Source organism: Sphingomonas sp. P3_C5 (assembly GCF_056402635.1).
The window spans coordinates 279,750-501,024 of sequence record NZ_JBFUHA010000002.1; the positions used below are offsets into that span (position 1 = coordinate 279,750).

Annotated in this window: 232 protein-coding genes, 1 tRNA gene and 1 pseudogene (2 of these 234 only partly in view); 126 read left to right on the plus strand and 108 right to left on the minus strand. The window is 64.3% G+C overall.

All coding sequences use genetic code 11. From position 1 onward, the window contains the following. Nucleotides 1-647, minus strand: partial view of a TonB-dependent receptor domain-containing protein gene (locus tag AC1DVS_RS07510; RefSeq protein ID WP_478021731.1) — the start only. 2,380 nt of this gene lie to the left of the window's left edge; 647 of the gene's 3,027 nt are visible here — the first part of the coding sequence; it begins with the start codon at nt 645-647; its stop codon lies beyond the left edge, outside the window. 734 nt (nt 648-1,381) lie between these two features. Here AC1DVS_RS07510 and AC1DVS_RS07515 point away from each other — a divergent pair. The 3 genes from AC1DVS_RS07515 to AC1DVS_RS07525 all read left to right on the plus strand — a co-directional run bounded on the left by AC1DVS_RS07515 (nt 1,382) and on the right by AC1DVS_RS07525 (nt 4,352). After that, complete coding sequence (locus AC1DVS_RS07515; protein WP_478021732.1) at nt 1,382-1,516, plus strand: hypothetical protein; 135 nt, start codon at nt 1,382-1,384, stop codon at nt 1,514-1,516. Nucleotides 1,517-1,695: 179 nt separating this feature from the next. Continuing rightward, a complete protein-coding gene (locus AC1DVS_RS07520) occupies nt 1,696-3,645 on the plus strand; it encodes a CocE/NonD family hydrolase (RefSeq protein ID WP_478021733.1) in 1,950 nt (649 codons plus the stop codon). Further along, nucleotides 3,642-4,352 carry a DUF6304 family protein gene (locus AC1DVS_RS07525; protein ID WP_478021735.1) on the plus strand — a complete coding sequence of 237 codons (711 nt, stop codon included), beginning with the start codon at nt 3,642-3,644 and terminating at the stop codon, nt 4,350-4,352. The genes AC1DVS_RS07520 and AC1DVS_RS07525 overlap by 4 nt, the downstream gene beginning before the upstream one ends. A gap of 3 nt (nt 4,353-4,355) precedes the next feature. Here the strand turns inward: AC1DVS_RS07525 and AC1DVS_RS07530 are convergent, their stop codons facing one another. Both AC1DVS_RS07530 and AC1DVS_RS07535 read right to left on the minus strand, forming a co-directional pair. Then, nucleotides 4,356-4,781: a ribose-phosphate pyrophosphokinase gene (locus AC1DVS_RS07530; RefSeq protein ID WP_478021736.1), complete on the minus strand. Its 426-nt coding sequence runs from the start codon at nt 4,779-4,781 to the stop codon at nt 4,356-4,358. Between the two features lie 84 nt (nt 4,782-4,865). After that, complete coding sequence (locus AC1DVS_RS07535; protein WP_478021737.1) at nt 4,866-5,444, minus strand: hypothetical protein; 579 nt, start codon at nt 5,442-5,444, stop codon at nt 4,866-4,868. Between the two features lie 82 nt (nt 5,445-5,526). On the opposite strand from AC1DVS_RS07535, the gene AC1DVS_RS07540 reads away from it, so the two are divergent. The 5 genes from AC1DVS_RS07540 (at nt 5,527) to AC1DVS_RS07560 (ending at nt 8,025) form a co-directional block, all read left to right on the plus strand. Next, nucleotides 5,527-5,787, plus strand: coding sequence for a pentapeptide repeat-containing protein (locus AC1DVS_RS07540; RefSeq protein ID WP_478021738.1), 261 nt, complete (start codon nt 5,527-5,529; stop codon nt 5,785-5,787). A gap of 83 nt (nt 5,788-5,870) precedes the next feature. Next, entirely contained in the window at nt 5,871-6,236 is a 366-nt protein-coding gene (locus tag AC1DVS_RS07545) for a ribosomal maturation YjgA family protein (protein ID WP_478021739.1), read from the plus strand. A 105-nt stretch (nt 6,237-6,341) separates the two neighbouring features. Continuing rightward, nucleotides 6,342-6,848: a methylated-DNA--[protein]-cysteine S-methyltransferase gene (locus AC1DVS_RS07550; RefSeq protein ID WP_478021740.1), complete on the plus strand. Its 507-nt coding sequence runs from the start codon at nt 6,342-6,344 to the stop codon at nt 6,846-6,848. Then, nucleotides 6,845-7,555, plus strand: a complete 711-nt coding sequence (locus tag AC1DVS_RS07555) for a 2OG-Fe(II) oxygenase (RefSeq protein ID WP_478021742.1) — start codon at nt 6,845-6,847, stop codon at nt 7,553-7,555. Before AC1DVS_RS07550 ends, AC1DVS_RS07555 begins: the two co-directional genes overlap by 4 nt. A gap of 95 nt (nt 7,556-7,650) precedes the next feature. Next, on the plus strand, nt 7,651-8,025 hold the full coding sequence (locus AC1DVS_RS07560; protein WP_478021743.1) for a DUF4168 domain-containing protein: 375 nt from the start codon (nt 7,651-7,653) through the stop codon (nt 8,023-8,025). A gap of 349 nt (nt 8,026-8,374) precedes the next feature. On the opposite strand, the gene AC1DVS_RS07565 is transcribed toward AC1DVS_RS07560, so the two are convergent. After that, nucleotides 8,375-8,770, minus strand: a complete 396-nt coding sequence (locus AC1DVS_RS07565; RefSeq protein WP_478021744.1) for a hypothetical protein — start codon at nt 8,768-8,770, stop codon at nt 8,375-8,377. Between the two features lie 240 nt (nt 8,771-9,010). Here AC1DVS_RS07565 and AC1DVS_RS07570 point away from each other — a divergent pair, with 240 nt between their 5' ends. Then, nucleotides 9,011-10,846: a hypothetical protein gene (locus AC1DVS_RS07570; RefSeq protein ID WP_478021746.1), complete on the plus strand. Its 1,836-nt coding sequence runs from the start codon at nt 9,011-9,013 to the stop codon at nt 10,844-10,846. 31 nt (nt 10,847-10,877) lie between these two features. Here the strand turns inward: AC1DVS_RS07570 and AC1DVS_RS07575 are convergent, their stop codons facing one another. Continuing rightward, nucleotides 10,878-11,333, minus strand: coding sequence for a nuclear transport factor 2 family protein (locus AC1DVS_RS07575; protein ID WP_478021747.1), 456 nt, complete (start codon nt 11,331-11,333; stop codon nt 10,878-10,880). A gap of 109 nt (nt 11,334-11,442) precedes the next feature. Next, nucleotides 11,443-12,192, minus strand: coding sequence for a helix-turn-helix domain-containing protein (locus AC1DVS_RS07580; RefSeq protein ID WP_478021749.1), 750 nt, complete (start codon nt 12,190-12,192; stop codon nt 11,443-11,445). 230 nt (nt 12,193-12,422) lie between these two features. On the opposite strand from AC1DVS_RS07580, the gene AC1DVS_RS07585 reads away from it, so the two are divergent. From AC1DVS_RS07585 to AC1DVS_RS07595, 3 genes are all read left to right on the plus strand, one after another. Further along, nucleotides 12,423-14,522, plus strand: coding sequence for a marine proteobacterial sortase target protein (locus tag AC1DVS_RS07585; protein ID WP_478021751.1), 2,100 nt, complete (start codon nt 12,423-12,425; stop codon nt 14,520-14,522). A gap of 176 nt (nt 14,523-14,698) precedes the next feature. Continuing rightward, nucleotides 14,699-15,247, plus strand: a complete 549-nt coding sequence (locus tag AC1DVS_RS07590; RefSeq protein ID WP_478021753.1) for a class GN sortase — start codon at nt 14,699-14,701, stop codon at nt 15,245-15,247. Nucleotides 15,248-15,284: 37 nt separating this feature from the next. Next, nucleotides 15,285-16,475, plus strand: coding sequence for a DUF418 domain-containing protein (locus tag AC1DVS_RS07595; protein WP_478021755.1), 1,191 nt, complete (start codon nt 15,285-15,287; stop codon nt 16,473-16,475). On the opposite strand, the gene AC1DVS_RS07600 is transcribed toward AC1DVS_RS07595, so the two are convergent. Then, entirely contained in the window at nt 16,463-17,071 is a 609-nt protein-coding gene (locus AC1DVS_RS07600) for an alpha-ketoglutarate-dependent dioxygenase AlkB (RefSeq protein ID WP_478021757.1), read from the minus strand. The genes AC1DVS_RS07595 and AC1DVS_RS07600 overlap by 13 nt on opposite strands. A gap of 5 nt (nt 17,072-17,076) precedes the next feature. After that, nucleotides 17,077-17,697, minus strand: coding sequence for a YbhB/YbcL family Raf kinase inhibitor-like protein (locus tag AC1DVS_RS07605; RefSeq protein WP_478021759.1), 621 nt, complete (start codon nt 17,695-17,697; stop codon nt 17,077-17,079). 68 nt (nt 17,698-17,765) lie between these two features. On the opposite strand from AC1DVS_RS07605, the gene xth reads away from it, so the two are divergent. After that, a complete protein-coding gene (gene xth / locus AC1DVS_RS07610) occupies nt 17,766-18,542 on the plus strand; it encodes an exodeoxyribonuclease III (RefSeq protein ID WP_478021761.1) in 777 nt (258 codons plus the stop codon). Between the two features lie 3 nt (nt 18,543-18,545). On the opposite strand, the gene AC1DVS_RS07615 is transcribed toward xth, so the two are convergent. Beyond that, nucleotides 18,546-19,163 carry a retropepsin-like aspartic protease family protein gene (locus AC1DVS_RS07615; RefSeq protein WP_478021763.1) on the minus strand — a complete coding sequence of 206 codons (618 nt, stop codon included), beginning with the start codon at nt 19,161-19,163 and terminating at the stop codon, nt 18,546-18,548. 172 nt (nt 19,164-19,335) lie between these two features. Here AC1DVS_RS07615 and AC1DVS_RS07620 point away from each other — a divergent pair, with 172 nt between their 5' ends. Continuing rightward, nucleotides 19,336-21,165 (plus strand): S8 family peptidase, encoded by a 1,830-nt coding sequence (locus tag AC1DVS_RS07620; protein ID WP_478021764.1) that lies wholly within the window; start codon nt 19,336-19,338, stop codon nt 21,163-21,165. Further along, complete coding sequence (locus AC1DVS_RS07625; RefSeq protein WP_478021766.1) at nt 21,165-22,286, plus strand: ComEC/Rec2 family competence protein; 1,122 nt, start codon at nt 21,165-21,167, stop codon at nt 22,284-22,286. The genes AC1DVS_RS07620 and AC1DVS_RS07625 overlap by 1 nt, the downstream gene beginning before the upstream one ends. A 30-nt stretch (nt 22,287-22,316) precedes the next feature. Here AC1DVS_RS07625 and AC1DVS_RS07630 read toward each other — a convergent pair whose 3' ends face one another. From AC1DVS_RS07630 to AC1DVS_RS07645, 4 genes are all read right to left on the minus strand, one after another. Further along, nucleotides 22,317-22,883 carry a DUF1993 family protein gene (locus AC1DVS_RS07630; protein ID WP_478021768.1) on the minus strand — a complete coding sequence of 189 codons (567 nt, stop codon included), beginning with the start codon at nt 22,881-22,883 and terminating at the stop codon, nt 22,317-22,319. 147 nt (nt 22,884-23,030) lie between these two features. Beyond that, nucleotides 23,031-23,459 (minus strand): DUF6386 family protein, encoded by a 429-nt coding sequence (locus tag AC1DVS_RS07635; protein ID WP_478021769.1) that lies wholly within the window; start codon nt 23,457-23,459, stop codon nt 23,031-23,033. A 71-nt stretch (nt 23,460-23,530) separates the two neighbouring features. Further along, the gene (locus tag AC1DVS_RS07640) at nt 23,531-23,761 is read right to left on the minus strand and encodes a DUF1993 family protein (RefSeq protein WP_478021771.1); all 231 of its coding nucleotides are present in this window, start codon (nt 23,759-23,761) and stop codon (nt 23,531-23,533) included. Nucleotides 23,762-24,143: 382 nt separating this feature from the next. Further along, nucleotides 24,144-25,472 (minus strand): hypothetical protein, encoded by a 1,329-nt coding sequence (locus AC1DVS_RS07645; protein WP_478021773.1) that lies wholly within the window; start codon nt 25,470-25,472, stop codon nt 24,144-24,146. 208 nt (nt 25,473-25,680) lie between these two features. On the opposite strand from AC1DVS_RS07645, the gene AC1DVS_RS07650 reads away from it, so the two are divergent. Next, on the plus strand, nt 25,681-25,989 hold the full coding sequence (locus AC1DVS_RS07650; RefSeq protein WP_478021774.1) for a hypothetical protein: 309 nt from the start codon (nt 25,681-25,683) through the stop codon (nt 25,987-25,989). Nucleotides 25,990-26,162: 173 nt separating this feature from the next. Here the strand turns inward: AC1DVS_RS07650 and AC1DVS_RS07655 are convergent, their stop codons facing one another. Continuing rightward, nucleotides 26,163-26,681, minus strand: a complete 519-nt coding sequence (locus AC1DVS_RS07655) for a DUF3828 domain-containing protein (protein WP_478021776.1) — start codon at nt 26,679-26,681, stop codon at nt 26,163-26,165. A 231-nt stretch (nt 26,682-26,912) separates the two neighbouring features. After that, nucleotides 26,913-27,329: a hypothetical protein gene (locus AC1DVS_RS07660; RefSeq protein ID WP_478021777.1), complete on the minus strand. Its 417-nt coding sequence runs from the start codon at nt 27,327-27,329 to the stop codon at nt 26,913-26,915. Between the two features lie 84 nt (nt 27,330-27,413). Between AC1DVS_RS07660 and AC1DVS_RS07665 the strand changes: the two genes are divergently transcribed. The 3 genes from AC1DVS_RS07665 to AC1DVS_RS07675 all read left to right on the plus strand — a co-directional run bounded on the left by AC1DVS_RS07665 (nt 27,414) and on the right by AC1DVS_RS07675 (nt 29,445). Beyond that, entirely contained in the window at nt 27,414-28,211 is a 798-nt protein-coding gene (locus AC1DVS_RS07665) for a hypothetical protein (protein ID WP_478021778.1), read from the plus strand. Beyond that, a complete protein-coding gene (locus AC1DVS_RS07670) occupies nt 28,208-28,693 on the plus strand; it encodes a hypothetical protein (protein WP_478021780.1) in 486 nt (161 codons plus the stop codon). The genes AC1DVS_RS07665 and AC1DVS_RS07670 overlap by 4 nt, the downstream gene beginning before the upstream one ends. Before the next feature lie 134 nt (nt 28,694-28,827). Next, nucleotides 28,828-29,445, plus strand: a complete 618-nt coding sequence (locus AC1DVS_RS07675) for a hypothetical protein (RefSeq protein WP_478021782.1) — start codon at nt 28,828-28,830, stop codon at nt 29,443-29,445. Between the two features lie 60 nt (nt 29,446-29,505). On the opposite strand, the gene AC1DVS_RS07680 is transcribed toward AC1DVS_RS07675, so the two are convergent. Beyond that, complete coding sequence (locus tag AC1DVS_RS07680) at nt 29,506-29,658, minus strand: hypothetical protein (RefSeq protein WP_478021784.1); 153 nt, start codon at nt 29,656-29,658, stop codon at nt 29,506-29,508. Between the two features lie 181 nt (nt 29,659-29,839). Between AC1DVS_RS07680 and AC1DVS_RS07685 the strand changes: the two genes are divergently transcribed. Beyond that, complete coding sequence (locus AC1DVS_RS07685; RefSeq protein WP_478021785.1) at nt 29,840-29,995, plus strand: hypothetical protein; 156 nt, start codon at nt 29,840-29,842, stop codon at nt 29,993-29,995. A gap of 96 nt (nt 29,996-30,091) precedes the next feature. After that, on the plus strand, nt 30,092-30,478 hold the full coding sequence (locus AC1DVS_RS07690; RefSeq protein WP_478021786.1) for a hypothetical protein: 387 nt from the start codon (nt 30,092-30,094) through the stop codon (nt 30,476-30,478). A gap of 49 nt (nt 30,479-30,527) precedes the next feature. Here AC1DVS_RS07690 and AC1DVS_RS07695 read toward each other — a convergent pair whose 3' ends face one another. Continuing rightward, nucleotides 30,528-30,734, minus strand: a complete 207-nt coding sequence (locus tag AC1DVS_RS07695; protein ID WP_478021788.1) for a DUF6771 family protein — start codon at nt 30,732-30,734, stop codon at nt 30,528-30,530. 269 nt (nt 30,735-31,003) lie between these two features. Between AC1DVS_RS07695 and AC1DVS_RS07700 the strand changes: the two genes are divergently transcribed. The 9 genes from AC1DVS_RS07700 (at nt 31,004) to AC1DVS_RS07740 (ending at nt 43,474) form a co-directional block, all read left to right on the plus strand. Then, nucleotides 31,004-31,669, plus strand: a complete 666-nt coding sequence (locus AC1DVS_RS07700) for a PilZ domain-containing protein (RefSeq protein ID WP_478021789.1) — start codon at nt 31,004-31,006, stop codon at nt 31,667-31,669. 307 nt (nt 31,670-31,976) lie between these two features. After that, entirely contained in the window at nt 31,977-33,617 is a 1,641-nt protein-coding gene (locus AC1DVS_RS07705) for a transferrin-binding protein-like solute binding protein (protein ID WP_478021790.1), read from the plus strand. Next, a complete protein-coding gene (locus AC1DVS_RS07710; RefSeq protein WP_478021792.1) occupies nt 33,604-34,974 on the plus strand; it encodes a surface lipoprotein assembly modifier in 1,371 nt (456 codons plus the stop codon). Before AC1DVS_RS07705 ends, AC1DVS_RS07710 begins: the two co-directional genes overlap by 14 nt. Before the next feature lie 177 nt (nt 34,975-35,151). Next, nucleotides 35,152-35,856, plus strand: coding sequence for a response regulator transcription factor (locus AC1DVS_RS07715; protein ID WP_478021794.1), 705 nt, complete (start codon nt 35,152-35,154; stop codon nt 35,854-35,856). A 100-nt stretch (nt 35,857-35,956) separates the two neighbouring features. After that, on the plus strand, nt 35,957-37,336 hold the full coding sequence (locus AC1DVS_RS07720) for an SWIM zinc finger family protein (protein ID WP_478021796.1): 1,380 nt from the start codon (nt 35,957-35,959) through the stop codon (nt 37,334-37,336). Then, entirely contained in the window at nt 37,329-38,762 is a 1,434-nt protein-coding gene (locus tag AC1DVS_RS07725) for a DUF5691 domain-containing protein (RefSeq protein WP_478021798.1), read from the plus strand. Before AC1DVS_RS07720 ends, AC1DVS_RS07725 begins: the two co-directional genes overlap by 8 nt. Continuing rightward, nucleotides 38,759-39,838 (plus strand): ATP-binding protein, encoded by a 1,080-nt coding sequence (locus tag AC1DVS_RS07730; RefSeq protein WP_478021799.1) that lies wholly within the window; start codon nt 38,759-38,761, stop codon nt 39,836-39,838. Before AC1DVS_RS07725 ends, AC1DVS_RS07730 begins: the two co-directional genes overlap by 4 nt. Before the next feature lie 244 nt (nt 39,839-40,082). Beyond that, nucleotides 40,083-42,308: a DUF5682 family protein gene (locus AC1DVS_RS07735; RefSeq protein ID WP_478021801.1), complete on the plus strand. Its 2,226-nt coding sequence runs from the start codon at nt 40,083-40,085 to the stop codon at nt 42,306-42,308. Further along, a complete protein-coding gene (locus AC1DVS_RS07740) occupies nt 42,305-43,474 on the plus strand; it encodes a VWA domain-containing protein (RefSeq protein WP_478021802.1) in 1,170 nt (389 codons plus the stop codon). Before AC1DVS_RS07735 ends, AC1DVS_RS07740 begins: the two co-directional genes overlap by 4 nt. 40 nt (nt 43,475-43,514) lie before the next feature. Here the strand turns inward: AC1DVS_RS07740 and AC1DVS_RS07745 are convergent, their stop codons facing one another. Together AC1DVS_RS07745 and AC1DVS_RS07750 are read right to left on the minus strand one after the other, a co-directional pair. After that, nucleotides 43,515-43,658, minus strand: a complete 144-nt coding sequence (locus AC1DVS_RS07745; protein WP_478021803.1) for a hypothetical protein — start codon at nt 43,656-43,658, stop codon at nt 43,515-43,517. 105 nt (nt 43,659-43,763) lie between these two features. After that, complete coding sequence (locus AC1DVS_RS07750) at nt 43,764-43,946, minus strand: DUF4169 family protein (protein WP_478021805.1); 183 nt, start codon at nt 43,944-43,946, stop codon at nt 43,764-43,766. A 115-nt stretch (nt 43,947-44,061) separates the two neighbouring features. Between AC1DVS_RS07750 and AC1DVS_RS07755 the strand changes: the two genes are divergently transcribed. Both AC1DVS_RS07755 and AC1DVS_RS07760 read left to right on the plus strand, forming a co-directional pair. After that, nucleotides 44,062-45,027 carry a glutaminase gene (locus tag AC1DVS_RS07755; RefSeq protein WP_478021807.1) on the plus strand — a complete coding sequence of 322 codons (966 nt, stop codon included), beginning with the start codon at nt 44,062-44,064 and terminating at the stop codon, nt 45,025-45,027. Nucleotides 45,028-45,395: 368 nt separating this feature from the next. Further along, nucleotides 45,396-45,881 carry a hypothetical protein gene (locus tag AC1DVS_RS07760; RefSeq protein WP_478021808.1) on the plus strand — a complete coding sequence of 162 codons (486 nt, stop codon included), beginning with the start codon at nt 45,396-45,398 and terminating at the stop codon, nt 45,879-45,881. Between the two features lie 6 nt (nt 45,882-45,887). Here AC1DVS_RS07760 and AC1DVS_RS07765 read toward each other — a convergent pair whose 3' ends face one another. Further along, the gene (locus tag AC1DVS_RS07765; RefSeq protein ID WP_478021810.1) at nt 45,888-46,616 is read right to left on the minus strand and encodes a DUF4386 domain-containing protein; all 729 of its coding nucleotides are present in this window, start codon (nt 46,614-46,616) and stop codon (nt 45,888-45,890) included. Continuing rightward, nucleotides 46,609-47,022 (minus strand): DUF6326 family protein, encoded by a 414-nt coding sequence (locus AC1DVS_RS07770; protein ID WP_478021812.1) that lies wholly within the window; start codon nt 47,020-47,022, stop codon nt 46,609-46,611. The genes AC1DVS_RS07765 and AC1DVS_RS07770 overlap by 8 nt, the downstream gene beginning before the upstream one ends. Before the next feature lie 147 nt (nt 47,023-47,169). On the opposite strand from AC1DVS_RS07770, the gene AC1DVS_RS07775 reads away from it, so the two are divergent. The 3 genes from AC1DVS_RS07775 (at nt 47,170) to AC1DVS_RS07785 (ending at nt 48,441) form a co-directional block, all read left to right on the plus strand. Continuing rightward, nucleotides 47,170-47,550, plus strand: coding sequence for a hypothetical protein (locus AC1DVS_RS07775; protein ID WP_478021814.1), 381 nt, complete (start codon nt 47,170-47,172; stop codon nt 47,548-47,550). 38 nt (nt 47,551-47,588) lie between these two features. Further along, the gene (locus tag AC1DVS_RS07780) at nt 47,589-47,903 is read left to right on the plus strand and encodes a YdeI/OmpD-associated family protein (protein WP_478022109.1); all 315 of its coding nucleotides are present in this window, start codon (nt 47,589-47,591) and stop codon (nt 47,901-47,903) included. Between the two features lie 145 nt (nt 47,904-48,048). Continuing rightward, nucleotides 48,049-48,441, plus strand: coding sequence for a hypothetical protein (locus tag AC1DVS_RS07785; RefSeq protein WP_478021816.1), 393 nt, complete (start codon nt 48,049-48,051; stop codon nt 48,439-48,441). A 227-nt stretch (nt 48,442-48,668) separates the two neighbouring features. Here the strand turns inward: AC1DVS_RS07785 and AC1DVS_RS07790 are convergent, their stop codons facing one another. Beyond that, on the minus strand, nt 48,669-49,136 hold the full coding sequence (locus AC1DVS_RS07790; protein ID WP_478021817.1) for a hypothetical protein: 468 nt from the start codon (nt 49,134-49,136) through the stop codon (nt 48,669-48,671). 298 nt (nt 49,137-49,434) lie between these two features. On the opposite strand from AC1DVS_RS07790, the gene AC1DVS_RS07795 reads away from it, so the two are divergent. Continuing rightward, complete coding sequence (locus AC1DVS_RS07795; RefSeq protein ID WP_478021819.1) at nt 49,435-50,829, plus strand: ethanolamine ammonia-lyase subunit EutB; 1,395 nt, start codon at nt 49,435-49,437, stop codon at nt 50,827-50,829. Further along, nucleotides 50,822-51,583 carry an ethanolamine ammonia-lyase subunit EutC gene (eutC, locus tag AC1DVS_RS07800; protein WP_478021821.1) on the plus strand — a complete coding sequence of 254 codons (762 nt, stop codon included), beginning with the start codon at nt 50,822-50,824 and terminating at the stop codon, nt 51,581-51,583. The genes AC1DVS_RS07795 and eutC overlap by 8 nt, the downstream gene beginning before the upstream one ends. 36 nt (nt 51,584-51,619) lie before the next feature. Here eutC and AC1DVS_RS07805 read toward each other — a convergent pair whose 3' ends face one another. The 3 genes from AC1DVS_RS07805 to AC1DVS_RS07815 form a co-directional block, all read right to left on the minus strand. Next, the gene (locus AC1DVS_RS07805; RefSeq protein WP_478021822.1) at nt 51,620-51,946 is read right to left on the minus strand and encodes a type II toxin-antitoxin system RelE/ParE family toxin; all 327 of its coding nucleotides are present in this window, start codon (nt 51,944-51,946) and stop codon (nt 51,620-51,622) included. Next, the gene (locus AC1DVS_RS07810) at nt 51,943-52,182 is read right to left on the minus strand and encodes a type II toxin-antitoxin system ParD family antitoxin (protein ID WP_478021823.1); all 240 of its coding nucleotides are present in this window, start codon (nt 52,180-52,182) and stop codon (nt 51,943-51,945) included. The genes AC1DVS_RS07805 and AC1DVS_RS07810 overlap by 4 nt, the downstream gene beginning before the upstream one ends. 76 nt (nt 52,183-52,258) lie before the next feature. Next, a complete protein-coding gene (locus tag AC1DVS_RS07815; RefSeq protein ID WP_478021825.1) occupies nt 52,259-53,857 on the minus strand; it encodes a SulP family inorganic anion transporter in 1,599 nt (532 codons plus the stop codon). Nucleotides 53,858-54,009: 152 nt separating this feature from the next. Between AC1DVS_RS07815 and AC1DVS_RS07820 the strand changes: the two genes are divergently transcribed. From AC1DVS_RS07820 to AC1DVS_RS07830, 3 genes are all read left to right on the plus strand, one after another. Next, nucleotides 54,010-54,480 carry an SMI1/KNR4 family protein gene (locus AC1DVS_RS07820; protein WP_478021826.1) on the plus strand — a complete coding sequence of 157 codons (471 nt, stop codon included), beginning with the start codon at nt 54,010-54,012 and terminating at the stop codon, nt 54,478-54,480. A gap of 151 nt (nt 54,481-54,631) precedes the next feature. Further along, on the plus strand, nt 54,632-55,279 hold the full coding sequence (locus AC1DVS_RS07825) for a DsbA family oxidoreductase (RefSeq protein ID WP_478021828.1): 648 nt from the start codon (nt 54,632-54,634) through the stop codon (nt 55,277-55,279). Between the two features lie 155 nt (nt 55,280-55,434). Next, the gene (locus AC1DVS_RS07830; protein ID WP_478021829.1) at nt 55,435-55,680 is read left to right on the plus strand and encodes a hypothetical protein; all 246 of its coding nucleotides are present in this window, start codon (nt 55,435-55,437) and stop codon (nt 55,678-55,680) included. Between the two features lie 14 nt (nt 55,681-55,694). Here AC1DVS_RS07830 and AC1DVS_RS07835 read toward each other — a convergent pair whose 3' ends face one another. After that, a complete protein-coding gene (locus tag AC1DVS_RS07835) occupies nt 55,695-57,110 on the minus strand; it encodes an aminotransferase-like domain-containing protein (RefSeq protein ID WP_478021831.1) in 1,416 nt (471 codons plus the stop codon). 106 nt (nt 57,111-57,216) lie between these two features. Here AC1DVS_RS07835 and AC1DVS_RS07840 point away from each other — a divergent pair, with 106 nt between their 5' ends. From AC1DVS_RS07840 to AC1DVS_RS07860, 5 genes are all read left to right on the plus strand, one after another. Continuing rightward, nucleotides 57,217-57,537: a UrcA family protein gene (locus tag AC1DVS_RS07840; protein WP_478021833.1), complete on the plus strand. Its 321-nt coding sequence runs from the start codon at nt 57,217-57,219 to the stop codon at nt 57,535-57,537. Nucleotides 57,538-57,552: 15 nt separating this feature from the next. Further along, nucleotides 57,553-58,386 (plus strand): PhzF family phenazine biosynthesis protein, encoded by an 834-nt coding sequence (locus tag AC1DVS_RS07845; RefSeq protein WP_478021835.1) that lies wholly within the window; start codon nt 57,553-57,555, stop codon nt 58,384-58,386. 11 nt (nt 58,387-58,397) lie between these two features. Continuing rightward, nucleotides 58,398-59,018 carry a DJ-1/PfpI family protein gene (locus tag AC1DVS_RS07850; RefSeq protein ID WP_478021837.1) on the plus strand — a complete coding sequence of 207 codons (621 nt, stop codon included), beginning with the start codon at nt 58,398-58,400 and terminating at the stop codon, nt 59,016-59,018. A gap of 85 nt (nt 59,019-59,103) precedes the next feature. Next, on the plus strand, nt 59,104-59,811 hold the full coding sequence (locus AC1DVS_RS07855) for a lysozyme inhibitor LprI family protein (protein ID WP_478021839.1): 708 nt from the start codon (nt 59,104-59,106) through the stop codon (nt 59,809-59,811). Continuing rightward, on the plus strand, nt 59,808-60,470 hold the full coding sequence (locus AC1DVS_RS07860; RefSeq protein ID WP_478021841.1) for a phytanoyl-CoA dioxygenase family protein: 663 nt from the start codon (nt 59,808-59,810) through the stop codon (nt 60,468-60,470). The genes AC1DVS_RS07855 and AC1DVS_RS07860 overlap by 4 nt, the downstream gene beginning before the upstream one ends. A gap of 66 nt (nt 60,471-60,536) precedes the next feature. Here AC1DVS_RS07860 and AC1DVS_RS07865 read toward each other — a convergent pair whose 3' ends face one another. Next, nucleotides 60,537-60,935 (minus strand): DUF5360 family protein, encoded by a 399-nt coding sequence (locus AC1DVS_RS07865; protein ID WP_478021843.1) that lies wholly within the window; start codon nt 60,933-60,935, stop codon nt 60,537-60,539. 225 nt (nt 60,936-61,160) lie between these two features. On the opposite strand from AC1DVS_RS07865, the gene AC1DVS_RS07870 reads away from it, so the two are divergent. The 3 genes from AC1DVS_RS07870 to AC1DVS_RS07880 all read left to right on the plus strand — a co-directional run bounded on the left by AC1DVS_RS07870 (nt 61,161) and on the right by AC1DVS_RS07880 (nt 63,990). Continuing rightward, on the plus strand, nt 61,161-61,808 hold the full coding sequence (locus tag AC1DVS_RS07870; protein ID WP_478021844.1) for an SRPBCC family protein: 648 nt from the start codon (nt 61,161-61,163) through the stop codon (nt 61,806-61,808). Further along, nucleotides 61,808-62,131 (plus strand): ArsR/SmtB family transcription factor, encoded by a 324-nt coding sequence (locus tag AC1DVS_RS07875; RefSeq protein WP_478021845.1) that lies wholly within the window; start codon nt 61,808-61,810, stop codon nt 62,129-62,131. The genes AC1DVS_RS07870 and AC1DVS_RS07875 overlap by 1 nt, the downstream gene beginning before the upstream one ends. Before the next feature lie 419 nt (nt 62,132-62,550). Further along, nucleotides 62,551-63,990 (plus strand): hypothetical protein, encoded by a 1,440-nt coding sequence (locus tag AC1DVS_RS07880; protein WP_478021847.1) that lies wholly within the window; start codon nt 62,551-62,553, stop codon nt 63,988-63,990. A 97-nt stretch (nt 63,991-64,087) separates the two neighbouring features. Here the strand turns inward: AC1DVS_RS07880 and AC1DVS_RS07885 are convergent, their stop codons facing one another. Continuing rightward, complete coding sequence (locus AC1DVS_RS07885; protein WP_478021848.1) at nt 64,088-64,813, minus strand: hypothetical protein; 726 nt, start codon at nt 64,811-64,813, stop codon at nt 64,088-64,090. A 234-nt stretch (nt 64,814-65,047) separates the two neighbouring features. Between AC1DVS_RS07885 and AC1DVS_RS07890 the strand changes: the two genes are divergently transcribed. From AC1DVS_RS07890 to AC1DVS_RS07900, 3 genes are all read left to right on the plus strand, one after another. Further along, on the plus strand, nt 65,048-65,665 hold the full coding sequence (locus AC1DVS_RS07890; RefSeq protein ID WP_478021849.1) for a hypothetical protein: 618 nt from the start codon (nt 65,048-65,050) through the stop codon (nt 65,663-65,665). A gap of 175 nt (nt 65,666-65,840) precedes the next feature. Beyond that, complete coding sequence (locus tag AC1DVS_RS07895; protein WP_478021851.1) at nt 65,841-66,125, plus strand: CsbD family protein; 285 nt, start codon at nt 65,841-65,843, stop codon at nt 66,123-66,125. Between the two features lie 163 nt (nt 66,126-66,288). After that, the gene (locus AC1DVS_RS07900) at nt 66,289-66,981 is read left to right on the plus strand and encodes a hypothetical protein (protein ID WP_478021852.1); all 693 of its coding nucleotides are present in this window, start codon (nt 66,289-66,291) and stop codon (nt 66,979-66,981) included. 148 nt (nt 66,982-67,129) lie between these two features. On the opposite strand, the gene AC1DVS_RS07905 is transcribed toward AC1DVS_RS07900, so the two are convergent. From AC1DVS_RS07905 to AC1DVS_RS07915, 3 genes are all read right to left on the minus strand, one after another. Next, on the minus strand, nt 67,130-67,837 hold the full coding sequence (locus AC1DVS_RS07905; RefSeq protein ID WP_478021853.1) for a hypothetical protein: 708 nt from the start codon (nt 67,835-67,837) through the stop codon (nt 67,130-67,132). Between the two features lie 408 nt (nt 67,838-68,245). After that, nucleotides 68,246-68,902, minus strand: a complete 657-nt coding sequence (locus AC1DVS_RS07910) for a hypothetical protein (protein WP_478021854.1) — start codon at nt 68,900-68,902, stop codon at nt 68,246-68,248. Between the two features lie 314 nt (nt 68,903-69,216). Next, complete coding sequence (locus tag AC1DVS_RS07915) at nt 69,217-69,870, minus strand: hypothetical protein (RefSeq protein WP_478021856.1); 654 nt, start codon at nt 69,868-69,870, stop codon at nt 69,217-69,219. Nucleotides 69,871-70,098: 228 nt separating this feature from the next. Between AC1DVS_RS07915 and AC1DVS_RS07920 the strand changes: the two genes are divergently transcribed. Continuing rightward, on the plus strand, nt 70,099-70,779 hold the full coding sequence (locus AC1DVS_RS07920; RefSeq protein WP_478021857.1) for a hypothetical protein: 681 nt from the start codon (nt 70,099-70,101) through the stop codon (nt 70,777-70,779). Between the two features lie 39 nt (nt 70,780-70,818). On the opposite strand, the gene AC1DVS_RS07925 is transcribed toward AC1DVS_RS07920, so the two are convergent. Beyond that, complete coding sequence (locus AC1DVS_RS07925; protein WP_478021858.1) at nt 70,819-71,517, minus strand: arylesterase; 699 nt, start codon at nt 71,515-71,517, stop codon at nt 70,819-70,821. A gap of 43 nt (nt 71,518-71,560) precedes the next feature. Between AC1DVS_RS07925 and AC1DVS_RS07930 the strand changes: the two genes are divergently transcribed. Continuing rightward, complete coding sequence (locus AC1DVS_RS07930) at nt 71,561-72,271, plus strand: ABC transporter ATP-binding protein (protein WP_478021860.1); 711 nt, start codon at nt 71,561-71,563, stop codon at nt 72,269-72,271. A gap of 11 nt (nt 72,272-72,282) precedes the next feature. After that, nucleotides 72,283-74,778, plus strand: a complete 2,496-nt coding sequence (locus AC1DVS_RS07935; RefSeq protein WP_478022111.1) for an ABC transporter permease — start codon at nt 72,283-72,285, stop codon at nt 74,776-74,778. 224 nt (nt 74,779-75,002) lie between these two features. Here the strand turns inward: AC1DVS_RS07935 and AC1DVS_RS07940 are convergent, their stop codons facing one another. Next, complete coding sequence (locus AC1DVS_RS07940; RefSeq protein WP_478021861.1) at nt 75,003-76,769, minus strand: GGDEF domain-containing protein; 1,767 nt, start codon at nt 76,767-76,769, stop codon at nt 75,003-75,005. A gap of 204 nt (nt 76,770-76,973) precedes the next feature. On the opposite strand from AC1DVS_RS07940, the gene AC1DVS_RS07945 reads away from it, so the two are divergent. The 3 genes from AC1DVS_RS07945 (at nt 76,974) to AC1DVS_RS07955 (ending at nt 79,383) form a co-directional block, all read left to right on the plus strand. Beyond that, nucleotides 76,974-77,165 carry a hypothetical protein gene (locus AC1DVS_RS07945; RefSeq protein WP_478021862.1) on the plus strand — a complete coding sequence of 64 codons (192 nt, stop codon included), beginning with the start codon at nt 76,974-76,976 and terminating at the stop codon, nt 77,163-77,165. 14 nt (nt 77,166-77,179) lie between these two features. After that, nucleotides 77,180-77,776, plus strand: a complete 597-nt coding sequence (locus tag AC1DVS_RS07950) for a hypothetical protein (protein WP_478021864.1) — start codon at nt 77,180-77,182, stop codon at nt 77,774-77,776. Nucleotides 77,777-77,880: 104 nt separating this feature from the next. After that, a complete protein-coding gene (locus tag AC1DVS_RS07955) occupies nt 77,881-79,383 on the plus strand; it encodes a carboxylesterase/lipase family protein (protein WP_478021865.1) in 1,503 nt (500 codons plus the stop codon). A 19-nt stretch (nt 79,384-79,402) separates the two neighbouring features. Here AC1DVS_RS07955 and AC1DVS_RS07960 read toward each other — a convergent pair whose 3' ends face one another. The 4 genes from AC1DVS_RS07960 to AC1DVS_RS07975 all read right to left on the minus strand — a co-directional run bounded on the left by AC1DVS_RS07960 (nt 79,403) and on the right by AC1DVS_RS07975 (nt 82,824). Beyond that, nucleotides 79,403-80,479: a hypothetical protein gene (locus AC1DVS_RS07960; protein ID WP_478021866.1), complete on the minus strand. Its 1,077-nt coding sequence runs from the start codon at nt 80,477-80,479 to the stop codon at nt 79,403-79,405. A 169-nt stretch (nt 80,480-80,648) separates the two neighbouring features. Then, on the minus strand, nt 80,649-81,005 hold the full coding sequence (locus AC1DVS_RS07965; RefSeq protein WP_478021868.1) for a VanZ family protein: 357 nt from the start codon (nt 81,003-81,005) through the stop codon (nt 80,649-80,651). A gap of 66 nt (nt 81,006-81,071) precedes the next feature. Beyond that, entirely contained in the window at nt 81,072-82,334 is a 1,263-nt protein-coding gene (locus AC1DVS_RS07970; protein ID WP_478021870.1) for an MFS transporter, read from the minus strand. Nucleotides 82,335-82,359: 25 nt separating this feature from the next. Next, nucleotides 82,360-82,824, minus strand: coding sequence for a MarR family winged helix-turn-helix transcriptional regulator (locus tag AC1DVS_RS07975; protein WP_478021871.1), 465 nt, complete (start codon nt 82,822-82,824; stop codon nt 82,360-82,362). Between the two features lie 183 nt (nt 82,825-83,007). Here AC1DVS_RS07975 and AC1DVS_RS07980 point away from each other — a divergent pair, with 183 nt between their 5' ends. Both AC1DVS_RS07980 and AC1DVS_RS07985 read left to right on the plus strand, forming a co-directional pair. Continuing rightward, the gene (locus AC1DVS_RS07980) at nt 83,008-83,976 is read left to right on the plus strand and encodes an alpha/beta hydrolase (RefSeq protein ID WP_478021872.1); all 969 of its coding nucleotides are present in this window, start codon (nt 83,008-83,010) and stop codon (nt 83,974-83,976) included. A 128-nt stretch (nt 83,977-84,104) separates the two neighbouring features. Continuing rightward, on the plus strand, nt 84,105-84,302 hold the full coding sequence (locus tag AC1DVS_RS07985) for a hypothetical protein (protein WP_478021874.1): 198 nt from the start codon (nt 84,105-84,107) through the stop codon (nt 84,300-84,302). Nucleotides 84,303-84,324: 22 nt separating this feature from the next. Here the strand turns inward: AC1DVS_RS07985 and AC1DVS_RS07990 are convergent, their stop codons facing one another. Then, nucleotides 84,325-85,071 carry an HAD-IIB family hydrolase gene (locus AC1DVS_RS07990; RefSeq protein ID WP_478021875.1) on the minus strand — a complete coding sequence of 249 codons (747 nt, stop codon included), beginning with the start codon at nt 85,069-85,071 and terminating at the stop codon, nt 84,325-84,327. Between the two features lie 195 nt (nt 85,072-85,266). Here AC1DVS_RS07990 and AC1DVS_RS07995 point away from each other — a divergent pair, with 195 nt between their 5' ends. Further along, nucleotides 85,267-85,983 (plus strand): DUF2306 domain-containing protein, encoded by a 717-nt coding sequence (locus AC1DVS_RS07995; RefSeq protein ID WP_478021876.1) that lies wholly within the window; start codon nt 85,267-85,269, stop codon nt 85,981-85,983. Between the two features lie 388 nt (nt 85,984-86,371). Then, the gene (locus AC1DVS_RS08000) at nt 86,372-89,704 is read left to right on the plus strand and encodes a peptidase associated/transthyretin-like domain-containing protein (protein ID WP_478021878.1); all 3,333 of its coding nucleotides are present in this window, start codon (nt 86,372-86,374) and stop codon (nt 89,702-89,704) included. A gap of 318 nt (nt 89,705-90,022) precedes the next feature. Here the strand turns inward: AC1DVS_RS08000 and AC1DVS_RS08005 are convergent, their stop codons facing one another. The 3 genes from AC1DVS_RS08005 to AC1DVS_RS08015 form a co-directional block, all read right to left on the minus strand. Beyond that, complete coding sequence (locus AC1DVS_RS08005) at nt 90,023-90,784, minus strand: SMI1/KNR4 family protein (protein ID WP_478021879.1); 762 nt, start codon at nt 90,782-90,784, stop codon at nt 90,023-90,025. Between the two features lie 102 nt (nt 90,785-90,886). After that, a complete protein-coding gene (locus AC1DVS_RS08010; RefSeq protein WP_478021880.1) occupies nt 90,887-91,564 on the minus strand; it encodes an anti-sigma factor family protein in 678 nt (225 codons plus the stop codon). Further along, nucleotides 91,561-92,052: an RNA polymerase sigma factor gene (locus AC1DVS_RS08015; protein WP_478021882.1), complete on the minus strand. Its 492-nt coding sequence runs from the start codon at nt 92,050-92,052 to the stop codon at nt 91,561-91,563. The genes AC1DVS_RS08010 and AC1DVS_RS08015 overlap by 4 nt, the downstream gene beginning before the upstream one ends. Before the next feature lie 71 nt (nt 92,053-92,123). On the opposite strand from AC1DVS_RS08015, the gene AC1DVS_RS08020 reads away from it, so the two are divergent. From AC1DVS_RS08020 to AC1DVS_RS08045, 6 genes are all read left to right on the plus strand, one after another. Beyond that, nucleotides 92,124-93,353 carry a S8 family serine peptidase gene (locus AC1DVS_RS08020; RefSeq protein ID WP_478021883.1) on the plus strand — a complete coding sequence of 410 codons (1,230 nt, stop codon included), beginning with the start codon at nt 92,124-92,126 and terminating at the stop codon, nt 93,351-93,353. 71 nt (nt 93,354-93,424) lie between these two features. Next, a complete protein-coding gene (locus tag AC1DVS_RS08025) occupies nt 93,425-94,312 on the plus strand; it encodes a PRC-barrel domain-containing protein (protein WP_478021884.1) in 888 nt (295 codons plus the stop codon). A gap of 334 nt (nt 94,313-94,646) precedes the next feature. Then, nucleotides 94,647-95,744: a DUF2252 family protein gene (locus AC1DVS_RS08030; protein ID WP_478021886.1), complete on the plus strand. Its 1,098-nt coding sequence runs from the start codon at nt 94,647-94,649 to the stop codon at nt 95,742-95,744. Between the two features lie 182 nt (nt 95,745-95,926). After that, nucleotides 95,927-96,820 carry a hypothetical protein gene (locus AC1DVS_RS08035; RefSeq protein ID WP_478021887.1) on the plus strand — a complete coding sequence of 298 codons (894 nt, stop codon included), beginning with the start codon at nt 95,927-95,929 and terminating at the stop codon, nt 96,818-96,820. Between the two features lie 323 nt (nt 96,821-97,143). Further along, the gene (locus tag AC1DVS_RS08040) at nt 97,144-97,827 is read left to right on the plus strand and encodes a DNA alkylation repair protein (RefSeq protein WP_478021888.1); all 684 of its coding nucleotides are present in this window, start codon (nt 97,144-97,146) and stop codon (nt 97,825-97,827) included. A gap of 85 nt (nt 97,828-97,912) precedes the next feature. Then, nucleotides 97,913-99,631 carry a phospholipase D-like domain-containing protein gene (locus AC1DVS_RS08045; protein WP_478021890.1) on the plus strand — a complete coding sequence of 573 codons (1,719 nt, stop codon included), beginning with the start codon at nt 97,913-97,915 and terminating at the stop codon, nt 99,629-99,631. Between the two features lie 250 nt (nt 99,632-99,881). Here AC1DVS_RS08045 and AC1DVS_RS08050 read toward each other — a convergent pair whose 3' ends face one another. The 6 genes from AC1DVS_RS08050 to AC1DVS_RS08075 form a co-directional block, all read right to left on the minus strand. After that, on the minus strand, nt 99,882-100,703 hold the full coding sequence (locus tag AC1DVS_RS08050) for a helix-turn-helix domain-containing protein (RefSeq protein WP_478021891.1): 822 nt from the start codon (nt 100,701-100,703) through the stop codon (nt 99,882-99,884). A gap of 117 nt (nt 100,704-100,820) precedes the next feature. Then, complete coding sequence (locus AC1DVS_RS08055) at nt 100,821-101,963, minus strand: serine hydrolase domain-containing protein (RefSeq protein WP_478021892.1); 1,143 nt, start codon at nt 101,961-101,963, stop codon at nt 100,821-100,823. A gap of 90 nt (nt 101,964-102,053) precedes the next feature. Further along, nucleotides 102,054-102,416, minus strand: coding sequence for a VOC family protein (locus AC1DVS_RS08060; protein WP_478021893.1), 363 nt, complete (start codon nt 102,414-102,416; stop codon nt 102,054-102,056). 86 nt (nt 102,417-102,502) lie between these two features. Continuing rightward, nucleotides 102,503-102,916: a VOC family protein gene (locus AC1DVS_RS08065; RefSeq protein ID WP_478021895.1), complete on the minus strand. Its 414-nt coding sequence runs from the start codon at nt 102,914-102,916 to the stop codon at nt 102,503-102,505. Between the two features lie 105 nt (nt 102,917-103,021). After that, nucleotides 103,022-103,621, minus strand: coding sequence for a Crp/Fnr family transcriptional regulator (locus AC1DVS_RS08070; protein WP_478021896.1), 600 nt, complete (start codon nt 103,619-103,621; stop codon nt 103,022-103,024). Nucleotides 103,622-103,715: 94 nt separating this feature from the next. Then, a complete protein-coding gene (locus AC1DVS_RS08075; protein WP_478021898.1) occupies nt 103,716-104,336 on the minus strand; it encodes a hypothetical protein in 621 nt (206 codons plus the stop codon). 199 nt (nt 104,337-104,535) lie between these two features. On the opposite strand from AC1DVS_RS08075, the gene AC1DVS_RS08080 reads away from it, so the two are divergent. Beyond that, complete coding sequence (locus AC1DVS_RS08080; RefSeq protein ID WP_478021899.1) at nt 104,536-104,850, plus strand: hypothetical protein; 315 nt, start codon at nt 104,536-104,538, stop codon at nt 104,848-104,850. Between the two features lie 152 nt (nt 104,851-105,002). Further along, a complete protein-coding gene (locus AC1DVS_RS08085; protein ID WP_478021900.1) occupies nt 105,003-106,007 on the plus strand; it encodes a glycerophosphodiester phosphodiesterase family protein in 1,005 nt (334 codons plus the stop codon). 111 nt (nt 106,008-106,118) lie between these two features. Here AC1DVS_RS08085 and AC1DVS_RS08090 read toward each other — a convergent pair. Beyond that, nucleotides 106,119-106,457 (minus strand): annotated as a pseudogene (locus tag AC1DVS_RS08090) (ferredoxin family protein); the annotation flags it as partial. 215 nt (nt 106,458-106,672) lie between these two features. Here AC1DVS_RS08090 and AC1DVS_RS08095 point away from each other — a divergent pair. Then, nucleotides 106,673-108,460 (plus strand): DUF1963 domain-containing protein, encoded by a 1,788-nt coding sequence (locus AC1DVS_RS08095; RefSeq protein WP_478021902.1) that lies wholly within the window; start codon nt 106,673-106,675, stop codon nt 108,458-108,460. Between the two features lie 27 nt (nt 108,461-108,487). Here the strand turns inward: AC1DVS_RS08095 and AC1DVS_RS08100 are convergent, their stop codons facing one another. Both AC1DVS_RS08100 and AC1DVS_RS08105 read right to left on the minus strand, forming a co-directional pair. Beyond that, nucleotides 108,488-109,042, minus strand: a complete 555-nt coding sequence (locus tag AC1DVS_RS08100) for a response regulator transcription factor (RefSeq protein WP_478021903.1) — start codon at nt 109,040-109,042, stop codon at nt 108,488-108,490. An 860-nt stretch (nt 109,043-109,902) separates the two neighbouring features. Further along, nucleotides 109,903-110,817, minus strand: a complete 915-nt coding sequence (locus AC1DVS_RS08105) for a sulfotransferase domain-containing protein (protein ID WP_478021904.1) — start codon at nt 110,815-110,817, stop codon at nt 109,903-109,905. 370 nt (nt 110,818-111,187) lie between these two features. Between AC1DVS_RS08105 and groES the strand changes: the two genes are divergently transcribed. From groES to AC1DVS_RS08120, 3 genes are all read left to right on the plus strand, one after another. Then, nucleotides 111,188-111,475, plus strand: coding sequence for a co-chaperone GroES (groES, locus tag AC1DVS_RS08110; RefSeq protein WP_478021906.1), 288 nt, complete (start codon nt 111,188-111,190; stop codon nt 111,473-111,475). Nucleotides 111,476-111,580: 105 nt separating this feature from the next. After that, complete coding sequence (groL, locus tag AC1DVS_RS08115) at nt 111,581-113,197, plus strand: chaperonin GroEL (protein ID WP_478021907.1); 1,617 nt, start codon at nt 111,581-111,583, stop codon at nt 113,195-113,197. Nucleotides 113,198-113,390: 193 nt separating this feature from the next. After that, on the plus strand, nt 113,391-113,600 hold the full coding sequence (locus tag AC1DVS_RS08120; protein WP_478021908.1) for a hypothetical protein: 210 nt from the start codon (nt 113,391-113,393) through the stop codon (nt 113,598-113,600). A gap of 1 nt (nt 113,601) precedes the next feature. Here the strand turns inward: AC1DVS_RS08120 and AC1DVS_RS08125 are convergent, their stop codons facing one another. The 3 genes from AC1DVS_RS08125 to AC1DVS_RS08135 form a co-directional block, all read right to left on the minus strand. After that, complete coding sequence (locus AC1DVS_RS08125) at nt 113,602-115,680, minus strand: response regulator (protein WP_478021909.1); 2,079 nt, start codon at nt 115,678-115,680, stop codon at nt 113,602-113,604. A gap of 4 nt (nt 115,681-115,684) precedes the next feature. Next, the gene (locus tag AC1DVS_RS08130) at nt 115,685-121,072 is read right to left on the minus strand and encodes a HAMP domain-containing protein (protein WP_478021911.1); all 5,388 of its coding nucleotides are present in this window, start codon (nt 121,070-121,072) and stop codon (nt 115,685-115,687) included. Nucleotides 121,073-121,263: 191 nt separating this feature from the next. Beyond that, nucleotides 121,264-122,964, minus strand: coding sequence for a chloride channel protein (locus tag AC1DVS_RS08135; RefSeq protein WP_478022113.1), 1,701 nt, complete (start codon nt 122,962-122,964; stop codon nt 121,264-121,266). Nucleotides 122,965-123,155: 191 nt separating this feature from the next. Here AC1DVS_RS08135 and AC1DVS_RS08140 point away from each other — a divergent pair, with 191 nt between their 5' ends. Beyond that, the gene (locus AC1DVS_RS08140) at nt 123,156-123,560 is read left to right on the plus strand and encodes a MarR family winged helix-turn-helix transcriptional regulator (protein ID WP_478021912.1); all 405 of its coding nucleotides are present in this window, start codon (nt 123,156-123,158) and stop codon (nt 123,558-123,560) included. 14 nt (nt 123,561-123,574) lie between these two features. Beyond that, a complete protein-coding gene (gene metB / locus AC1DVS_RS08145; RefSeq protein WP_478021913.1) occupies nt 123,575-124,729 on the plus strand; it encodes a cystathionine gamma-synthase in 1,155 nt (384 codons plus the stop codon). A 6-nt stretch (nt 124,730-124,735) separates the two neighbouring features. On the opposite strand, the gene AC1DVS_RS08150 is transcribed toward metB, so the two are convergent. Beyond that, nucleotides 124,736-125,389 (minus strand): hypothetical protein, encoded by a 654-nt coding sequence (locus tag AC1DVS_RS08150; RefSeq protein ID WP_478021915.1) that lies wholly within the window; start codon nt 125,387-125,389, stop codon nt 124,736-124,738. A 191-nt stretch (nt 125,390-125,580) separates the two neighbouring features. Between AC1DVS_RS08150 and AC1DVS_RS08155 the strand changes: the two genes are divergently transcribed. The 4 genes from AC1DVS_RS08155 (at nt 125,581) to AC1DVS_RS08170 (ending at nt 131,792) form a co-directional block, all read left to right on the plus strand. Then, nucleotides 125,581-127,080, plus strand: coding sequence for an ATPase domain-containing protein (locus AC1DVS_RS08155; RefSeq protein ID WP_478021916.1), 1,500 nt, complete (start codon nt 125,581-125,583; stop codon nt 127,078-127,080). 7 nt (nt 127,081-127,087) lie between these two features. Beyond that, entirely contained in the window at nt 127,088-129,118 is a 2,031-nt protein-coding gene (locus tag AC1DVS_RS08160; protein ID WP_478021917.1) for an ATP-binding protein, read from the plus strand. A gap of 236 nt (nt 129,119-129,354) precedes the next feature. Continuing rightward, nucleotides 129,355-129,609, plus strand: coding sequence for a hypothetical protein (locus AC1DVS_RS08165; protein ID WP_478021919.1), 255 nt, complete (start codon nt 129,355-129,357; stop codon nt 129,607-129,609). A gap of 335 nt (nt 129,610-129,944) precedes the next feature. Further along, the gene (locus tag AC1DVS_RS08170) at nt 129,945-131,792 is read left to right on the plus strand and encodes a WG repeat-containing protein (protein ID WP_478021920.1); all 1,848 of its coding nucleotides are present in this window, start codon (nt 129,945-129,947) and stop codon (nt 131,790-131,792) included. Nucleotides 131,793-131,931: 139 nt separating this feature from the next. Here the strand turns inward: AC1DVS_RS08170 and AC1DVS_RS08175 are convergent, their stop codons facing one another. Beyond that, nucleotides 131,932-132,264 carry a hypothetical protein gene (locus AC1DVS_RS08175; protein WP_478021921.1) on the minus strand — a complete coding sequence of 111 codons (333 nt, stop codon included), beginning with the start codon at nt 132,262-132,264 and terminating at the stop codon, nt 131,932-131,934. A 111-nt stretch (nt 132,265-132,375) separates the two neighbouring features. Further along, nucleotides 132,376-132,588 carry a hypothetical protein gene (locus AC1DVS_RS08180; protein WP_478021923.1) on the minus strand — a complete coding sequence of 71 codons (213 nt, stop codon included), beginning with the start codon at nt 132,586-132,588 and terminating at the stop codon, nt 132,376-132,378. A gap of 516 nt (nt 132,589-133,104) precedes the next feature. Between AC1DVS_RS08180 and AC1DVS_RS08185 the strand changes: the two genes are divergently transcribed. Beyond that, a complete protein-coding gene (locus AC1DVS_RS08185) occupies nt 133,105-133,767 on the plus strand; it encodes a sigma-70 family RNA polymerase sigma factor (protein ID WP_478021924.1) in 663 nt (220 codons plus the stop codon). Between the two features lie 340 nt (nt 133,768-134,107). Here AC1DVS_RS08185 and AC1DVS_RS08190 read toward each other — a convergent pair whose 3' ends face one another. Then, nucleotides 134,108-135,388: an HWE histidine kinase domain-containing protein gene (locus AC1DVS_RS08190; protein ID WP_478021925.1), complete on the minus strand. Its 1,281-nt coding sequence runs from the start codon at nt 135,386-135,388 to the stop codon at nt 134,108-134,110. Nucleotides 135,389-136,129: 741 nt separating this feature from the next. Between AC1DVS_RS08190 and AC1DVS_RS08195 the strand changes: the two genes are divergently transcribed. After that, complete coding sequence (locus AC1DVS_RS08195) at nt 136,130-136,657, plus strand: helix-turn-helix domain-containing protein (RefSeq protein ID WP_478021927.1); 528 nt, start codon at nt 136,130-136,132, stop codon at nt 136,655-136,657. A gap of 35 nt (nt 136,658-136,692) precedes the next feature. Here the strand turns inward: AC1DVS_RS08195 and AC1DVS_RS08200 are convergent, their stop codons facing one another. Further along, nucleotides 136,693-137,103 carry a hypothetical protein gene (locus AC1DVS_RS08200; RefSeq protein WP_478021928.1) on the minus strand — a complete coding sequence of 137 codons (411 nt, stop codon included), beginning with the start codon at nt 137,101-137,103 and terminating at the stop codon, nt 136,693-136,695. A 163-nt stretch (nt 137,104-137,266) separates the two neighbouring features. Between AC1DVS_RS08200 and AC1DVS_RS08205 the strand changes: the two genes are divergently transcribed. Next, a complete protein-coding gene (locus tag AC1DVS_RS08205) occupies nt 137,267-138,136 on the plus strand; it encodes a dienelactone hydrolase family protein (protein ID WP_478021929.1) in 870 nt (289 codons plus the stop codon). Nucleotides 138,137-138,473: 337 nt separating this feature from the next. Here the strand turns inward: AC1DVS_RS08205 and AC1DVS_RS08210 are convergent, their stop codons facing one another. Then, complete coding sequence (locus AC1DVS_RS08210) at nt 138,474-141,482, minus strand: response regulator (RefSeq protein WP_478021931.1); 3,009 nt, start codon at nt 141,480-141,482, stop codon at nt 138,474-138,476. 158 nt (nt 141,483-141,640) lie between these two features. On the opposite strand from AC1DVS_RS08210, the gene AC1DVS_RS08215 reads away from it, so the two are divergent. Further along, entirely contained in the window at nt 141,641-142,162 is a 522-nt protein-coding gene (locus tag AC1DVS_RS08215) for a hypothetical protein (protein WP_478021932.1), read from the plus strand. Here AC1DVS_RS08215 and AC1DVS_RS08220 read toward each other — a convergent pair. From AC1DVS_RS08220 to AC1DVS_RS08245, 6 genes are all read right to left on the minus strand, one after another. Beyond that, entirely contained in the window at nt 142,159-142,509 is a 351-nt protein-coding gene (locus AC1DVS_RS08220) for a DUF2200 domain-containing protein (RefSeq protein WP_478021934.1), read from the minus strand. The genes AC1DVS_RS08215 and AC1DVS_RS08220 overlap by 4 nt on opposite strands. 22 nt (nt 142,510-142,531) lie before the next feature. Beyond that, complete coding sequence (locus tag AC1DVS_RS08225) at nt 142,532-143,173, minus strand: glutathione S-transferase family protein (RefSeq protein WP_478021935.1); 642 nt, start codon at nt 143,171-143,173, stop codon at nt 142,532-142,534. Then, complete coding sequence (locus AC1DVS_RS08230) at nt 143,170-143,610, minus strand: SRPBCC family protein (RefSeq protein WP_478021937.1); 441 nt, start codon at nt 143,608-143,610, stop codon at nt 143,170-143,172. Before AC1DVS_RS08230 ends, AC1DVS_RS08225 begins: the two co-directional genes overlap by 4 nt. Next, on the minus strand, nt 143,607-143,942 hold the full coding sequence (locus AC1DVS_RS08235; RefSeq protein ID WP_478021938.1) for an ArsR/SmtB family transcription factor: 336 nt from the start codon (nt 143,940-143,942) through the stop codon (nt 143,607-143,609). Before AC1DVS_RS08235 ends, AC1DVS_RS08230 begins: the two co-directional genes overlap by 4 nt. 67 nt (nt 143,943-144,009) lie before the next feature. Next, a complete protein-coding gene (locus tag AC1DVS_RS08240; RefSeq protein ID WP_478021940.1) occupies nt 144,010-144,417 on the minus strand; it encodes an MAPEG family protein in 408 nt (135 codons plus the stop codon). A gap of 95 nt (nt 144,418-144,512) precedes the next feature. Further along, entirely contained in the window at nt 144,513-145,229 is a 717-nt protein-coding gene (locus tag AC1DVS_RS08245) for an alpha/beta fold hydrolase (protein ID WP_478021941.1), read from the minus strand. Nucleotides 145,230-145,365: 136 nt separating this feature from the next. On the opposite strand from AC1DVS_RS08245, the gene AC1DVS_RS08250 reads away from it, so the two are divergent. Further along, nucleotides 145,366-145,896: a hypothetical protein gene (locus AC1DVS_RS08250; protein ID WP_478021942.1), complete on the plus strand. Its 531-nt coding sequence runs from the start codon at nt 145,366-145,368 to the stop codon at nt 145,894-145,896. A gap of 28 nt (nt 145,897-145,924) precedes the next feature. Here AC1DVS_RS08250 and AC1DVS_RS08255 read toward each other — a convergent pair whose 3' ends face one another. The 3 genes from AC1DVS_RS08255 to AC1DVS_RS08265 all read right to left on the minus strand — a co-directional run bounded on the left by AC1DVS_RS08255 (nt 145,925) and on the right by AC1DVS_RS08265 (nt 149,917). Then, the gene (locus AC1DVS_RS08255) at nt 145,925-147,835 is read right to left on the minus strand and encodes an NPCBM/NEW2 domain-containing protein (protein WP_478021943.1); all 1,911 of its coding nucleotides are present in this window, start codon (nt 147,833-147,835) and stop codon (nt 145,925-145,927) included. A 97-nt stretch (nt 147,836-147,932) separates the two neighbouring features. Beyond that, nucleotides 147,933-148,577: a glutathione S-transferase family protein gene (locus AC1DVS_RS08260; protein WP_478021944.1), complete on the minus strand. Its 645-nt coding sequence runs from the start codon at nt 148,575-148,577 to the stop codon at nt 147,933-147,935. A gap of 350 nt (nt 148,578-148,927) precedes the next feature. Continuing rightward, nucleotides 148,928-149,917, minus strand: coding sequence for an alpha/beta hydrolase (locus tag AC1DVS_RS08265; RefSeq protein WP_478021945.1), 990 nt, complete (start codon nt 149,915-149,917; stop codon nt 148,928-148,930). 102 nt (nt 149,918-150,019) lie between these two features. On the opposite strand from AC1DVS_RS08265, the gene AC1DVS_RS08270 reads away from it, so the two are divergent. Further along, nucleotides 150,020-150,904, plus strand: coding sequence for a LysR family transcriptional regulator (locus AC1DVS_RS08270; protein ID WP_478021947.1), 885 nt, complete (start codon nt 150,020-150,022; stop codon nt 150,902-150,904). A gap of 15 nt (nt 150,905-150,919) precedes the next feature. Here AC1DVS_RS08270 and AC1DVS_RS08275 read toward each other — a convergent pair whose 3' ends face one another. Together AC1DVS_RS08275 and AC1DVS_RS08280 are read right to left on the minus strand one after the other, a co-directional pair. Then, a complete protein-coding gene (locus tag AC1DVS_RS08275) occupies nt 150,920-151,195 on the minus strand; it encodes an ASCH domain-containing protein (RefSeq protein ID WP_478021948.1) in 276 nt (91 codons plus the stop codon). Nucleotides 151,196-151,302: 107 nt separating this feature from the next. After that, nucleotides 151,303-151,755: a PA2169 family four-helix-bundle protein gene (locus AC1DVS_RS08280; protein WP_478021949.1), complete on the minus strand. Its 453-nt coding sequence runs from the start codon at nt 151,753-151,755 to the stop codon at nt 151,303-151,305. Nucleotides 151,756-151,977: 222 nt separating this feature from the next. On the opposite strand from AC1DVS_RS08280, the gene AC1DVS_RS08285 reads away from it, so the two are divergent. After that, nucleotides 151,978-152,328 (plus strand): DUF3147 family protein, encoded by a 351-nt coding sequence (locus AC1DVS_RS08285; RefSeq protein ID WP_478021951.1) that lies wholly within the window; start codon nt 151,978-151,980, stop codon nt 152,326-152,328. On the opposite strand, the gene AC1DVS_RS08290 is transcribed toward AC1DVS_RS08285, so the two are convergent. The 4 genes from AC1DVS_RS08290 to AC1DVS_RS08305 form a co-directional block, all read right to left on the minus strand. Continuing rightward, on the minus strand, nt 152,323-152,721 hold the full coding sequence (locus AC1DVS_RS08290) for a DoxX family protein (RefSeq protein ID WP_478021952.1): 399 nt from the start codon (nt 152,719-152,721) through the stop codon (nt 152,323-152,325). The two genes, AC1DVS_RS08285 and AC1DVS_RS08290, sit on opposite strands and share 6 nt — an antisense overlap. Next, nucleotides 152,721-152,945: a DUF4287 domain-containing protein gene (locus AC1DVS_RS08295; RefSeq protein WP_478021953.1), complete on the minus strand. Its 225-nt coding sequence runs from the start codon at nt 152,943-152,945 to the stop codon at nt 152,721-152,723. The genes AC1DVS_RS08290 and AC1DVS_RS08295 overlap by 1 nt, the downstream gene beginning before the upstream one ends. Nucleotides 152,946-152,982: 37 nt before the next feature. After that, nucleotides 152,983-153,690 carry a helix-turn-helix transcriptional regulator gene (locus AC1DVS_RS08300; RefSeq protein ID WP_478021954.1) on the minus strand — a complete coding sequence of 236 codons (708 nt, stop codon included), beginning with the start codon at nt 153,688-153,690 and terminating at the stop codon, nt 152,983-152,985. 93 nt (nt 153,691-153,783) lie between these two features. Then, nucleotides 153,784-154,839 (minus strand): M28 family peptidase, encoded by a 1,056-nt coding sequence (locus AC1DVS_RS08305; protein WP_478021956.1) that lies wholly within the window; start codon nt 154,837-154,839, stop codon nt 153,784-153,786. Nucleotides 154,840-155,021: 182 nt separating this feature from the next. Between AC1DVS_RS08305 and AC1DVS_RS08310 the strand changes: the two genes are divergently transcribed. The 4 genes from AC1DVS_RS08310 to AC1DVS_RS08325 all read left to right on the plus strand — a co-directional run bounded on the left by AC1DVS_RS08310 (nt 155,022) and on the right by AC1DVS_RS08325 (nt 158,653). Beyond that, entirely contained in the window at nt 155,022-155,420 is a 399-nt protein-coding gene (locus AC1DVS_RS08310) for a hypothetical protein (protein ID WP_478021957.1), read from the plus strand. 8 nt (nt 155,421-155,428) lie between these two features. Then, nucleotides 155,429-155,701 (plus strand): hypothetical protein, encoded by a 273-nt coding sequence (locus AC1DVS_RS08315; protein WP_478021958.1) that lies wholly within the window; start codon nt 155,429-155,431, stop codon nt 155,699-155,701. A 250-nt stretch (nt 155,702-155,951) separates the two neighbouring features. After that, nucleotides 155,952-157,193 carry a TCR/Tet family MFS transporter gene (locus AC1DVS_RS08320; RefSeq protein WP_478021959.1) on the plus strand — a complete coding sequence of 414 codons (1,242 nt, stop codon included), beginning with the start codon at nt 155,952-155,954 and terminating at the stop codon, nt 157,191-157,193. Then, complete coding sequence (locus AC1DVS_RS08325; protein ID WP_478021961.1) at nt 157,190-158,653, plus strand: transglutaminase-like domain-containing protein; 1,464 nt, start codon at nt 157,190-157,192, stop codon at nt 158,651-158,653. Before AC1DVS_RS08320 ends, AC1DVS_RS08325 begins: the two co-directional genes overlap by 4 nt. Here AC1DVS_RS08325 and AC1DVS_RS08330 read toward each other — a convergent pair. The 4 genes from AC1DVS_RS08330 to AC1DVS_RS08345 form a co-directional block, all read right to left on the minus strand. Further along, complete coding sequence (locus tag AC1DVS_RS08330) at nt 158,628-159,101, minus strand: hypothetical protein (RefSeq protein ID WP_478021962.1); 474 nt, start codon at nt 159,099-159,101, stop codon at nt 158,628-158,630. The two genes, AC1DVS_RS08325 and AC1DVS_RS08330, sit on opposite strands and share 26 nt — an antisense overlap. 13 nt (nt 159,102-159,114) lie before the next feature. Next, the gene (locus AC1DVS_RS08335) at nt 159,115-159,546 is read right to left on the minus strand and encodes a response regulator (RefSeq protein ID WP_478021963.1); all 432 of its coding nucleotides are present in this window, start codon (nt 159,544-159,546) and stop codon (nt 159,115-159,117) included. Nucleotides 159,547-159,686: 140 nt separating this feature from the next. Continuing rightward, a complete protein-coding gene (locus tag AC1DVS_RS08340; protein ID WP_478021964.1) occupies nt 159,687-159,941 on the minus strand; it encodes a DUF6894 family protein in 255 nt (84 codons plus the stop codon). Nucleotides 159,942-160,005: 64 nt separating this feature from the next. Beyond that, entirely contained in the window at nt 160,006-160,263 is a 258-nt protein-coding gene (locus AC1DVS_RS08345; protein ID WP_478021966.1) for a DUF6894 family protein, read from the minus strand. Nucleotides 160,264-160,515: 252 nt separating this feature from the next. On the opposite strand from AC1DVS_RS08345, the gene AC1DVS_RS08350 reads away from it, so the two are divergent. Continuing rightward, nucleotides 160,516-161,265, plus strand: coding sequence for a Crp/Fnr family transcriptional regulator (locus AC1DVS_RS08350; protein ID WP_478021967.1), 750 nt, complete (start codon nt 160,516-160,518; stop codon nt 161,263-161,265). Nucleotides 161,266-161,300: 35 nt separating this feature from the next. On the opposite strand, the gene AC1DVS_RS08355 is transcribed toward AC1DVS_RS08350, so the two are convergent. Beyond that, the gene (locus AC1DVS_RS08355) at nt 161,301-161,669 is read right to left on the minus strand and encodes a hypothetical protein (RefSeq protein ID WP_478021968.1); all 369 of its coding nucleotides are present in this window, start codon (nt 161,667-161,669) and stop codon (nt 161,301-161,303) included. A gap of 358 nt (nt 161,670-162,027) precedes the next feature. On the opposite strand from AC1DVS_RS08355, the gene AC1DVS_RS08360 reads away from it, so the two are divergent. Together AC1DVS_RS08360 and AC1DVS_RS08365 are read left to right on the plus strand one after the other, a co-directional pair. Further along, nucleotides 162,028-163,506 carry a lipopolysaccharide biosynthesis protein gene (locus AC1DVS_RS08360; protein WP_478021970.1) on the plus strand — a complete coding sequence of 493 codons (1,479 nt, stop codon included), beginning with the start codon at nt 162,028-162,030 and terminating at the stop codon, nt 163,504-163,506. 75 nt (nt 163,507-163,581) lie between these two features. Continuing rightward, the gene (locus AC1DVS_RS08365) at nt 163,582-164,703 is read left to right on the plus strand and encodes a Fic family protein (RefSeq protein ID WP_478021971.1); all 1,122 of its coding nucleotides are present in this window, start codon (nt 163,582-163,584) and stop codon (nt 164,701-164,703) included. Nucleotides 164,704-164,836: 133 nt separating this feature from the next. Here AC1DVS_RS08365 and AC1DVS_RS08370 read toward each other — a convergent pair whose 3' ends face one another. The 5 genes from AC1DVS_RS08370 to AC1DVS_RS08390 form a co-directional block, all read right to left on the minus strand. Further along, nucleotides 164,837-165,502 (minus strand): 4'-phosphopantetheinyl transferase family protein, encoded by a 666-nt coding sequence (locus tag AC1DVS_RS08370; RefSeq protein WP_478021972.1) that lies wholly within the window; start codon nt 165,500-165,502, stop codon nt 164,837-164,839. 4 nt (nt 165,503-165,506) lie between these two features. Next, nucleotides 165,507-169,496, minus strand: coding sequence for a non-ribosomal peptide synthetase (locus AC1DVS_RS08375; RefSeq protein WP_478021974.1), 3,990 nt, complete (start codon nt 169,494-169,496; stop codon nt 165,507-165,509). Continuing rightward, nucleotides 169,493-170,719 carry a cytochrome P450 gene (locus tag AC1DVS_RS08380; protein WP_478021975.1) on the minus strand — a complete coding sequence of 409 codons (1,227 nt, stop codon included), beginning with the start codon at nt 170,717-170,719 and terminating at the stop codon, nt 169,493-169,495. Before AC1DVS_RS08380 ends, AC1DVS_RS08375 begins: the two co-directional genes overlap by 4 nt. Next, a complete protein-coding gene (locus tag AC1DVS_RS08385; RefSeq protein WP_478021977.1) occupies nt 170,719-172,506 on the minus strand; it encodes a non-ribosomal peptide synthetase in 1,788 nt (595 codons plus the stop codon). The genes AC1DVS_RS08380 and AC1DVS_RS08385 overlap by 1 nt, the downstream gene beginning before the upstream one ends. A gap of 312 nt (nt 172,507-172,818) precedes the next feature. Beyond that, entirely contained in the window at nt 172,819-173,793 is a 975-nt protein-coding gene (locus AC1DVS_RS08390; RefSeq protein WP_478021979.1) for a hypothetical protein, read from the minus strand. A gap of 203 nt (nt 173,794-173,996) precedes the next feature. Between AC1DVS_RS08390 and AC1DVS_RS08395 the strand changes: the two genes are divergently transcribed. Continuing rightward, a complete protein-coding gene (locus tag AC1DVS_RS08395) occupies nt 173,997-174,338 on the plus strand; it encodes a hypothetical protein (RefSeq protein WP_478021981.1) in 342 nt (113 codons plus the stop codon). A gap of 129 nt (nt 174,339-174,467) precedes the next feature. Here AC1DVS_RS08395 and AC1DVS_RS08400 read toward each other — a convergent pair whose 3' ends face one another. Further along, entirely contained in the window at nt 174,468-174,818 is a 351-nt protein-coding gene (locus tag AC1DVS_RS08400; protein ID WP_478021982.1) for a hypothetical protein, read from the minus strand. A gap of 441 nt (nt 174,819-175,259) precedes the next feature. Here AC1DVS_RS08400 and AC1DVS_RS08405 point away from each other — a divergent pair, with 441 nt between their 5' ends. From AC1DVS_RS08405 to speD, 8 genes are all read left to right on the plus strand, one after another. Then, nucleotides 175,260-176,270 (plus strand): SPFH domain-containing protein, encoded by a 1,011-nt coding sequence (locus AC1DVS_RS08405; RefSeq protein WP_478021983.1) that lies wholly within the window; start codon nt 175,260-175,262, stop codon nt 176,268-176,270. A gap of 6 nt (nt 176,271-176,276) precedes the next feature. Beyond that, nucleotides 176,277-176,948 carry a DUF4178 domain-containing protein gene (locus AC1DVS_RS08410; RefSeq protein WP_478021985.1) on the plus strand — a complete coding sequence of 224 codons (672 nt, stop codon included), beginning with the start codon at nt 176,277-176,279 and terminating at the stop codon, nt 176,946-176,948. After that, nucleotides 176,945-178,261, plus strand: coding sequence for a DUF4178 domain-containing protein (locus AC1DVS_RS08415; protein WP_478021987.1), 1,317 nt, complete (start codon nt 176,945-176,947; stop codon nt 178,259-178,261). Before AC1DVS_RS08410 ends, AC1DVS_RS08415 begins: the two co-directional genes overlap by 4 nt. A gap of 18 nt (nt 178,262-178,279) precedes the next feature. Continuing rightward, nucleotides 178,280-178,435: a hypothetical protein gene (locus AC1DVS_RS08420; RefSeq protein WP_478021988.1), complete on the plus strand. Its 156-nt coding sequence runs from the start codon at nt 178,280-178,282 to the stop codon at nt 178,433-178,435. Nucleotides 178,436-178,450: 15 nt separating this feature from the next. Further along, complete coding sequence (locus AC1DVS_RS08425) at nt 178,451-178,657, plus strand: DUF350 domain-containing protein (RefSeq protein ID WP_478021990.1); 207 nt, start codon at nt 178,451-178,453, stop codon at nt 178,655-178,657. After that, nucleotides 178,650-180,185 carry a polyamine aminopropyltransferase gene (locus AC1DVS_RS08430; protein WP_478021992.1) on the plus strand — a complete coding sequence of 512 codons (1,536 nt, stop codon included), beginning with the start codon at nt 178,650-178,652 and terminating at the stop codon, nt 180,183-180,185. The genes AC1DVS_RS08425 and AC1DVS_RS08430 overlap by 8 nt, the downstream gene beginning before the upstream one ends. Before the next feature lie 4 nt (nt 180,186-180,189). Next, nucleotides 180,190-181,815, plus strand: a complete 1,626-nt coding sequence (locus AC1DVS_RS08435; protein ID WP_478021993.1) for a flavin monoamine oxidase family protein — start codon at nt 180,190-180,192, stop codon at nt 181,813-181,815. Between the two features lie 182 nt (nt 181,816-181,997). Continuing rightward, the gene (gene speD / locus AC1DVS_RS08440) at nt 181,998-182,363 is read left to right on the plus strand and encodes an adenosylmethionine decarboxylase (RefSeq protein ID WP_478021994.1); all 366 of its coding nucleotides are present in this window, start codon (nt 181,998-182,000) and stop codon (nt 182,361-182,363) included. A 29-nt stretch (nt 182,364-182,392) separates the two neighbouring features. On the opposite strand, the gene AC1DVS_RS08445 is transcribed toward speD, so the two are convergent. From AC1DVS_RS08445 to AC1DVS_RS08465, 5 genes are all read right to left on the minus strand, one after another. Next, complete coding sequence (locus tag AC1DVS_RS08445; protein ID WP_478021996.1) at nt 182,393-182,824, minus strand: DUF7674 family protein; 432 nt, start codon at nt 182,822-182,824, stop codon at nt 182,393-182,395. Further along, the gene (rtcA, locus tag AC1DVS_RS08450; protein ID WP_478021997.1) at nt 182,821-183,858 is read right to left on the minus strand and encodes an RNA 3'-terminal phosphate cyclase; all 1,038 of its coding nucleotides are present in this window, start codon (nt 183,856-183,858) and stop codon (nt 182,821-182,823) included. The genes AC1DVS_RS08445 and rtcA overlap by 4 nt, the downstream gene beginning before the upstream one ends. 133 nt (nt 183,859-183,991) lie before the next feature. Beyond that, on the minus strand, nt 183,992-185,218 hold the full coding sequence (locus AC1DVS_RS08455; RefSeq protein WP_478021998.1) for an RtcB family protein: 1,227 nt from the start codon (nt 185,216-185,218) through the stop codon (nt 183,992-183,994). A 1,086-nt stretch (nt 185,219-186,304) separates the two neighbouring features. Next, the gene (locus AC1DVS_RS08460; RefSeq protein ID WP_478022000.1) at nt 186,305-187,852 is read right to left on the minus strand and encodes a vWA domain-containing protein; all 1,548 of its coding nucleotides are present in this window, start codon (nt 187,850-187,852) and stop codon (nt 186,305-186,307) included. Nucleotides 187,853-187,866: 14 nt separating this feature from the next. Then, nucleotides 187,867-187,943 (minus strand) — tRNA-Pro (locus AC1DVS_RS08465). 558 nt (nt 187,944-188,501) lie between these two features. Here AC1DVS_RS08465 and AC1DVS_RS08470 point away from each other — a divergent pair. From AC1DVS_RS08470 to AC1DVS_RS08480, 3 genes are all read left to right on the plus strand, one after another. Next, nucleotides 188,502-188,864, plus strand: coding sequence for a hypothetical protein (locus AC1DVS_RS08470; protein ID WP_478022002.1), 363 nt, complete (start codon nt 188,502-188,504; stop codon nt 188,862-188,864). Continuing rightward, complete coding sequence (rtcR, locus tag AC1DVS_RS08475) at nt 188,861-190,468, plus strand: RNA repair transcriptional activator RtcR (RefSeq protein WP_478022003.1); 1,608 nt, start codon at nt 188,861-188,863, stop codon at nt 190,466-190,468. The genes AC1DVS_RS08470 and rtcR overlap by 4 nt, the downstream gene beginning before the upstream one ends. 78 nt (nt 190,469-190,546) lie before the next feature. Next, nucleotides 190,547-190,789, plus strand: coding sequence for a hypothetical protein (locus AC1DVS_RS08480; protein ID WP_478022005.1), 243 nt, complete (start codon nt 190,547-190,549; stop codon nt 190,787-190,789). Nucleotides 190,790-190,886: 97 nt separating this feature from the next. On the opposite strand, the gene AC1DVS_RS08485 is transcribed toward AC1DVS_RS08480, so the two are convergent. Continuing rightward, a complete protein-coding gene (locus AC1DVS_RS08485; protein ID WP_478022007.1) occupies nt 190,887-191,462 on the minus strand; it encodes a hypothetical protein in 576 nt (191 codons plus the stop codon). A 303-nt stretch (nt 191,463-191,765) separates the two neighbouring features. On the opposite strand from AC1DVS_RS08485, the gene AC1DVS_RS08490 reads away from it, so the two are divergent. The 4 genes from AC1DVS_RS08490 (at nt 191,766) to AC1DVS_RS08505 (ending at nt 195,206) form a co-directional block, all read left to right on the plus strand. Next, nucleotides 191,766-192,566 carry a hypothetical protein gene (locus tag AC1DVS_RS08490; RefSeq protein ID WP_478022008.1) on the plus strand — a complete coding sequence of 267 codons (801 nt, stop codon included), beginning with the start codon at nt 191,766-191,768 and terminating at the stop codon, nt 192,564-192,566. A gap of 58 nt (nt 192,567-192,624) precedes the next feature. Further along, entirely contained in the window at nt 192,625-193,443 is an 819-nt protein-coding gene (locus AC1DVS_RS08495; RefSeq protein WP_478022009.1) for a hypothetical protein, read from the plus strand. A 140-nt stretch (nt 193,444-193,583) separates the two neighbouring features. Further along, nucleotides 193,584-194,384, plus strand: a complete 801-nt coding sequence (locus tag AC1DVS_RS08500; protein ID WP_478022011.1) for a hypothetical protein — start codon at nt 193,584-193,586, stop codon at nt 194,382-194,384. Between the two features lie 561 nt (nt 194,385-194,945). Next, nucleotides 194,946-195,206, plus strand: coding sequence for a hypothetical protein (locus AC1DVS_RS08505; RefSeq protein ID WP_478022012.1), 261 nt, complete (start codon nt 194,946-194,948; stop codon nt 195,204-195,206). A gap of 148 nt (nt 195,207-195,354) precedes the next feature. Here the strand turns inward: AC1DVS_RS08505 and AC1DVS_RS08510 are convergent, their stop codons facing one another. Then, nucleotides 195,355-195,885 carry a hypothetical protein gene (locus tag AC1DVS_RS08510; protein WP_478022013.1) on the minus strand — a complete coding sequence of 177 codons (531 nt, stop codon included), beginning with the start codon at nt 195,883-195,885 and terminating at the stop codon, nt 195,355-195,357. Between the two features lie 325 nt (nt 195,886-196,210). On the opposite strand from AC1DVS_RS08510, the gene AC1DVS_RS08515 reads away from it, so the two are divergent. From AC1DVS_RS08515 to AC1DVS_RS08555, 9 genes are all read left to right on the plus strand, one after another. Continuing rightward, entirely contained in the window at nt 196,211-197,296 is a 1,086-nt protein-coding gene (locus tag AC1DVS_RS08515) for a hypothetical protein (protein ID WP_478022014.1), read from the plus strand. Nucleotides 197,297-197,333: 37 nt separating this feature from the next. After that, nucleotides 197,334-197,795 (plus strand): DUF805 domain-containing protein, encoded by a 462-nt coding sequence (locus AC1DVS_RS08520; RefSeq protein ID WP_478022015.1) that lies wholly within the window; start codon nt 197,334-197,336, stop codon nt 197,793-197,795. Between the two features lie 782 nt (nt 197,796-198,577). Continuing rightward, nucleotides 198,578-199,474: a DMT family transporter gene (locus AC1DVS_RS08525; protein ID WP_478022017.1), complete on the plus strand. Its 897-nt coding sequence runs from the start codon at nt 198,578-198,580 to the stop codon at nt 199,472-199,474. A gap of 80 nt (nt 199,475-199,554) precedes the next feature. Continuing rightward, the gene (locus tag AC1DVS_RS08530; protein ID WP_478022018.1) at nt 199,555-200,133 is read left to right on the plus strand and encodes a hypothetical protein; all 579 of its coding nucleotides are present in this window, start codon (nt 199,555-199,557) and stop codon (nt 200,131-200,133) included. Nucleotides 200,134-200,147: 14 nt separating this feature from the next. After that, complete coding sequence (locus tag AC1DVS_RS08535; RefSeq protein WP_478022020.1) at nt 200,148-200,588, plus strand: hypothetical protein; 441 nt, start codon at nt 200,148-200,150, stop codon at nt 200,586-200,588. 141 nt (nt 200,589-200,729) lie between these two features. Then, nucleotides 200,730-201,974, plus strand: a complete 1,245-nt coding sequence (locus tag AC1DVS_RS08540) for an MFS transporter (RefSeq protein ID WP_478022022.1) — start codon at nt 200,730-200,732, stop codon at nt 201,972-201,974. A gap of 173 nt (nt 201,975-202,147) precedes the next feature. Next, nucleotides 202,148-202,738, plus strand: coding sequence for an alpha/beta hydrolase (locus AC1DVS_RS08545; RefSeq protein WP_478022023.1), 591 nt, complete (start codon nt 202,148-202,150; stop codon nt 202,736-202,738). A gap of 27 nt (nt 202,739-202,765) precedes the next feature. Next, nucleotides 202,766-203,350 (plus strand): hypothetical protein, encoded by a 585-nt coding sequence (locus tag AC1DVS_RS08550; RefSeq protein WP_478022025.1) that lies wholly within the window; start codon nt 202,766-202,768, stop codon nt 203,348-203,350. Between the two features lie 164 nt (nt 203,351-203,514). Next, on the plus strand, nt 203,515-204,333 hold the full coding sequence (locus AC1DVS_RS08555) for an ATP-dependent Clp protease adaptor ClpS (RefSeq protein WP_478022026.1): 819 nt from the start codon (nt 203,515-203,517) through the stop codon (nt 204,331-204,333). A 66-nt stretch (nt 204,334-204,399) separates the two neighbouring features. Here AC1DVS_RS08555 and AC1DVS_RS08560 read toward each other — a convergent pair whose 3' ends face one another. From AC1DVS_RS08560 to AC1DVS_RS08575, 4 genes are all read right to left on the minus strand, one after another. Continuing rightward, on the minus strand, nt 204,400-204,912 hold the full coding sequence (locus AC1DVS_RS08560) for a hypothetical protein (protein ID WP_478022027.1): 513 nt from the start codon (nt 204,910-204,912) through the stop codon (nt 204,400-204,402). A 75-nt stretch (nt 204,913-204,987) separates the two neighbouring features. After that, nucleotides 204,988-206,193: an adenylosuccinate synthetase gene (locus AC1DVS_RS08565; RefSeq protein WP_478022029.1), complete on the minus strand. Its 1,206-nt coding sequence runs from the start codon at nt 206,191-206,193 to the stop codon at nt 204,988-204,990. An 11-nt stretch (nt 206,194-206,204) separates the two neighbouring features. Further along, nucleotides 206,205-207,122 (minus strand): hypothetical protein, encoded by a 918-nt coding sequence (locus tag AC1DVS_RS08570; RefSeq protein WP_478022030.1) that lies wholly within the window; start codon nt 207,120-207,122, stop codon nt 206,205-206,207. 16 nt (nt 207,123-207,138) lie between these two features. Beyond that, the gene (locus AC1DVS_RS08575; RefSeq protein ID WP_478022032.1) at nt 207,139-208,137 is read right to left on the minus strand and encodes a J domain-containing protein; all 999 of its coding nucleotides are present in this window, start codon (nt 208,135-208,137) and stop codon (nt 207,139-207,141) included. 144 nt (nt 208,138-208,281) lie between these two features. On the opposite strand from AC1DVS_RS08575, the gene AC1DVS_RS08580 reads away from it, so the two are divergent. Continuing rightward, the gene (locus tag AC1DVS_RS08580) at nt 208,282-208,917 is read left to right on the plus strand and encodes an NUDIX hydrolase (RefSeq protein WP_478022034.1); all 636 of its coding nucleotides are present in this window, start codon (nt 208,282-208,284) and stop codon (nt 208,915-208,917) included. Nucleotides 208,918-208,929: 12 nt separating this feature from the next. Here the strand turns inward: AC1DVS_RS08580 and AC1DVS_RS08585 are convergent, their stop codons facing one another. From AC1DVS_RS08585 to AC1DVS_RS08610, 6 genes are all read right to left on the minus strand, one after another. After that, on the minus strand, nt 208,930-209,388 hold the full coding sequence (locus AC1DVS_RS08585; RefSeq protein ID WP_478022036.1) for a hypothetical protein: 459 nt from the start codon (nt 209,386-209,388) through the stop codon (nt 208,930-208,932). A gap of 52 nt (nt 209,389-209,440) precedes the next feature. Then, nucleotides 209,441-210,589, minus strand: a complete 1,149-nt coding sequence (locus AC1DVS_RS08590; RefSeq protein WP_478022038.1) for an AAA family ATPase — start codon at nt 210,587-210,589, stop codon at nt 209,441-209,443. Between the two features lie 133 nt (nt 210,590-210,722). Continuing rightward, nucleotides 210,723-211,115: a GFA family protein gene (locus AC1DVS_RS08595; RefSeq protein WP_478022040.1), complete on the minus strand. Its 393-nt coding sequence runs from the start codon at nt 211,113-211,115 to the stop codon at nt 210,723-210,725. 75 nt (nt 211,116-211,190) lie between these two features. After that, nucleotides 211,191-211,787 carry a DUF922 domain-containing protein gene (locus tag AC1DVS_RS08600; protein WP_478022042.1) on the minus strand — a complete coding sequence of 199 codons (597 nt, stop codon included), beginning with the start codon at nt 211,785-211,787 and terminating at the stop codon, nt 211,191-211,193. Beyond that, on the minus strand, nt 211,784-212,671 hold the full coding sequence (locus AC1DVS_RS08605) for a hypothetical protein (RefSeq protein ID WP_478022044.1): 888 nt from the start codon (nt 212,669-212,671) through the stop codon (nt 211,784-211,786). The genes AC1DVS_RS08600 and AC1DVS_RS08605 overlap by 4 nt, the downstream gene beginning before the upstream one ends. 88 nt (nt 212,672-212,759) lie before the next feature. Continuing rightward, nucleotides 212,760-213,845 (minus strand): helix-turn-helix domain-containing protein, encoded by a 1,086-nt coding sequence (locus AC1DVS_RS08610; protein ID WP_478022046.1) that lies wholly within the window; start codon nt 213,843-213,845, stop codon nt 212,760-212,762. 106 nt (nt 213,846-213,951) lie between these two features. Between AC1DVS_RS08610 and AC1DVS_RS08615 the strand changes: the two genes are divergently transcribed. Both AC1DVS_RS08615 and AC1DVS_RS08620 read left to right on the plus strand, forming a co-directional pair. Then, nucleotides 213,952-214,257, plus strand: a complete 306-nt coding sequence (locus AC1DVS_RS08615) for a hypothetical protein (RefSeq protein WP_478022048.1) — start codon at nt 213,952-213,954, stop codon at nt 214,255-214,257. 293 nt (nt 214,258-214,550) lie between these two features. After that, nucleotides 214,551-215,165: a murein L,D-transpeptidase catalytic domain family protein gene (locus AC1DVS_RS08620; RefSeq protein ID WP_478022050.1), complete on the plus strand. Its 615-nt coding sequence runs from the start codon at nt 214,551-214,553 to the stop codon at nt 215,163-215,165. Nucleotides 215,166-215,371: 206 nt separating this feature from the next. Here the strand turns inward: AC1DVS_RS08620 and AC1DVS_RS08625 are convergent, their stop codons facing one another. Beyond that, the gene (locus AC1DVS_RS08625) at nt 215,372-215,554 is read right to left on the minus strand and encodes a hypothetical protein (RefSeq protein ID WP_478022052.1); all 183 of its coding nucleotides are present in this window, start codon (nt 215,552-215,554) and stop codon (nt 215,372-215,374) included. A gap of 186 nt (nt 215,555-215,740) precedes the next feature. On the opposite strand from AC1DVS_RS08625, the gene AC1DVS_RS08630 reads away from it, so the two are divergent. Beyond that, a complete protein-coding gene (locus tag AC1DVS_RS08630) occupies nt 215,741-216,169 on the plus strand; it encodes a GFA family protein (RefSeq protein WP_478022054.1) in 429 nt (142 codons plus the stop codon). A gap of 8 nt (nt 216,170-216,177) precedes the next feature. Here AC1DVS_RS08630 and AC1DVS_RS08635 read toward each other — a convergent pair whose 3' ends face one another. From AC1DVS_RS08635 to AC1DVS_RS08650, 4 genes are all read right to left on the minus strand, one after another. After that, nucleotides 216,178-216,849, minus strand: coding sequence for a hypothetical protein (locus AC1DVS_RS08635; RefSeq protein WP_478022056.1), 672 nt, complete (start codon nt 216,847-216,849; stop codon nt 216,178-216,180). Continuing rightward, nucleotides 216,846-217,532, minus strand: a complete 687-nt coding sequence (locus AC1DVS_RS08640) for a hypothetical protein (RefSeq protein ID WP_478022058.1) — start codon at nt 217,530-217,532, stop codon at nt 216,846-216,848. Before AC1DVS_RS08640 ends, AC1DVS_RS08635 begins: the two co-directional genes overlap by 4 nt. An 83-nt stretch (nt 217,533-217,615) precedes the next feature. Next, nucleotides 217,616-218,320 (minus strand): class I SAM-dependent methyltransferase, encoded by a 705-nt coding sequence (locus tag AC1DVS_RS08645; protein WP_478022060.1) that lies wholly within the window; start codon nt 218,318-218,320, stop codon nt 217,616-217,618. Between the two features lie 19 nt (nt 218,321-218,339). Beyond that, nucleotides 218,340-218,750, minus strand: coding sequence for a hypothetical protein (locus tag AC1DVS_RS08650; protein ID WP_478022062.1), 411 nt, complete (start codon nt 218,748-218,750; stop codon nt 218,340-218,342). Nucleotides 218,751-219,061: 311 nt separating this feature from the next. On the opposite strand from AC1DVS_RS08650, the gene AC1DVS_RS08655 reads away from it, so the two are divergent. Further along, nucleotides 219,062-219,301, plus strand: a complete 240-nt coding sequence (locus tag AC1DVS_RS08655) for a hypothetical protein (RefSeq protein ID WP_478022064.1) — start codon at nt 219,062-219,064, stop codon at nt 219,299-219,301. Nucleotides 219,302-219,405: 104 nt separating this feature from the next. Here the strand turns inward: AC1DVS_RS08655 and AC1DVS_RS08660 are convergent, their stop codons facing one another. Then, nucleotides 219,406-220,227, minus strand: a complete 822-nt coding sequence (locus AC1DVS_RS08660; RefSeq protein WP_478022066.1) for a nucleotidyltransferase domain-containing protein — start codon at nt 220,225-220,227, stop codon at nt 219,406-219,408. Nucleotides 220,228-220,305: 78 nt separating this feature from the next. Between AC1DVS_RS08660 and AC1DVS_RS08665 the strand changes: the two genes are divergently transcribed. The 3 genes from AC1DVS_RS08665 to AC1DVS_RS08675 all read left to right on the plus strand — a co-directional run. After that, nucleotides 220,306-220,644, plus strand: a complete 339-nt coding sequence (locus AC1DVS_RS08665) for an ArsR/SmtB family transcription factor (RefSeq protein ID WP_478022068.1) — start codon at nt 220,306-220,308, stop codon at nt 220,642-220,644. Further along, a complete protein-coding gene (locus AC1DVS_RS08670) occupies nt 220,641-221,159 on the plus strand; it encodes an SRPBCC family protein (protein WP_478022070.1) in 519 nt (172 codons plus the stop codon). Before AC1DVS_RS08665 ends, AC1DVS_RS08670 begins: the two co-directional genes overlap by 4 nt. A 94-nt stretch (nt 221,160-221,253) precedes the next feature. Then, nucleotides 221,254-221,275, plus strand: the 5' end (the start) of a protein-coding gene (locus AC1DVS_RS08675; protein ID WP_478022072.1) for a hypothetical protein. Its footprint extends 1,109 nt past the window's final position; 22 of the gene's 1,131 nt are visible here — the first part of the coding sequence; its start codon is at nt 221,254-221,256; its stop codon lies beyond the right edge, outside the window.

The window sequence follows — 221,275 nt, forward strand, 5'->3', positions numbered from 1 at the left end:
GCGTCGCCACGCTGGCTGATACCGGCCTCGGCGGTAGCGTGCAGGCCGGTGACCTGCTTCTTGGTGATGATATTCACGACGCCCGCGACTGCGTCGGCGCCATAGGTGGCGGACGCGCCGTCTTTGAGCACTTCGACGCGGTCGACAATCTCGTCCGGGATGGTGTTGAGATCGACGAAGTTGCGCGTGCCGTCATCGGCCAGCGGATAATAGGCGGCGCGCAGGCCATCGAACAGCACCAGCGTCGACGACGTGGTCAGGCCACGCAGTGACACCGATGACGCGCCGCCGGCAAAGGCTCCGTTTGCGGTAAAGCTGTTGGTCAGCGCCGGGCCGTTATTGGAGGAAAGCGTCTGGATCGCGCCCTGGACGGTCTGGATACCGCGCTTCTCGAGATCGTCGCCGGTGAGGACGGTGACAGGCGAGGGCGTCTCGGCGTCGGTGCGGCGGAACATCGTTCCGGTGACGACGATGTCGGGGGTCGAGGTGTCGGCGGCCTGATCAGCCTGCGGGGCGGGCGTCGCAGTCGCTGCCGTGGCCGCGTCCTGCGCGAATGCCGGCGCCGCGGTCAGCGATACGAAGGCGGCAATCGTGGCGGTGCCCGCCAGCAGGCCGGCCTTGCGCACCGATGGATTGAGATTGGTCACGCGAAAACTCCTCACTGAGCCCGGAGCGTCGCCTTTTTCGCGACACCCTCGGGTGTTTGCCAAGTCTCGGGAACCAGTATCCCGGTGCCCCCGAGACTGATGGCGCTGCGATTAATCGGCGCCGTGGCGGTGTAAAGAAGCCGGAAGGGAGGCAGCGCTTTTTGCGCGCAACTGTGTTTAAAAAGCCACGATTTCCAAGGTTTAGGCCGAATCGGACCATTCAGATGAAGGAATGAAAAAGCCGTTTGGAGAGATCTAATAGGCTTGCAAGTTCCCGGAAATTGTCACCGTGAAACGCATCGACAAACCCAAATGTGTTAGAAAAATGGAACATAGCTGCGCTGAAAACTACTCGTTCATTAACGAGATTTCATGAATCGCGCCGTGCAAGATCATACATTCCCAGGGTGAATGCCGAGAAAATGGGAGGGTGTGCAGAACTCGTGGCACGATCGGGGCGTCGCGCTCCGTGTGAAAAATGGACCTGAAAAAAACGTCATATAAATAAACGATTCTGATCGATCGCACCCACACATGGCCTCTGCATTTTTTTGCGGCTGGCGACTCGATCCGGTTCGTTCCGGGCGGGTGCTCTCCACCCGCCAGTTTGAACCGATGATGAGCCGCGTCGGTTCAGCGGGCGTCGGGCGGGAGTGAACGCCAATGCGCCGTCGGAACGGCCAGCCCGATGGCGCGTTCCCCCAAACAGACAAAACAATCGTGGAGGAATGGACATGGCGGAAATCAACAGCGACGAGAAAGTCGTCGTCGCGCGCAGCAGCATCAATGTGGCCAATATCATCGCCGCCATCGCACTGCTGATCCTGGTGATCGGGCTGCTCAGGTTCATCGGCGTCAGGATCTTCTAGGGCGCCCATAGCGAAGCGAGAATCTTAGCCGGCGCGCTTTGTGGAAGGGCGCGCCGGGGCTTCATCCCGCTGTTGCGATTAGCAAATACCGCGCCTAGTCTCGCCCCAAGGCGTGCCGTTCGGCGCGTATTTCCGCACGAGCCCCGCTCGGGGCACACCTAATAAAGGGGGATCGCCGCATGCGGCTCCGGTTCGCGCTCATCGCCACATCGTTCCTGTCTTCAGTCGCCATCGCGCAGGTGCCGCCGACGCCGGCCGCTGCGCCCACACCGAGCGCGACGCCGGCGCCGGCCGCGGCACCGGGTGGCGACATTCCCGCGAAATTCACGCCGCCGACCGCCGAGCGGGATTATGTGAAGCGCGAAGAGATGATCCCGATGCGCGACGGGACCAAACTTTACACCGTCATCGTCTATGCCAAGGGCCTGACCAACGCCCCGATCGTGCTGACGCGCACGCCCTACAACGCCAAGGGCCGAGCGAAGCGCATGGACAGCATGAGCGAGCTGTCGACGCTGACGCTCAGCGACGAGATGTTCGTGAAGGCTGGCTATATCCGCGTCTATCAGGACATCCGCGGCAAATATGGCTCCGAGGGCGATTATGTCGTCACTCGTCCGGTGATCGGCCCGCTCAACCAGACCAAGGTCGATCACACGACCGACGCCTATGACACGATCGACTGGCTGGTGAACAAGGCGAACCTGCCGCAGTCGAACGGCCGCGTCGGCATGATCGGCTCCTCCTATGAGGGCTTCACCGTGGTGATGGCGCTGCTCCATCCGCACCCGGCGTTAAAGGTGGCCGCGCCGCAAAGCCCGATGGTCGATGGCTGGATGGGCGACGACTGGTTCCATTACGGCGCCTTCCGCCTGACCAATATCGGCTGGCTCGGCAGCCAGACCGGCTACAAAGGCGAGGGCAAGGCGCCGCCTTCGGGCGGCTATGACGATTACGAGAATTTCCGGAAGATCTCCGCCGGGGACTGGGCGAAGAAGTCGGGCTACGACCAGCTCCCTTACTGGAACCGGATGGTCCAGCATCCCGCCTATGATGAATTCTGGTCGGGCCAGGCGCTCGACAAGCTGATCGCCGCCAGCCCCTCCAACGTGCCGACGCTCTGGGAGCAGGGGCTGTGGGACCAGGAGGATATGTGGGGCGCGATCAACAGCTATGAGGCGCTGGTGAAGGCTGGCCATGCCTCCAACAACTTCATCGTGATGGGCCCGTGGCGGCACAGCCAGATCAATCGCGAGGGACGGAGCCTCGGCCCGTTCAACTGGAATGGCGACACCGCCGCGCAATATCGCGAGGATATGGTGCTGCCCTTCTTCAACCAGTATCTGAAGGACGGCCCGGCGGTGACTCTGCCGGCGGCTGCGATCTACAATACCGCCCTGAACCACTGGGACCGTTTCAGCAGCTGGCCGCTCGCCTGCGCAAGCGGCTGCGCGACGCCGCTGACGCCGATCTATCTGCAGGCTGATAAGGGGCTTGGCTTCGACAAGGCCGTGGGCGGCGACGACAGCTATGTCTCCGATCCGGCCAATCCGGTGCCGCATCTGCCGCGCCCGGTGAATTTCGACGATGGCCGCTGGGGCGACTGGCTCGTGCAGGACCAGCGCTCGGTCGATGGGCGGACCGATGTGATGAGCTATGTGACGCCGGTGCTGACCAAGACGGTCAAGGTCTCGGGCGTGCCGATGGCGGACATCTTCGCCAAGACGACGGGGACGGACGGCGATTTCGTCGTGAAGCTGATCGACGTCTATCCGGACGAGGTGGCGAGCAATCCGAAGATGGGCGGCTATCAGCTCGCGATCAGCCTCGACATCTTCCGCGGGCGCTATCGTGACAGCTTCTCGAAGCCGACTGCGATCCCGGCGGGCAAGGTGCAGGAATACAAGTTCAGGCTGCCGGCCGTGAACCACGAATTCCTGCCCGGGCACCGGATCATGGTGCAGATCCAGTCGTCTTTGTTCCCGCTCTATGACCGCAACCCGCAGACTTTCGTGCCGAACATCTTCCTGGCCAAGCCGGGGGATTACAAAAAAGCCACGGTCTCGATCGAGCATGGCGGCAGTGCGCCGAGTGCGGTGTTGCTGCCGGTGGTGCCGGCTGGAGAGTGACATCCGTAATAACCTGGGACGCGACTTATACAGATGCCCGCGGGCGCTTTCCCGCGACGATCTCTACTGACGGCATGTCACTCAGGCTGTCGGTGCTCGGCGTCACATTCGCAGGCATCGGCTTTTCCCAGCTTGAACCCGCCTTCGAGACGCCTGCGGCACTGTTGGATGGTTTCGTCCTGAGCGACAGCACGACGTTCAACGGAAGGATGCTCGCAGCCTGCGAGATGGCGCTGACTATTCCGTTGCCGCTCGTCGTCGATGCCCGATCCGTGGAAGGCGCGCTTACCATCGACGTGCGTCTGAGAGAACCAGGCGAGGCAAGTTGGGCTTATGAGGCGTTGATCTTGACGCTGACGTTTGGTGACGGCCACGTCATGGTATCGAGCAGGAAAGATGTGAACCGCTCTATCTGTTTCGAGGATCATCTGCTTGCATTGATCGCCAAGTTGCCGCCTCGGGTATCAATCAAAAGCTGCTTTACCTGCCAGTATGCGGACTACAGCGTCTATGGCAGCGGACCATTTGGCTGCATGCTATGTTTCCGGAATCACAAGGCTGCATATGACCGCGTCGAAACGAAGGACGATTATCTGGAGTTTCACGATGATTACGATCGCATCGTGCAGGAAACCTGGCTCTGTCCGGACTATGCGCCGCGCCGATCCAGCGCCGGCTATCGAGGGTGGCCTGAGATTGCCTCATAAACCCTAACCTTTGCCCCGCCACCACGCGAAGGTCTCCTCCTGCAGCCCCCGCACGAATGCCAGCGCCGGAGCACCCGTCCAGGGTCCGTCATAGCCGAGCCGCATCACGCGCTGCCCGACCCACCAGCCTTGCCCCGGCAACCCATCGGATTCGCGGACGAGCAGTACCGCCAGTTCCGGCTCGCCCGCCGCGGCACCAGCTGCATCGATCGCGTCGAGCGTCTTGCACACCGCGCGCATCTTCGGGCGGGTGAAGCGGTGGCCGAGCTGCGCCAGCAGGTGCGAATAGCTGATCGGTTCGCCCGCTATCGCCGAGGCGACCAGGATGGCGCGGACGCGCGCCACATCGGCGATCGCGCTATCGGGTTGCGATGCCGGCTCGATCGGGCCGTCCATGGCGCCTTTTGTGATTGGGCGTGGCTTGCGCATGTTGCGGGCGGGCCCTCCTTGCGCCTTCGGAGATAGCATGACTGGCCGCCGGCGACAGCCTCGAGCTGTCGCGGCTTCTGGAGGTCAGAGTCCCTTGCGGCCAAAGCCGCCGGCGCGGCGGACGGGTGTCGCTGGCGGGGCAGGGGAAGCATCGGGCGCAGCGTGCGCAGCCTCGCCCGTCGCCACGTCGGGCAGCGCCGAACCCGCTGCCATCGACAGCGGCTCGCCTGCGATGACGCGGTCCAGCAGCTCCGCGAGCTCCTGCGCTGTGAACCAGCTACCGCCGGGGTATAGCTGGCAGCGCGAATCCTGTTCGTCGGCGACCATCAGGGCCATGCAGATGATCAGCGTGATGCGGTCGGCGACGTGGGCGAACTCAGTGGTGGGCGCGCCGACATTGAGATGCCACAGGTGCGGCGGCGCCGCGCCCGGCATCACGGCGTCGACCGCGTGCAATTCGGTGAAGACAATGGCCTCGAACGAGCGGCCGGAGATCAACATATGCTCGTGAAAGCGGGCAACGTCCGTTTTGCTGCCGCGATCATTCTCGCCGCATTGCCATTTATAGCCCGGAAGATGCGTGATCAGCTGCTCGCGCAACGCTGCTGTGGGGAAGAGCGCGGTCGGAAAAGGAGTGCCTCTGCTGAAGGTGATAATCGCCATACCGGCCTCTCCCTGGGCGGAGAAAAACTCTATGTCGCGAGCCTTAAAATGCGGTTACCCTTGAGGCAAAGGGAGTATGTCCATGGCCGAAGAGCGACGGTTCGAGCACGAGAATTTGGCGGGTACGATATTCCGTGATTGCGGCCTGGCGCGGTCGACGTTCGACGATGTGAATTTGTCGGAAAGCGTGTTTTCGAACGTCAATCTTCGCGGCAGCCGGTTCACCGATATCAACATGGCCGGCGTGTCGATCGAGGACGCGAATATCGAGGGGCTGACGATTTTCGGCTATGATATCCACGCGCTGATCGATGCCGAGATGGCGCGGCAAAAGGGCGGGTGACGGACGGCCGGTGCGCTGCCTGCACCGCCTCTCCTCGGTAACTCCATTGTCGTTACGGCGGCGTGCCGGTTAGGGCGGGATCCGTGACGTTTCGCCCCTCCTACGCGCTCGCGACACTCGCTGTTCTCGGCATCGAGATTGCCATTGCGCGGTTCGTTCATGATGACCTTGTTCGGCCCTATCTCGGCGACAGCCTTGCGGTGGTGGCGGTCTATCTCGCGCTGCGGACGGTGACGCCGCTGGGCGTAGTCGCCGCCGTCGCGATTGCCTTTGCCTTCGCATGCGGCATCGAGGTGGGGCAGTTCTTCCATCTCGTCGATGTGCTGGGTCTGGGGGCGAACCGGGTGGCGCGCATCGTGCTGGGAACCACGTTCGGGGTGATGGACTTTGTCGCCTATGCGGGCGGGGCTCTGTGCGTCCTGGCGATTGAGAGGGCGCGGCTGCGCTGATTGCGGGCCAAGGATCGGTGATCGGAATTTGAACGCAACCTGCGGGGCGCTTCGCGCGTCATCCTCTGCCATCCCGTGCCGGCAACGCATCTGAGGACGGATCTCATGGCAATCGAAACAATCATCTATGGCTTTGGCGAGACGAAGCTCGGCTCCATCCTGGTCGCGGCGAGCGGCGTGGGATTGGCTGCAATCCTGATCGGTGACGATCGCGGCCGGTTGCGGCGGGAGCTTGGCGAGACGCTGCCCGACGCGGAACTGGTCGAGGATCAGGCCGGGCTCGCGGAACGGATCGCCGTGGTAGAACAGCTTGTTGAGACGCCGAACACCCATCTCGGCCTCCCGCTCGACCTGCGCGGCTCCGATCTCGAGCGGGCCGTGTGGACCGCGCTCACCCGCATCCCGCCCGGCGAGACCACCAGCTATGGCGCGCTGGCCAAATCGCTCGGCATCGCGGCGACGGCGCAGGAGGTTGGGGCGGCTTGCGCTGCCAACCGCCTCGCGGTGGTGATACCTTGCCACCGGGTGGTGAAGGCCGATGGCGCGATCTCGGGCTATCGCTGGGGTGTCCAGCGCAAGCGGCGATTGATCAATATGGAGGCAGTGGCGTGAGCGATTCTGCCGCACGCGTGGCCGCGATCGACTGGGAGCGGGTTCGCGCCGATCTCGACGCGGCGGGGTTCGCCGTGCTGCCGGGGCTGCTCGCCGATGCCGAATGCGATGCGCTGGCCGCTGCCTACGGTCCGGGCGACGCATTCCGAAGTCATGTCGTGATGGCACGGCACGGCTTCGGGCGGGGCGAATATCGCTATTACAGCTATCCGTTGCCGTCGCTCATTCAGGGCTTGCGAAGCGCCTTTTACCCGCGCCTCGCGCCCATCGCGAACCGGTGGAATGAGCGGATGGGGATTGCGACCCGCTATCCGGACGATCATGCCGCCTGGCTCGATCAGTGCCATGCCGCAGGCCAGAGCCGCCCGACGCCGCTGCTGCTCCAATATGGCGAGGGTGATTATAATTGCCTCCACCAGGATATGTACGGCGATCTCGCCTTCCCGCTGCAGCTCGCGATCCTTTTGTCCGCGCCTGGTGCTGATTTCACCGGCGGCGAATTCGTGATGACTGAACAGCGCCCGCGGATGCAGACCCGCGTTGAAGTGGTGCCGCTGGGCAAGGGCGATGCAGTGGTGTTCGCGGTGAACGAGCGGCCGAGCAAGGGCGTTCGCGGCGATTATCGGGTGAAGCTGCGCCACGGTGTCAGCCGGCTGCGTTCGGGGCACCGTCACACGCTCGGTATCATCTTCCACGACGCCCGTTGAACGCGCGGGCGCGACACGCCGCGACGGAGCGAGGCTCGCGCTCGATCAGCGGTGCGCGGACATATTGACGCGCGTGCCGGGCAGGAGGAGACTCTATGTCCATGATGACGCTCAGGATATTCAGCGCGGCCCTTGTGCTGGCGGCGGGTGCGGTTTCGTGCCTGCCGGCGCAGGCCGACACCGCTTCCGCGCCTGCAAAGGCCGTGACCGACCAAGAGGTGCGCAACTATGCCGGCGCGATGGCCGCGCTGCAGCAGTTGAACAACGCGGTGGCGGCGCGCACGGCAGCCGCGACGCCGACCGAGCGCACCGCGATCGAGCAACAGGCGAATGCCGCCCGGCAGACGATCCTCGGCCGCTATGCGCTCGATCCCGCGAGCTTCAATGCGATCAGCAAGGCTGTCGAGGCCGATCCGGTCTTGGGCAACCGGGTACGCAAGGTGATGATGGACACAGTGTTGGGAGGGTAGGGGCGAGAATTCGCGCTCCTATTCGGATAATTACGAACTTGGCGGCTTCGACCAATATGGTTGAACTGAGTGGCCGACCGATTTTGGCCTCGGTATTTTCGATGGCGAGCCATTTTCCGGTGGTGGGGCAGGCCGGGTATCAGCGATGATGCCCGGCCTGTCTTTGCTCAGCGAAAGTTGCTGCACAAAAGACCCCAGATGCGAGTTGCCCCGCCAGCGGGGGGATGCTGGCGGGGCTTTTTAGCGCTGAAGCGGTGAGGGGGGACACGCCGCTTCATCCGTATAAACACGCCTGAGCGATTCCGGTTCCATCCGGGCGTGCTTGGGATCCGCCCGGATGGATTCGTCGTCAGTAGCCGGAGCGGCGGCCCTGATAGCCATCGCCGTAATAGCCGCCGCCATGGCTGCCACCGTCATTATAATAGCCGTCCCGCCCGTCGCGATCGTCCCAGCGACGGTCGCGATCGCGGTCATGCCGGTGATGACGATGGTAGTGGCGATACTGGTCGTAGCCGCGCTGATCATAATAGCCGCGGTCTTCATAATAGCCGTCGCGGCGATTGTTGCTCGAAGCGATCGCAGCACCGATGGCGAGGCCGGCGATCCCCGCGACGATCGCGGTGCCGGTGCCGTCATTGTGGCGATATCCGCCGCCGTAGCGCTGTGCTTCGGCGGGTGCCGCGACGGTCAATGCGGTGGCGCCGAGCGCCAGGGCAAGGGCGGCTTTGGTGAAAAGGGTCTTCATGTCTCGCTCCTTCATCTGCAAGGCGCGGGACGTTCCGATCGAACGCGTGGCCGTGCCGGCTTGAATGCGGTTATCGGCGAGTCGCGGTGAATGGGTCCGGAATGGGCCTTGCAGCCTCCATTCATCGTCGGGGTATGCGAGCGGCAGGGGCTGGCGCCCCGATGAACGGCCGGGCCAGCGCGAGTTCAGGAACGCTGTCGCATCTTGCGCGCTCTTGGGGGGCATCGAGGAGTAGATGCCATGACCAGTCGCTTTCGGTCGCGCCTTTGCGGGGCCAGCACCTTCACCGCCATCGCCGCGGCTCTTGCCCTGGCCGGCTGCAACCCATCCGGCTCAGTCGATCGCAGCCAATCGGCCACGCTTCCCGCATTGCCGGCGACCCTGCCTCTGGCGCCCGGCGACGTCACCGCGCCCGCTTATGCGCCAGAGGCCCAAATGCTGCCAGCAGCCCGTCCGATCCGCACCGTCCGCGTCGCTGATCCCCGCGAGAGCTACGCTTATGCGGAGGACGCGTGGGACTTCGCCGACGCGCTCGGCGATGCACCGCCGGATTACGGATTCTATTATGGCGATGCGCAGCCCTGGGCATGGCAGGGCTATGACGATTCGATCGCGTTCGTCGAACCGCTCGATGACGGCTATCGCTATTATTATTATCGCCCCGGTGCCGACACGCCCTATTTCGTGCGCGATCCCGATTACGGCTATGGCTATGACAATGGACGGCTGGCGGTAGTGTATGGCCGCGACGGCGGCCTTGTCCCTTATACCGATTACGGGCCGAGGCTCGATTACGCCTCGCGCTATTATGTCCGTGGCCGCGATCTTTATCAGGCATCGCGCCAGCGCAGGCCGGTGATCGCCGCCAATTGGGCGGCGCGGCGGGAGGCGATCGTCGATGCGCAGCGCTGGGCTGCCGCCCGTGCCTCGCAGCGTGCGTGGCAGGACTATCATCAGCGGACCGAAGCCCAGCAGGCGCAGCATTGGCGCGAGGAGCAGGCTCGCCGCCGGGCGGACGCAGTGCGCTTCGCTGCATGGCAGGGGCAGGATTTCCGGACCCCGCCGCCGCCCCGCGCAATCCMCGCCGCCTGGACAAGGGCGAAATGGGCGAAGGACCAGAACCGTTTCGCGCCGCCCGCTGCTGGCTTTGACGGCGATGCGGCGGCACGTCAGCGGGCCATGATGCAGGAGCGCGAGCGGGTCGCCCGCGCCGCGCGCGAGGGTGATCGGCAGGCTCCGGGCGCGTTCGTCTCGGGACCAGGCATCGAACGTCAGCGACCCCAGCCCCAGGAACAGCAGCGCACTGACTTCGCGCGTCAACAGGCGGTGCGTGCCCAGCAGGCGCGTGCGCTCGGCGACCAGCAACAGGCGCGGGAGCGGGACGCGGCCCGTCAGCAGCAACAGGCGCTACGTCAGCAACAACAGGCGCAGGCAAGCCAGCAGGCGGCCGCCCGCGACGCGCAGATCCGCGCGCGGCTACAGGCCGATCGCGCGGCTGGTGAACAGGCGCGGCAACGCCAGGCCAATGAACGCGGGCAGGCCCAGCGCGCTCAGGCCCAGCGTGCGCAGGCGGACATGCAGCAAAGGCGCCAGGAACAGGCACGGCAAGGCCGGGAACAGGCGCAGCAGCGGCAAGCGGCAGCTCAGGCGCAACAGCGCGCCCAAGGTCAGGCGCGGGCGCAGGAGCAGGCTATCCGCGCCCAACAGCGACAGGCAGCGCAGGCGCAGCAACGGGAGTCGGCCCAGGCGCAACGGCGCGCTCAAGGGCAGGCACGGGCGCAAGAGCACGCCGTCCAGGCACAGCAGCGACAGGCTGCTCAGGCCCAGCAACGCGCTCAGATGCAGGCGCAGGTTCAGCAGCGACAAGCTGCCCAGGCTCAGCAACGGGCCCAGATGCAGGCGCAGGTTCAGCAGCGGCAAGCAGCGCAGGCTCAGCAGCGCGCCGAGATGCAAGCGCGCCAGCGGCCGCCATCAGCGCCACCGCAGGTCCGAGCTGCGCCGGTGGCGCGTCCACAGCCCGCTGCGCCACGCGGCAATCCGGGCAATGGCGGCGGCCACAAGCACGAGCCGCACTGATCGGCCGCGCGCGCGTCGCTAGGGTAAAAGATCAGTGCGCGGCGTCGACGATGATGTCCTGAACCACGACCTTGCCGTGCCGGACCACGAAGACGTCAGTGCCCGAGACCTGCTTTGGCGTGCCGCGGAACTGCATCCAGTGGAGCAGCGCGACATCGCCGCCGAGCGGCTCCACCGTGGTTTCCATCGCGCGGATGCCGTCGATGCTGCCCTTGCCCGTGAGCACCACGAACACCTTGCGGGCATTGGCGATGCCTGAATAGACCCCCGGGCCCGTGGCGGGCTTCTGATCAGGCACCAGGCCTGGCGGGGTGATGACGACAGTATCGGCGGCATAGTCGCGCATCACCGCATCGACATTGCCTGTCTTCATCGACACGACATGGTCCTTCACGACCTGCTCGGGCGTGCGATCAGCGGCCTGAGCGGCGACTGTCCAGAACAAGGAAACGCCCGCAGCCAGCTTCACCCATGTCGCCATCTTCATCTCTCCGCCTTTTCGGGCTTTGCCCGATTTGATGTCGGCGAAAGGGATAGCTCAACCGCAGGGGCAGCACAACGGATCATATATGATATTTGAAGCGGCGCGTGTCGGATCAGCCTGATCCAGGAAACCGCACGAAATCCCCGCCGGTCGCAGCGTCGAGCATCTCGCGATAGCCGGCATAAGCCGGCGCGTCGGCGGTAATCCGGCCGATGACCGGATCGTCGCTCTCCAGCCGGGCGAGGGCGATCGGGCAGGCGACGGGGACGAGCTGCGAACCCTTGCCGACCTGCAGCGTCGTCAGCAGACCGTAGAGCGCGCCTTCGATCGTCGGGCGGCCCAGGATTACCAGCCGGTGCTGCCCCGATACATTGGTGACGAGATAGATATGGCCGGAAAGATTGGGCATCGAGACATGGCCGGCCTGCTCGAACCGCTCGTCCATGCGCTGCGATTCAGAAAAGCCGAGATGCCCGGTCTCGTCGACCCAGCGGATCGTGGTGACATAAGCGAAGATGTCGCCTGGGCTGCCGAAGCTCGGCCTGAGCGTTAGATAGCGGCCTTCGATCCACCGCACCGCGGCGCGGGCATAAGCGCCCATATTTTCGGGCGCGAGATCATTCGAGACCACAGGCGCCGGTGCAGGCCCCGGGCGCAGCGCGACCCCGAGCGCCTCCTCGAGCCGGATCGTCGTCGCGAGCGTGAAGGGGCGGGTGCCCGACAATGATTTTTCGAGCGTCGACAGGCTGATCTTCGCCATGTCGGCGAGCCCCTGACGCGAGATGCGGCGCCGCGCGAGTTGCTCACGCACGCGGTGGCCCACCTCGCGGGTCTCCGCCTCCAACAAGTCCCGATCCTGCATCCTGTACGCACTCCCCGCGCACTATCCGCACATTTCCGCAACATCCGTCAACTGGCCCGGAAAAGATCGTACAGCGCGGGCCTGAATGCCGGAAAATCGCGGGGAATGATGATGGCTGTACGGCGCTTTGCGCGCCTAACGGGAAGGCTCCTTATCGACACTGGAGCCGATCAATGTCCGCCTCTCTATTCCCCTCGAACGCCCTTTGCCTGGTCCCCGCTGCTATTCTGATGGCCGTGCCTGCCGCGATCCTGCTGCCGGCGCGATCAGCCGCCGCGGACCAGAACGCGACCGCCGACGCCGATGATGCGGGGCCCACCAGCGGCACGTTGATGCTGAGCGCCACAGGCCCCGGTGTCGCAACCGCGATGCCCGCGATCCGGCTCGGCACTGATATGGACGTGACGGTCAGCGGATCGGTCGCCCGGGTCCGCGTCACCCAGGCGTTCCGCAACACTTCGGACCGCTGGATGGAGGCGCATTATCTCTATCCGTTGCCGCAGGACGGCGCTGTCGACAGCCTCAAGATGGTGGTCGGCCAGCGCGTGATTATCGGCAAGATCGAGAAGCGCGAGGTAGCGCGGCAGATGTACGAAAAGGCGAAGGCAAGCGGCCGCAAGGCGGGGCTGGTCGAGCAGCAGCGGCCCAACATGTTCAGCACCAATGTCGCCAATGTCGGCCCCGGCGAGACGGTGCTGATCGCGATCGAATATCAGGCCCCGGTGCGGCAGGCCTCGGGCGCTTTCTCGCTCCGCCTGCCTTTGGTCGTCGCGCCGCGCTACACGCCGCCGCACGCCCAGACGACGGCGCAGGGTGTGGCGGATGCACGGGCGGTAACCTCGGCGCCGGTGCTTGACCCGAAGCTGGGTCAAACCCTCAACCCGGTTTCGATCACCGTACATCTCGCGCCGGGTTTCGCGCCTGCCAACATCATCAGCCCCTATCATCATATCTCGGTCAGCGGTCGGGGCGAGGATCGCACCATCCGGCTCTCCGACGGCACGGTGCCGGCTGACCGCGATTTCGAGCTCGACTGGCGGTCGGCTTCGGCCGACCCGACCATCGGCCTGTTCCGCGAGCACAGGGACGACGGCGACTATGTGATGGCGACGGTCGTCCCGCCCGCCGACACCGCCCGCCTTATCGTGCCGCCGCGCGAGATGGTGTTCGTGATCGACAATAGCGGGTCGATGGGCGGCAGTTCGATGGAGGAAGCCAAGGCAAGCCTGGTCCATGCCCTGTCGACGCTCAGGCCGCAGGACAAGTTCAACGTGATCCGCTTCGACGACACGATGACTCAGTTGTTCGAGCACAGCGTGCCCGCCAGCGCCGATCAGGTCGCGATCGCCACCCGTTTTGCCCAGGGTCTGCAGGCGAATGGCGGAACCGAGATGCTGCCGGCGCTCAAGGCCGCGCTCGCCGATGCCGCTGCCTCGGACGATCCCGGCATGGTCCGCCAGATCATATTCCTGACTGACGGCGAGATATCCAACGAAGCGGAGATGCTGGCGCTGCTCGGCCAGGACGGCGGGCGTTCCCATGTGTTCATGGTCGGCATTGGTTCGGCACCGAACGACTATCTCATGTCCCGCCTCGCGACGATGGGGCGCGGCACCTACACCCATGTCGGCACACCCGCCGAAGAGCCGGCGAAGATGACGTCCCTGCTCGAAACCCTGCGCCGCCCAAGCATGCAGGATGTGCGGGTGACGGTGACGGGAACCGATCTCGACCTGACGCCGAAACTGCTGCCCGATCTCTATGTCGGCGAACCGCTCGTGCTGCTCGGGCACGGGAATGCGGCGAGCGGCACGATGACGATCAGCGGCACGATCAACGGCAAGCGCTGGTCGCAGACGGTGAAGCTCGCCGATGCGATCGCGAGCCCGGCGGTGGCGAAATTATGGGCGCGTCGGCGGATCGACGATATCGAGGCGGAGCGGGCAATGAGCAAGATCGACGGCGACGCAGCGGACGCACAGATTGCGGAGATCGGCATCCAGCACGCGATCGTCACCAGCCAGACCAGCCTGGTTGCGATCGACGAGACGCCCGTGCGGCCGGCGGGCGAGACGCTCTCTCGCGAGGATCTGCCGGTGAACCTGCCAGCGGGCTGGGATTTCGACACGCTGTTTGGTGGTGCGGCGGCACAGGCGGCGCTTGCCAACAGCAATACGATGGCAGCGCGTGCCGCCGAACAGCAGGCGAAGGGGCTCGATCTGCCACAGACCGCGACTGACTTCGAGGCAACGCTGGCGAGCGGGCTGCTGATGCTGGTTATGGGGTTGGCGGGGCTTGGATGGCTCCGCCGCGGGCGGGTGGCGAAGTGATGGGTGGCGCACGCTCTTCTTCCCCTCTCCCGGCGGGAGAGGGGCAAGCTGCGCAGCAGCGCGGGGTGAGGGTGATGGGCTGCGTCACCCTCACCCTTCCGTCGCTGCGCTCCTCCCTCCCTCTCCCGCTGGGAGAGGGACGAGGGCGTCGGTTCTTTCGCGGGGCTCTGCTAGCCTTGTGCATTGCCGGTCTTGCCCAGATCGCCGCCGGCGCGATGATCCCCGTTAAGGCAGCGGTCGCGCAGATGCTGCTCGAGCGCGCCTTCGATCGCAGTGTCGCCACGGGCCATCCACAAAAGCCATGGGGCTGGGCTGACATGGCCCCCGCCGCCCGGCTGAGCGTCCCGCGATTGGGCGAGACGCGGATCGTGCTGGACACCGGATCGGGGCAGGCGATGGCATTCGGGCCGACCCTGCTGCCGGGCGCCGCCGCGCTCGGAAAGCCCGGAACCACGGTGATCGCCGCACACCGCGACACGCATTTCGCTTTCCTGAAGGATGTGCGGATTGGCGATGTGGTGCAGATCAAAGGGATCGACGGCGTGATGCACCGGTACCGCGTCACGGGCGCCGAGATCGTGCGGTGGGACCAGTTCGCCATAACCGAAGGCGAAGGCAGGGCGCTGGCGCTCGCGACCTGCTATCCGTTCGGTGCGATCGGCCACGGTCCGCTCCGCTATGTCGTCCACGCGACCGAAGTTGCCGCCGCGCCACGAGCCCGATAGAAGCGCGCTGAGCCCGCAAAGGGCAGTCGGGGGATGCATGGAACAGCAACAATCGCGCCTTGAGCTGGTCGATTCCCTGCGCGGCTTCGCGCTGATGGGATTGTTCCTGGTCCATATGGTCGAGCTGTTCGAGCTCTACTGGGTGCATCCCACACCGAGCGCAGTGCATGACTGGGTCTTCGGCCTGTTCGCGGGCAAGGCGTTCGCGCTGTTCGCTCTGTGCTTCGGCCTCAGCTTCTTCATCATCATGGATCGCGCGGCCAGGCGCGGCGTCGATTTCAGCGCGCGCTTCGCCTGGCGGCTGGTGATCCTGTTCGTCTTCGGGCTTCTCCACGGCATCGTCTATCGCGGCGATATCCTGCAGATCCTGGCGCCGATGGGGCTGCTCCTGCTGCTGTTCCATCGCATCAAGAGCCGCTCGGTCCTGCTGGTGATCGCTGCCCTGTGTTTCGCCGAACTGCCGCTGCTGATCCACGCGGGAAGTGCTTTTGCGGGTGCTGAATGGGCGCAGCGGCTGCCGCACTTCTTTGACGATTCGAGCCTGAAAATCGTGGCTGACGGTTCGCTGAGCCAGGCCTTCAACGCCAATCTGGTCGACGGTGCGCTCTCCAAATGGTGGTATTACATCGAAACCGGCCGGCTGAGCGAGATTGCCGGGCTGTTCATTATCGGCCTGTTGCTCGGCAGGATCGGTTTCTTCGCTGATCCGCGCCTGTTCGTCCTGGAGCGTCGCTTCGTGCTGGGCGGCGCTGTGCTGACCTGGATCGCGCTGTATTTCATCGGCCCAGTCTTTCTCGATCTCGCCAATCGCCTCGGCGACGCCGGGGGCTCGGCACAGCGCAATATCGGATTTGCGCTCGAGAGCTGGAGCGCATTGGCGGCGATGACGGCCCAGGTCGTCCTGTTCGTCGAACTCTATCAGACCGCCGCGCAGCCGGTCCTGAAGCTGCTCGCGCCGGTCGGGCGGATGACGCTCACCTTCTATGTGGCCCAGTCGCTTGTCTTCGTGCCGCTGTTTTACGGCTTCGGCCTCGGCATGCACAGCTGGATCAGCCAGGGTGAGGCGCTGGCGATGGGAATCGTCGCCTTTGCGCTCCAGATCGTGATCGCCCGGCTGTGGTTCCGCCACTTCCTCTACGGCCCGCTCGAATGGCTGTGGCGCGCGCTGACCAACACGACGCTCGCCATTCCCTTCGTGCGGCGCGGCCCTTCGGCTCAGCGCGCCTGACCGGAGGCAGCCCGCAAGCCTTTTTCCGAAAGACTGCGAAAGGTCACTGACCAGCGCCGCACGTCCATGGCTGCAATGCTGTGCTCCCAATCATGCCGCGCCTCGCCGCTCAGATGATAGATCGAGCGCGGCGCCAGCGGCAGCGCGGCGCGATCGAAGCCGCCTTCACGGCGGCGGCGCAGGCGCAGCGTTGCGGGGGCTTCGAGCGAGATGCCGATGACATGCTCGAACAGGGGCCGATCACGGTGCCAGCCGATCCCGGCGCCGGGATCGTAGCGGACGATCAGCGAGTGGACGAGGTCCTCAGGCGAGAGGCCAGCAAAGCGAGCCGCCCGCTCGCGCAACGAAAGCAGGAAGTCGGGGATCGGTTCGGCTGTGCTGAAGCTGCCATTGTCGAAATCATAGCGCCAGCCGAACGAAGCCGTCAGCCTTTTGCCCAGCCAGCCCTGGAAGCGGAAGGGCGTCACCTCGATTGCGTCCAGTGCCGCGATCAGGGCCTCTTCCGCGGCTGCGCTGATGATGTCAGCCGCGTACGATATCCCGGGAACGATCGGCGCGGGTGCGGGCGCGAAAAGGTCGATCTGCGTGGCTGGCATCGCGTCTATATGGGCACGGCATCCCTGAATTCACGCGGCAAACCGCTCGGCTCGCCGCGCGAATAGGTGCCGACCAATATCCCCGCCGCCAGCACCTTGCCCGCCATCGCCTCGACGATCGCGGCGCGGCCCGGGTTCGCGCCCAGCTCCGGCGTCGCCGACAGTGCGAAGAGCTGGAAGACATAGTCATGGCTGCCATGCCCGGTTGGCGGATCGGGTGGCAGCCAGCCTTCGCTCAAAAAGCTGTTGCGGCCGACATCGCGCCCGTCGGGGCCGCCATCGCCATCGCGTAGGATCGCACCCTCGGCCAGCCGGTGTTCGGCCGCCGGGATGCCCCAGACAATCGCGTGGACGAGCGGCGCAAGCGCAGGCGCGTCCGGATCTTCGACGATCAGCGCGAGGCTCTGCGTTCCCTCCGGCACCTCGCCCCAGATCAGCGGCGGCGAGACGCCGTCGCCATCCGCGGTGAAACGCTCGGGCAGGCGAGCCCCGTTCGCGAAGGCAGGGCTCGAAAGATCGATCACGGCGTCCGTCGCCAGCGCGGGATCGACCACGACCAGCCTGGCATGCCCGGCCCGGACGCGGTGCAGCATCTGGCCGAGCCACTCTGGAACATGTTCGAGCATCACCCGTCTCCTGTTTGGGTTGTCGCTGCTCAACCCGCGAACCATCCGCCGGTATCCGAGGGCCGCCAATGAAGATCGCGACGTACAATGTGAACGGCATCAACGGCCGCCTGCCCGTGCTGCTGCGCTGGCTCGGCGAGAGGCAGCCGGATGTGGTGTGCCTCCAGGAGCTCAAGGCGCCGCAGGAGAAATTCCCGCTGAGCGCGATCGAGGATGCCGGTTATCACGCGATCTGGCACGGCCAGAAGAGCTGGAACGGCGTCGCGATCCTGAGCCGCGCTGGTGCGCCGGTCGAGACGCGGCGGGGATTGCCGGGCGATCCCGACGATCTCCACAGCCGCTATATCGAAGCAGCGGTCAACGGCGTGCTCGTCGCCGGCCTGTACCTCCCCAATGGCAATCCGCGGCCCGGGCCCAAATTCGAATACAAATTGGCCTGGTTCGAGCGCCTGATCGCGCATGCCGCCGAGCTGATGGAGAGCGGAATGCCGGTGGTCATCGCCGGCGACTTCAACGTGATGCCGACCGAGCGCGACGTCTACAAGCCCGAGCGGTGGCTCGACGACGCCCTGTTCGCGCCCGAAGTGCGCGCCGCCTTCTTCCGCCTGCTCGATCAGGGGTGGCTCGACGCCCTGCGCAGCCGCCACCCGGACGAGACGATCTACACATTCTGGGACTATTTCCGGAACGCCTATGCCCGCAATGCCGGCCTTCGCATCGATCACCTGCTGCTCAGCCCCGCGCTCGCCCCGCGCCTCCTGGACGCGCAGGTCGATATGCATGTTCGCGGCTGGGAAAAGAGCAGCGACCATGCGCCGGTGTGGATCAGCCTCGCTGAAGACTGAGCTTTATATCGGGTCCTGCGGATGATGCGGGACCAGCACGAGGACGCCGTCTTCGACCCGCCATGATTTCAGCCGCGACAGGAAGTTCATGCCCAGCACATCGGTGTCGCCGAACGCCGGCGACACCACGACCGAGAGATCGCGCGCGGTGATGTCGCCGAGCCGCAGCTCCTCGATCGTCGAGGTCTGCGCTGTAATCTGGCCGTTGGCGGTGTTGAGCACGATCGGGACCAAAGCATTCTTCACTTCGAGCCCGGCAGCCGCCGCCGTATCGGTCGAGAGCGCCGTCACCGTCGCGCCGCTGTCGATCAGCATGCGGCGCTCCACACCGCCGATCCGTACGCGCGCCCAGAAATGGCCGTCGCGCGACATGCGGATCCGCACTTCCTTGCCGACCACCTCCTGGCCATCGAGCTTGAGCATCCGCGCGAACTGGCCGAGATAGGGATCGAAGCGTTCGCGCTGCCCGACCACGACCACAAGCAGCGCGATGATCGCGCCCCAGGCGGCGAATGACAGCAGCGTCTTGAACACGGGCGAACGCCGCGCGAACAGCACCGCGATCAGCAGGAAAAGCAGCACCAGATAAAGAGGGGCGTTCGGGCCCATTGCGGCAGTCATTTAGCGGTTCCATCACTCCGGACGAAGGATGGCAAGGGGTTAGCCGCGCGCGCCTGTACGAAGCCTGACCACGCGGTCCGCTCAGGTCGCGCTTCGAAACCCGCGATCCGGTGGCATCCTGTCTTGCCTAACGGTCCCTCAGGGGTAAGCTCCCGATCGGGGAGAATGCCGCATGGACGTGACCGAGCTCTTCGACATCATCGACGAGGCATTTGGCCGCAGCCGCTTCCTGCAGCATTCGCCGATCTCGCCCGACGTCTGGGAAGAATATATCGACGATTCCCACGGCCCGCTCACACCCGATCTCCGCTGCGATCTGTTGCTGACCGCCGCCAGTGGCTCGGAGCCCGGCCAGATCGCCGGCGCCCTGCGCAGCGGCATGGAAGCGATGCACCATCCGTCCGATGCCGCTGACGTCGCCGCGAACGTCAACAGCGTGGTCGCCCGGCTGACGCTTGATGAACTGATATGCTCCGCAGCGCCGCTGACCGCATGGTGGCAGGCATTGCCGCACGACCTCAAGCAGATGTCGAGCGTCAAACAGGCGCTCAGCGACCCGAATCACCGCTTTGCCAGCTCGAACGAAGTCGAGTTCTTCGCCTTCGCGGCAACCGCCGGCCTCGTGCACCTGCTGATGACCGGGCGCGGCCAGCGGCTCGTCGGCGAGCGCACCCACCCAAGGGGCCGGGGGCGATCGCCCGCAGCCCCGAGGCGGCGTCATGCCGCGCACGGCGTCAACCCTGACATCATGGAGATGCTGGGCGCCTTTGACGAACTGTGGATCGGTGTGGAGTTCATCCATGGCGCGCCAGCAAAGGCGGCGATCGACCATATCTACCCCAATCGCCGGAGCCAGCTCTCGGTCGCCTTTTCGCGGCGGACGATCAAGGCCGATGCCAGCGAGAACCTGTTCCATGCCTCGACCGCAAAGATCACCTGGGCAGTGGTGGATAGCGGGATCGACGCAACGCATGCGTGCTTTGCCACGCAAGACCCGCCCATCGCGCCCGATACCTTCTCCTCGCGCGTCTATGAAACCTATGATTTCACACGCGTGCGCTCGATCCTGAGCAACCCGGCCAAGGCTGGATTGTCGCAGAAAGTGGCGGACACTCTGCTCGACCGGCTGGGGCAGGGGCTTGGCATCGACTGGTCCCTGCTGCGCGAGGAGCTGCGCGTACCGCATGATGCCGCCTATCCCGTTCCGGTCCAGGAACATGGCACGCATGTCGCCGGCATCATCGGCGCCAACTGGCCCTGTCCGCCGGCGCCGGCCGCGGTGCTTGGCGTCTGCCCCGATATCCGGCTCCTCGATATCCGCGTGTTCGATGCCGAGGGCACGGCGGATGAATTCACCATCCTCTCGGCGCTGCAATTCCTCGGCTATCTCAACACGCTGTCTTCGGCGCTGATGGTGCACGGGGCGAATCTCAGCTTCTCGCTGGTGCACAAGGTCCGCAGCTTTGCCTGCGGGCGGACGCCGGTATGTGACGCCTGTGACCGGATGGTGAAGGACGGGATCGTCGTCGTCGCGGCGGCGGGCAATGCCGGCTATACCGGCAATAGCCGCCAGGCGAGCCTGGACGATCGCTACTCGACTGTGTCGATCACTGACCCGGGCAATGCCGAAGCTGCGATCACGGTCGGCTCGACGCACAAGATCAGCCCCTATGGTTATGGTGTCAGCTATTTCTCGAGCCGCGGGCCGACTGGGGATGGGCGGGCAAAGCCTGATATCCTCGCGCCCGGCGAGAAGATCCTCTCGGCGCTTCCCGGCAATCGCTATGGCGAGATGGACGGCACCAGCATGGCAGCCCCGCATGTCAGCGGAGCGGCGGCGATCCTGCTGGCGCGCTATCCCGAATTGATCGGCCGCCCGGCGATGGTGAAGCAGATCCTGTGCAAGACGGCCGTCGATCTCGGCCGCGAGCGGGCGTTTCAGGGCGCCGGGCTCGTCGATGTCCTCCACGCACTGCAAGCCTCCTGGCAAAGGACTGACTGATGCTGAGATTCGAAGTCCTGCAGGCGCAATATGGCGATTGCTTCCTGCTGCGCTGGGGTGACGGCGACGACACCAGGGTGGCGGTGATCGATGGCGGGCCGGCCGGGGTCTATCAGGCTTCGCTGAAGACCCGGCTCATGTTGCTCAAGCGCTCTGACCCGACCCTTGCGATCGACTGGGCAATGGTCAGCCATATCGACGACGACCATATCAATGGCCTCGTGGCGATGATGACCGAGCTGCGGAACATCGCCGACCAGAATGAGGTCCCGCCGTTTCGCGTGCGGCGCTTCTGGTTCAACGCGTTCGAGGATCTGGCCGGGGTGAAACCCGGCCACACCGCCGGATCGGTGGCTGCGGTCGCTGCGGTCGCGTCGCTCGGTGCCTTGCTGCCGGGCGGTGCGCTCAGCCATGAGACGCAGGCGGTGCTCGCAAGCGTCGGGCAGGGCAGGAATCTTCGCGACGCGCTCGATGGGCTCGGCATTTCCGACAACGCACCGATCGGCGGCTTCGTCAGCGCCACCAATGCGGCGGTGGATATAGCCGGTCTTCAAGTCACAATTGTCGGCCCGCTCGAGCAGCAACTCACTGATCTCAGGGAGAAATGGGCGAAGACGCCGCTGCCGCATGCCAAGCCGGACGCGAAGGCCGCGAGCTATGCCGATATGTCGGTGCCCAATCTTTCCAGCATCGTATGCCATGTCGCGTTCGAGACCGGCGGCGCGACCCGCACGATGCTGCTCACCGGAGACGCGCGCGGCGACTATATCCTCGATGGCCTCGAAAAGGCCGGCCTCATGCCCGGCGGCACGCTCAAGCTCGATCTCCTCAAGGTCCAGCATCACGGCAGCGACCGCGATGTAGTGAAGGCGTTCTTCGCCCAGGTGATCGCCGATCATTATGTGATCTCGGCGAACGGCAAATACAACAATCCTGACCAGGACACGCTCAGGTGGCTGATCGAGGCGCGGGGCGCCGACGCTTATACGATCCACCTGTCGAACGAGCTTGACTGGATGGCGGATTTCTTCGCGAACCTGCAGCCCGGCCATGGATTCAAGATCCACTATCGCGGGCTGCCGGCCGACAATGTTTCGATCGACGAGATCAACCTCGATTGATCGGCGGCCGGGCTCCGTGAAGCGCCAGGCTCAGCCGATCAAGCGCGGCCTGCCAATAAAGTCGCGCTTGCCGAGCGGCATGCCCTTCCAGCGCAGGATGTCGTAGGCAGTTGTCGCGTGAAAATAGAAATTGGGCTGCGAGAAGGAGAGGAGGAATTCCTCCGCGACGAAATCCATCCGCAGATCGGTCATCGCAAAGCACATCGCCTGGCCGATAAAGCCATCAACCTCGACCGGGTCGATCGCCGCCAGTGCTTCGAGCGCATCGGCGACCAGCTTTTCCAGCCCCGGCAAATCCTCAGGCCAGGCGCCGCGATCCGGGCTGAACACGCCCTTGCGCACCCCCTCGACGGCGCCGACCGAGTGGTTGACCACTGCTTTCACCTGATAGCCGAAGGGCAGCATGTCCTCGGCCAGCCGCGCGCTGACGATGTCGCTGCCAGGGATGCCCTGCTCAGCGGCAAAAGCGTCGGCCTTTTTGATCAAGGCAGCGAGCGCGGCCAGGATCTGGCGGCAGGACGGGATGGTCGCGGCGTAGAGCGAGAAGGCCATGCGGATTCCTTTGGCGAGGTGATGGATCGAAACGGCTCTTCGCATCTTGCCGGGCGCGTCGCAATCGGCGCGGGCCAACGCTGGAGTGAGCAGGCCCGAAAACGAAACTGCCGCGCCTGAAATTCCTGTTCCGCCAGCGATAACAGGGAATCTGGGGCTTACCTATGTCGGCCCCTTACAATTCAGTTCTCCTTACAAGTTTATCAGATTATCCAACTGATTGGTTCCGGGGCCCCCCTTTGCGAGATGAACGTAGAGGTCGCTGCCCTGTTTGAGCAGACCACAATTGTATTGGCCTGGTTCGATCTCGCGGAACTCCCCGCCCCACTTGACATCGGGTTGCAGACCACCGCCGCTCAATTGCTCGCCCTGACCGACAAAGAAGCGGCCAGATGGTATCCGCAACGCGAACTTTCTCATACCTTTCCTCGGCGATTCTTCAAAATAGACATTATACGAACCGTCGGAACCGACATTTAAGATCAGAGCGTTTCCTGCGTTGACTTCTGCCAATTCATCTCTTGGAATGGACCACCAATCCCCGGCGTCGTCTATCCTATGGCGCAGACATGCCGGGTCGAACATACAAATCGTTGCCGTATCCGTTGTGATCTTTACCATACCCGCTCCAATATCATTTAAAATGCCACGCTGAGACTTTCGTTTGCCGAGCAAGTGGTTGATGACTACTTTCAGCTGATAGCCGAGGGCAGCATATCATCGGCCAGCCGCGCGCTGACGATGTCGCTGCTCGGGATGCCTTGCTCGGTGGCAAAAGCATCGGCCTTTTTGAGCAAGGCCGCGAGCGCGGTCAGGACGATGCCGTTGAATCGCGCTCGTACGCCTGTCGGGTGGAATATAGCAAAAATGACGACCAGAAGACGAATAATGTCGTTAATATGAAGATGATCCACATCACCCACGTCACAAAGAAGCCGATAGAGAAAGACCAAACCACGACATATGATAGAGAGGAAAGTGCAGATATGATCGCAGTTGGCATTCGGCCGAGTTTGAAAGCCATCCTGCATATGAATAGCGGTATAAGCATTGCAGCAGGGTACAGAGTAAATAAATTGAATACTAATACGAATGCGAAGCTCGCTACGATGGCATCAAGCGGTGTAGGGGAGCTGTAGAGTCCGTAATATTCCGGATTGGCGGAATATTTCAATATTAAACAATAGGATATCGATAATATCACCGAACTGAAAGCAGCTTCCAGGACCTTTTGCGCAACATATCCCGGGATGAGGCCTTTGCTTCTTATATTTTCGGCAAATGTCATGACGGTCCCCCAAAATTCTATAACGTAGAAACAGTGATATCGTTTTGTCTCTGCAGTTCGTTCGCGGCCTCCGTCATCATCCTCATTTCTTTGGTCATTTGATTGCCCATGGCAATCCTGTCCTTGATGTTGGCAAAATCGATGGGCCTGCCCAAGCTCCGCCGGGTCGCGTCTGCAGCGCGATGTATCGATTCATCTGTGATGCTGTTGGCAAGAGATTTCCACCCCGTCACATTGGCATTTCTGTTTATTCCCGCGATGACGTCATCATATAAGGGCTTGTTGCTTTTCCGCAGGCTGTCCAGCCTGGCTTGAATGAATTGCTGTTCGTCGACAACCAGCTTGCTATCCAGAGCAGGGCCGCGCTCGGGGATTTTACCCGCTAATATTCTGGCGATCTGGCCGTCGTTGAAGGCGGCGATAGCCTGGCTGAGCTTCTCGCTATAGGCCCGGACCTGAGGGTCGAGGTCAGCCAGCCCTCCATAAGGCGCATCCATATTGGCGAGATTGGCCGTCATCTTGGCAACGGACTTGAAATAATAACTGTCGTGATCGCCCGCATTTTCCAGCCGGGTCTGAAGTTCCCAATAATGCTTGGAGCGCTTGACATAGGGTGACCAGAAATCGAGTGGCCGGAAATCGACCTGCTGCAGCGCCGGGTCTTCCTGGGCCGCTTCGACCAGTTTCGGCTGACTGCCCATGCCGTTGATGGCCTTCGGGTCAGCCGGCGTGAACGCAGAGCGCCAGTATGTGGCGCTCTGCGCATGTGGAGCATCGAAAACTGTCCGGCCATCGGGGAGTCGCGATGCCGGAAGGGCTTCGTCCGTGGCGGTAGCGCCGTGTGGGTCGCCGTGCTGATCGGGGCCCTGGTCGCGTGCGCCTGAGCTATCGTTGACCGTTGCCGCCGCCTCGGCTGGTTGCGGCGCATGTGTCTGGGCGGCGATCGCGCTACGCTCGAGTTCATGCTCTGTCCTGATGGCGTGACCGACATACGCATTGACTTCGTCATAGGTCGCGGCACGGGTGCCGCCGGTCACGACGTCGAGGTCCTGCATCGCCCGGCTGAGCACACGCATGAACATGTTGCCGCCGCGCACGCTTTTTGCCCCAACCGGCGCGGCGGGCGCAGGGATGGTGCCGGGCGCGGATGTGGGTGCCGGCGCCTCGGCATCGTCGGCGTCGGTAACGGGCTCGATCGGATCTGGTTCGGCCGAGGGCTCTGCTGGAATTTCGGAAGTTGGCACCGCTGATGGGTCAGTAGCCGACGAGGCGGTTTCAGTCTCAGGCGCCGGCGCGACGTCGGGCGGCTGTATGTCGTCGATCGGATATGGTGGTTGGCTTGCCATTCACGCGTCCTTGAGTGGGGGCGCTGGCTAACCATGGAATGTCTTGTGGTTGAATCGAGGCAAGGCGCCGCAATGCCCTTCGGACCCAGTCACGGGCCGCAAGCTGCAGGCAAGCCTGTACAAGGGATTACCAGCGCATTCAGCAACCAGTGCGGCGGAAACGCGTATTTTCCCTCTCGCCCGATCCCCGGGCGGAAAGGAAAGGACGATGAGGATTCCCCATATCTTCGCCGCAACCGGCCTTGTGGTTGCCGCGATGACTGCGAGCACGAGCGCAGAGGCGCAACGTTGGCATGGCGATGGCGGCCGTGGCTGGCACGATGATCGCGGATGGAATGGCGATCGTGGCTGGCGCGGTGACCGCGGCTGGCATGGCGATCGCGGCTGGCGCGGCGACCGTGGATACGGCTATCGCGGCTATTGGCACAGACCATATTGGCGGCATGCCGATTATGGCTGGCGCTACCGCTGCTGGACTGAGTGGCGCTGGCATCACCGCGTGCGCATCTGCCGCTGAGCCTTTAAGCACATTCGGGGCGGCGGCTGCGGTCGCCGCCCGTCTTTCCATTCGAATTCAATTGCTTGAGCGCCCACTTCGGGCCTGCTGTGCCTGGATGTCAGTGTCTACCTGTACAATGTTCTGTACAGACAGAAAACTGTCAGGACCCTCATGACATTTCCAACGGCGCGTTACCGCCGGCGCTGCCGTGATCCTTTGGATTTTCGGAGTTCCGCCTCTTCGCGCGGGACCTGGTGTCGCAACAGGCCGAGAAAGCTCGGTGTCTCTGGCGAATGGATGTCCGCCACCAACCAGTGACCGCGCGAGCGGATCAGATCGACCGTAAAGCGCCCGGTCTTTTCGTTCCGCAGCATCACCGTGACGACCGCTCCGGTCGTGCGGCTCGCCGCCACGCTGATGCTGACGATCCGGTAATTCGGCGCGGTATCCTGGCAGTCGCAGAACATTATGCCGTCGATGACGCCGACATCCCCACTCGCCCGAGACCAGGCGGCGTCGCGATCGACCAGATTCTTCAGCTCAGGCGCATAGTGCACCGCCGCATAGTCGAAGCGCCCGGGAATGGCGCGATAGACGCGCTCGACATAGGATTTAGCCGCCTTGAGCTCGGCGGGTGTCGCCGCTCCGGCGGGTACGGCGGAGGCCAGCGCGCCGGCCAATAACCCGCTCAGTGTCAGGAATTTTCGCATGCCACTTCCCCTTCCGAATGCTCCGGCGGAATCTATCGCAGATGCGCCGTGGCAAAGCGACAGCGCGGCGACTGGCATAGGAAAAATCCTAGACAAGTTGGATTCAAGTGATCAGAACAAATAAAGAACATTGCACGGAGTCGCGCACATCCATGGAACGCACCACGCTCGACAGCCCGGAATGCGTTAAGGGCTGCTCGCCCTGTTATCTTGATTGCGCGCTCTGCCGCGTCACGATGCTATCGCTGTCTCGCGAAATCGAGCGGCTGCTGCGCGAGCAGCCACCTTTAGCGCATCCGGGCTGGCCTGACTGGCAGACGGCGCTCCTAGCAGCTCGAGACCATATGACAGCGCTTCGGCTAAGGCTCGCCGCGATTGATCCGTCAGCTTTCCCGGGGGCGCGAGCGGGAGCAGGGCATCGAGGATCGGCTCGAGTGTCTCTGCATTAGGGGTTTGCGCCGCGCCTTCGAGCCCGAAATGCTCGACCATGATCTTCATCTCGTCGATCGTCACCTGGCGCTTGCCGGCGAAGATCTCGGCGATCCGCGAGGAGGGGAGTTCGAGCAGGCGCGAGAGCTTCGCGTTGGTTGTCAGCCCCTGCGCCTTGAGGCGGTTGAGCTCAGTGAGAAGCGCTTTGGATCCAAGCATCAGGGCCGCCAATTCCGGTTTATCGTTCGCAACGTATAGCGTATTTTTCTTGCCATAAAGCTACAAATATCGTAGCATCTCTTTATGGCGGTGATTCGCGAAAAAATGTCGAGCGCGAGCGGCTCCGCTCCGCTGGCCCATGCGGCACCGCCCCATCATCAATCGCGATCGCCGGCTGGTGATCCGTCATATGAGGAGAGCATGATGGGCGTAATCGCCACAGCGCTGCAGCACATGATCGCGGCCGGCATGCCGGGTGAACAAATCGTCAGCGCGGTCGCCGCGATGGAGGCTGTAGCCGATACGAGATCGGCTGGCGCGAAGCGTCAGGCACGCTACAGGGAACGTAACAAGGATTCGGCGGCGACGGCCCGGGCGCGAGCGGGCGATGTGGAGTCCGCACCGCTGCTGCCGCTCTCCTTCGAGGCGAATGCTCCTGGCCTGGCCGATCGCACCGTGAAGGCGTGGAACGCGGCTGCGGCGAGCGCAGGGCTCAGCCAGGCCCGCCCGCTCGATGCCGGCCGCAAGGCAAAGCTGGCGCAGCGGGCCAGGGCGCATGGCGAGCAGGCGGTGTTCGATGCGATCGGCAATATCGCGGCAAGCCGGTTCCATTGCGGCGGCAATGCGCGGGGCTGGAAAGCGACACTCGGCTGGATGCTCGAAAGCCCGGGGAATTTCCTCAAGGCGCTCGAGCTGGGTGAGGGCGCGGTCCGGGCAGCGCCGGCGATGTCCGAGGCGCAACGCGTTGCATATCTCGCGCAACTCGATGCCAGGCCCTGGGCAAAGGGGGCACCGACCGCGTGGCCGGCACGGCGTGGCAGCGGTCCGCCCGTGCCGATCGGCGCGCCGGCTCGCCAGCTAGCGACGCAGGTGGCGGCATGAGCAGGACCGAAGGGCTCACCGAGATGGAGCGTGCAACGCTGGCGCTGATCGCCGAAGCGGCCGAGGCGGGGCGCCAGGCCCCGACCGCAGACGACATCCAGGAGCGGACTGGCTGCAATTCGATCTCGACGACCGTCAATCTCGTGCGCAGGCTGGAATTGCGGGGGCTGATCGAGGTGGAGCGTTTCCAGCGCACCCGGCGCATCACATTGGTGTCGACCGGCAAGCGCACGGCTGCGGTCAGCAACGAGACGCCGCACTGGCGGAAAGGTACGCGCCCGCGATCAGTGCCGGCGGTACCGATTTCCTATGTCCAGCAGCGCAAGCCCGAACTTGCCCGAGAGATGATCGTCGCCGCGCGGCGCGAGGGGCTGAGCGTGCAGGATTTTCTGGGAGAGCTGGTCTGGGCGGGGTGGAAGGCCCGGCTGCGGGCGATGAAGGAGGTTTCTGAATCCCCCCTCGCAAGCGGGAGGGGAGAATAATGAGCGCGCCCGGCAAACGCACCCGCACACGTCCGCGGCTCCTAACCCAGGAAGGCACCGTGCCAGCCCAACCCCCCTCCGCCTCCGCTACGCAGTTCATCGACCGCGCGAGCGTCACAGCGGCCCGCTCCCGCATGCCCGGTCGTGAACTCAGCAGGGACCCAGTGGTCTTCGGGGTAGATTGCGCGCGGCTCGATGAGGATCATTCGGCGCTCGCCATCCGCTGCGGCCGCGATGCGCGCTCGCGCCCCTGGCAGCGCTGGCAGCGGCGCGAACCGATGATGCTCGCGCATGATATCGCGCTGGCGGCGGCGCGGTGGAAGCCGGATGCGGTCTTCGTCGATGCCGGCAATATCGGCGCTGCGGTGGTCGATCGGCTGCGGCAACTCGGCGTGGAGAATGTGTTCGAGGTCTGGTTCGACAGCAAGCGGGTCCGCGAGGCGCAGGGAGAGGGTGGCGCGTGTATTTCCGCCGCCAACAAGCGCGCCGAGATGTGGATCAATATGCGCCGATGGCTGGAGGGCGGCTGCATCCCGGATCATCAGGGGCTCGAGGATGATCTTGCCGGCCCCGGATATTGCTTCGATGCCGATCGGGCGCTGCGGCTCGAGGAGAAAAAGGACATGAAGGGCAGGGGCCTTGCCTCGCCCGATGATGCCGATGCGCTCGCCTGCACCTTTGCCGAGCCAGTTTTGGCGCGGGCAGCGCCGGCATGGCTCGATCCGTCGCAATATCGCGCCAGACGTGGATGACGATGCGGAGATGTGTTGCCGCAAACCGCGGCAGGGTGCGTGCGGGCCGCTGCCCGGCGCTTATTTCCTGAAGATCGAGCCCTCGCCCCACTCTGCGACGGTATGCCCGGCGCGAGCGCCCATCTGAACGACGCGCTTGGTTTGCTCGCCATGGTCGATCGCCAAATCGCCCATCACAAGAAACATGGTGGCAAAGAGCAATGCTTTGAACATAAATGGCTGTATACGGCGTGAGCGTTAACGGAACGTTGCGCCCGCGCATGCGTTCTGGGAGTAGAGGGCGGAGTTTGCGCCGAATTGGCTGTTTTTATTCTCCACTGGGAAAGCTGGAGTGGAGAGGCAGCGTATAACCAGTCGCAACCCCTGTTCGGCATGTCCCGGGAGCCAGTCACTGATGACCGATTCGACTGACGATCTGATGATCGACACCCCTGACGGCCCTATGACCTTTGCCGCGTGGAAGAAGAAGAATCCGGTCCAGATTCCGTCGCGGCGAACAAAGGGAAAGGATCTGCCGGTGAAGGTGAAACGGTTCACTGAACCCAAATAATCAAGGCCTGTCGGGCATTTGCGGCGTTAACCGGTCTAAAAGAGATGAGTCGCTACCATTCTCCCGGGGAGCGCATCCGGCGCCGGGCAGATCTCGATGACCGCAACAAACGAAGACCGCATCAGAAACCAGAAGCAGATCGACCAGATCCAGTCGCAGGCGCGACGGGACGGCGTTTATGATCTCCTCTTCAAGCCGCGGCCCGAGAGCACAGTGCCGCTCGCCAAGACGGGGGACGAGCTCGAGGTTCGTCTGTCCGAGGAGCTCGATTATATTCGCCGGCTGCTCGACAGCGTCGGCAACAATCTCGCGAACGATCCGGAGATGCTGCAGCGCCACGCCGTCACGCTCCAGAGCTTCGATCTGATCGGTCAGATGATCGGCCACGTATCGAGCATCGTCGCCGCCGCCAATCGCAGCGAGGCGGTCGAGCGGGTGGGGATCGAGGAGATGAAGAAACGCTTGGAGCGCGGGCGGGACTGATCCTGTCCTTTTCGCTGCTCAGACGCGCTGATCATCGCAAGGCTCGCGTTTAAAGCTCCAACGGCAGTTGATCCGCATCATAAGCCGGTGGCGGATTTTCCAGTCGCTCCACCACCGTGACCGCCAGCGCCTCGAGCGCCTCCTCGCGCAATCGCTGATTGCCGAAAGTCAGGCCGACCCTCACCCACCCCGGCGATTCAGCGATCGCGGCCTTGGCGGTGGAGATGCGGGCGGGGTCTGGAGCGAATCGGGGCATGCATGCAGTTTAGAACGAAAAGGGAACATAATGGAAGGGGCATGTCTTGCCGGTTCGGCGCCTTGCGGTGCGGCCGCGCGGCCGTTCGGGACAAGCCGACGCCTCTGGTGCGAGTCAGTCGGATTGATCCGTAATCCAGGTCGACATTCCCGCTTCAATTCAGCGCTTTCGTTGCAGCCACTGCGGGGACATCATTGACGTCTTCGTAACCCCGGCACGCCCAATGTGTCGCGTAGAGATTTTGGTGGCATTTTGACGGGAGGGGCCCGTTGAGATCGCAGATCATCGCAGGGAGTCTGGTGATGTCCGGGAATGCCGAAGGCGAGCGCTGCGATTTGCCAGAGGGCGACACCGTCGCGGATCAGGACCGTCGTCAGGATTCGCGTCAGCCGATCGCCCATCTCGTCGCGAAGCTGCGGACGATGTCGGGGGAATCGCTCTGTCTCGTCCGCAACATCTCGCCCGGCGGCCTGACGGCGCATGTCTATTCGAGCCTGGATATCGGCGGAGCGGCCACCTTCGAGTTCACGTCCGGGGCGGTTGTCCGCGCCAGCATCATCTGGCAACGCGACAATGTGGCCGGCGCGCAATTCGCCGATCGCGTCGATATCGCAACTGTGTTCGGCCTGCGCGATCTGTCGCCGCCCGCGCCGGAACCCCGCTCGCCGCGGATCGAGCTCGATATCCCCGCGACAATTCGACTTGGCGCGACGCACCGCGCGATCACGCTCAGCAACATCTCGCAGGCCGGTGCGAAAATCCACTGCGCCGACCCGCTCGAACCCGGACTCAAGCTGACCCTTCTCGTCAACGGTCTGCCGCCGATCATCGGTCAGGTGCGCTGGAATCGGGACGGTTTTGCCGGTGTGGCATTCTATACGCCGGTGTCGTTCGACCTGCTGGCACAATGGCTTCCCATGGCTCAGGCTGAATAGCCGCTGAGTAATGACACCGGAAAGCTGCCCGGTGCGGTCGCCCTCCTGGCGCACCCCGGTTTACAACGACGTGCGCCTCAAAATCCTTCAAATCTCCTTCTTTCGGCATATGCACAGGGCAGTCGCCGTGCTAATGCAGGCTTGTAAATCAGGGGCTTGCACATAAATGCGGAAAAAATATTGGTTGCCGGCGGCGGCCTGTCTGGTGGTGCTTGGTGGCTGCAGCGGGGGAGGTGGCGGTGGTGTCAGTTCGACGCCCACTCCCACTCCCACTCCCACTCCCACTCCCACTCCCACTCCCACTCCTGTGCCGACAAACACTGCAATCAACGATCTCCATGTCGATCAGAGCTTCACAGGCGACAGTGCTTCGACAAACGTCGTCTTCAACACGGCGAGCAGCACGGTTACCTCTGGCAGCACTGCGCCATCCACGATGCAGGTCCAGTATAATGCCGCGGCGCACAGCTATACGGTGACGACACAGGGGCGCAGCCAGGTTTTCGCGCCCGCTGACGTGCAAACCGATCCCTATCCCGGCGAAACGCGCTACAGCAAGACTGACGGTACGACGCGCGACTATCTGACTTTGGTGACGACGCCTTACACGGGCCCGACGAGCAACCGCTTTGTCGGTCTCGGCTTCTGGCAGCGCAACACAGGCGGTTCCGGAACCCAGACCACGTTGTTCGACACCTTCACTTATGGATTCGATACGCCTGCCACGGCGGTTCCACGCACGGGATCCGTGGCTTGGAAGACCGATATTTTCGGTCTCCTGACGATCCCGGCGGCGCGGCCGCTCACCATTCAGGGATCGGGCTCGTTCAATGTCGATTTCCTGTCCGGACTGTTCTCCACCACAGCTTTTGTCGACGAGTATGATTTCATCAACGGCGGCGGCACCGCCGGATCGCTTGAGCTTACCGGAGGCGGGCATCTTTCCAGCGGCAACGGCTTTTCTGGCAACATCTTCTATGATGACCGAACGGTAGCACTGGGCGGTATCATCTCCGGCAAGTTCTACGGTCCCGCCGCGGATGAGATCGGGGCAAGTTTCAGTGCGCATGATGCGCAAGGCAATGCGCTGACGGGTTCGATGACGGGCCAGCGCGACGCGAGCCAGCCGGCTGCGAACCTGGCACTGACCAACATCATCACCTCCCAGCGCGTGACGTCGTCGGTGGCTGGTACGGTCGCGACGCAGAACGACGGCGCCACGGGCTATGCTGATATCAAGTCGTCTAATGGTAGCGGGTTGGTGACGATCCAGCCGGGCGGGCCGTTGCTCGATTTCCCTTTCGGTAGCACGACGTTGGCCACGGCCGACCAGGTGGCGGGGCGAGCGAACTTCACGACCTACAGCAAGACCATCGATGGCCAGCCGGTGACCGTCGAGCTCTATCGTCCGGGCAGCGCCAATACCCAGCTCGCGCTCACCTATGCGAGCTTCGGCACGTGGAGTTCGAGCGTACATGGCGCCGTGCCCGGTGGCGGCCAGACCATCACCAGCCGCACCTTTTTCCTCTACGGACTGGAAACGCCGCGCAACCAGCTTGCGCAGCGGACCGGTACCGGGCGCTATGACGGGGTAGTCTATGCATCGGGCGCCAGTGCGGACGGCCATCTTTACGATGTCGGCGGCACCTCTCGCTTCGATGTCGATTTCAGCGCCTCGCGCTACACAGGATCGCTGGTGCTGAATGGCACCCAGGCTGGTGGCGCTCCCGCGTCGCTTGGCACCTGGACGTTCGGCGCCACGATGGGATATGGGCAGATGTTGCAGGCTGGGTTCAACGGAATCGCCGCCAACTCCGCTAATTATATCCAACCGCATTTCTACGGCCCCGATGGGGAGGAGATCGGCGCAACATTCGCGCTTTCGACCGGCACGCCGGGTGCCGCGAACTCTGTGCAGGTCTCCGGCGTGACTGTTGCCAAACGCTGACGACCCAAAGGTCGTGCGAAAGTTCCTGATTGGCAATGTCCGCCGACTGTGCGGCGGCGTCGTAACGGCGGCACTGTGCGTGGCGCTAACAGGGACTCACGCCTTGGCGCAGGAAACCCGCACTGGCTTGTCGGCAACGGATGTTTTTGCCGCGGCCGAGCAAGCGAAGGCGGCTGGCCGAACCGCCGAGGCACTGACGCTGTACGACGCGCTAGCCCATGATCCCGACGCCGAGGTCCGCGCTGAAGCGCGGTTCCGCAAGGGGATGCTGCTCGCGGACGGCAAGCATTATGCCGAGGCGGCGGTCGCCTTTCGCGCGCTGCTCGATGAGAAGCCGGGCGCGGCGCGGGTTCGGCTCGAACTCGCGCGGGTGCTGGCGGCGATGGGCGATGAACGTGCCGCCCGCCGGTCGTTGCGGCAGGCACAGGCGGCCGGCCTGCCGCCCGACGTGGCGCTGGTCGTCGATCAGTTCGCCAACGCGCTCCGTTCCACCCGCAGGATCGGCGGGTCGTTCGAGGCTGCGTTCGCGCCTGACAGCAACGTCAACCGCGCCACCAATGCGCGGACCCTCGACACCATCATCGCCCCGCTGACGCTCTCGGACGACGCGCGCGCTCAGTCAGGCGTCGGCATCAAGCTCGCCGGCCAGGGCTATGCGCGCATTCCACTGAGCTCCAGGCTGGCTGTACTGCCGAGACTCTCCGCCCGGGGCAATTTCTACCGCGCGGGCGAATTCAACGACGTCTCCGGCTCAGCGCTGATCGGGCTCGAATGGCAGGGCAAGCGGGATCGCGTCACCCCATCGATCGGCCCCACCTGGCGCTGGTATGGCGGCAAGCCTTATGCGAGCACCCAGGCGTTGGCGATCGACTGGCTCCACGCCGCCAGCCGTCGTACCCAGATCACCATCAGCGCCAGTGCGAGCCGGTCGCGCTATTCGTTGAATACGCTGCAGGACGGCGGGCTGTTCGATCTCGGCATGACGATCGAGCACGCCACGAGCGCCCGGAGCGGTATCGGGATGAGTGCCTCGGCAACCCGGCAGACCGCGCGGGATCGAGGCTATGCAACGATGTCCGAGGGAGCCGCCATCTTCGGCTGGCGCGAGATGGGCAAGATGACCGTCTTCGCTTCGGCGGGGCTGCACCGCCTGGACGGCGACGCACGACTGTTCCTTTTCCCGGATCGCCGTCGCGAATGGCTTTACCAGGTTTCGGGGAGCGCAACGCTGCGCCAACTGACCCTGTGGGGTTTCGCGCCGCTGGTGCGGGTGGGCTGGGAGCGTAATGTATCGACCGTCGGGATCTACGACTATCGACGCTTGTCTGCTGATTTCGGGATTACGCGTGGGTTCTAAGCAGGGAGCGACACCCGCAAGGGATCGTACCGAAATGGCATCTCGTACGTAAAAGACCTGAAATGCGTGGGATTCACACTAAGCTATGTTAATCTCCCGTTAACCAGACTTTCCCGAACTTTTGAGTGGCCGCGAGGTTGCTGCGAGTCCCGAGATGGGCTGCGGTGGAGTGTAACCATGCGCTTTGTGTATTTGCTCGATCAGGATCCCGAAATCCGGACTTCGGTCACCTGGCTTCTCGGTAATCGCCCGGACATGATCGTTCGCACCTTCAGTACCGGTGCTTCCTTTCTCTCCGTGATTGACACGCTCGACCCGGGCGTTCTGCTGCTCGAGCTCGAAATGCCGGATATGAGCGGCATGGCGGTGCTCGATGCGCTCCGCGCCCGGGGCGACGACCGGATTGTGCCCGTGCTGCTGACGGGCGCGACCACCGTGCCGCTCGTGGTGCGCGCGATGAAGACGGGCGCGGTCGATCTGGTTCCGAAGCCCTATAGTGAGGATGTGTTGCTCGCGATGGTCGAGACAGCATTCACCCGCCTTGCGACCAGCCAGGCGGCGGCGGTGGCCGAGAATGAGGCGCGCGTGAAGATCGAGCATCTCTCCGGCCGCGAGCGCGACGTGCTCAGGCGCCTCTTCGAGGGGCAGGCCAACAAGGTGATCGCCCATGATCTGAGCATCAGCCCGCGCACAGTGGAAATCTACCGCGCGAACATGATGAAGAAGCTTGGCGTGCGCAGCCTGGCTGAAAGCGTTCGGGTCGTTTTCGCCGCGCGCTGGGAGCTTGGCGACAGCGATGAGCAGGAGTGGCTTGAGGCCGGCCATCTGCCGGCATGGCAGCCCGAGAGCCGCGGCGATTACGGAAAATCAACGCTGGCCTGACACTGCAGCGGGACAGGGCGTAATTTGCGCATTGCGACTTTGAGATTTCATCCTCGCCGCGTATCGCTCTGTACAAGATGCTTCGGGGTGGCGGCGGATAGTGAAGATCGATCTTCAGGCAATCGAACGACTTGCCACCGATCAACCGTCCCTCAAGGCGGCTGCAGGCCTCGCCAAACCGGGTAAATGGTCCGGGGTTGCCGCAAGCCGGGACGGGGCGCTGATCTGGGGTGAATGCGCCGGATCTGGAGCCAATCCGTACCGCGTGATGGCGGACCTGCGTGATCTCGGCAATAAATGCACCTGCCCGTCGCGCAAATTCCCGTGCAAGCATGTCCTCGCGCTGTTGTGGCTGAATGCGGAAGCAATCCTTCCCTTCGCGCCCGCCGACACGCCCGACTGGGTGACTGACTGGCTCGGCCGGCGGCGCACCGGCGTTGCGGCGAAGGCGGCGGCCCCGACCGTTGCCAAGGACCTGCGCGCGGCGCAGGAGATCGAGCCGGAGGCGCCTGAGGACCCAAAGGCAGCCGCCCGCCGCGAGGCCGCCGCGGTGAAGCGCGCCGAAGACACCGAGCGTGCTGTGTTGGACGCGCTCGATGCGCTTGAACAATGGGTCGGCGACCAGCTCCGCCAGGGCCTCTCCGCCTTTATCGACGATGCGACGGCACGGTGCCGCCGGATCGGCGCAAGGCTCGTTGACGGGAAGGCTGCAACGCTGGCCGGACGGGTCGACGAACTGCCCGCGCGCTTGCTGGCTTTGCCGGCTGCGGCTCGCGTGCACGGGGCGGTCATGGAGCTCGGCAAGCTGGTGCTGCTGGCGCGTGCCTTTCGTGCCGCGCCGCGCGATGCCGATATCCGCCGCGCAGTCGCCTCGTCCGAATCCCGCGAGGCGGTGATGAACGACCCAGCCGCGTTGCGGCTGACGGCGAACTGGGAGGTTCTTGCAGAACAGGTCCGGACGCGCCGTGACGGTCTTGTCTCGCAGACCACCTGGTTACTCAACCTCGGCGAGAACGGGCCACGTTTCGCGATGCTGCTCGATTATTTCCCGGCCAGCGCAGGGCGCCGCGGATCGGTCTTCACGCCCGGCGAGCAGTTTGCCGGTGAGTTGCTCTTCTATCCGGCCCGCGCACCGCTCCGGGCGGTCCTGATAAACCGCGCGCCAATCGCGGATCTGCCGGCGCTTGGCTGGCCCGCGACCGAAGATGCGCTTGAGGAGGTACTGGCCGGTCCGCTACTGGCCGAGCCTTGGGCGCTCGACATGCCGATCCTGCTCCCTCCCGGGCGCCTCGCGATGGACGGTGCCGGCCAGCCCTGGTGGCGCGCCCACCAGGGCGACGTCGCGCTCCCGCTTGCCGGCCAGGCAGAGGGACTGTTCCGAGGCACCGATCTGACTCGAACCGCCGCCATCTGGTCAGGCAGCCGGCTCGAGATCCTCGCAGCGCAAACCCCCTGGGGGCGGATCGCCGGCGATGACTGAGCCGGTGCAAGATATCTTCGACACGATTGAGCCGGTGTTGACGCGCTGGACGATGGGTGGCGCCGCCGCGCCTCTCGCTCCGGCTCCCTGGAACGCCGTGATCGGCGCGGAGCCTGTCGAGGCCGAACTGCGTTTGCTGGCGTTGTCKGGCCAGTATCTCAGCGTGCTGGTGCAGGCTGAACCAGCGGACGCTTTGCGCGCGCTTCCCGACCTCCCCACGCTTGCGATGCCGTCACTCACCCAGCCCCTGCGGCCGCTTGCGCGCCGTATCCTGCAGGCGATGCGGGAGGGTCGGCAGCGCCGCGACCTGATCCAGTTCGTCGCGCGCCGCGGCTGGACGCTCCACCCAGGCGACTGGATGCCGGCCCCCGGCGATGACGACCTGCCCGACGTCTACGCGCCGTGGCGCGACTGGGCTGAGGCGGCGGCCTCGCTACAGGCGGTGACGGGAAAGCCCGCCCATGGCCTTACCGCGGAAAATTGGGAGGATTACTGGCCCGCCGCGCGCGGCGTCGCGCTGGCTGAATTGCGGCGCCGCGATCCTGCCGCGGCGCTGGCGGTGCTCGAAGCGAAGTTCGCGGACCAGAATGCCGATGCGCGCGTGCGCCTGCTCGCGCTTCTGGCGAACGGGCTGTCGGATGCGGACCGCCCATTCCTCGAAAGCCTCGCGGGCGATCGCGCGCCCCGGGTCAAGGCGCTCGCCACGTCCTTGCTCGGTCGGCTTGGATACGGCTCAGCGGTTGGCGAGGATGCCGTGGAGCTGGCTGGCTTTTTCGAGGTCAAGGCCAAGGGCCTGTTGCGGCGGGCCCAGGTCGTGGCGCCGTTGCCGCTAAAGACCGCCGCGCAGACCGGGCGCCGCCGCGCGCTGATGGCGGAGACCGACATCACTGCGTTCGCCGCGGCGCTCAAGCTCTCGCCCGACGATCTCGTATCATCCTGGTCCTGGCGCAACGATGCCGGCAATGACCAGGAGCTGATCGCAATGGCCGAGCGATCGGCCCCGGAATCCGTGATCACGCTTTTGTACGAAATGCTAGGTTCGGGCGACACGGTCAACGTCCAGCACATGCTCGCACTGCAACCCCGCCTGACCCCGGCCCAGTGCACCGCGCTTGCCGAGCGCGTGCTCGGGGCGAACGGCGGCACTTTCCAGATGGCGCTGGCGATTGCCGGCGGTGGATGCGGGATCGACAGGGCAATCGATCTTGCCGCGGGGCGCACCCTCGTCGCGGCGCTCCAGACCAGCGAAGACGGCGCGCGGCGGCCCGACCAGCTCGCCGAACTCCAGGCGCTCGGGCTGGTCGCCTCGCGCGGCGCTGCTTCGGCGGCGCTCGACCGGCTGGCGGCCGGCGGCATGCTGGCCGCCGATCCACGCCTCGATATGTTGCGGTTCAACGCCGCGCTTGAAAATAGGGGAACAGAATGAGCGACAAATTGCGGATGCCCGCCGAGGAAAGCCATTCCGGCGAGCTGAAGGCGCTCATCGCCGGCGACAGCGACGATCGGCCGCGCGGCTGGGCGCTCTCGCCGCGCCGCGTCGTGACCTATCTGATGGGCGGCAAGGCGGCCGACGGCACGGTCATTTCGCCTAAATATGTCGGCGACAAAAGGCTCATCGAAACCGCCGTTTCGACGCTCGCGACCGATCGTGCGCTCCTGTTGCTCGGCGTGCCCGGGACCGCCAAATCCTGGGTATCCGAGCATCTCGCCGCCGCGATCACCGGGGATTCGACGCTAGTGATCCAGTGCACGGCGGGCACCGACGAGAACCAGATCCGCTATGGCTGGAACTATGCCCAGCTGCTTGCGCATGGTCCAAGCCGCGAGGCTCTGGTCGCGACGCCGCTGATGCGGGCGATGGAGATCGGCAAGCTCTGCCGCTTCGAGGAGCTGACCCGGATGGGCAGCGATGTGCAGGACACGCTGATCACGGTGCTCTCGGAAAAGATGATGCCGATCCCGGAGCTCAACAGCGCTGTCTATGCGTCGCGCGGCTTCAACATCATCGCCACCGCGAACAATCGCGACAAGGGCGTGAACGAGATGTCGTCGGCACTGAAGCGGCGCTTCAACGTGGTCGTCCTGCCGTTGCCGGACAGCGCGGCTGAAGAGATCTCGATCATCGTCAAACGCGTCGGTGAGATGGCGCAGAGCCTCGACCTGCCGGCGCCGAAGAATGTCGCCGAGGAAGTGGCGAGGGTGGTGGCGATCTTCCGCGAGCTGCGCTCGGGATCGACCGAGGACGGCAAGGTGGCGCTGAAATCGCCGTCGGGCGGGCTCTCGACGGCCGAGGCGATCGCGGTGATGGTCGGCGGCATCAGCCAGGCGACCTTCTTCAATGGCGGCACGCTGACTCCCGAGACGCTCGCCAGCAACATGATCGGCGCGGTGGTCAAGGATCCGGTGCAGGACCGCGCGGTGCTCGGCGAATATCTCGAAACCGTGCTGAAGAAGCGGCGCGGTTTCGAGGGCTATTATGCCTCGTTGACGGACCTGATCTGATGATGGGGCGGAAACAGCCCCTCCCCTTCAGGCGCGCCGGGTCGGCCATGCCCCCGGCATGGCCTGAAGAGCGCGGGGCGCTCTTCACCCGGTGCGGGGTAGGGGGTGGGGGCGTGCGTCTGCACGCACAAAAAGACCCGCCTCGCCAAGCGCCGAAGCGTCGATCGGGGCATCGAGCCCCGCTCACCGCTGCCCCACCCCTTACCCCTCCCCTGAAGGGGAGGGGCTTGAAGTTGTACTGATCGTGGCGGCCCAAATCTCCCTGTTCGGCATCCGCCACCACGGCCCGGGCTCAGCACGTCGGCTCGTCGCCGCGCTCGACGAGCTCGCGCCGGCGGTGGTGCTGATCGAGGGTCCGAGCGACGCGTCCGCGTTGCTGCCGATGCTGGCCGATCCCGATATGCTGCTGCCGGTCGCGCTGCTCACCTATGCCGAGGACGATCCGGCCCACGCGACCTTCTTCCCCTTTGCCGAATATTCGCCGGAATATCAGGCGGCGATCTGGGCGGTGCGGCACGGCGCCGAGTTGCGCTTCATCGATCTGCCCGCATCGGATCGCCTCGCCGGCTCGCATGATGACGATGAGGGCCCCGAAGCCGCCGAGATCGAGGACCCGATCGCCCGCGACCCGATCGGCGCGCTCGCCACCGCCGCGGGCTATGACGATGGCGAATCCTGGTGGTCCGATGTGATCGAGGAGAATCCCTCGTCGGGCCCGATCTTCGCCGCCGTCGCTGACGCAATGACGGCTCTCAGGGCCGAGACTTCAACGCTCACCACGCGCGAAGCGGCGCGCGAGGCGCATATGCGGATCGAGATCGCGCGGGCGGCGAAGGAGAGTGACGGCCCGGTCGCGGTGGTGTGCGGCGCCTGGCACGTGCCGGCGCTTGCCGCGAAGTCCAGCCTCGGTGCCGATCGCGACCTGCTCAAGGGTCGCGGCAAGGCGAAGATCAAGGCCACCTGGGCGCCCTGGACCACGCCGCGCCTCGCGCGCGGCAGCGGCTATGGCGCCGGCGTGGTGGCGCCTGGCTGGTGCGCCCATCTCTGGGCGACGCGCGACCAGGCCGACCGTGACGTGGTGTGGCTCGCGCATATCGCCCGCACCCTGCGCGAGCGCGGTCATTTCGTCTCGACCGCCTCGGTGATCGAGGCGCAGCGGCTCGGCACCGCGCTGGCGGCGTTGCGCGACCGTCCCGCACCGGGGTTCGAGGAATTGCGCGAGGCGGCGATCTCCTGCCTCTGCTTTGGCGAGCGCGCCGTCTGGGACGATATCGCCGCAGAGCTGCTGATCGGCTCGGATGTCGGGTCGATCCCGGCATCGACGCCGCTCGCGCCGCTGCTCGAAGACCTGCAGCGCCAGCAAAAGGCGACGCGGCTCAAGCCCGAGGCGCTCGAACGCGCCCTGACGCTCGATCTGCGCAGCGAAAGCGGCCTTGCCCGCTCGGTCCTGCTCCACCGCCTCAACGCGCTCGACGTGCCCTGGGGCAGGCTGGCCGATGCCGGCCGCAGCCGCGGCACCTTCCGCGAGAATTGGCAGCTCTGCTGGCAGCCCGAATATGCGGTGCGGCTCGTCGAGAATCTGGTGCACGGCTCAACCATCGCCGAGGCGGCGGGCGGCCGTACGATCGAGGCGATGCGCGCCGAGCCCGATCTCGGCAAGCTGGCCGAATTGCTGCGGACCGCGATGGTCGCCGATCTCGGCAAGGCCAGCGATTACGGCATTGCCGCGCTCGAGGAAAAGGCCGCGCTGACCAGCGATTGCCAGTCGCTGCTGACCGCCCTTCCGCCAATGGCGGATTCGCTGCGCTATGGCGAGGCGCGGGCAGGGGCGGCCGAGCATCTCGTGCTGTTGATGCCGCGCATCGTCGTCCAGGCCGCGCTCGCGCTGCCCTATGCCGCCCGCAATCTCGATGCCGATGCAAGCGCAGCGCTGCAAAGCGCGATGCTCGCCGCTGACGGCGCGATCCGCCTCGCCGAGCTTGGCGCCGAGACTGGCGGACAATGGCACCACGCCCTGCAGCGCCTGCTCAGCGATGACCAGGCGACCCGGCTGATCGCCGGCGTCGCGGCGCGGCTGCTCTATGAGGCGGATCTGCTCGCGGCGGGCGAGGCAGCCGACCTGCTCTCGCGCATGCTCTCGCCTGGAACGCCGGTCGCTGAGGCGGCGGGTTTCTTCGAGGGCTTCTTCGCCGGCGCGGGCCAGCGGCTGATCCATGACGCGCCGCTGCGGGGCGCGGTCGATGCGTGGCTGATCGCGCTGGACGAGGAAAGCTTCACCGCCAGCCTGCCCCTGTTCCGCCGCGTCTTCGCGGTGCTCGATCGCAATGAGCGGCGCCGGTTGATGGATGCGGTGTTCGAGCGCCGACGAGCGGGCGGAAGCGGCTACCGGCTGATCGAGAATGCGGCGACGATCTGGCCGCACCACGAGGCGCGCATCCTCGATCTGCTCGACAAGGGAGCGCCGCGATGAGCGAGGCTGACGACCGCGTCCGGCGCTGGACGCTCGCGCTTGGCGTGGACGACGCCGATGAGGCGCTGTCGGAGAGCGATCGCCGCATGTCGGCTGCGCTGACCGCGCTTTACGGCGATGGCGAGGACGAACAGAAAAAGGGTCGCGGCGGCCTTGGCGGCTCGGCGCCGCGTGTCGCCAAATGGCTCGGCGACATCCGCGATTTCTTCCCCGCGGCGATCGTCCAGGTGATCCAGAAGGACGCGTTCGAGCGCAAGGGCCTGCGCCAGATGCTGCTCGAGCCCGAATTCCTCGCGACCGTCGAGGCTGATGTGAACCTCGTTGCCGATCTCGTCTCCCTGCGCGGCGTGATGCCGGAAAAGACGCGTGAGACCGCGCGCATGGTGATCGGCAAGGTCGTCGCAGCGCTGATGGAAAAGCTCGAGCGCCGCACAGCGGATGCCATTCGCGGCGCGCTCGATCGCTCGAAGCGCACCAGCCGCCCGCGCTTCGCCGATATCGACTGGCCGCGCACGATCCACGCCAATCTGCGCCATTACCAGGCCGCGCACCGCACCGTGGTTCCGGAGCGGCTGATCGGCTTCAAGCGCCACCAGCGCCGCATCGTCGATCTCGATGAGGTCGTGCTGTGCGTCGATCAATCAGGGTCGATGGCGACCTCGGTGGTCTATGCCTCGATCTTCGCCGCGGTGATGGCGTCGCTGCCGGTGGTGGCGACCAAGCTGGTCTGCTTCGACACCGCCGTGGTCGACCTGACTGAAGATCTCGCCGATCCGGTCGAGGTGCTGTTCGGCATCCAGCTCGGCGGCGGCACCGACATCAACCGCGCCATTGCCTATTGCGAAGGCCGGATCGAGCGGCCGTCAAAGGCGCATTTGGTGCTGATCTCGGACATGTACGAAGGCGGCGACGCAGCCGCCCTGGTCGACCGGATCGCCCGGTTGGTGGTGATGGGCGTCAATGTCATCGTCCTGCTCGCCCTCACCGACAGCGGCAGGCCGTCCTATGATCCGCAGCTCTCAGCCAGGGTCGCCGCCTTGGGCGTGCCGGTATTCGCCTGCACGCCCGATCAGTTCCCCGAGCTGATGGCCACTGCGCTCCGCCGCGAGGACGTCCATGCCTGGGCAGCGGACCGCGACATCAAGCTGGTGCGCTCGGACGGCTAGGTGCGGACGCCCCGCGCAGCATAGTCCGTAAGGCTGTAGGTCAGTTCGAAGCCTGTTCCTTCACCTTCTCCAATAGCCGCTGGGTTTGCTCGACCAGCAACTTGCTCTCCTCGATATTCTCGCGGAGCTGCTCCTGCGCCTTCTCGATTTCGGCGAGCGGATCGGGTTTCTTGGATTTCGGCATGTCACCCCTTGCGAGGTTATCAACCTTGATCGAGATCAATCGTTCCGCCGTTTTGGGGGAAATTTCGCCAAACCGTTCAAAAACTTGGCCGCGTAGGGAAATCGGTCAATCATCGCCTTCGCGCTTAATCCCGTCCAGAAGCTTGTCGGCGCGCCGGGCTTCAGCCTCGCTGGCCTGTTTTTCCTGCGCGGTGCGGCCGAAGCGTACCCGATTGGCGGCGGCCCTGGCTTCAGCGTCTATCCGCGCCCGTGCCTTGCGGGCCTGACGCAGGTTGATGATGTCGGCCATTGATCCTGCTCCCTGACGCTACCCGCGCCACATTCCGCATGCGCGCGGCAAGGGCAAGCCGCGGCCCTGCAAAATCCACCGCTGGTCACGCGCGCGCGGCTCGCTAAAAGCCATTATGCCCCCGCCCGAAACCCCGCTCAAAGCCATCGTTGCCGAGATCGCCGAAGAAATGGCGGACGCTGCGGATCGTGGTGTGGTCGCCAACTATATCCCGGCGCTGGCGACGATCGATCCGGCGAAGTTCGGCATTGCGGTGGTCGAGGCGGACGGCACCTGCCACATGGCCGGTGACGCCGAGGAACCCTTCTCGATCCAGAGCATCTCCAAGGTCTTCAGCCTGACGCTGGCGCTGGGCGCGGTCGGCGACAGACTATGGGAGCGGGTAGGGCGCGAGCCCTCAGGCACTGCGTTCAACTCGATCGTCCAGCTCGAAACCGAAGCCGGCATCCCGCGCAACCCGTTCATCAATGCGGGCGCGATCGTGATCGCCGATATCCTGCTCGGAAACCATGAGCCGAAAGAGGCGATCGGCGAGATCCTCCGCTTCACCCGCTCGCTGGTGGGCGAGGAGGGCATCTTCATCGACGGTGCCGTTGCGGCCGCGGAGCAGGAGACCGGATTCCGCAACGTCGCGCTGGCCAATTACATGCGCGCCTTCGGCAATATCCGGCATCCGGCGGAGCGCACATTGGGCGTCTATTTCAACCAGTGCGCGGTGGCGATGAGCTGCCGCCAGCTCGCGCTTGCCGGTCGCTATCTGATGGCCGGCGGCATCAATCCTGGGACCGGCCACTCAGTCATCTCGCCGCAGCGCGCCCGCCGCATCAACGCGCTGATGATGACCTGCGGCCATTATGACGGCTCGGGCGAATTCGCCTTTCGGGTCGGGCTGCCGGGCAAATCGGGCGTCGGCGGCGGCATCCTCGCGATCGCGCCCGGCCGCGCGTCGATAGCCGTGTGGTCGCCAGGGCTGAACGCGCGGGGCAATTCCCAGCTCGGCGCGCTGGCGCTCGAGCGACTGGTGCACCGCACCGGATGGTCGGTGTTCGAGCCGGTTGTGGGGACTGAGAGCAAGGGCTGATTGCCGCCAACAAAAGCGGGTCGAGCTGGCTGTTACTGGCTGTTCCGGAGCAAAGTTTTTTTGCTGGCTGTTATGTTGGATTTGGAGCCGTAATTTTCCGCTTTGGTTCAATGGCTTGAGACCATGCTGGCTGTTATTGAATAACAGCCAGCTAACAGCCAGCTAACAGCCAGCAAAACAGCCAGCATGCTGGCTGTTTCCCGACTTAACAGTCAGCGCTGATCGTCCATAAGATTCAAACTGAGAAAGAGCGGAGCGGCGCCTCAGGGATGATGCTCCGCCCGATCGCACCCTGCCATCGTCCGTGGACATGTTGAATCGAGGCCGGCGTCATTGCGAACGCAGTGAAAGGATGCAATCCTCGCAAGATGGCAGTCGCATCGAATTCCCGGTTCTTAAGGATCGCGGTAAATGCATTGCTTCTCACAGCCGCCATCGGCCTGGTCTTCCTGCTCTTCTGGAGCAAGCCGCAAGTCCATTTGAAATGCCGCTTCGCGCAGTCGCTGCCCGCCACGAATCCTGCGCCGCACAGAGGCTTGGTCGGTCAGATCGAGGGGCACATCGGAAATGGCTCAAATGACAAGGGCATGGCTGAGTTCGACGGCGTGGCATCCGGTGGAGAACGGAACGGCGGAAGAGTATCGGGCGCCGTTTTCCTGGACAAGGCCGGCTCGGTTCGCGGGCTTTTTCTTACCGTCGAGCATGCCGACTTCAGGGGAAATGACCTGCGTATCGCGACCCTGAATCGCGACGGAAAGCTCGACGGGAACAGCTCCGAAGCGTTTCAGTATTTTCACGATCAGCCCGACAAACGCTCTTATCCGGTGCGCTACAATTGCACGGAAAACCGCTGACGACATTCACCGAGCCAGGCGGCGACCCCGAAACCCACTGCTGCCGAACGCCAGCAGCCAGACCGCAAGCGCCGCCTCGCCAATCAGCGTTGGGTCCATCAGATGTGGTGACAGGGTATTCGCGAAGGCCGGCGCGGCCAGATCCGCCAGGCTGTTGATGAGATAGCAGACGCCCGCCAGCGCCATCAGCGCGCCAATCGCTTTGGGCACGAAGCCGCTCCGCCACACCAGCCAGCCGAGCATCAGGCAATAGACGCCGAAGAAGACGAGGCTGAGGTCATAGCCGTCGCCGTGCAGCTTGAGCGACAAGAGGGCCAGTGCCTCCCGCTGCGGCGCATCAAACGCCGCCGCCAGATAGGCTGGCGCAGCCAGCAGCCGCAGGGTGGCTAGCAGGAAATAGCTGTCGACGGCGAGGACAGCGATGCCGATCATGCTGAACGCCGCCGCCGTCAGCGAGACCCGGCGCGACACCGGCGCGAACATGTCATGGAACAGCGCCGTCACGCCGACATAACAGGCAAGCATGACCAGATCGCCGACCAGACCGGCGCGGAACAGCGCCTGATTGGCGAGGATCGATGCCGCGGTGGCTGCGGCGTCGTCGCGGACGATCAGCGAGCCGCGCGAGACCAGTTCTGCGAACAGGCCGCCGATAATCGTGCCAAGATAGAGTGCGCCGGCGAGGCGCGCGACCGGTGCCCGTGGGGTTTGAATGGGCGGTGCCTGGTCAATCATGGCCGGCCGCGCGCGGCCAGCGAAAGGCGATGATGGCGATCGTCAGCGTCAGCGCGATCTCGATCGCACCGAGCGTTTTGTAGAAAGGTTGAGAGCCCGGCAGGCTGATGGCCATGATCCCGCTATAGGCGATCCCGAGGATCATACAGGCCCATTTGCACGCGCGAGCCGGCAGCAGGAGCGACAGCGCCACCATCAGGCTCGGCACCGCCATCATCAGCGACACGCCGATCAATACGCCCGGCGTTGCGTGCCCGAGCGGACCCATCTCGCCCCGGTTCATGTCGGCGAGCGTGCCCGGGACGTAGAGGCCGAAATAGTCGCCATAAGCGTAGCAGAACATGGTGGACGCCCACAGCGCCGCCAGCTTCACCTTGGTTGGTGGCCGATAGTCTTCCAGTGGCACTTTTCGCCCCCTTATGTGTGTTATCCAGATAACACAGTTAGTCGGGAGGTGCAACAACGCTCGCACGAAGTACCATTGCGAAAGCCCGTCACGAGTTGATATCGGTGCAACGGGATCGACCAGATCGAGCGGCGGAGGATATCGTCGATGAGCTACGACTTGATGGTTTTCGAGCCGGGATCAGCACCGAGAGACCGCGCGGAATTCATGACCTGGTACAATGATCAGACCCAATGGACTGAGCCGCACGGCTATAATGATCCGTCGGTTACCAGCGCGAGATTGCGAGCCTGGTATGACGAGATGACGATCGAATTTCCCAACATGAACGGGCCCGGCATAAGCGACGATGATTTCGATAATCCGAAGCTGACTGACTATAGTATCGGCCAGTCGGTCATATATGCGGCGTTCGCGTGGTCGCAGGCCGAGGGAGCCTATAAAGCCATGCGAGGCCTTGCCGTTAAACACGGCGTTGGATTTTTCGATGTCAGCGCGGATGAGGGTGAAATCTGGGAGCCGAGTTGATGAGCTCAACCGACGGGCAGGAAGGGTTGGGAGGTCTCATGGCAAACGCTTTCCCCCATGGCACTGTCCACGAAGCAGGCGCCGACCTGCAGGCAGCCATTCGGTCCGATCCCGAAATCCTTGCGCTGTGGGAAAGCCTGACGCCGCTCGGCCGGAATGAATTCATCTGCTGGGTCGATGACGCGAAACAACCAGCAACGCGCCAGCGCCGCATTGAGCGGACTTGTGAGGAACTGCTGGAGGGAAAGAAGCGGCCCTGCTGCTGGGTAGGTTGCATCCACCGCACCGACAAGGCGCCGAGCCGATGGCAACAGGCGGTTCTGATCGATCAGAAGGGAAAGGGTCGGCCATAAGCCGAGCTGCGCGGCGACCAGCCAGCCTGAAAGCCGATCGGAATTGAGCGAAGAAGCTCCTACTCTGAAACCGATCCAGTTGCGGAAGATCGGGGTGGCGTGCAAACCTCACTTTAAATGACCTGACAGCGGGCGAAACCGATCCGTGAACAAGTGCAGCATCCTCCTCCCGCTTCTGTTGGCGTTCTCGGCAACAGGCTGCGGGCTGCTGCCCGCGCCAGTCCGCGATGGCTGCTACAGGTTTGATGACGGCACGCCCCTGTTCACAATTGTCGGGAAGCAAGGTTTCATCCAGCCCAAGGGCCAGGTGAAGGCATTCAGGATTGGCGGATGGCACGATCTGGCGCGAAAATATGTCGAAATAACCCCGGCCTTCGATCTTCCCGGACTGGCCACGGGCGACCCGCAGCGCGGATACACCGAGCTGATACCGACGATCTCCTATTCGCGGTTCGCGTTCGACTCAAAGCGCGACGCGTTCATGGTGCCCATCGCCGCCTATGGTGAACAAGAGGTGCGGTTGGGCGCCCCCTGCTGAAAGCGTTGTTGGTGGGCGTTGGCGCGTCGATCGCAACCGTTACTTTTCGCGGTCCGCGGGGTAAGCGGCGATCGTCGGACCCGGGGCTAACGAACCGGCCGCGAAACGGACTGCAGACTTTATGTATTTCGGCAGAATCGGACAAGCCGCTACTTCACCGCTGGCGGGCATGAGCGGACCTAGCTGCGGGCGCCAGTGAATTCGCGGATGAAAATAACAGGACATATTTATGGTTTATAGTATGCGCGTATTTCAACATGACCTTGACCTGATGTAGTTTTTTGCGGTGTCAGGGTCAGGTACGAGCCCGCTAAGTCGCCATTTTTACGTGCAAGAAATATTTGTCCGCCATCGGCGTGTCGCGGATTCATCTCAGGGAAATCTTTTAACTGCTGAATATACTTTGCCTCAATTGAAGCGATAGGCCCCTCAAACGAAGCCGTATATCCAAAACCTTCCGCGCCTTTGGTCAAAATTACGTTGGTGGACTCAACTTTAACGTCAGCTGGAACTTTAGCCCATGCCGGCATTGCCGCAAGTGCCGCAGGGTCGCCGCCCGTGCACAACTTTTGCCCCATAAATGTTTCCTCGTGCTCTTTCGGGCAATTAGAAACAAACTGCTTGGTGCTTGGAGAAGTGCTGCACGCCGATATCATGATTACTGACAAGACAGAGGTTATATCACGTGAATTCATTAGCCAGAACCATTCCGCATTGGTTGGGTGACACTTTGGCTCATATATTATTGAACCTTTCAAATAAGCTAAGTATTCTTGGATACCTGCAAATAATTTAGCCCGTATATCCGCTTAGGATGCGCCATTCTTGTCAGGGCAGTTCGCCGGGGATAATATCGAGCAGCAGGCGCGCCTCTTTCGGCCAATGGTTGTGGCCAGACTCCATATGCGCGCGAAGCGCGTGGGCGGGCCCAGCGACCTTTGATCCATCCGCCTCATCCGCTACGCTCGCCCTGTCCCAGCAGGGGAGGCGCTGTTGCCAAGCTACCATACGGATTGGACCGGCACCCGCCACCGCTTCGGGGATCTCCGCGCGCTGCTTGCAGCCGCGACGCCGCTGCGGTCGGGTGATGTTCTCGCTGGTATCGCGGCCACTAGCGCCGAGCAGCGTGTCGCCGCGCGCTATCTGCTGGCCGATCTGCCACTGTCGACCTTCCTGAATGAGCTCGTCATGCCCTACGAAGCGGACGAGGTATCACGTCTCATCATCGACACTCATGATGCCGCGGCCTTCGCCCCGATCTCCCATCTGACGGTCGGCGCTTTCCGCGAGTATCTGCTCGACAACGCCACCGACGGCCCCGCCATCGCCGCGCTCGCTCCCGGCATCACCCCCGAAATGGCCGCCGCCGTCTCCAAGCTGATGCGCAACCAGGATCTCGTCGCGGTCGCGCGAAAAATTCACGTCGTCACGGCATTCCGCGACACGATCGGCCTGCCGGGCCGCTTCTCGACCCGCCTCCAGCCCAACCACCCGACCGACGACCCCGCAGGCATCGCCGCGTCGATCCTCGACGGGCTGCTGCTCGGCTCGGGCGATGCGGTGATCGGCATCAACCCGGCCGGCGACAACATCGCCTCGGCCGCGTCGCTGCTGTCGCTGGTCGACGAGATCCGCCAGGGCTGGGCAATCCCGACCCAAAGCTGCGTCCTCACCCATATCACCAACACCATGGAACTGATCGAGCGCGGCGCGCCGGTGGACCTGACCTTCCAATCGATCGCCGGCAGTGAGGCGGCCAATCGCGGCTTCGGCGTCGATCTCGCGCTGCTCCGCGAGGCGCATGCCGCGACGCTCGCGCTCGGCCGCGGCACCACCGGCGATAATGTGATGTATTTCGAGACCGGCCAGGGCTCGGCGCTTTCGGCCGGCGCGCATCACGGCGTCGACCAGCAGACCATGGAATGCCGCGCCTATGCGGTCGCGCGCGCCTTCCGGCCGTTGCTGGTCAACTCCGTCGTTGGCTTTATCGGCCCGGAATATCTTTATGACGGCAAGCAGATCCTCCGCGCCGCGCTCGAGGACCATTTCTGCGGCAAATTGCTTGGCCTGCCGATGGGGCTCGACATCTGCTACACCAACCATGCCGAGGCCGATCAGGACGATATGGACACGATCCTGACCATGCTCGGCGTGGCCGGCGTCACCTTTGTGATGGGCGTGCCGGGCGCCGACGACATCATGCTCAACTATCAGTCGACCAGCTTCCATGACGCACTCTATCTGCGCGACGTGCTTGGGCTGAGGCCGGCGCCTGAATTCGAGGCCTGGATGGAGCGCGTCGGCCTGCTTGGCATCGATGGCCGCATTCGCGATCAGGCGCGGCTCTCGCATGAGGCGATCCCGGCGCTGGCCTTCCTGAATGGCTGAGCCGCCGATCCGTCTGGATTTCGCCGCCCGGCTGCGGGCAGTGACTCAGGCGCGGATCGCGCTCGGCCGGGCAGGGCAGGCGGTGCCGACCGCCGCATTGCTCGATTTCCAGCTGGCCCATGCAAGGGCACGCGATGCGGTCGGTGCGGCGCTGGATACCGCCGGGTTCGGCGCAGCGATCGGCGGACGCGAGGTGATCGAGGTCTGGAGCCGTGCGCCGGACCATGCCGCCTATCTCCAGCGCCCGGATCTCGGCCGCCGCCTCGCCGAGGCCGACGCTGGCAAGCTGAATGCGGCCGGCGACGAGATCGCCTTCATCGTCGGCGACGGTCTCTCGGCCACTGCGGTGCAGGCGCACGCCCCGCCCTTGCTGCGGGCCCTGTTCGACCGTCTCACCGGCTGGCGGATCGCACCGGTGATCCTCGCCCGCCATGCCCGCGTAGCGCTCGGCGACGAGATCGGCGCGCTGCTCGGCGTCGATCTCGTCGTCATGCTGATCGGCGAACGCCCCGGCCTCAGCGCGCCCGACAGCCTCGGCGCCTATCTCACCTGGCAACCGCGACCCGGCCGGCTCGACAGCGAGCGCAACTGCATCTCCAACATCCGCCCGCCGCACGGCCTCAGCTATGCGCGAGCCGCCGATGGCATTGCATGGCTGATGACGGAGGCGCGGTCGCGGCGGCTGACGGGAGTGGCGTTGAAGGACGAGAGCGAGGTGTCAGGTTCGGATCCAGGGGAACGCCGTTTGACTTGATGCTGGACGGAGCGCCTTCCGCGATAGTGAGGCACCTCAACCGTCACCTTCCCTCATCGATGTTGGAATATCGCGCTGAGCGTGGAGCACACGCCATAGATCCACATGATCGTCCTGCTCGATATAGAAGACGAGATAGGGATAGCGCCTGAGCCTGCGACTACGAAGGCCGGGCAGATTCAAATCGTGAGCATAGCGTGGCGAACCGAGCGCGGGATTGGCGCCAATCGAGCGCGAGGCGGCTTGCACCGCGTCGACGAAGGCGATCGCGACGCTCTCTCCCGCCTGACCCCTGTACCATTCGGTTGCCTGCTCCACATCTTGAACAGCTTGCGTCCTGGGAACGACGCGCTTCGCGGTCACCCTGTCTGATGGCCGCGAACCCGCGCCCGCAGAGCGTCGAAATAGGCGTCGTCAAGCGGTGCTGCCGGTGCCGAAGACGCGCCTTCGAGCAGCAACCCGCGCAGATGCTCGCGGTCCTGCTCTCTGCGGATCAATGCGCGCATATATTCGCTACTGGTGCCGTAGCCTCGGCTCGCGACCTGCTCGTCGACAAAAGTCTTGAGCGTATCGGGCAATGAGATGTTCATCGTGCTCATGGCTCGAAAATAGCGATGATGGCAAAAATTGGCAAGATGAGCATTCGTCACCCGTCAAGCGAAGCAGTATGCCCGATCATGTCGGAGGCTGGATCGCCCTGACCGCATCATCCACACTGTAGCTGCTCCGCCGCACCAGCGCCTCGGCCCCCGCCACCGCCAGCAGGTCCCGCACCGGATCATGCGCCCGCGCCAGCTGCAGCGTCATCCCGCTCTTGCAGAGCCGCGCCTCGAACTCGATCAGCGCGTCGAGCGCGGTGCTGTCGAGGTCGAAGCTCTCCTCCAGGCTCAGCACCACCGCGCGCAGGCCGGGCTCGGCGCATAGCCGCTGCTCCAGCGTGCCCAGCACCTGCTCGGCATTGGCGAAGAACAGGGGCTCGGCCGGCCGCCAGATCGCGACACCCGGCGGCACCACGGCTTCGGGATGGCGGGCGATGTCCACATAATTATGGCTGTCGCCGAGCCGCCCGAGCTGGATCAGCGGCGGCGTTGCGAACCTGTGGATCAGCGCCACGATCGACAGCGCGATCGCGAGCAGCATGCCGTCGAGCACCCCGAACATCAGCACGCCGATCGTCGCGGCGAGCCCGATATACTGGTCGCGGCCGAGCCGCCACAGCCTGAGCAGCGGCGCCGGATCGAGCGCATGGGTCAGCGCTGCGATCACCACCGCTGCGAGCACCGGCCTTGGCAGCTCGGCGATCAGCGGCGTAGCGGCAAAGGCAAGCGCCGCCAGCCCGAGCGCGGCGATCACCCCGGTCCAGCGCGTCGCCGCACCCGCTGCCTCGCTCGCCGAACCGGCGGAGAAGCCGGCCGCGACCGGCATTCCCTGGACCAGCGCCGAGGCGAGATTGGCAAGGCCGAGCGCGCCCAGCTCCCGGTTCGGCTCGATCATGTCGCCGTGCCGCAGAGCCAGCGCGCGCATCGTCCCCCAGCTCTCGGCAAGCAGGATCAGGACCAGCGGAAAGACGAGCTGGAGCAGATGCGAGAGCGTGTTGAACGACAGATGCGGCACGGTCGGCAAGGCGGGCGCGACGTCGATCATCCCAATCACCACGACGCCGTGTCGGGGCAGGTCGAACGCATGCGAGGCGAGGATGCCGATCGCGAGCACGACGAAGGCGCCCGGCACTTTCGGCACCCGCCTGAGCGCGAGCAGCACGACCAGCGCGATAAGCCCGGTCGCCACGCTCGTGAAATGCCATTGCGGGATCGTGCGGACCAGTCCGATCGCCAGCCGCCCAATATCGGGCGCCTCTACCCCGACGCCGGCCAGCGCGGGCATCTGGCGCAAGATGATGGTGATCGCCAGCCCGAAGGCAAAGCCGCGCAGCACCGGCCGCGCGACGAAACCAGTCAGCCCGCCGAGCCTCAGCGCGCGTGCCACCAGGAACAGTCCGCCCGCCATCGCCACCGCGACCGTCGCATAGACCCCGTGCGCCGCGGCATCGCCCGGCATCGCTGCGAGCGCCGCGGCCAGGATCGCAGCCGAGGCCGAGGTGGGGGAGACAATCGCGAACCGGCTGCGCCCCGCCATCGCATAGACGAGGCAACCGACAATCGCCGCCAGGATCGCCCGCCCCGGCGCCAGGCCGGCAATGCTCGCATAGGCAACCGCCTCGGGCAGCATCAGCCCCGCTATCGATATTCCGGCGAACAGATCGGCGCGACGCATCGGCCGATCCTAGGCGGAGGCAATGGGGAAAGGAACGGGAAGATGCCGGGGCGCTCGAACTCACCGCCATCCTGAACCAACGGGGCAGGGCTTTACCGAGGCAAAGACCAGTTATGGGGACAGGCGTTCCGCTGCGGTGATAGCGTCCACCCATGGGCGATGCACTACCTCCCGCGTACGAGATCCTGCTGAGCTGGTGGCAGTCCACCCAAGCCGGCATCGAGACACGTCCAACTCCAGCGGCGGAAATCGATCGGCTCGAGGAGCGATACGGCATGCGCTTGCCGGAATCATTCCGCGCCTATTTGCGCAATGCTTCCCCTGTGTCCGATCCATCATGGGATAGCGAGCTTACGAACTGGTGGCCCTTCGAGAACATTAAAAGCATTGCCGAATATTATAAAATGCCGCTGGTCGGAGCCGTGGCGGAAAATGAGGGCAAGCTGATCCTGTTCGCGGATTTCTCGATCTGGTGCTGGGGTTGGGCCGTCAACTGCGCGCCAGGCATCGACTATGGGAGGGTCATGGTGATCGGCGGTAGCGAACGATATGTTGCCGACAGCTTCGATGAATTCGTCGCTGCGTACATCCGCGACTGGACTTCAGTCGCTCCGCGAGCGTGACGAACGGCACCTGAGCTACCCCGTAACGCCACTGAGCAACATCAGGAGCGTTGAGCCCCAGCCCGATCATGATGGCCAGGCACGAGCCCGCCGCCCTGACATTCCCATTTCTGCACCTATATGGGCGGTAACCAAGCCACAGGGTGCCCGCATGACAAAGCCGCTCAAGATCGATTTCGTCTCCGACGTTTCCTGCCCATGGTGCATTATCGGCCTGCGGGGGCTCGAGACGGCGCTCGATCGCACCAGCGACCTGATCGCCGCCGACGTGCATTTCCAGCCCTTCGAGCTCAATCCGCAAATGCCGGCCGAGGGGCAGAATATCGTCGAGCATATCGCCGAGAAATATGGCTCCACGCCCGAGCAATCCGCCGCCAACCGCGAAGCGATCCGGGACCGTGCCGCGTCCGTCGGCTTCACCATGGCGAGCAACGACCAGAGCCGCATCTACAACACCTTCGATGCGCACCGGCTGCTGCACTGGGCCGGGATCGAAGGGAGGCAGAGCGCCCTGAAGCATGCCTTGTTCGAGGCCTATTTCACGAGGGGCCAGAGCCCGTGCGATTATCATGTGCTGGTCGAGGCGGCGGAACAGGCCGGCCTCGATCCGGTCGCCGCGCGCGAGGTGCTCGAGTCCGGCGCCTATGCCGCCGAGGTGCGCGAGGCCGAGAAGCTCTGGCAATCGCGCGGGATCAGTTCGGTGCCGGCGGTGATCATCAACGACAAATATCTCATCTCGGGCGGCCAGCCACCCGACGCGTTCGAAAAGGCCTTGCGCGCCATTGCGGCTGAGGTCTGAGCGCGCGGCGCGATATCTGACGCCGTCATTGGTGGCGCTGGCTGCTGGGTTGGCCCGCTGTCATCGGAGCATCCGAAATCTGCAACATGACTGCAACGCTAGCGGGTTAGACCGGAGTCGCTGCCAAAGCCTGTTCAAGCAAGGGTGTTACCGTCATGATGAACCAGATCCTCACGGGAAACAAACCTTCGACGATATTCCGATCGATCGTCGATGATACGCCAGAGATCAGCAATATTGATCTTGCCTCTTCCTTCAGGGAGGAGTTCGGCAAGGTCGATCCCCTGGCGATGCAGGTCATCTGGCGCTGGCGTAATCCAGGGCGGGACATAAGGGAGGATGACGATCAGCTCGATACGTTGCTCCTGTGCCTGCTGCGCATGGCGAAATATGTGCATTAGGCTTGAGTTGACGTTCACGACGCGGGCTGGCGCGCGGATCCGCCGCACGCCTTCGCCAGAAACGCGCTGACGCGGTCGTCATCGCTCATCACCACGTTGAATCTGCAATAATCGCCCCAGGTGCCGCTCGGGCTGAACACATTGCCCGGCGCCAGCACGATATCCTCGGCCAGCGCGGCGCGGGCGAGTTCAGTCGCATCGAGGCCGCCCGGCAGGCGACCCCAGAGGAAAAGCCCGGCGGCCGGCTCGATCCACGGCTCGATCCCGACATCGCGCAGCCGTTTCATCGTCCGCGCCGTCGCCCGGGCGAGCCGGGTGCGCACCCCCTCGATATGCCGCCGATAGCCGCCATCGGTCAGCACTGCGTGGAGGATCTCGGCTGACAGCGGATTGCCCGACATCGAGGTCGCGATACGCAGATCGGCCAGCGCTTCGATCCAGTCGGGCCGCGCCGCGATATGCCCACAGCGGATCGCGGCGGTGACGGATTTGGAGAAGCTGCCGATCCGGATCACCCGGTCGAGCCCGTCGAACGCGGCGAGGCGCGGCGCCTGGACATGCTCGAAATCGGCGAAGATATCGTCCTCGACGATGACGAGGTCATGCGCCTCGGCGAGCTTCAGCAGCCGGTGCGCGGTGGCGGCGGAAAGTGTCGCGCCGGTCGGGTTATGGATCGCCGAATTGGTCAGATAGAAGCGCGGCCGATGCTCGACGAGCGCGGCGGCGAAGGCGGTCATGTCCGGACCCGTCGGCGTCATCCGGATGCCGATCACCTTCGCCTGATGCGCGCGCAGCAGGGCCAGGAAGTTGAAGTAGCACGGGTCATCGACCAGCACCGTATCGCCGGGTTCGAGCAGGAACCGGCTGACGAGATCGAGCGCCTGGGTGCTGCTGTCGGTCAGCAGGATCTGATCGGGCGCGGCTCCCACGCCCTGTTCCTCGAGCCGCCGCGCGAGCAGTGCCCGCAGCGGTGGTGCGCCAAGCGCCGAGGCATAGCCGGTCAACGGCCCTTCCGCATCGCTGCGTGCGACCGCCCGCAAGGCCTTGCGGATCGGCGCACCCGCCAGCCAGCTATCGGGGAGCCAGCCGCAGCCCGGCTTCAGCATCTCGGACTGACCGTTCAGCGACTGGCGCAGCATCCATAACGGATCGACCTCGCGCTCGCCCGAAGTGCCGATCCGGTCGAGAGACAAGGGCGAGAGCGGGGCCGCGACATAGAAGCCCGAGCCGGGCCGCGCACGGATCGCGCCGTCCGCCGCCAGCCGGTCATAGGCCTCGACCACCGTCGACTTCGAGAAACCAGTCGATTCAGCCATGGCGCGCACCGATGGCAGGCGCGCTCCCGGCGTCAGCAAGCGCCGCTCGATCCGATCGCGGATCAGCTGCATGACATGGCCCGTGCGGGTGATATCGAGATCGATTGTCGCCATTGTACTGCTTTCTTGACCGGTACAGTTTCTCTATATTGTATCGATCCGTTCCTGTCATGGCCAGCGCCTTGCGCGCATCTGGCGGCCCGACAGGAGGTAGAAGACGATGCGCACCCCATTTCTCACTGGCTTCGCCCTTTGCGCGGCGATCGCGATCCCTGCGGTCGCGCAGGAGAAGATCGGCCCCGATCGGTACGCCGTCGTCGTGCACCGGGCCGGGCTGCACCCCGCAACGCCAGCGGCGGCGCGGCGAACGCTTGCGCGGATCGAAGCGGCGGCCCTCTCGGTGTGCGGTGGGTCCGAGACCAGCCTCAGCGCGCTGAAGCTCGCGATCCAGCATTCTCCCTGTTGGCGCGACGCCATGGCCGATACGATGGCGCGGATCGATGACCCGCTGCTGCTGGACGCCTATCGCCATCGTCACTGATCAAGAGGAAATCGCATGACCCGTCCCTTCAAGCTCGTCGACGTGTTCGGCACTGAGGCTTTCACTGGCAATCCACTCGCGGTCATCGCCGATGGGGAGGATCTCGGCACTGAGGAGATGCAGCGCATCACGCGCTGGCTGAACCTCTCCGAAACCACCTTCCTGCTGCCGCCGACGCACCCGGATGCCGATTACCGCGTCCGGATCTTCACGCTCGCGCATGAGCTACCCTTTGCCGGCCACCCGACGCTCGGCACCTGCCACGCCTGGCTCGAAGCTGGCGGCAAGCCGAAGCGCGAAGGCGTGGTGGTGCAGGAATGCGGCGCCGGTCTGATCGAGATACGCCAGGGCGAGACGCTTGCCTTCGCCGCGCCCCCGCTGATCCGGAGCGGCGAACCGACCGAGGCGGAGATCGCCGAAGTCGTTGCGGCGCTTCGCATCGAACGCGGCGCAATCGTCGCGGCGCAATGGGTGGATAACGGCCCCGGCTGGATCGCGGTTCTGCTTGAGTCAGCCGAGGCAGTGCTCGCGGTCGAGCCGGTGCGGCATCACGCAGCGCGGATCGATATCGGAATCGTCGGCCCCCACGCACCCGGCAGCGAAACCGCCTTCGAGCTCCGCGCAATCTTCAGCGGCCCGGATGGCGGCATGATCGAGGATCCGGTGACCGGCAGCCTCAACGCGTCGGTGGGCCAATGGCTGTTCGCAAGCGGCCGGACGAGCGGCCATTATGTCGCCGCGCAAGGCACGAAGCTCGGCCGCACCGGCCGCGTCGACGTAACCCAGGACGAGACCGGACAAGTCTGGATCGGCGGCCGCACGCTGACGCTGTTTTCAGGCCAGGGCTGAAAGGAACCACCATGCAAATCGCCATCCTCACTTTCGACGGCTTCAACGAGCTCGACTCCTTCATCGCATCCGCCATCATCAACCGGATGAAGCCAAAGGGCTGGACAGCCCACATCACCGCGCCGACGCCCGAGATCACCTCCCTCAACGGCGTCACGATCCAGCGCCAGAAGCCACTCGCCTTCGCGCTCGAGGCCGATGCCGTGCTGATCGGCAGCGGCATCGGCACCCGGTCTGTTGCAGCCGACCCCGCCATGCTCTCCCAACTCGCGCTCGACCCCACGCGCCAGCTGGTCGGCGCGCAATGCTCGGGCACCTTGCTGCTGGCGAAGCTTGGCCTGATCGGCGATCTGCCCGCCTGCACGGATCTGATGTCGAAACCTTGGGTGGTCGAGGCCGGCGTCACCGTCCTCGACGCACCCTTTGTCGCGCATGGTAATGTCGCGACGGCGGGCGGGTGCCTGGCATCGCAATATCTCGCCGCCTGGACGATCGCCCGCCTCGGCAGCATCGCCGACGCCGAGGAGGCGATCCATTACGCAGCACCGGTCGGTCAGAAACAGGCCTATGTCAGGCAGGCGATCGATGCGATCGCGCCGTTCCTGGCGGCCGAGGCGCAAAGAGCGGCCTGAGCGCGGGAAAGGCAGCTTCATTGCGATCGTTGCGGCCATGATATAATCCGGCGAGGACCCACCATCTTCGCCTCGGGAGGCCCTGATGATCGACCTGGTAGCCCTGCTGATCGCCGCCCTGTTGGGGACCGGCGCCGCGCCACAGCCCCAGCCACAACCACCACAACAGCAACAGCCGAGCTTCAACTGCGCCAAGGCAGGGCACCCGCTCGAAAAGACGATCTGCAAGAGCGAATCCCTGTCGCTGCTCGATAGCCTCGTCGCCGAGAGCTACCGCGAAAAGCTCGCCATCGTCTTCGACAAGGTCGCCTTCCGCGGCCAGCAACGCGACTGGCAGCAGGTCCTGCGTGCCCACTGCGCAAAGACTTGCAGCGCTGCGCAGGTCGAGCGCGAATACACCCAGCAGCGCGCCTTTCTCGACGAGTTCCGCGAGGAGGACTGGTCCGCCAGCTACAAGACAGCTGACGTCGCCTATCTCCATATCGCCCATGAAGGCCCGGAGCAGTTCAGCTTCACGATCAAGCGCGATCTGGAGAACGACCCGCCTGAATCGCTCTGCGCGCTGACCGGCGCCAACCAGATCGCAACCTTCGTCGCGGCGCAGTCAAAGGCGCGCTGGGTCGGCGGCGGAGCGTGCACCGTCGATTTCGCCTTCCAGCGCGACAAGACCGGCCATGTCACGCAGATTTCCGTCAGCAGCTCGCCGAGCTGCAAACGCTATTGCCCGAACAAGCGCTATTCGATCGACGACAGCTATTCGCCCGACAATGCGTGGGCCGCCGGCAACCAGTGAGGGCAGGGCTGCGGGAGAAAGGCTTCGCCACTATCCGGGGCGCTTTCCGCGGAAGCGAGCTGGAAACCGCCATTGCCGCCTATGACCGCGCCGTCGCGACCGCTCGTCCGGAAGATTGCAAGGAGGGAGCGACCAGCATCCGGGTCAACGCGCTGCTCGATCGCGCACCGGAGTTGGCCGCTATCCTCACGCACCAGCCGCTGCTCGATGCGGCAGCGGCGCTGATCGGCGGCCCGTTCAAACTGAGCGCGTTCCACGCCCGAAGCATCCGGCCCGGCGCAGCCGCGCAGGCACTGCATCAGGACGTAGCTCCCGGCGAAGACGGTTGGCCGCTCCTCGGCTTCATTCTCATGATCGACCCGTTCCAGGTCGAGAACGGCGCAACCCGGTTCCTGCCGGAATCTGCCCATCGGCGCGCGCTGCCCGAAGAACCTCCACTCTCCGGCCTCGAATATGCCTGCGGCCCTGCCGGGTCGCTCCTGCTGTTCGACGGCTCAGTCTGGCACGGCCATAGCGCCAATATGACCGCGTGGTGGCGACGCTCGGTACAAGGCGCGCTTATTCCGAGGGGCGCGACGGCGGCCGTCGATCACCGAATCTATCTACGGCCTGAGGTCTGGTCGGCACTTCCGCAGGAAGCTCGCTCGCTGATGAAATAGACTCAAACGGACGGTCCGCGCGGGCCACTCCTTTCAGGCAAGCGACGGGCGTGTCGTCCCGTGCCGTCAGTCATTGACCGCAACCAGCCGTCTCCTCAGTTCGAGGCCCGAGAGCAGCATCAGCCAGAGGTTGGCGCCCCACCAGACGGGATCGAACTGCAAATTGATCGCCCAAAAGGAGATGGCCATGGTGCCGGCACAGAACATCAGGGTGAGCGCGATCATCGACACCATAGAGCGACGGCGCGGGTCGAGGCTTCCGAACCGTCCCCAAAGGCCAAGCGTCGCGAACAGAATGTCCACGGGCAGGAATGACCAGTTCCAGGCCATGACCAGCTCGTTCCTGTAATCGGAATACATCAGTTCCGGTGAGACGGACACCACGCCGATGCAGATCAGCGCCGCCGCAATCCAATAGGCGAGCATGCCAATCTCTGTCGCCGTGAGCAGGGCTGACCTCACCATGTCGTCACCATGTGTCCGGGGTGAAAGCGATACCCCTCGGGCGCTCGCTGTCTGCCTGTTCGAGGCAGTGCATCAGGCCCCCGAGCACCGCCGGCGCGGGCCGTTTGGCACAATCGTGGTCGATCTCGGTTAGCGGGCATCTTCAATCCAATCATCAATATCAGCATTGACTTATATAAGGAGTAACTTATATATTCCACGCGCTTTCAGCAATGGAGTTTCGCTATGACCTTTGATCTCGGCGCGCATCTGAACGCCATGTCCCGCGTCGTCCGCAATTTCGAGCGCGACGGCAAGCCCGCCACGGCAGTGATCGCCTCCTGCGTCTACGACACCGACGCAGCCGATCTCTGGGATGCGCTGACCAGCGAGGATCGCATAAAGCGCTGGTTCCTCCCGGTGAGCGGCGATCTCGAGCTAGGCGGGCGCTACCAGTTCCAGGGCAATGCGGGCGGCACCATCACCGAGTGCCAGCCGCAAAAGCGGATCGGCGCGACCTGGGAATTCGGCGGCACCGTCACCTGGGTCACCGTCACGCTGACCCCCGATGGCGCGCGCACACGGCTCGAGCTCGAGCATGTCGCGATCGTCGATCCGAACTTCCCGCCCTTCGGTCCCGGCGCTGTCGGCGTCGGCTGGGAGCTCGGTTTCATGGGGCTGGCGCKGCACATCGCTGATCCCAGCGCGGCGATGGATCCCGCGGAGGGAGCGGCATGGCCGACCACCCCCGAGGGCAAAGGCTTTGTGCGCACCTCCGCGACGGGCTGGGGCGAAGCTGACGTGCTTGCCGGCACCGATCCGGCAAAGGCGCGCGCCGGTGCCGAGATGACGCGGCAATTCTACACTGGCGAGATGGAGCCTCCCGCGTCGTGATGCACGCCTTCGATGTCCTCGGCGATCCGGTTCGCCGCCGCATCCTCGAGGTGCTGGCCGAGGGCGAGCATTCTTCGGGCGAAGTGGTGGCGATCATCGCGGCCGAATTCGGCATCACCCAGGCGGCGGTCTCGCAGCATCTCAAGGTGTTGCGAGACTCCGGATTCGCACATGTGCGCGCCGAAGGCACCCGCCGGCTCTACGCCCTCGACACCGCGCCTCTCCAGCAAGTCGACGCCTGGCTCGACCATTTCCGCGGCTTCTGGACTCACAAGCTGGCGGCGCTTGAAACCGAAATCGCGCGCGGCAAGAAGCATCGCTGAAAAGATTTTGGATTTTGATGACAGATTAAATAGCGGCTCAATTCAAAGCGCCCATTCATCGCCGGAAAGAAAAAGGGATTGTTGCGCGTTTCACCTGAAGCACCGCCGAGTCTTGCAACCTTGCAGTCTTGCACTTGTCGGTGAGGAGGGCATTGCCATTAAATGGCTCTGAGGCCTTTTACCAAAAAATTCCTCAAACAACCGAAACGGATATAATTCCATTGGGAAAACGCTGGAATATCATGTAAATTTCCGCAGACAAAAAATACTGACACTGAAATGGTGAAACCAAACTGTCATAAAAACTTCACGAATTTAAATATTTTACTACAAAGATATCGCATATAGTTACGAAATTATAGTATTTACTGGTAGATGTGGGGAAATATATGCCGCGACTGCGTGTTTTGTGGATAGCGATGATCGTTTCCATCATTGCTTCGATCTCGCCAGCACATGCCAGCGCAAATCCTGAGCTTCTCGATTACCTCATTCAGGATGTTTGTACGAATTCGTCGGATCAAGCGATCCCCGGCGATCCTGCAACCTGCATTTCCCATCGCAACATTCGCATTGGTGAGGCATCACCTTATATTGTCACTGATTTCGATCAGAGTGACGGTGCGACTTACTTCGCCTTCTCCAGCTTCCCTGTGCTGGGAATGGATGGCACCGTGAAAGTAATGCATGCGAAGAGCGGGCAAGGCATTTTCGATGCAAATTTCGTGTTCGGTTTCAACGTAGCCCGCGACGGCTATGATTTCACGGACACGACGAATTCGGCCTTCGCATCGTTTGTGCGCACGTCGGATGGCGGCTGTTATGATCAAGGCTGGTCTCGCAATGGCAGCATGGCAACGATGGCTGACCGGGCCGGAGGCTGGGTCCTTTTTCCGTTTGCCGGATCGCCGAGCACCTGGGCGGCTTCGAGCTCGACGGGTGTAACCACCCATCATGTGCAGATTACGCCAAATCGGCCAGGCTGCTCAAACAATTCTTCGTCCGGCAGGACCTTCTGGAATGCTCCGGCGTCCTACCAGTTCGAAACCCTCAAGGCTCTGACCGCGATACGGAGCGATCATTTTGCCAATACCAACCTGTCCCAATCAAATAATGCGCTGGAGCGCTATTATTTTACCAAGGAATATGGCCTCACCCGGTGGGAATCTTGGCTTCCGCAAAGCCGCTGTTACAGCGAAAGGGGTTCGAATAATCCCATTTGTCACCCGGAAAATAGTGCGACATATCCGCTTCAGAGTCGCTGCAGCGTTCTAAACGTCACTGCGACAGGCCTGGCCGGGCTGGATATATGGGGAGGCCAATATTGGGTCCGCACCGACTGCCGCGACGAGACAAACTATATCGCGCTCAACACGCCGCAGATCATGCTCGACAGCATCATGGCCCAAAATGACGGCTATGTAGATCTCGATCATATGGCGGTTACGAATCCAGCACCCTTGGGTTTCTGGAACGCCAACGGGCCCCAGAGTTATCATGGTTCGGGTTTGGCGAACGGCACTGGCTGGAGCATCGCTGCCACAGGTAGCTATTCCAACTTGACCTTTGGTCCCTATATCTCGGGTCTCCCTGCCGGGCATCTAAATGCGACGTTCACGCTCATGGTGGACAACAACACGGCAGATAATAACGGTCTGATCGATATCGACGTCTATCGGAACTCCGACAATAAATTCTTTGGGAAGATGACGATTTCAAGGATGCAATTCAATGCACCATATACCCTTCAGCGCTTCACCCTGCCATTTGACTATGACGGGCAAGGGCAATTAGAGTTTCGCGTGAGTGTCTATGGTCGTTCCTATGTATATCAGGCATCAAGTGAGGTGGGATACTAGGATCGCGACCCAGAACGGGTTACGATGCATTTGGCGACGCTATACTTGATGGGCCTGAATACACGACAGACGGGGCCAACTTTGCGTCATCGCGCCCCTATCCCGTCAAACCCTTCGCGAACGCCTGCCAGGCCGGCGTCATGTTGAGCAGGACACGAACCACCTGCGTCCCAAGGAAGAAGCCGCCGCCCCACAGGGTTGCCGGATGCAGCCTGCCCTTGGTTCGCACGTCATAAGCGGCCAGGCCGATCAGCAGGAGATCGCTCAGGATCATTCCGCCAATGGGCGGCGGCACCCCGAGATGCGAGAATTTCGTGATCCGCGCCAGCGGCGTGGTCACGATCGCCGCCGTGCCGAGCAGCATCAGCCTTTTGTGCCAGGCCGATCGCCCGCGCATCGCGATGCCGGCGCCGACCAGCACCGCGAATGTCAGGATCGCGCCGATCGGGAAGATCAGGGGAGGGCCCGGCGGCGGCAAATGGCCGGCGGCCGCGACCTGCTTGGTGACGATCGCCGTCGCCATGCCCAGCGGCACCATCACGATGGCAAGCGTCAGGCCGGCCGGCCCCACCAGCCGGTGAATGTCGGTACGGCGGGCGGATATCAGGCCGGTCTGGGCGAGATACAGCAGCATCCACAGGGTGAAGACCACGCCGTGGACATGAGCCAGCATCGACAGCGGCTTCGCGCCAAAGGCCGGCCCGAGATAATAGGATGGTGCGAACCCGACAAAGGTCGCGCCCACCATGATGAGGGCCATCGCGCCGAAAAACCTGCGCTCGTCGCTCAACCTGATCGGGACTGGATTCGCCAGCGTCGCCACGCGCCATCTCCCATGGAGGTCGGGCGATATTATGCCGTTCGTAGCTCCGATATAGGACCAAAGCGACGGCGCTGTGAGCTGAAGGCCGGATATGGTGACGGTGATGGGTGGGTCGCGGACGAGTGCAGGGGCTAAGTGAACTGGCACCGTAATGGTGGCACCTCGCTTGCGGCCCGGAAAAGATCAGTTCACCTCAGCGGCCTGAAGCGAATTGCAATCGTGATGGGGGAATCCGTGGATATCAAACTCAATTTCATCAATGAGTCGAACGAGCGCAATGAGTCACAAATCGTCATTTTCCAGAAGAACGTCGCTGCCGCGTCCGAGACGGAGACGATCGCCTGGCTCGTCATCCAGCATTGCGGCGTAGGCGACAATCATCCCTTCACCTATCCGATGACCATGCAGGTTGCGGGCGGCGACAGCTGGGGTAATTTCACGCCACGGCTCGATGCCGAACCGGGCCTGATGTATGCAATGACCAGGACGTCCAGCGGCGACACGCTGCGGTTTCATGGCCCTGCGACCGACCCCGCCGAGGTTCAGGTGCTCAACGCCCTGCCGCAAGGCGCGATCAGCGCGAACATCTACAGGGCGGACAGGCTGCTTGCCTGCAAGACGTCGATCGTTCCACAGCAGATCGCTGCCTTCGAATTCGAGCCGACCCTGTGGATCGGCGTCGCCTCCGAGGTGGTCGAGGGCGAGGTGATCGATGCGGCCGTCCTTTCTGAGGTGAATACCCAGATTTCACTGCTCGGCATCAGCAGTGCCGACATCGTGATGACTGGCGGCGGCCCCGGCCCGGAATCGCCTCCCTTCATCTTCTCGCTCGCGAATGTCGAAATGGCCTGATCGCCTCTGCGAAAAAAAGCGCACGACAACCCGGCGTTCCGCGGAGCTGACTGACGGCAGGGCTTAACGGGAAATTGTACCTGTCAGGCTAATCTCCGGGAATTGAGCGCATCGATTCAGCCGACGGGACGTTGATCTACCGGCGGCGCTTGGTTGCCAAGCGAGGGAAAAGATTATGAGCACGGATACAGTGGTTGGCGAAGGACGCGATCTGGCCGGCAAGATCGAGGAGGGCATCGGCAACGCGACCGGTGATACCGAGCTGCAGGCCACCGGGATTGCCGACCAGCTTGGCGGCAAGCTGCAAAAGACATTGGGTGAGACCAAGGAAAAGGTCGGCCCACTGGTCGACCAGGCCAAACAATTCGCGAAGGACCGGCCCTGGACCACGGCCGCCCTGGTCGGCACGATCGGCCTCGCGCTGTTCAACACACTGCGCGGGAAATCCGTGCGGAAGTGAGCTGCGGCAAGATTCGGGGACACTATACTAAATATAATGAGTATAGTGTCCCCAAATTCTTCCCCTGACCAGTACGCCGTCCATTGCGTTGCGCGCCAATCTCGGCTTTCTGTGTGCGACATCAATCGATTGAGCGGGGGATGATCGCCACATGGAAGTCCACATGCCGAAAGCCGTGGAGAACTGGCGCGAGCTGGCGAAGGAAGTGGGCATCATCGTGATCGGGGTGCTGATCGCGCTCGGCGCCGAGCAGGCCGTGCAGGCAATCGAGTGGCGTCACAAGACCGAGGCGGCCGAGAAAGCGATGCGGTTCGAACTGTCGCGCGACGACGGGCCGCAGGTATGGGGCCGCTACGCGCTCAATCGCTGTATCGATACCGCTCTGAGTGCGATCCGGGATGGTGTCGAACGAGGCGCGAGCCGTGCCGACATGATCGGGCTGATCGCGCGGCACAAGACGCCGTTCTGGACTTGGGATTCGCTTGCCTTCTCCTCGGCCAATGCCTCCGACGTCGCGCTGCACATGTCGGGTGAGACGATGCAGCGATGGACCCTGGCCTATGCGACGATGGCAGCGCTGAACCAGGCGAATGCAAAGGAGTTCACCGATGGTGCTGATCTCGTCGCGCTGAGCCATACCGGCGGCGCGCTAAGCGAGGCCGAGCGCAACCAGGTGCTGCGTGCCGTCGAGCTCCTGCGCCGCGACAACGCAACCATCTACGCCAGCGTGCGCGTAGCTTTACCCTCGATTTACGCGACAGGCGTGAAACTCGACCCCGCGATAGTCAGGAAGGTCGAGGCACTTGGGCGGCGCGATTACGGCGCATCATGTCAGGAGACGCCGCCCGCGGAGTGATCCATCACCTGCCCCCAAAATTCCAATAAAAGGGGTCAGAGTGATTTATGGGTCGGTAGAGGCCAAGCCGGTCACCTCCGATCGGCGCACGGTGAATAAATCACTCTGACCCCTTTTTCATATAATCGTTCTCGGACTGCAGCGGCCGCTAGAGGGCGATGTCTGCGTTTTCTGCTTCGGAAGTCATGCAACTGGTCTTGTAGGTTGCAGCCATATTCGTTGCTTGTAGAGCCAGTTTTTGGGCCTGTTCGTACATCGCCCCCCATCGCTGCGAATGCAGATCCTGACTTAACAGGGTTCTCCCTTTTTCATTTTGAGCCACAAGGAAAAGCTGGTCGCTGCCGCGCGCCATCGCGAGAATTTCGTCAGCCTTGGCATTAAACGAGGGAGAGCCGGATTGCTCATTCCATCTCACGGGCCGGCGAACGAGATCCATATATCCCCATTGCCAATCGGCCGTCGGATCGGGATCAATCGACAGCCTCAGCCGAAATTTGCGTTTCCAGAGCGCATCATGATCCCGTTGACTGGTCAGATTTGGACTGAGGAATATCAAGCGCCCATATAATTTCGTTGGTGCATCCTTGTTGAACCACCAGGAGGCGCTGGCGCTGGCGGATGGAGCCTGCGCGGTCCCAAACACGGTATCCCATGTCACCTCGCCACCATCGAATTTGCCGTGCGGGTCCACCCTGACGACAGCCTTGATTGCGCCGAGCAATAGCTTGGGATCAGAATCCGCCTCGCATTTCCATGGTGGATTTTCGCTCTCGGTCTGCGGCACCGCTTTGCCTGCGGGCGTTTGGGTCAATCCGCCGACCAGCGCCGTCAGTGCAGCCATCAACCTCAGCACCATGCTATCCTCCCTTCGAGAACTCTACCAATCATTGAGGTGCCGCCCCTCAAAATTATTACAGTGCCAGGTGCAATAACCCCTTAATTCCGTGTACTTGTGACCGCTCGAAAAAAAAGATCGTCGCAGGTGTGAAGGAAAAGCGCTGAACCTGCGGCGCCTCGGCAACTCCACGGGGTCACTCGCTGAGCTTGTCGAACGCCCGAATGGCAGCTTTACCCCGCTTCACCGTACAGCGCCCTTTGAAGATCGTAGTGTGCCCGGCCGGAGGTTTGCGAAAATGGGTGATGGTGATCGCCGCACGCGACTTGGCGGCGTTCAGATAGGCAATCTCGATCTTGCCTCCTGCATCTCCGGGGTGCTCTAATTAGTATAGGCCGCGTTCCGAATTATCCGAATTATAGTCTATGGTCACGCCGGTCGGTCCGACATATTCCCTCGCATCTGCATTTGAACAAGGAAGTCAGTCACAAGATCCGCAACAAAATCAGACATCGGCAGGTTGTTAATTCGTTTGACCTCTTTCGAAAGGGGCCGACCGATTGTTCCCGGAAATCCTGAGCACCACTCCTCGGCGCGTTCACGCAATTTGATGCGCTGGGCGATCCACTGTGGCGCTTGCTGCTCTACCTCTGCCGTTTCAGCCCTGATGTTTCGCAAGATAGTTCTCAAAGCATCCCCGTCACCCGCAGCCGAGGCTTCTCCGACTGGGCGGATGTATTTGATCCACCTTTTCATCATGTGAGCCTCGACGAGGGGACTTGGCAACTGGCTGACAGCGATCTGCGCGCGCAAATCCGGAGAAATCGGGTCTTCCATGAACCCAACGCCATTGAGAATCAGAAACAGGCGGCAATGAGGCTGGTAGGAAAACGCCTTAAAATCCTGGGTCAGCCCAAGCGTAAGATACTCCGGGCCATTCTTCCCCTGATAGACGATGCAGTCGGAAAGCAAACTTCCCACCGATGGGGGAACCAGGCCCCGGATGGCCAGTCCGCCACAATCATGGCCCGCCTGGTCAAAAGCTTGGGTGAACAACCGGATCGTGGCATCCAACGCAGTATCCATCTTTTGAAATGGAGGCCATACATCGGACTGAGGCGGAGGTGGTGATGGCGGTTTCTGTCCAAAACCAGCGGCGCGACGTCCAAACATTTTCTTCCTCCCAAGTGATCTTCATCCGTCACCAGCTCACTGCTTGGCAGCACGGTAGAAATTTGGTCCAGCATCGGATTGGGACTACGACCAAAATCACTCCGTGATTACGGTGCCGGGTGCAATAACCCCTTAATTCTGGTGTACGTGTGACCGCTCGCAAAAAGATCGTCGTAGGTCTGAAGGAAGAGCGCTGAACCTGCTGCGCCTCGGCAACTCCACAGGAGTCACTCCCCGAGCTTGTCGAACGCCCGAATGGCGGCTTTGCCGCGCTTGACCGAACAGCGCCCCTTGAAGATCGTAGTGGGCCCGGCCGGGGGTTTGCGAAAGTGGGTGATGGTGATCGCCGCGCGCGACTTGGCGGCGTTCAGATAGGCAATCTCGATCTTGCCTCCTGCATCTCCGGGATGCTCATAATATTCCTGATGCGGCCCTTGGGCCAGATAGAGCGGTACTTCGATGGTGGTCGTGTCGCGCGTCGTCGTTATCGCGAATGCCATGGATCCGTCGTCGAGCGGAATAATATCTTCGGGATCGCGGGTGTCGAGAACGCCTCCCCCATTCTGCAACATCGCGAAAGGGATGACTCGCGCATCGGCGCCGGCAACATGACAGTTATGAAGGATCGGCCGGAAGCAGAGATAATCCGAGACCAGTTCTCCATTGGTCTCGGCGCGACGCGATGTCTGGCCGGGGCAGGATGCCTCGGCTTGCGCCTCGGCACGATCGACTTTCGCGGCATGGTCGTCCTGGCTGCCAATGAGGCTCGGGGTCGCCGACAAAGCAGGGGCCGGGCTGGGGGTGGGGGCGCATGCCACAAGAGTGTTGATCGCCAGGAGTGCGACGACGGACCGGAGTAGCTTCGGCACGACATTGGTCATTCCCGGGGGATGCCTGACTCGCCCGAGGCTTGCAATCCGCGCGCAACTGGCCGCGTCGTCTTAAAGTGCAAGTGATTCTCGTGGTAGCGTATTCTATAGTGCTATGTTGTTGAGTTATAATAATAATTATTCAAGACATGCCCCGCCAAAACAGTCAGAACCCTACTGACATTTTGCCCACCCCGCCCTTGATTCAACCCCAACCGCGCCCGCGCTATCCACGGCGCCATGATCTACAAACCAGAATTCGTGGAGCAAGCCCGGACCATGTGCCGCCTCGGCGCCACAGACGAAGAGCTCGCCGAGCATTTCGAGGTGTGCGTCCGCACCATCTATCGCTGGCGCAACACCCATGAAGAGTTCGCCGAGGCCGTGGTGGTCGGCAAGGAGCATGCCGATGCCCGGGTCGAACGCGCGCTCTATTCCCGCGCCGTCGGATGCAGCGTCGAGCGCACCAAGGTCTTCAAAAGCGCGAGCGATCCCAAGCCGGTCTACGCCACCTACACGCACCATTTCCCGCCCGATCCCAACGCAGCGCTGCACTGGCTCCGCGTGCGCCAGCCGAGGAAATGGCAAATCCGCGAGGAGGTTAAGAGCGATCCCACTGCCAAAGAGATGATCGAAAGGGCGCTCGCCCGCGTCGCGGATCACCAGCCGCCAGTCATACCGTCACGCCAGCCGCCGCCACAGGCCGCCACGTCGGAGCGTCCGCCAAAGCTGGAGCCACCACCCGAGCCGGAACCCAGGCCGGCGCCACCGCCCGAACCACCGCCCGAGCAGGACCCCGCGCCGGAGCCTCTGCCCCCGTCGGAGCCTGCGCCCCTGTTCCCCGGGACGACCTCGCCCACCTCCGCCCCGCGGGCTGGCTGCGCCATTATCTACGCCCCCGTCTACGCACCGATCCCCTAGGGTGACACGCGCACTCGTGCCCGGCGCAATACCCTCGTGTCACTCAGCCCGCTTGAGTTCCCCGGCCACCACCGGCGTCACCCGGTCGGCAATCACCGTCACGCCTGCGATATTGGGATGGACATGATCGCCCTGGATCAGCTTCGGCTGCCCGATCACCCCGTCGAGGACGAACGGATACAGCCCGACCTTGTACTGAGCCGCCAGATCGGGCCAGATCCGGTTGAAAGCATTGCCATAATCAGGCCCGAGATTGGGCGGCGCCATCATCCCCGTCAGCAGCACGGGGATATGCTTTTTGCCCAGCATGTCGAGCATCGCCGCGAGGTTGGCGCGCGTCTCGGCCGGGGATATCTGGCGGAGCACGTCGTTGCCACCAAGGCCGAGCATCACCAGGTCGGGCTTGCGCGCCAGATTGTCGAGCGCGAAGCCAAGCCGCGCGCGGCCATCGGCGCTGGTGTCGCCCGAGACGCCGGCATTGACGAAGGTCGCGTTGATCCCCTGCTGCCGCAGCCGCATCTGGAGCGCATCGGGCAGGCTCTGCCCGCGCGGCAGGCCATATCCGGCATAAAGGCTGTCACCAAAGGCAAGCACCAGCCGCTCAGGCCCCACCGGCCGCGGCGCATCGAGCGGCGCAACCACCTCGGCGCTGTTGGCATCAGGGGCAGGGGAGGGCGCGGCCGCCGGCTCGCTATTGCACCCCGCCAACAGCAACACTTGGAGAAGCAGCGCGGCCACCCCATAACGTATCGGTCCACGCTCCAAGGCGATTTTCCCCTTCATGCCGAATGATCTCAACGCCGATATGGTGATTGCCGCGCGCGCTGTCACGCTCACCCTCGGCGCCGCTGCCGCACCGACCGCCATCCTGCGCAGCATCGATCTCGATGTCGCGCGCGGCGCCAGCGTCGCGCTGCTCGGGCCTTCCGGCTCGGGAAAGTCCTCGCTGATGGCGATCCTCTCCGGGCTGGAGCGCGCCACCTCGGGCAAGGTCGAGGTCGCCGGGCTCGATTTCGGCGCGCTCGACGAGGATGCGCTGGCCCGTGCCCGGCGCGGCCGGATCGGCATCGTGCTCCAGGCCTTCCACCTCCTGCCGACGATGACCGCGCGCGAGAATGTCGCCGTCCCGATGGAGCTGGCCGGCATCCCAGACGCCTTCGCCCGCGCCGATGCCGAGCTCGAGGCGGTCGGCCTTGGCCACCGGCTCGATCATTATCCCGCCCAGCTGTCGGGCGGCGAGCAGCAGCGCGTCGCCATCGCCCGCGCGCTCGGCCCGCGTCCGGCTTTGGTCTTCGCTGACGAGCCGACCGGCAATCTCGATACCAGGACCGGCGCCGCGATCATGGACCTGCTGTTCGAGCGCCAGAAAGCCGCCGGCGCCACGCTGATCGTCATCACCCATGACGCGCACCTCGCCGAACGCTGCGACCGCATCGTCGAGCTCGCTGATGGCCGGATCGTAGCTGACCACGCGCCCGGCGTGCCCGCGTGAACGACTGGCGCATGGCGTGGCGCCTCGCCCGCCGCGAGCTCGACCTGAAGTTCCGCGGGCTGCGGCTGCTGCTCGCCTGCCTGTTCCTCGGCGTCGGCGCGCTCGCCGCGATCGGCAGCCTCACCCAGGCGATCCAGCGCGAGCTCGCCTCGCGCGGCGCGATGGTGCTTGGCGGTGATCTCGAATTCGCGGTGTCGCAGCGCCCGGCCACCTCGGACGAGCGTGGCGTCATGACGTCACTCGGCAGGGTGTCGGAGACAATGCGGATGCAGGGCACAGCCGTCGGCGGCACCACCGCCACACCGCTGATCGTGCCGATCGAGCTCAAGGGCGTCGACAGCGCCTATCCGCTCTACGGCAGCCTCAAGCTCGCCGACGGCCGCGCGGTGCATGCGCCTGACGCAACCACCGCCTGGATCGCGCCGGCGCTGGCCGAGCGCCTCGGCGTCCACCCCGGCAGTCAGTTCCGGCTCGGCTCGGCGATGTTCAGGGTCGGCGGCATCATCGCCGACGAGCCCGACCGGCTCGGCGAGGGCTTCACCCTCGGCCCGGTCGCGATCGTCTCCACGGCCGGCATCGCCCGCACCGGGCTGATCCAGCCGGGCAGCCTCTACAACAGCAAATACCGTGTCGCGGTGCGCGGGGGCCGCAACCTCCAGACGCTGTCCGACCGCTTCAAGGCCCGCTTCCCCGAAGGTGGCTGGCAGGCCAAGACCCGCGACCGCGCCACGCCCGGCGCAGCGCGCTTCGTCGAGCGGATGGGCCAGTTCCTGATGCTGGTCGCGCTCTCGGCTTTGGTGATCGCCGGGATAGGCGTCGGCAACGGCGTCTCCTCCTATCTCGCCGCGCGCCGGCCCGGCATCGCCACGCTCAAGATCCTCGGCGCGACCTCGGGCATCATCGCGCGCATCTATGTGCTGCAGATCGGCGTGGTCGCCGCGATCGGCATCGCCGCCGGGCTTGCGGTCGGTGTGGGCGCGGTGCCGCTGATCGTCTGGCTCGCGGGCGATGTCCTGCCGGTCGCGCCGAAATTCTCGGTGGAGGTGATGCCGCTCGCACTCGCCGCCATCTACGGCCTGCTGATCGCCTTCGCCTTCGCCGCACCGCCGCTGGTGGCCGCCGGCAGCGTCCCGGCATCGGGCCTGCTACGCGGCCATTTCGACAACCGCCGCGCGCCGCTCCGCCGCGTCCTGCCCTGGATGGCGGGCGCCGGCATCGCAGTGGTCACGTTGGCAATGGCCTCGGCCGCGCAGCCCTGGCTGACCGCAAGCTTCCTCGGCGCAGTCGTTGGCGTGTTGCTCGCATTAGCCGGCTTCGGCTGGCTGGTCCGCAAGGGCGCGGCAATGCTGCCCAGGTCGCGCCGCCCGCTGCTCCGCCTCGCCATCGCCGCGCTTCACCGCCCCGGCGCGCGCACCGGCACCCTCGTCGTCGCGCTCGGCCTCGGCCTGACCCTGTTCGTCCTGCTGGCGGCGATCCGCACCAGCATAGACGCCAATATCGCGCGCACGGTTCCGGCCCGCGCGCCGGCGCTGTTCGCCCTCGACGTCCCCTCGACCCGCGAGGCCGAGTTCCGCAAGGTCATCGCCGCCATCGCGCCCAAGGCGAAGGTCGCGACCGTCCCGGCGATGCGCGGCACCATCACCGGCTATGGCAATGTCCGCGTCGCCGATCTCAAAACCATCCCGGACGGCGCCTGGGCACTCCGCGGCGAGCGCGGCCTGACCTATTCGGAAGCCCTCCCCGAAGGCAGCTCGCTCACCGCCGGCCATTGGTGGCCGAAAGACTATGCCGGGCCGCCTCTGGTCTCGATCGATGCGAAGCTCGCCGAGGTGCTCGGCGTGAAGATCGGCGACAAGCTCAGCTACAGCCTGCTCGGCGTCGAGCGCACCGCCACGATCGCCTCGTTCCGCCAGATCGAGTGGGACACGCTCGGTTTCAACTATGTCCTGGTCTTCTCGCCCAACGCCATTTCGGACGCCCCCCACAATCTCGCCGCCACCATCGATCTGCCCAAGGCCCGCGTCCAGCCGGTACTGCGGGCGTTGCTCAAGCCCTTCCCCTCGGTCTCGGTGATCGAGGTCGGCGGCGTCCTCGCCCAGGTCCGCGATCTCGTCGCGCAAATGGCCGCCGCGATCACCGCCGCCACCTCGGTCGCGGTCCTCGCCGGCATCGCCGTCCTCGTCGGCGCGATCGCCGCAGCGCGCGAGGCGCGCACCTATGACAGCGTCATCCTGCGCACATTGGGCGCAACCCGCGCCCAGGTGCTTGCGAGCCAGGCGATCGAATATGCCGTGCTGAGCGCGGTCTTAGCGCTGCTTGCGCTCGCACTGGGGCTCGGCGGCGCCTGGTATGTGGTGGTCGAGCTGTTCGAGTTCGCCTGGCTTCCCGATTACACCGTCGTCGCTGGAACGCTCGCGGGCGGGATCCTGATCGTCATGGGCCTCGGTCTGGCCGGCGCCTGGCCAATCCTCGGCGTCCGCCCCGCGCGCGTGCTGCGTGAACTTTGAGACAGCCAATATAAGCCCCTCCCCTTCAGGGGAGGGGTTGGGGTGGGGGCGCGCGTCTGCGCGCTCAAAAAGACTCGTACCGTCCAGACCGAAGCGCCGATCGGGGCATCGAGCCCCGCTCGACGCTGCCCCACCCCCAACCCCGTGCCGGGTGAAGAGCGCCCCGCGCTCTTCAGGCCATGCCGGGGGCATGGCCGACCCGGCGCGCCTGAAGGGGAGGGGCTTTACATTCTCAAAGCCGAACCGCTCGCCCCCTCGCTCGCCTCAGGCACCGGCGCCAAGGCGAACTGCCGCACCACCACCCGGTTACGCCCCTCCTGCTTGGCCGCATAGAGCGCCTGATCAGCCAGCCGGTACAGCTGTTGGAAATCACCCTGCGCCCGGGTCTCGGCAACCCCGATACTCGCCGTCACCGCACGCGCCCCGATCGCCCCCCGGTGATCGCACCCACCGATCTCGCGGCAGACATTGTCGGCGAACCGCGCCAGCGCGAAGCCCTCAATCCCCGCGATCATCAGCGCGAACTCCTCGCCGCCGAGCCGCGCGACCGTGCACATCGGGCCTTCCCACCGCGTCAGTCGCTCGGCGATCGTGATCAGCACCCGGTCACCGGCCTCATGGCCATGCGCGTCGTTGACCGACTTGAACCGGTCGATATCGATCAGCAGCAGCGCGACCGGCGCGCCGGCGGATCGCTCATGGTCGAGGAGCGGCGCGATCGTCTCGATAAAGCCGCGCCGGTTGCGAAGGCCGGTAAGCGGATCGCGCCGCGCCAGTTCGCTCGCCTGGGCTTCGTCGGCACGGGCGCGGTCGCGCTCCACGCGGAGCTGCGCGAACCGCCGCGTGGCGGCGATCGACAGCCACAGCGTCTGCCACGCCGCTGCGACCAGGATCACCAGTTTGGACCCCGCACCCCAGAAGGCGCCGTCGATATCGACGAGCTGGATCAGCGCGAGCGTCGCCATCGGCACCGCCCATGCCGCCGCGAAGTCGCGCGCCTCGGCACTGCCGCGCCGCCAGGCCCAGGCGAGGCAGGCGGCGACCGCGAGCAGATCGGCCAGGATGAGGATGCTCACCACCCCGGCCATCGCGTCGATCACAGCGCTGCGCACCAGGGCAAGAGGCACGCCGAACAGCGCAACAGCGCCGCCCAGCACAAGCATCGCGGTCCGGGCGCGGGCGGGCAGCACATCGCGGCCGAGCGCGGTGACGACGCTCGCAGTCGCCAGCGCGATCGCGAGGCAGGCGAGGAAGGTGCAGGTCTGCGCCGATATCGTCCCCGCCATTGCTGGTACCGCGAGCAGATCGAGCTGCGACCAGATCAGCCCCCAGAGCAGCATGCAGGCGGCCCAGGCGCCGTGCCAGACGAGGAACTGCCGCCGCACCGCTGTAGCGAGCGACAGGTTATAGAGCGTGGCGACCAGCAGCAGCATCAGCGCGGCGCCGATCGTCGCGGCCAGCGCCGCCGATTGCGCGCCAGCGTCACCCCGCGTCACGAGCCGAAGGTGGAGCAGGCTTTCGCTGGCGAGGCGATCGACCCGCATCGTCACGGCTGTAAGCGGCGCGTCCCTCACCGGCGCTTCGAAGGCGATCTGCCCACCGGCGCGCCAATGCGACCCAAAGGCTCCGCCGCTGACCTGCTGGCGCTGCGTGGCGCCGTCGGCATAGCCGAAGATCACGGTGAGCCGGTCGAAGCGCGACTGGTGGGCCATCAGCACGACATCGTTGCGGTCGACCGGCAGGCGCGCGAGGTCAGCGCGCAGCCAGAGGCTGGCCTGCTGATAGCCGGTGGGCGATCTGCGACAGCTGAAGCGCAGCGCGGGCAGGGGGGTATCAGCCTGCCGCAAAGGCGTGACGGCGTGGCAGAGCCCGTCGTTCAGCCGCAAATTCTCGGCAGCGGCGGGGAGCGCCCAGCAGGCGATGATCATGGCGACCATAGCGAGCCGCAGGCCGGCCATGGCCGCCCGGCATGATTCCCAGATCCGCCTCATGCCCGTGCTATGACGCGATCGGGTGTTCAAAGTCTTACCTCTATGGGGGAACTCAGCCCGATGCCCCGAAGATTCGCCCAGGTCCCGCGGTTCTCCATTTCCCGTCTGGCGCCTGGCCGTGCCTTGAGGCATTCCCCGCTCAGGTATCCGGACGGTGCTTTCACCTGGGGGCTGTTCCAGGTCGTCGAAGAACAGGGAGGCATTATGGCCAATTGGGTAAAGTGCAAATCGGCGGCGGACGCCGACGAAGTGGTCTATGTCAATCTCGATCAAGCCATCACCATCGTCGAGACGAGCATCGGCAGCGAGATCACCTATGCCGGGCCGGACTGCGTGTTTTCGGTCGGCAACACGCCGACCGACATTCTGAACGGCGAGACTGTGCGGGTCGTCTGAAGGGCTCGGCTGACGTGACGAGCATCCGTTCGAGCGACCCGTCCATCATCGTAGATCCAGGCATCGCCTCCGCGCTCCTTTCCGGGCGCAAGACGCAGGTCCGGGTCGGCATGCGGAGTGTCCTGGCGCAGTCCAGGCCGGGCGACCGCTTGTGGGTTCGCGAATCCTGTATCGCCGGCAGGCGTGAGGCGGGGCAGGATCTCACGACTGCCCTGAGCAAGGCGGAATTCGCCATCTTTACTGATGGCTGGCGACGCTATCGCGACGGCAGCGGCAAGCCTGGCCGGCGGCCGGGCGATGGCGATTATGAGTGGATCGGCGCAACCCATATGCCGCGCTGGGCGTCGCGCATCACGCTGGTCGTGGAATGGACGCGCTCCGAGCGTCTTCAGGAGATCACGCGTTCCGATATCCGGGCTGAAGGCGCAATCCCGATCTTCGGTGGCTTGCTGTGGCGATGGCCAAAACCCATCCCCGGCAAAAGACTGACGGCGAGGGGGGCCTTCGCCGCCAACTGGAACGTCAATCACCCGACGCCCGGCGACCGGTGGGAAGACAACCCTCAGGTCATTGTCCTCGGCTTTCGCGTTCAGTCACCGGGGGAAGAATAGCCGCGAAGGGCATAGGATTACTGGCATATAATCCAGTCTCAAGCTAGATCGGGCCCCGCGCGAGCACCCGCTGGTCGATCGCAGGAAGAATACAGGGAAAGCATGTGAGCAAAATCCGCCTTGCATCGTCGTCACTCGCATTGTGCGCCTGCTCGCTATCGGCGCCCGCCTTCGCCCAGACCTCGACTACCATCGTCGCAACCGACAGCGGTCGCGTGCGCGGCTTGGTCGAGCGCGATGTCGTGAGCTGGAAGGGCATCCCCTTTGCTGCGCCACCGGTCGGCCAGCTGCGCTGGCGTGCGCCACAGCCTCCAGCACCGTGGCGCGGCGTCCGCGATGCCATAGCCTATAGCCATGATTGCATGCAGTTCCCGTTCCCCGGCGATGCAGCCCCGCTCGGCACGCCGCCCGCTGAGGATTGCCTTTACGCCAATGTCTGGAAGCCGACGCGTGCCACGGGCAAGCTCCCGGTGCTGGTCTGGATCTATGGCGGCGGCTTCGTGAATGGCGGCGCTTCTCCGCCGACCTATACCGGCGCGCAGCTGGCGAAGCGCGGCATCATGATGGTCAGCTTCAACTACCGGATCGGCCGGTTCGGCACCTTCGCCCATCCGCAGCTGAGCAGGCGCAACCCCGACAAGGGGCTGCTTGGCAATTACGGCTATATGGATCAGGTCGCCGCCCTCAAATGGGTGAAGCGGAACATCGCTGCCTTTGGCGGCGACCCGGCCAATGTCACGATCATGGGCGAGAGCGCCGGCGGCATGTCGGTGCTCGCTCTGGTCACCTCGCCGCGGACCACGGGCCTGTTCCGCAAGGCAGTGGTGTTGTCGGGTGGCGATGGCGGCGGCATGGGCGGCGGCGGAACGCTGGCATCGGCCGAGACTGCCGGCCTCGGTTTCGCTGCGTCGAAGGACATTGCCGCCAATGATCCACGAGCGCTCGAAAAGCTCCGCGCGCTCTCGGCTGAGGAAGTCACGGGCGACCTCAATCTGGCGACCAGGGGCGGCCGCAACGCCGGCACCGTTTCAGCCCCGTTCGCTGATGGCGTACTGGCAGTGGATGTAGCCCCGGCTCTCGCTTCGGGCCGCTTCGCGCATGTCCCGCTGATGATCGGCGCGACCAGCAACGATATCGGCGGGAGGACCGGCACGATGGTCGCCGGCGCGCGCAAGCTGGCCGGGATCGTGTCAGGGCAGGGGGTGCCGGTCTATTATTACCGCTTTTCCTATGTCGCCCAGTCGATCAAGGGCGCGCACGGCGCCGATCACGCCAGCGACATCCCCTATTTCCTCGACACCGTCGCGATCAAATATGGCGACAGGACCACACCCCGCGATCGCGCCGCGGGGCTCACGGCCAGCGCCTATCTCGTGAACTTCGTGAAGACCGGAAACCCGAACGCGCCGGGCCTACCACTGTGGAGAAACCATGCGCGCGCTACCGACGAGATGATCGACTTCTCGCCCGAAGGCATCGCCATTCCCGGTCCTGACCCGTGGGCACCCACCGCCATCGGGTCGGGGAGGCGGCCTGCGACCCAATCTCGGTCCGGACAGCGAGGCACGGCCAAGGCCCGGGCGTCATTCTGGCGCCTACCCTTCTAGGGATCAGCCCTTCGAGGAATCAGACCTGGCGCTTGCGGACCGACCAGATGAAGCTGTCGTACCAGAAATGGAGCAGCGAGCAGGCGATGAACGGCGCGAGGAATATCTTGATGCTGCCCGCCCCCGCAGCGGCATAGCCCAACCCGAAGACGATGCTGCCGGCGAAAAAGAACAGCGCCGCATAACCCTTGTTGCCGCGGCCGAGCTTGCCGGTCATGTGGCCGCTCTCCTTGGTCCAGACGAGCGCGAAATACTGGACCGCGTGGTAGAGGTTGATCGCGGCGAGCGCCACCAGCGGCGGTGAGAAGCCCCATGCGAGGATCGACACGACGCCGGTGATCACCATCGTCGCCAGCTTGTGCGCCGGCAGCCGGTATCCGGCACGCATCGCGCGCGCATAGTCGATCACGGTCCAGCCGATGATGGCAACGTACAGCGCGATCGCCGCGATGCTGATGCCCTGATGATCGGCGGCGAATATGCCCGGCAGCGTGGTCAGCGTCTGGAAGACGGTTCCGTCGAATTTGAGCAGATGGTCCATATGGGCTGCGAGTGCAGTCCCCGCCGCGAGCGGGCCGACATAGAGTGCCCAGTTGAGCCTGAGATCAGTCGCACGCAGCTGCTGCGGCGCATTGCCGGCCTTCATGTCGTAGATGCGGGCAAAGCCGAAATTCTGCATCGCGGAATGATGCACATCCCAGAAGACGGCGATCACGGCTGCGGCGATAAGCGCCGTAGGGGACAGAATGAGCAGGGCGATGAGGAGAACCGGCACTATGGTAAGCCGAAGCCGATAGGCCGCGAACACGTCGCCGTTCAGATAGGCCCGGGGCACGACCGCGATCAGATGCGCCCAGGTAAGCACTGAGATGGCGCCGAACATGCCGATCACCATCGGCTTGGCGATAGCGGGCGGGGCCAGCACATCCCATCCGCGCAGCCATGCCTGGACGAGCAGAAAGGCAATCAGAGGTGCCCCCCAGAAGAGCAGGGCATCGCGTCGCGGGCCGATAATCGCGCGCGCGGGATCAGTCAGAGACCCGCCCGAGCCGGATGCGGAAGCTCGGCCCGAAAGCTGCGTATATTGCGTTGCCAAGGCCCGCCCCCCCAAATGACAACCGCGAGTCTAGCTCGGCTTGGTTAACGGATAGCTATCGCGGGTATCTATTCTCGCCAGAGGCGTCGCGCGGATTGCTCACTGCGGGAGCACCACCGGATGAACTCCAACGGGGCGGGTCAGACTCGAGGTTGGGCTAGTTCTGGCTTCAGCGGCGGCGGACGAGATACACCAGGCCCAGCACGATCGTCACCGCGATCGTGTCGGCAATCCAGTCGCGGATGTCGCAATCGCGGTGCAGGGCCGGGATCGACTGGAGCAACTCGATGATCGCGCCGAGAAAGGACAATCGCTCGCCCAGACGGAACAGCGGCATCGCGGAATAGGCGATGCTGCCGAGCAGAGCGAGCACGCTGAATGCGAGCATATGCTCGAACTTATCGCCGAGCCGGTCGATCGGCAGATGTGGCGGCTGGGGCAGCACGGCCATCACCAATGCGAACACGAGCGCGCACCAGAAAAGGGATTGCAGCCAGTCGGACCGTCGCGTGCCAGGTATCGTCATGGCGCGCGCCGTAACCGCTGGGACGGCCGCCAGCAACGGCCTTTGCGGCTCAAAGCCCATTCCGACTCAAAGGCCAGTCCGCCCGTCAAGGCTGAAGGAAATCCGGTTGTCGGCAAGCCGCACATTGAGTTGGCGGTACTTCACCAGATACCGGATCCCGACCAGCGCAGCCGCAAACCCGGCGGCGGCGCCAACGCCAAGCGCCCAGCGCGGCCCGAACCGGTCTGCCACCCAGCCGACGATCGGCGCCCCGATCGGCGTGCCGCCAAGCGCGATCGCGAACAGGATCGCCATCACCCGGCCGCGCATCGCCGGGTCGGTCGAGATCTGGACGATGCTCGCCGATGTGGTGGTGAAGGTCTGCGAGGCAATGCCGATCAGCGCCAGGGTAAGCCCGAACAGCCAATAGGTCGGCACGATGGCCGCGAGGCTGAACCCGAACCCGAACACTGCCGCCGCGCCCAGCAATATGCCGATATGCGGTCGGTCGCGCCCCGCCGCGAGCAATGCCCCCGTCACCGATCCCACCGCCATGATCGAGGACAACAGCCCATAGCGACCCGCGCCCTGATGGAAGACGGTCACTGACATGGTCGAGATGAAGATCGGGAAGTTGAGCCCGAAGGTGCCGATCAGGAACAGCATCAGCATCCCCGCCTTCAGATCGGGCCGGCTCCAGACATAGCGGAAACCCTCGGCAAAGCTGCCGCGGGTCCTGACCGGCCGATCGGTCCGGTGCAGGTCGTCGACCCGTAGCAGCGCCAGCGAGCCGAGCACCGCGGCAAAGGAGGCTGCGTTAAGCAGGAACACCCACCCGGTGCCGACGCCCGCGATCAGCATCCCGGCAATCGCCGGCCCGATCATCCGCGCCGCGTTGAACGAGGTCGAATTGAGCCCCACCGCGTTCGGCAGATCGGCCTCGCCGACCAGCTCCGAGACGAAGGTCTGCCGCGCCGGCGCGTCGAACGCCGCGATCGATCCGAGCAGAAAGGCGAAGACATAGACGTGCCACAGCTGCACCAGCCCGGTGACGGTCAGCAGGCCGAGCCCGAGCGCCATCAGCCCCATGCCCGCCTGTGTCGCGAACAGCAGCTTGCGCCGGTCGAAATGATCGGCCGCAAAGCCAGTCAGTGGCAGGAACAGCAGCTGCGGCCCGAACTGAAGCGCCATCACCAGCCCGACCGCCGCCGCCTTGTGGTCGGTGAGCTGGGTCAGGACGATCCAGTCCTGCGCGGTGCGCTGCATCCAGGTGCCGATATTGGAAACGATCGCGCCGCCTGCCCAGATCCGGAAATTGCGATTCTTCAGCGATCGGAACGTTGCGCTCATGTGCGGCTCGGGCGCGAGGCAGGGATCACCGCGCTTTCCCTTCTTGTAGCGGGGAATCGGCAATGCGCCTGAGCAGGTCGACCACGCCCATGAGCTGCGCCTGTTCCTCGGCTGAAAGCTCGGTCTGGATCGCCCGGAACAGCCAATCCTCACGCGCGGCCCTGCCGGCCTGCAACCATTCGCGGCAGGCGGGTGTGAGAGACAGAAGCGTCTGCCGCCCGTCGGAAGGGTCGGGCGCGCCAACGACCAGCCCCGCAGCCTCGAGCCCGGCAACGGTCGCCCCCATCGATTGCGGCCGCACACCCTCGGCCCGCGCCAGCGTCGAGACCGTCGCCGGCCCCTCGCGGTCAAGCAGCGAAAGCACGGCGGTCTGGGACCAGCTGAGATCTCCGGGATCGGCCTGCTCCCGCAACCGCCGCCGCAGCCGGCCGATCAGCACGCGCAAGTTGCTCGCAAGAGCGTGGGCGGCTGAGTCGGGGGACGAGTCCATGGCGGGCATGTAGGATATGTGAAGGTAAACTGCAAAGCTTACCTTCACATATTTTCGCACCAAGATTCAAAAAGCGATGCCGCCTCGTCCCGCGTGGAAGAGTCGATCACCGCCGCTATTGGCTTTGACACGCGCCACAACGCCGGGGATGACTATCTTCCGATACAGGAGAGAAGGTCGCCCATGTTGAGCCGTCGCGAAATGCTGGTGGCCGGCGTTGCTACCGGTTTGCTGAGTTCGGCAGCCTGTGCCGCGGAACCCGGCACCTGGCCCGCTTTTCCGGCCGAGGAGATCGATCTGTGGCCCGGCACGCCGCCCGCTGCGCCCGCCGTCCTGCCGGTCGAGCAGGTGATAGAAACCGGCAACGCCGAGCATCACGGCCGGATGGTCAAGGGCATCGTCCGCCCGCGCATGAAGGTGTTCCGACCAGCAAAGCCGAACGGGGCTGCGCTGCTGGTCACGCCGGGTGGCGGCTATTCGGTGATCGTCATCGATGTTGAGGGCTATCAGGTTGGCCCTTGGCTCAGCGAACGCGGCTGGACGGTTTTCGTACTTTACTACCGGCTGCCTGGGGAAGGCTGGGCGAACCGAGCGGATGTGCCGCTTGCCGATGCACAGCGCGCCATGCGGCTGATCCGGTCACGCGCGGCGCACTATGGCTTCGATCCCGACAACGTCGGCGCGCTGGGCTTCTCCGCCGGCGGGCATCTCTGCGGAGATCTCGCCACCCGCTACGACGCGAAGGTCTATGATCCGGTCGATGCCGCCGATCGGCTGAGCGCGCGGCCAGTGATCGCTGCACCCATCTATGCGGTCCAGTCGATGAGTCAGCCGCTCGCGCATGGCGGCTCGCGCGACATGCTGCTCGGGCCGAATGCCTCGCCCGAAATGCAGCGCGTGCACAGCCCGGCGCATAATGTCACCGCCGCCACGCCGCCCTGCTTCATGGCCCATGCCGAGGATGACACGACCGTGTCAGTCGAAAACACCGTGGAGATGCGCGCCGCGCTCAAGGCGGCTGGCGTGAAGGTGGAGACGCACCTGTTCACCGCAGGCGGCCATGGCCTCGGCCTGCCCGGACCAACCGGAGAGCCGGCGCGCCACTGGAAGGAGATGTTCGTCACCTGGGCAAAGGCGCAGGGCCTCGGCTGAGCCCACTGGGTCTGCCGATCCCGGGCCTATGTGATGCTCATCCTGTTATTCTTGCGGCGAATATTCGCTTTCCATCGGAACCAGGCCCGTCGTGAAGCGATGTTGAGTGGCACCAATAGGAGGCACCCATGCCGAGCACGCTCAAGACCTTCACGATCACGCCCAGCGATGGCCAGTATCTGCTGACCCTCGAAGAGGACGATGGAAGCGAGTCCGAATTCCTGGTCACCTATGACCAGCTCGACCTCATCGTCGAGGAGATCGATCGCCAGCTCAATAGCGATGAAGAGAAGGAGCTCGAGGTAAGCGACGAGGGCGAAGAGTGAGCGGCGCTGTGCCTTGCCGGTATCACGCGAGGCACCCCACGATCGCCTCCACCACCCGCTTGGTCTCCTCGATATCGCGCACCTTCACGCTATCCACGCCGGCTGCCTTGACCGGATAGTCGTTGCCGCCCGGAAAGATCGCGTCGCCCAGGAACAGCATGTCGCCGAGCGATAGCCGGGTCGCCTCGGCGAGCCGGTGCACGGCATAGCCCTTGTCCACTCCCTTGCGGGTGATGTCGATCGAGGAGGATCCGCCGATATTGATCGCGAAGCCAGGCAGCTCGGGATCGAGGATCGCCTTCAGCGCCTTGCGCTTGGCAGCATCCGGGTCCCAATTGCCCTTCACTGACAAAGGCGCCTGCTGGCCGAGCGCCGAGAAGGTGATCTGGCTGCCGCGATCCTCGATCTGCTCGCCATAGGGCTTGTCGATCTTGAGGCCGGCCTGCTCGACCGCGGCCTCCAGTTTCGCGAGGATCGTCGCGCGCTCCTCATCGGAGAAAATATCGGCATAGATCTGCGTCCAGCTGCCATCGGCGAAACGATAGAGCTTGGTGCCGGTGGTCGGCATCACCAGGAAATTTTCGAGCTTTGCGTCCGCCGGCAATTGCCCGACCAGCTGCTTTTCGAACTGCGGCCAGTCGCCGCCTGAGATCACGGTCACCAGCGCGACGTGGGTGAGGCGGGCAAGCAGATCGCCCATCTCGGCGTCGATCGCCTGTTTGCTTTCGGCAAGCGTGCCGTCGAGATCGAACGCGATCAGTTTCTTCATGCGGGCTCCGGGGTTTTGTGGCTGTAGCGTAACGAGGTCGTTCCGCCGCTGAACGCATCTCGCCGCACTCCGTTGCGCTCCCGGACCACGATCGCCGCGACAATGGTTGCAACCCGGACTCATGGTTCCGCCGGCTTGTGGCAGGTGTATTATTCATATAACACTCGTCGCATCGAAACCGCAGGGAGCGTGCCCGTGATTCATGTGAGCCCGGAAAGCCCCTGGTGGATCGCGGCGGGCGCGATGCTGATCCTGGTGGTGCATATCGCCGCGGGCGCGATTGGATTGCTCTCCGGCACGGCGGCCTTGGTTGCCCGCAAGGGCTCGCACCGGCACCGCGTGGCGGGGACGATCTTCGTCGTGTCGATGCTGGTAATGGCGGCGATCGGAGCGGGCGTATCGCCGTTTCTGGGGCACGGTATCGACACCCTCGCCGGAACTTTCACCTTCTATCTGGTGGTCACGGCATGGCTGACGGTGAAGCGCAGGGGCGGGGAGACCGGGGTTGGGGAAATCATTGCCTTCGCGGTCGCGCTGGGCGCCGTCGTCGCCGCCGTGACGCTTGGTATGCGCGGCCTGGATCGGCCGCGAGGGATGATCGCCGGCTATCCGGCCGGAGCCTATTTCTTCGTTGCGGCGATCGTGGCGCTCGCTGCCGCACTCGATATGAAGGTCATCCTGCGCGGCGGCATTACCGGCACGCCGCGGATCGCGCGGCATATCTGGCGGATGTGCGTTGCCCTGTTCATCGCCGCGGCATCCTTCTTCCTCGGGCAGCAGAAGATCATGCCGGTGTCGATCCGGGGGTCGTTCTTCCTCATGGTGCCGCCGCTCGCCGCGCTGGGGGTGATGGTCTTCTGGCTGGTGCGGGTTCGTGTCACGGGCGGTCGGAGGGTTGCTGTTCAACGCTAGCGCCCGAGCTGCCCGCGTTCCGTTTCGACTCGGGCACAAAGTGTCGCAACAAAGCGCTGGCGACCCGCGCCAGGGATCGGCCCGGGCGGCGATGATAACCCACGATTTCCCCACCATGTCGCAATAGAATCGTCGAAATAGAGCTGCTTATCTCGAATACAGCCGAATTGGTCCCAACTCTGCAGACTATCCGGAAAAGTGAGCTCGAATCATGCTAAGGTCATTTTTCCAACAATAAACCGGTCGCAACTGGAATGCGTAGTTCCGCGCTCTGGAATCCATGGATTCCGGGAGGCTGGTCCTTTTTGTCGACGAATTTCGTTCGTCGTGACTTTGGCTGATCTTTTAGCACGGTGAAGACGACGCATCGACTCTGAGGAGAAGAGGCATGTTGCTGGCATCGTTCACCCGGCTGCGCACCCCGCAGCGGATCGCCTGGGGGATTGTCCTCATGGCCCTGCTCCTCGTCGCCGCGCTGATGATCAAAGGCTCTTCCGGCATTGCCCAGCCTGTGCCGCCGCCGAAACCCGCGCGTGTCACCGGAACGCTCAAGCTGGTGGTCGCGAGCACCTCGTTCGCTGCGGTCCAGCAAAGCGCGGCCATTGCTCTGCCGGACCAGAAGGTCGTGCTGCGCTCGGCGTCCGGGTCGGATGTGTCCAGTGTCGTCACCTATCTCGACGGCCGGTTCGACCTTATCGCGCCCAAGCCCGGCACTTACCGGGTCTGCTGGGCGATCGCGACCTCGACCGGCTGCTCCAAGGAACTGGCCGTCGGCACGAAGACGGTCGGCACGGGGGATGTGCTGGCGCGGCTGTCGACACCGGTGCTCCACGGCGTGAGCCTCACCGGCGACAATCGGCCGTGCTGGATCTCCGACAGCTTTTTTGGCCTCGACGTCTCGACTGCGGTCGCAGCGGGCGGACAGAAGGTCCGCGCCAATATTCGCGGCGAATATGCCATCACCGGCCTTGCGCCCGGCGCTTATCAGGTCGAGGCGAATTGCGAAAAGGCCAAGGCCTCGGCGCAGGTCGTGCTCGGCGCGGGGGGTGCGGTCGCCAATCTGCCGCTGCCCAATCACGCGCCGCGGCTGGTCACTGTGTTCGCGACCGACGGGGCGAAGTCGATTGCCCGCGCGGTCGGCGGCGCGACGGTCAAGCTGGTCGCCGCGACACGCGATGCCGATGGCGATGCGATCGCCTATAGCTGGCGGACGCTCGAGGGCAGCGGGGCGATCGGCGCGGGCAACGGCGCCAGCGAAAAATGGACGATCCCGAGCGAGCCGGGTCTCTCCGCCGCTTATGTGATCGCGCGCGACGGCAAGGGCGGCTATGCCTATAAACGTATCGAGATCCGCTCGGGCAGCCCCGATCTCGCCTTTTCCGGCCAGGTGCTCGACGAGGTCACGCGCCAGCCGATCAACGGCGCGCTTGTCAGCATCGGCAGCGCGGCGGTGAAGACCGAAGCCAAGACCGACGCCAGTGGCTGGTTCGCGCTCACCGCCAAGCCGCAGAGCGACGATCGCTACGTCCTCAACATCACTGATCCGAACCATGCACCAGTCAGCCGGGTCTATGACAAGGACGCGACGGGGGCGACTTATGAGATGATCCGCGCCCAGGTCGAGACGCTGCCGCCCGGCGGGACAGTGCAGATCGTCGACACGCGTAGTTCCGGCCCGTGCGGCGGCAGCAGTTCGACACAGGGTGGCAAAAGCGCGCTCGTCCGGCTGGTCAAGCCGTCAATCTACCATGCCGAAGGCGACCGGGTCGATCCGCGCGAGACCGCGCGAAAATATGCCCGAGCGGATGCGGCACTGCTCGCGGCGGCCGCGAAGGAAACACGGTGCGATCCGCGCGGTATCCAGATCACCGTCCCCGCGGGTGCACTGGTCTATTCGGGCACGAACGCTCCGGTCGGCGGGATCCGCTCGGCCTCGGCATCGCTCAATCCCGCGCGCCGTGCGCTGTCGGGTGATTATCAGGCGATGCCGATCTCGGGCGTCCGCTCCGAGCTGCTCAGCTATGGTGCGCTCTATGCCGGCTTCAGCGATACCGCCGGCCACAAGCTCAACCTGAAGTCCGGCGCCACTGCGGAAATCCGCATTCCGGTCTCCGCAGAAGCGCGGCCGAGCGCGCCTGCCTCGATCGCGCTCTGGTCCTATGACGACAAGACCGGGCTTTGGGTCGAGGAGGGCAATGCGCCGCTCCAGAACACGCCGCAGGGCTGGTTCTATATCGGCCACACCAGGCATTTCTCCGAGCTCAACATGGATGTCGCCGGGACTGATCCCGCGCACGCAACCTGCGTCCGCGTCGAGCTCAGCTCCGATTTCAGCGGCTGGTCCAACCTGACCCTGCGTGCCTATGTCTCCTATGGCGGCGCGCCACCGCCCAAGGTCAAGGAGACTGCGCTCGACAATCATCAATATCACGCGATCTTCCGCATCCCTTTCAACACCGGCTTCCCCAACAGCCTGAGGCTCGAGCTGCGCGGGACTGCCAACGGCATACCGGTCGTGCTGCTCGACAATATCATCAACACCGACGCGCCGCCGCATCATGCCATGACCACACCCGATCTGTGGCCTGACTCGCCCTATACGGATTGTACACCGGTGGTGCTCACCGCCGCGCCCGGGGTGGTGCCGCCTTATGGCGATATCGACGGGTTCGGCCGGCCGGCCTTCCTCGCCGGGCCATATGGCAGCTTCAATCCCGCCAACGGCCTGCAACAGGCGACGGATTATTACGCCGCGCTCGACAACCCCACCCCCAAGGGCACGCTCGGTGACTGGTGGGATGCCAATCTCTTCAACCCCAATGGCGATGGTCCGGTCGGGCCGAATTTCGTCACCGCGAACTATCTCAACCATAATGATCTCGGTTTCGGCCGCGGCATGCACTGCCTGAAGAATGGCACCAAGCTCGCCTGTTATGTCACCAATTACGGGCTGCCCGACCAGAACCCGCAAAACGCAGATGACGCGCTTAACCACACCAGTCCCGGCGCGACGGTCGCGATGGAATATGATCCCGGCGCGCCGGCGGGTGAGGAGGTCCAGTTCTATGTCTATGGCGGTGGCGCGGTCAGGGCATCGGCGCGGCTGAAGTTCGCCGATCTCGACGGCTTCGGTCCAAAGCCGGTACCCGCGCTCTGCCAGACCTGCCATGGCGGCGGGCCGGGGCTCGACGCCAACAACAAGGCATCGGGCGCGCATTTCCGCGAGTTCGATCTGCCGAGCTTCCGCTATCCCGGCGCGAAATCCTGGGACTATGGCCAGGCGATCAGTGCAACCACGCCCTCGGCGGCGGATTTCGATGCCTTCGCCAAGCTCAACCATTTCGTCCGCGACACCAATAGCGGCAATGAGATCGCGAGCACGATCAACGGCTGGTATCCGGGCGGGGTCTTCTCAGGCCGGCCGGCCGTCCCGCCGACACCGGCGAGCTGGTCCGGCCACGCCAATGAATATCGCCAGGTCTATGGCCAGACCTGCCGAACCTGCCACATCGCCCGGGACTACCCCGATTTCGTCGGGACCGATGGACTGACGACATTCCAGGATGCATCCACAGTTGGCAAGGTCTGCGGATCGGGCAATCCCAAGGTGCGGGTGATGCCGAACTCGAGCATCACCTATCGCAACTTCTGGGTCGATACGCCGCGGGTGCATCTCTACGAGACACTCGTCAACAGAACGATCGACAGCTGCAAGAGTTAAAGGCGCGGCACGCTTCCCCGGGGCAGGTGCCCCGGGGAACTGGTATGAAGCGGCCGGGCAGTCAAGGAGGGCGGGGCCAACCCTGGTGTCTTGGGCCGAAAGTTCGTTCGACCTGATTCCCATTTCCGTCATGCCGGACTTGTTCCGGCGTTCGAGCTTTGGCTTTCCCCCGGAAAGCCAAGATTGTGTCCGGGGGACACAATCTCGCTCGAACGCATGTTTCCGCAAGATGTGCAGGCGTTGCGTTTGCGGAACGATGGACCCCGGAACAAGTCCGGGGTGACGATAGAGAATTGAGCGTACCTCAGATTCGAGACCCTAAAGCCCGCTCAGGTCAATCCCGAGATGGCCGAACATTGCCTGTTCCCAGCCGGTCTCGGGCAAGCCGAAAGCCTTGCGCTCTTCCGGCGTCTTCGCGCGCCAATAGGCGATGGTGGGGCGAAGGCTGGAAAGCATCGCATTCTCCATCATCGCGCGCTGGGCTTCTTCCGGTGACGGCTTGCCGACCCAGCGTTCGAGCCAGGCGCCCAGATCGGGCGCATCGGGCTTGAACGAGCGCCGCCAGACCTTGTCGCTGGGGCCGTCGGCGAGCTCTTCCTCGTCCCAATAGATGATCTCGCCGGTGCCGATATCGATGCAGTCATTCCCCGGCTCGGTCCCGGTGAACGGCAACAGCTGCGCGGGCCAGGTCTGGCCGCGCCAGCCCGGCGGATTGGCGATGCGATCGAGATAGATATCTACCGCGCGTTCCAGCGGGAGCAGCCCGGCACCGGGCCCAAAGCCGCCATCGCCAATCTCGGTGTAGAGGCGACGCAGCTCGGGCGGCAGTGCGAAACCGAGCCGCGCTTCGGCGGCGGCAATCGCATGATCATCGAGCGGATCGGCAAGCGGCGTGTCGACCGACTTCGTGTGCGGATCGGCCTCGCCGCGCAGCAACGCGCCCAGATCGATGCCCCGGACAGCAAAGCCGCCGACGCTCACCGTGCGGCCGCGCGTTGACGGCGGCGCATCGGTACGGCGTTCGGGATCGGCCGCGCGAGATTGCAGGCGGCGGAGCAGATCGTCGGAAAGCATGGGCATGGCAGGTCCTCCCGGGATGGGAGGCTACAGGGCAGCCGGTAGCGGTACGGTTAAATGCAATGGTGGACGGAAGGTTACCCCCGCCTTCCTCAGCAAGTGACGTCAGCGCCAACCAGCGTCGCGGGCGTGGCGTTCAGCCGCGGCGTCGAGCGGATCGCCCTTCATCATGTCCTGCGCTGAGGCCATCAGCGGGGCATCGGCCGACCCGGCCTGGCGGTACTCGCTCCCGGCGGCGTGGAGCGGCGACCGGGTTTCGCGCAGCACCCATTGGTCCTGATCGCGACAGGCAATGCCGTCGATCGCCGTGGTCGCGAACACCCGGCAATAGCTGCCGCGATCATCGCGAAAGGAAACCAGCATCCGCGTGTCGCCCGAAGCCGAGGCGAGCTGGGTATCGAGCGCGCGGCCCAAGGACCCTGACGCCACCACCCGGTCGCCTGACACCCTGACCGGTCCGGACTGCCATTGATGCCCGACGGCAACGGCAAGCACGAGGCTGGCTGCGATCGCGGCCGCCTCGATCCACCGCCGGGGCCGGGCCGTTCTGGGGGCGGGGAGGGGCGTGACGTTGGAAGCCAGCATCGCCGCGAACCGCGCCGGAACCGGCTCTTCGGCAACCCCGCCAAAAGCCTGGCCGAGACGCTCGCGAAGCGCACGGTGCGCCGCGACCACCTCCGCCAGCGACGGATCGGCGGCAATGGCGCGCTCGACTTGTTTCGCCGTCAGCGGGTCGAGTTCGCCATCGGCATAGGCCATCAGCATGGCATCATCGGGGATCATGCCGCCTCTCCCAGTTTCGCCATCAGCGCCTGGCGCCCGCGCACGAGCCGCGAGGTCAGCGTGCCCATCGGAATATCGAGGATCGCAGCTGCCTCCTTATAGGCAAGGCCCTCGACCAGCACGAGCGCCACCGCTTCGCGCTGCTCGTCGGGCAGCCTGTTCATCGCCGCCGCCACTTCGCCAAGCTCGACCCGCGCCTCTATCGCCCGAGCGCCGTCATCGCCGATCTCGAGCCCGGCTTGCTCGGGCAGGAAGGTCGCGGCGGCGCGGGTCCGCGACCGCGTCGTGTCGATCCAGCAATTGCGCATGATCCGGTACATCCAGCTATCCATCCTCGTGCCCGCTTGCCACTGCGCCCGGGCATTCAGCGCCTTTTCGAGCGAGGCCTGGCAGAGATCGTCGGCATCGGCGGCGTCACGCGACAGCGCCTGCGCGAAGCGGCGCAAGCGTGGTACCAACCCAAGCAGTTCGTCCTCGAAGGCGGCCAAGCAATTTCCTCGTTCATGGATGAAACGGATGGCGTTGCCCGTTTCATCCCTATGCTGGCATATTTCCCATCATGAAGACCATGAGAGCCCTGATCGGCGCAAGCCTGTTGCTCGCAGCTAGTGCGGCGGCGGCACAATTGTTGCCGGCGCTGCCGCAGGCGGGCGGCGTGACGGATAGTGTTCTCGGCGCGGTGCGTCCGCTCACCGATACCGCCCTGGCGGTTCCGGAGCAGAGCGCCAAGCAGCTGGCGGCTCGGCTCGACCGGATCGCCGATCTCGTCCGCGCCCATCCCGACCAGATCGCGCTCGACCCGCAGGGCTTTCCGGCCCGCGCCCACGAAGTCGTCGCGACCGATCCCGACGACGCGCTCATTTCAGCGGCGACGGCAAAGGGATTCCGCCTGATCGAGCGATCCGAAACGCTCGGCGTCGGTTATGCGCGCTTCGAAACTCCCCACGGCATGTCGCTGAAGACCGCGATCCGCACGCTCGGCAAGCTTGGCGCCGGCCAGGTCTCGGCCGACCAGCTCCATTTCGAGAGCGGAGCGGTCGATGCGGGCGCCAGCGGCCCCGCGCCGGTATCAGGCAAAGGTCCCGCAATCGGAATGATCGATAGCGGTGTCGCAGACGGCGCGATCCTGCAGCGCGGTTTTGCTGCGGGCGCGCCGCGCGCGAGCGATCACGGCACCGCGATCGCTTCGCTGATCACCGGTACGGGCCAGGTTCGCGGCGCTGCGCCGGGAGCGAGAGTGATCGCGGCCGATGTCTATGGCAGCGATCCCGTCGGCGGCAGCGCGACCGCGATCGTCAAGGCGCTTGGCTGGCTGGTCGGCGAGCGCGTCAGCGTGGTCACGATCAGCCTGGTGGGTCCCGCTAACCCGCTCCTCGCGCGCGTGGTGACGGCGGCACAGGCGCGCGGCGTGGTCATCGTCGCGGCGGTTGGCAATGACGGGCCTGCCGCGCCGCCAAGCTATCCCGCCTCCTATCCCGGCGTAATCGCAGTGACGGCAGTCGACCGGCGCGGCCGGGTGCTGATCGAGGCCGGACGCGCGACGCATCTCGATTATGCCGCGCCCGGTGCCGACATGCTTGCGTCGAACGCGCGGGGAGGGGCCTCCCCAGTACGCGGCACCTCCTTCGCGGCGCCACTTGTCGCGGGCACGATAGCGCTTGCCTATCCGGATGCCGATCCGGCGCGGCGCGCCTCCGCGCTGGCCGCTGTCGACGTCCGGGCCGATCGGCGCGGCAAAGCCTATGGCCGCGGCCTGCTGTGCGGTGCCTGCGCGACCTTCGTGAAATAATTTCGCGCGCGGCGGGATTAAACGCCAGGCGAGCTCCGTTCTCCGGATGAGGTTTCAAAAGGAGAAAGACCATGACCAAATATCTGATCTCTGCCGCCGCAATCGCCCTGTTCGCTGCCAACCCGGCATCGGCACAGCTGCTTGGCGGAGGCGGCGGCGGTGGGCTCGGTGGCGGCTTGGGCGGAACGCTTGGCGGGCTCGGCGGCGGCCTCGGCGGCGGGCTGGGCGGCTCCGGTTCCGGCTCGCTCGGCGGCGGACTGGGGGATCGTCTCGGCGATCCGATGTCATCGGAAACCACCAGCCGCACCGGTGGCTCCACCCATAAGCGCACCAGCGTCGATCGGCATAGCGGCCGGGTGAGCGGTTCGGGCGGCGCCTCGGGCAGCTCGGCGCTCGACAGCGCAACGGGCGTCGCCGGCAGGTCGCTCTCGGGCAGCGGCAGCGCCTCGGGCAATGCCGATGGCAGCGCCGACGCACAGCTGGTCGGCACTGACGCCGTTCGCAGCACCGCGCGCGACGCGGTCGGCACCGGTCGTGGGCTCGCCGGCACCGCCCGCTCCACCGCTGCCTCCGGCGTGTCGCAGGCGAGCGGCACCGCGCAGTCGGCCGGCAATTTCGCCGGCTCGGCCAGTGCGAGCGGGGCAGGCGCTGCCTCGACCAGTCTCGGTGCGCTCGCGCTCGCCGGCAGCAGCGCGGCGGAAGGCGCCGGCAATTTCGCGGTCGCCCCCGGCATGGCGGTCACGGACGCGAAGGGCCGGGTGATCGGCACGGTCCAGGATCTGCGGACCACCGCCGGCGGCAAGGTGCGCGATGTGGTGGTCGCTGTGGGCGATCGCACCGCGACCCTGCCGGCGACCAACTTCTCCGGTTCCGGCGACGTGCTCGTGTCCGCAATGGGCAAGGGCGCGGTCAAGGACGCAGCGAAGGACCAGGCAGCGAAAGACCAACCCGCGAAATAAAAAATTGAATGCTGCCAACGGCTTCAGCCCCTCCCCTTCAGGGGAGGGGTTAGGGGGTGGGGGCGCCCGTCTGCGCGCTCAAAAAGACACGTCGCCAACGTCGAGGCGTCGATCGAGGCATCGAGCCTCGCCCGCCGCTGCCCCACCCCTCCCCCCTCCCCTGAAGGGGAGGGGCTGATAATCTCGAGTTCGAGTCTAGGGGCCAACCGGCCCGCCCGGCTCCCGACCCGGGCGAAACCCGTTCCGCGGCCCCGGCAATGGCGATAGCCGTTGCCGGGGTTGTCGCGTGGAACCCGCACCGATCGAAAAGCCCCTATTGCCTTCGATACCCGATATGCTTCCCTCCGCCGCCAGTGAGGTGCAGGAACGCGATATGGTGAGTCTGAAGAAATCGATCGCCGCCTGTGAGGCGAATATGCGGGCCGCGCTCGGCGCTGATCTGGACGAGGAGGGTCTCGCCGAAAAGCACAAGAAGATGCGCACCAGCCCCTTCCTGTTCCTGCGCGCCACCTGCTGGCGCTGGGCCGAGAAAGCGCCCGATCTCTGCCCGGATCTGTGGACGGCGCCACGCGCGCCCTCGGTCGGCGATGCCCATGCCGGCAATTTCGGCCTGTGGCGCGATGCGCAGATGCGGCTGGTCTGGGGCATCAACGATTATGACGAGGCGGCGCGCGTGCCCTGGCCGCTTGATCTGGTGCGCCTCATGACGAGTGTCGCGCTTGTCTGCCCGGACATCGATATTGCCGAGATCTCCGCGAGCGCGCTGGAGCAATATGGCGCTGCGCTCGAGAAGCCGATGGCGCATGTGCTCGAGCGCGATCATCTCTGGATCCGCAACGCCGTTGCCGCATCGGACGAACAACGCGCCGATTTCTGGAAAGAGCTCGCCGCGGCTCCAGCGGCAGACCATGTGCCGCCAAGGCTCGAGGCCGCACTCCGCGCGGCGCTTCCGGACGCCGGGCCGGACCTGCGCATCGCCCGGCGCACTGCCGGTGCGGGCAGCCTCGGCCGTCCGCGCTTCGTCCTGTCGGGGGAATATCGCGGCGGCCCGGTCGCCATCGAGGTCAAGGCCTGGCTGCCGTCCTGCTGGGTGGGTGGCCGCGAGGCCGGCCTCGCCGAGGCGATGGCGCATGGCCGCTGGCGCTCGCCCGATCCGGTACAGCATTATGCCAAGGATCACACGACCCGCCGCCTTGCGCCCAACAGCCGCAAGTTCGATTTCGACACGCTCGAACCGGGTTTGCGCAAGAACCTGGTCGGCGCGATGGCGGCCGAGCTCGCTGCCGTGCACGCGGTGGAGGAGCCGGTGCGTGCCGCGATCACCGCTGATCTGGCGCAGCGCCCGGCAAGCTGGCTTGCTGATGCCGCGCAAAAGGTCACGCACTGGACGCTCGGCGAATATGAGAGCTACCGCGCCGGTCACACCGATTGAGACGCGCTTTTTCGCGGTTTTCGGCTGACCCGTGCGATCTTTCGGTTCTGCGCCCGGTCATTTCGTTGCCGAGCCGTTTTTCAGCCAATATCTGCTGGTTGAAGCCGGCAGGTCGGGGCAGGGGCGCCGACTCAGTGGGGCAGGGGGCAATGATGGTGGCGAAAACGTTGATATCCGCAGCCATGGCCATGATGCTGCTCGCCGCAGCCGCGCCCGCCTCCGAAACCCCCGGCCATGGATCCAATGAACGTGCGATTGCCGGCGACGGAACAGTCGACGCCACGCTCGCCGGAACCCCCGGCCGGGTACGGATCGATCCCGGCGCGACCGGCATGCCGATCTACACCGCCGCTTATGCCGACCGCGCCCGCCTGCGTGGCGGCATGATCGGATTCGGCTATGCGATCGGGCCCGAGCATGTCGAAGGCGCGACCGCCGTCACCAGGATCGGCTTTGGCGCCGGGCCGGTGAAGCGCCGGGTCGGGTGGACGCGGCGCCCCTATGCGGCTGGCGTCGATGGCGTCGTCGGCCCGGGCGGACTGCCCGATCCGGTTGTCCGTTTCACGCTTCGCCCGCGCATTCCCGGCGAGCGCACCACGATCTTGCCGATGGTCGATGGCGGCGGGCTGTTTGGCGGCCGCAGCGGCTTGTTCGGCCTGATCGACGTCGGCGGCGAACCGCTCCGCATCCGTTTCGATCCCTGGCATCGCCGCTCGCTCGCCACTGCCGGCGCCGGCGTCCGCATCGCCCAGGCGCTCGGCGGCCGGGTCGTCGGCGAGACGGGGAGCGACGAGATCGCTTTTGGGGTCGAGCGCCCAACCCGGACTATCGTGCTTGAGACGCCGCTGCAGGTCGGCCCGCTCGCACTGAAGCGGCTCGGCGTGCGCACCAGCGATTTCGGCAATGTCGCGGCAATCCATGAAGAGGGCGATCCAGACGAGATCGTCGTGACCGGAAAGCGCCAGCGCGACCGCAGCCACGATCGGCTTTCGATCGGCAGCGACCAGCTCGATCATTGCTCCTCGATCGTGTTCGACAAGCCGGCGAAACGCATCTTGCTGAGCTGCGCGGCCTGACGAGCGGTTGGCCTGTTACGGGGTGCGGGATTTTCTCCGCAAGTATTGGCAGGGATTATGTCAATAATAGTTATCAATACCGACTTCCCCAAACAGCTAGTGCGACAATGGCTCTAATTGTCGAATAATAGCTGTCCAATGCGCACCGAAAAGGCGTATGACCATGTTGCACGGCGACGATCTCACGGGCTGAAATCCCCCCCGATGATCCCGCGTTCGATGCGGCAATATGCCGCTCATCGTCGTCGTGCACCTGTGGCTCGCCGATGATTCCTTGGTCGGTATGGCATAATCTCATCGGTTATTGATATCTCACCAACATCATGAGCATTCTCGCCGCAAATTTGCGTACCCGATTGACCGCAATCGCCGATCCCGCACGCGCGCCGGCGATGCAGGCCTATATGAAATCGGCCATGCCCTTTCTCGGCGTCTCGACAGTGCCGTTTCGCGCCATCTGCAAGCAGCTGTTCGCCGGCCTGTCTTATGCTGACAGCGCCGCCTGGCAGCGCGACGTGCTCGAAATCTGGCGCAGCGCCCAGTTCCGCGAGGAACGCCATGCCGCAATCGAACTCACCGGCATCCGCGCCGCACGGCCGTTCCAGACCCTGGAGGCGCTCGGCATGTACGAGGAGATGATCGTCACCGGCGCCTGGTGGGATTATGTCGATGCGATAGCCACTCAGCGCTTCTGGCCGCTCCTCCAGCACGATCCCGCCGCGATGAAGCAGCGCATGCTCGCCTGGGCCAGCGACGACGATATGTGGAAACGCCGCAGCGCGATCCTCAGCCAGATCAAGGCCAAGGCGGATACCGATCTCGATTTCCTCTATGCCTGTATCGAGCCGTCGCTGGACTCGAAGCAGTTCTTCCTGCGCAAGGCGATCGGCTGGGCGCTGCGCCAATATGCCTGGACTGATCCCGCCGAGGTGAAGCGCTATGTCGCCGCCAATGAAGGGCGGTTGAGCGGGCTCAGCCGGCGCGAGGCCCTGAAGAATATCGGATAGCGCCAAAACCGATATGATAAGGATGGGAGCTGCGGCGCAGGCGTGTCATGCTTAGGCGATGACGCGACGCAGGGGAGGGAAGGCAATGGCCACCGGATGCTCAGTGGAAGGAAATGTCGCGGCGGCTTTGTTCACGCTGCGCATCCACCGCGGCGAAGGCATGGCGCTGCTGGCGATGAACTGGCGAAATGGCCAGCCGCCCAATGATTTCGTCGGCTTTGCGATCGAATATCAGGAGCCCGGCGGCACTGCCTTCTTCGCGGTGAAGAACCGCCTCACTTTCGAGGGGAATGCCGGCTCGCTGCCCCCGGCGTCGCGGCCGCCGAGCTTCTCCACCCTGGTCGCGCCGATCCAGAAATTCCGCTGGGTCCATTTCCCGTTCAACGCGGATATGAAGGGCCTGTTCACCTACCGCGTCACCCCGATCATGATGAACGCCGCCGGCGAGATCAGCCAGGGCATCGCACAGGTCGCGAAGGTGGAACTGGCCCGCGAGACCTATCCGGGCGTGCTCAACGTGGCCTTCACCCGCGGCTTCGTCTCCTCTCAGGCGTTCGTCGATCGCTACATCTCCAAGGGCCCGATGAGCACATTGCTCCCCGCCTCGAGCAGGGACGGTCTGACCTTCGTGCCAACTCATCCCCAGGCGGCCGACGCCTATAAATGGATGGGCTTCGAGGCGCATGCCGAGATCCTGGCGGCGCTCGACGCGGCCATCGCCGATCCCGCCGCCAGGGTCGGGATCGTCGCTTATGATTTCGATCTTCCCGAAATCGTCGACCGGGTGAAAAAGCTCGGCAAGGACCGGGTCCGCGTCATCATCGACGATAGCGGCGCCCATCATCGCGACGGCGCCTCCGAGGACGCCGCCGAAGTAGCGCTCACTGCGCTCGGCATCCCCGTGAAGCGCCAGCATATGAGCTCGCTCCAGCACAACAAGACGCTCTATGTCGACGCGCCGACCGTGCAGCGTGTCGTTTGCGGCTCCACCAATATGAGCTGGCGCGGCCTTTTCGTTCAGTCCAACAATGCGGTGATCGCCCAGGGCAAAAGCGCGGTCGCGATCTTCAAAGCGGCGTTCGATCAATATTGGGATCATCCCGAGAGCTTCAACACCAGTCCTTCGGCCTCCTGGACCCCGCTCGGACTGAACGGTGTCGATGCGAGCATCGCCTTTTCCCCGCATGCCAAGGCGAACTCCGTGCTCGCCGATATTGCCACCGACATCGCCGGAGCCAGGGCCTCGATCTTCTATTCGCTCGCCTTCCTTTCCACGACGCCCGGCGTGATCCGCGACGCGCTCGCGGCGCAGACGAACCAGCCCGATCTCTTTGTCGCCGGCATTTCGGACAAGCGCACCGGCATCGCCGTGGCATCGGGCAGCTCCAACGCGCCACCGACCTTTGTCGAGCCGCTCGACAAGGACGTGCCCCCGCCGTTCAGCGCCGAGCCGACCGGCCTGGTCGGAAGCGTGGGGACGCGGATGCACCACAAATTCGTCGTGATCGACTTCAACACACCGAACGCGCGGGTTTATCTCGGTTCGTACAACATGTCGAAGGCGGCCGACGGGTCGAACGGCGAGAACCTCGTCCTGATCAAGGATGCCCGTGTCGCCACCTCCTATATGGTCGAGGCGCTCAGCATGATCGATCACTACCAGTTCCGCGTAGCCCAGAAGGACGCGACCAAGCGCAAGGCGAAGCTCCAGCTGAAGCGGCCGCCGGCGGCGGGCGAAAAGGCCTGGTGGTCCGAGGACTGGAGCGATCCGCGCAAGATCAACGATCGGCTGTTGTTCGCCTGAAGGCTGATGGGTCTGGTTTGAGCGTAGTTGCGAACGTTGAGCGGCGAGGGTCCTCTCCAGTGGGAGAGGATACGAAGCCTTATGAGCGCAGCGAATTAGGCGAAGTTGGTGAGGGGCTCCGGGAGCTATCGAGAGCTCCCGGAGCCCCTCACCAAGTTTCGCTAGTCAGCAAGCTGACAAGCTACACTGTCCTCTCCCAAAGGAGAGGATTTGGAGGCCTGAATGTCGATCGGCCCTGATTAGGTCGCGATCAACCAATTCGGTTGAAATAGGTCGTCTCCAGTCCCGGAAGTTTATCGCCAGGCCAGATAATGGTCTCGGTCATGGATTTTCGATCCTTCGACACGGTGTAGACCCGGGTCGAGACCGGAGCACCATTTTTCCCCAGCGTCACCACCAGCGTATTCGCTGCGGGCTGGCGCAGGGCAACCGTGTCGACGAAACCAAGATTGCCGCTGACGGGCACCGGGACACCGTCCGCCGCCGCCGTCGATCCCCCCTGCCTGCTGGTGCCGTCCTGCGCCACGATTTCGGAAAGCGCGGTCCACTTCTGATCCTGCGACAGGCGAAACGTGAAGGTCACCCGCTTCGGCCGCTGTCCGTCGTCCGGAAGCCGCGACACATCCAGCAGCCAGGTGCCGACCAGCGGTGACTGTCTGGCTGCGGCTGTATGGGCGCCGCGCGGGGCTGCGGCCTGATGCATGGAAGGTGCCGCCACGATGGCCAGTCCAAGGGCCGCGACCGGGATTGCGATAAGCATGACGAAAAATCCTTTCGACCTTTTCAGCCGCGAATGTGCGGGCTGAGCCACGCTCTTGCTCGGGTGGCCCTGGGTCGAAAGATCGATATTCTTGTCCCAGATTTTTTGGGCGTCCACCATGCGCGCCAGTTCGCGGCTGCTCGCGGCGCCCGTCTTGCGGCGAGCATCACGCAAACGCTCGTTGATCGCGGTTTCCGAGCTGCCAAGCTGCACCGCGATTGTCTTGACGGTATGCCCTGAAGCCAGGAGACGGAGAACCTCCAGTTCTCGCTTACTGAGGCTCGCAAACGAGCCGAGCGGCTGTTCTGTCACGGACACACCTCCTGCTCACCACAGGCACCCCAAAACGTCCATCCCAATTATTTTGGGAAGTGGTGGCACCCGGCGACGACGGATTTGTCTCCCACCCGGCGGCGGGGCCGGGCGGGCTCAAGCCACCTTCATCGGTCCGGGTCGGCCAGTGACTTTCTGCCAAAGCGCAAATGCAAGCGGTGGATGTATATCCCGCTCGAAATTCTGCGCACTCGCGATCGCCAGGCGGGAACGGGGATGGAGGATCAACATGGTTCGGGTTTCGGTCTGGCCTCCGTCGTGAAACAGCACGCGATCGCTCGCATCGCCCACCACGCTCCAGCCCATTGCGTAGCCGTCGGTACGAGGAAAGCCCGCTATCTGCCCATCGCGGGTTCGAGTCGGCGTCGTCATTAGCTCCATGCTGGCGGGCTGCAGCAAGCGTCCCTCGGCCAGTGCGACGGCAAACCTGATCAGGTCGGGAACGTTGCCTCTGCTGGCGCCGCCACCGACCCTGCTGCTCACGTCGACGAACTCGGAGTTGCGGACCTGGCCGTCGACGAACTGATATCCGCGCACGCGGTGAGGAATGATGGCCAAAGGATCGTCCATGCGGGCGGAGGTCATTCCCGCTGGTCGCCACACATGGTCGCGCAGGTAATTTCCAAACGGCACCGCGGCTGCCGTTTCTACTGCGGCCGCAAGCAGATTATAACCATAGCTTGTATAGTGAAACCGGGTTCCGGGCTCGGCGATGAGGTCATGATCCGCAAAGACTGCGATCGCCTGTCGCGTGGTCATCGCCTGTTTGAGATGCTCTTCGGCCGGATTGGCAGAATAGTCCGTGATCCCGCCGATATGCCCAAGAAGCTGCCGTACTGAGATCTTGTGCGTCTTCCGCGGGAAGTAGGGCACATATTGGCGAATGTCCGCATCGAGGTTGATGCGGCCTCGCTCGACCTGCTGAAGGACGGCGACGGCTGTCATCGGTTTCTGTACGGAAGCATATCGGTACGCTGACATGGATGTCGCGGGAACGCCGTTTTCCAGATCGGCAAAGCCGTAGCCCCGCACCCAATGGGCTTCGCCGCGGCCATAGCCGATCGTCATCCCGGGTATCTGAAGGTCGCGCATAGTCGCATGCACGAGCTCGTCGAAACCCGCCGGACGTGGTAAAGTCCGTTCGGCTGCCGAAGCAACACCGGAACCAACCAATGGCAGTGTTGCCGCGGCACCGAGGAGCGTACGACGATCAAGTCCGATAGGCGCGCGTCTGGTCATCTGGTCCGTTCCAACCCGTGGCTGCGGTTCATTAGCTTTCCCATGATGCGGATCTCCATGTACAAAGAGTCGGCTTCAGATGCCGTCGCTCTAGGTCAAAAGTTCGAGCAAATGGCCGTCCGGATCGTCGAAGTAGAAGCCGCGACCACCGTCGCGCTCATAGATCTCCCCGCGCTTCGTCCTCGCCGGATCGGCCCAATAGGGCTGCCCCGTCTCCCTGACCCGTTCGAGCCCGAAGTCGAATTCATCGTCGCTGACGAGGAAGGCGTAATGCTGTGATGCGACCTCGCCGTCCTTCGCCATGAAGTCCATGGCGACGCCATTGCCGAGCTCGACGACCATGAAATGGAGTACGGGCTTGGGAGGGGGTAGTCTGAGCATGCCGGTCAGGAACGTGGATGATTTCACATTGTCCCGGCACCAGACGATCGTGTGATTCAATTGAGCAGTCATGAGTCTATCCTCCTGCGGCGCAACGGGTGGAGGAGCCGCTGTCCGATGGCTCCTCCACCGATGGCCGGTCAAAGCGGCGGCTGGGTTCAGCCAGTCGCCCCGCCCATGGCGGCCATGTTCATCCAGACCGCTTCCCAGACATGCCCGTCCGGGTCAGCAAAGGCGCGGTTGTACATAAACCCCAGATCCTGCGCCGGGTTCACATCGGGCGTGCCGCCGTTCGCGGCCGCCGCCTGGGTCATCGTATTCACCGCCTCGCGACTGTCGCACGAGACGGCAAGCATGACTTCGCTCGATGTCGATGGTGCGATCGGGCGGCTCGTGAACGTGCCCCATTTGGCATGCGTCAAAAGCATGACGCTGATGGTGTCCGACATCACCATGCAGCTGGCCGTGTCATCGCTGAACTGCGCGTTCTTCGTAAGCCCGATCGATTCGTAGAATGTCGTTGCTGCGGTCAGGTCGGTCACCGGCAGGTTGACGAAAATCATCTTGGTCATCGTAAATTCCTCTTGAAGCCCCGCCATGACCGTCACGGCGGTTGCTTGCCTGTCGGGATAGAGCGCCTCCGCCGCGGAAGAATTGATGTTTGGTAGGAAATCGCGTCAGCGTCTGTCGGGTCGTGTGACGGCGATCGTTTTGCGCAGGCGGCTGAGGCTTTCCGGGGTGATGCCCAGCCAGGCGGCGACGTGATGCTGCTTCAAGCGCCTGTGCAGCTCCGGCTCCCTGCGGATGAAATCCACATAACGCTGCATCGCATCGTCATGTCGAAAGGCAATCTCGCCCGGTTCCTTCTCGATGATCCAGTGCCGCTCCATATAGCCGATGTAAAATGCCGCAATGTCGGGAAATTCGCTGACGAGCGCCTTGAACGCCGCGAAGTCATATTCGAGGACGGAGCTGTTCTCGATCGCCGTGATCGTGAACAGGCTGGGCTCGCCGAGCAAGGTCGCGCTGATCGAAGCGGCAATGCGGTTCTCGGGGAAGAAATATTTGATGATCAGGTCGCCCTCTGGGCCGACATAATGCTGGCACAGCAGGCCTTTGACGACGAAGGCGCAGGTGCTGGGCACGTCGCCGGCCCGAATGAAGGGCTCATCCTTGGCATAGTGTCTGGGCCGCAGGAGCGATGACCAGGCCAGCTCGGCTTTGGCTGAAAGATCGGTATAGGTCCGGATCTTGGTGAAGAATGCGTCTGTGTTCATTGGCTGAATCCTGGGGACAAGCGCTGATTGTCACCGAGCCCCCACCGGGTCCACGGTCGAGAAAGGAGGGGGATTGTCACCCCCACCGCTGGAATCACCGGTCCTTGGTTCTCGGCTTGGCATCAGGAGAAAACGGGTCCCTGGGTATCCCGTCGGAACGCTCCGTGTCCGGCGCGTCGGCAACCGGGCTCGCCCGGTAAACGGCGACACAGCGCTCCAGCTCGGCAACCGCAGCACCGCTTCCATCGAGGCTCAGCCGCTCGACCGGCACATCGCCGCGATCGATGTGGAGGGCCTTGGATGCGGCGAAATAGGCCGGGAATTTTGCTTCGAAAGTCGTGACAAAGCCCTTTTTCTCGCCCGAAGCCATGCCGACGACCGCGTGCTCGGAATAGCCGCCTCTGGTGAGCCGAAAATTCAGTTTCAGCTGCTCTCCCGGCTGGATCGACCAATTATCGTTCAGAACCGAGAGATGGTTGCTGCCGTCGATATCCAGCCCGAACAGGAGGGTTGTTTTCCCGTCCACATCGTACGTCCTGGTCAGGAAGCAGCCCTTCTGGTCCTTGCTCGCCGCCACCGTCCAGCCGCCGACATCCCGCATGGAATATTCCTGGGCGGAGGCATGAGCGCTCGCGAACAGTCCGGTGACGACAAGCGAGGGGATGAATATCGAACGGACAGCCGCCCGAAACCAGACAGTGACCAGTTCACGCATTCGGCATCCCATCTCCACAGCGATCTATCCGACAACAGCCATTCGCACGAACGCAGCGTGCTGGCGGAAGGCTCCGCCGCGATTTGGAGGAATGATCGCGTCGGGTCGAGTCAGCAACTGACGTGAGCGATGGAATTGGGTGCAATTGTCCACAGCGGTCATTGATTGCGCGGCCCGTGGACGGCATTACGGTGTACCTATGTCACCAATTCCTATCCTTACCGGCATCTACATCTCTCTTTTTGCGCTGACAGCCTGGTTCCAATGGCGACTGCGGTCGGCGCTCGCCGAGCGGCACCCAGGCGCCCTGCATATAATCGACAGCACGACGCGGTCATTGCCGCGCAGTCGACGCGGGGCGGATCGTGTAGCGCGCTACAGGCTGTTGCAGGACCCGGAGATAGACCGGCACATCCGCAACCTGGCTCGCGTAGAGACAGTGCTCGGCTACGCTATGCTCGCCTTTTTCGCGCTAGTCATGGTCATGATGGCGGTCAGCGCAGCGCGACGGTAGTTCAGCCCAGCTGCTGACTTGAACTATAACGCCTGTTATCAGCGCCCTATGAAATCGTTCGTCACCGCATCACTCGCGGCGGGCGTTTATGAGCTCACGACCTGGCCTGCATGCTATGCATATCGCAAAGGTCTTGGGCTACAGGAGGCGGGATGCGGCGGAGGAGGCTGATAGCGGCATCGGCAGGCGCAGCGCTGATCGCGCTATATGCCAACAACGCTTCCTGGCTGGCGCCGGTACCGTCCGGCAGGCCGGGCGTTTTGGCCCATCGCGGCGTCCACCAGACTTATCCGAGCGACCCGCGGTGGCTGAATGCCTGCACCGCGACGCACATCAATAAGCCTGCCAATCCGTATCTCGAGAACACGATCCCCTCGATGCGCGCCGGTTTCGCAGCGGGCGCGACGGTGCAGGAACTGGACATTCACCCGACGACTGATGGAGAGTTCGCGGTCTTCCACGACTGGGATCTTGCGTGCCGGACCAACGGCCACGGGGTCACCCGGGATCAATCGATGGCCTATTTAAAGACCCTCGATGTGGGATACGGATACACCGCCGATGGCGGCAAGACCTTCCCGTTTCGGGGAAAGGGCGTGGGCCTGATGCCCACGCTGCATGAAGTGCTGGCCACCTTTCCGGGCAAGCAGTTCCTGATAAACATCAAGAGCAACGATCCGCAGGAGTCGGATCAGCTGGTTGCTTATATGAAAGCACATGGGCATCCCATCGATCATCGGCTTTGGGTCTATGCAGCCGACAAGCCGATAGCGCGCCTCGAGCAGCGCGCGCCCCAGGCACTGCTCATGTCGAAGAAGATCGGGCAGCACTGTGTCTATGGTTATTGGGCGCTCGGCTGGAGTGGATATGTCCCGGCCGCCTGCCGGAACGGCGCGATCGGCGTGCCGATAAACCTGCGCTGGATGTATTGGGGCTGGCCCAATCGCTTCCTCGCGCGAATGAAGAGCGCGAATGTTCTTGTCGTCCTGGTCGATCCGGTTGGGCCGGCCGCTTTTCGACCCTCCGGCTACTCAGGGGCCAACGGAATCGCAAACCTCGAGGATATGAACGCTATCCCTCCTGGCTTTCCGGGAATGATCCTGACGAACGATGTCGAGAAGGTCGGGCCGCAGGTTCGCAGGCGATTTGGTGGGTGACCGGGCGATACGCCAGAATTCGCGTCAAAGCCCTTTGAACATCCTCCTCATCCTTTCCCAAACAGGGATTCGTCCTTGCTTTGAATGCGGATGGCTGACGGGAGACCCGATGTCGCCCTTTCCTGGTTTGGGCGAAAAATAGCGGCCGAATTTCTCCGTCACGGAGTCGAACAGGTGAGCGTCGGGCGGCGTCTGTCCACGATTTGCGGTTACGTTCGGCCATAACTGCGAATATCGCGCATTCAGCTCAAGCCATGGTTCGGCGCGCGGATCGGTATCGTACACGATGGCATCTACCGGGCATTCAGCAACGCAGCATCCGCAATCGCCGCACTCCAGCGGGTTAATCACGAGCATGTTTTCGCCCTCGTGAAAGGCATCATGCGGACACACCTCGACACAGGCCATGTGTTTGCACTTGATACATGTGTCCGTGATGACGCTCGTCATTTCCGATCCGCTCCGCCACCGCAGCTTTGAGCAATGTCCACTTCCGAGAGGCTTGGCGCAACCCCGATACGCCCACCTTCGTCGGTAACCCCCGGTCAGCTCCATGTCGCCGCTGTTCGAAAGATGATGGAGGGTCTGATGAGGAACAGGGCAAGGCCCTTTAACCTGGCCGCAGCACTTGATCGTGCATGCCCTTCGCGTAAGCAGGAGGTGGTATGGCAGCGTTGGATCGAGCGTTTGAGCAAGGACTGGCGTTTGTCGTTGCGTTCATTGTTTCAGGCCTGGCGCTGATATTCACCCTGGCAGCGATCGAGAGTTTCACACCCTTTCACGTTCCGCTGGGGCCGGGGCGGACCATCCTTGCCTGGGCGATCGGGTGCGCGGCGTTGGCGATGGGCTTTCGCGCGGCGGGGCGTGCCCGGCGGCGAATGGCCGCGACTGGTGCGGCGGGTGGGAATGGAGCTGAGGCGGGCTCAGGTCCTGTCCCGCAGCAAATCGCGTCAGGCAGGAAACGCCGGATCGAGGCGGAGCGGCTGAAATTACAGGCGGAGATGGAAATCGCCGAAGCGCTGAGGGCGCAGGAAGACAGGGCTGTCGACATCGACCCGATGACGGCCAGCGCAATTGACGCTGCGCGCTGGCGGCCGATCCTGTTCCGGGAAATCTTTCCGCCGCCCGCCGATCCGGGGCTGTCCTTCTATGGCGGCGTGCCAGTCGGGCCGACCGGCATGAGCTGGCCGCGCGAGGAGGACGGGACGCCGCTTACCTTCGTGATGCAATGGGAATGTGCGGCACTGGCGCGCCTGGACCCGACCGAACTCTTGCCGAAAAGCGGGGCTTTGTACCTGTTCGTGCAGTGGGGCGGCCATTGGCACTTCCGCTTCTTCTACCAACCAGGCGATGCAGGGGACTGGAGACCGTTGACGGCCCCGGCGGAGCTGCCGCCAGCCTTTGGCAAGGACGCACTTTATTCTTCGCCCATGGTTTCGGCCAACATGCCGGCAGAGCGGCGCGATGCGCCTCAGCTGCTGCCGTGCTGGCCATTCGCGCCGGCGGCCATCGAGTATCCGCATGTCGATCTGGAGGAAGAGCAGCATCTGTTCTGGCACGAGAAGCTGACCGCCGAGCTGCTCATAAAGGCCCAGGATGCGAGCGGGGCATTGGTGCCCGAGCCGGGGAAGCGCCGGTTGGAGGGGCGGCCCTTTGCCGGGTTTCCGCATGACTGGGCAGCGGTGCGGGTCGTCGCGACGGCAGCGTTGAAGAATCTTGACCGGATTGCGGATTACGAGTGGCGGGCGCTCGCGCCGGATGCCGACATCCCGACGCGCGAGGCGTTGGTGGATGGGTGGCGAGCGGAGGCGCGTGCGCTTTACGAGGAGGCGACCGGCCATCGGGCCGGACAGGCGCTGGCTCCGGACGAGGTGGACAGGTTGTGGCAGCGGATCGAGCCACTCGTTCCGGTGATCACTCTGTGGGCAGGGACAGTCTGGACAAGCATCAACGTCAGTCTTGGATTGGGAAGCGAGGGCCTGTCGGTCGTTCCGGCCGACGAGATCGAGGCTTGCGCAGACGCGCACATGCTTGGCATGGCGTACGAGCGTCAGGAATATGAGCGCGAATTCGACGCGCGGTCAGGTCTCGATGAGCCGATCAAGGCGGCCAGAGCAAAGGCGCTGAGCAGCAAGGAGCCGGCCGACATGGCGGCCGCCGATGCGCTGTCGAAGGAAGCCTTTGCGCAATTTAATCTGGCCAAGGAGGCAGGCAAGCTGGAGCAGCATCGCGTGGTGTTCGCGCCCACGCCCAATCGAATGTTCGGGCCGCCAAGCTTTGTTCAGGGCGATGTCGATGAATATCTGGGCGAATGGCTCCTCCTGCTGGAGCTGGTCAGCCAGGACGCGATCGGCTTCGGGATAGGCGACGGGGTGATCCAGTTCCTGATCCGGCCGCACGACCTTGCCGCAGGACGGTTTGACCGGGTCGAGACAGTCTCAGGCTCCTATTGACGCCGGCCAAGTGACGCTGGCCGACGGCTACGCCCCGGCCTGATCGACCGGCGCATCATCGCCATCGCTGATCAGCGCGATCCTCTGCTGCTCCTCGATGGCGCGCACATTCTCGATCAGCCCCAACCCGTCCTCGATCGCCGCGAACAGCGATTTGAGCTCGTGCGGTTTCTCCAGGAAATCGAGCGCGCCGAGCTTCATCGCGTCGACGGCGAGCCCGATGCTGCGGCGATTGGAACATGCGATGATCGGGAACAGCTTCGGCAAGCAGCGTATCTCGGTCATCAGGTCGAGGCCGCTGATGCCGGGCAGGTCGAAATCGAGCAGCACCACGCCCTGTTCGAGGGTCGCCAGCTGGTCGAGAAAAGCCTCCCCCGAGGCGAAGCACTGCATGCGCGTGTCGGGCCGGCGGCTGGTCAGCACGCCGAGCAGGGCGCGAATTTCCTCGGTATCGCCGATGATGTGCACGAGCCGGTGCAGCGCCTGCGCCGGTGCTGGCGGCTTTATGTCGCTCGCGGCGCTGCGCGAAGACGTGGGTGGTGGGGCTGGCGCAGTCTCGCGCCCGGTCTTGTCGCGAGTCACCTGAACAGGCGTCCTCGCGATCGAGTGGAAATGGATGGGATGAAGGTCGGCATGGTGACCTTATAGCATGAATCGCCGGCGCGCGCTTCGCGAGCGTACCCGCATTGGGGGCGGCCTTTTCCCGAAGCGGGACCGACCTTTCGTCTGATGCTATGTCGCGACGCCATCCGCCGCGCTGAGCTGTGGTGGATTCAACGCTTTCGGGTCCCGGGCTATGGTCTCGGATCCGGGGCTGCGTGCATCGGCCATGCTCTTTGCCATTGTCGATACATTCGAGACGTCGCCGTCGGTCAGGTGGCGAGGGCGGGCGCATGCGGCCGAACGCCCGAAACCGCAGTGTGAAGAAGACATGCCCTAATTATGGGCGACTCGCAAAATTGCATAATATAGATATGGCAATTTTAAAATTTAACTGTCCAGTCACTGGCGAATACATCAAGATAATACGTTGGAGATCGGCGCTACAATGGCCTCAATTTCTTTACAGAACGCGGATTCATTTTAATTTCATATGTACACGGTGGCTCGCAAAAATGCCAACACGGCCGACACAGTACTTATGCTCGGCTGCATCGCGACGCCGTATAGTCTGAATTCTGCGGCAGGTGTGAATTTGATATTGTAAGAATTCTACAGAAGAAGCCGGCGTTACTGCAATGCATTTATGCGAGATATCAAGCATTTGATATTGCAGCAGGAAATGGCAAAAACGTTGGAAAATCCCGACATAAATCACGCGTTTTCAGCGGTTTTTGCGCTTACCTCGCAAAATTAAACGCGCCTTACAGGCCCCCGGGGCACGGGCCCGGCACCCATTATGGGGCGGGGCGTCCGCCCCCAGCGCCCCGCCCCGCCTGGCGTCAGACGGCGCGTGCGCCGCCCGCCAGCCAGCGCGCGCAATCGGGGCCGAGCTCGATCACGCTGCGCGTCTCATAGGCCTTGTTGTCGGGCAGAGTCAGCGTGTCGCGCCAGCGGCCATTGACGCCCTTGTTGATGAAGGTCTCGGCGCCGCCGTCCCAGAACACGCCGCCGAGCGGGGCGGACTTTGCGGCATTGGCCTTCATCCAGTCGAAGCTGCAATGCTCGACCATCGCCGGGAAGCGCGCCGCGTCCACATCGATGTCGAGGAACTCGGCGATGCGCAGCATCTCGCCCACCAGGTCCTGTTTCAGGTCCTGATAATGGACGAGCATCACATTGGGCAGGTGCTTGACCGCCCACCAGCTCCGCACATTCTCCCAGAATGGCCAGAAGGGCGCGCCGTCATTGTCGAGCCAGTTCAGGAAATAGCGGCGCAGATCGGCATCGGCCGGCGGAACCGGCGGGCCGACCCGGCCCGGGGAGTCATTGATCGCCGCGAACCACGCCGCATTGGCGTTCACATGGTGGTTGTGCATGCTCCACATCACGTCGCGGCCATCGCGCGCGATATAGATGTACTTGGCGATCGGATCGAACACGAGCGCATCGACCGGCAAATGGGTCTTGAGGAAGCGGCGGTGCATCTGCGCCTCGATCTCGGGCAGCTTCACCTCCTTGGGCGGCACGCGCAGGTCGACCCAGGGCGAGAGCTCGGCGACATTCACCTCGGGATCGCCTTCGAAGATCAGCTGGCCGACAATCTGCTGCATCCAGGTCGTGCCGGACTTGCCATAGGTCGCGATGACGATGTCGTCGTCGCGAAAGGCGAAATCGTTCCAGATCGTCGAATCGAAATGATGATTGTGGAACTCGCGTGTCTTCACGGGCGCCTCAGGCGCCAGCTGCGTAGCCATCAGTCACTCCCTGCCGGGCCGTTCGGCCCTTTATTCGCCCCAGATACAGCCAGGCGACCGGACGAAAATAACGGTCGGACGCGTGCTGCCTGGGGGCGGGATGACCAAAAAGGGAGGGTGCGGCGACGCCCTTGCGTCAAGGATGCGACGAAACGACGAAGATGCGGCCGGGCGAGCCGGTACTCTCCACTGGTATCCTGACGCGCCTGACAGGTGTTTTGCCCCACCGCCATTGACGCGAGCGCCCCGAGCGCCGATATCAGCCGCGTTGGCACTCCCGCATCGCGAGTGCCAGATCGCTTCCGGCAGCGCTGGCTACCGCTTGTGAAAGCGACCCTTTTGGTCGCGGCCCAGCGTGGAGCATTGGCCCATGGCATTTCGTCCCCTGCACGACCGAGTCCTGGTGCGCCGCATCGAGGCTGCTGAAAAGACCGCCGGCGGCATCATCATTCCCGAAACCGCCAAGGAAAAGCCGCAAGAGGGCGAGATCGTCTCGGTCGGCACCGGGCTCCGTCTCGAGAACGGCACCATCGTTCCGCTCGACGTCAAGGCCGGCGACAAAATCCTGTTCGGCAAATGGTCCGGCACCGAGGTCAAGCTCGGCGGCGAGGACCTGCTGATCATGAAGGAAAGCGATCTGCTCGGAATTCTCGGCTGATCTGAGCCGTCACCCCGGCGGAGGCCGGGGCCGCTGCGTTGCGACGCGCGACCTTCATTCCATAGCGCCCTGGCCTCCACCGGGGCGACGACAAGGATTTGCACCATGGCAGCCAAAGACGTGAAATTCTCCCGCGACGCGCGCGAAGCGATCACCCGCGGCGTCGATATCCTCGCCAACACCGTGCGCGTGACGCTTGGGCCGAAGGGCCGCAACGTCGTGCTCGACAAGGGATATGGCGCGCCGCGCATCACCAAGGACGGCGTCACCGTCGCCAAGGAGATCACGCTCAGCAACAAGTTCGAGAATATGGGCGCGCAGATGCTCCGCGCGGTCGCGTCCAAGACGCATGACCATGCCGGTGACGGCACCACCACCGCCACTGTGCTCGCCCAGGCGATCGTGCGCGAGGGGATGAAGTCGGTTTCGGCCGGCATCAGCCCGATGGACCTGAAGCGCGGCATCGATCTCGCGGTCGCGGCGGTGGTCGAGGATCTGAAGGCGCGCTCCAAGCCCGTCTCGGGCACTGACGAAATCGCCCAGGTAGGTATCATCTCCGCCAATGGCGACGAGGAGATCGGCCGCAAGATCGCCGAAGCGATGGAGAAGGTCGGCAAGGAAGGCGTGATCACCGTCGAGGATGGCAGCGGCCTGGAGTTCGAGCTCGAAGTCGTCGAGGGCATGCAATTCGATCGCGGCTATCTCTCGCCCTATTTCGTCACCAATGCCGAGAAGATGTCGGTCGAACTCATCGATCCGTACATCCTCCTTCACGAGAAGAAGCTCGGCGATCTCAATGCCCTGCTGCCGATCCTCGAGGCCGTCGTCCAGTCGGGCCGGCCGCTCCTCATCATCGCTGAGGATATCGAGGGCGATGCGCTCGCCACCCTCGTGGTCAACAAGCTGCGCGGCGGGCTGAAGGTCGCGGCCGTCAAGGCGCCCGGCTTCGGCGATCGCCGCAAGGCGATGATCGAGGACATCTCGATCCTCACCGCCGGCCAGACCGTCTCCGAGGAGCTCGGCATGAAGCTGGAAGGCGTAACGCTCGACATGCTCGGCAGCGCCAAGCGCGTCACGATCGACAAGGACACGACGACGATCATCGACGGTGCCGGCACTGCCGACGCGATCAAGGGTCGGGTCGAGGCGATCCGCCAGCAGATCGAGAACACGACGTCGGACTATGACAAGGAGAAGCTCCAGGAGCGCCTTGCCAAGCTTTCGGGCGGCGTCGCGATCATCCGGGTCGGCGGCTCGACCGAAGTCGAGGTGACTGAACGCAAGGACCGCGTCGACGACGCGCTCCACGCGACCCGCGCCGCGGTCGAGGAAGGCATCGTCCCCGGTGGCGGCACCGCTTTGCTCTATGCGAGCCGTGCGCTGGCCAGCCTCAAGGGCGCGAATGACGACCAGACCCGCGGCATCGACATCATCCGCCAGGCGCTCCAGGCGCCGATCCGCCAGATCGCGCAGAATGCCGGGCATGACGGCGGCGTCGTTGCGGGGCGGCTGATCGAGGGCAATGATCAGGAGTTCGGCTTCAACGCGCAGACCGAGGTGTACGAGAACCTCGTCCAGGCCGGCGTGATCGATCCGACCCTGGTTGTGCGCTCGGCCCTTCAGGATGCGGCGTCGATCGCGGGATTGCTGATCACCACCGAGGCGGCGATCGCCGACTGGGTCGAAGACAGCGCCGATACCGCCACTACGGGTGGATACTGACCTAACTCCCTCTCCCCTTGTGGGAGAGGGAAGGGGCCCATCGCGTAGCGATGGGAAGGGTGAGGGGGACTCTGATTGATGTCCCGAACCTCACGCCCCCTCATCCGGCCCTTCGGGCCACCTTCTCCCACAGGGGGAGAAGGATTTTGGGGCGTGCACCGAACTGGGCCGCAAAAAATAGAAGGAGAACCCTATGTCTAGAATTCCCGTAAAGCCCTTCCTGATCCAGAAGAATGAGGAAGGCAACTACCGCCTCACCGTGCGTGACACGCGGTATAATTCGCAACACTACCCGATCGTCACCTCGACGCTGCAGGATGAAGTGTTCCCGACCGCGACTGCGGCCCGCGCGCACGCCAAGGAGCATTTCGGCGCTGAGCCCGGCCAATACGCGGCCAAATAGCTCAGGCCTGCACGCGCATCGCCATCGCTTCGCCGATCGCGTTCCTGAGCTGGCTCGGCGTGAACGGCTTGTTGAGGGTGACGACGTCTTCGTTCGAGAGGTCGAGACCCTCGTCATCGGCATAGCCGGTGATGATGATCGCGCTGAGCCCGGGCTTGATCTTCCGCGCCCGGCGGATGACCTCGGAACCCGACAGATGCGGCATCGCATAGTCGCTGATGATGAGCTGCACGTCGGGATCGGCGCGCAACGTCTCGAGGATCGTCATGCCGTCGGCCGCCACGGCAATGCTGTGGCCGAGATCGGCGAGCAGCGCCGCGGTCGTTTCGCGGACTCCGTCATGGTCATCCACCAGCAGGATATTGAGCGGCTCGGACGGCGCATGGACCGGGGCGGTTGCGCCGGTGCTGGGCGCGGCGGTGCTGCGCGGCGCTTCGGGCAGCCATAGCTCCACCCGTGTGCCTTCGCCCTCACGGCTCTCGATCCGCATCGCGCCGCCGGACTGGCTGGCGAAACCATAGACCATGCTGAGCCCGAGGCCGGTGCCCTTGCCGACCTCCTTGGTGGTGAAGAACGGTTCCATGACGCGCTCGAGCAGGTCGGCGGAAATGCCGCAGCCGTTATCCTCGACCGCGAGCATGACATAGCGACCCGGCTTCAGGCCAAGCTCGTCCTTTTGCTCCGCGACCGCGTTGCGGGCTGAAATCCGGATGGTGCCACCCTCGGGCATCGCGTCGCGCGCGTTGATCGCGAGGTTCATCAGCGCGAGCTCGAGCTGGCCTTCATCGGCATAGGGATGCGCGACCTCCGCATCGATATCCCAGGCGATCTCGACCAGGCCGCCCAGCGTGTGCGACAGCAGATTGCTGACCGCGATCGACAGCGACGTCACGTCGATCGCCGCCGGCTCCAGCTTCTGCTTGCGCGCAAAGGCGAGCAGGCGGGAGACCAGCTCGGCGCCCTGGCCCGCGGCATGCTGGGTCATTGCGAGCAGCTTGTGCTGCTCGTCGTTCATCGGCACCCGCCGCTCGATCAGCGCAAGGCCGCCGATCACCGCTGCCAGCAAATTGTTGAAATCATGCGCGATGCCGCCTGTCAGCTTGCCGATCGCATCCATCTTGCGGACATGGAGGAGCTGCGTCTCCAGATCCTTGCGCTCGGTCACGTCGAGCAGGGTGCCGGCATATTCCATCTGCTTGCCGTCCATGTCGCGCATCGGCACGGCCTGGTCGAGCACATGGCGATAGCGCCCGTCCGCATGCTGCCAGCGATATTCCATCGCCAGCGGTGCGCCGTGCGCCCGGCCCCTGAGCGCGGCTTCGACGCGATCCTTGTCCTCGGGGTGAAGCCGGTCGTGCCATAGCGTCGGGGTCCGCCGCACTTCCTCCAGCGGGAATCCCGTCATCGCAGTGAAATCGCCGCTGATCAGCTTCGGCACACGCGGGTAAACGCCCTCGGTCTCGAGATAGAGCAGAATCGGCAGCGACTGGATGATCGCGCCCTGGCGCTGCTCGGCCAGGCGCAGCTCGCGTTCGGCCCTAAGCCGCTCGCTATTGGCCCGGATCGTGGCGTCGAGCAGAGCCTGTTCGGCCTGTGCCTTGCGGCGGATCTCCAGCGTCATCTGAAACAGATCGACGAACACCGCCACCTTGGAGCGGAGCACGATCGGCTCGACCGGCTTGAACACATAATCGACCGCGCCCATCGAATAGCCGCGGATCAGATGCTCCATCTCCTTGTTGACGGCGGAGAGGAAGATGATCGGGATGCGCTTGGTCTGCTCGCGGCCGCGGATCATCCGCGCGACCTCATATCCATCCATGTCCGGCATATAGACGTCGAGCAGGATCACCGCGAATTCGCCGCGCAGCAGTTCGCGCAGCGCCTCATGGCCCGATTTTGCGACGACCACGTCGCCGACATCCTCCAGCACGGTGCGGATCGCGAGCAGGTTATGCTCATCGTCGTCGACCACCAGGATCCGCGACCGCGTGAGCGGTTCGGCGTCGACAACCTTCAGCAGGGGCGCCGTCTCCACCAGCGTCACAGGCTGCACCGCGAGATGCTGTTTACGTGGCACCGGGTCATTCCGCCGCCGTGCTCGCCCGCGCCGGCGTCGCCGGCGTGCGATCCCGCGAACGGGCGACCCATACGCGGAGCAGTGCGAGCAGAAGCTCGATGTCCACAGGCTTGGCGATATAGTCGGAGGCGCCGGCGTCGAGGCACTTCTGCCTGTCCCCCTTCATCGCCTTGGCCGTTACCGCGATCAGCGGAATATCGGCGAGTTCGGGGAGAGCCCGAATGCGCTGCATCGTTTCGTACCCGTCCATCTCGGGCATCATGATGTCGATCAGCGCCAGATCGATGCCCGGCGTCTGTTCGAGTATCAAAATGCCGTCTCTGCCACCCTCTGCGTGTACGACCTCGACGTCGTAGCTCTCCAATACGCTCGTCAGCGAGTAGATGTTCCGGATATCGTCATCGACGATCAGCATCTTCGATCCGGCGAGCTCAGGCACTGACGGCAGGCCGGCAGCGGCCTCCGCGCCGTCGATGACCACCAGGGTCGGTGCCGCGGGGCTGATGCGGGCGACACGCGCGAGATCGCGGAACACCGCCGTCAGCGTCTCCGGTGCGGCGGGCTTCTCGGTCACCCCGAACGCCCCCATATCCAGCGCCATGTCGAGCTTGTCCGCGCCGGACACGACATGGATCGGCAGATGCATGGTCTGCGGATCGTGCCGGAGCAGATCGAGCAGCACGAAGCCGTCGATGTCGGACAGGCCGAGATCGAGCGTGATCGCATTGGGCTGCAGCTTGCGTGCGAGCGCCAGGGTCCCGGCGCCTGCGGTGGAGACGACGCCCTTGAGCCCCGCCTCGCGCGCCAGGTCGAGCAGGATCGAAGCGAAGGTCGCATCGTCCTCGACGATCAGCACGAAGGGCGAATCCCCCAGCGTATCGCGGTCGTCGGTCACGTCGAGCTGCGCGGGCAGGGCGTTGGGCACGGTCGCGCCGCTATTGTCGTAACGCGCGGTCGTGGTCGTCGCGAGGCTGGTGCCCGGCGCTTCGGCCTGGAGCGGCACGAACAGGGTGAAGGTCGATCCCTCGCCGGGCTGCGACCGCACCTTGAGCTCGCCGCCGAGCAGCCGGGCGATCTCGCGGCTGATCGAGAGGCCGAGGCCGGTGCCGCCATATTTGCGGCTGGTGGTGCCGTCGGCCTGCTGGAACGCCTCGAAGATCAGCTTCTGCTTGTCCTGCGGAATGCCGATGCCGGTATCGGTGACGGCGATCTCGATCGCCTCGTCGGTATTGCGCAGCACCGGATGGTTGGTGCTCCACCCGGCGCGCGCGCTGCGCACCGACAGGGTGACGCTGCCATGCGAGGTGAATTTGAAGGCATTCGACAGCAGGTTGAGCACGACCTGTTGCAGTCGCTTCTCGTCGGTGCGGATCGCCGCCGGCAACTCGGCACCGAACTCGACCCGGAAATCGAGATTCTTGTCGGCGGCAAGCTGGCGGAAGGTCCGCTCCATATGCTGTTTGAGGCCACTCAACCGCATATCGCCGATCTCGATCGAGACGGTGCCGGATTCGATCTTGGACAGATCGAGAATGTCGTTGATCAGGTTGAGCAGATCCGATCCCGCCGAGTTGATCGTGCGTGCGAATTCGGTCTGCTTCTCGTTGAGATTGCCCTGCGGATTGTCCGCCAGCAGCTTCGACAGGATCAGCAGCGAGTTGAGCGGCGTACGCAACTCGTGCGACATGTTGGCGAGGAATTCGGACTTGTACTTGGAGGTGAGGGCAAGCTGTTCGGCCTTCTCCTCGACCGCGCGCCGCGCCATCTCGATTTCGAGGTTCTTCGCCTCGACCTGTTTCTTCTCGTTCTCGAGCAGCTGCGCTTTTTCCTGCAGTTCCTCGTTGGTTGCGTGAAGCTCTTCCTGCTTTGTGGTAAGCTCGGTCTGACGTGCCTGAAGCTCCTGGGTCAGCAGCTGGGACTGCTTCAGCAGGCCCTCGGTCCGCATCGTCGCCGCGATTGTGTTGAGCACGATGCCGACCGATTCCATCAGCTGGTCGAGGAAGCTTTGATGGGTCTCGTTGAACTCGCTGAATGAGGCGAGCTCGATCACCGCCTTCACTTCGTCCTCGAACAGCGCGGGCAGGATGTTGACATGCGCCGGCGCGGCATGGCCGAGCCCTGAGCCGATCCGGATGAAATCGGCCGGCGCGTTCTTCAGCAGGATCGGCCGCTTGTCCGCTGCCGCCTGGCCGACCAGCCCCTCGCGCAGCTTGAACTCGCGCTTGAGCGAGTCGCGATTCTCGGCGCCATAGCTTGCCGCCAGTTCGAGCACCGTCTCATCGGTATCGCGGTTGGTGACGTAGAACACGCCGTACTGAGCATCCACCAGCGGCGCGAGCTCGGACATGATCAGGTTCGAAACCGTGGTCAGATCGCGCTCGCCCTGCAGCATGCGCGAGAAGCGGGCGAGGTTGGTCTTCAGCCAGTCCTGCTCGGCATTTTTGAGCGTCTGCTCCTTCAGGTTGCGGATCATCTCGTTGATGTTGTCCTTGAGCGAAGCCATTTCGCCCGAGGCTTCCACCGCGATCGATCGCGTCAGATCGCCCTTGGTCACCGCGGTCGCCACATCGGCGATCGAGCGTACCTGGTTGGTCAGGTTCGCGGCGAGCTGGTTGACGTTGTCGGTCAGGTCGCGCCACAGGCCCGCCGCGCCCGGCACGCGCGCCTGGCCGCCCAATCGGCCTTCGATGCCGACCTCGCGCGCCATGTTGGTCACCTGATCGCCGAAGGTCGAGAGCGTCTCGATCATGCCGTTGATCGTGTCGGCCAAAGCCGCGATCTCGCCCTTGGCGTCCACCGCCAGCTTGCGCTTGAGGTTGCCCTGCGCAACCGCCGTCACCACGTCGGCGATGCCGCGCACCTGGTTGGTGAGGTTGGTCGCCATCAGGTTCACGTTGTCGGTCAGATCCTTCCACGTGCCGCCGACGCCCGGCACCTGCGCCTGGCCGCCAAGCTTGCCCTCGGTGCCGACCTCGCGCGCCACGCGCGTCACTTCCGAGGCGAAGCCGTTGAGCTGATCGACCATGACGTTGATGGTGTTCTTCAGCTCGAGGATCTCGCCCTTCACGTCGACGGTGATCTTCTTGGAAAGATCGCCCTTCGCCACCGCGGTCGTCACTTCGGCGATGTTGCGGACCTGGCCGGTGAGGTTGTCGGCCATCAGGTTGACGTTGTCGGTGAGGTCCTTCCAGGTGCCGGCGACATCGCGCACCTGCGCCTGACCGCCCAGCTTGCCCTCGGTACCGACCTCGCGCGCCACGCGCGTCACCTCGGAGGCGAAGGAGTTCAGCTGATCCACCATCGTATTGATGGTGTCCTTCAGTTCGAGGATCTCGCCCTTCACATCGACGGTGATCTTCTTGGAAAGATCGCCCAGCGCCACGGCGGTGGTCACCTCGGCGATGTTGCGGACCTGGCCGGTCAGGTTCGCGGCGAGCTCGTTCACATTGTCGGTCAGATCCTTCCAGGTGCCGCCGACGCCCTCAACCTTCGCCTGTCCGCCAAGCTTGCCTTCCGAGCCCACTTCGCGCGCCACGCGGGTCACTTCGGAGGCGAAGGAATTGAGCTGATCGACCATCACGTTGATGGTGTCCTTCAGCTCGAGGATCTCGCCCTTCACGTCGACTGTGATCTTCTTGGAAAGGTCGCCGCGCTGCACAGCGGTCGTCACCTCGGCGATGTTGCGGACCTGGCCGGTCAGATTGCCCGCCATCAAGTTCACGTTGTCGGTGAGATCCTTCCACGTGCCGGCGACGCCTTCCACCTGCGCCTGACCTCCGAGCTTGCCCTCCGAACCCACTTCGCGCGCCACGCGCGTCACCTCGGAGGCGAAGCCGTTGAGCTGATCGACCATCGTGTTGATCGTGTTCTTCAGCTCGAGGATCTCGCCCTTCACATCGACGGTGATCTTCTTCGACAGATCGCCCTTCGCCACGGCGGTCGTCACATCGGCGATGTTGCGGACCTGACCGGTGAGGTTCGCGGCCATCAAATTCACATTGTCGGTGAGATCGGCCCAGGTGCCCGCGACGCCCGGCACCTGCGCCTGGCCGCCGAGCTTGCCCTCGGTACCGACCTCGCGCGCCACGCGTGTCACTTCGGACGCGAAGCCGTTGAGCTGGTCGACCATGGTGTTGATGGTGTTCTTGAGCTCGAGAATCTCGCCCTTCACGTCCACCGTGATCTTCTTGGACAGATCGCCCGAAGCGACCGCCGTGGTCACATCAGCGATGTTACGGACCTGGCCGGTCAGGTTCGCGGCCATCAAATTCACATTGTCGGTGAGATCGGCCCAGGTGCCCGCGACGCCCGGCACCTGCGCCTGGCCGCCCAGCTTGCCTTCGGTGCCGACCTCGCGCGCCACGCGCGTCACCTCGGAGGCGAAGCCGTTGAGCTGATCGACCATGGTGTTGATCGTGTTCTTGAGCTCGAGGATCTCGCCCTTCACATCGACGGTGATCTTCTTCGACAGATCGCCCGACGCCACGGCAGTCGTCACCTCGGCGATGTTGCGAACCTGGCCGGTGAGATTGTCAGCCATCAGGTTGACGTTGTCGGTCAAATCCTTCCACGTACCGGCGACGCCTTCCACGCGGGCCTGACCGCCGAGCTTGCCTTCGGTACCGACTTCGCGCGCCACGCGCGTGACCTCGGACGCGAACGAGTTGAGCTGGTCGACCATGGTGTTGATCGTGTTCTTCAGCTCGAGGATCTCGCCCTTCACCTCGACCGTGATCTTCTTCGACAGATCGCCCGATGCCACCGCGGTGGTCACCTCGGCGATGTTGCGCACCTGGCCCGTAAGGTTGGTCGCCATCGCGTTGACGTTGTCGGTGAGGTCCTTCCAGGTGCCGGCAACGCCCTTCACCGTCGCCTGGCCACCGAGCTTGCCCTCGGTGCCCACCTCGCGCGCCACGCGCGTCACTTCGGAGGCGAAGGAGGCGAGCTGCTCGACCATGGTGTTCACCACCTTGCCGATGCGCAGGAATTCACCCCGCAATGGCCGGCCGTCGATCTCGACCGTCATCGATTGGGAGAGATCGCCCTTGGCAACCGCGCCGATCACGCGGGCGACTTCGGCGGTCGGCTGCACCATGTCCTCGATCAGGTCGTTGATCGAGCGGATCGCGCTTTCCCAGCCGCCGGTGGCGTTCTTCACCCGGCCGCGCTGGTTGATCTTGCCTTCCTTGCCGACGACCTTGGACAGCCGTTCGAACTCCTCGGTCATCTGCTCGTTCAGGCCGACGACTTCGTTGAAGAGCTGGGCAAGCTCGGCATCAGGCCCGGAAAGATCATCGGGCAGGCGAATGGAGAAATCGCCGCGGCGCAGGCTGCGAAACGCGGAGACGAGCTGACGGCGGTCGAGAAACTCGCGGGGTGCTTCGATATTCACCTGTTACTCCCTGACGTTTTTCTCCCCCCGCCAGACGCGGCCCCCCGGCCTTTGATAGATGTTGGTGATGCATGATAACGCGACCGAAAATGATCGCCACAACATTTATTGCCCTCGAAAACCGGCTAGTGTCCCGGGATTGTGTCGGAAAAACCCTAACAGCATCTTGATCGCGCAAAGCGGCTCCGGTCTCATTTGTCGGACGCCCCGCCGGCACGGTGTCGCTCGCCACGAAGCGTATCGGCGCGTGGCTGGAGCAGGTTGCGCCTGGCGATGATGCCGAGCAGCATCCCGCCATCAGGGTCGATCACGCAGACTCGGCCGATATCCTCCGTGATCATGAGGTTGGCGACGTCGCTTGCCGGCGTCGCCGGGTAGACCGCCGGCATTGAGATGTCGGACAGCTGATCGCCCAACGTCACCTCGGCCGGCAGCTCCGCCTGGCGCCAGCGCAGCGCGTCGGATCGCGATGCGATACCACGCGGGCGGCCCTGTGCATCGACCACGGGATAGCTGCGGTGTCGCGCGCGCTGCTCGAAAAAGGCGATCGCGTCGCGCACGCTCATCGCCTCGGGCAGCGTTTCCGGGGCTTCAGTCATGATCTGCCCCGCCTGAGTCAGTGCGAGCGGATCGATGCTGTACTCCTGCAGCACGTGGCGGCCGCGTCGCGAGATCTTCTCGGTCAGGATCGACCGCCTGAGCAACAGCACGGCGACCGCGTAGGCGGCGCCCGACGCGGCCAGCGTGACGGGCAGGGCGTCGAAACGGCCGGTGAGCTCGACCGCGAACACGGCTGCGGTCAAGGGCGCTCGCATCGCCGCACCCATCACGCCAGCCATGCCGAGCAGCGCCCAGGTGCCGGAGCCGCCCGGCAGCCACTGGCCGGCGATCGCGCCGAGCGACCCGCCAAGGATCAGCAACGGCGCCAGCACGCCGCCCGACGTGCCCGACCCGAGCGCAACCAGCCAGACGATCGCCTTCGCCGCCAGCAGGATGACGATCGCCTTCAGCGCCAGCGAACCGTCGAGCAGTGCCTGGATGCTGTTATAGCCTGCACCGAGCACCCGCGGCTCGATCAGGCCGCCAAGCCCGACCACGACCGCGCCGAGTGCCGGCCACCACATCCAGTGGACCGGCAAGCGGTGGAACAGGTCCTCGATCCGGTAAAGCGCGAGCGACAGCAGCACCGCGAGCAGGCCGGCCGCTAGCCCCAGCACGCCGGCCAGGATCAGGGTCTCGGCATTGGTCGTCACGATGCCAGCAAAGGGGAACAGCGCGCCGCTGCCGATCAGCAATGGCCGCCAGGCGAGCGCCGCAAGCGACGACACCATCACCGGCACGAAGCTGCGCGGCTTCCATTCGAACAGCATCACCTCGATCGCGAGCAGGATCGCGGCTGCGGGCGTGCCGAAGATCCCGGTCATCCCGGCCGCGGCACCGGCGACCAGCAGGGTCTTGCGCTCGGCGGCGGTGAGGTGGAAGCACTGCGCGAACAGCGACCCGATCGCCGCGCCGGTCATGATGATCGGCCCCTCGGCACCGAACGGACCGCCGCTGCCGATCGAGATGGCCGACGAGATCGGTTTCAGGATGGCAACCTTCAGCGACAGTCGGCTCTCGCCGTAGAGGATCGCCTCGATCGCCTCAGGGATGCCGTGTCCGCGGATCTTGTCCGATCCGAACCGCGCCATCAGCCCGATGATCAGGCTGCCGATCACTGGAATGACGATCACCAGTGGCCCCGCCGCCGCATCGACGATCTGCGCCGGGCCTGCGGAGATCCGGCCGAACCAGGCGAGGTTGGTCACCAGCGCGATCAGATGGAGCAGCACCCAGGCGGCGGCGACCCCTCCGGTGCCGGTGACGACCGCCATCGCCGCAAGCAGCAGCATCCGCCGGTCGGCGCTGTGATCGGCGAGCCTGGGCTGATGGGCGACGATAGCGGCTTCACTGGAAGCATTGCCGGGAACGGGATGGGGGACTGACGGGTTCACGGCTTTCCTCTTGCCTGGAAACGGGCGCCAGCTATATCGCAGTCCGATATATTTCAAGCCGGCGACCGGCGGCTCAGGGAAGATCGCTTATGGCCGACGACGATGTCCGCGACGAAGATTATACGACGCTTGCGACCTTTCGCTACGAGCTGCGCACCTTCCTGCATTTCAGCGAGAATGCCGCGGCCGAGGCTGGCCTCACCGCGCAGCAGTACCAGGCACTGCTTGCGCTCCGCGGGGTGCCGGGCGGCTCGATGCTGGTCGGCGAGCTGGCCGAACGGCTGTTGCTGCGGCCGCACAGCGCGAGCGGGCTGGTCGATCGGCTGATGGGGCTCGATCTGGTCGAACGCAGTCGCGGGGACGATGATCGCCGCCAGGTCCGCATTCTATTGACCGAGACTGGGCGAAAGGTCCTTGCGTCGCTCGCCGCCAGCCACCGCGCTGAGCTCAGGCGTTTGCGGCCATTGCTGACGGAACTGATGCGCCGCCTGTAAGTGAAGGACTCCCGATGACCAAAGCACCCCATGCCGAGACGATCGCGGCCGGCCACGGCATTGCCACCGACGCCGCATTCGGCGCGGTCTGCCCGCCACTGCACCTGTCGACGACATATGCGTTCGAGGGATTCGAGCGCCCCGGCCGTTATGATTACGGGCGCGCCGGCAATCCCAATCGCGACCTGCTCGCCGGCGCCCTGGCCGCGCTCGAGGGTGGGGCAGGGGCCGTCGTCACATCTTCGGGCATGGCGGCGATCGATCTACTGCTTGGCCAGCTCAGCCCGCTGAATCATGTCGTCGCGCAGCATGATTGCTATGGCGGCTCGCTCAGGCTGATGCAGGCTCGGGCGGGCAAGGGCCAGTTCCGGCTGAGCATCGTCAACATGGCCGAACCCGCTGCCCTCGACGCAGCACTGGCCGAGGGTGCTTCGCTCGTCATGATCGAAACGCCGAGCAACCCGTTGATGCGGATCATGGATATCCAGGACATCGCCGTCCGGGCAAAGGCGGCCGGTGCGCGGCTCGCGGTCGACAACACCTTCCTGTCGCCGGCGCTGCAGCGGCCGATCACGCTCGGCGCGGATTATGCGATCCACTCGACCACCAAATATCTCAACGGCCATAGCGATGTGATCGGCGGCGCGGTGGTGGCGGCCGATCCGGCGCAGGTGGAAGCGCTTGCAGTCTGGGCGAATGTCACCGGCGTGACCGGATCGCCCTTCGATGCCTGGCTGACCTTGCGCGGCTTGCGGACGCTCTTTCCCCGGATCGAGCGCCAGCAGCAAAGCGCTGCCCGAATTGCAACCTTCCTCGAAGGCCACCGGCTGGTCGGCAAGGTCCATTACCCGGGCCTCGCATCGCACCAGGGCCATGAGCTCGCCGCGCGCCAGCAACGCGGCTTCGGCGCGATGCTGAGCTTCGAGCTGAACGGCGGCAACGAAGAGATCCGCCGCTTCACTGAGGCGGTGCGCGTCTTCACCCTGGCTGAATCGCTCGGCGGGATCGAGAGCCTCGTCGCGCATCCGGCGACCATGACCCATGCCGAGATGGGAGTCGAAGGACGCAAGGGTGCCGGGATACGCGACAGCTTGCTGAGGCTGTCGATCGGCCTTGAACATGAGGACGATCTTGTCGCCGATCTCGACTACGCTTTGAGTCAGGTCTGAGTCAGCTCACTCAGCCGCCGGGACATCCCCGTCGCGGTGGAAACGGATGGTCCGCCCGAACCGCTCGAGCAGCAGGTCGCCCTTGTCGAGCACGAGCGGGGCCGCGCGGAAATCGGCCTTGCCGAGATCATTGGGTTCGAACCGGAAGCTCAGCCAATAGCCCTTGGCAGGGTCGATGCTGACCGGCTCGCCCTTCAGCTGGTACATCGGGAGGAACAGCCGGGCCGTGAGGGGAGGATCCTTCGCATCGATCGGCAGCGAGACGCCGTCATCGCTGAACTGCCTGCCCTCGGGCTCATGCTGCGCGAAGCTGAGCACCGCGTCGAAATATTGCAGCGACATGCCCTGAGGCCCTTCGAGGGACAGCCGCATGGTGCCCGCCGGTGCCGGCTTCTGGCCGAGCAAGACGAAGCGGGGCGGCGTGACCGGATCGCTGGTGAGCAGGACATGGTCGCCCTCCAGCACCCATGTCCCGACCCCCTCCTCATCGAGCGCGCCATAGGCCAGGCCGTAATGGAAACGCCCGTCGGCGGTCAGGATCAGCTCGGCCCCCATCTCCATCTGGTGGCCGTCATAATGGCCGACGAGTGAGGCTGGATTCTGAGCGAAGGCTGGCGATGTGATCATCGTGGCCATCAGGAATGCGAGCAGCAGGCGCATGGGCGACATCCTCTGGGCGAAAGCCTTGCCGATCGTACCGTGGAGATCGGCCGCTCGGCAAGTTTGCGACCCGCCGTCAGTCAACCCGTCCATAACGTTGCCGAAACTTTTTGCCGAGTTCCGCATTAACATACCTCAATTACAACACGGTCGGGCGCGCTACCGACCGTTTGGGGGCATGCGGAGGTTGAATGGCGAATTGTGCAACCGGCGTATCCGGTCTTGATGAAATCCTCGCAGGTGGCCTCGCGCGCGGCAGGTTGTTCCTGCTGGAGGGCAGCCCCGGCACCGGCAAGACGACGATCGCCACCCAGTTCCTCATGGCAGGAGCCGAGGCGGGCGAGAAAGTGCTCTACATCACCCTTTCGGAGACCGAGGACGAACTGCTCGACGGTGCGGCCTCTCACGGCTGGACCTTCAGCGACAATCTCGAGGTGTTCGAGCTTGTCCCGCCCGAGAGCCTGCTCGACGACGAGCAACAGCAGAGCCTGCTCTATTCCTCGGACCTCGAACTGGGCGAGACGACGAAGCGCATCTTCGAGACGTTCGAACAGATCAAGCCCTCGCGCGTGGTGCTCGACAGCCTGTCCGAGATCCGCCTGCTCGCGCAGAGCTCGCTCCGCTATCGCCGCCAGATCCTGGCGCTCAAGCATTATTTCTCGCGGCACGACGCAACCGTGCTGATGCTCGACGATCTCACCGCCGATGTCGGCGACAAGACCGTGCACAGCGTGGCCCACGCGGTGCTGCGCCTCGAGGAGCTCTCGCCCAATTACGGTGCCGAGCGGCGGCGCATGCGGGTGCTCAAATATCGCGGGCGGCGCTATCGCGGCGGCTATCATGACATGGTGATCGATACCGGCGGCGTGCGCGTCTTCCCGCGCCTCGTCTCGGCCGAGCATCGCGGCGGCTTCAAGCGCGAGACCGTCGCAATCGAGAACGCGTCGCTCAACGCGCTGATCGGCGGCGGCTTCGAGCGGGGCGCGAGCACGCTGGTCCTCGGGCCGTCGGGCACCGGCAAATCCTTGCTGGTGTTGAGCTTCGTCCAGGCAGCGGTCCGGCGCGGCGAGACGGCTGCGATGTTCGTGTTCGACGAGGAACTCGGCCTGTTGTTCGAGCGGGCCAGGGGGCTTGGCGTCGATCTGCAGGAGATGGTCGACAGCAACGGCCTGGTGATCGAGCAGATCGATGCGGCCGAACTGACGCCCGGCGAATTCTCGGAGCGGGTGCGCGGCTGTGTCGAGAAGCATGGCGCACGGACGGTGGTGATCGACAGCCTCAACGGCTTCCAGGCGGCGATGCCCGAGGAGCAGGCGCTGATCCTGCACATGCACGAGCTGCTGCAATATCTGAACCGCCAGGGCGCAATGACCTTCCTCACGGTGGCGCAGCACGGGCTGGTCGGCGATATGAAGTCGCCGGTCGATGTCACCTATCTTGCCGATACCGTCATCCTGTTGCGCTATTTCGAGGCGCGTGGCCGGGTGCGGCGGGCGATATCGGTCGTCAAGAAACGCACCGGCGCTCACGAGGACACGATCCGCGAGTTCATGATCGGCAGCAACGGCATCACGCTGGGCGAGCCGTTGACCAAATTCCAGGGCGTGTTGCGCGGTGTGCCGTCGTTGGTGAGCGATGGGGTAGGCGATGGGGCGGGCGCTGAGGGCCTGCTCGACATGGAACAGGCGTGATGGTCCGTTGAACCGCACCAATTCAAAAGAGGCGCTGATCCTCGCCCCGCGCGGGCGCGACGCACCGGTGGCGCAGGCGATGCTGCGCGAGGCGGGGCTCGCGGCCGAGGTCGCGCCCGATCTGCCGGGGCTGGTGCGGCAGCTGCGCTCCGGCGCCGGCTTCGCGGTCATCACCGAGGAATCGCTGCGCAGCACCGATCTGCGCGAGATCGCGGCCTTCATCGCCGAGCAGGCCGAATGGTCCGATTTCCCGTTCATCGTATTGACCGAGCGCGGCGGCGGGCTCGAGCGCAATCCGAGCGCGGTGCGGCTGCTCGAAGTGCTCGGCAACGTCACCTTTCTCGAACGGCCATTCCACCCGACCACGCTGATCAGCCTGGCGCGCGCGGCCCTCCGCGCGCGGTTGCGGCAATATGAGGCGCGGGCCCGGCTCGAGACGATCCGCGAGGGCCAGGAGCAGCTGCGGCTGGCGATGTCGGCGGGCGATCTCGGATCCTGGGTGTTCGACATCGAGACGCGCAGGTTCCAGGCCTCGACTGAATGCCTTGCGCATTTCGGCCGCGGCCCAGGCGATCCGGCGGATTATGAGACGCTGGTCGCGACCATCCACCCCGACGATCTCGAAAACCGCAACCGGCTGCTCGAACGGTCGATCGAGACGGGCGAGGATTATCACGGCGAATATCGCTGCATCTGGCCCGACGGATCGGTCCACTGGATCGAGACCCGCGGGCGGATGGAGCGAGGTGCCGACGGCAAGCCGCTGCGCCTGGTCGGCGTGTCGCACGACATCACTGACCGGCGCGATGCCGAGGCGGCCCTGCTCAAATTCGCGGCCGATCTCGAAAAGCGCGTCGAGCAGAGCGCGGCCGACCGCGAGGCTGTGTCGGCGCAGCTCCACGAGGCACAGAAGCTCGAGACGCTCGGCCAGCTCACCGGCGGCGTGGCGCATGATTTCAACAACCTGCTCACCCCCGTGATTGGCAATCTCGACATGCTGCGGCGCGTGCATGACGATGAGCGATCGCAGCGGCTGCTCGGCAGCGCGCTCGAAGCGGCKGAGCGCGCCAAGACCCTGGTCTCGCGGCTGCTCGCTTTCGCCCGCCGCCAGGTGCTCGAGGCCCGCCCGATCGATACCGTGCTGGTGATCGGCGGCATGCTCGATTTCATCCGCCGCACGATCGGGCCGCAGATCGATATCGTGCTCGATATGTCCGAGGATCTGCCCGCCGCGATGGTCGATCCCAACCAGCTCGAGCTCGCGCTGCTCAACCTCTCGGTCAATGCGCGCGACGCAATGCCCGATGGCGGACGGCTGTCGATCGCGGTTTCGGCCGAGGAGATCGAGGAGCACACAACCGCGCACAACACCGCGCCGCTCGCTAAAGGCCACTATATCGTGCTGCGCATCACTGACACCGGCACCGGCATGGACGAGGACACGCTGCGCCGCTGTGTCGAACCCTTCTACTCGACCAAGGGCGTGGGCAAGGGCACCGGGCTCGGCCTGTCGATGGTGCACGGCCTCGCCGCGCAATCGGGCGGCGCGCTGACGCTCAGATCGGCGCTGGGGGAGGGCACCACCGCCGAGCTATGGCTGCCGGTCGCCGAACTGCCCGCCGAAAAGATGGCGGCGCACCGCGACGACGTGATCGCCGAAATGCGCCCGCTCACCATCCTGCTGGTCGATGACGAGGAGCTGGTCCGGCACGGCACCGCCGAGATGCTGTCCGAGATGGGGCATGAGATCATCCAGGCCGGCTCCGGCGCCCAGGCGCTGCGGCTGCTGCGCGCGGGGCATTATGATGCGCTGGTGAGCGACTATCTGATGCCCGGCATGACCGGCATGGACCTCGCCGCCGAGGCGCGGCTGATCGTGCCCGGGCTGCCGGTACTGCTGATCTCCGGCTTTGCGGACGTGACCGAGGCGGACACCGGCGACATCCCGCGCCTGGCCAAGCCATTCCGCCAGGGCGAGCTGGTGCGGGCGCTGGCGCAGGTGATGGACGGCGTCGAGGCGGACGTGGCGCTGGTTTAGGGCTGGCTGCGTAGAATCGATCCATGGTGGAGTTGGCGCCAAGCTCCTCCTTCCTTCCCCAGCGAAGAGTTCTCGGGCCGGATCGTCCTCCGGACGATCCTTGAACATGCGGGGCATGTTCAACCCGGAACKGGGCCCAGTTGGGGACGATCATGGTGGGCGCTGCGCGCTGTGCCACAGTCGCGGCCACTCACTTTCTGTGATAGCCTTTTCAACGAGACAGCAGGAGATTCTCCGTGGGCACTCGACCACGCGATTTGTTTTTGGCCATCGCAAGAGAAACCAAGAGCTACATCCCGCTATGTGCCGAAATCACAACCTTGGCTGACCAAGGAGCGGACAAAGAATTCGTCCTGTCAGAACTATATGCGGCGCTGGAGGCTCTGACACTGCCAGATGAGGATGAAGCTGATGATGCCATCCGAGATACTATGGACTTTGTTGTAGGATTTTGCAGTGAGCATGCACGTATCAGGTTTCACGATGCATAATAGTTCTCGCGTTCGTGGGCAAAGCGATCCAGGGTGTCAGCATAACGATATAAGCGTGGTCTGAAGACCGCGGAACGGTGATTACCGAACCATCGCCCGCAATGGGTGGTCGGCTGAAAGCTCGATAGTCGGGATAAATGCCATTGGGCGCATTGGCATACACAACGCTCGATCTGTTAAGGTGACGCGTGCAAAAACCCCTTTCTCCATCGCATAACATATTGAATTGATTGGTTTTTGCACGTGCCACCGTAACTTAGACGATCCGACATTGTCGGTTTCGACACCGGGGGCCATTACCCCCGTGTTGACGGTGCAACCTGCGAGGCAGACCTATGATGCGCTTCTGGCTGCTGATTTCCTTCCTGCTGGCGGCTTCCGCCGGCGCCTTGCACGCCGCCGACAAGGGCAAGGACCCCATCCCCCACTGCGGAGGCCCGTTTCAGCTTTGCGGCTATGTCGACGAGGACAGCCAGGCGGAGCGCATTCCCAGGACGTTCGAGATTGCGGGGCGGTTCAGCGAAGGGCTCGCGGCCGTCCGGATCAACGGGCTTTATGGCTATATCGATCCGACCGGAAAGACCGTCATCGCCTCCCGCTTCCAGGCCGCGGGCCCTTTTGCGGGCGGCTATGCGGAAGTCCGGCTTGAGAACGCCTCAGGCATCATCGATCGATCCGGGCGCCTGGTCGTCCCCATGCAGTTCGAGCGGATCATCCCCTTTGCCAATGAGACTTTTGTCGCTGAGCCATTGCGCCGGGGCGGACCGACGGCAGCCGTTTCGGAGGTTCGTCTTGAGCGACTTTCCAATGGTCTGTATTTTCTGAGCCCGAACGCCGCCGGCCTCTATCATCTTCGCAAGGGCTGGCTGACCGCTCAGGATCTCAAGTTCGACATCTTCGACACGCCCGAGCGCGGTCTGATCTGGGCTGGAAAGCGAAACGAACATGGCGACGATGAATGGGGCCTGCTCAGGTCCGACGGGACATGGCAGGTGTCGCCCCGCTACAATCATGTCCAGCGGTTGATGGAAACGCATGCGGTCGTTCACTCGATGCCGGATTATTCCCTGCCTCCACAGCAAGGCCGGGAGGCCGTTCGCTGGGGTGCTGTCGATCGCGACGGCAAGCTCGTGGTGCCGCTCAAATTCGCCTATCTGAGTTATTGGCGCGGAGGATATGGCTATGCCAGCGAAAGGGCGCCCTACAATTCCAGTGGCATCGCCGATGTGAGCAGGAAGGGATTTGTGCGCGCCGACGGCAGGCTTCTCGCCAACCGCTATTTCGACGCCATCGAGGCCGCAGAGGATGGCCACCTCCCACGCGGACGGCTCGGCAAAACCTGGTACAGCATAGAGGCGAATGGACGTCTAATGCCGGACCAGCTCGAGGGGGCGCCGCTGGCCGAATGCCCCGGTGGGCTGAGTATCCTCCGGCGCGGCGGCGGGATCGAATTCCGCAGGCCCAATGGAACGCCGGTCGGCCGGTTCGACGACGGGTTTTTCGATGGGCGCTACTGCCCAGGCCCATTCCCGGTCAAACGGGATGGGAAGTGGTTCTTCATTCTGCAGGACGGTTCTGTTCTTGGCGGGAAAAGTGGCTTTGAGGATATCTCGGCCTTTCGCGAAGGTCCGCTAGCCGTTCGGGTCGGCGGCATGTGGGGGATTATCGACCTCGCCGGCAAATTCACTGTCGAGCCGCATTTCGCCAGGCTCCGGGTCGATCTCAACGGCACGTTCGCAGTAGGCGAAGGCGAAGGCGCCTATTGGATCAATGCCGCCGGCGAGCGGGTTGGGAAGCCGGCCAGCGAGCGGGTCGACCCGAAGCGGGCCCTGACCTGTGACGGCGGATTGCGCTTCTTTCAGAGAGCGGACCTTTGGGGCCTTCAGAATGGCAAGGGAGAAACGGTGATCGAGCCGCGTTTCCGGGCCCTGTCCTGCTTCTCGCAGGGGGTTTCATGGGCGACAGCGCCTGGCGAGCATGGCTGGTGTCCGATCGGCCTGGACGGGCGGCGGAGCGAGGTGCTGGCGTGCCGCGCAATCTTCTATCTGATGGAGTGGACGGACAGCCGGCCAGAACACTTCAGTGACGACCCGTTTGAAAACAGTGTTCTCTGGAGCCGGGCGTGGCTGGATTATCAGGCGGGCAATCGCGAAGCGGAGCCAAAATGGATTTCGGGTCGATGACCTGGCCGGATGCGGTTCGGCTGCTGTCCCGATGACACGTGGAAAAACTCCTCAATTCAGATCGCCCTAGCCACCTCGACCCGGTCGCGTACCGCATCGGTCACTGGGCAATTAAGTGGAGTCTCCGTAACCCGGGAATCTAGAACTCCCGCGTTTCAAGCATGTACCGAAGCTCCAGAAGATGAATCCACTGGCGAATGCGCGAGATTGAAACGTGCTGGGCTTCTATCCAGTTGTCTAACTCGCAAAGAAAGGACTCTTCCTCAGAACTGCCTTTTGCAATGATCGTGTTTGGATCGCAGCCGTTTTGTATGTTTGAGCCGACGTGCAGGTGACGAAAGCGTCTCGCCTTTCCGCCCTCGGGAATGCGTGTAACCTTAAGCAAGATTGAGAGAAGCGAGCCATCGCTGCGCTCGAAGGTCGCAGAAAGCGATCCTCCGTCCCTGCAAACGTCTGCACCGATCAATTTCATCGCTGCACCCTAGGCTCTCTGAATCGCGACGCAAAGTCGGCCTTTTGAGCTGCAGCGAAAGGACGGCATCGGTGCCCGTTTCCCACCAGCTGCGGTCGTTGTCACTGCCAGCTATACCGAGCTCAGCAACTCATCAAAGGCACCAGCGGCACCCATCACCGCAAGGACCACGACGGTCCCGAGGCTGGCACTCACCCACGCCCAAATCCAGACATAGCGCCGCACGCTGCTGTCAACAGAGCGCTTCCAATAGGCGAACGCAAAGACCGGCGACCAAGCAATCAGCGCCGGTACGAAAATGAGTAGCAGAAGCAGAGGCAGCATCCCGCTATTCTCTCATGAGTTGGAGATGGCCGCAACTGGAGCGACGCTCTGATCGGGAACGCACGAAGATTCCCGCCGATTCCATTCTGGTAAAAACCTGATACGGCGCTTCATATAATAGCTCATGTCCATGGAAATACGGACGAGCCTGCCACTACGCGTATAGATGATCTGATCGCCGAACCGATCGTTTCCGGTATAACAGAGTTACGGTGACACGTGCAAAAACCCCTCAATTCGGGATATGATGCACGAGCGAAAAGGGGTTTTTGCACGTGTCACCGTAACCCCGTGTCACCGTAACCCCCACCACCGCCCGGAGAAAAGCGCGGTGGTGGCGCGATAAAAACAAGGGCGGGCTGCTCCGGCGAGCCCAATCAACACGGAACACATCTACGAGCCGCATCCAAATTTCGATTTGGCATTGATCGAGCAGCCACAACCGAATGCGGGGGGCTACGGAACTGTTACGCTAGCGTAAGAGTTAAGGGTTGAGTTCTTGCTGAGGAAATAAAAATGAACATTGAGCCACTGGCCGAACCGCAGCCTGAAACCACATCAGATACCGAATTCAAGGCCATGATGATGCGCGCGATACCGCAATTGCGGGCTTTTGCCCGCGGCTTGTCCGGCAGCGTCGATCTTGCCGACGATCTCGTGCAGGAAGCCATGCTCAAAGCGTGGGCGGCGCGGGCGGGTTTTCAAGCCGGGACAAATTTCAGAGGGTGGATCTTCACGATCCTGCGAAACAAATATTACTCGCAGATGCGGCGCCGGAAATTCGTCGGCGAGTGGGATGATGTAGTAGCCGACCGTGTTCTTGCGGCACCGGCAGGGCAGGAAAAGACGATTGAATTACGCGACATGCTACGCGCCCTGCAGCAGCTCCCGGTAGCCCAGCGCGAGGCGCTGATTCTCGTCGGTGCGGGCGGCATCTCCTATGAGGAAACGTCCGCCATATTAGGCGTTGCGATCGGTACGATAAAGAGCCGGGTCGCACGTGGACGCGAGGCGCTCGATGCCTTGATCTGCGGCGGCCAGCTGAAACAGACACGCAGGCAATATTCCGACGACGGTAATCCGGTCGTCAGCATTTTCACCTATCTGGAAAGCATCAAGCAACGCGAACGGCCGGCCTTGAAACACGATTCAGACCCGGTCCTGGCGATCGCGGCCTGAACGGCGCCAGCTGAATGCGAACGGCAGTCTAAGTCGGTTATTACGATGACGTCACCGTAACAGCCGATCTGGGGCTGGTCAGGCTCTCCATGTCATAAGCGAGCAGCCCAGCGCGACAGTCGCCAGCCCAGTCCCGATCAGCGCGATGATCTGGGCCAGGAAGATTGCGATAGGTACGATTGGCTAAAATGCTGAGCATGCACGGAGAGTAGCAGGAAGAGCGGGGCATGGAACAGGGAGGCGATGCCAATCTCGCAGCAGCCGAACTATGCCTGACCGCAACGGGTTGGGACTTCGACGTCTACTGACATTGGCCCCGGCAAATCACGGCCGTTCCAACCTATGCTTGGGCTTCGTGATTGTCCGCCTTTACGGTCACGGCATCGAGCGGCACCTCCATGCGATAAATAAATCCGCCGGGGTTATATTCGAGCTCGGCCGCGCCTTTCAGTTGCTGGCCCAGCGACGTTATCATGCGCGTCCCGAAGCTCCTGCGCGTCGGCTCAATCACGAGCGGGCCCCCCGTCTCGGCCCATTCGAAATGGAGCCGCTCTCCCGCAGCGCGCCAGGCGATGCGCACCTGGCCCTTTGGCACGGAGAGCGCTCCGAACTTGGTCGCGTTCGTGCAAAGCTCGTTCAGGGTCATGGCAAGCGCGATCACCGAGCTCGACGTGATCCGAATATCCTCCCCGGCGATCACGAAACGGCCGCCGCCCTGGTCAAAGGGGTCGATCGCGTCGCGGATCGTGCTCTCGATCGTCGCATTGTCCCAGCTCACCCGGGTCAGCAGATCATGGACTCGCCCAAGTGCTGCAAAACGGCCATCGATCGCCAGGCTCGCATGCTCCATGCTCGTCGCGGTGCGGAGACTCTGATGGGTAATCGCCCCCACGGTGGCCAGCATGTTCTTGATCCGGTGGTGCAGTTCCGCATGGATCAGGTGCTGCAGTCTGTCGGCAGCCTCGCGTTCCTCGGCGTCGATTCCGGATTGCACGAGCAGCGCTTTGGCGTCGATCCCGGCCTGCTCGAGCGCCAGTTTCAGGCTGTCATTCTCGGTGGTGAGCGCATCCTTGTACGGCTGATTCTCGTCGATGATCAGCTGCTGCTTCTCCGTATCGAGCACTGTCTTGAGAAGCAGGGCCTTGGCCTCGAGTCCGGCTTGCTGAAGTTGCAGCCGGAGCTCCTTGTTCTCGTTGGTCAGCGAATCGTCCGCGGCGATTACGGAGGGCATCACTTTCAGCACGCCCTTGCCGACCATTTTCTGGAGTTCGAGGACCATCTGCTGGATCTCGAACGGTTTCGGGAAAAACCGGCTATCGGCGGGTTTGTCGGCATCCGTCACCGCGACCTTGCCCGAGACCAGAATGATTTTGATGTGCGGCCAGCGCGCGTGCACCGCGTGCGCGAGTTTCAGCCCGTCCATGCTCCCCGGCATCTGAATATCGGTGAACAACAAGGCTATATCGTCACGCGATTCGAGGATCTGCATTGCCTCGTCGGCGCCAACGGCTTCGATCGACACGAACCCCGCATCTTCGACCACATCCACAGCGCGCATCCGCAGGACCAACTCGTCTTCGACAATCAAAACGACGGGTACGGAGCCGGAGCGTGTCATCATCGAATACCTTCTGGGTGCCTGATTGTTGGTGCGGGCAGGGGACCGAGAAGAGCGCGGGCTCGATACCTTCGTCGCGCACGCTAGCAGGCTCCGCGCGGAAATGCTGCATCCGTAACGAAGCGGACACATCGCGGTGAAAGTCAGTCAATCATCGCTTCCAACCTCATTCGCTTGCTTGAGAGGCTGGAGCAGCTGCGATCGCCGGCGTACGCCGAAAATACTGGACCACAACACAGCAAAGGCCATCATGGCGTGGTTCCACAGGAGAAGCCGGAGTCGGTGTTGATCTGGATTACGTGACCACGGGTGCCAAAACGCCTTGATGCAAAACGCCCCGATGATCGCGCGACAGTAGGGATCGCTTCGCATGTCAAAGTTGCAGCAAGCAACATTCTGATAATAAATACTTTATATTCAATATCTTAGTTGATACACTCCAGCGCTCCACGCCCTTGGAAAAAAGGTCAGCGTCCGTCTGACATTCCCAACAGCCACCCGCGATTCAAACCGCGCGCCACACTCCCTCTCCACCATCCCGTCCACCACTCCACCCCCGGGATAGGCATGACATAATTCACCCGCCTCAAGCGCCCATTTCCACCCATTTCCGCTCGTAAAACCCGACATCGCGCACCGCATCCGCCCCCGAATTATGTCACAACCAACCCACCACAGCTCCCCAAACCCGCGCGCGCCGGCACGTTGATTCAACCCCACCGCGACCCGGGCTACCCAGTCCTCATGACCGCAGGACGCCCCACCACCTATCGCCCCGAATATGCCGAGCAGGCGCGCAAGCTGTGCCGCAACGGTGCCACTGATCGCGAGATCGCCGATATCCTCGGCGTTTGCGTGCGCACCTTCTACAGATGGCGCGCCGAGTATGACGCATTCGCCGAGGCGCTCACCGCCGGCAAGGAATTCGCCGACGATCGCGTCGAGCGCGCGCTGTACGAGCGCGCCTGTGGTTATGAGTATTCCGATGTGAAGATCTTCCACCCCAGCGGCGCGAAGGAGCCGGTGATCGTGCCGATCACCGTCCATGTCCCCGCCGATGTCGGCGCCGCCAAGCAATGGCTCGCCACGCGCCGGCCGCCTGTGCCTCCCACGCCCCCGAAAGATCCGACCATCGTCGAGCAGTTCCGCAAAGCGGAGGAGCGCTACGCCAAGATCATGGCCGAAAAGGAAGCCGAAGAGGCGATCCGCTTCGCCGAGCGCGTCGAGACCCGGGTCTGCGAGGAACTCGCCCGATACGGGCTTCAGGCATGAAAGGGCTGATCAGCGCCAAGGGCAGGGGGCGACCTTCAGCCCTTGGCTGCCGCCCAGCGAGCATGTTCGATATCGCAGGCTTCCTCGGTAAAAGCCCAGATCTCGGCGACGAAGTGTCGCATCGAGGCGAGATCGGCGGCTTCAGCCGGCGAAGTGGGAACGAAGCGGTCTATGGCTTCAACCAATTTCTCGTGCCAATGCCGCAGCCGCTCACGCAGAGTGTCAGGCTCATCGACGCCGGTGAAATATCCGTCGTCGCGCGGGTACACATAAGCGCAACCGCCGGTTTCCACGATGCTGTAGAGCGGCCCCGCCAGAGCATCTATCGACGGTTCCAGATCTACCCAATCCCAACGCGCCCGCTCCGATTCCCACTGGTGCCTGAAGGAGGGGTAGAATGCCGCCTCGAACCGGCGTCTCAGGTCCGATTTGGCGTCGGTTGTCATCGCTGGAATCTAAGCGAAATATCGCGACAAGGCGAGGGTAAAGGCGGCGTGGCGATCCTGCCCGAGCGCGCGCGGCAATCTTGGCACACTTTGCCGCGCCTGTTACGTCTGCAACACGGCATGCCGGGGCGTCATGGCCGCCGGGCGAAGCAGGAGAGACGGTATGTGCGACAATGATATCCATCCCGGCCTGATCGAAGACTGGAACCTGTCGCGGCGGGCATTCGTGGTGACGGGTGTCGCGGCTGTCGGCATGGCCGGCATGGCGAACGCGGCGGAGAAAAGTGTCGTCGAGAAGGACGTAACGATCGCAACCGGAGACGGATCGGCGGACGCGGCCCTGTTCTACCCGGCGGGCAAGGGAAGCTGGCCGGCGGTGCTGATGTGGCCCGACATCATGGGGCTGCGTCCGGTGTTCCGCGAGATGGGCCGGCGCCTCGCCGCGCAGGGCTATGTCGTGCTGGTGCCCAACCCCTTTTACCGCAGCAAAAAGGCGCCGGTGGTCGACGGCCCGATCGACTTCAGCAACAAGGAGGCGACGCAGAAGCTGTTCGGCTACCGCGCCGCGATGACGGATGAAGGCGTCGACAAGGACGCGGTTGCCTATGTCGGCTTTCTCGATGCCCAGCCGCAGACCGCGAAGCGCAAGAAGGTGGGCGTGCAGGGCTATTGCATGGGCGGGCCCCTCTCGTTCCGCACCGCGGCGGCCGTGCCGGGCCGCATCGGCGCGGTCGGCAGCTTCCATGGCGGCGGGCTTGTCGCGGCCAACAATGCGCCCAACAGCCCGCATCTGCTGATCCCGAAGACAAAGGCGGCTTTCCTCGTCTGCATCGCGAAGAATGACGACGCGAAGGACCCTAGCGCGAAGGACGTGCTGAAGGCAGCCTTTGCCGCGGCTGGGCGGCCGGCGACGGTTGAGGTCTATCCCGGGGATCACGGTTGGTGCGTGCCCGGCAGCCAGGTCTATAATCAGGAGGCGGCTGAACGGGCCTGGAGCGAGTTGACCAAGCTCTACAAGGCGAACCTTGTTTAGGGGCGACACGCCCAAACGCGATGCTTGCCGTCACCCGTCCTTCGGCTCGGGCGACGTAAGGCCCCAGCCGTGAAATCCACGGATCATTTCCTTGCCGCAGCCTGTGCACACGCTTCGAAAATCAGATCCGTCATTCGTTACCTTGTGGCGATCACGCGCGTGCTTTCCGATCGCGCACGCGAACAACTGGAAAGGGTTCATGTGACAATGCTCCGATCGCGAGGGAGCTTTTCCGGGCATTTCCGGCGCGCCCTGACGTGCAGATGTGCCCGCGCCGGCGAAAAAGGAAGCGATGCCTCGGAACTGGCGGCAATTTGGCTTGTCCAGCCCGGTTGTTTCAATCGTGCACGCGCACGTCCCGTTCCGCTCCCGGGCTGCATTCGATGGCCAGCCGCTCCAGCGCTTGCTGAAGTTGGGCGCCGGCATAGGGGCGGGGGATGATGATGGTGCAGCGGTCGCTGGCGAAGCGTCGCTGCAGGGCTTCGGCCTGTTCGCGGGCGGTGATCACCACCGCGAGCTGGTCGTGCAGCGCCCTGAGTTCGCGGGCGAGCGCCTCGCCGGTGAAGTCCTGAAGCTGGTCGTCGAGGATCACCGCATCATATCCTCCCTGCGCCGCGCGGACCTTGCCAAGGGCTTCGGTGCCGGTGGCGGCTTCCTCGGCGCGCAGGCCGAGGCGCTGCAGCACCTCCGCCGCGAGCATCCGCACGGCGGGCTCCGCCTCGACGATCAGGACGCTGCGGGTCCGGCCTGAATCGAGCATGTCGCGGATCTTGCGGGCAAGCGCTTCGTAGGTGAAGGGCTTGACGATCACTTCGACACCGGGGTCGAGCCGGCCGCCATGCACGATGGCGTTGCGGGTGTAGCCGGAGGTGTAGAGCACGCGCAGATCGGGCTGAAGCATACGGGCTGTTTCGGCGAGTTCGCTCCCGGTCATGCCCGGCATCACCACATCGGTGAAGAGCAGGTCGATCGGCCCTTCCTGGCGCTCGAGCAGGCGGAGCGCCGAGGGGCCGTCATGCGCTTCGAGCACGCGGTAGCCGAGCTCGCGAAGGCATTCGACGCTATAGGTGCGGACATCGTCGTCATCCTCGACGACCAGGATGGTTTCGCGCCTGGCGCTCTTCTCGAAGCCGGGCGTCAGGGTCGCCGGTTCCTCGTCCTCGGTGGGCTCGCGCAGCAGGCGCGGCAGGTAGATCTTGATCGTCGTGCCGCGATCTTCCTCCGAATAGATCTTCACATGGCCGCCGGATTGCTTGACGAAACCATAGACCATCGAAAGCCCGAGCCCGCTGCCCTTGCCGACGTCCTTGGTGGTGTAGAAGGGCTCGAACGCCCGCTCGGTGACTGCCTTCGGCATGCCCGAACCCGTGTCCGTAACCGCGATCATCACATATTGCCCCGGCGGCACCTCGGCCTGGGTGGCGGCATAGCCCTCGTCGAGGCGCGAGTTCGCGGTTTCGATGGTGAGGTGGCCGCCGTCCGGCATTGCGTCGCGGGCGTTCACGGCGAGATTGAGGATCGCGCTTTCGAGCTGGTTCGGATCGGCTTCGACCCGCCACAGGCCGGGCGCAGTGACGATCTCGAGGCGCACCGTTTCGCCCAGCGCCCGCTGCAGCAGATCCGACATGCCCGCCGCGAGCTTGTCGACGTCGAGCGGCTTTGGCGCGAGGGGTTGGCGCCGCGAAAATGCGAGCAGGCGCTGGGTGAGGGACGCCGCGCGTTCGGCGCCCTTCATCGCATTGTCGAGCGAGCGGTTGGCGCGGCTGTCGTGGAGGTCGGCCGCCGCGAGCGAGCGCTGCGCCATGCCGATATTGCCGGTGACGACGGTCAGCAGATTGTTGAAATCATGCGCGATGCCGCCGGTGAGCTGGCCGACCGCCTCCATCTTCTGGGCCTGGCGCAGCGCTTCCTCGGCCGCGCTGCGACGCGCGACTTCAGCCTCCACGCGCTCTTCGAGCCCTTCGTTGAGCGCCCGCAAGGCGGCTTCCGCCTGCTTCCACGCGGTCAGATCAACGACGGTGCCGATGAACCGGACGGCCTTTCCCTCGCGGAACACAGTACGGCCCCTGGCGCCGATCCAGCGCTCCACGCCGTCTTCAATCCCGATCGTGCGGTACTGGACATTGTAGGTGCCACTGCCGCCGGGTTCGAGTGCTGCCTGGACCGCCGCGTGTATCCTGTCGCGGTCTTCCGGGTGCAGGCCGGCGAGGAAGGTGCCGTCATAACTTTCCTCGGCATCGGGCCCGAGGCCGAACAGCGCCTTGCTCCGCCTGTCCCAGTGCAGGCTGCCTGTTTCGGGTTCGAAATCCCAGGTGCCGATATCGGCGGCTTCGATGGCGAGGCGGAGCCGGTCCTCGCTCCCGGCCAGTTCCTCTTCGGCCTGGCGGCGCTGGGCGAGTTGCGACTCCAGCGCCTGGAACAGCCGCGCATTGTCGATGGCGACAGCCGCCTCGGCGGCAAGACCGGTAAGCCCTCGTTCTGATTGTTCGGTAAAGATACCCGGCTCGGCATGACCGAAGAACAGGCCGCCAAGGACCTGGTTGTCCCGGGACATGACCGGGATGGCGAGATAGCTGCGCACCGGCAAATGACCTTCGGGCATGCCGCTGTGCGGTGCGTTGTGGCCGTAGCGGGGGTCCTTTGTGATGTCGTCCGAGCGAACGATGCCCTCTCCGCTGAAGGTCGGCGCGAAGACCGCGGTGTTGCGCGGCATCGGGAATTTGGAAAAGGCTTCCGTGGGCGCGCCGGAGAGCGTGTAGAGCATATAGCTCTCGCCGCTGTCGTTCAGGACATTGTAGAAGAAGGCGCCGAATTCAGCGCCGGTGAGCTCGACGCCGGCGTCGGTCACGATCTGGACCAAAGCGTGCAGATCGGTTTCGGCGGCGAGGGCCGAGCCGGCGCGATTGAGGAGCTCCAGCGCTCTGCGTTCCTCGCGCGCGGCTTCCTCGGCGGCGCGCTGGCTCGATCGATCGCGCAGCACCTTGGTGAAGCCGGTCGCGCTCCCGTCCTGAGCGCGGATCGGCGTAAGCTCCCCGGTCGCCCAGAAGCGGGTGCCGTCCTTGCGCATCCGCCAGCCTTCATCGCCGCCGCCGCGCCCCGAGCTGAGCGCCTCCGCCTTTTCGGTTTCGATGGCGGCGGCGCCGGTCCCGTCCGGAAACAGCCGCTCGAGCGTCTGCCCCAACATCTCTTCGCTGCTCCAGCCGAGGATCCGCCGGGCGCCTTCGCTCCAGCTGGTGATCCTGCCCCGTATGTCGGTGGTGATGATGGCGGTGTCGATGGCGCTGTCGACGATCTGTCGCCATTCCGCGGCGCTGATATCGTGCGGCTCTACCTCGCTTTGCGCCATGCTTCCCCCCGATTTGCCTTGGGTTAGAACGTGATGTGCGGGTTTTGGTTGCGTGGGCGGTGCGTTCCAACCCTGGTGGCTGATGTAAAGACCGCAGCGCGGGCGCGGCTGGAATTGCGCCGGTTGCGGACACTCGCATCTTGATCCAAGAGTGCGGGATGAAAATAGCCACCCTGCCTGCCATGCTGCTTGCGCTTCTCGCCTGCGCAGCTCCAGCTTTCGCCCAAACGAAAGCGCAATCGTCGCCTGAAGATCGGCAGCGCTTCGTCTCCATCGTGCACAGCCTCGAACACGAACCGCTGAATGCAAGCCTGCAGGATGATCGGGCGTGGGCGCTTCAGTGGCTGATGGATGCGCCGGATGTATCGGTAAACGTCTGTCTGGACCCTCTCGGGAGCGTGTCCGAAAAGGACTATGCGCATACCCCTGAGATCGTCTTCCAATACACCGTCGCCATGGGCGCTTTCATCATCGAGAATCCGGCGAAGTCGGACGATCCGGACGCACAGCAGCTGGCTGGGGTCGAGAGCGCGCTGAATGCCTATCGGTCGATACGCACCGCCCAGCCCGATGACAAATCGCCAGCGCTCGAGAAACTGTTGGGACTGCAGAGTCGGGGTGAGCTGCCCGGCTTCGTGCACAAAGCATTTCTCAAATGCCTGGCAAAAGACGCCAGCTAAGCCCGCAATATCTTCGCCATCGGTCTACCCTTGGCGAGTTCGTCGACCAGTTTGTCGAGATATCGGATTTCGCGCATGGTCGCCTCCTCGACCTCTTCGACGCGGACGCCGCAGACTTTTCCGGTGATCAGCGATCGCGAGGGATTCATCTGCGGGGCGTTGTCGAAGAAATCCTCGAAGTTCGTGCCCTTCGCCAGCTGCTCTTCGAGCGTCTCCTGGCTGTGGCCGGTCAGCCAGCGGATGATCTCATCGACCTCGGCTTTGGTGCGACCCTTCCGCTCCGCCTTGGCGATGTAGAAGGGATATACGCTGGCGACGCTGGCCGAACAGATGCGGTGCTTGGTCATGCGCCCATCTTAAGGCGAGACGTCAGCCCGCCGCAACCGGGTCCGCCGCGGCGAAATGCGCCATCTGGTCAGCATGGGCTTTCACGAAGGCGGGGCGGCTGGTCAGGCGGGCGACATAGGCCTCAGTCGCGGGCCGGTCTCCGAAGGCGCGGATCTCCGGAACGCGCAGCACGTCCGCCATCAGCAGGTCAGCGATGGTGAAGCGCTCGCCGGCGAGCCATTCCTGCTCGCCCAGTACACGTTCCATATGGCCGAGACGCTGGCCCAGCCATCCGGTGAGCGCGCTGTTCTCCTCGGCGCCGCTGATCTTGAAGAACCACCATGGCACGGTGACCATCTCGATCGAGTTGAGCGCGGCAATCGTCCATTGCACCGTTTCCGCCTCTCCTGCCGTATCGCGCGGCATCAGCGCATCGCTTTTCCGGGCGAGGTAGAGCAGTCCGGCGCCGCTTTCGAAGATTTCGACGCCGCCCTCCTTCAGGAACGGGACCTGACCGAATGGCTGATCCGCCAGATGATTGGTCTCGCGGCCCTGGAAGGCGACGGTCCGCACCGCATAAGGGAGGCCGGCTTCCTCGCACGCCCATCTCAGCCTGAGATCGCGCACGAAACCGCGCGGGCCTTCAGGAACCCAGTCAAGCGTCCAGATGGTCAGTTCGCTCATATCGTCTCTCCAAGGAAAACCGGAAGCTTGTCGAGCAGGCCGTTCCAGCCCTGCTCGTGACTTTCGCGCGCCGCTTCGTCCGGCAAATGCTCATGGATCAGCGTCAGCTCGGTGCCGCCGTCGAACGGCTCGAGCAGGAAGGTCACCAGCGACTCCCGCTCCGGCATTTCGGGCCATTCCCAGGTGAAGACGAGCTTGCTGTCCGGGATCACCTCCCGGTAGACGCCGGTGGGATTATGTTCGTCGCCGTTCAGCAGCCGGAATTTGATGCTGAAGCGACCGCCCGGCCGCACATCGGCCTCGACGCTGAGCGTCGGCCCCGCGTCTGGACCCCACCAGCGCAGCATGAGATCGGGCTCGGTGATCGCCGCCCAGACCTTTGCGGGCGGCGCCTTGATTCTGCGGACGATGGTCACGCTCGGGAGGCTGCCGGTCATTCTTCGCCATCCTCGACCAGTGCAACGAGCCGATCGAGGCTTACCGTCCAGAAACGCTCATAGCGTTTGAGCCACGCCATTGCCTCCTGCATCGGGCCGGCCACCAGGCTGACCGATACCGTGCGGCCGGTCTTGCTGCGCGTGATCAGGCCCGCATCCGACAGAACGTCGAGATGCTTCATCATGCCGGGAAGCTTCAGCGAAAGGGGTCGGGCGAGTTCGCTGACTGACAGGCCGGGCTCCTGTTCCAGCCGCATCAACACACCTCGCCGGGTGGGATCGGCGAGCGCCGAGAAGGTGCGGTCGATCGCTGAGGCTTGATACTTCACCATGTAGTGAAGTATTTCTCATGGCGGCTCGGAAGTCAAGTATCAGCGTGCCGCGATGTGGCAGCGTGGGTCAGGCGCCGCTGATCGCGAGGCTGTAGATGATCCGGCCGAGCGCGCCGAGCAGCAGGACAGCTGTGGCCAGGAACTGGATCAGGAAGCCGGCGCTGCGTTTGCCGGGATCGGCGCGGTAGCCGGCCGAATAGACCAGACGGCCGATGATCCAGACCATGCCGAGGCAGGCGGCGACAAGCTCGTTCCAGTAGATCGCGAACAGCCATAGCGCGGCGAGGAACAGCGGGAGCCATTCGAGGGTGTTGATGTGGACGCGGATGGTGCGCTCGAGCAGCGGGTCGCCGGTCATTGCGGGGGCGTCGATGCCGGACTTGCCGCGCGCCTTGCCGACCTGAAGGCCCATCGTGAAATAGACCAGCAGCGCAAGGATCGTGACCAGAGCGGTCAGGCGATGTTCCATCATCATGTTCATTCTCCCCCGAAGCCGACGATCGAGTCGTCGCCGAGCGCGTGACATGGCATGTTTCCCGGGCCCACGGGAACCGCTTGTGCGCTGGCAGCTCAGGCGAGCTGAAGCAGAGCCTCAGCCAGTGCCGGCACCGCTGAATAGAAAGGCGAGTGGTCTGTCTCCAGGGTGATAACGGGCGAGCAGGGCAGGGCGGCCTGCATCTCGCGCTGCATCTCGAGGCTGATCGCGCGATCATGGACTGCCTCAATATACGCGCGGGGAACGCGCCCGAAGCGTTCCGCGGTGATCCTGAGAGGCATGGTGAGCGCAGCAAGAGGCTCCGGGGTGAGCCGGTCGGCAGCCGCTCGCGCGTCGCTCTCGGTGGTCAGGTTGTAAAAGATCGGCGATGCCTGTTCGAGATCGAGGATCAGGCGGAGGGGATCGTCGCTTGGCCGGATCGCCGCGCCCGGTCCGGCCTCGGGATGGCGTTCGGCGACCGCCGCAAGCGATTCGCCCGGTTGCAGGAGGAAGGCCGTGAGATAGACGAGCCTGGCGATACGATCCGGCACGCGCTCGGCCGCTTCGCTGATCACGATGCCGCCGCGGCTATGGCCGACAAGGATGACCGGAGCCTCGGCCGCGGATGCGAGGTCCGCGATGAAATCGGCCCATTCGCCGAGCGGATCTTCGCACGGAGTCCGTTGGTCCGCGCCCATGCCCGGGAGATCTGGCGCGAGTACCGTGTGACCTGCCGCGGTGAGCAGGGGCGTGAGCCGCTCCCAGCACCAGCCGCCGTGCCATGCACCGTGGACGAGAATAAACGTCGCCATCCTGGAAACTCCCCCCGAAGTGCAGAGTGCCGACCGTAACAGAGATTGGTGGTGGGTAAATGTCTCTGCGCTGGTGGACGCCGAAGATGCTATGCCGGCCATTTGAAGCATGCTGGGAAGCCGCTATAGATTGGCCGTGACGAACTATCGGTTCTTTCTTTCCGTTTCGCTTCCGCTGATGCTCATCGGCTGTTCCGCCGCGACGCCCGACAACCAATCAGAGGCCGCGCCGAAAGCTGTCGCTGTTCCGGTTGCGGCTGCGACGAGCGCGATGGCCGCGACGGTGAGGGGATGTTCAGACCGGATCGCGATCGAGCTGGATCGGCCGTTGATGGTCCACGAGGACCGGACGAGTTTTCCGGCGGCACGACTGGACGATCTCGAGCACCGGCTAGGCACTGCGTTCCACGCCGCGGCGGACGGGCTGTGCGGTGATGACCCGAAACTGGCCCGGGCTTTGAAGCCGGTATCGTCAGTCTTGGTGCGGTCTGCGGCCGGCGCCGCCGAGCCGACATTCTATCTCGAGCCGGACCAGCCGGGCGCGTTGGTCTTCGAGTGGTATTTTGCCGATGCGAATCTGGCCGTTCCCGAGCGCCCGGCGATCGAACAGGGCTTGCGCTGCTGGGCCGAGCCCGAGCGGAAGGATTGCGCCGACCAGGGCGACTGAGCGGGGCGCTCAGCTGCCTCTGGCCGCATCAACGCTCCATCAGCGCCGCCTCGCCCCAGGTAACAGTCAGCCGTTCATTGTCGGCGCCAGTGCTGCGGGCGACCAGTTCGATCAGCTTTACGCCCGCGACGGGAGCCGAGAGCGGCCGGGCAGGCATGCCCCATTTGAGCGGTGCGCTGGTCGCGAGCAGCTTGCCGTCTCCGTAAACGGCGAAGGTCACGGCGTGCGTCTTGTCAGTCGCGGTGTCGTCGACGCCGACCATGGTGATGAAGCGCGCCGCCTGAGTGTTGCGGACCTCGAGCCGGGAGTTGGCGAGCACACCGATACCTGCCGCGAAGGGCTTGCCGGCGATGTGGAGGGTCTGGCCATAAGGTGCGCTGTCGGCGCGGGCGCCGCCCCAGCCGGCATAGGTCGGCCGATCGCCGGCGCCGCCGGTTCCGGCCCAACCGGACGCCGTGCGGAAGATGGTGGGATCGACCGCCGGGCGAACCGTGCCGTCAACGGCCGGGTTTACGCTGCCGGGCTGTTCCGACAGATAATAGCCGCCTTGCAGTAAGCGGGTTCCGTGGGCGCGGAAGATCAGCGTCTCGCGCGGGGCCACGTGCAGCCGCGTGCGCCTGGTGAAGCTGGTGCGCTGCTTGGTCCAGAGATCGGTCAGCTCGATCGGCGCCGTGTCGGTGAATTTGAGGTGGCTTGCGCTCAGATCGACATCATAGGCGCCCGAGCTCCGGTTGAAGATCGCCACCGCCTTGTCGCCCGAGGCAAGGATCTTCACCAGGATCTGCAGGTCGCTTGAATCATGGGCGAGCACTGCCTGATTGCCGGCGGGGTCCTGGTCGAGCGCGATGATGTCGGCATTGCCGAAAATGTCGAGCAGGGCCTTGGGGGCTTTGCGCAGATCAGTGCCGATCATCAGCGGCGAATTGAGCATCGCCCAGAGCGCGAAATGCGAGCGCGCCTCGGTCAGATGGTTCGCGTCGAAATCGCCCGCGCCGATGTGCAGCATGTCGGCATCGTTCCAGGAGCCGGGATGCGCGTAGAGCGAGCGCGTGACGCTGCTGTCGTAATTGACCAGCAGCCGGCCCCAGGCGGGCGAGATGTCGTCGCTGGTGCGCGAAACGGCGCCATAGTCCTTGCCCCAGGTGCGGACGTTCGCAGCACCCCAGATGCAGAGGGAGAGGATATAGTCGCCGTCCGGATTGTTGCGCACCAGCGCGAGGTTGATGTGCCGGAACATCTCCTGGATCGCTGGAATGTCCGTGCGCGTGACGGCCCCGGAATCGAGGTATGGCCCAAGCCCACGGAACTTGCCCGAGAGGACGCGGGGATTCTGAGGCCCATAATCGCGCAGGCCGCAGCCATCGACCTTGATATAGTCGAAGCCCCATTTGGCGAAATAGAGGCCGATGTCCTGATCGATGCGGCCGTAAAGGCCCACTTCGCGCTCCAGGACATTGCCCTTGGGCAGATCCGTGTCCGTCTCCGACCAGGCTTCCGAGCAGGTGTTGCGACCGAGATCCGAATAGATGCCGGCCTTCAGCCCCATTGCGTGCAGCCGATCCGTGAAGGGCTTGAAGGTCGGCGTATCGCCGCCGATGCGCGCGGATGGGAATTTGTCGGTACGCAGGATCATCTGGCCGTCGGGCATGCGGCGCTTCAGCGCCCAGCCATCGTCGAGGTTGATGTAGCGATACCCCTTGGCCGCGAGCCCGAGCTCGACGATCTGCTGCGCCGACCCGATGACCTTGTCCTCATCGATGTCAGTGGCGAAGGCGTTCCAGGTGTTCCAGCCCATTGGCGGGGTGGCGCCGCGCCCGGCGGTATAGGCCGACCAGCGGCCGGTCGGCGCCAGCGGATCGGCTGGCGCTGCGGCGGCGGAGGATATGGGGGCGGACAAGGGCAAGGCGGCAATCAGGCACGCGGTCAGCAGCTTCTTCATCGCTCTCCCTTTGTCCGCCGGGCCTTGATGAATCGGCCCGTACGGTGCTGGTAGCGCTACCAAATTAGGATAGCGGTATCAATGGAGCCAGCGTCGATCAGCCGGCTGGAGCGTTGATCGCCAATTGCGCCTCGAACGCGCGTTTGTAGGCGGGCCGTGCTTCGCCGCGGGCGACATAGGCGGCGAGATTGGGGAATTCGTCGAGGATGCCCGACATTCTCAGCCTGAGCAGGACAGAGGCCATCATCAGGTCGCCGGCGCTGAAGGGGCCATCGAGCCACTCGGCATCGCCCAGATAGGCGGAAAGCTGTTCGAGGCGCGCGCGGACACGATCAGCGACCAGCGGCAGCCGGTCCTGGGCCCAAGGCTTGTCGGCCTCGAAGATCCTTGCGGTCACGAACTCGAGGATCGGCGGCTCGACTGTGTTGAGCGCGGCGAAGATCCAGGTGATCGCCCGGGCGCGGGCATTGGCCTCCTCGGGCAGCAAGCCCGGATTGTGCGTGGCGATATGAAAGACGATCGCGCCGGTTTCGAACAGCGCGAGATCGCCTTCCTCGTAAGTGGGGATCTGGCCGAACGGGTGGATCGCGAGATGCGCGGGCTCTTTCATTGCGCCGAACGACACCAGGCGGACCTCATAGGGCAGGTTCGCTTCCTCGAGCGCCCAGCGCACCCGCGTATCCCGCGCCAGTCCCTTGCCGCCATCGGGCGAGCGCTCGAAAGCGGTGATGGTGATGGTCATGCCTGCCTCCTTGGGAATGAACGACGCCCGGCAAGGCGGGCGTTTGAGGAGGCAAGTCTATAATGATTGCAGCTGTTTGCACCAGAGTTCTGGCGACCACAGTCAACGGCTGATCTTCTCCCTCTCCCATCGGGAGAGGAGCGTTGGGTGAACAGCGCCCCGCGCTGTTCAGGTCATGCCGGGGGCATGACCGACCCAACGCTGGGCCCATTGCGCAGCAATGGGAAGGGTGAGGGTGACGGACATGAGTGTCTCGCCCTCAACCTCACCCCGCGCTGCTGCGCAGCTTGCCCCTCTCCTGAAAGGAGCGGGGAAGAAAGGCGCCTGCCTGAAGCGGTATCAAGCGCACATCAAAGGACGTGTATCGTGCGAAGCCAGGTCTCGGCCAGCGCGGGCCAGTGGGTGATTGGCTCGGCGGTCGGGCGGGCGCCGAAGGCGTGGCCGCCATGGGCGTAGATGTGCATCTCGACCGGCACCTTGCTCTCCCTGAGCGCGAGGAAATAGGCGATGGAATTGCGGACATCGTCGACTGGATCATCCTCGGCCTGGACCATGAAGGTCGGCGGGCAATCGGCTCTGATCGGATCGAACGGATAGAGCTCGGTTCCCTCTTCGGCCCAGAGATGGCCGGGGTAGAGCGGCATCGCGAAATCGGGGCGGGCGCTGAGCGTGTCAGCGGCGTCCACCGGCGTGTAGCTGCGCCCCGTCGCGTTGCTGATCGCCGTCACCAGATGCCCGCCGGCCGAGAATCCGATGACGCCGATCTTGTGCGGATCAACGCCAAGGCCCGCCGCGCGCTGGCGTAACAGACCCATCGCGCGCTGGGCGTCCTGCAGCGGCAGGAACGGGTTGGGCTGGCGCTGACATTTGTGGCCATCGCCGCAATCCTTGTGCCACCAGGTCTGCGGGACGCGGTATTTGAGGACCACGCAGGTGATGCCGCGCGAAGTCGCCCAGTCGCAGATCTCGGTGCCTTCAAGGTCGATCGCCAGGACCTGATAACCGCCGCCGGGATATACCATGAGCGCGGCGTGGGTGTTCTCGCCCTTTGGCGGATAGATGGTCATGGTCGGCCGCCAGGCGTTGCCGACATAGGTCCATGGCCGTCCCGCAACCGGTTTGGTGCCTGCGGCCCTCGTCTCGTGGCTGCCCGTCGCGGGCGTTTCGAGCTCAGGCTTCGTAATTGCCAGCCCTTGCGGCCACAGCGCGATCTCGACGGGCTGCCCCTGCTTTTGTTGAGGGCTCGGTGCTGTCGCTGCGGTCTGGCTCCGGGTCGGCCCGCAGTCCATCACCGTGATCGCCAGCAGTGTCGCGCAGGTCTTGAATATGCGCCGGTGCATCATGAGGCTCCCCTTGCTTGAGATGCTATCTGGCCCCCGATCGGGCGCGACGGCAAAGCATCAATTCTCGACAGAGCCATCAATCCAGTTCATGCCTCACGCGTGGACCGCGCTCATCTTCCGCTGAATGCCTTGCGCGCTTTCGAAGCCGCCGCGCGTCACCTCAACTTCACCCGCGCAGGCCTTGAACTCTGCGTCAGCCAGGGCGCGGTGAGCCATCAGGTTGCGCTGCTCGAACAGCGGCTGGGCGTGCCGCTGTTCCGCCGCCTGCCGCGCGGCCTCGCGCTCACCGACGAGGGGCACGCGCTGGTGCCGGTGGTCGCCGACGCGTTCGACCGGATCGGCGTGACCCTCGAGCGCTATGCCGATGGCCGGCTGCGCGAAGTGCTGACGCTGGGTGTGGTCGGGACCTTCGCGGCTGGCTGGCTGATGCGGCGGCTCGATCGCTTCGCGACGGCGTGCCCGCACATCGATCTGCGGGTGATGACCAACAACAACCGCGTCGATCTTGCCGGCGAGGGCCTCGATCTCGCGATCCGGTTCGGCGATGGTGCCTGGCACGGCACCCATGCCGAGCCGATCATGCCGGCGCCGCTCAGCCCGTTATGCGTGCCCGCCGTCGCGAAGCGCTTGCACAGCCCGGAAGCGCTGACCGGCGAGACGCTGCTGCGCTCCTACCGCGCCGATGAATGGCCACGCTGGTTCGAGGCTGCGGGCGCTACGCCGCCGTCGCTCCGCGGGCCGGTGTTCGACAGCTCGACCCTAATGGTGGCGATGGCCGAGAACGGGCTTGGCGTGGCGCTCGCCCCGCCGGCGATGTTCCTCGATCAGCTTGTGACCGAGCGGCTGTTCCAGCCCTTCGCGATCGAGATCGATACCGGCAGCTATTGGCTGACGCGGCTGAAGTCGCGCCAACAGACCGCTGCGATGCGGGCCTTCACTGACTGGATTGGCGATGAGATCAGGCGAGGGGGAGACCAGGCGTGAGGCCGAGCCGATCGCTCATTCCTCATAGTCGAACTCGACGAGATAGACTGTCTCGCCGGCGCCGTGTTTTGCGATCTTGAGGAGATCGATCACGCCCTGAAAACCGGAGCGGCGGGCGAGTTCGGGGGTGATGCCGTGGAAGCCGATCTCGCGCACCGAGGTCACGTTGATCCAGCCGGGGCCGAGGCGATAGCGGCCGCCGACCTTGACGCGCGGGCTCTGCCAGATGCGCACGCTGCAGGTGATTTCGCCGCGCATGACGGCCTCGCGCAGCTGTTTGGCGAACATCATCGGACTGCTCCCGTTCGACCTGGTGCATAGCAGTCGAAAGGGTCCAGCTGAACGTCTGTGTTGGGCAAGCGGCCGAGCCCAACCGGGCCCGGCCGTCACGCACCGCGTCAGTCTACTGCGGCGAGCTGGTGTTTGAGCTGGCTGACCGCGTCATGTCCTTTTTTGACCGTCGCATAGCAGCCCTGGATGACTGCTCGGGTCTCGGCCGAGATCGCGTCGTCGCCTAGCGCCCGCTCGAACTCCTCCTTGAGATAATCCTCGCCGCGCTCGACTTCCTTGATGATGGTTTCGTCGTCGCCGCCCAGCGCATTGCGCAGGTCTTCGAAGCGGCGATGCAGCGTACCCGCGACGGAGCCGAAATCGTTCGGCGTGCCGCCGAGCGCGCGGCTAGCGGCCTGAAGGGTCGAGACCACCTCCCGCCGTTCCGCGGCGAACTGGCGGAACAGGTCGGCATAGCGCGCTGCGTCCACATGCTCGGCCGAATGTTCATAGCCTTTTATGCTGTCGATCGTCGTGACGATGAGATCATCCAGCTTCGAGATGTCGGTGTTGTCGGACATGTCTCTGATTCCTTTTTTGCGGCCCGGCCGGTTCAATATCTGGTTCTGAATCACGGCCTTGGACGAGGCCGGCTGACCATGTGGCAGGGAATTGCAGAACCAGCGGCGCGCCGGGCCGGTTCCGCACCCGAGGCAATTCTGATGGTTAACGCCCGCGCATTCAGCACCGGGCAAGACCGGGCCGGCCCTTGCCATTGCCGGCCAGCGGCGCACTATGCGGCGATGCTCTATCTTGCTTTGAAAGCCCTGATCTCAGGCATATTGATCGCCGCGGCGTCAACGATCGCGAAGCGCTATCCAGGCTTCGGCGCGCTCATCGCGTCGCTGCCGCTGGTATCGGTGCTGGGGATGATCTGGCTGTGGTCGGAAAAGCCCGACGCTGAGAACATGGCCGCGCATGCGGGGGCGACCTTCTGGTATGTCCTCCCCTCGATGCCGATGTTCCTGTTGATACCGGCGCTCCTCCGCCACGGCATCTCGTTCTGGCTCGCGCTGCTTGGCGGGTGCGTCCTCACGATCATCCTTTACGCGCTGATGACGTGGCTCGCGCCCCGGTTCGGCCTGCAGCTATAGGGCGGGCCGCCAGGGCAGTATCGCCCTGATCCGTGGGTCGCGCAGATAAAGCCCGCCCCAGGTGAGAACAGCCAGGTACACGCCGAACAACATATGGCTGAAGAGCGGATTGCCGACGCGGAGATGGGTGGCGACGGTGCCGCCCATATAAGCGGTCAGCAGGATCGCGCCGAGCACTGAGGTGCGGGGAAAGGCGTAAAGCGCAGTGCAGAGCAGCGCGACCACGCCAAGCCCGCGCGCGAGCTCCGGCGAGGGGGGATAGCCAAGTTCAGCAGTCGATTTGATCACCACGTCAAGCGGGACGAGCTTCATCCCGCCATCGAGCAGCATGAAGGCAATAACGACTCCGCTCATCGTATAGCCGGCGATGCGTCCGAGTTTGTCTTTCGTCATCATGCGTCCCCCGTCTTGCCCTTGAGAAGTGCCACGATGGCCATGGCATGGCCATGACCCAGGCCGAACTCGTCCTTGAGGGCGGCGACGATGGCGCCCGCCTTTACGCCGCCCGCAAGTCCCTCGCTCGTGGCAAAGCCGCGCTCGATGCCCCATGCGCGGAACTCGTCCGGGGACTTTCCGGTCTTGGTCTGGATATTGTCCAGATACGCCTGGAAACTCATCGCCGCGCTCCTTCGGTGTCACACCCCGACTAACCGATCAGGCGCTCTCTTCCTTGTACGAGAACGACAATTGCGGCCGCTCTCGCGCCAGGCGCGCGGGAGTGGTGCCGATCAGCTGTTTGACCGAGCGGGTCAGGTGCGCCTGATCGAAATAGCCGGCGTCGAATGTCGCATCGAGCACCGAGGACCCGTTCACCAGCAACCCCGCGGCATGCCGCGCGCGCCCGATCTGCTGCCAGGCGCTGAAGGTCATGCCGGTGACGTGGCGAAAATGGCGCTGCACCGATCGCTGGCTCATATAGCTGTGATCGCCTTCGATCGCGGCATCGGTTGCCCGGTTCAGCGCGATCACGCCGGCGGCTGCGAGGCGGGCGACGAGATCCTCGATCGTGGCGTAGCTCGGAATCTCCCAGGACTGGCCGGAAAACCAGAAGCGGCCATTTGGAAGCAGGGGCAGATCGACGCTCCGATGGTCGATCAACGACGCCGTCGGGAACTGCGGCAGATAGGTGCCCAGCTTGAAGCGCACGGCAAGCCATTCGCCGTTCGGCGGACATTCGAGGAGCACCCCCTTGGACACCGGTCCGCGCAACGTTGCCGCTGTGAATTCCGGCAGCCTGGTGAAGACGATCTCGATGCAGCTCTCCGCCATGGAGAAGAAAGAGCCGCCCTGCCTGGAGCGGCTCCGCCATATCCGCTCGACGTAAGGCGAGTCCGATTGCCGATGGTCGAATTCAATCAGCACGCGTGCATCCCGAGAGGGCTGGCCATGTGGGGAAGGTAAATAGCGTGGCTGATCTTGTCCATTTGCAACCGCGTGGCGGCCGGCTTTACGTGCTCACGCCTTCGAGCTCGAGGAAGGCGCCGTCGCCCAACTCCTGACCACGCGCTCGAGCCCCGACACCACCCGGGCAAGCTTCGCATAATCCACCTTGTCGCGCGTGTCGCCGCGCCGATGATACCAGGGATAGCGGAAGGGCGCCGTGTCAGTGATCATCACTGCCGGAATGCCGACCTGTTCGAACGACCAGTGATCCGACCAGTCGATGCCGGTGACGAACCCCGGTGCGGTGCCGCCGACGCTCGGGAACTGTGCCTGCGCCCGGAACGCGCCGACCGTCTTGCGCACGAAGCTGCGGGACGAGGTCAGGCCGACAAAGGCGACGAAATTGCCGGTGTGCGGATAGAGCAGGTCGAGCGGCGCCGGATAATGCTGGCTGCCGGGCTGATCGCTGTAATAGCCGAGCGTTTCGAGGCAGAGCATGCCCATCACCGGCTCGCCGCTCCGCTTCAGGCGCTCGGCATAGACCAGGCTGCCCATATTCGCGGTCTGGAAATTGGGCGGCTCCTCATTGACGAACAGCACGAGCCTGATGCGCAGCGCCGATTTGCCGCGCAGATCGGCGAGCAGCCGGGCGAGCTCGATGACGCCGGCGGTGCCGGTGGCGTTGTCGTTGGCGCCGGGCGCGTCGAACGCGCTGTCATAATGCGCGCCGATGACGAGCGTTTCGGCGGCCGGCGTGGCGGGATCGATCACCACCTCGATATTGCGCTCGCTGCCATCCAGGCCGAGCGGCTGGCGGTGGACCTGATAGCCCATGTCGGTCAGCGCATCCTCGATATGCAGCGCGGCGAATTCGAGCGCGGCCGGGTGCTCGATATTGTGCGGTTTGCTGGCGATCGCGCGGACATGGGCTTCGAGATTGGCCGCGATCTGTTGTTGGCCGGCGTCGAGCGGAGGCAGGGGACCGGTGTAGGAATGGCCGGGGACGGCTGTAAGCCAGAGGATGGCAGCGACCGGAAGGCCGATAAAGATCAGCAGCGCCAGCGTACAGCCGATGGCGCGCGATCGGGTCGGGCGGGTGGAGAAGGTTTCGGTCGGGTCAGGCGCCATTGCCTATCTCTCATGCCGTCTCGGGGATGTGGCAAGCGGTTTGGCCCACAAGGCCGGCGGCCACCGGGCATCGCCCGCCTCCGCCATAAAATGGTGTCGGCGCTGGAGACTGTCTTCTTTCCCACCAGCTCAAAGACAGCCGCACCGTTGCAACCCCAATCCGTGTCGCTTACCAGTTTGAGATGAACCGCCTCATCAGGTTGCTGAAGATTGACATAATCTTGTTCAGGAGCAGCGGACTTGGCTGTCTCGTCATGACGTTTCTTGGCATGGCCACAGTATTGACGACGTGCGGAATTATAGACAACGAAATTAGCAAGCGGGAAACCATGCCCGAGATCGCCACCATCGTCGGTTTCGGCGCATATCAAGGCAGCTGGCGTGCTGGAGCGGTTGTAGTAAGTGCCCGGGATCAGAAGGGGATTACCGGAACCACAATGGTTCGACCTTCTCAGATCGCTGGATGTCACGTCGGCGACAAAATAAGAGCGGGGCGATATGGTCTGATGCTCTATCCTCACCCTGCGCCATGCCCCATCAAGGTTGAGCCGCATGAGGCAGAAACGAGTACAGAAAAATAGCCTTGCAAATGGAAGCCGCCAGCGGAGCCGTATTTCTGACCGTGATGACGGTGCTGATCGGGACAGGTGCTTTCCTGCCAAGGCTCGGACGCCTGGGTATCGTGATTTTCAGTCTGAGCGTTTTTTTGGTTGCCGCATCCATCTACCGGCGAGAGGGTGGCTGGGCATTCATCCACAATGATATCGGTGTGATTTTACTCGCCTGTAGCAGCGGGTGCTTGGCTATTGGAGCGCTGCTTCGAGAGGCGGCTGTTTTTGTGAAGCATGCGCGCAAAGTTTAGTATGCAAGGCATGGCAGATGCAATTGCGTGAAGCTCACATCGGCAGGAGCCGATCGTTGCGGGCTTGAAAAGCGCCCTTGCGCTGACGGCTTCCCACCGGAATACAGCGATCCTGATTTACGCGCTCACCGGATGGTCGCTCCGCTCATAAATCTCGCCGCTCTCCCGGAAGGGCGGGAGGGCAGGGTCCGCCCCGTTCCCAATCCCCCAAACACCCCCTAGAAAGCATCCCGGGGGAACCAACCGCGATATGCCCAAGGCCGACAACCGACTGTTCCTGATCGCCTTTATCGTGTTCATCGATATGGCCGGGATCGGGCTGATCATGCCGATCCTGCCCACCCTGGTCGAAAGCCTCGCGCATACGAGTGTCGATCATGCGGCGATCATCGGTGGCGAATTGCTGCTGATCTACGCCGCGATGCAGTTCCTGTTCTCGCCGCTGATCGGTGCGTTGAGCGACCGGTTCGGGCGGCGGCCGGTGCTGCTTGTCACGCTTGCCGCGCTCGGGGTGGATTATGGCGTGATGGCCTGGGCGCCGACGCTCGCCTGGCTCTATGCCGGGCGGCTGATCTCGGGGATCATGGGTGCGACCTGGGCGGCCGGGAACAGCTGCATCGCCGATATCTTTCCGCCCGAGGAACGCGGCCGCCAGTTCGGCATTCTCGGCGGCGCCGGCGCCTGTGGCTTTGTGCTCGGCCCGGCAATTGGTGGCCTGCTCGGCACGTTCGGCGTGCGCCTGCCGTTCGTCGCGGCCTGCATCCTTGCGCTCAGCGGTGCGGCGATCGGCTATTTCACCTTTCGCGAGACCCTGCCGAAGGAGCGTCGCCGCGCCTTCACCCTCGCGCGCGCTAATCCGCTCGGTATGCTCGGGCACATGGCGAAAATCCCGTTCGTCCTCGGCGTGCTCGGCACCATCTTCCTGATGCAGCTCGCCGCGCAATCGCAGATTTCGACCTGGGGTTATTTCCTGATCGCCAAATTCGCCTGGTCGCCCTTGCAGATCGGGCTTTCGATTGCGCTGTTCGGAACATTGCTGGCGATCGGGCAGGGCATCCTCACCGGCCCGATCATCGCGCGCTTCGGCGAGCGACGCAGCGCGGTGATCAGCCTCGCTTTCGGCATTCCGAGCTATCTGGTGCTCGCTTTCGCGTCGTCGGGATGGATGGTCTATCTCGGTATCGTGATCGGCACGATGACCGGGATCGCCTTTCCAGCGCTGCAGAGCATGATGACGATGCGGGTCGATGAGGACAGCCAGGGCGAGCTGCAGGGCGCGATCGCCAGCATGATCGGGCTGACCTCGATCATCGGGCCAGTGGTGATGCCGCATATCTTCGAGCATTATGCCAATGCCCGCGGCGTCTATTTCCCCGGCGCGCCCTTCATCGCGGCGGCGGGACTGATGGTTGCGGCGATCATCCTGCTGGTCACGACGATGCGGCGGCATTTCGATGCGCCTCTGCTCGCGCCTGCATTGCCGCTGGCGTGAGGCTCGATCGCGGGCTGCTTGCGGGCATATTGCTCTGCCTGTGCGGTGCGGGCGCCGCGGCGCCGGCGGACGAACCGGCATGGTATGTGATCTTCACCGTGGACGGCACGCCGATCGGCCGCGCCTTTCATGATGTCTTGGTGAAGCCGAATGGCCGCGAGATAATAGACACCCGCGAGATCAGCCTGGTCGAACGGCATCATGGCGCAATCCAGCTGTCGAGCCGCACCTTCGTCACTGAGGATGCGGCAGGCCACACGCTCTCGATCAGCATCTCATCAGGGGACGGCAAGAACCAGGTACAGACCGATGCGCGGATCGACGGGGCCATCGCCGAGATCGTGCGGCGGACCGGATCTGACTGGCACATCACAAGGGTCGCGCTGCCACCTGGCGTTCGGTTCGACGATGGCGATGGGCTGCTCCCCGGCTGGGATCCGGTGGCAACGCCAAAGCTCGACTTCATGAGCCTCAATGTGGCGGCGGCGACGGTGGAGCGCGTCGTGATCGAGCCGTTTCCGAGAGCCGGGCCCGATCCCCAGGGCGCGATAGTGCTGCTGCGCCGCCATTATGACGGCGGTGAGCTGCGTTCCGTGGCGAAGCTCGTGCTCGACGGCACACACCATATCCTGTCGACCACCCAGCCGATGTTCGGCACCGGCATCATCTTCCGCCGTACCAATCGCGACACGGCACTGCGACCATACCCACCCGCCAGCGTCGAACTCGACCTGTCGATCCGGTCGCCCTTTGCAGTGTCGCCAGGAGCGCTGCAGGGGCACATCCGCTATCGGTTCACTTTTCGCGATGGGATCGATTTCGTCCCGCCGCGGACGCCCGAGCAGCGGGTAACCGCTGAGGGTGACGCCATCATCCTCGATATCTGCGCCACCTGCGGCTCCAGCCTGAGTCCAGCGCTTGCGGATGACGATGCCGGGCTAGCCAATGCGCGCTTGCCGACTGCATGGCTGCAAAGCGACGATCCTCAGCTGATATCGGTCGCGGCGCCCGTCTCACATATGCATGTGAGCGATGCGACCAAGATGACGATGCTCGCAAAACGCGCGCGGGAATTGCTGCCCAATGTCGATTATAAGGGCCATTATTCGGCGCTTGAGGCGATCCGGCGCCGCGCAGGGGACTGTACCGAGGATGCCGTGGTGCTCGCGGCACTTGGCCGGTCCGCCGGCATCCCGACCCGGGTCGTGAACGGCCTGGTCTATGTCGGTGCGCACTATCACGGCGTGCGCAACGCTTTCCTGCCGCACAGCTGGACCCTGGCCTGGGTCGATGGGCGATGGCGCAGCTTCGACATGACGCTCGGCAGCTTCGACAGCACCCATATCGCGCTGACGATCGGCAATGGCGATGCCCAGTCAGTGCTTGCGGCGAGCGAACTCGCCAGCCTGCTTCAGCTGGAGACCATGGCCGAGGTCAGGGCGCGGCCGGCGAAACCTTGAGCGGCGCAGGGCCGTGTCCGCCCGAGGTGGCAGGATCTGCCCTGCGCGCTTCGGCAGGTTTTTTGGCGATGTTGCCCTCATCTTCATAGACGACTGGCAAGGCCGGCGCCATGTGGTTGGCGGCAACCGTGACGAATGTGGCATGGGCCGGGGCGCGAACGCCACCGACGACGATGTCTATCTCCTGTTCCTGCGCGGCCGCCGCCATCGGCGCCAGCGCAGAAACCGCCATGGCAGCGGCGGCGAGTGCAGGACGCAGCGCTATGCGGTAGGAAACGCAGACTTCATCCGCGGTGCAGCCGGCCATGAAAGCGACGCGCTCTTCGTCGCGCATCTCGGTCAGGTCGAACACCTGGCGTTTGCACATGCGGCACATATCGCCGTCCATGACCGAGGCAAGCCTGCTCTTATAGGGACAAGGGCTGTCGATCTTCGGAAACATGGCCATGCGCATCTCCTCGTCAGACGGCTGGAATAGCTGATCGCTCGCGCGAAGTCGATCGAGCGCCGACTCTGCCCGCCTTTGCCTTAACGGCGGCCCGCAATTGCTCCCCCAGGCTCGCGACCACGTCTTCGGGCCGCTTCGGCTTGAGGATGACGGGCAGATCGGGGTGGCTGGCGGCTAGCTCGGCGGGGAGGCCGGTTCCGCTATGGATGACGAAGGGCACTGCCTGTTCGAGCAGGCGGACCGCAACCGGGGTGATGTCGCGATCGTCGAGTTTGGCGTCGAGAATGGCGGCGCCGATCGGCTGGCCCGCGAGGATCGCCAGCGCCTCGGCGACTGTGGGGACCGGGCCGATGACAATGCCGTTTTGATTTTGCACGGCAGCCACGAGATCGAGCGCGATCAGCGGCTCGTTTTCGACGATCAGGACGGGCAATCCCTCGAGCATGGCGCTTCCTTGCGAGCGGGAGCGCGGGCGTCTCTCAGCCGATCATGCTCAGGCTGCAGACGATCGGTGCATTTTGATAAACCTGATCTAGGTTAATTAATAGGGAAATTCTCGTGCCTCTTTGGGACTGGCGCGCTGTTCTACTCGGAGAAGGGGCTGACCGAAAAGACGATGTGCGTGACGGCCTTGATGTTCGCGACCCGGGTGCCGGTCTCGTCATCGACCAGGACGCTGAGGTGAACGGTATTCAGCTCAGCTGCCACCTCATGAGCGATGATCTCTCCGATCGCCCGCCTGGCTTCGTTGCACGCCGCCTCCACGTTTTGAAGTTCCTGTCCCTCTTCATCCGCCATGAACGCGGCGTCGTTCAGGACATGGAAGAAGAAGCGAGGCATCAGCGACCGTACAGCATATCGCGCGGCAAGGAACCATAATGTGAGGCAAGAGCGTGCACGCGATTCAGCGGTCCCGGCCGCGGTTCAGGCCGCGTATCTCGACCGCATCCCGAAAGCAGAGGGTCTGGAACAGCGTTCCGTCCGCCTCTTCCACATCGATCCGTTGCCTGAGATCGACGATGCCGCTGAGCACATCATGCGCGATCATCGCGCGTGCCTCCCTCAGGGCGCGTGCGCGGGCCTGGGGCGGCGTCAATTCAGCGCCTTCGGGATCGGCGAGGCGTTCGACGCCATCGTGAAAGTGGAAGAAGAGCATGGGCATGAGCGACCCTCCAGCAGGCGGGAGCGCTACGTCTCTCAGGCGCCGCGGCCCGTACTGCTCAGTCGGCGATGTGGGAAAGATACCATTAGGACGCGTTGTCGACAAATGGATTGATATAGATCGTCATCAATTATCGTACATTTGTTAAGACAGAAACGAACGTCTATGTTAGTGTCGCTTCATCGTCGGCAAGCTATCCCCGGGGTGCGGCGACTGAGAGATGCGTGAGCTCCCGCCCAGCGGAGAGCCAATGTGTCAGACCAGGTGGTCCCCGACCAGATCATACGCAAGTTGCGGACGCGCGCGCGGCTGAGCGATGCGGATTGCGATGCGGTCCGCGCGTTGCCCTTTGTGCGGCGCGGCTATGAGGCACCCGCCTATGTGCTGCGGGAGGGCGAGCCGGCCCGCAAGATTTGCAGCTTCATCATTTCGGGCCTGGCGTTCCGGCAAAAACTGACCGCCGAGGGCGCGCGGCAGATCGTGTCGATCCATATGGCCGGCGATTTCCTCGACCTGCAGCATCTGTTCCTCAATCGTGCCGATCATAGCGTCCAGGCGCTTACCCGGCTCGAATGCGCCGAAATCGAGCGCGAGGCGCTTCAGCAGCTGGCGTTACGGCATCCTTCGATCGGCAGGGCCTTGTGGACCGACGCGCTGGTCGATGCCTCGATCTTCCGCGAATGGGTCCTGAATGTCGGGCGTCGCGATGCCCGGACGCGGGTTGCGCATCTGCTCTGCGAGTTCGCGCTGCGAATGGAAGCGGCAGGGATCGCGCAGCACCATGGCTATGAGTTGCCGATGACTCAGGAGCAGCTCGGCGATGCGGTCGGGCTCACCCCGGTCCACGTCAATCGTACGCTCCGCGCGCTTGCCGCCGATGGGCTCATCCGGCGCGAGCGGCGGCATATCACCTTCGACAATTGGGAAGCGATCAGGGCCGCAGCCGATTTCAGCGCGCTCTATCTGCACCTCGACCAACAGAGTGCGCCTGCCGCGGCCTGAGTGTCGCCGGCGCTACCCGTGATCAGGCCCCGGGATCAAGCGTGATGGCGATTGCCGGCGTTCATCATCGGCACGCCTTCCATCCAGAACCGGCTTTCGCGGCTTTCGAGCAGCAGGATCGCGAGGATCTGGATCGCCCCGACCGGTAACAGAATGTAGCTGCCCAGGATGAACGCGGCGAGCAGCGCGCAGCCCGAAATCGCCAGCATCAGCAATGTCATGAGCAACAGAGCGAAGCGCGAGCGGGTCAGCCCGAACAGCACCAGCGCCGCGCCGCCGCCGAGGACGCAGGCGATCGCCACAATGTTGGGTGCCATCACCGCCAGCACAGCGAGGGACAGGGCAAACAGGCCGGCGCCGAGATAAGGCTGCCAGGGCCGCGGCATGAGGTCGCGTATCGTCATCGAAAAAATCCCCTTTTTCGTCGGTCGGATAACGAGGGGATTGGGGTTGGGTTCCGGCGAACGGTGCCGGATCAGAGATAAGCTGTGGAAAACTTTTATCCCTCTCCTTCTCCCTCTCCCAGCGGGAGAGGGAAGGGGCCCATCGCAAGGCGATGGGAAGGGTGAGGGTGACCAGCACAAGCGTCACGCCCTCAACCTCACCCCGCGCTGCTGCGCAGCTTGCCCCTCTCCTAAGAGGAGAGGGGAAGGGAGAAGGAAAGAACCGAAATTCTTTCCCGCCCTTTACGCTTCGTCTACCCCGTCCGGCCTATTCCCCGGGACGCTGCCATCGCAGCGGGGTGGTGCCAGCTTGAACGATATGACGACGCCGATTGAAGCCGCGGCTCCCGACGGCATTGGCTCGCGGGTCGTGAAGGCAGTGATGTGGCGGTCGGGCAGCCAGATCGTTGCTCAGATCAGCATGTGGGCATCGACCTTTTTCGTCATCCGCCTGCTCAATCCCGCCGATTACGGCCTGTTCGCCATGACGCAGAGCGTGCTGGTGCTGCTCAGCCTGCTCAATGGGGGCGGCTTTGCTGGCGCGCTGATCCGCGCCGAGACGATTACGACGAAGGACGTGCGCCAGGTGTTCGGCCTGCTGGTCGCTCTCAATGTCGCGATCGCGCTGATCCAGGCAGCCGCGGCACCGCTCGCCGCGAGCTATTTCAAGCAGCCTCCGGTCGGCGAGCTGCTGGTCGTTCAGTCGCTCCTGTACCTCGCCAACCCCTTCATCGTCCTGCCGAGTGCCCTGCTTGCCCGGTCAATGGATTTCCACCGCCAGGCCAAGGTCAATCTGCTCGCGGCTGCAGCAGGCGCGCTCACCTCGATCCTCTGCGCGCTCGCCGGTTTCGGGGTGTGGACGCTCGTCTTCGCGCCGCTCGCTTTGGTGTGGACGCGGGCGATCGGCATGACGATCGCGGCGCGGCTGCTGGTCTGGCCGAGCTTCCACCTCGCCGGCGCGGGCGCGACGGTGCGGTTCGGCGGGGCGATGCTGCTCAGCGCCTTCCTGTGGCTGATCCAGACCCAGGCCGACGTGTTCATCGGCGGCCGCGCGCTCGATCCGCACCGGCTCGGGCTCTACACCACCGCTTTGTTCCTGGCGCAGATCGTCACCGCCAAGTTCATCCCGCCGCTCAATGAGGTCGCGTTCACGGCCTATGCGCGGCTGCAGGGCAAAAGCGGCGAGGCGGCCTATGCCTTCGAGAAATCGGTGCGGATCATCATGATGGTCTCGCTGCCCTTTTATTTCGGCCTCGCGACCACGGCGGCGCCGTTCGTGCAGACGATGCTCGGCCCGAAATGGATCGAGGCGGTGCCGATCGTCGCGATCCTCGCGCTGGCGATGCCGTTCGTGACGCTGCAGATCCTGTTCGCCCCAGCGACCACAGCGCTTGGTCACACCCGCATCCAGGTGATCTCCTCGGCGGCGGGCGCGGTGATCATGCCGCTCGGCTTCCTGCTGACGGTGCGCGGCGGCCCGACCGGCCTCGCCTGGACATGGCTCACGGCCTTCCCGATCCTTGCAGCATTCACCGCCTATATCGCGATGCCGATCATCGGCACCAGCGCGACGGCACTCGCCCGCGCGGTGGCCCCGCCGCTACTCGCCGCGATGGGTATGGCGGTGGTGGTGCGGGCAGTCGACGGTCTGGTCACCGTGCCGTCACCGGCGTTGCGGCTGGCGATCCTGGTTGGAGCAGGCGGCGTAACCTATGCGGCGCTGGCGATGCTCGTCGCGCGGCCGGTGCTGGCTGAGATCGTGGCGCTCTTCCGGTCGGAGCGGCTCGCGCGGGCTTGAGGCTTGATCGATAAAATTCGCTTTATAACTCAGAATATGCCAATTCGTGAGTTATAAACGGAGCATTTATACCTCATGGCTTGGAATTGGCAGCAACCCGGTTGGCCGCGCTTTCACTGGAGCGATGCGGCGCTTGCCCTGCCTGAAGCGCGATTCCTGCAGCATGCGGGCGAGCAGATCGGCTCGATCAAGCATATCAGCGCCGAAGATCGCACGGCGATCCTGATCGACATGATGACCGGCGAGGCGCTCAAGACATCCGAGATCGAAGGTGAATTGCTCAACCGCGAAAGCGTCCAGTCTTCCTTGCGCCGACACTTCGGTCTCGAAACCGATCACCGCCGCATTCCGCCCGCCGAGGCGGGCATCGCCGAGATGCTGGTCGATCTTTATCGTGGTTTTGCCGAGCCATTGTCGCACGAGATGCTGCACCGCTGGCATGGCATGATATTGCGCGGTCGTACCGATCTCGCGGATATCGGCGCCTATCGCGTGCATGAGACGCCGATGCAGGTGGTTTCGGGTTATCTGCACAAGCCCAGGGTCCATTTCGAAGCGCCGCCCTCAAACGCCGTACCGGATGAGATGCAGGCCTTTATCGATTGGTTCGCAAACAGTGCGCCGGACGGTGCGCACCCTTTGCCAGCATTGACCCGCGCCGGGATCGCCCATCTCTATTTCGTCAGCATCCACCCTTATGAAGACGGCAATGGTCGGATTGCACGGGCGCTCGTCGAGAAGGCGCTGGCACAGGCGCTCGGCCAGCCGAGTCTTCTCGCCCTCTCCCATGTCATTCAGCGCAAGCGCGGCGCCTATTATGATGCGCTCGAAGCGAACAATAAGGACATGGCCGTAAGCGCCTGGCTGACCTGGTTCGCGGAGGCGGTGCTCGAAGCGCAAACGCATACCCAAAGCCTCGTCGATTTCCTGATCGCCAAGACCAAACTCTTCGATCGGGTTCGCGATCAGCTCAACGAGCGGCAGGCGCGTGCCGTCGCGCGGATGTTTCGCGAAGGACCCGATGGATTCAAGGGCGGCCTGAGTGCGGCCAACTACTCCAGCATAACCGGAGTTTCGAAGGCAACCGTAACCCGTGATCTGGCCGACCTTGTCGAAAAGCGTGTGCTCATCGCGAGCGGAGCGCTCAAATCAACACGCTACGCACTCAATCTGAGCGATCCGACTTTCGGGGATTGATCGGCAAGATATGGCCTCAGCGCGACCCTCCCGCGCCACACGAGATCAACGGTCCCGCAAACGCAATGGCGAGGGAAAGCCAAAGCTCGAACGCCGGAGCCGTTCAGGCATGACCGTTCAGGAAAGCGCCCCTCTACAGCTCGTGCAGGCTTTTGACGTTGATCGAATTGCACGTCACCACGCCGTCCCGCACCACCACCGCGCCGGCATAACCCTCTCCCGGCGAGAGGGCAGCGATCGACCAGGCTCCGCCGCCTGCCAGCAATTGCGCGTCGGGGGTTACGGACACGGTAAACGCCTCGAGTGGGTAGGACAGCCCATGGCCGACCGCCTTCACGAACGCTTCCTTGCGCGCCCAGCATTCGAAAAAGGCCTGGCGCCCCTCGACCTCGGGGAGCGCCGCCAGCGCGGCCCGCTCGGCGAGAGAGAAGAGGCTTTCGGCGATCGGTCGCCAGTCCATCATCTCATCGATCTTCTGGATGTCGCAGCCGACTTCGATATCGGAAAGCGCGATCATCATCCGGTCGCCCGAATGCGACTGGCTGAAGCACAGGCCGCCCGGCAATTCCGGCTTGCCATAGGCCCCGAAGGTGAAGACCAGCTTTTCGGGCGCCTCGCCGGCATGGCGGCCGAGCAAGGTGCGCAGCCATCCGCGCCGGACGATGAAGCGCCGCCGGTCGCGCTCGAACCGGTAGCGCTCGGCGCGGGCGCGTTCCTCGACGCTGATCAGGTCTGCAAAACGCGCGAACTCAGTATAGTCGACGTCAATCGAGCCCAGATGAATCTCGACGACCGCCATTATCTCAACTCGCCAGACGCTGTGGCGGCGCCGCCGCGGCGTGATCGAGTGCCGGCTTCAGCATGGCCGCGAAGCTGTCGACAAAGGGCGGCTCCAGCATGGTGCGATGCCCGCCCGGCACGATATGCGCCGTGAAACTGCCGGTCACGTTATTCGCCCAATCCGCTTCGAAATCGAGCACATCGGGGTGCTCCGAAGGCTGGAACAGCACGACATCGCCGTCATAGGGCGCAGGCTCGTAGAGGATCGCGATGCGGTCGAGCGCTGAGCGGAGCTTGGGCTGGAGCACTGCCTCGCGTCCGCCGGCGAGCGCGGCCGCGTCCGACATGCCCTGCAGCCGCTCGAAGAAATAGCCGAGCTTCTTGCCCTTGGGCTGCTCGAGCGACTTGCCGACATGGAAGCGCAATTTGCTCAGGAAGAAGCGCACCGCGCCGATCTTGCGCGCCTTTACCGGATGGAAGGCGTGGACCAGCATCAGCAGCGGCACATCCTCGCCCGCCGCGCGAAGCTGCGAGGCGACGGCGAAGGCGAGGATGCCGGAGGTGCACCAGCCGCCGATCCGATAGGGGCCATGCGGCTGGACTTCGCGCAGGGTCGCGACGACGAGCGCAGCGGCCTCTTCGAAGGTCTTCGGGCAGCCGCCCGCTGCGTCGAGCACGCCATCGACCGAGATGCCGAAGAAAGGCTGGTCGGTGCCGAGCCGGTCAGCAAGCGGGATGAAGGTCGAGCCGCCGTCGAGCCACAGGATCGCCGGCCTGGTGCCATGCGGCTGGATCGGGATCAGCGCGCTTGCATCGATCGGCTGGTCCGAGGTGATGAGCGCCGCCATATCGGCAAGCTTGGGCGCGCGGAACAAAGCCGCCATCGGCAGGCGGATGCCGTAATCCGCCTCGATCCGCCGCAACAGCCGCGCGATCAGCAGCGAATGGCCGCCGAGATCGAAGAAATCATCGTCGCGGTAGACGATGTCGACCTTGAGCACCGTCTGCCAGATCGCCGCGAGCTTCTGCTCCTCGGGCGTTTCGGGCGGCGATGCGATGCGATCGGTCGAGACGCCGGGTTCGGGCAGCGCCTTGCGATCGACCTTGCCGTTTGGCGTCATCGGCAGCGCGTCGAGCGACACGAACCGGCTGGGGATCATATATTCGGGCAAGGTCTCGCCAAGGGCGGCGCGCCATTCGGCCGCATCACCCTCACCGACGACATAGCCCGCCAGCGCGCGCTCGCCGCTGGCATCGGGCCAGGCGCGGACGGCTGCGGCGGTGACGCCGGGCAGCTTCGACAGCGCGCCCTCGACTTCCTCGATCGCAATGCGGAATCCGCGGATCTTCTCCTCGGTGTCCGTCCGGCCAAGGCATTCGAGCACGCCGTCAGCCCGCCAGCGCGCGAGGTCGCCGGTGCGGTAGAAGCGCTCGCCATCATGATCGATGAAGCGCTCAGCGGTGAGATCGGGCCGGCCGCGATAGCCGACCGCAACGCCGCGCCCGCCGATATGCAACTCGCCGATGCCGCCGACGGGGAGATCATTGCCGCAAAGGTCGAGGATGCGGACCTTGGTGTTGGCGATCGGTCGGCCGATCGGCACCGGCCCTGTGCCGGCGGTGACTTTCGCGACCGTCGACCAGATCGTCGTCTCGGTCGGGCCGTACATGTTCCAGAGCTGGCCGACGCGCGGCAGCAATTGCTCGACGAGCGCGCGCGGCAATGCCTCGCCGCCACACAGGATGCGCAGATCGGGATCGCCCGCCCAGCCGGACTCGATCAAACCGCGCCAGGTTGCCGGCGTCGCCTGCATCACATCGGGCTGAGTCTCGGCGATCATCTCGGCCAGCGCCGCCATGTCGCTCACCACGTCACGCGGCGCGAGAATGATCCGCCCGCCCGACACGAGCGGCAGCCACAATTCGAGCTCGGCAATGTCGAAGGAGAGGGTGGTTATCGCGAGCAGGCTTTCACCTTCAGCGAAGCCCGGCGCTTCCTGCATCGCCATCAGCAGATTGACGAGCGCAGCGTGCGGGATCTCGACGCCCTTGGGCTTGCCGGTCGATCCCGAGGTGTAGAGGACATAGGCCAATGCCTCGCCGTCGATGGCAGGCGCGTCATAGGCTTCGACCGGCCAGACCCGGTCCAGCACCAGCTGCGGCGCTGCGTCGCTAGGGATCACATCTTCAGTGCCCGGCTCGACCAGGATCAGGGCAGGTTCGGCGCCCTCGACGATCAACGCGAGGCGAGCAGGCGGGAAGCCCGGGTCGAGCGGCAGATAGGCAGCCCCCGTCTTCGCCACGCCGATCATCGCCGCGACCATCCAGGGCGAACGGTCGAGCGCGAGGCCGACCAGCTGGCCGGGCTTGATGCCCCGGGCAATCAGCTTCGCAGCAATCGCATCGGCCTGGCGGTCGAGCTCGGCATAGGTCCAGTGGTGCGCGCCAAAATCAAGCGCCGCCGCGTCGGGCATCTCCGCCACGCGCGCCGCGAACCAGTCGACGACATTGCTGTGGGGCAGGGGACGAGCGGTGTCGTTCCACGTCTCGGCCAGCAGCGTCTGCTCGGCCGCATCGATCATCGGCAGCTTGGCAAGCGGCGTCGACGGATCGGCGGCAGCGCCTTCGAGCAGCCGCGTCCAGTGCGCGATCATGCGGTGGATCGTCGCCTTGTCGAACAACTCGGTCGAATAAAGGAAGCGCCCGGCCATGCCCTCGGGCCGTTCGTCGAGCTCGAGATAGAGATCGTATTTCGCCGCGCCGACGACGACGTCCATCTGAGTCAGGTCCCAGCCTTGCGGGAAGGGATCGACCGGCGGCTCGATCGAGAAGAGCGTGTTGAACAGCGGATGCGTGCCGCTGCCGCGCTTGATGTCGAGCGCGCGGATCAGCCGGTCGAACGGCACATCGCTCGCGCCCAACGCACCGATCACGCTGCGCTTCACGCTGGCGAGATAGGCACGGAACGGGGTGTCGCCCCTGGGCTGGCTGCGCAGCGCCATGGTGTTGAGGAAATAGCCCATCAACGCCTGCAATTCCGGCCGCCGCCGCGTATCCGTCACGCCGCCGACGATGATGTCATTGTCGCCGGTATAGCGGAACAGCATCGCCTTATAGGCGGCGAGCAGCACCATATAGAGCGTTGCGCCCTCGGTGCGGGCAAGGGCCTTGAGCGCATGGATCAGGGGCTCGGAAAGCTCGAACACCTCCATCGACCCGGCATGGGTCGGGGCAGGCGAGCGCTGGCGGTCGCCGGCGACTTCAAGGCGCGGCAGCGGTTCGGCGAGCGCGCTACGCCAGAAGTCGATCTGACGGGTGATCTTCGACGGATCGGTGTCGTCGGCCTGCCAGGCGGCATAATCGGCATATTGCAGCGCGGGCTCGGCCAGCGGCGAAGGCTCGCCAGCCTCGAACGCTGCGACCAAGGCCGCCAGCTCGGGCACAAGCGTGCGATAGATCGAAACGCCATCGAAGATGATGTGATGCAGCGTGAGGTAAAGCCGGTGCTCTTCCGCGCCGAGCTTGATCACCCGCGCCCTGAACAGGGGCGCCTGCTCGAACGGGATCGGTGCGCGCGCATCCTCCGTCGCGAGGCGCAATGCCTCGGCCTCGCGCTCGCCCTCGGGAAGGTGGCTGATATCGATCAGCGCCAGCGCCATCGGCTGTGCCGATGCAACCTGCTGGATCAGCTCGCCCTCGACTTCGACGAACGCAGTCCGCCAGATCGCATGGCGGCGGACGATCTCGCTCAGCGCATATTCGAGCGCGGCGTGGTTATAGGCCCCGAGCCGATGAATCGTGATCGATTCATTATAGAGCGGCATGTCCGGCGCCATCTGCGCATGCAGCCAGAGCTGGCTCTGCTCGGCGGTCAGCGGCACCAGACGCGCCGGATCGCGCGGCAGGATCGGATCGGGCGTGGCGGTGGCGGCCGGGCTCGCGTCGCCGCTCAGCATCCGCGCGAGCAGCTTGCGGCGCGCCTCGGCTGCGTCGATCTGGACGGGCATGTTCATGCGAAGGTCACCGGTAAAGCCTTGAGGCCGCGCAGGCCGAGATTCTCGCGCCATTCGAGGCGGCCCTCACCCAGCGCCAGCCCGGGCAGCCGCCCGAGCAGCGTGTTGAACGCTATCCGTCCTTCCATCCGCGCGAGCGGCGCGCCGAAGCAGAAATGCGCCGCCCACCCAAAGGCGAGATGGCGATTGTCGGTCCGTGCGAAATCGAGCGTATCGGGCTCGGCAAAGCGCTCCGGATCGCGATTGCCCGCCGCCATCACCGCCATCACGGCGGCGCCCTTCTTGATCACCTTGCCGCCCATCACCGTGTCTTCGCGGCAGATGCGGCCGGTATGCTGGCTCGGCGTTTCGTAACGCAGCAATTCCTCGACCGCGCTCTCGGCGATCTCGGGCCGGTCGCGCAGTTCGGCGAGGCGGTCGGGCTGCTGCAGCAGGGTCAGCAGACCGTTGCCGATCAGATTGGTGGTGGTCTCCTGGCCGCCGACCATCGTCACGATGATGTTGGCGATCACCTCTTCCTCGGAGAGCCGCGCGCCGTCGATCTCGGCCTCGACCAGCGATCGGATCAGCCCGTCGCCAAGCTTGCGCTCCTCCTCGCGGATCGCGCTGCGGAAATAGGCGGTCATGTCGGCGACGCTCTTCAGCACCTGGCCGACGCGTTCCGGGTTATGCTGGAAATTGCCGAGCATCTCGGCGAAATCCGCTGACCAGGCCTTGAGCTGGGCGTGATCCGCCGAGGGCACGCCGAGCAGATGCGCGGTCACGATCGCCGGGAAGGGTGCGGCGAAATCGGCGATGACGTCCATCGACCCCTTGGCCAAAGCCGTGTCGACCAGCTCATTGGCGATCGCGACGATCCGCTCCTCCAGCAGCTCGACCCGGCGCGGCGTGAAGGCCTGCGAACAGAGCTTGCGCAGCCTTGTGTGATCGGGCGCGTCGAGGAACAGCATCTGCTTGACCATGACGGCCGCGATCGGCTCGATATGGGCAAGGCCGAGCGCGCGCATCGATTCAGGCGAAGGGGTGCGATCAGCCGAGAAGCTGTGCAGCACGCTGTGCACATCGGCATAGCGCGTCACCACCCAGCAATGCAGGAACGGGTCCCAATGGACCGGATCCTCCTCGCGCAGCCGGGCATAGAGCGGGTATGGGTCAGCCAGCACCGCCGGATCAAGCAGGCGGTACAGGCTGAGCGAGGGGTCGGACGCAGGCTGCGACGCCATCAGCCGGCCGCCATCCGCTGGATGTCCTCGTCGCTCATCGCGTCGAGCTTGGCGATGATCAGCTCCTCGATCACGCTGGCGAGGCTCGCAACGGTGCGGCCTTCGAACAGATGGAACAGGGTGAGCTCGACGCCAAAGGCATCGCGTGCGCGGACCACGACCTGAGTACCGAGCAGCGAGTGCCCGCCAAGCAGGAAGAAATCATCGTCCACGCCGATATCCTGCCGCCCGATCACGCCAGCGACGATCTCGAGCAGGCGCTGTTCGGTCGGGCTGGCGGGGGCGCGGCCGGCCGGAGCCTCAGCCATGGCGCATTCGGCTGGATCGGGCAGAGCCTTCACATCGACCTTGCCATTGGGCGTCAGCGGCAATGCGGCGAGCGATGCGAAGCGCGCCGGCACCATATAATCGGGCAGCGTCTCGGCGAGCACCGCACGCAGGCCCGAAGGGGTGAGTGCGGCATTATCAGCCGGCACGACATAAGCGATCAGCTCGCCGTCGCGGGCAATCACCGCGCTGGTCGATATCTCGGGCAGCCGGTTGAGCGCGGCGGCGATTTCAGCCGGCTCGATACGGTGGCCGCGGATCTTGACCTGCCCGTCGACACGGCCGCGGAACCCGATCTCGCCGCTCTCGAGCAGCACGCCAAGGTCGCCGGTGCGATAGAGGCGGCCATGGTCGAGATGCGCGCCAAACCGCTCTTCAGTCAGCGCCGCATCGCCGCGATAGCCGCGCGCGACCTGTGCGCCGCCGATGCAGATCTCGCCCGGCTCGCCGGGGGCAACCGGTGTGCCTTCGTCGTCGAGCAGATGGATCTGGGTCCCCGCGATCGGCCGTCCGATCGAAGGCAGGCCCTCGCCTTCGGGCGACACCACGCCCGACGTCGCGACCACAGTGCTCTCGGTCGGCCCGTAATTGTTGACGAAGGTGAAGGGCAGCCCGGGCGCCGGGCGCACCGTCAGCTTGTCGGCGCCGGTCAACAGCACGCGCAGCGCAGCCTCAGCGGGCCAGCTCATAGCCACCATCGGTTCGGCGAGGGCGGTCGGGGCGAAGGCGACTTCGATCCGCTCGGCCACCAACCAGTCGCGCAGCCGCGCCGGATCAAGCCGGGTAGCATCGTCGACCAGAACGAGCGTGCCGCCGGCGGCAAGCGTCGGCCAGATTTCCCAGGCAGCCGCATCGAAACCAAGCCCGGCAAGATGGCTGGTCCGCGTTCCCACCCCGACTTCAAAGGCATGCTGATGCCAATCAATCAGCGCGGCCAGATTGGCATGAGTCACCTCGACAGCCTTGGGCGTGCCGGTCGAGCCTGAAGTGTAGATCACATAGGCAAGCGCGTCCGGGTCAATCGCTTCCGGAGCGAGCGTCGCGCCGTCCTTAACGGCGTCGGGGCCGACAAGCGCAACATCGCCGCCAATCCACGCACCGGCACCGGGCTGGGCCACCAGGGCAGCGCAGCCAGCATCCGCCACCAGCGTCGCGAGCCGCTGTTGGGGCCAGGCCGGGTCGAGCGGCAGATAGGCAGCGCCGGTGCGCCACGCGGCGAGCATCGCCACGATCTGGTCGATCGAGCGCGGCAGGCAGACAGCGACAAGATCGCCCGCGCTGACACCCTGTTCACGCAAGCGAGCGGCAACCGATCCGACTCGCGTTTCGAGATCACCATAGCCAAGCATTGTGCCACCCGACTCGATGGCGACTGCGTCAGGCGCATGGAGTGCCATGCGTGCGACCATATCTGGCGCGCACGAAGCGGCGAAGGGAGGCTTCATCTGGTCTGCGATCATGGATAACCCCGGGCTTAAGCAGCGCCAGATGCCCACAAACTGGTGACATAAGACTTAATAAGCGCGATTTTTTCGTTGAGGGGCGCCGGGCGATTGCCGCCGTCTTTTCCCTCTCCCAGCGGGAGAGGGAGGGGCCCATTGCGAAGCAATGGGAGGGTGAGGGCGACCAGCATGAGCGTCTCGCCCTCAACCTCACCCCGCGCTGCTGCGCAGCTTACCCCTCTCCTGAAAGGAGAGGGGAAGAAGGGCGCCCGCACGATGTGTGAATCTGGAAGCCCGCAAGCAGGAGGGGGTGACACCCATACAGGATCGTCACCGCTGTGGCGGCGGTTGCAACCAAGGCGAGATATAAGCCCAAAATATGACGGTCGCGCCAAGATAGTCGCGTGCGAAATCGGTGAAGTCCTCCTTGGTAAAGGGCTTGCCGGTCTTGGGGTCGATAAAGTCCAGGTCCGGTTCCTGCACCGACATGGCGACCAGCTTCAACTTCCCGCGATATTCGTTCAGGAAACGGTAGGAGTTGACCATCTGAGCGTGGTTGAAAGGATAGATGTCGGGCCCGCCCATACCGATACCGTGGGTGGCGGCCTGGGCAAAAGCCCGGCTCATATAATGGCGGCTGTCCTTCCAGTCGCAGGGCCAGAAGTTTGCGAACATCGCAACCGCGGTCTTGTGGAAGGCCGCGCGCGCGACGGTGATATTTTCCATCTCCGCGTCGAAATAGCCGTCGCAGGTGAAGCCCTTCTCGCCTTCCGGGAGATGGGCGTCCATCGCGGTCTCGCCGAGATCGATACCGTAAATCCGGCCGTCGAAGCGCGCCGCAAGCGCGCGCAGCAATTTCTGGTAACGGGCGCGCACCGCCGGGTTCCATTGCATGGCGACCACGCCGTTGGGGCTCTTGTTGGTGCCGGATTCGGTGCCCGGATAGGAATATTGGAAGACGATGCCGCCCTGATATTTGGGATCTTCGGCCAGATAATCGGGTATGCCTTTCCACTTCAGGGAAAAGGTACGGTCGCCGATCGAGACCCACAGTTTCTTGTGCAGCCTCCGTGCCACGGCAAGGTCCTGTTCGAGTTTCGAAAAGTCATACTCATCCTTCCGGGGCTCGAGCAGTCGCCAGGGATAGATGATCTGTCCGCCTTCTATGTCGGGCCGGGCCAGCATGTCGCGATGGTCGGACATGTCGTCGGCGTCGAGGAACAGGAAGTTCACCGGCTCGGCAGCTCGCGCCGGACATGCCGCGAGCAGGGCCAGAACGCAGGATATGTACGTCAGCAGTTTCATCGCCACACTGGTCCCTGATCCTAGAGTCGAATTCGACCCGCTTTGCCCGTCATGCCGGACCTGTTCCGGCATCCACTGCGCCGATGTTTCCGAACAACTGAGGCGTGGAGAAATTGGCCTGGCGGCTCTCGCCCCAACTCCAGTCGTTGAAGCCTGTGGGTCATCGACCTAGAAGCGGAAGCAAGAGGTCGGAAGATGGCGATATGATTGGCGATCTGGCAGTGATGGCGATGTGGGCCATCGCTTGTGCAATATTCGGGATCATCGTGGCGTTTGCCCTTGCTAAATGGGCGTCGCGCTGGAGCGTCACTAGGCGGGTTGTTGGGGCGACATGCGCATCGACGTTGCCCGTGTTCGGTGTCGCCGGATTTGCCCTTGCAGCCTTAGGCGGCTTTCCAATGTCGGTGCTGTCGATGTCGCTTGACGAGTTTCTCATCCCATTTTTCATTCAGCTAACTCTCATCGTGGCATTCTCCGCTCCGGCTACTTGGTTGGTATCCCGACAGGCGAGAAACGCACCTCATCTCGCAGATATATTCGAGTGACGGCGCATCGTCGTCGCCTCACGATCTAAGCCCTGTCGTTCACCCGAGCGGCCCAGCTGCAGTCGTCCCAGTAGCGGACGATTACGCAGTTCGTCCGCGCGACTGAAAACCGACAGCGTCTGCCTCGAGCTACGCCCGCTTCCAGTCAGCCCATCTTGCCCGCAGTGCTTGCAACCGCTCGGCCAATTCGCCCTTCCCACCTTGGAACTGAGGGAAGGTCTCAGCCCCCCAGTCGGTTGATTCCACCAGATGCGCCACTGCGGTGCGCTGATCGAACCCGAACTCCGCTTCCAAGGCAGCAACTGTGATCGGGTCGTGTGCCTCCACCAGCGCTTCTGATCGCGCTGTGTAGCGAAGCCACCCGTCAACGTTGCCGAAGGTGCCGTCGTTATCCACGGCGCTGTTCAAGCATGTCTGAAACTGCGCTCCAAGCGTAAAAAGCTGCCAGGCGATTTCAGCGCAATGCCGGCCGTTCAGCATCCCTCGCCGAAAGCGGCTGTTTATGAGTTCACGCCCAAGATAGCAGATGCCGGCCCTGACATGTACAATGTTCTGTACAGATAGGAAATGTCAGCGCCCCGCATGACATTTCCAACAGGCATAAGTGATCGCCGGTCACAGCCCCGATATCCCGCCTCCCGGCCTGCCTCTCACACCCCCCCGATGGGCATGACATAATTCTCCAACGCGCAAGGCGCCAATTCACGCTTCCGCCCTCGTGGAACTCCAACGCACGTGGCCGAATGCATCCCGAATTATGTCACACGCTCCAACATCGGCGTGAGCAAGCGGCACTATGCCACGGCCCGATTCAACCCCCGATTCAACCATGGCCGCAAACCTCATACTCTCCTCCCATGTCGCTTTTGCATTTCGCCCCGCCCAAGAACCCTCTAGACTGGGCGCAACTGGAGGATGGTCATGGGCATATTGGATTTTCTCTCGAAGCAGTTCGTCGACGTCATCGACTGGATGGACGAGCCCGGTGTGCTCGCGATCCGCTATCCCTTCCATGATCGCGAGATCAAGAATGGCGCGCAGCTCACCGTAAGAGAGGGCCAGAAGGCGTTCTTCTACAATGAAGGGCAGATCGCCGACGTGTTCCAGCCCGGGCTCTACACGCTGGACACCGGCACCCTGCCGATCCTGACCGCGCTGAGGAACTGGGACAAGGGGTTCACCTCTCCCTTCAAGTCGGACATCTTCTTCTTCACCGCGCGTGAGCAGGCCGGTCTGAAATGGGGCACCGCCCAGCCGATCACCGTGCGCGACAAGGAATTCGGGCCGCTGCGCATCCGCGCCTTTGGCAGCTATTCCTTCCGCATCGAGGAAGTGTCGGTCTTCGCCGCCAAGCTGATGGGCACGCTTGATCAGTTGACCGTCACTGATATCGAATCGCAGCTGCGCAGCGCGATCGTGACCTCTCTGGCTTCCGGCCTCGGCAAGGGCGAAACCGCCTTTGTCGATCTCGCCGGAGACCAGGCCGCGCTGTCGGAACGGCTGCTCGCCGCAGTCGCCCCCGCTTTCGAGCAATGGGGCCTGAAATGCTGCAGCTTCTATGTCGAGAGCCTGTCGCTGCCCGAGGCAGTGCAGGAGTATCTCGACAAGGCGAGCTCGATGCGGGTGGTCGGCGATCTCGATCGCTATGTCCGCTTCCAGACCGCCGAGGCGATCGACACCGCGGCCGCGCAATCGGGCGGCGTTGCCGGGGTCGGCGCCGGCGCCGCGGTCGGCATGGCGATCGGCCAGAGCATGGCCGGCAGCTTCGCCCAGCCCGCGCCGGCAGTACCGGCACCGGCACAGGCGGCCGGGGCGCCGGCTGAGGATCCTTATCAGCAGATCGAGAAACTCCACCGGCTGGTGACGGTCGGCGCGATCACCCAGGAGGATTTCGACGCGAAGAAGGCGGCATTGCTGGCCAAGATCGTCTGACGACCCATGTTCATGGCGAATTGCCCCAATTGCGGTGCGGCGCTCAGCTTTCGCTCGGTCGATCTGCCGGTGAGGGTCTGCGACTATTGTCACAGCTCGATCCTTCGCACCGACAAGGGGCTGGTGTTGGCAGGCAAGGTTGCCGAGGTGCCCGAGGATGTCAGTCCGTTGCAGATCGGCGTGCGCGGCAGGGATGGCGCCCGGAGTTTCGAGCTGATCGGCCGTGTCCGCTGGCGCTGGGCGGATGGCGGCTGGAACGAATGGCTCGCTCTGTTCAACGATGGTTCGACCGGCTGGATCGGCGAGGCGATGGGCCGCTACATGCTGCTCCACGAGGTTGCGGCTACTGGCCTGGGCGGCGCGGTCGAGCGCAGCCTGCAAGCGGGCGCACAGATCATCCTCGGCACGGCGGCGGTGATCGACGGCGTCGAATACGTCGTCTCAGACGTGAAGGAAGCGACCTGCGCCGGGAGCGAGGGCGAGCTCCCCTTCAACACCCCGCCCGGCTTTACCATGCCGAGCGTCGATCTGATGGCGGCTGACGGCCACTGCGCCAGTATCCAGATGGATGCTGGCGAGGTGAAACTGTATGTCGGCCGCTATATGACGCTTGCCGGTATGAAGGCGACCGGCCTGCGCGCCTTTGACGGCTGGCCGATGCCCCGGTTCGCCGCGTGAGCACAGCACCCCCGACGACACCCCAGTCGTCAGTCCGCGCGCTGAACTGCACTCAGTGCGGCGGCATCCTGTCGCTGCGCGCGGCGGGCTATACCGTAAGCCTCGTCTGCGAACATTGCGGCGCCACGCTCGACACCACGGATCCCGATCTGCGCGTCATCGCCACGGCTACCGCAGCGGTCACGCGCCCACCGATAGCCCTCGGCACACGCGGTGTGCTGCGCGGCGAGACCTGGGAAGTGGTCGGCTATCTCGAACGCTCGGATGGCGAGGAGAGCTGGTCCGAATATCTGCTGTTCAATCCCTATCGCGGCTATGGCTGGTTGATCGATGACGGTCGCCGCTTCAGCTACGGCTTCCTGCTCGACAGGCTCCCCGAGTTGGAGGGCACGCAGTTCGTCGTCGACGGCAAGGGTTTCGACTGGGACAGCGGCCCCTATCCGGTCGAGGTCAGCTTCGTCGTCGGCGAATTCTATTGGCGGGTCGCGGTCGGCGAACGGGTGCGGGTCACTGACTATGCCCGCCCCGGCACGATGCTGTCGTGCGAGGAAAATGAGAGCGAGCGGACCTGGTCGAAGCTTGACCTGCTTGAGTGGGGCGAGGCTGAGCGCGCGTTCAATGTTCAGCAGCGCGCCCGCCCCGACGGCGACGCGCCGGCGCCGCACGAGCCCTCGCCATGGCGGGACCGGATGGTCGAAAGCCTGATCATCGCTGCGGTGGCGGCGGTGACCCTGATCATCATTTCCACCATGGGCTCCAGGGTCGACCGGCTCGCCAGCGTCAACGCCGAGGTGGGGCTGGACGGCGCACCGCGGACAGTGGTGATCCACGACATCACCATCCCGCAGCGCAGCAGCGCGGTCGGCATTTCAGCGCAATCCGACCAGCTCGATAATGACTGGATCGATCTCGATTATTCGCTCGTCGACAAGCGGACCCAGGAAAGCTTCGATTCCTACGGCCTTGCCGAACATTATTCCGGCAGCGACAGCGACGGCTCATGGAGCGAGGGCGACACCAGGCCGAACACGCGTCTGTCGAGCATCCCGCCCGGCACCTATGATCTGGTCGTCGAACTTTCCGCGCATCGCTGGGTAGCGAACAGTTCGCCGGGCTTTTTCGGGTCCATTGACGCGAATCCGGTGCCGATCCCGGTGACGATCAATGTCGATCGCGGCGGCGTTTTCGGCGGCAATATCATCCTCGGGCTGATCCTGATCCTGATCTGGCCTGCGTTCGTGGCCTGGCGCCATTACAGCTTCGAGAAAAGGCGCAGCGGCTTCGCTGGTGATGATGATGACGATGATGATTGATGACGGGGGAGACGATTCATGAAATTCTCGTCGATTGTCTACGCGCTGTTCTGCGTGCTGGTCCTGGTGGGGTTCACGCAGAGCGCGCGGACCGGCTTTTCTCCGTTCGCCGATGGCGGCGCGCGCGGCATGGGCCATGGCGGTTTTGGCTTCTACGGCCCAACCCATAAATAAAAGAGGGATATTCCAATGCTTTCCAGCACCATCCTCATCGCCACACTGGTTTATGCCGGCATCGGCCTCGCCATCTTCGTCCTTGGCTTTCTGCTCTGGGACAAGCTCACCCCGGTCGATCTCTGGGGAGAGATCTGCAAGGGCAACACAGCCGTCGCCATCTTCGCGGGTGCGATCGCGATTGGCTTGTCGATGATCATCTCGGCGGCCATTCATGGATGATGGACCGGCCGGGCATCTGTCCCGGCCATCCCGCCTTGGCGCGGCACTGCTGGTTTCCGCCTTTGTCGTCGCCACCTGCGGACTGATCTACGAGCTGCTGGCGGGCACGCTGGCAAGCTATCTGCTCGGCGACAGCGTCACCCAATTCTCGATCGTCATCGGCACCTATCTGTTCGCGATGGGCATGGGCAGCTGGTGCTCGCGCTATGTAAAGAGCGACGAGCTCGCGATCTTCGTCCGCGTCGAGATCCTGATTGCGGCGATCGGCGGCGCCTCGACGGCGGTGCTGTTCCTGCTGTTCGATCGCGTCGCTGATTTCCGCATTCCGCTCTACGGGCTGGTGCTGGCGATCGGCGCGCTGGTCGGGCTCGAAATCCCGCTGCTGATGCGCATCCTCAAGGACCGGCTCGAATTCAGCGATCTCGTCTCCAAGGTGCTGACCTTCGATTATGTCGGCGCGCTCGCCGCCTCGGTGCTGTTTCCGCTGCTGCTGGTGCCGCATCTCGGGCTGATGCGGACCGGCTTCCTGTTCGGCCTCGCCAATGTCGGCGTCGCGATCGCGCTGATCGTGATGCTGCCGGGCAAGCGCCGTCTTCGCGTGGAGCTTGCCGCCGCGATCCTGGTCGCGATCGCGCTGGGCGCCGGCTTTATCGCCTCCGAGCGACTGCAGCGCACGGCCGAAGTCGCCGTCTATGGCGACCCGATCCTGTACGCGACCTCGACGCCTTATCAGCGCATCGTCATCACCAAGCGCGGCGACGATCTGCGCCTCTTCCTCAACGGCAATCTGCAATTCTCGTCGCGCGACGAATATCGCTATCACGAGGCGCTGGTCCATCCGGTGATGAGCCGCGCCCACGCCCCGCGCAACATATTGGTGCTGGGCGGCGGCGACGGCCTCGCGCTGCGCGAGATATTGAAATATCCAAGCGTCGCCTCGATCACCCTGGTCGATCTCGATCCCGAGATGACCGCGCTGTTCACCCACAGCGGCATGCTGGCGGCGCTCAATCACGGTGCTTTCCGGTCGCCCAAGGTGCATGTCATCAACACCGACGCGTTCCGCTGGCTGCGCGCAAACAGCCGGCGCTTCGACGCCGCGTTCGTCGATTTCCCCGATCCGACCAATTTCTCGATCGGCAAGCTTTACACCGTCAGCTTCTACCGCGAACTCGCCCGTGCACTGGCGCCGGGCGCGACCCTCAGCGTCCAGAGCACGTCGCCCCTGGTCGCGCCGCGCGCTTACTGGACGGTGGCGACCACGCTAGAGGCGGCCGGGCTGACGACGCGCGGCTATCATGTCTATGTCCCGAGCTTCGGCGAATGGGGCTTTGTGCTCGCCTCGAACCAGCCGATCGGCCGGCCCGATCCGCTGCCCGCCGGCCTGCGCTTCCTCACCCCGCAGACCGATGCGCTCGCCTTCGTCTTCCCGCCCGACATGGCGCGGCGCCCGGTGCCAGTGAACCGGCTCGACAACCAGGCGCTGGTCCGCGAGTTCGAGGCCGAATGGGCCGTGTACGAGGGCTGATGGCATGACCGTCTCCCGTCGCGGCGTGATTGCCGGATCGGTCGGTGCGGTCGCGGCGATCGGCGCCGGGGCCGCCGCGTGGCACGCGCGCGACACGGCCATTCCCGGTACGCTCGACGGCGCCGATTTCACCCGCGGCCACCGCCTGCGCGGTGGCGCGAGCTTCCCCGAGCCGAGCCGCACGATCGAAACCGGCATCGCCATCCTCGGCGGCGGCGTCGCGGGTCTCTCGGCTGCCTGGACGCTGGCCGAGGCGGGCGTGAAGGATTTCCGCCTGTTCGAGCTCGAGGACAGGGCAGGGGGCAATGCCCGCTCGGGCCGCAACGCCGTCTCGGCTTATCCGCTTGGCGCGCATTATCTGCCGCTTCCCAATGTCGAGGCGAAGGGCGTGCTGCGCCTGCTCGAACGGCTCGGTATCGTGACCGGGCGAGAAGGGGGCAAGCCGGTCTTCGATCCCTATCAGCTCGTCTCCGATCCCGACGAGCGCCTGCTCCATCTCGGCAAATGGCAGGAGGGCTTGATCCCGACCGTGGGCCTCACGCCGGCCGACAAGCATGATCTGAACGCCTTCTTCGCCGCCATGGCCGCCTTTCGCGACCGCCGCGACGCCGCCGGTCGGCCGGCCTTCGCGCTGCCGATGGAATATAGCGCGCGCGATCCCGATCTGCTTGCGCTGGACAAGCTCACCTTCTCGGCCTGGCTCGATGCGCAGGGCTGGCATTCGCCGATCCTGCGCGGCCATGTCCGCTATGCCTGCCGCGACGATTACGGCACTGAGCCCGATCAGGTCTCGGCCTGGGCCGGCATCCATTATTTCGCCAGTCGGCGCGGCGTCGCGGCGAACGCATCCAGCGATACGGTCCTGACCTGGCCCGAGGGCAATGGCCATCTCGTCGGCCGCATGGCCGCGCGGCTCGCGGCACACCTCCAGTGCGGGCAGATCGTCCACCGTGTCAGGGCCGTGGAGAAGGGCGTCGAGATCCACAGCTTCGATGTCGCCTCGGGCAAGACGGTGCGCGTCACTGCGCGCAGTGCCATCCTCGCCACGCCGCATTTCGTCACGCGCCGCCTGGTGCCGTCCGGCCATCTCGCCGAGGGGTCGTTCGACTATGCCCCCTGGATCGTCGCCAATGTGACGGTCGATCGGCCGCCCGCCGGGAGGGGTTTCGGACTTGCCTGGGACAATGTGTCCTGGACAAGCCGCTCGCTAGGCTATGTCGTCGCAACCCATCAGTCGCTGAATACGACGCCCGGACCGACAGTGCTCAGCTGGTATCTGCCGCTCTCCGACATGAGCCCCGCCGACGCCCGGCACGCGCTGATCGCGCAGCCGCTCGACCATTGGCAGGCCATGGTCCGCGACGACCTGCTCCAGACCAACCCCGATCTGGCCGGTGCGATCTCGCGGATCGATATCTGGCGCTGGGGCCATGCGATGATCCGCCCCACGCCCGGCTTCTTCTGGAGCGGCGCCCGCGAAGCGGCCGCGCGCCCGCAGCCGCCCTTGTTCTTCGCCCATTCGGATCTGAGCGGCCTCTCCTTGTTCGAGGAAGCGCATTATCGCGGCACAAGCGCCGCCCAGGACGCAATGACGCATCTCGCCATTCCCCATACCGACGTGCTGGTATAGGATGATGCATCAGGAGTGCGTGCCATCAGCTTTCCATTTCCGTCACCCCGGACTTGTTCCGGGGTCCACCGTTCCGCGGGAGCAACGCCTGCGCAGCCTGCGGAACAGTGGATGCCGGAACAAGCCCGGCATGACGGTGGAGGTGAGCGAGCGGCCTCAAATTCAGGCACCAGGGAACAGGTGTGAACTATAGCGGCACCCACCTCCTCGCCGACCTGTTCGGATGCGACGGACTCGACGATATCGACCGCGTTGAGGCCGCGCTACGCGCAGCGGTGAAGGCCGCCGGCGCGACCCTGCTCGAACTACGCCTGCACGGTTTCGGCGAGGGCAGGGGGGTAACCGGCGTCGCGCTGCTCGCTGAATCGCACATCTCGATCCACACCTGGCCCGAGCACGACTATGCCGCCGCCGACATCTTCCTGTGCGGCCGCACCCATGATCTCGACGCGGCCCTCGCCGCCCTCGCGACCGGCCTCGCCGCCGATCGCTGCGAGGAACAGCGCATCACCCGCGGCTTCAGCGTGGGCGATCAGCTTACGGCGTAGCCAGCGCCCCGAGCGTGTCCATCTGTCTGCTAGTCGAATATGATCGGCGTGCTGTCGGCCCGGTATTTCTCGACCCGTCCCCAGTATTCTCGCGAAACCGGTCGCAACCAGCACCCGAAATCCGCGGGCTGTGTGGTCTGATGCAGCCCCTCGTTCTGCAGATCCTCCAACAGGCCGATCGTCGCCGCCTCCCGCACATAGGGATCGCCCTCGATGTGCCAGCGCTCGACGACATCGAAGACGGCAGGGAAAACTTGTGTGTCGCCTGCCGCCAGCTTGCCGATGAGGTGGCGCGCAAGGTCGCACAAAGCGAGATAAAGCGGCAATTCCACCTTCTCGTCGCGCCACTCATCGACAAAGCGCTCCCATGCCGGCTGGAAGCTCGGGTCGGCGACGAGCAACGGCTCGAACATGCGCTCACGTGGAGTCGCGAACACCGCCGGTACGACCGCGCCCGTCACCCGACCGTCACCCGGTGCGTCCCACCCGCCTCCTGGCTGATAACCGTCTTCCGGCTGAGGAAGCGCCCAATCACGTCGATCGCGGTCAGCAGATGCTGGCTCGGCTTGACGGTGGTGAACACGCCCCCGCCCGCGAGCGCGAAGGGCAGGATGAGCTGGTCAGCAAGATAGGGCCCGGCAAAGGCGGTCGATTCCAGATAGCCCTTCATCCGCCCGGCCGCGCGCTTCGCGACCTGTTCGGCAGGCACGCCGAACTTGCCGAAACCGCTGACGATCTCGGTGACATGCTCATAGCGCGATTCGAGCAGCAGGATGTTGCCTGGCCCGCGCTCCTCGGGAAGCTCGCGCACCGCAAAGGCCTGTTCGTGCCAGGGGAGCAGCCGCTTCACCGTCTGGATTTCGCGATCGGCGACGTCGAACGGCAGCCCGGCGACATAGGCGATCGCGGTCTGATCGAGCAACGCGCCGCGCTCCAGGCATTCGACCGGAGACAGCCGGGCAGGGGTGATATTCACCTCGATCCGCCCGCCGCCGCTCGGATAGAATCCGTGCCGCACCAGCTTGGCGGTGATGGTCGGCCCCATCCGGTTGACGATCGGGAGGAAGCACCGGTCGATGAACTCGAACGGCGGCGCGAGCATATTGTGCGTGCCGCCTTCGAGCACGACCCGCGACGGCGTGTCGGCAAGCAGGAGCGGCATCAGGATCGTCTGGAGGACGAGCCCGGTGCTGCCAGCGGTGCCAACCGCGAAATGATAATCGCCTGCCTGGACGGTGCCGGGCGTAAAGCTCATCTCGCGCGATCCGACGCCCACGCCCTCGCATACCCCGCCGCCGATCGCGCACGCGGCCTCGATCGCGGTGACATGCTGCCGCATCAACCCCGGCCTGGACCGCCCGCCGCGCACATTGGTAATCCGGAACGGCTCGCCCGTAACAAGCGACAGCGCGCACGCATTGCGCACGATCTGCCCCCCGCCTTCGCCTTCCGATCCGTCGATGATGATCATGTTATATTCCAAATTCTTCGTCATGCCGGACTTGTTCCGGCATCCATGCGTCCGCGAACGCTGTGCGTGAGATTTTCAAGGGCATTGCCAGGAGGAAAGATGGACCCCGGAACAAGTCCGGGGTGACGGGAGGATAGGGTGGTGCGCGCCAAGAGCGCTAGCCCTTCACGCACACCACCTGCTTCAGCGTATGGACGATCTCGACCAGGTCGGCCTGCGCCGCCATCACGGCCTCGATCGGCTTGTACGCCCGCGGGCTCTCGTCGATCACGCCTTCGTCCTTGCGGCAGGCGACGCCTGCCGTGTCGGCGATGTGCTCGGCGAGCGACACCTGCTTCTTGGCCTCGGTCCGGGACATGACCCGGCCCGCGCCATGCGAGCAGCTGTCGAACGATTCCGGGTTACCCAGCCCGCGCACGATGAACGATTTCGCGCCCATCGAGCCCGGGATGATCCCCAGCACGCCCTTCGCCGCGCGCACCGCACCCTTGCGGGTGACGAGCACATTCTCGCCGAAATGATTCTCCCGCGTCACATAATTGTGATGGCAGTTGACCGCTTCGAGCTCGGCATCGAACGGCTTGGCGATGACCGTCCGGATCGCACGGATCACATTGGCCATCATCATCCGCCGGTTGAGCGCCGCATAATCCTGCGCCCAGCCGACCGCCTCGACATAATCGTCGAAATGGTCGGTCCCTTCCGGGAAGTACGCAAGATCCTGGTCGGGCAGGTTGATATGCCATTTGCGCATATCCTGCTTCGCCAGCTCGATGAAATAGCTGCCGATCGCATTGCCGACCCCGCGCGAGCCCGAGTGCAGCATCACCCACACCCGCTGCTCGGTATCGAGGCACACTTCGATGAAGTGGTTGCCCGTGCCGAGCGTGCCGAGATGGACGAGGTTGTTCGTCTTCGCGAGCCGCGGATATTTCGCCACGATCTGCCCGAAGCGAGCGGCGATGGTTGCCCAGGCGTCGACGATCTCCGGCGGCGGGTCACCCCAGGCTCCGGTATCCCGCTTGGAGCGGTTCATCACCCGGCCAACCGGCACCGCCTTCTCGATCGCGGCGCGCACGCCCTCCAGGTTATCCGGAAGGTCGCTCGCCATCAGCGAGGTCCGCGCCGCCATCATGCCGCAGCCGATATCGACGCCGACAGCCGCCGGAATCACCGCGCCCTTGGTCGGGATCACCGAACCAACGGTCGCGCCGATGCCGACATGGACGTCGGGCATCGCCGCCACGTGACGGAAGATGAACGGCATCTGCGCCGCCCGAGCGAGCTGAGCCCGCGCCTTGTCGTCGACCGGCACGCCGCGGGTCCACATCTTGACCGGGAAAGCGCCCTCGGCCTTGCTATATTCGAAAGTCGCTTCGGTCATGATGACCCTCCTGTTCTTCTCTGTTGCATGCCGCAGCCGTGGCGACGAGGTGTTGGCGAGACATTTTCCGATGCTCTCCCACTGAGCTACGGGCGCGAGCCCGGCCGGAGTTGAACCGGCGACCTTCGGGTTAACAATGTAGTCCCGCGCGGCATTCGCCACGGCTGCGTATTCGGTGCCGGCGACGAGATCGGCGAGACAGTTCTTCTGAGCTACCCGGTTGCCCGGGGGTGGAGTTGAACCACCGACCTCCTGCTTCGAGGGCAGACGCTCTGACCTGTAGTCTCGCCAGCATTCGCCGGCATGTTGCGGTACTGGCGACGAGGTCTGGCGAGACATTTTGCCTGAGCTATCCGGTTGCCCGGAGGTGGAGTTGAACCACCGACCTCCTGCCCAAAAGCAGGCGCTCTATCCTGTAGTCCCACCGGCATTCGCCAGCATATGTTGGTTCCGGCGACGAGGAATACGTGAGACGGCCCCTTGGGGAGGGCCATCGTGGCAAGATGTAGTCCCACGCGGCATTCGCCGGATTGTTCTGGTGCTGGCGACGAGTTGTTTGGCGAGACACTACCAGCGCGTGCGCATCGTTTCCGACATGCCGCCCACTGGTCCCGAAAATGTAGTCCCACCGGCATTCGCCAGCTTTGAATATGGTTCACGGCGACGAGAATTGATCAGACATTACCTGCTCTACCAACTGAGCTACGGGCCCATGGCAGGCCCGGCGGGGCTCGAACCCGCGACCTGGCGGTGAAAAGCCGTGTAGTCCGATCGGCATTCGCCGTGATGTTCTTGTCGGGTGCTCTCCCACCCACTCCATCACCCCGGACTTGTTCCGGGGTCCACCGTGCCGCATTCGCCTCGAATGGGGTTCATGCGGACCGGTAGATGCCGGAACAAGTCCGGCATGACGGTGGATAGGTCGCGGTCGTGGCGACGATATCGGCGAGACGCGGTCCTTAAGCTACATCTCCAAGGCGGGGTTCGAACCCGCATCTCCCATCCGCCGTTGCCGGCTTCAGGGCGCTTTACTCGTCGGACCTTGGCAATGGATGTAGTCCCGCCAGCATTCGCCACGACCTGTTCTTACACCTCCGTTTGGTTGACGATGCTCACCCAATCCCGCGCCTCGCCAGAGGCGAACCGCGCGATCGTGTCGAACACCGCGTCGGAGAAACCCCCGACGTTCAGGATATCGGCCCGCCCAACAGCCTGGGTGGACCCGTGCGCCTGGATATCGACGCAGACGAGCTTCGCAGCCGGATTCCGGCCCTTCAGCTTGTCCCATTCGCGCATCGTCTCGGTCGCGCCGTGCCGAGTGGCATCCACCCAGCTGGCATTGTCCGAAACAATCACGACGAGATCCACCGCCGCCTTCTCCGCATTGAGCTTCGCCAGCGGCGCCGAGACCGCGGTCCCGCCTCCGCCGATCGCCGCCAGCTTCGCCGTATTCACGGCAAGGCGGGCAAACGGATCGAGCTTGATCGGCACGACCTTGACCTCGAACGGCAGCACCCGCGCCTCGCGGTTGGCCCGGAGCACCGCCGCCGCGACCAGAGCCGCGACATCGTTGCACGTCACCTTCGACGAGGCCCCCTTGCGGTACCCAGTCGCCGGCGAGGCCATCGACCCCGACACGTCGGGGCAAACGACAACCCGGCCGGCGACGATCGGCACGTTCGAGACCGAAGCCTCGAGCGCATCCTCGATCGCCGCCTGGACCTTCAACGGCACGCCCTCTCCAGCCGCGCCCAGCGCCATCATCAACTGATAGGGCAGGACCCGCGCCTTCGAGATCGCATCCTTGTCGGCAAGCCGCGCGGCAACCGCCTCGGTGACCCCAGCCACCGCGAACGCGCCGTTGCGCGCCAGCGTGTTGAGGTTCATCCGCAGCGCCTGCCAGCCCATCGTGCCGGCAAGCTCGCCCCACTGCCCGGCCGTCAACGGCAGGGCAGTCAGCCACAGGAACGGCACCGGCGGCAAAGGTCCCGAAGGATCCCGCTTCCAGGCCTCGAACGCCGCGATCTCCACGGGGAGCGCAGCGACATCATAAGGCTTGCCGATCAGCCACCCGTAAAAGGCGCGCCGCGTCTCATCCTTCGGGTTCGGGTGAACCATCCGGACGATATCGGCGAGCGACGGATCATTACCCGTTGCCGCGGCCATCAGGTCGCGCATCGAGGCCTGCTCCAGCCACTGCTTCACCAGCCGCTTCGGCCGCGTCCCGAGTGAAGTCCGCCCGATCTGCCCCGACCGCATGATCTGAACGAAGGTCCGGAGCATCCGGCCATTGTCGATCACGCGCCCGAAGACACGTACGGCAAGGTCGGGCTCGGCCACCGTCAGCCAGGCGGCGAGCAGGGCAGGCATGTCCTTCATCGCGCCGGCCTTGCGGGCATAGACCGCGCACCGGGCGACGAACATCGGATCCGCAGCCTTGGCCGCCGCGATCGCCTCGGCGAGATGCGTCTCGGCACTCGCATAGAAGCTGTCGTTAAGCGTTCCGGTCGCGGCAAGCTGGGCGAGCTTCGCCTCCGCCCCAAGGGCATAGGCAGGCGCGCCTTCGCGGTTCACGGTATCCGTGGCCGGAAGCAGCTTTGCGATCGCGGATGCGAAAAGTCCCTTGTTTGCCATCTTGCTAATCCTTCTGGTCAGGGCGGCTGGACTCGAACCAACGACCCCCGGCTTCCAAGGCCGGTACTCTGCGCAACTGAGCTACGCCCTGATGCAATCTCGTGTGCGATCCGGGGCGGCTGGCCCATTCCAGCCGCCCCTACCGCGCCGCCCTGCCGGATGTTCGACGAACCGGCGGGACATGTGGGATATTGCAGAGCGCGTGCCAAGTTGGGCAAAAGTGCAGGGAAATCGCATAACACACTGAGATAGATGCCTATAAAACGTACCGACGACCCGTCTGCTGGGGAGGCTCCAATCTATTGATCCGGCAAACCCTATCGACATATCTCCTATTTTATCCTATCGTATAACAATGAACGGCAGCATTTCCGAACGAACCCGTGAGCCGAAGGAAACGCTCGGCACCCTTGAGGGGCCGGTCTGGGTCTGCTGTCCACGCTGTGCCCGGCCGGCATCCATAAAGCCGCCACGATATTTCTGGCGGCCCTGGCAAGACCCCGCGACCCTGGTCTGTACCCATTGCGGTTTGTCCAAACGGGACGCGGCGTCCTTCATCGCCGGGCGAGCGCGACGCGGCTGGATAGACGGCTGGAACCGGCGCTGCGGCCATTGCGGGCGCCCGATACCGCATCGAATCTGGCCATTGGTGCGGGGGCACGGCGGCGGTGCCAGCGTGCGGGCACGCTGCGCCGGATGCAATCATGTCACGACCCACCCGGCGAGGCCGGCACCTGTCGGCGCACCTGACGGCTTCGATCCATGGTTCGATCTGCCGCTGTTCCTGGCCGAACCGGTCGGGCGGGAATTGCTGTGGGTGTGGAACCGGAAGCACATCGATCTGCTCGAGGCCTATCTCGGTGCTACGCTTCGCGAACGCGCGCACAACCCATACCACTACTCGATGGCCTCGCGCTTGCCGCGTTGGATGAAGCTCGCCACTGCACGCCCCCGGGTGCTGCACGCGCTGGCCCTGCTCCGCGCGCGGATCGAGCGAGAGGGCCTGTCATGAAACCCCTGACCGTCATCGGATTCCTCGGCTCAACCCTCGACGCCAGCAAGTTCGGCCCGTCGCGCTGGAACAAGTGGCGGCCATCGGTCGCGTTGACGATGCACGAGGATCTGCGCGTCGATCGCTTCGTGATGCTCCACGGCACCGCCCACACCCGCCTTGCCGAATACGTCACTGAAGACATCGCCAGCGTCTCGCCCGAAACCACCGTCGACAAGCGCGTGCTCGATCTCGTCGATCCGTGGGATTTCGAGGAAGTCTACGGCAAGCTGCTCGATTTCATGCGCGCCTATCCGTTCGATCCCGATGCCGAGGACTATCTCGTCCACATCACCACCGGCACCCATGTCGCCCAGATCTGCCTCTTCCTGCTCACCGAGGCGCATTATCTCCCGGGCCGCCTGCTCCAGACCCAGCCGGCGAAACGCGCCGACGACGGCAGCGCGCCCGGCACCTGGAACATCATCGATCTCGATCTTTCGCGCTACGACAGCATCGCCACCCGCTTCGCCGAGGCGAGCGCTGAGAGCACGTCATTCCTGAAATCCGGCATCGACACGAAGAACCCGGCCTTCAATCACCTCATAGACGAAATCGAGCAGGTCGCTGTGCGCAGCCGCGCGCCGGTGCTGCTGATCGGCCCAACCGGCGCCGGCAAGAGCCAGCTCGCGCGGCGCATCTACGAGCTGAAGCGCCTCAAGCACCAGGTCGCCGGCCCGTTCGTCGAAGTGAACTGCGCCACCCTGAAAGGCGACGGCGCGATGTCGGCGCTGTTCGGCCACAAGCGCGGCGCCTTCACCGGCGCCGCCGCCGATCGCCCCGGCCTGCTCCGCACCGCCGACACCGGCATGCTGTTCCTCGACGAGATCGGCGAACTCGGCCTCGACGAGCAGGCGATGATCCTGCGCGCCATCGAGGACAAACGCTTCCTCCCGGTCGGCGCCGACAAGGAGGCGGCATCCGACTTCCAGCTCATCGCCGGCACCAACCGCGATCTCGGCCGCGCGGTGATCGAAGGCCGCTTCCGCGACGATCTCTACGCGCGCCTCAACCTCTGGACCTTCGCGCTCCCCGGCCTCGCCGACCGCCGCGAGGATATCGAGCCGAACCTTGATTACGAGCTCGATCGCTTCGCCGAACGCGAAGGCGCCCGCGTCACCTTCAACAAGGAAGCGCGCGATCGCTACCTCGCCTTCGCGATGAGCCCAGACGCCCGCTGGGCCGGCAATTTCCGCGACCTCGCCGCGAGCGTCACCCGCATGGCCACCTTCTCCCCCAAGGGCCGCATCGACCGCGACTGCGTGGAAAGCGAAATCGCCCGCCTCACGCGGCTCTGGGCATCGGAAAGCGGGGAAGGGGATGACGGCCTCGACGCGGTGCTCGACGCCACCACCCTGGCCGAACTCGACCCATTCGACCGGGTGCAGCTCGCCCTGGTGGTGGAAACCTGCCGCAAGAGCCGCTCGCTGTCGGAAGCCGGCCGCACCCTGTTCGCCGCGTCACGGGCGCGGCGGGCGTCATCGAACGACGCAGACCGCCTGCGGAAGTACCTCACCCGGTTCGGACTGGAGTGGGGTCGGATATCGAATGCGCGAGGTGGATAGACACGAAATTGCAACGCGGCCCCTTGAGAGTGGCCCAATGCAGAAGATCAAGTCGCCACCTATCGGCTGGAGCCCTGAATGAAGTGGCTGGTCTTTTGCGGCAGGGTGCTGCTCGGCCTGGTGCTTGCTTGCGTCTTCTTTCTGGTATCAAGCCGCCTATTTATGGCGACGAGTTGCTGGCGCTGGGATCCCGAATCTGGGTGGAAACCCCCATGGGGCTGTGGTTTTTTGAGCGGCGTTCTCAGAACCGCCAACTGGATTGCGCTGGGATCCGCACTGCTCCTCCCGCTGTATCTTCTGACCAAAAAAGACGAGCATTAGACAGCAGCTCTCACACTTCGGGGAAGGCTTGGCCCTACTGCGTCACGAATGGAAACCTAATTCGGGGACATTGCCCTGAAGGTCGGGCGAGCGGCGGCTATCGCGCGTCGTTCGTCAATATGGGCTCTGACTCCTTGAGATAGAGCGCACCGCATACGCCCTGGATCTTGCCGAGATAATCCCTTGCGAGTGCCTCGCTTTCAAAATCGACGGTTCGGTGGTCGAAGTCGACAGCGCCCTTGCTCAGGGCTTCGTTGAGAACATGCGCACTTTCCGACAGCTTGAAGCGCAACATTGCCGTGCCCAGGGTTGAAAACCGGTCGCCGAGACCTGGGTGATCGTAAAAATCCTCGCTCACCAGTGGCGCACGAATTTCGCGCCCCGTCCAGCGCGGGCGGCCCATCACACAGGTGCGGGACCGTGCTGTCGTGCAGATCGACGGGATATATATTGCCCGTTCGACGCCTTTGGCTTCCTCGCCGCATTTGCGCTGCAGTCCTTTGCGCATACCTTCCTGATGGGCGTGGACGAGGAAGCTGGCGGGATTGAGCCAGGTTCGGTCGCTCGGGCCGTTGCGCACCTCGGAGACGGTCTCGAACGCACCATTATCGACCACAATGATCACAAACATTAGGAGTGCACCGAACGAGCCGATCAAGATCGCCCGCAGCACTCTCACAAGCCAGGCTCTCCGGTTCATTCCGCGGTTATTGCACTTCAACGAAGCGGACGCCATCTGCGCCGCAGACCGCTCGCGCTATGGCGCGGGACGGTGGGAACTGGCCACGCCGCACGACACGATGCGGTGGGAGACGCCGCTCGATATTTCGGGGACACTATACTTAACTATTCGACGCCTCCGACCTGAGCGCCTTTGGCAAGGCGCCGAGGCGCGGGGGCGCAACGGCGCTTCCATCCTATCGGCCGCCCCGCAAAACGCCCATCCTCGCGCTTTCCCGCAGCACGAGTCCCGCCGATGCGCACCCTGATCCTCGCCTGCCTCCTCGCGCTCAGCCCCACGCCGCTGATGGCGCAGGAAACCACCACCGGCACCTATGCCGAGGGCGACGTGACGATCCCGCTCAGCCACGGCGTCGCGCTGCGCAAGGACGACAGCGAGGGCATCCTGTTCGACGAGGCCGGCATCTGGATATTGCTGAGCAACGCCGAGGCCGGCCCGTCGGCGCTCGCAGGCGGCCTGTTCCCGCCGGTCTATGGCATGGTGAAACAGGGCAAGCTCCAGGGCCTGTTGTTCGTCATCAAGCCCGGCGACCATAATGCTCTGTCGATCAGCGTATTGGCGAACGGTGAACCGGGCTCCTTCCGCACGCTCAGCCTGTCAAAGTCCCCCGCGCTCTGGGACAAGCTCGTGGTCGGCCCGCACAGGATCAGCGGCACTTTGGTATCGGACGAGACCCATTTCAGCTTCGACCTGCCAATCGCTGAAAACCCGATCACCGCCGATCTCCACGGCGCGGCGGCACAGGCAAGCCCGCAGCTCGCCGCGCTGATGGCGAACGCCCGCGCCTGGATCGCCGGTGACCTCGATGCCGTGAAGGCAACCATCAGCCGCCGCAAACAGGCCGAGATCGACGGCTACACCGCCGCCCAACGCACCCAGCTCGCCGCCCAGGCCGGCCCCGACATGAAGGCGCTGCTGGCGGCAAAACCGAAGCTCGACCGCGTCGTCGTCCGCGGCGACACCGCCTCGATCAAGACGCCCGATGGCGGCGCCTATGATTTCATCCAGGAAGACGGGGTTTGGAAGCTCGACTGACACGCAAGTTGCCGCCGACCGCAAGACCCTCTAACCAGCGGTTTCGGGGGAAGAATTCATGGCATATCAGATCCAGACCGCACCGGGCGACAGCTTTTCGATCGGCCGGGTCTTCGGCCGCGCTTTCGCTGCCATCACCGCGAATCCGGGTGCTGCGCTCGGCACCGCCTTGCTGTTTAGCGGCCTGCCGCTGATCGGCTGTCACTATCTCGAGCACAGATTTGCCACGACCTCGATGACGACCGGGCAAGCCGGGCTTCCTCCGGGGTTCTGGCTGGCGATCTTCATCAGCCTCGCCATCTCCGTATTGAGCGCCGCTGTGAACGTCGTCGCCCAGGGCGCATTCGTGCCGCTCGTCACCGCGCAGGAGGCTGAGGAGCCGGTCGGGTTTGCCGATGCTGCCCGCGCCGGGTTCGGCGCGCTGCTGCCGCTGATCGTGCTCGGCGTGGTGATGAGCATCGGCACGACGATCGCGACTCTTTTCCTGATTATCCCCGGGATCATCCTGATGCTTACATGGTCAGTCGCCGGGCCGGCGCTGGCCGCCGAGCAATGCGGCATCATGGCTGCGCTTCGCCGAAGCCGGGAACTGACCCTGGGCGCGCGCGGCGGGATTTTTGCGGTCATGCTTGTGGTCGGCGGGGCAATGCTTGCGGCCGGCGCGCTCGCCGACCAGCTGACGGCCGGGTTTTACGGCGAGGCAGCTTTCACGCACCTGTTCGAGCACGGCTTTCCGGCGGTTTATGTGCTGGTCAAAGCGGTCGCCGATACACTGGTCACGGTGTTTGCGGCGGCGATGTATGCAGCACTCTATGTCGAACTGCGTCACTGGAAGGACGGCGCGCCGGCCGATGCGCTGGCAGAGGTTTTCGCCTGATTGGCGGGGCGGCGACGGGATTCTCCCCGATGGCTGCGCCTGTGATTTCACCGGCGAAGACGGCGTGTGGAAGCTCGACTGACACGCAAGTTGCCGCCGGCCGCGTGACCCTCTAACCTGCGGATCGGGGGAAAGAATTCATGGCATATCAGATCGAGACCGCACCGGCCGCCGGCTTTTCGATCAGGCGCGTATTGGAGCGCAGCTTCGCGACGATCGGCGCGCAACCGGCGCAGGTTCTGGTGATCGGCCTGCTGTTCTCGGCAATTCCCGGCGCGCTCTTCAGCTATGCCAACGCCCGCCTGGCCCAGTCGCTGACGTCGGGCGTCATTTCGCTGTCGCAATTTTTTCTTCTTCTGCTGTTTTTCGGCCTGCTGGGCTCTGTCATCTACGCTGTCCAGCAAGGCGTCCTGGTGCGCCTCACGGTCAGCTCCGAGGCTGGCCAACCTATTGGGGTCGGCACAGCGATGGGGCCGGGCAACATCCCGGCACTCGTCCTGGCCGGCCTGCTGCTGGGGGCCGGAACGACGCTGGGCTATATCGCGTTGTTCGTGCCGGGGGTCATCCTCGCGCTGATGTGGCTGGTCGTCCCGTCTGTGCTGGTGGAAGAGCAGTGCGGCATCCTGGCCGCCTTTGGTCGCAGCCGGGCGCTGACGAAGGATGCACGGTGGAGCATCTTCGGGCTGTTGTTGATACTCGGGCTGGTATTGGGGGGCGGCAATTTCCTGATACGAAGATTGCTGATCGATTATTACGGTGCCGATGCCTTTGCGCAGCTACTGCTGGGGCATGGCGTTCCTGTCGTCTACCTCGTGGCGCAGGCGATCATCGGCGGGACGGTCCTGACTCTGTTGGGGCTTGTCCACACGTCTATCTATGTCGAACTGCGCAACTGGAAGCACGGTGCGCCAGCCGACGCCCTGGCCGAGATTTTCGCCTGATCCAGCGGGTTGTTCGGGTTTGTCACCACGCTGCTCAGGTTGGTTTCCCATCGAAGCGATGAGCTTCTCGGCCCTGTTGTCACGCGTGAGACAGGATATTGAGCAGGCGCCCGAACGGATCATGCGCCCGCCCGCCATGGAGCGCCATCCAAGGCCATCGTTTTTGAGGGTGGCGAAAAAATGGCCCGGCCAGCAAGCTGTCCGGGCCAAGTAAAAGAGCCCCTGTTGAGAGCTCTTCGGGTCGCACAGCCCTTTGACCAGAAGGGGCGCGAGGGCGATTGGATGAAAGCGTCACATCCGTCCCCTTCGTCGCAATCTCGTCGCAGCGGACTCGTAGAGCGGGAGGGGGCGGGCCTGTTGCACGTCCCGAGCCCGCGGACATGGTCTGAGTTTCGGGGACACTATACTTAATACCCCGCGTAGGCCATGCAGGTCAGATCTGCGGCAGAGCACTCAAGCGAGAGATGCGGTCGGTTTGCGCCTCGGCAACGATACCTTCAGCATTTACCGCCATCTTTCAATCAGAACCCGTCTGCGCCAACTCGAACCCCGGAGGAATGAATGAAGTTGGCGCTCATTTTCTTCGAGTGGTTGCTCGCCCTTTTCGCCAGGACATTGCTCGGGGTCATCCTTGCCTGCATCGTCTACGTGCTGGTGGCGCGCTACGCATGGATGGGACTGGGCTGCTTTCGCTCGGATCCGGGAGCGGGGTGGAAGCCCCCTTTGAACTGCGGCGTTGTAAGCGGCCTTCTTGGAGTCTTCCTCCCCGTCACATGCGGGGTAGCTTTTTTCCTGCCATTCCTCCTGGGCAAAAGGCGCTAGTGTCCCGAACCGGAAGTTCGCTCGACCCGATTTCCAATCCGTCATGCCGGACTTGTTCCGGCATCCATGTCGCCGCAGACTGTGCAAGCGTTATGTATGCGGAACCCTGGACCCCGGAACAGGTCCGGGGTGACGCTGGCCCAACAAGCTATCGCGGGTCCGAGCCTCCGACCACCACGTTGAGGCTTGGGACGATATAGACAGCAGACCGCCCTGCGCGGCGATAATATCCGCCCTTGCGGTAGAGGTGCTGGAGTAGATCCTGGCCGTGGACATCGAAGTCGCCGCGGCTTCCCATGCAAGACAATCCTGGGCTGCCTCCGTCCCAATCCCAGCCAGTCGTTTCCGATGGCTCCCATTCGGGGGCAGATTGTGCGGAATGCTCGCCCTGAGTTGAAGGCGTCAAAAAGCTTCTGCCTTCGGTTTGAAGGCGATGTGCGGCCTCGGGTGATATTTCCACGACCCAATATTCACCGCCCATAAGCCAGTCGCATTGTTTGAAGGCGAGGAAATGACCGGCCTCGAGTTGTTGTGGGATTTCGGCGAGAATGCTGGATCTCGCTCGATATTCCAATGTTCCGCAAGTCCCCAGGACGAGCAGGGCGAGAAGCATAACGCCGCCAAAGACAGCAATGAATGCCAACCGGATCAAGCGGATGGCAATGCGGACGAGCGGCATGTTCAGTCTCTTTTAAAGGAAGTGGGCTTCTGGCGGGGAGTATGGTCCGGAGCCTGGAAATCCAGTGTGCTTCCTGTCAGCCTTTAGAGGAGAGGGCTGCTTCAATCGCCGCGACTTGCAGGGTTGTCGGCGGGAACGGGCTGCGCTGCCACCATGAAACGGCGTGCACTAAGGGTGGAGTTGCGCTCCCGGTGCGCAAGGCTCTAATCGCTCAGCCAGGCCCAGCCAGCATTTACGCTCCTGAAAGACGACGTCCCCGATAAGACCCCAGGCCTGGCGGCCGGCGGAGGGTGAAATGCAGTTTCCTAACGATGTACAGGCGGCATTGCTGTTCGACCGTCGTGTGACGTCGCTCGATGAGATTGTCAGCACCTTCCGCAAGGACGAGGAGGCAAAGAACGGCAAGCATTTCCATGTGTCATCGGCGACGCCGGGGGTTTTTTACCGCCTCCATGGCGAGCTGATGATCACCCTGGAATATGTGGATCAGCCGGCTGACATGGCCGTCTTCCAGCAACCGCTGGGCTCGGCGATCACCGGTCGGCTTTGTCCCGACATCCGTCAGCGCCTCGCCGCAAGCCGCTCGCACATTCTCATCAACGTCTCCCACGGCACGCTGGGCAGCCTCTCCAAAACGCCTGGAATCGCATCCATGCTGGCGTCGATCGGTATGCAGGAAGGCCATTCGCTGCCGGAGTTCAAGCGGCGGCTGGAGATCCTGGCGATCCTCACGCGCATCGCCAATGAGTGCACGCCCGCGCGGGTCGTCCACTGGACTCATAGCAACCAGCTCTATCCCGGCGAGCTTTTTGAAGTGGCCGCCGCCCAGGGCGTGCCCGGCCCCCTGGACATCCACCCCTGGCTGTTCGGCACGCCCCCGGCGCGCGGGGGCAAAACCCTTGTCGGTATGCGCACCTTTGGTGCCCGCCATTTCATCGGCCGCGAAATCCTTGTCGAAGAGAACGTCCTGCCCTGGGCTGCCAATTACGAAACGATCCTGACGTTGCTCAGGATCGCGACGGCCGAAAACGGCTATATCATACCGGATGGCGACACGTTCGGGCCTGAGGACGGCAGTCTGTCCTACCGCGTCATTCATCACGAAGCAGAGGAGGGCGATGTGCCACTCCTCGAGCTGGTGCCGTTGTTCTACCGCGAATACGGCTTCCAGACGGAGGACTTTGTTCCGTCGACACACGCTTTCGACACACGCTGCCCGCCGGCCGACCTGATGCCGGAGGACCAGGAGGGCAAGCAGGAACTCGTCAATGAATGGCGCGAGAAGCAGGCGTTGGCGGAAGGGATCGGCGGCCGCTTCGAGGTTCGTGCACGCGGCGCGGGCGGCGGCGCGCCCACGCCGCCCGCCGGCAGCCGCTTCCTGCGCATGTTCGGGCGCAAGGGCGTTTCCTGAGCGCCCTGGCCCTGCCGCCAATCCGCCGGAGTTCGAAATGGCCAATGACCTGACCGCGGAGATTCTCCCCGATTTGCGACGTATCGTAACCGGCGTCTTGGACTTCAAGGGACGTTCGGACCKGAGCGAGTTTGGGATCTTCGTGACCGCGGTGATCGTGATCAATACCGTGATGTTGATCGTCACGCGTGTCGTCGCCCGCGACTTCTCGATTCCGCTCAACCAATATCAGGTGCTTGCCCTGTGGGGGCTCGGAATTCCGCTATTCGCCAGGAGGCTGAACGACCAAAATCGCTCCGGATGGTTGGCGCTGATCCTGCCGGTGCTTCTCGCGCTGAGGCTCTATGCGCAAATCCTTCATGATGCCGGCCAACTTCCGATCGCTGATTTCAGCTACCCGTTCAACGTCGCGGAGCGCCTGCTGCTCGTCGCGTTCTGGGCGCTGGTCATCTGGCCTGGAACCGCCGGCGAAAACCGCTTCGGTCCTCAGCCGCGTTAGATTCGGGGACACTATACTTAATTCCCAGCACTGGCCGCACTGGAGTGCACCCCTGTGGTGAGACACAAATATTAGAGGAGATGCTGTGGGAGGAGATGATTCAACCCTTTCCAGCCCCTGCTATTGTCCCGCTCGATGGCGCGGTTGTGCGCCTGTCGCGCTCTTTCTCACCGTCGATATGCTTGAAACCGCCGCTCGGCCGGCGGAAAACGGGTGCGCGCGTCCGCGCCGCGGGCGCCTCGTTTTCCGGCAGGGCAAAGTAAAACTCGCCCTAATTCGATCGACTCGCAAAATTGAATACTTGGCCGACAAGAATGGAAGGGAGCCGGCGCTGCCCGCTCGCCGATCAGGTTTCGAAGATAAGTTGGAGCTCGCTTCATCAATACTCGGATTTCCAACAGCCCAGGCGCGTGATTGAATTTTAAAAACCCGGTTTCTGGCTCGCAAAATTCCGCTTTCGCCGACCCCTGTATTGGGGGGAGATGGTCTGAGCCGCTCCTGTTAGCCTCGAAAAACCCGCCACCTCAGAGTGAATACATATCGAATTCTACAATTCGGCGAAAAATCTGGCCGACGAATTATGCGAGACACTAAGGCCCTAAGATATCTAATTAAAATGCCAGAATGCCGGAAATTTCGGGGTATTTTATCGCAAAAACCGCCCTTTTTTCGCGAAACTCGCAAAATTGGGCCAACTATTCGCGTACCACCTAAAGTCCTCATCGCCGCCTTGACACGCCCCGCCATCTCCCGCGAGGGCCACAGTTTAACCAAGGTGCCCGATGTTCTCCCTCCTCTGGATCCCGGCCACAATCGCGGCCTCCTTCTTCCAGGTCGCGCGCAATGCCCTGCAGCGCGGGATGATGGGCGCGGCCGGGCCCTGGGGCGCCACCTTGGTGCGCTTCCTGTTCGGGCTGCCTTTCTCGATCCTGTTCGCCGCCATCGCATGGTGGGCGACCCCGCATCTCGAGCCCAGCTTCAGCCGCGCCTTCTGGAGCGCGGCGGCGGGCGGCGCCTTCACTCAGGTCGCCGCGACCGCCTGCCTGCTGATCGCGATGGAGCGCGCCGGCTTCGCGGTCGGCACAGCGCTCCAGCAAAGCTCGCTGCCGCTGGCGGCCCTGCTCGGGCTGATCGTCTATCATGACAGCATGAGCGGCATCGCCTGGGCCGGCGTCGCGATCACCACCGCGGGCCTCGCGACACTCACCTGGCCGTCCGGTAATGCGGCGACCGGCCCGCGCCCCGTCTCCGGCGCGATGTTCGGGCTCGCGTCCGGCCTGTGCTTCGGCTTCTCGCTCAACGCCTATCGCCACGCGACGCGCGCGCTGGATGCGGCACACCCGGTCTTCTCGGCGCTCGCCAGCGTCGCGATCGTGCAGGCAATGCAGGCCGCCGCGCTGACCCTCGCGCTCGCCATCCGCAACCGCGCTGCGCTCCGCGCGATCATCGCCGGCTGGCGCGGATCGCTCGCGGCCGGCCTGTGCGGCTCCCTGGCCTCGGCCGGCTGGTTCTTCGCGCTGGCCCTGTCGCCAGCGGCGCCGGTGCGAGCCCTCGGCGTGGTCGAGGCGCCGATCGCCGCCTGGGCCGGCCGCCGCCTGTTCAGCGAACGCCTCCACCTCCGCCAGATCGTGGCGGGCGGCGCGGTGATGATCGGAGTAGTTCTTACCACGCTGTATTGAAGGGCAGGGGCAGGCTAAGGACGAACGATACGGGCGGATTTCGCAGGCGAGATCTGGGAGGGGGCGTTGAGGGGACCGCAATGACATCCGAACTGTTCACGGGACGCCTGCTGCCGGGCGAGCGCATCATCTGGTCGGGCCAGCCGCAACAGGGCCTGTTGCTGACAGCGCGCGATATCTTCCTCATCCCGTTCAGCCTGATGTGGTGCGGCTTCGCCATCGTCTGGACGTTCATGGTGGCGAGCGCATCCGTATCCGAGGCCAACGCGGCCGCCGAGGTCAACGGGGCCGCCGGTTTCTTCATCCTCTGGGGGCTGATGTTCGTTGCGGTTGGCCTGTATTTCGTGGCCGGCCGTTTCGTCGTCGATGCCTGGGTGCGGCGCGGCCTCCATTATGCGGTAACCGACCAGCGCATCCTGATCGCGCGCGGAGCGCCGTTCGCGCGCTTCACCGTACTCAGCATGGCCAAGCTGCCCGAGATCGACCTGAACGAGCGCGGCAATGGCCGTGGCACGATCCGGTTCGGGCAGCCGGTGGCGACGCGGAGCAATCGCGGCACGGGCGCATTGGCAGTAGCGCTTGACCCGACCCCGCAATTCCTCGGCATCGAGGATGCACGGCGGGTGTTCGATCTCATCCAGCGTGCCCAGGCGGGGTAGGGCGGATGCAACGCGTGGCATGTCACTGCCAATCCCTTGATGATCTCGCCGCCGTCCCGATGGGATTCGACGGGTTCGATGAGGCGGTCTTCGCGACGCTGGACGTCGTTCGCAGGCACGGGCCGGATCTCTGGTGGCTGTATCTGTCTCTCTGCAGCGCCTGCGGGCAGCATTGGCTCGTGGCCCAGGACGAACGCATCTATGACCAGTATTTCCTGAAGCGCCTTGATCCTGCGACAACGAATGCGGTCACGGCCTCAGGCACGTGGCCGGACGATTTCATCACGTACGAGCGGGTTCTTGCGCTTGGTAGAGCCATGTGCGTGCCGCCGCGCTTTTTCGACCCGCTCGCCTATTCGCTGCAATGGACGGTCGAGGATCTGCGCAAGGAGCGGCCCGCGATCTCGCCGGGTGAGATCGCGCATTTGCTGGGATCACAACAGCGCATGCTTTGAAGTTGTACTGGAAAGTCCGGTTGCTGGGTTCGGCGGCTCTGCCAACCTGATCGCCGCCCATACCCATCAGCGCCCAAATTTGCCGCACCCGCCCGACTATGTCACACCCGCAACAATCGACAGTCTTCGGGGAGAGGCGTGTTGGCGACCATCGCGATACCGGCATCGGCGCCGCCGCGCACCGCGATCGTCGTCGCGCTGCTCGGCCTGCTCGTCTTCATCAACTATGTCGATCGCGGCAACCTCGCCACCGCCGGCCCGCTGATCAAAACCGAGATCGGCCTCACCAACACCCAGTTCGGCCTGCTCGTCTCGGCTTTCTTCTGGACCTACACCCCGTCGCAGATCGTCGCGGGCTGGATGGCGCAGCGCTTCAACACCTATAGCGTGCTGTCCTGGGGCCTGGTGGTCTGGGCGCTGGCGACGCTCGCCACCGGCCTGACCTCCGGGTTCGCCGCGCTGCTTGCGCTCCGCCTGCTCCTCGGTCTCGGCGAAAGCGTCGCCTTTCCCTGCGCCTCGAAGCTGATCGGCGAACAGGTCCCGCCGCAGCAGCTCGGCACCGCCAACGCCTATCTCTCCGCCGGCCTGTCATTCGGCCCCGCCTTCGGCATCTTCGCGGGCGGCTTGCTGATGGCTGGGTTCGGCTGGCGGATGACCTTCGTTCTGTTCGGTGCCCTGTCGCTGCTCTGGCTGGTCCCCTGGCTGAGCGTCCGCCGCGCCGCCAATCGCCACGCGGAGCCCTTGCCCGACAGGTCGCCGCCATGGCGCGCCATCCTGCGGTGCAGGTCAGCCTGGGGCGCCGGCTTCGGCCATTTCAGCCTCAACTACAGCTTCTATTTCCTGCTCGCCTGGCTGCCGCTCTACCTCGTCAAGTCGCGCGGTTTCACACTGCCGCAGATGGCCCAGATCGGCGGCATGGTCTATCTGCTCCAGGGCGTCTGCGCCTTTGCCAGCGGCTGGGTCGCGGATCGCTGGATCGCTGCCGGCGCGACCCCCAACCGCGCTCGCAAGACAATGCTGGTAGCCGGCACCATCATCACCGGCGCCTGTCTCGCGGTGGCGACGCTGGGTGATGCTCACATTGCCATCGCCGCCTTGCTGGTCAGCGGCATCTCGGGCGGCATGACCTCGACCAATACGTTCGCCGCCGGCCAGACCTGCGCCGGCCCCGAGGCAGCCGGCAAATGGATCGGCTTCCAGAACTTCATCGGCAATACGGCCGGCATTATCGCCCCGGCGCTGACCGGCTTTCTGGTCGATTATACAGGTGGTTACGGCGCAGCCTTCGGAGTCGCCGCGATGGTCTCGGTGCTTGGGGCGGTATGCTGGCTGGTGGTGGTTCAGCGGGTCGAGGCGGTCGACTGGGCGCCGTTGACCGGACGCTGAAACGCGGTGCCCCGAATGTCGGTTTCAGCCTGGCGTAGCGGCGCGCCGATTTGGCGCAGGGCTATTGTCTATCGCTGCCGTAGGAATAATCTCGACGCGGGGGGTGTGGTCCCGACTCGGCCCGCCCAAGAAGGCCGATAGCGATTGCGCCCTGTCTCTTCGGGAGAGGTGTCATGGAATCTGGTCACGACCATGCGTTCGATCGTCCGCAACCCTTCATCGTCGCCATCAAGGGAGATCCCGTCCTCGCCGGGGGCCTGCCGAGGCTTGAACTCGATCTCTCGAAATTCCACAGCGGCCGCTGGGCGCTCCAGCTCGACGCCGCCTTTGCGCGGCGCGGCGAGCCTGCCGTCATCGTGGCGGAAGGCGTCGCCTGCCTCGCCGTCGCCTGGTGGGCACAGCTCTCACCGCGCAGCTACCTCCAGAATATCGGCGGCGCGCTGTTCCTGTCGCCGCTCAACATCCGCTTCGGCCAGGCCGCGATTGCCGCCAGCGCGCGGCTGAGCCCGGCGACCAGGCTGCCTTTTCCGTCAGTCGTCGCAAGCGATGCGTCCTCTTATGTCGATCAGGTGCTCGCGCTTGCCGACAGCTGGGGCAGCCGCTTCGTCGCCACCGGCTCGCCGGTCGGTGCGCGCCCGAGCAATCTGCGCGGCGGCGGCACTGCGGCCGAGGACCGGTTGCTGGAGCTGCTCGAGCTTCTCGACACGGAGAAGGCGCCTGCGAGCCAGCCTCAACCAGCCCTGCTGCAGGATGCGATGGCCTAGGGTCGAGGCTTCCGGTAGGGAGAGCGCATGGTCGCGCTGCTCCCCGCCGAACTCGCCTGGTACGCAACCGGCCGTTTCTACAAAGCCCGTGACGGGTCACTGGCCGATTACGGCTATTTCCTGCACCTGCCGTTCCTCGACGTGCCGCTGTTTGACGGCAAGCGCGGCGAGGCAACGGCCCACTTCACCTTCGCCGCCAAACCGTTCACATCGCAACCGGTCGAGAATGGCGGCTTATCGCTCGGCATCGATCCGGTCGGCGAATTCTCCCTCTATCTACAGCGCCACCCGGCCGGCAATTTCGACGACCCCGCCTCCTTCGCAAAAGGCGAGTGCATCGCCACCTTCCGCCGCACCAGCCTGGTGGTGGGCACCACCGTCTCGGCGGCCATCGGCACGACCACGGCGCCCCTGATCGGCACCAACGTCTTCTCCGCCCAGCTGACCGCCAGCACGCCGTTCGCGTTCGGCAACGGCGTCCACGACATCGCCGAGCATCTCAGCCGCGGCGTCACCCAGTTCGGCACCTCAGCCGAAACCCCGATCCTGCCGCCGCCTGCAGGCTATGAGCTGGTGCTGCCGTTCACAGGCTCCGCCATCGCGATCGGCTGAGCCGGGCTCCACGTCGTATTCGCCTTCTTCTCCCGGATCGTGCAGACAGGCTCGACCAAAGGCGCCTAGCCGATGACGAGAGCCAAGTGACACGCGCAACACTGTACAGAGTCATTTACCAGTCCGTGGTTGTCGTCGTGTCGATTGTCGTTTTCGGCATCGGCATGGCGCTTGCCGATCGTACCAATATCCTGCCGGTTTTGGCGATGGCGGTGCTGGTCATCGGGATGGTCATGCCCCAACTCGTGCTCAGCTTCTTGTGGAGGGATTTACTCGCCGGCCTGCGCCTGCTGAAGCAAGGGGACTATGCTGCCTCGAAACTCCGTTCCGAGCGCTTCGTCACCAATGTCCGTAAGGCACCGTGGTTGAAGCACGTAAGCTGGCTGGTGGCGGAGAGCTATTCCAGAGACCCGGAGGCACTGGCACTCAACAATCTCGGGGCGGCCGAAATCAGGCTCGACGCCTTCGAGGCCGCCCAGAACCATCTCGAGCAAGCGATCGCGCTCGATCCCGAAAACCCGCTGCCGTACCGCAACATCGGCATCGTGCGTCTTCTGGCGGGAAATCCGGATGAGGCCACAAGCTGGCTGGAGAAGGCGGAGGCGCTCGGGCTGAGGGATGCCTCGTCTGACAAATTGATGAAGGCGGCAAAGTCCCCGCTCGCCCTCATGTACAGCCATATGGCTGATCAAACGCCCTCAGGGCAGCCTGATCTCCCGCCAGCAACCGGCAATTTTGCGGTTGAGCTGCTGAATGACGATCTGACGCCGATGGAGTTCGTCGTTGAGCTGTTGGAGCAGGTCTTCGACCATAGCCAAGCGCAAGCCGTCCGTACGATGCTGACCGTCCACAACCAGGGAAGCGCGGTGTGCGGCCGCTACGAGGAAGCCGACGCGCAGGCCAGAATGGAAAGCGCGATCGCCCGCACCCGCGCGGCAGGTTTTCCGCTATCGCTTCGCGTTGCGATCGCCCCGCCAGCCTAGGCACACACCGCCAGCGCCTCGCATGCCGAGCTCCGCCAGCATCGGCGAGCTCCTGCCTTCGCAACCTTATCTGGAACCTGCCATTCCGAACGCTCCGCTCACCAGCTCCACCTCGCGACCGTCCACAGCGACCAGGACCCCGTTCCTGTATTTGAACGTGACGATGGCTCCCTCGCCCGACGCATCGCCTTTCAACATGAGTTCGGCGGTTGCCTCTCCGCAGGGATCGATCGCGATGAGGCCGGAGGTCGCGTTCGAGAACTGGAACGTCTTCGGGTTCAACCATTTGGCGAACTTCACCGCAGCGTCCGCCCCGGTCGAGCGTGCCCCCCATGCGGAGTCGCCGCGCCAGATCGCAAAGGTGACTGAAGGAGCCACCATCGAGCTCAGCTGTGAAACATCTCCGGCCAAGCCCGCCTTGATGATTGCGATTGACCTCCAGCTGTAAGCGGCTTGCACATCCTGCACACTCACCCAGTTGATCGACGGGTGACCGCTGCAATGAAAGGCCGCAACCGCATCCGGCTGCTCGATGCTTGTCTGCCCCGCGAGCAGGAAAAGAAGCGGCAGTGGGTTCATCGGTCGCACTCCTGGTCGAAGTCACCGATCATGATGGGCGCGGCATCGAATGTCCGCAATGGCGCCTGACTCGCGTCAGGCACACAGCGCCAGATTCTCGCGGCCGGGGCTCCACCAGCCGGTCGCGCTGACCGCGCCGACCCGCGCGCCGAGCCAGAACGGGAAGGCGAGGGAGGGCACCCGGACCATCTCGCCACTGACCAGGCAGGTCACCACCCCCGCAACCGCCTGGTCGAGGCAGGAAACCGACAGCCGCCGCGTCAGCCCAACCTCGCTCTCCGCCGCGCGCGCGGCATCGGCTGCGATGGTCAGCGAAAGCGTGTCGACATCGAGCAGTCCGGTCCGGATCGCCTCCTGCCACGCGTTCGGCACATTGGTCGGATCGTCGACAGCAAAGAAACCCCCGATATTGCGCTCGTCCACCATCGGCCCGCGGCCGTGCCGGGTGATGTAGCACCGCGTCGCATAGCAGGCATCGAGCGACGCGATGCCTGCTTCCCCGGCAATCGCCAGCATGTTGCGGATGCCGGTGTTGGACCGCGTCAGATGGGGAAAGTCGCGGTGGCGCTGGTCGAGCATCAGTCCCTGCGCCGCCTCGAACACCACGTGCCGCGCCCGCCCGAGATCGGCATCGTCGCGGATCGTCACCAGCTGGTTGAATAGCCCGCAATCCTCGAGATAGCGATCGAGCACCGCATCCGATGCCGCGAACGCCAGGAACTCGGCACCGGCATCGCTCATCCCAAGTGCGGCAAGCCGGGCGGGCAACCAGACATCCCGGATCGCCACCAGCCGATCACGCAGGCCAGTCGCCCGCAGATCGCCCAGGCTCAGCCCGAACCCGGTCTCCTCATTGCGCCCGACCGTCTCGCCAAAGCCGAGGCCGCAGCTGCCATGCCGCCCGCCGCCGCGCGCCATCTCGATCGCCTGATTGACCATCATGTCCCAGGGCGTGGTGACATGCCCGCGCGGATCAGCGGTAATCACGGTCTCGCCGCCAAGCGCCGCCACCGCGCGCACCTCCTCGGCCAGCATCATCGGATGCGAGACCATGAAGCGCGAGAAATGCGTGGCAGCGCCGGCAAACGCACCCGATCCAAGCTGATGGAGCACGTGCCGAGCGCCCGATGGCGCGACGACGGTATGACCCGCCTGCGCGCCGCCGTTGCTCCGCACCACGATCGTTCCGGCGCCAAGGCGATGGGCGAGCGCATCCACGGTCCGCCCCTTGCCCTCGTCGCCATAACAGGCACCGATCACGCCATAAGCCTGTGTCGCCACCACCCGTCTCTTCAGCCGAACAGCCGCCGCAACCCGCCGCCGCGCTTGGGCATCGTCAGGCCAGCCATCGCATCGGCCACCACCAGAGCGGTGGAGCGGTCCCAGCTCTTCATCACGCTGTCCCGGTCGCGCCCGACACAAAGCTCGATCGCGGAAACGATCGTCTCGGACAGCTTCGAGGGATCCTTCAGATGGATCACCCGCTGCGGCAGGATCGGGTCCCAGGTCCTGCGCACGCCCTTTAGGTCGTGCGCGGCATAGCTGCCGTCGACGATGATGTGGAACACCTCGTAACTGCGCGACGCGATATCGACGCAATCGCGCGCCGACAGATCGGCCTCGACATCAATGCCAAGCACGGCCTGCATCTGGTCGCGGGTTACGCCGTCCAGGTTCGGCTCGTCGCCAACCGTGAACAGGAAGCCTTTCTTGCCGCGCTTGGTCGCTGCGTCATGGACTGTCTTCAGCCCGGCAAAAGCATGGGCGAGGCTGTAGCTCTCGCCTCGATTGCCGCCGCCGCCGCCCTCGAGGTACAGCCCGGTCAGCTGCTCGGCGATCCGGATATCCGCCTCGAACTCAGTGACCTGAAGCGGCGCCCGGTCGCAAAAGGCATCTCCGATCGCCATCGCCATCACATGCGGGTCGGTCACCGGCCGCCGCGCCAGCAGCTCGGTAAAGGTCGTGTTGAGCCCGCGCACGATCAGCTCCTCGGCGAGGCTGCCCATCGATCCCGTAACGTCCACGCCCATTATCACCGGCGTCGCCTCGGGATTGTCGGCGCTGTCACAGGATTCGCGCTTCACGATCGTCTTCGGGTCGAACCGTGCATCCATTCCCCGCGCCGCGAAGATCGCAGCCCGGCTGCGCCCGTGCACGCTCGATGCGGCATAGCTGCTCCAGCTTGAAGCGCTCCAGCTTCCACCACCCATTGTCTTTCTCCTTCTTCTACGCCGCCATCATCGCGGCAATATCGACCTTCCACGGCACAAAGCGCCGGCGCCCGAAAGACGCCTCGCGGGCGCGTTCCCAGGCGGCAAAATCCGCCTGAGCGCACGCGGCAGGGGTGAGCAGCCAGCGCGCGAAGGGCTTGGGAAAATCCGGATCGGCGGTCAGCCGCGTACCCGTGGGATCGCCAAGCAATTCGCGCAGCGTCAGCCGCACCAGCTCGGGATCGAGCCGCTCGTCGAGCCGCGCGCCCGCCGCATAGCCCGGTGCAACATCCAGCGTCCGCTCAGGCAGAACTGAGGGCGCCGCGCCGAACCTGCCCGCGCAGAGAAACGGCCCGGTCAGCGCAATGCTGTGCTGATCGGGTGAGACCAGCAAGGTCTCCGGCCCGATCGCCCCATGCGCCATGCCCGACCATTGCAGCCAGCATGCGAGGTTCACCAGTCGCGTCGCCATCCACGCCGCCTGGCGCGGATCGACCGGCGCAAGCCGTGCGAGATCGGCCAGCAGGACCTGGTCGCCCTTCTTGCGCTCGACAAAGACCCAGCCCTCAGCCGTTTCCAGCACCGTCTCGATGCGCGGCAGAAAGCGCGCCATCTCGCGCCGCATAGCATCGTCAGCAAAGCGCGGACGAAAGGCCGCAGCCCGAAGCGAGAGATCGTCGAGGTCGGCCGGCACGATATGCGCGATGAAGCTGTCGCCCACCAATATCTCACCCAGCGGGCCGACATGCCGCCGGCGCCAGCGCAGGCGGTATTGCCTGCCCTTGATCGTCTCGAAGATCCGCTCCTCGATCATCGGCTTCTTCGTCGCCGCCGTGTGCAGCGTGGTGATATGTGCGAACACCCTGGTCGCTTCGGGCGAGCCATTGCGGTCCGGATGCCAGGCGAGGGCGAGCTCTCGAAAACGCCGCGCAACAGCGTCCGCATCCCCCGGGAAGAGCAGCCGCGCCTGTACCGGCCTGATCGACAATATGGCTTCGGCGCTGGTGTTCGGCATGTCCCTTCCTTTCGATCGCCTAGCTGCGCGCCTCCCGGGCAAGAGTCAATATGCAAAATGCATTTTGCATATTAGTTTGATCCGTGCGAAAGGCTGCACGTGACCATGATTGCTCAAGACGACTATCCGCGTCCCACCCTGACGGTGGACATCGTACCCCTCACGATCCGGGGAGAGTCGCTCTGCGTGTTGCGCGGAATCCGTACGGCCGAGCCGTTTCAGGGCAGGCCTGCGCTGATCGGCGGCTATGTGCACGTCGATGAGGACGCGACGCTCGGTGCCGCAGCCCGCCGCGTGCTGCTGCAAAAGGCGGGCATCCGGAATCTCTATCTCGAGCAGCTCTCTACCTTTTCCGGCGCCGACCGCGATCCGCGCGGTTGGTCGGCCAGTGTCGCTTATTACTCGCTATCGCCGCTCGAGGAGCTCGAGGCGGCCGTGGAGCGCCCGGGCCTCGAACTGGTGCCGGTGCAGGAGGCAAAGGGGATGCCGTTCGATCATGACACGATCGTCAGCGCAGCGGTAGCTCGGCTCCGCGGCAAGGGCGCCTATTCGGACCTCCCGGCGCGCTTCCTCCCCCCCGAATTCACCCTGACCGAGCTCCACCGCACCTATCAGATCGCGCTCGGCGAAAAGATCAACGCCGACGCCTTCCGCCGCAAGGTGATGGAGCGCGGCTTCCTCGAACCCACCGGCGCGAGCCGCACCGATGCATGGGCGACCAAACCCTCCCGCGTGATGCGCCTTAAGCCCGGTGTCGCGGTGTTCGACCGGCGGATCTGATCACTCGCGCACTCAGCCATCGAAATAATCCGTGCGGGTCAACATCTCCGGTTGGTCCTCAACCGTTGCAAGCGTCAGGTCGGGCGAGACCGGCATCTCGTCCTCAAGCCTCAGACACAGAAACGCCTGGCCGTCGAACCCGAAGGTCAGGGCGCGGCAAGTCGCGATCGAGCGGATCGTCCCGCCAAGACCGCCGCCGTTCGGATCGACTGCACTCCGGATGCGTGCCATCAACGCCTCGTCCGACCGCAGTTGAACGATGTGCGGTTCGGCAATGTCCGTCGTCCATCCCGCAACCTGAGGCGATACACCCGGATCGTGCCAATCGACCACGAACTGAAAATGATCTCCGTCGCGGCGCAGGCAATCGAACGCCAGTTGCGTGATCAGCGAGATTGCAGCCTGGGTTTTCTCGTCGGGAACATCCGCACCGTACATCTCAAACGGGGGGAAAATGGCACAGGCTTTCATTGCGGCACCATGAGGATCATTGCAGCGATCCGCAACGGGGCTTTGCCGACAGTTACCGCGAAGGCCACACCCAGCGCGGGCTGTCCGCATCGCTGACGACGGTTTCCCCGAACGCCTTTTCGAGCAGGATCCGCCGCACATCCTCCTCCTCGCACAGCGCCTCGACCAGGCGCTCGCTATGCGAGACCAGGATGATCTGGCAGCTTTGCGCAGCCTTGCGCAACAGCCGCGCCAGCGCATCGAGCAGCGACGGGTGCAGGCTCGCCTCGGGCTCGTTGAGGATCATCAGCTCGGGCGGGCGAGGGGAGAGCAGGGCGGCGATCAGCAGCAGATAGCGCAGCGTGCCATCGGAAAGCTCGGAGGCGGATAGGGGCCGCAACAGTCCGGTCTGGCGCATCTCGACGCTGCCATGCTCGTCGCCGGCAATGTCGACGACGGACCCGGGAAAGGCATCGTCCACCGCCTCTTCGAATGCCGGGGCATCGCCGATCGCGAGGATGGTGGCGATCGCGGCCGCCAGATCCGATCCGTCGCTCGCCAGCACCGGCGTATAGGTGGTGATCTGCGGCCGCCGCGCGGGCGCATCCTGATCGGTCCGCAACGCGTCATAGAAGCGCCAGTTGCGCATCCGCTCGCGCATCAGCAGCAGCTCGAGCCCGTCGTCCGGGTCGGCGCAGTGCGTCACCATGCTGTCGGACATCGACATGTTGCTCAGGCTGGTCCGCCACTCCCCGCTGTCGCCGCGCCGCAGCCGCACCATCGCCCCGCGCCGCTCAGCGAACAGATTGGTGCGGCCGAGCATGCCCCCGGTCCACATCGCCTCGACCTTGATCTCGGGATCGCGCGGGAAGGGGCTGCTGATCGGCTGGCCCAGATCGATCGCATAGCCGAAATCGTCGCTCGAAAAGCCGAGCTTCAGGCTGATCGGCCCGCTCCGCACTGTCCCCTGGATCGGATATCTGCCGCTCTTCATGTCACGGCTGATGCTTTCCGGCCCCGCCCAGAGCGTGGAGGAGAGCCCGCCCTCCATCGCCAGCGACGAAATCAATCGGCCCTGAGCCGCCTCCGAGAGCAGGCGCAGCGAGCGATACAGGCTGGATTTCCCGCTGCCATTGGCGCCGGTGACGACATTGAGCGGGCCGAGCTCAACCGTCAGGTCGCGGATCGAACGATAGCCGGATATGGCGAGCCGCGTGATCACGGCTCAGAGCGCTCTGCAGTCTTCAACCTTGCCTCCCGACCTTGCTCGACACCGCCGGTGTGGGGAACAGTCGCGCGTCAGGCAAGATGTCGCGGTGTGGAGGCAAGGAAGGCAGGTCCTCGCCCTCTCGGTATCATCCCTCGGTGCGACCACTGCCCTCACGATCATGGTCATAATGCCGCGCAAGCGGAAAGGGCGGTAGCCACGCCTCGCGACGTACGATCCAGCTTTCGTAAGTCGGCATGAACTGATCCGGGGCATCGAGGCACCCCAGATTCACCTCGATTTCGTCGCCGTAGCGCCCGAACAGGGACGAGCCGCATCGGGGGCAGAAGAACCGCCCGGCATAATCGCGCGTCTCGCCCTCAATCGTGACCGCATCCTCCGGGAAGATCGCGGACGCGTGGAAAAGCGCCCCGTGATGCTTGCGACAATCGAGGCAGTGGCAAAGGCCCACGCGATAGGGGGTCCCGGTCGCGACGACGCGAACGCTGCCGCACAAGCAGCCCCCGGTGACTCGATCCATGCTGTTGCTCCTCTGAACTCAAGCGTCCGGGATATTTAGGGCGAGGCTGGTCCGCTGCAACGACTCTCCGTCCCACTAACTCGGAAACAGGGCGCCCTGGGTCGCGCCATGATGCGTCTCGGCATCATATTGCACGTCGAACCTGCTCATCTCCGCAATCACCGCCAGGCCCGCCGCATTTGCACCATCACAGCTGCTCGATTTCACGGCCTTCTCGATATCGCCCCGGTGCTCATAGGCGTGTTTCGCATGGCCGGATTCATGATCGATCAGCGCCGCCATATATCGACCCCATGCCTGTCTCAGCTCGGGAGAAACGCGATCCTGATCACGAAGATGCGGCAGCGTAACGGTGATCTGGAAGCTGTATTCCAGATGCTCCAGATCGCATGTCCCGTCCGCGCCGCCTGGCCAGTGCCATGCCGCGTGCCAGTTGGTAATTGCGTCATAGCGCCGCGTCCCATCCCGACTTTTCGGGCCAAGCGCATTCAGCGCATCGCGAATGGATTTTTCATCGGTGCCGTCAACATCGTAATACCGCACGCTCGTTCCAGGATAGGGCGCAAAGGCAGCCTCCGCGTAACCGGGCGCATCTCCCCTGCGCTGGTCTTCCTTGCCGCAGCCGGATAGCGCCAGGAGGGAAAAGGCGCCGAGTATCGCGCGACGTTTCACGCGGTCCGGCGCCAATCGGGAGCAGGTTTCGAAACGCGCCGCCGCTCCATGACATGCTTCATAATCTGGGTCTCGATGCGCGGCCCCGGACCCTTGGTCTCCAGCCGCGTCACCCGGGTCCGCCGTCGTACCTCGCCGGCGCCATCCGTCTCGAAAGTGATCGTGATGGTTCCGGAAATAGCCTCGGCCGATCGCGCGCGAAGCGCCGCGTCAAGCGTCAGGGTCTTTCTGTCGAGTTCGGCGACGGCAATATCGCTCTCGGCCCGCTCTCGACGCACTGCCTCGGGATCGAGGGCCATCTCCACCACGAAGGTTGTGCCATCGGCTCCCGCCTTCTTTCTCGACAACGGTGCCGGCCCGCGTGCCTTGGGATCTTTGTACAAGGCGCCATCGCGAAGGTCGTCCGGGGCCAGATCCCATGCCTCGATGGTCTTGAGCACCGATTGTGGATCGCATTCGATGCGAAACGCATTCCAGGTGAAAATCCAGTGCCCGCACGCGGCGCGCGTCATTCCCCCGGATTTGAGCCAGCCATCGACGCGGGCCTCCAGCTCAGGCCCGTTGAGCAATTGCAGGGCCCCATGAGCCGGCTTGAAAACGCGCACGGGAAACTGCCAGCTGCTGCCACGGTCCCCGGCCGTGGCGTTCTCGGGAAGGTCGTATTCCAGCTCCAGCCCGGTATCGCGCACTCCGACCACACGCTCGGTCAGGCTGTCCCGATCAGTCGAACTGCCCGAGGATCCGTCATTGCTTTGCTGCGAGGATTCCCGGTCGCTCGTGATTTCATAGGTGTCGCCGATCTGAGGCCTGGTCTGCGCCGGCTCGGCGCCGCCAGCGAGGGTCGGCAGGAGCAGCGCGGCGGCCATGGTCATCAACCGCATCATCGAACATCCTCCCTCGCGGGCGCGGATTATGTACGGCCCATCCGGCCAAGTCGAGGCGGTGTCGCGCGTAAGCGTAACACCGAACCACTCAGTCCAGCCGGGCGAGCCAGTCATGGATGATCTCCAGCGCTGCCGCGTCATTGGCGGGAAGGGCGGCGTTGGTCGAGCCGGCCGCCCGCAAGGTGCTTGGGGTGACGCCGAACTCATCCCGGAACGCGCGTGAGAAATGCGATTCGCTTTTGAAACCGCAATCGAAGGCGATCTCGGACACGCGGCGGCGCTCCCGCGGGTTCGTCATGAGGCGACAGGCGAATCTCAGCCGACGGCGGCGAATGAACGCCGAAACGCCACCCGATTCCGCATCGAACAGCCGATACAGCGCTGAGCGGGAGATACCCAACACCATAGCGATCGCCGCTGGGCTCAAGTCGGGGTCGTGCAAACCGGCATCGACGATGCGCATTACCTCGCTGCGCCACGATTGCTGCAGCCGCGCATTTGCGCGCTTCACCCCCTCCCTCGACGGTGCGATGCAAGCGCGGATCACTTCGGAAATGCTCTGTTCGATATGCTGGGCCTCTGCCGCGGTAAGCCCGGGCAGGCTGCGTTCGAGCGAACCGATATAGTCCGCGAGCAGTGCGCCGAGCACACCGGGGACGACCAGGCCGTGCGGCAAATCCCCCTCTGGCGACAGGCGGTCGCGCCGCACGATCAGGACTGTGCACCGGGACCGGGCCACGTCGAAGCTATTGGGCCGGGCGCGATCGACGATCAGGACACTGCCCGGTGTTGCGGTGACCGCCACGCCGTCCGCCTCGCCCGTCACGCCGCCTGAATGAAACAGCACAATGACGCATTGTTCGGCGCCATCGGCTCGCACGCGTTTAGCCGAACGCACCAGCCTTAACCCGCACCAGGTCTCGACTGCGCCGACGAACATGTCACCAAAGGTCCAGGCCTGGGCCCGGATGCGGAAATGTTCGCCTGGCTGTTTCCGCAGGGAGACGTCCACCATCCTGGAAGCCCGTTGCCGGAACAGCGGGAAGCGGGCGAGTTTGGGCAGCCACTCGCTGTCCATCCGAAGGCTGGGCAGCACGGCGACGGCCGGCCGGTTGCCGCCACTAACGGGTTCGCCGTCGAACGGACGCAGGGCGCGGGATGCATCGTCAAGCATTGGGATGCCTGTGCAATGACCAATCCGTTCCGGGCTTGCAATGATCTTCCTGCGGCCAGTGTTCAGCCGGACCTGGCGTCACGCAACATCAGCAAGGAGAAAGACGATGTCACTCACGGTTAAATTCGCATCCTATGGCGCTCTCCCAGGCAGCGATGCCGCGTCGTCCAAGGCAGCTCTTGCCAATAACGTGGCAAATATCCTGCAATCTCAGATTAATAATAGGGGTGGCGTAGTGCCGATCACCAATGACACTATGGGCGGCGACCCGGCGCACAAGCACACAAAGCATTTCGGTGCGGCCGTCGACCGGAACGGCATCGTCTATTATTTCGCCTGCCAGGAAGGCCAGACCATCGACTTCAACACGGGCGGCGGCACCACCTCGCCTTCCGTTCCCGCAGCGAGCTGAACCGGGGCGATTGGCGACGTTGCTTTCCTGCGAGGATTCCCGGTCGCTCGTGATTTCATAGATGTCGCCGATCTACGGCCTGGTCTGCGCCGGCTCGGCGCAGGCCTTCGAGAAACGTCTCGACCCAATTCGAGACCGGGACGCGACGAAATGGTCTGTGCATGCGCCGAACTGCGCCCATGCGGTGGAACTCCTAAGGGTGTGTTTGCCATCTAAGGTGTTATGTTGCTGATTCTGGGGACTGAGCATCGGGGTAAATAGTCATTAAAGACTGGGCACCATCACGGCGTGGCTTGATCAAAACCGGGTTCGCGGTCGCGGGAGCGGCGGCTGCCTCGGTCACTCCGCTACGCGCCGCAACCGCTGCCTATGGCTCCTCCACCCTCACATCAGAGCGCGTCGTCCGTCCCGCGCTGTTCCGCGCGGCGATGAATGCGCTCGATCAGCATGGCAGCGAAATCCCCTGTCGGGACCGCATTGCGATCGCCGATTTCGCAGCGCCCTCATCGCAACCGCGCTTCCATTTCGTCGATCTCGCCAATGGCAACACCACGACCCTGCTGGTCGCCCATGGCCGCGGATCGGATCCCGAGCATACGGGCTGGCTCCAGCGTTTCTCCAATGAGCCAAGCTCCTTCGCCTCGAGCGACGGCGCCTTTCTCACCTCGGATTATTATATCGGCAAGCACGGCCTGTCGCAGCGGCTGGTCGGGCTCGATCCGACCAATAACAACGCGATGGACCGGGCGATCGTGATCCACTCCGCCTGGTACGCGAACCCCGATATGCTGATGACCTATGGCCAGCTCGGCCGCAGCGAAGGCTGCTTCGCGGTTGGCGAGGGCGCGCTCGACGAGGTGTTCGCCCGGCTCGGGCCCGACCGGATGGTGTTCGCCGCCAAGGTCTGAGTTGCGCTGAGCGAGCCATGCTCCGGCCATATTGAATTGCGACCAAAGGCGTTCGAACCCGATAGTGAGGGAACTGAATGCCGCTTGCGTTGCTCCTGGCCTTGCAAGCCGCTCCTGCTGCTCTTCAGCAAATCCCATTTGATCTTGTCTCTGTCCGAGCCGAACCCGCTCAGTCGCTGGAGACCTCGCCCCAGTGTGCGCCTCCGTCAGGGAAAGGCGAGATTGTCGTTTGCGGCAGCCGGCCAGACCGCTTCCGCCTTCCACTTCGCGATGAGCAGGTAGGGGGGCTGACGCGGGGCCATGTTCCAGGCGAGGCAATGGCCCCTGCGGCCGTGCTGGTGCCGTCGGGCGGATGCGGCATCTTCGCAGGGCAGCATCCGTGCAGCCATGCCGAGGCCGCGCACTATGGCTATGGCCAGGGCCGCGACCCGCTGTCCCTACTGGCTCGGCTTGGCACGAAGGTGGCCGACCCCGACGCGGAACTCGGGCCGCCGTCTCCCCCAACACCCGAGCGGTGATCGAGACCCAAACTGCATCCTCGACCTTGCTCACACCCATCACCAGGATTCTCCCCAATGACCGAACGCCTCGCCAGCTGCGCCTGCGGGCGCCTCGCAGTCCATTGCGAAGGCGAACCGCGCAAGGTCTCGATGTGCCATTGCAGCGATTGCCAACGCCGCACCGGGAGCCTGTTCAGCGTTGCCGCTTTTTTCGATCGCGACGCGGTGACTTTGGTGCGCGGCATGACGCAAAGCTTCACCCGCACCGGCGTCTCCGGCAAGCGCGTGGCCTTTCACTTCTGCCCCGATTGTGGATCGTCGGTCTTCTGGCAGCCGGAGCGGATGCCGCATTTGATTGGCGTAGCGGTCGGCGCCTTTGCCGATCCTTCTTTTCCGATGCCCGAGCAAGCCGTGTTCACGTCCGAAAAGCATGGCTGGCTCGAGCTGCCGGACTCAATAACTGCCTGGCCCATCCTGCCCCCGTCCAGTCCGCCTGGCGACTGAGCCGCGGATCAGCGCGCGAATACAGGCGGCGGGAAGGCAAGCACCGCGCCGGTATAATCCTCCACCACTTCGCTGAACGGTGTCCCATCGGGCAGGCGGAGCATGGCGCGATGCTCGATCACATGGTCTGGTATCGCGATCGCCGCACCGGCAGGCGCCTCCACCGGCCCGGTGCGCTCATCCCAATCGTCCGGCAGCGGCGACCAGAGCAGCTTCGCCGAAATCGTCTGCCGCCTGAAGTGAAGCGGCTGGACCACGCGCCCAAACGCGATGTCGCTGGTGTCGAGCGCAGCGTTCATCGCCGGCGTCAGCCGCGCCGGGACATACCAGTTATCCGCCTCGGACAGCACAAGGTCGCCGCAATGCAGCCGCACCCGGCGATAACGGACCGGCTCGTCCGCCCCGACCTGGAGATCGGCCCGCAGCGCCGCGGTAACCGGTTTGTCGGCACCCCGCACCCGCTCGGCGGTCACCCGGGTGCCGGCCGGGGCGAGATGGTGCCGGGCGCACCAGCCATCGAGCGTCAGTGTGGCGCTGTCGCCGCTCAGCAAGGCGGCGTTGAGGCTCTGCAACACCGCCAGCGCCTCGACGCGGGCGAGCGGCGTGTTCGGCCAGACGGGCGGTGCAGCGGGCGGCGGCGCCGCACCCAGCAGCGCCAGTGCCACGATCAATCGGCTCATCGACGCTTCTGCTCCACGCCGAGTTCATTCGTGATCACCCAGCGCCCGTCCTGCCAGGTGAATGTCCCGATCCGATAGACGATCCTGCGCGCGTAATGGAGCGTGAACATGCAGTTCATCGAACGCGGCGCGTCCGTGAATGCATCGCCGCAGACCATGTCCGATATGCGCCTGACGGGCTCGGCGTGCACTGACACCACGTCGCCCGGGTGATCCTGGGATATGGTATTGGCCACGGACCGCACAGTCGCAGCATCGCTCGCCCTGATCGCCTGGACCAGCTCGTCGTGGCTCGGGCACAGGGTCGGTGCGGCGCATTGGCCGGCGGTGGCGAGCCGGCGCGAGACGCCACGATCCTGAGTGATCACCCATCTCCCATCCCGCCGCACCAAAGTCGCGACCTGATAGCTTTTGTCGCCGTCATAATGGACGGTGTATTTGCAGTTCATCGATAGCGCGCCTTCGGAGCGGGCGTCGTCGCAGATGATGTCCGATACACTGGCAATGTGCCGCGCGGCCCAGGTGACAAAGTCATTCTGGCCCTGCTGTGCCTGCTGGTACATCCCCTGGATCTCTTCATCGGTACGTACCTTGATCGCCGAGATCAGGTCCTTGGCGGTCGGGCAGAGCGTCGGCGTTGCGCACGAGCCGGCGGCGGCGAGCAGGAACAGTGCAATCGTCATGTCTCGGTTCCCCCGGCCAACCTCTCAAGGCGGGGAGGCTATCACGCGATCCCGACGCGAGCCAAGCGGCGGAAGGTCCAGCCTCAGCCCTCCGGCTTCCGCCACTCCATGATCAGGAACCACGGCGCGCGCCGATATTGCGCGATCCGCAAAGAGTCGCCGGCATAAGGGGAGGGCTCAGCATAGTGCCGCAACTCGAGCCCCGCTCCGAGCAGCAGCGCCATGTAAGTGGAGAGCGGCCGGTGCCAGTTCTGGATGCGGATGCCGCGCCAGCTCACCCATTCGGCGCGCTCGACGAGATAATGGTCAACCGCCGGCCGAAGCCCCAGCCGGGCCCCGAAGCTGCGCTGCGCGGCGGTGTTGAAGCTGGTGAGGTTCGCGATCAGCAGCGATCCGCCCGGCCGCAGCACCCGCGCCATCTCGGCGATGGCGGCGGTGACATCGGGGATGTCGATCAGCGTAAGATAGCTGACGACCAGATCGAACGACCCGTCCGGAAAATCGAGCTGCTCCGCCCGGCCGATCCGGTAATCGCCCTCTGGATCGCGGCGCCTGGCTTCGTCGATCAGCGCCTCGGTCGGGTCGATCCCCACCGTCCGGATCCCCCGCGTGGTTAGCATGCGGCAGAAGCGCCCCTCGCCACAGCCGACATCGAGCGCAGTGGCAAACCGCCCATCGCAGGCGCGCTCGAGCATCGGCCGGTCGAGCACGCAGGCGCGGCCGAAATCGCCCTTCTCGCCCATATCGGCAATCCAGGCGCTGGCCGATTCAGTCCATCCGTCGGACATGTCGACCTCCGCAAAAGCCTCAGGGGCGCGGTTTGGAACCGCCGGGCTTGGGGCCGCGGTTCGGCCGGCCGCCAGTCGGCCGCGGCTTGCTCGGGTCGCCCCCGCCGGGGCGAGCCGGCGGGCGGCGGTGGCGCGGCGGCTGGCTGGTGCGCTCGGTCGTCACCGGGGCGATCGGCACCGGCCGCCCCTGGCTCGGCGCGACCGCATAGCCCTGCTTCAGCAGCTGGGTGAACGCCGCGCGGACGCTCTGCGCGATCGCTGCCTGCATTTCCTTGGGCAGATCGGCGAGCGTTGTGTTGGCATGGATCGCGCTCAGATCGCGCACCATCAGGTTGGGCAGGCCGTTCGACGACGCCTTCAGCGCCATGATCGAATCGATGACGGCGGCGAAAACGATGTCCTGCATCACTTCAGTGGCTGATCTGGTCATGCGCCCCTTTACCGCATGTTTCAGGACTTTGTAGCGGGTGGCCAAGGTTTTTTGTCGAGTCGTCGTCTCACCCCACCAGCAAAACCGGAGAGTGGCGGCGTGTTTTCAGGAACGCGTCAGGGGGAAACAGACATTCCCGCGAGGCAGGCACGTGCCATGCGCGGTTCGCGGCGTCAGAGCGGCGGCAAACGACCGGAATGACCAAGGAGAGGCGGGGCGCCCGAGTGTTTAAACGGATATGGATCAAATACTTGTCCCTCATTGCTCCGCAAGCTATCGCCGCATGCATATCAGTCGATTCGGAGCCTTAAATGCGTTTTACTCCCCTGCTCGTTTTCGGTGCCATCTGGTTTGTCGCATCGCCCGCCCTTGCCGGGGAGAAGAAGCCGGTCGATCCGGACAAGAAAACCTGCCGCCGCATTCAGGTGACGGGCTCGAATCTGCGCGCGTTCGAATGCCATACCAACGCCCAATGGGAGGGGATCGAGGCGGCCAGCCAGGACGCGGCGCGTCAGACCCTGAACCGCGCGAATGGCGGCGCGGAGCGCTAGGCTATTGACCCCGGCGCCCGCGACGATGTGCGTGGCGTCGGTATAGCCTCTCGCCATTTCCTCGCGAGCCGCCTGAGGGCGTGCGTCAGCCGATGATGCGCTGATCAGGCCTCAAGATACCAGGCATGGCGCCGGAACAACGCCTCGGCTGCGGCGACCGCATCCGCCGACAGCCCGACCGGACCCTTCTCGAACGCGATACGCGCGAGATCGAATTCGGTGTCCATGAAGGCGCGGATCGGCTCGGGCAGGGGGGCGCTGCCGAGTTCCCGCGTCTGCGCCTTGCGGGCCATGAGATCGTCGACCACTGCCGCGACATCCGCGGGCGGCTCGCAGGACGCCATCAAGGTCGGGAAATGCATCGGCGCGATCGCTTCGCCGGGCCGCAGCCGGAGCCAGCGCAAGGTCGCCGCCGGCCGGAGTGCGTAGAAGATCTTCTTGAGCGGCACGTCCTTGCCATCGCCGAAATAGGTGTGGCGCTGGCGTTCCCCGAGATGGAGATAATGACGCGCGATCAGGTTCCGGTCGGCGAACTCAGTCGCGAATGCCAGCATCTCGTCGCGAAACCCGGCATCGCCGCGATAGACGAGCGGCGAGCGCAGCCATTCGATGATGACTGCATTGCCCTTCAGCAACAGCTTGAGCGCCTTGCCGAGATCCCATCCATTGACGTCGAGCACAGCATCAAGCGGCGTTTCGATCACGTCGCGCCGCACCCAGGGCGAGAGATATTGCTCGACCGGGCGGATGAAGACGAAGCGGCAATCATAATCGCTGTCTGGCGAGGGAAAGCCCCAGGCGCGGCTGCCGCTTTCGATCGCGAGCGCGATACGGACCTCATGCTCGGCCTCGACCGATGACAGGCGCTCGTCGATCGCAGCGACGACGGGGGCTGAGAAGCTATCGGGGATGTGACGGAGCGACATGAGCGCCTGCTTGGGTCAGTCGCGGCCGGAACGCAATCAGGCTTGTGCATCACGTATAAGTTATATATCTAGATGGTTATGAACGAGTCGCTAGACCTCAAATTCGCAGCGCTTGCCGATCCTACAAGGCGCGCAATCCTCGCCCGGCTGGCGCTGGGGGAGGCGACCGTCGCCGAACTCGGCGCGCCGTTCGCGATCAGCCAGCCGGCGATCTCCAAGCATCTCAAGGTGCTCGAGGCAGCCGGGCTGATCGAGCGGGGCCAAGCGGCACAATCGCGGCCGCGCCGGCTGAAGATCGAGGCGCTGCGCGAAACCAGCGACTGGTCCGAGCATATCCGCAACCTGTGGAGCGACAGCTTCGATCGGCTCGACGAATTCCTGAAATCACAACCCCCCGAAGAGGATAGCCGATCATGACTGATGCCCAGACCGCCGTTCCCGAATTCGTCATCACCCGCCGTTTCGCGGCATCACGCCAGCGGGTCTGGGATGCCTGGACGAAGCCTGAATTGTTCACCACGTGGTTCGGCCCCAAGGGCGTGGCGACCACGCTGCTGACCTTCGATCTGCGCCCTGGCGGCATGATTCATGCGCGGATGGACAATCACGAGATCGGCGGCACCATCTGGGGCAAGTTCGTCCCGCGCGAAGTCACCGCGCCCGAGCGCCTGGTCTGGGAACACAGCTTCGCCGATGCGGACGCGAACATCGTCCCCGCGCCCTTCTTTGATGTCTGGCCGCTGAGATTGCTGACAACGGTTACTTTCGAGGACGCCGGTGATGGCACCAGCGTAACCGTCACCTGGGTGCCGCTCGATGCCACGCCCGCCGAGCAACAGGCATTCGCCAGCCAGATGAGCTCGATGACGATGGGCTGGGGCGGCAGCTTCGATCAGCTCGACGCGCTGCTGGCGGGCGGTGCGGATCGCTGACCAACGATATTTTTCGGTGGCGATTGTACCGGGAAAGGGCAGGGGATAGCATGCGGCGATCGGAGCCATTCGGCTTCGGTCCCGAGCTCCCGCCATGCGCTTTCCACGTCTTTTCG

Bases quoted from the DNA above. Each gene is read 5' to 3' on its own strand.
- AC1DVS_RS08200 (WP_478021928.1), bottom strand. From the start codon at position 137,103: ATGACAACCGACGCCAAATCGGACCTGAGACGCCGGTTCGAGGCGGCA.
- AC1DVS_RS08205 (WP_478021929.1), top strand. From the start codon at position 137,267: ATGTGCGACAATGATATCCATCCCGGCCTGATCGAAGACTGGAACCTG.
- AC1DVS_RS07675 (WP_478021782.1), top strand. From the start codon at position 28,828: ATGCCCGGTCGTGAACTCAGCAGGGACCCAGTGGTCTTCGGGGTAGAT.
- AC1DVS_RS08060 (WP_478021893.1), bottom strand. From the start codon at position 102,416: ATGACTGCTCAATTGAATCACACGATCGTCTGGTGCCGGGACAATGTG.
- AC1DVS_RS08305 (WP_478021956.1), bottom strand. From the start codon at position 154,839: ATGGCGCCTGACCCGACCGAAACCTTCTCCACCCGCCCGACCCGATCG.
- AC1DVS_RS08510 (WP_478022013.1), bottom strand. From the start codon at position 195,885: ATGCCGCTCGTCCGCATTGCCATCCGCTTGATCCGGTTGGCATTCATT.
- AC1DVS_RS07600 (WP_478021757.1), bottom strand. From the start codon at position 17,071: ATGCCAGCCACGCAGATCGACCTTTTCGCGCCCGCACCCGCGCCGATC.
- AC1DVS_RS08255 (WP_478021943.1), bottom strand. From the start codon at position 147,835: ATGAAGAAGCTGCTGACCGCGTGCCTGATTGCCGCCTTGCCCTTGTCC.
- AC1DVS_RS08055 (WP_478021892.1), bottom strand. From the start codon at position 101,963: ATGACCAGACGCGCGCCTATCGGACTTGATCGTCGTACGCTCCTCGGT.
- AC1DVS_RS07840 (WP_478021833.1), top strand. From the start codon at position 57,217: ATGCGCACCCCATTTCTCACTGGCTTCGCCCTTTGCGCGGCGATCGCG.
- AC1DVS_RS08585 (WP_478022036.1), bottom strand. From the start codon at position 209,388: ATGAAAGCCTGTGCCATTTTCCCCCCGTTTGAGATGTACGGTGCGGAT.
- rtcA (WP_478021997.1), bottom strand. From the start codon at position 183,858: ATGACGAAGAATTTGGAATATAACATGATCATCATCGACGGATCGGAA.
- AC1DVS_RS08560 (WP_478022027.1), bottom strand. From the start codon at position 204,912: ATGAACCCACTGCCGCTTCTTTTCCTGCTCGCGGGGCAGACAAGCATC.
- AC1DVS_RS07965 (WP_478021868.1), bottom strand. From the start codon at position 81,005: ATGACGATACCTGGCACGCGACGGTCCGACTGGCTGCAATCCCTTTTC.
- AC1DVS_RS07730 (WP_478021799.1), top strand. From the start codon at position 38,759: ATGAGCGACAAATTGCGGATGCCCGCCGAGGAAAGCCATTCCGGCGAG.
- AC1DVS_RS08105 (WP_478021904.1), bottom strand. From the start codon at position 110,817: ATGGCTACGCAGCTGGCGCCTGAGGCGCCCGTGAAGACACGCGAGTTC.
- AC1DVS_RS08460 (WP_478022000.1), bottom strand. From the start codon at position 187,852: ATGGCAAACAAGGGACTTTTCGCATCCGCGATCGCAAAGCTGCTTCCG.
- AC1DVS_RS08490 (WP_478022008.1), top strand. From the start codon at position 191,766: ATGCGCACCCTGATCCTCGCCTGCCTCCTCGCGCTCAGCCCCACGCCG.
- AC1DVS_RS08155 (WP_478021916.1), top strand. From the start codon at position 125,581: ATGGCGAATTGTGCAACCGGCGTATCCGGTCTTGATGAAATCCTCGCA.
- AC1DVS_RS08040 (WP_478021888.1), top strand. From the start codon at position 97,144: ATGAGCATTCTCGCCGCAAATTTGCGTACCCGATTGACCGCAATCGCC.
- AC1DVS_RS08010 (WP_478021880.1), bottom strand. From the start codon at position 91,564: ATGATCCCCGATGATGCCATGCTGATGGCCTATGCCGATGGCGAACTC.
- AC1DVS_RS07740 (WP_478021802.1), top strand. From the start codon at position 42,305: ATGAGCGAGGCTGACGACCGCGTCCGGCGCTGGACGCTCGCGCTTGGC.
- AC1DVS_RS08365 (WP_478021971.1), top strand. From the start codon at position 163,582: ATGGCTTGGAATTGGCAGCAACCCGGTTGGCCGCGCTTTCACTGGAGC.
- AC1DVS_RS08180 (WP_478021923.1), bottom strand. From the start codon at position 132,588: ATGCTGCCTCTGCTTCTGCTACTCATTTTCGTACCGGCGCTGATTGCT.
- AC1DVS_RS08150 (WP_478021915.1), bottom strand. From the start codon at position 125,389: ATGCGCCTGCTGCTCGCATTCCTGATGGCCACGATGATCACATCGCCA.
- groL (WP_478021907.1), top strand. From the start codon at position 111,581: ATGGCAGCCAAAGACGTGAAATTCTCCCGCGACGCGCGCGAAGCGATC.
- AC1DVS_RS07830 (WP_478021829.1), top strand. From the start codon at position 55,435: ATGATGAACCAGATCCTCACGGGAAACAAACCTTCGACGATATTCCGA.
- AC1DVS_RS08430 (WP_478021992.1), top strand. From the start codon at position 178,650: ATGGATGATGGACCGGCCGGGCATCTGTCCCGGCCATCCCGCCTTGGC.
- AC1DVS_RS08345 (WP_478021966.1), bottom strand. From the start codon at position 160,263: ATGCCCATGCTCTTCTTCCACTTTCACGATGGCGTCGAACGCCTCGCC.
- AC1DVS_RS07550 (WP_478021740.1), top strand. From the start codon at position 6,342: ATGGCAATCGAAACAATCATCTATGGCTTTGGCGAGACGAAGCTCGGC.
- AC1DVS_RS07990 (WP_478021875.1), bottom strand. From the start codon at position 85,071: ATGAAGAAACTGATCGCGTTCGATCTCGACGGCACGCTTGCCGAAAGC.
- AC1DVS_RS08235 (WP_478021938.1), bottom strand. From the start codon at position 143,942: ATGGTGAAGTATCAAGCCTCAGCGATCGACCGCACCTTCTCGGCGCTC.
- AC1DVS_RS07755 (WP_478021807.1), top strand. From the start codon at position 44,062: ATGCCCCCGCCCGAAACCCCGCTCAAAGCCATCGTTGCCGAGATCGCC.
- AC1DVS_RS07690 (WP_478021786.1), top strand. From the start codon at position 30,092: ATGACCGCAACAAACGAAGACCGCATCAGAAACCAGAAGCAGATCGAC.
- AC1DVS_RS08495 (WP_478022009.1), top strand. From the start codon at position 192,625: ATGGCATATCAGATCCAGACCGCACCGGGCGACAGCTTTTCGATCGGC.
- AC1DVS_RS07810 (WP_478021823.1), bottom strand. From the start codon at position 52,182: ATGAGCACGATGAACATCTCATTGCCCGATACGCTCAAGACTTTTGTC.
- AC1DVS_RS08310 (WP_478021957.1), top strand. From the start codon at position 155,022: ATGAACCGCCTCATCAGGTTGCTGAAGATTGACATAATCTTGTTCAGG.
- AC1DVS_RS08075 (WP_478021898.1), bottom strand. From the start codon at position 104,336: ATGCGTGAACTGGTCACTGTCTGGTTTCGGGCGGCTGTCCGTTCGATA.
- AC1DVS_RS07780 (WP_478022109.1), top strand. From the start codon at position 47,589: ATGGCAAACGCTTTCCCCCATGGCACTGTCCACGAAGCAGGCGCCGAC.
- AC1DVS_RS07515 (WP_478021732.1), top strand. From the start codon at position 1,382: ATGGCGGAAATCAACAGCGACGAGAAAGTCGTCGTCGCGCGCAGCAGC.
- AC1DVS_RS08220 (WP_478021934.1), bottom strand. From the start codon at position 142,509: ATGACCAAGCACCGCATCTGTTCGGCCAGCGTCGCCAGCGTATATCCC.
- AC1DVS_RS07855 (WP_478021839.1), top strand. From the start codon at position 59,104: ATGATCGACCTGGTAGCCCTGCTGATCGCCGCCCTGTTGGGGACCGGC.
- AC1DVS_RS08065 (WP_478021895.1), bottom strand. From the start codon at position 102,916: ATGACCAAGATGATTTTCGTCAACCTGCCGGTGACCGACCTGACCGCA.
- AC1DVS_RS08385 (WP_478021977.1), bottom strand. From the start codon at position 172,506: ATGATCGCAGACCAGATGAAGCCTCCCTTCGCCGCTTCGTGCGCGCCA.
- AC1DVS_RS08215 (WP_478021932.1), top strand. From the start codon at position 141,641: ATGAAAATAGCCACCCTGCCTGCCATGCTGCTTGCGCTTCTCGCCTGC.
- AC1DVS_RS08030 (WP_478021886.1), top strand. From the start codon at position 94,647: ATGCTTCCCTCCGCCGCCAGTGAGGTGCAGGAACGCGATATGGTGAGT.
- AC1DVS_RS07625 (WP_478021766.1), top strand. From the start codon at position 21,165: ATGCTGAGATTCGAAGTCCTGCAGGCGCAATATGGCGATTGCTTCCTG.
- AC1DVS_RS07900 (WP_478021852.1), top strand. From the start codon at position 66,289: ATGCCGAAAGCCGTGGAGAACTGGCGCGAGCTGGCGAAGGAAGTGGGC.
- AC1DVS_RS07905 (WP_478021853.1), bottom strand. From the start codon at position 67,837: ATGGTGCTGAGGTTGATGGCTGCACTGACGGCGCTGGTCGGCGGATTG.
- AC1DVS_RS08400 (WP_478021982.1), bottom strand. From the start codon at position 174,818: ATGCTGAACGGCCGGCATTGCGCTGAAATCGCCTGGCAGCTTTTTACG.
- AC1DVS_RS08645 (WP_478022060.1), bottom strand. From the start codon at position 218,320: ATGTCCGACGGATGGACTGAATCGGCCAGCGCCTGGATTGCCGATATG.
- AC1DVS_RS08195 (WP_478021927.1), top strand. From the start codon at position 136,130: ATGACCGCAGGACGCCCCACCACCTATCGCCCCGAATATGCCGAGCAG.
- AC1DVS_RS07980 (WP_478021872.1), top strand. From the start codon at position 83,008: ATGTTGAGCCGTCGCGAAATGCTGGTGGCCGGCGTTGCTACCGGTTTG.
- AC1DVS_RS08655 (WP_478022064.1), top strand. From the start codon at position 219,062: ATGCGTTTTACTCCCCTGCTCGTTTTCGGTGCCATCTGGTTTGTCGCA.
- AC1DVS_RS08330 (WP_478021962.1), bottom strand. From the start codon at position 159,101: ATGGCCATGTTTCCGAAGATCGACAGCCCTTGTCCCTATAAGAGCAGG.
- AC1DVS_RS08245 (WP_478021941.1), bottom strand. From the start codon at position 145,229: ATGGCGACGTTTATTCTCGTCCACGGTGCATGGCACGGCGGCTGGTGC.
- AC1DVS_RS08635 (WP_478022056.1), bottom strand. From the start codon at position 216,849: ATGAGCCGATTGATCGTGGCACTGGCGCTGCTGGGTGCGGCGCCGCCG.
- rtcR (WP_478022003.1), top strand. From the start codon at position 188,861: ATGAAACCCCTGACCGTCATCGGATTCCTCGGCTCAACCCTCGACGCC.
- AC1DVS_RS07775 (WP_478021814.1), top strand. From the start codon at position 47,170: ATGAGCTACGACTTGATGGTTTTCGAGCCGGGATCAGCACCGAGAGAC.
- AC1DVS_RS08610 (WP_478022046.1), bottom strand. From the start codon at position 213,845: ATGCTTGACGATGCATCCCGCGCCCTGCGTCCGTTCGACGGCGAACCC.
- AC1DVS_RS07695 (WP_478021788.1), bottom strand. From the start codon at position 30,734: ATGCCCCGATTCGCTCCAGACCCCGCCCGCATCTCCACCGCCAAGGCC.
- AC1DVS_RS07685 (WP_478021785.1), top strand. From the start codon at position 29,840: ATGACCGATTCGACTGACGATCTGATGATCGACACCCCTGACGGCCCT.
- AC1DVS_RS07985 (WP_478021874.1), top strand. From the start codon at position 84,105: ATGCCGAGCACGCTCAAGACCTTCACGATCACGCCCAGCGATGGCCAG.
- AC1DVS_RS08135 (WP_478022113.1), bottom strand. From the start codon at position 122,964: ATGCTGCTGCTTGCGGCGATGGCGGTCGTCACCGGCACCGGAGGGGTC.
- AC1DVS_RS08045 (WP_478021890.1), top strand. From the start codon at position 97,913: ATGGCCACCGGATGCTCAGTGGAAGGAAATGTCGCGGCGGCTTTGTTC.
- AC1DVS_RS08355 (WP_478021968.1), bottom strand. From the start codon at position 161,669: ATGACGATACGCGACCTCATGCCGCGGCCCTGGCAGCCTTATCTCGGC.
- AC1DVS_RS08295 (WP_478021953.1), bottom strand. From the start codon at position 152,945: ATGAGTTTCCAGGCGTATCTGGACAATATCCAGACCAAGACCGGAAAG.
- AC1DVS_RS07530 (WP_478021736.1), bottom strand. From the start codon at position 4,781: ATGCGCAAGCCACGCCCAATCACAAAAGGCGCCATGGACGGCCCGATC.
- AC1DVS_RS07880 (WP_478021847.1), top strand. From the start codon at position 62,551: ATGATCGTTTCCATCATTGCTTCGATCTCGCCAGCACATGCCAGCGCA.
- AC1DVS_RS08035 (WP_478021887.1), top strand. From the start codon at position 95,927: ATGGCCATGATGCTGCTCGCCGCAGCCGCGCCCGCCTCCGAAACCCCC.
- AC1DVS_RS07895 (WP_478021851.1), top strand. From the start codon at position 65,841: ATGAGCACGGATACAGTGGTTGGCGAAGGACGCGATCTGGCCGGCAAG.
- AC1DVS_RS07580 (WP_478021749.1), bottom strand. From the start codon at position 12,192: ATGCAGGATCGGGACTTGTTGGAGGCGGAGACCCGCGAGGTGGGCCAC.
- AC1DVS_RS07620 (WP_478021764.1), top strand. From the start codon at position 19,336: ATGGACGTGACCGAGCTCTTCGACATCATCGACGAGGCATTTGGCCGC.
- AC1DVS_RS07745 (WP_478021803.1), bottom strand. From the start codon at position 43,658: ATGCCGAAATCCAAGAAACCCGATCCGCTCGCCGAAATCGAGAAGGCG.
- AC1DVS_RS07715 (WP_478021794.1), top strand. From the start codon at position 35,152: ATGCGCTTTGTGTATTTGCTCGATCAGGATCCCGAAATCCGGACTTCG.
- AC1DVS_RS07935 (WP_478022111.1), top strand. From the start codon at position 72,283: ATGGCGTGGCGCCTCGCCCGCCGCGAGCTCGACCTGAAGTTCCGCGGG.
- AC1DVS_RS07615 (WP_478021763.1), bottom strand. From the start codon at position 19,163: ATGACTGCCGCAATGGGCCCGAACGCCCCTCTTTATCTGGTGCTGCTT.
- AC1DVS_RS07605 (WP_478021759.1), bottom strand. From the start codon at position 17,697: ATGCTCGAACATGTTCCAGAGTGGCTCGGCCAGATGCTGCACCGCGTC.
- AC1DVS_RS08370 (WP_478021972.1), bottom strand. From the start codon at position 165,502: ATGGCGGTCGTCGAGATTCATCTGGGCTCGATTGACGTCGACTATACT.
- AC1DVS_RS08390 (WP_478021979.1), bottom strand. From the start codon at position 173,793: ATGAAACTGCTGACGTACATATCCTGCGTTCTGGCCCTGCTCGCGGCA.
- AC1DVS_RS08005 (WP_478021879.1), bottom strand. From the start codon at position 90,784: ATGCCCATGCTTTCCGACGATCTGCTCCGCCGCCTGCAATCTCGCGCG.
- AC1DVS_RS07760 (WP_478021808.1), top strand. From the start codon at position 45,396: ATGGCAGTCGCATCGAATTCCCGGTTCTTAAGGATCGCGGTAAATGCA.
- AC1DVS_RS08605 (WP_478022044.1), bottom strand. From the start codon at position 212,671: ATGATGCGGTTGATGACCATGGCCGCCGCGCTGCTCCTGCCGACCCTC.
- AC1DVS_RS07975 (WP_478021871.1), bottom strand. From the start codon at position 82,824: ATGGACTCGTCCCCCGACTCAGCCGCCCACGCTCTTGCGAGCAACTTG.
- AC1DVS_RS07825 (WP_478021828.1), top strand. From the start codon at position 54,632: ATGACAAAGCCGCTCAAGATCGATTTCGTCTCCGACGTTTCCTGCCCA.
- AC1DVS_RS08670 (WP_478022070.1), top strand. From the start codon at position 220,641: ATGACTGATGCCCAGACCGCCGTTCCCGAATTCGTCATCACCCGCCGT.
- AC1DVS_RS08315 (WP_478021958.1), top strand. From the start codon at position 155,429: ATGGAAGCCGCCAGCGGAGCCGTATTTCTGACCGTGATGACGGTGCTG.
- AC1DVS_RS08420 (WP_478021988.1), top strand. From the start codon at position 178,280: ATGAAATTCTCGTCGATTGTCTACGCGCTGTTCTGCGTGCTGGTCCTG.
- AC1DVS_RS08290 (WP_478021952.1), bottom strand. From the start codon at position 152,721: ATGACGAAAGACAAACTCGGACGCATCGCCGGCTATACGATGAGCGGA.
- AC1DVS_RS07565 (WP_478021744.1), bottom strand. From the start codon at position 8,770: ATGAAGACCCTTTTCACCAAAGCCGCCCTTGCCCTGGCGCTCGGCGCC.
- AC1DVS_RS07650 (WP_478021774.1), top strand. From the start codon at position 25,681: ATGAGGATTCCCCATATCTTCGCCGCAACCGGCCTTGTGGTTGCCGCG.
- AC1DVS_RS07670 (WP_478021780.1), top strand. From the start codon at position 28,208: ATGAGCAGGACCGAAGGGCTCACCGAGATGGAGCGTGCAACGCTGGCG.
- AC1DVS_RS08095 (WP_478021902.1), top strand. From the start codon at position 106,673: ATGGCAGCGTTGGATCGAGCGTTTGAGCAAGGACTGGCGTTTGTCGTT.
- AC1DVS_RS08210 (WP_478021931.1), bottom strand. From the start codon at position 141,482: ATGGCGCAAAGCGAGGTAGAGCCGCACGATATCAGCGCCGCGGAATGG.
- AC1DVS_RS08080 (WP_478021899.1), top strand. From the start codon at position 104,536: ATGTCACCAATTCCTATCCTTACCGGCATCTACATCTCTCTTTTTGCG.
- AC1DVS_RS07540 (WP_478021738.1), top strand. From the start codon at position 5,527: ATGGCCGAAGAGCGACGGTTCGAGCACGAGAATTTGGCGGGTACGATA.
- AC1DVS_RS08000 (WP_478021878.1), top strand. From the start codon at position 86,372: ATGTTGCTGGCATCGTTCACCCGGCTGCGCACCCCGCAGCGGATCGCC.
- metB (WP_478021913.1), top strand. From the start codon at position 123,575: ATGACCAAAGCACCCCATGCCGAGACGATCGCGGCCGGCCACGGCATT.
- AC1DVS_RS07970 (WP_478021870.1), bottom strand. From the start codon at position 82,334: ATGAGCGCAACGTTCCGATCGCTGAAGAATCGCAATTTCCGGATCTGG.
- AC1DVS_RS08285 (WP_478021951.1), top strand. From the start codon at position 151,978: ATGCTCTATCTTGCTTTGAAAGCCCTGATCTCAGGCATATTGATCGCC.
- AC1DVS_RS08425 (WP_478021990.1), top strand. From the start codon at position 178,451: ATGCTTTCCAGCACCATCCTCATCGCCACACTGGTTTATGCCGGCATC.
- AC1DVS_RS08085 (WP_478021900.1), top strand. From the start codon at position 105,003: ATGCGGCGGAGGAGGCTGATAGCGGCATCGGCAGGCGCAGCGCTGATC.
- AC1DVS_RS08595 (WP_478022040.1), bottom strand. From the start codon at position 211,115: ATGGATCGAGTCACCGGGGGCTGCTTGTGCGGCAGCGTTCGCGTCGTC.
- AC1DVS_RS07595 (WP_478021755.1), top strand. From the start codon at position 15,285: ATGGAACAGCAACAATCGCGCCTTGAGCTGGTCGATTCCCTGCGCGGC.
- AC1DVS_RS07940 (WP_478021861.1), bottom strand. From the start codon at position 76,769: ATGAGGCGGATCTGGGAATCATGCCGGGCGGCCATGGCCGGCCTGCGG.
- AC1DVS_RS07845 (WP_478021835.1), top strand. From the start codon at position 57,553: ATGACCCGTCCCTTCAAGCTCGTCGACGTGTTCGGCACTGAGGCTTTC.
- AC1DVS_RS08480 (WP_478022005.1), top strand. From the start codon at position 190,547: ATGAAGTGGCTGGTCTTTTGCGGCAGGGTGCTGCTCGGCCTGGTGCTT.
- AC1DVS_RS08240 (WP_478021940.1), bottom strand. From the start codon at position 144,417: ATGATGATGGAACATCGCCTGACCGCTCTGGTCACGATCCTTGCGCTG.
- AC1DVS_RS08640 (WP_478022058.1), bottom strand. From the start codon at position 217,532: ATGACGATTGCACTGTTCCTGCTCGCCGCCGCCGGCTCGTGCGCAACG.
- AC1DVS_RS08405 (WP_478021983.1), top strand. From the start codon at position 175,260: ATGGGCATATTGGATTTTCTCTCGAAGCAGTTCGTCGACGTCATCGAC.
- AC1DVS_RS07750 (WP_478021805.1), bottom strand. From the start codon at position 43,946: ATGGCCGACATCATCAACCTGCGTCAGGCCCGCAAGGCACGGGCGCGG.
- AC1DVS_RS08175 (WP_478021921.1), bottom strand. From the start codon at position 132,264: ATGAAATTGATCGGTGCAGACGTTTGCAGGGACGGAGGATCGCTTTCT.
- AC1DVS_RS08435 (WP_478021993.1), top strand. From the start codon at position 180,190: ATGACCGTCTCCCGTCGCGGCGTGATTGCCGGATCGGTCGGTGCGGTC.
- AC1DVS_RS07820 (WP_478021826.1), top strand. From the start codon at position 54,010: ATGGGCGATGCACTACCTCCCGCGTACGAGATCCTGCTGAGCTGGTGG.
- AC1DVS_RS07585 (WP_478021751.1), top strand. From the start codon at position 12,423: ATGGCCGTGCCTGCCGCGATCCTGCTGCCGGCGCGATCAGCCGCCGCG.
- AC1DVS_RS08230 (WP_478021937.1), bottom strand. From the start codon at position 143,610: ATGACCGGCAGCCTCCCGAGCGTGACCATCGTCCGCAGAATCAAGGCG.
- AC1DVS_RS08070 (WP_478021896.1), bottom strand. From the start codon at position 103,621: ATGAACACAGACGCATTCTTCACCAAGATCCGGACCTATACCGATCTT.
- AC1DVS_RS07910 (WP_478021854.1), bottom strand. From the start codon at position 68,902: ATGGATACTGCGTTGGATGCCACGATCCGGTTGTTCACCCAAGCTTTT.
- AC1DVS_RS08550 (WP_478022025.1), top strand. From the start codon at position 202,766: ATGGTCGCGCTGCTCCCCGCCGAACTCGCCTGGTACGCAACCGGCCGT.
- AC1DVS_RS08555 (WP_478022026.1), top strand. From the start codon at position 203,515: ATGGCGCTTGCCGATCGTACCAATATCCTGCCGGTTTTGGCGATGGCG.
- AC1DVS_RS08140 (WP_478021912.1), top strand. From the start codon at position 123,156: ATGGCCGACGACGATGTCCGCGACGAAGATTATACGACGCTTGCGACC.
- AC1DVS_RS08120 (WP_478021908.1), top strand. From the start codon at position 113,391: ATGTCTAGAATTCCCGTAAAGCCCTTCCTGATCCAGAAGAATGAGGAA.
- AC1DVS_RS08340 (WP_478021964.1), bottom strand. From the start codon at position 159,941: ATGCCTCGCTTCTTCTTCCATGTCCTGAACGACGCCGCGTTCATGGCG.
- AC1DVS_RS08225 (WP_478021935.1), bottom strand. From the start codon at position 143,173: ATGAGCGAACTGACCATCTGGACGCTTGACTGGGTTCCTGAAGGCCCG.
- AC1DVS_RS07575 (WP_478021747.1), bottom strand. From the start codon at position 11,333: ATGAAGATGGCGACATGGGTGAAGCTGGCTGCGGGCGTTTCCTTGTTC.
- AC1DVS_RS08320 (WP_478021959.1), top strand. From the start codon at position 155,952: ATGCCCAAGGCCGACAACCGACTGTTCCTGATCGCCTTTATCGTGTTC.
- AC1DVS_RS08660 (WP_478022066.1), bottom strand. From the start codon at position 220,227: ATGTCGCTCCGTCACATCCCCGATAGCTTCTCAGCCCCCGTCGTCGCT.
- AC1DVS_RS08375 (WP_478021974.1), bottom strand. From the start codon at position 169,496: ATGAACATGCCCGTCCAGATCGACGCAGCCGAGGCGCGCCGCAAGCTG.
- AC1DVS_RS08395 (WP_478021981.1), top strand. From the start codon at position 173,997: ATGATTGGCGATCTGGCAGTGATGGCGATGTGGGCCATCGCTTGTGCA.
- AC1DVS_RS07520 (WP_478021733.1), top strand. From the start codon at position 1,696: ATGCGGCTCCGGTTCGCGCTCATCGCCACATCGTTCCTGTCTTCAGTC.
- AC1DVS_RS07535 (WP_478021737.1), bottom strand. From the start codon at position 5,444: ATGGCGATTATCACCTTCAGCAGAGGCACTCCTTTTCCGACCGCGCTC.
- AC1DVS_RS07815 (WP_478021825.1), bottom strand. From the start codon at position 53,857: ATGCGTCGCGCCGATCTGTTCGCCGGAATATCGATAGCGGGGCTGATG.
- AC1DVS_RS07920 (WP_478021857.1), top strand. From the start codon at position 70,099: ATGATCTACAAACCAGAATTCGTGGAGCAAGCCCGGACCATGTGCCGC.
- AC1DVS_RS07930 (WP_478021860.1), top strand. From the start codon at position 71,561: ATGCCGAATGATCTCAACGCCGATATGGTGATTGCCGCGCGCGCTGTC.
- AC1DVS_RS08630 (WP_478022054.1), top strand. From the start codon at position 215,741: ATGACCGAACGCCTCGCCAGCTGCGCCTGCGGGCGCCTCGCAGTCCAT.
- AC1DVS_RS07765 (WP_478021810.1), bottom strand. From the start codon at position 46,616: ATGATTGACCAGGCACCGCCCATTCAAACCCCACGGGCACCGGTCGCG.
- AC1DVS_RS07645 (WP_478021773.1), bottom strand. From the start codon at position 25,472: ATGGCAAGCCAACCACCATATCCGATCGACGACATACAGCCGCCCGAC.
- AC1DVS_RS08625 (WP_478022052.1), bottom strand. From the start codon at position 215,554: ATGGCTGCACGGATGCTGCCCTGCGAAGATGCCGCATCCGCCCGACGG.
- AC1DVS_RS08360 (WP_478021970.1), top strand. From the start codon at position 162,028: ATGACGACGCCGATTGAAGCCGCGGCTCCCGACGGCATTGGCTCGCGG.
- AC1DVS_RS08335 (WP_478021963.1), bottom strand. From the start codon at position 159,546: ATGCTCGAGGGATTGCCCGTCCTGATCGTCGAAAACGAGCCGCTGATC.
- AC1DVS_RS08380 (WP_478021975.1), bottom strand. From the start codon at position 170,719: ATGGCGTCGCAGCCTGCGTCCGACCCCTCGCTCAGCCTGTACCGCCTG.
- AC1DVS_RS08025 (WP_478021884.1), top strand. From the start codon at position 93,425: ATGACCAAATATCTGATCTCTGCCGCCGCAATCGCCCTGTTCGCTGCC.
- AC1DVS_RS08615 (WP_478022048.1), top strand. From the start codon at position 213,952: ATGTCACTCACGGTTAAATTCGCATCCTATGGCGCTCTCCCAGGCAGC.
- AC1DVS_RS07655 (WP_478021776.1), bottom strand. From the start codon at position 26,681: ATGCGAAAATTCCTGACACTGAGCGGGTTATTGGCCGGCGCGCTGGCC.
- AC1DVS_RS08455 (WP_478021998.1), bottom strand. From the start codon at position 185,218: ATGACCGAAGCGACTTTCGAATATAGCAAGGCCGAGGGCGCTTTCCCG.
- AC1DVS_RS08575 (WP_478022032.1), bottom strand. From the start codon at position 208,137: ATGCCGAACACCAGCGCCGAAGCCATATTGTCGATCAGGCCGGTACAG.
- AC1DVS_RS08500 (WP_478022011.1), top strand. From the start codon at position 193,584: ATGGCATATCAGATCGAGACCGCACCGGCCGCCGGCTTTTCGATCAGG.
- AC1DVS_RS08650 (WP_478022062.1), bottom strand. From the start codon at position 218,750: ATGACCAGATCAGCCACTGAAGTGATGCAGGACATCGTTTTCGCCGCC.
- AC1DVS_RS08265 (WP_478021945.1), bottom strand. From the start codon at position 149,917: ATGCACCGGCGCATATTCAAGACCTGCGCGACACTGCTGGCGATCACG.
- AC1DVS_RS07850 (WP_478021837.1), top strand. From the start codon at position 58,398: ATGCAAATCGCCATCCTCACTTTCGACGGCTTCAACGAGCTCGACTCC.
- AC1DVS_RS07680 (WP_478021784.1), bottom strand. From the start codon at position 29,658: ATGTTCAAAGCATTGCTCTTTGCCACCATGTTTCTTGTGATGGGCGAT.
- AC1DVS_RS07665 (WP_478021778.1), top strand. From the start codon at position 27,414: ATGGCGGTGATTCGCGAAAAAATGTCGAGCGCGAGCGGCTCCGCTCCG.
- AC1DVS_RS08185 (WP_478021924.1), top strand. From the start codon at position 133,105: ATGAACATTGAGCCACTGGCCGAACCGCAGCCTGAAACCACATCAGAT.
- AC1DVS_RS07835 (WP_478021831.1), bottom strand. From the start codon at position 57,110: ATGGCGACAATCGATCTCGATATCACCCGCACGGGCCATGTCATGCAG.
- AC1DVS_RS07915 (WP_478021856.1), bottom strand. From the start codon at position 69,870: ATGACCAATGTCGTGCCGAAGCTACTCCGGTCCGTCGTCGCACTCCTG.
- AC1DVS_RS08410 (WP_478021985.1), top strand. From the start codon at position 176,277: ATGTTCATGGCGAATTGCCCCAATTGCGGTGCGGCGCTCAGCTTTCGC.
- AC1DVS_RS07635 (WP_478021769.1), bottom strand. From the start codon at position 23,459: ATGGTAAAGATCACAACGGATACGGCAACGATTTGTATGTTCGACCCG.
- AC1DVS_RS08190 (WP_478021925.1), bottom strand. From the start codon at position 135,388: ATGATGACACGCTCCGGCTCCGTACCCGTCGTTTTGATTGTCGAAGAC.
- AC1DVS_RS08665 (WP_478022068.1), top strand. From the start codon at position 220,306: ATGAACGAGTCGCTAGACCTCAAATTCGCAGCGCTTGCCGATCCTACA.
- AC1DVS_RS08275 (WP_478021948.1), bottom strand. From the start codon at position 151,195: ATGATGTTCGCCAAACAGCTGCGCGAGGCCGTCATGCGCGGCGAAATC.
- AC1DVS_RS08505 (WP_478022012.1), top strand. From the start codon at position 194,946: ATGAAGTTGGCGCTCATTTTCTTCGAGTGGTTGCTCGCCCTTTTCGCC.
- AC1DVS_RS07875 (WP_478021845.1), top strand. From the start codon at position 61,808: ATGCACGCCTTCGATGTCCTCGGCGATCCGGTTCGCCGCCGCATCCTC.
- AC1DVS_RS07660 (WP_478021777.1), bottom strand. From the start codon at position 27,329: ATGCTTGGATCCAAAGCGCTTCTCACTGAGCTCAACCGCCTCAAGGCG.
- AC1DVS_RS08530 (WP_478022018.1), top strand. From the start codon at position 199,555: ATGACATCCGAACTGTTCACGGGACGCCTGCTGCCGGGCGAGCGCATC.
- AC1DVS_RS08260 (WP_478021944.1), bottom strand. From the start codon at position 148,577: ATGACCATCACCATCACCGCTTTCGAGCGCTCGCCCGATGGCGGCAAG.
- AC1DVS_RS08525 (WP_478022017.1), top strand. From the start codon at position 198,578: ATGTTCTCCCTCCTCTGGATCCCGGCCACAATCGCGGCCTCCTTCTTC.
- AC1DVS_RS07630 (WP_478021768.1), bottom strand. From the start codon at position 22,883: ATGCGAAGAGCCGTTTCGATCCATCACCTCGCCAAAGGAATCCGCATG.
- AC1DVS_RS08020 (WP_478021883.1), top strand. From the start codon at position 92,124: ATGAAGACCATGAGAGCCCTGATCGGCGCAAGCCTGTTGCTCGCAGCT.
- AC1DVS_RS07790 (WP_478021817.1), bottom strand. From the start codon at position 49,136: ATGAATTCACGTGATATAACCTCTGTCTTGTCAGTAATCATGATATCG.
- AC1DVS_RS07945 (WP_478021862.1), top strand. From the start codon at position 76,974: ATGGCCAATTGGGTAAAGTGCAAATCGGCGGCGGACGCCGACGAAGTG.
- groES (WP_478021906.1), top strand. From the start codon at position 111,188: ATGGCATTTCGTCCCCTGCACGACCGAGTCCTGGTGCGCCGCATCGAG.
- AC1DVS_RS08570 (WP_478022030.1), bottom strand. From the start codon at position 207,122: ATGGGTGGTGGAAGCTGGAGCGCTTCAAGCTGGAGCAGCTATGCCGCA.
- eutC (WP_478021821.1), top strand. From the start codon at position 50,822: ATGGCTGAGCCGCCGATCCGTCTGGATTTCGCCGCCCGGCTGCGGGCA.
- AC1DVS_RS07865 (WP_478021843.1), bottom strand. From the start codon at position 60,935: ATGGTGAGGTCAGCCCTGCTCACGGCGACAGAGATTGGCATGCTCGCC.
- AC1DVS_RS08170 (WP_478021920.1), top strand. From the start codon at position 129,945: ATGATGCGCTTCTGGCTGCTGATTTCCTTCCTGCTGGCGGCTTCCGCC.
- AC1DVS_RS07560 (WP_478021743.1), top strand. From the start codon at position 7,651: ATGTCCATGATGACGCTCAGGATATTCAGCGCGGCCCTTGTGCTGGCG.
- AC1DVS_RS08545 (WP_478022023.1), top strand. From the start codon at position 202,148: ATGGAATCTGGTCACGACCATGCGTTCGATCGTCCGCAACCCTTCATC.
- xth (WP_478021761.1), top strand. From the start codon at position 17,766: ATGAAGATCGCGACGTACAATGTGAACGGCATCAACGGCCGCCTGCCC.
- AC1DVS_RS08280 (WP_478021949.1), bottom strand. From the start codon at position 151,755: ATGTCCGACAACACCGACATCTCGAAGCTGGATGATCTCATCGTCACG.